This window comes from Marinomonas sp. MED121, assembly GCF_000153025.1.
Taxonomy (GTDB): Bacteria; Pseudomonadota; Gammaproteobacteria; order Pseudomonadales; family Marinomonadaceae; genus Marinomonas.
Genome location: NZ_CH672432.1, coordinates 291,127 through 521,812, shown reverse-complemented (window position 1 = coordinate 521,812; position 230,686 = coordinate 291,127). Strand labels below are relative to the sequence as shown.

Genomic DNA, 230,686 nt, shown 5'->3' with positions numbered 1-230,686 from the left:
TCGGCCAAAGTACGCATTAATCAACATGGTATTTTAGATGCTGATAAACGTGTCCTAAAGCAATTTTTAACTTTCTCCCCAGGAGACGTTCCACCTGATGTTTATCTCACCAAGATAATACCCATAGAGTTTGAAGGTAAGCTCATCGCTTGGTTTGTACCGAAAGATGGCAAAGGTATTAGTCTTAAATCAGAGAAAAAAATCTTTTTTGAACATACCAATCAAGTCCTTCTCATCGCCGTGGCCACGGCGTTATTTGTGGCGGCGATCTTAGGGGGAATATTAGCAAAATACTTGCTAAGGCCAATCGAGGCGTTAACTAAAGCAAGTCAGGCCATGGCAAAAGGGGATTTGCAACAATCAGTTGTGAAAACGTCCCATGATGAACTCGGTGAATTAGCAGATAGTTTTAATAAAATGAGTGCTGAATTAACCCTAGCAGATACAAAAAGGCGTCAAATGACCGCTGATATTGCTCATGATTTGGGTACACCCTTGCAGGTGATTTCTGGTTATATTGAAATGGCTCAGGATTTAAATAGCCCTTTAGATCCGTCCAAATTGGCGATTATATCAACTGAAATAGGGCACATTAAACGGTTATTAAGTGATTTAACCATCCTGTCTGATGCTGATAAACAAACCTTAAGTGTTATTTGTGTGGATATAAGCCTAACTGGCTTATTTACTCGTATTGAGAGGGCTTATCAGGCGCAATGTGAAAAGGCGGATGTGACACTTTCAACTTGCGTCGAACTTGAAAAAGACACTGCTTTGTTGGACGAAGAGCGCATGATTCAAGTGCTCAGCAACCTTGTCAGCAATGCTTTAAGGTACAGCAAAGATGGTGGTGAGATTTTACTAAAAGTATCGCAAGAAAGTGCATATTTAGTCTTAGAAGTAAGGGATCAGGGGGCAGGTATCCAAGCAGAGCACCTGCCTTTTATATTCGATCGATTTTATCGTATCAGCGATAGTCGAAGTAATGAAAGTGGCCATATGGGGCTTGGCTTATCCATTACTAAAGCCTTGGTTGAACTACAAGGCGGTGTCATCAGTGTTGAGTCAGGTGGCAAAGGTCAAGGTTGCAATTTTCAGATGCGTTTTAAGATGTTTAATATGGATAAATAAGCAATAACATTCAAGAAACTCGCTAATTTATGCCGTATTTTAGCATTTAAAAACTGAATAGCTAATGAGGAGTAATGAGCTTGGAATTAACACAAATATTGGCATACATGACGGCACTAGCAATCGCAGCGGTTATTCCCGGGCCAGGTATGACAGCACTTGTAGCAAGGAGTGTGAATACCGGAACGGGTGCAGGCTTTGTGATGTTATTGGGTTTAATCTTGGGGGATTTAACCTATTTATCCTTTGCTGTCTTTGGATTGGCAATACTGGCTGCTAGTTTTAGTTTGTTGTTTGTTTTGGTGAAATGGGGCGCGCTTTGTTATTTGTGTTATTTAGCCTATTGCTTTTGGACAGCAGAGCATCAAAACCTAGATAGTCAAATACAGCCTAAGAGAAAAGATTACATTAGTGCCGCTATTTCTGGCTATACCATCACCTTAGGTAACCCTAAAACGATTGCATTTTATATGGCGCTTCTTCCGGTCGTAATTGATTTAGAATTGGTAAATATGAAGACTTGGGCATTGGTATTAGTACCCAGTACCATGCTTGTGTTAGGTGTAATTGGCGCTGTTTTTATTTTGGCAGCTATGGCGGTCAGACAAGCGTTGTCGAGTAAAAAAGCACAAACCTTATTACATCGAGGTGCTGCAACGACTATGTTAGGCGCGGCGGGCAGCATGCTGCTAAGAGAAACCTAATGACCCTTTTAATTGATTCAAGGTTAATCCGTATTTTTTTATAAATAGATAATTAAGTCCGGCAATGGATTGAAAGCCCAAAGTATAGGCAATTTCTTTTGTATTAAACTCAGCTTTAATTAAGTTAATTGCCTCATCACAAATAACTTGATCTAAACATATTTGAAAACTTGTGTTATGTGATTTTAATAATCTTGATAGGGTTTTACTGGTTGTTCCTAGTTGAGCGGAAACCTCATTTAAGCTTGGTTTGTGCCCCTTTCTTAGATTATATCGAATGAGTTTGTTAACACTGAGAACGCAGCCCAATATTCTTTTGTGGTGTTTTGATTTTTTTAATATCTTATATTTGTTGTTCTTGAAAAATGTTGGGTGGCTCATGATTGAAGGTTTTGATAATAATACTCTGTCAATGTGTATTCTTCGATTATTACAATCTGCTTGATAATCTTTTATGTAGGTTTTATTGAAGTCTTTCTCATTTTCATTTGTAAAGAAACATCGGATATATTTTTTTAACATCAAAATGCTTAAATCTAAAATATCTTCATTAAACTCTTTAAAGCTCCCAAGGTTTTCAACACTAAATTGAATGAATTGGTTGTCAACATCCGTGCATTTAAATTCAAAATTAGGCTCCATAACAGCAAAGCCTCGAATTAATAAATCTAAACCATCAGCTAAACTCGGTGCAGCCAGTAACGCGAAACCAAAGCTGCCAAAGTCAGAGAAACTGAGATGCTTTTCTAGCTCATGTGCCAAGCTTAGGTCCTCTGGCATATGATTTTTAATGAGTTGAATGGATTTTAAGAAGGTTTCTACTGTTATTTGATTATGTTCATCTTGCAAGTCCTGATAAGAGATATTACAAGTATGATATAGCTCTTTAAGGTTCAAATCATATTTAAGATAAAACTTATAAGCGATATGAAGTGAATATATTGACATTAAGTTGAAGGATAAATGTTTCAAATCTTATCTCATCGAAAAAGTTTTTTTAAAATTTTTGTCTCTTTATTATTTATATCGGTTTTATTTTCGTAAGTAAACCGAAAGGATTTATATTAACAATATCTAATCTAATGAAAACTCTTTCGTAATTAAAATATGATACTAAATTGTTCAAAAAGTGAACCTGTTTTATTTTGTCCATATTTTTTAGTTGGTTGTCTTTATTTTTTATTGTCTGAATCGGTGTCGTGAATAGATACTCATTTTGCAAATTGAGGTTGATATTTTGTTAAGTTGTTTTTAAGAGAGTGTGGGTGAAAAATAATTTTATGAACCGAAATACTTCCTACTTTTGCAAATTCAATATTCATATACGGATGATAATAATGAAAAAAATAACTGTGATAGCATCGATTTTAGCAAGCTCACAAGTGGTGGTTGCGGATAACTTGTTAGATGAGTACTTTAATACACCAGAAAATGGCGGGACCATTACTTACTTCGAAAGCGTGAGCTTTGGTAAATCAAGTAAAGGTAGCGACTTTGATATGTGTGATAGCTACATGAATACACGGATGCCTGGAGATAAAATCACCGCGATTACTGCATATAGCGGTGATGAGCGTATTAAAGGGTTGAAGATTGAATACTTATACGCTGATGATGAATTAGTAGGCAAAACCACAGGCAGCGGGACTCAAAAGCTTTTAGGCGGCACTGAGTATATTCAAGGCTGGCGTATGTATAAGAAAAATGCGGATAATATTTCGCGTATTAGATTATATGTTGAAGATATGCATGACGGTTCCACACGTGAATTATATTTTGGTTCGAATAATGGCTGGGATAAATGGCAATCTTATGACCTCGCCGTTTCGACGCGCTCTGTGGTGGGGTTCGCGGGGACAGCCAGTGATAGTAAGATCTGGAGTATTTATCCATGTATTGGTGATAGGCTTGAGTTAGAAGAAATTGGTGTTGATATTCATTGGGATCAAATTAGTGAACATTCAGGCACCCAAACTTATTTTGGTGAACGCTTATTACAAAACTCCTCGAGTCTTCAGCAAGGGGATAGTGCAGAAGTTTGGTATATAGACGGCAAAAGTGAAACGGACACTTGGACTGAAACCTTAGGCGTTTCTGCTACTGCTGGCGTGAGTTTAACAGAAAGTTATAAAGTGGGCGTACCTGCCACCGTGGAACAAAGTGGTTCTATTACTTTTAGTTTTTCAGAGACCTTTAGTGCTTCTACAACCGTAGGTGAAAATGTGACAAATAGTACACAAACCACGATTAAAGAAGCGATGCCAGCTAACGTGCCTGCTTATGGATTGATGTTGGCTCGCATGCAAGTTGAAAATAGTGAAGTTGAAGTGCCTTATACTACAACAGTCAGAAATCCTCATAATAATGAAGAATTCGAATTTAAAGGTGTCATTTCAGGGTCTGATTACTCAAATGGCATTAAGCGTTGGGATGAGATTGGTAAAACCTACCCAGATAGATATGAAATATATAAAAGCTATGAGTGGGTGCTAGATCAATATGTGCTAGAAAATGTCACAATTATTGATGATCCTGTTGTTGAATAAAGCTTCATGATTAAATGAAACTTTATAGTTATAAGCGCCATTATGTATTTAATGGCGCTTTTTTTATGTCCTTTTATTACCCATAGGTGTCACTTTATGACTTTCGTTTAGCCATAGCTTAGTTAGAATAAAACCTTGTCTATCACCCTTAAAAGAGGTTAAACATGCCGCAAGTTAGCAAAATACTGAATCAATACTGTCCACGTTCTGGTAAAGCGGTCTCGATGGACTCATTAACCTTATATCTTGGTCATACTGTGGGTTTTTGTAACCCAAGGTGCCGCGATGATTTTAGGGATAATCAAGATAAATGTGATAAAGACAAAATGTATTTTGAGGTATTGATAAAAGAAACATTAGTTAAGATGACTTACTGAGTAAAATGCCTCTAAATTGCATTGTTTAGTGTCTATAGGGAAGCCCCATGGCTTGATCAAAAAAGATGATAAAGCCACTCTTTATAGCCTAAAAACCTCTCTTTAAATTGAGGATCTGATTAATAGAATCACGATTAAGTTGCGCCCATCGCCATAAATCAAAGTGATTTTATGCAGACGCTGAGGCGGGAGGGTTTATTCGTCGGTTTCCTAAGACTTATGCATAATGAATGATAATATTTTTATGGGTACTTGATGTAATACCTCAGGGCCATGAGGGATGTCAGCGTCAAATGAAATGGAATCGCCAGGTTCCATTTTATAGAGATGGTTACCGTGACGATATTCTAATTTCCCTTCAAGTAAATAGACAAACTCTTGTCCTGGATGTGAAAAGGTAGGGAAGACTTCGCTAGCATCATCCATGGTAATCAAAAAAGGTTCATAGGTCTGTTCTTGCCCACGATTGTAACTGAGCAACTGGTAAGTATGGCCTTTGTCTGTGCCTCTTCGTACCACTTCCATTCCTTTTCCAGCTTTAGTGAGCTGAGCGCCTCCTTCAGGTCTGTCATAGTCAGCAAACAGTTGTGAGATAGAAAGCCCGATTGAATCACATAATTTACCTAGGGTATCTAAGCTGGTTGATACTTGTGCATTCTCAATCTTACTTATCATGCCTTGGCTTATTTTGGAAATACGAGCGACTTCAGAAATTTTCAAATTTTGTGAAACCCGTTTATTTCTGATTTGCATCGCGATGTAATCTTCTAATCTAAGTTTGGTAGATGTGCCGTGCCTGTGGCTGATTTCGCCACTATTAAGTGCTTTCGCGTGACGTGATGATGCATCGTTATCCATTAAATTAATCCTACCTATTAAAAATAATGATATTTAAATCATAAAAAGCGAAAAGCCTTTATTTATACAGTGCTAAGAGGCTTCTGAATACCGTTAATTTATTTTTATTAAAGGCATTATCTCTAAGGAAACTAGGAATAAGTTCCTACCTTAACGTGGATCAAAGTCCCTAGGTATATACACCCAAGCTTGCTGCTATTTGTCTGCAAGATGAGTAAAAACTTTTTCTAAGAAGCCACTAAATGGGTTGTATTTATAAATATCATATTCTATCCTCTCAGGAAATAAAAATTCCTGACAGGAAATTTATTTAAGTTTTTGGTGTACGTTTTAGCTCTGTTTTATTGGTGGTTTGTTCGAAAAGTGAAGTGCTTCTAGTTGGTTTGTTATGCATTAGCAAGGCCGATGGAAGCAGTAAGCTAGACAAGGTTTATTCATAAAAAGTAGGAGATAGGCAATGCAGAAACATGTTGTGGAAGACTTCCTTGAAAAAAATAAAATCAAATATGTGCTAGCACAATTTGTCGATATTCATGGTGTCGCGAAAACCAAATCGGTACCTGCTAAGAATATATTTGATGTGGTCGAAAAAGGAGCTGGGTTCGCAGGGTTTGCAGTGAGTGGTTTAGCGATGGAGCCCCATGGACCAGATTTTTTAGCCAGAGGGGATCTTTCAACACTCAGTATCGTCCCTTGGCAGCCGGGATATGCTCGTATGGCATGTGATGGCTATGTTAATGATGAGCTGCATCCTTATTGCTCCCGTGCAGTATTAAAAAAACAGCTTAGCAAGCTAGAGGAGAAAGGATGGACCTTAAATACAGGGCTAGAACCTGAGTTTTATTTATTCAATAAGGGGGAAAAGGGGGAACTAATACCGGTCGATAAATCCGACACTCTAGATAAGCCTTGTTATGACTATAAAGGCCTGTCTCGTTCTCGTGAATTTTTGGAGCGATTGGTTGAATCACTTCAAGCTGTAGATTTTGATGTATATCAAATTGACCATGAAGATGCGAATGGTCAATTTGAAATAAATTATACCTATGGAGATGCACTTGAATCAGCGGATCGATTTACCTTCGTTCGAATGGCGGCTGGTGAAATTGCCAATGACATGGACATTATTTGTTCCTTTATGCCTAAACCTGCTCAAGATAAAACAGGTAATGGTATGCACTTTCATTTATCCATTACGGATGAGTCAGGTAAGAATCTGTTTAATGACGATTCTGACAAGCACAATATGGGCCTTTCAAAAATGGCTTACCATTTCACCGCGGGTATTTTAGCCCATGCAAAAGCCATTTGTGCCTTTGCTGCACCGACGGTGAATTCTTATAAACGTTTAGTTGTAGGAGGAAGTGATTCCGGTGCGACTTGGGCGCCCGCCTATGAATGTTATGGTGATAATAATCGCTCTGCATTGGTTCGAATTCCATATGGTCGTTTAGAATTTCGTTTACCTGACTCTGGTTGTAATCCTTACCTTGTTCATGCTGCACTCATCGCAGCAGGCCTTGATGGTATTGATCGAAAACTTGATCCGGGCGAGCCAACCAACATCAATTTATATGACCTTTCCCTTGCTGAAATTGCTGAGCGAAATATTTCAATCCTGCCTCAAACTTTAAATGATGCCCTTGATGAACTTGAAAAAAATACGCACTTCATTGATTTGATGGGTCAGGAAATTGTGAGTGAGTTTTTAAAAATCAAACGGGCTGAATGGCTTGAGTATTCAAGACATGTCTCAACCTGGGAAGTGGCTAAATACGCAGAGTTTTTCTAAGGCGATAGGGTAATAAGATTTATATCAAATAGGAGTATCTATTGTGTGCGGAATTGTTGGCTTGTATTTAAAAAACGATCGATTTGAAAATGACTTAGGTGCTTTGTTTGAGCCTATGTTAATCACAATGACAGATCGTGGCCCTGATAGTGCAGGGTTTGCTATTTATGGTGATGATGTTCCAGATAATTGGGTTAAGTTGACGTTGAAAGATGCAGATAATACCCATACATGGGCTGAGTTAGAGCAGCAAATTTCAAGTGAATTAGGATGTGACGTACAGTGTACAGTGAACGTGAATGTGGCCGTGTTAAAGGCGCAATCACAGGAAGACACAGTACGTACTTGGCTGTCACAACATTACCCTAGCATTCAGGTGTTGAGCGCGGGTAAATCAATTGAAATCTTAAAAGAGGTGGGGTTACCTGAAGTCATTGCTTCTAAGTTTAACCTAAGTGCAATGAAGGGAAGCCACATTATAGGTCATACTCGCATGGCGACCGAATCAGCGGTCACCATGGAAGGCAGCCACCCTTTTTCTACAGGTTCAGATCTGTGCCTTGTCCATAATGGCTCACTTTCAAACCACAATCGCTTACGCGATAAGTTAAAACGTGACGGTATTAGCTTTGAGACTGAGAATGACTCAGAAGTGGCGGCTGGATACCTCACTTGGCGTTTAAAACAAGGCGACTCTTTAAAAGAAGCTCTTGAAAATGCGCTAAATGACCTTGATGGTTTTTTTACTTTCACGATAGGGACAAAAGACGGTTTTGCTGTAATGCGTGACCCAATAGCCTGCAAACCAGCGGTACTGGCTGAAACTGAAGATTATGTGGCCATGGCATCAGAATATCAGGCTCTCGCCAGCTTACCAGGTATAGAACAAGCCAAAGTGTGGGAACCTGAACCAGCCACTTTCTACATTTGGGAACGTAAATAGGTATAGGAGAGCATGAATGATTACTGTTGATTTAGCCCAAAAAACGGTACGTGAATTGAATCAGTCACTACATACAGAAAATAATATTGAAACCCATAGAGAATGGCGTGTTGAAAATACTAAAGGTGGACATAATATCGCCGTCGGTCTTGATGCGGATATCAAGGTTGATATCCACGGGCATGCTGGCTATTTCTGTGCAGGTATGAATAAAACCGCCAAGATTACGGTCCATGGTAATGCTGGCCAAGGGGTGGCAGAAAACATGATGTCTGGTGTGGTCCGAGTTAAGGGCGATGCTTCTCAAGCTGCTGGCGCAACGGCCCATGGTGGTTTGCTTGTAATAGAAGGCAATGCGGGCGCTCGTTGTGGCATCTCAATGAAAGGGGTTGATATTGTCGTGAAAGGTGATGTGGGCCATATGAGTTGTTTTATGGGGCAGTCTGGATCGCTTGTTGTATGTGGTGATGCTGGTGAGGCATTGGGTGATTCCTTGTATGAAGTTCACATTTACGTCAAAGGTAAGGTGAAATCATTAGGCGCGGATTGCATTAAAAAAGACATGCGAGATGAGCATGTAAAAGAGCTTCAAGCCTTGCTGGATAGCGCAGGTATTGAAGAAGATGTAACCGCGTTTACACGTTATGGTTCCGCACGCGAGCTTTATACATTCAAAGTTGATAATGCATCAGCCTATTAAATTCTTGAGGAGGACTGCCTAATGAGTCAGGAAAATAATGAGAACCTAAGAGAGTCAGCTACCTTTGACCGTACCACTATGGCTGAAATTCGTCGTGCGGCTGATACTGGCATTTATGATATTCGAGGATTTGGGGCTAAGCGTAAACTTCCTCACTTTGATGATTTATTGTTTTTAGGGGCAAGTGTCTCTCGTTACCCACTAGAGGGCTATCGTGAAACTTGTAATACCCGTGTGACCTTAGGTTCACGTTTTGCTAAAAAACCGATCATAATTGATACCCCAGTGACGATTGCAGGTATGAGCTTTGGTGCGCTTTCTGCAAATGCAAAAGAAGCCTTAGGTCGAGGCGCGACAATTGCGGGTACTTCGACAACCACTGGGGATGGTGGTATGACGCCAGAAGAAAGAGGCCAATCCAGTAAGTTAGTGTATCAATATTTACCCTCTCGCTATGGTATGAACCCGGATGACTTACGTAAAGCTGATGCCATTGAAATTGTACTTGGACAGGGGGCGAAACCGGGTGGGGGCGGTATGTTATTGGGTCAAAAAATAACAGATCGTGTCGCTCAAATGCGTAATTTGCCAAAAGGTATTGATCAGCGTTCAGCATGTCGTCACCCTGATTGGACAGGACCTGATGATTTAGCAATTAAGATTCAAGAGATAAGGGAAATTACTGACTGGCAAGTGCCTATTTATATCAAAGTTGGGGCAACCCGTACTTATTATGATGTGAAATTAGCGGTAAAAGCAGGGGCGGATGTCATCGTGGTTGACGGTATGCAAGGGGGAACTGCCGCGACACAAGAGGTCTTTATTGAACATGTTGGCATTCCGACTTTGGCCGCAATTCCACAGGCAGTGCAAGCGCTACAGGAAATGGGGATGCATCGTAAAGTGCAGCTTATCGTATCAGGTGGCATACGTAATGGTGCTGATGTGGCCAAATGTATGGCGCTGGGTGCAGATGCTGTTGCCATAGGGACAGCTGCGCTTGTTGCATTGGGCTGTAATGACCCTAAATGGGACGACGATTTCAAAAAGATTGGCTCAGCAGCAGGTTTTTATGATGATTACCAAGAAGGTAAGGACCCAGCTGGTATTTCGACTCAAGACCCAGACTTAATGAAACGACTTGATCCTGTTGCAGCAGGTAATCGACTGGCTAATTATCTAAGGGTACTAACGCTTGAAGCGCAAACCTTGGCTCGTGCTTGTGGTAAAAATGATTTGCGTAATTTAGAACCTGAAGACCTTGTTGCTTTGACTGTCGAGTCCGCGGCAATGGCACGTGTGCCTTTAGCGGGAACGAATTGGGTGCCAGGCCAAGGCTTTTAACTTTTAATACTTACTACTCCTCAAAGCGTTTTTGCCACGTCTAATGACGTGGCTTTTTTTATGCTTGTCGAGTCACTTCTCATGAATAGAGTCACTGTTCATCTAGGAAACCGACTCAATTCTTTCTTGGCTCTCTTTTTTATCTTTTGAATTCACTGTATTTTGATTAAGTTTCAATAGCTTATCCCTTGGTTTTTAACTTGCTAAAATGATCTCTATCAAATTAAACTCAAGTTCACTATGTCAAGATAAGCGCAATTTTGTATAAGTGATATTTATTGAAAAAGAGTTTATTGCCCCCACTCTAATGAGGGCAGCATCGTATAACGTATTAATCTGGGTATAGACTGATATAAACCTTTATATCCTTGTTTACATGAAATCAACCATGTTTTTAATGGAGCTTGGGTGAGGTTATCAGCTCGCTTCTCTCCATTAAGCGTTACAGAATAAATAGAGAGTATCTAATGGCACTTAATAGTATTGAAGAGATCATTGCAGATATCAAAGCCGGTAAAATGGTGATTTTGATGGATGATGAAGACAGGGAAAATGAAGGTGATATCATTGTTGCCGCTGAGAAAGTCACGCCTGAAATCATTAACTTTATGGCCAGTAAAGCCAGAGGGCTGATTTGCCTCACATTAACACCAGAGCGCTGTGATTACCTAGGGTTACCATCTATGGTGGCAGGCAATGGCTCTAAATTTAGTACGCCTTTTACCGTATCGATTGAGGCGGCAGAAGGCGTTACGACAGGTATTAGTGCCGCCGATAGAGCGAAAACAGTATTAGCTGCCGTTAACCCTATGGGCAAGCCAGATGATATTGTCCAGCCCGGTCATATTTTTCCTTTAAGAGCACAAGCGGCGGGTGTGTTATTACGTGCTGGCCATACTGAAGCGGGTTGTGACTTAGCGGCTCTTGCCGGTCTTCAGCCGTCTAGTTGTATTGTCGAAATCATGAACGAAGATGGCACCATGGCAAGACGTCCAGAGCTTGAAGTCTTTGCCAAAGAACATGATTTAAAAGTTGGAACCATTGCCGACTTAATTAAATATCGCATGGCCAATGAACATACTATTGAAAAACTGAGCCAAGATAAGCTCACTACTGGCTTTGGTGAATTTGACCTGCACCTCTATAAAGATACCATTAATAATGAAACCCATATGGCATTAACTCATGGTGATATTAAGGCTGCCAAAACACCTTTAGTACGCGTTCAATCTGAGGAAACTCTTAGGGATATGTTGGGCGTTAGTAGTCCAGATTCAAACAGCTGGCCTATGGCTGAGGCTCTTAAGGTTATTGCAGAATCCGATGCTGGGGTATTGGTCTTATTAAATGTGGGTGAGAGAGAAGATTTAGTGAGTTCGGTGGAAACTTTTTTTGGCCGTCAAAAGCCCCAACCGAATGGCAATATCGACAGTTCAGGTTCTTATGTCACTATAGGGACTGGCTCTCAAATTTTAAGGGATCTTGGGGTGAGTAAAATGAAACTGCTAAGTAGTCCAATGAAATTTACCGGTATCTCTGGCTTTGAATTAGAAGTGGTGGACTATCTCGAATACCAAAACTAGCCAGTTTAATTGCAGAATTAAGCTTTAAAGCATTAACTAACAATATTAGTGATACAGATAAGTAAGGGAAAAAAATGAAAAAGATTGAAGGTAACTTTACGCCGCTAGATGCTAAATTTGTCATTGTGAATACCACTTGGAATGAATTTGTCGTGGATAAATTGGTCGAGGGTGCTGTGCGTGGTTTAACACGACACGGTATCAGTGAAGATGATATTACTTTGGTGAGCTGTCCTGGTGCATTTGAAGTGCCCCTTGTGGTTAAAAAATTAGCAGAAAGCGGTAAGTATGATGCTGTTATTGCGTTAGGTGCGGTTATTCGTGGTTCTACGCCGCATTTTGATTATGTTGCAGGCGAAGCAGTAAGTGGCCTGGGTAAAATCTCTTTAGACACTAATGTGCCGATTTCTTTCGGCATTCTAACGGTCGATACCATAGAACAAGCCATTGAGCGTGCTGGTACAAAAGCCGGTAACAAGGGTGAAGAGTCCGCGTTATGTGCTTATGAAATGGTGAGCCTGCTTAAACAAATCTAACATTGCGTCGGTTGCAGTTCTTTTTAGCGCTAAGATTTGATCGTTAAGTTTTTAGTGCTATTGCTGTGAAAGAAAAAGCCTTGATTGGAGTGAATCTAATCAAGGCTTTTCTATATGCAATATCTAAGAGTTGAAATTAATACTTGCTCGCTCGCCTAACAAATCCAGGTGTTTCAGCAAAAAAGGCTTTAAATGCCTTACTAAAAGCCGCTTCGGAAGAGTAGCCCGCATCTTCGGCAATTTGATACATGGAATCATCTGTACTTTCTAATCGTGTTTTAGCTTTTTGCATACGCCAGTTAAGAAGGTAAGTTTTTGGCGCTTGTCCAACAAGCTTAGAAAACTTATCGGTAAAGGCACTGCGAGACATAGCCACTTCTTCCCCTAGCTTCTCGATCGTCCAATGGGCTGATTCTTCGGCGTGTATTAGATTGAGTGTGGTGCCAATTTGCTGGTCATTTAAGGCAGCGAGGTAATTATGTTTATTTGGCTGGGATGCTAAAAAGTAGCGAATGATCTGGATAAATAAGACTTCCGTTAATCTATCTAGCATCAGGCTAGACCCTGGCGAAGGCGTTCTTGACTCCCTTGAAAGCGTCGCAACGAGCTCACTCATCCATCTTTGTTCGTTATTTTGTTCTGACTTTATGTGTATGAAGCAAGGCAGGTCTCGAATAAAAGGGTGTTTCATCTTGGTGTCATAACTGAATGAGCCGCACATAAGGGTGTTTTTAATTTCTTTATTTAAGTGCTTGGCTCTTTCTTTAAAGGGGCTTTCGCCTGAGCGTATTTTATCAACAACAAAGTGACTTGGCATTTTAGGGCTGTCTTGGTGATCGCTAATCCAATGGGCGCCACCGCTTGGAAAGGCAACGATATCACCTTGATTCAAAGCGATGATAGTTTGACTTTGCTCAATGTTTAAAAAGCAGCTTCCTTCAATTACCACATGGAACATACCTTCACTGGCTTCATCCATCACAATTCCCCATGGCGCGTGAAAATCACTGCAAAAATAAGTTTGAGTGTTTAAGCGTAGGGTTTTTAGTACATCAGTTAATGCATCCAAAATAGAGATCCAAAGTGAGTTAGGGTCGTGATTGTCATTTATCCAAGCATTTTGGACAAAATGACAATTTATATGGCTATTTCCTCATATTTTGACGCCATTATATAAGGATAATGGCATGTATTGAAAACATGAAGATTTTGGAGATACCCTATGAGTCAATCAATCACAGCCCCAAAGCTCGCTTTATATCATTATCATGCTTGTCCATTTTGTGCTTATACACGCCAAGCACTTGATAAATTGAAGTTGAATGTCGAGCGCAGGGATATTCAAAAAAGTGCCCAACACAGAAGGGATTTAATTGCGGGTGGTGGTAGCAAACAAGTGCCTTGTTTAAGGATTGAGCGTGAAGATGGCCAAGTGAAGTGGCTTTATGAATCACAAGATATCGTGAGCTTTCTTGTTCACTATTCACAGCAAACTGATTTAATTGCGTAGGGGTAGCAAAAATGAATGTTAAAGACGTTGATGTTGCCATTATTGGAACTGGCACCGCCGGCATGGCGGCTTATCGCGCAGCGAAAGCGTTTACTAATAAGATCGCTTTGATCGAAGCGGGTGAATATGGCACTACCTGTGCGCGTGTTGGTTGCATGCCAAGTAAACTACTTATCGCCGCTGCAGAAGCTACACACCATGCCCGTCAGGCGAATACCTTTGGTATTGATGTCTCTGGTATTAAGGTAGATGGGGCAAAAGTGCTAGAAAGAGTCAGAAGTGAGCGAGACCGATTTGTTGGTTTTGTCATTGAAGCGGTTGAGGGCTTTGATGCCGATCATAAGGTGAAAGGCTATGCCAGATTTGTTGATGACAACACGCTTTTAATTGATGATCACACTCAAATAAAAGCGAAGCGAATTGTCATAGCGACAGGCTCAAGGCCGCATTTTGCAGATCTTTTTTATAACGCTGGTGAAAGGCTGCTGATCAATGATGATGTGTTTGAACTAGACGCCTTGCCAAAATCCCTTGCGGTATTCGGCCCAGGTGTGATTGGACTTGAGCTGGGTCAGGCATTGAGCCGATTAGGTGTTGAAGTAAAGGTATTTGGTCGCAGTGGATCGTTAGCAGGATTCCAAGATCCAGAGATTAAAAACTATGCGAAAGCGACCTTTAACAAAGAGTTTTTATTGGATTTGGACACAGAGCTTAAACGTATTAGCAAGCTTGATGATGGTGTTGAAGTTGAATATATCAATGAGCAGGGTTTGAGTGTGACTGAAAGCTTTGAATACATCTTGGCCGCAACGGGTCGCAAAGCCAACCTTGATAATTTGAACTTATCACTCACAAGTTTAGTGTTAGATGATAGTGGTACGCCGATTTTTGATGAGAAAACTTTGCAGACTAGCTGTGACCATATCTTTATCGCGGGAGATGCAAATGCATTTATACCGCTTTTGCATGAAGCCGCTGATGAGGGCAAAACGGCAGGTGCTAATGCTGGGCGATACCCTGATGTGCAAGCAGGCTTAAGACGAGCTGGGATTGCGGTTGCTTTTACTGATCCTCAAATTGCCAGCATGGGTTTAACGCTTGCGCAAATTGAACTCGCTTATGGCGATAATTTTGCAGTGGGTGAGGTGAGCTTTGAAGGGCAAGGTCGAAGCCGAGTCATGGCTAAAAACCAAGGCATGCTTAAAGTCTATGGCGATAAGCATTCTGGTGAGTTTTTAGGGGCGGAGATGTTTGGCCCAGCCGCTGAGCATGTGGCGCATTTATTATCTTGGGCGATACAGCAAAAGCTGACAGTGGCTGACATTCTAGAGATGCCTTTTTACCATCCTGTTATCGAAGAAGGGGTGAGAACGGCATTCAGAGATTTGGCCTCGAACCTTAATGTGTCACTTGTACCGCACCATTAAATTTTGCCCTTAGGATAAAAAAATGACAAAGAAGTTAACAAAAAATCTTGTGTTTAAAGCCATGAAAGTGGCAAGTGTGGTGGGAACTGTCTTGTTGGTTATCAACCAATACGATGCCTTATTTGGTGATGCTCAGCTTAGGTTCGCTTCGGCGCTACTGACGTATTGTGTGCCTTTTGTCGTCTTTCTTTCGGGCAAGCTCTCCAAAGACTAAGGATTAAAGACTAAAGACAAGCGATTTAGTTTTCTATCATTGCTTGCTAACAATTGGCGAGCAATGATGGTGTCTTTAAATTGCTAACTTTCTTTCCCAAAAAATGCCTTAATTTGGTTAATCCTTTGCAGTTGCTTGCTTAATTAAATACTCACTTCGATTTGTTTGTTTTAATTGTGTAATTAACTTGCTCATGTCCTGACTTTTATCCTTGTTCATCACAAGTACAGCATCGGCAGTTTCAATAATGACTAAATTTTCAATGCCTAGGGTCGCGACTAGCCTTGATTCAGATTTCACTAAGCAACTTTTCGTGTCATGACTAATGATATCGCCAATTAAGCAGTTTGCTTTTTTGTCTTTCGCTGTTTGATCGTATACGGCTGACCAATTTCCTAAATCTTGCCAGTCACAATAAAAGGGCACGACTTTAGCCACTTTTGTTTGTTCCATCAGTGCATAGTCAATTGAATTTGAAGGGCACGACTTAAATGCTTGGCTACCTATGCGGATAAAATCATCATCCTGTTTTCGTTCATTAAAAGCAGATGCACAGGCTTGATAAATACGCTTTTCATATGTTTTTAGCTCATTAAGGAAGGTGTTTGCTTTGAATGCAAACATGCCAGAATTCCAAAGGTAGTCATCTTTTTGTATGTATTCATTGGCTTTTGCTAGAGAAGGTTTCTCAATAAAGGCGAGCACATTATTGTCTAATCCTGCTTTTATGTAACCATACCCTGTTTCAGCTTGGGTTGGTTTGATTCCAAAAGTGACTAACTTGTTTTGTTGCGCTAATTGGTGGGCTTTAACAATGCTTTGATCGTAGCTCTCATCCCATAGGATACTATGATCAGCAGGCAAAACTAACAAAGTCTCTTCAGGCGTTTCTTGTAATGACTCTAAGGCGGCAAGCGTAATTGCTGGGGCTGTATTTCGCGCTTCTGGTTCTAATAATATGCGGGTATTGGTTAGATAAGCATGGGTGCTTTTTAGAGACTCTAATTGTTGTGCAATGACAAACCTGTGTATTTGGTTGCAGACTATAATAGGGGCATTTAAGTTAAGGTGCGCGATTCTTACTAACGTTTGTTGTAATAGGCTTAAGTCATTTTCTGTCAATGTAAGACAGGGTTTAGGGTAAGTTAAGCGCGAAGAGGGCCAAAGGCGACTGCCAAACCCACCGCATAAGATAACGGGTGTAATATTCATGTATTCTGACTCAAGTTGCTCGTTAGAAACGGATTAAGTTGGCTTAATCCGTATGCCGCGCATACTAACCGAGTTTTAGACATGAGGCTACTTTGCTTTTTAGTGGCGACTCTTTTTGCCTATACAGCATGTCTTTGTGAATTAAAGCCCTCTAAGACATTAACGGTATTTATGCCAATTTCTTCAACGGCATAACCACCTTCCATCACAAATAAAGTGGGTAGGCCAAGGCTTGCTATGCGTTTTCCATAATCATAAAAATCATCGGATTTGAGCTTAAAAGCACTGATAGGATCATTTTCAAAAGTATCGACACCTAATGATACGACAAGGACTTCAGCATTAAATTGTTTGATTTGCTCAAAGCTTTTCTCAAGAGCATTTCCCCATGTTGTGTAATCGCTGCCAGCAGCAAGTGGGTAGTTAAAGCAACATCCTTCACCTTCGTTTTCACCGGTTTCATTGGCATAGCCTAAAAAGTAAGGGAAAGCGAAATCAGGATCCCCATGAATGGACAGTGTTTGTACGTCATTTCGCTGATAGAAAATTTGTTGCGTACCATTACCGTGGTGATAATCCACATCTAAAATGCTGACTTTGGCATATCCATTATCACGAAGGTATTGGGCTGCAATCGCGGCATTATTTAAGAAACAATATCCGCCAAATTGATCATGGGCGGCATGATGACCAGGTGGTCGGCATAAGGCAAAGGCACTCTTTTCTCCTTGAATAATATGCTCGGCGGCTGTTAGAGCGACATCTTTGGCTGCATTCACTGCTTGCCATGTACCAGCTGAGATAGCGGTTTCTGCCGCTAATGCATAATGGCCTAATTGTGCTTCAATATTACTCGGAATGACTTTAGATGGCATGGAGCGTGAAGGCCAAATGTTCGGGATCGCATCGCAGGTATGTCCGGCTGCTTGCCACTTTTGCCAAACGCTTTGTAAAAAGCTGACGTAATCTTTGCTGTGTACCTTATGAACGGTATCAAGGTTAAAAGCTTGCTCGGAAATGGGCTTATCAAACCCTCTTTTATCTAACTCACTCAATATATAGTCAATGCGTTCTTTACACTCAAATGGCGGGACTAATTCCCCATTATGAATTTCGGCTTTAACTTGTCTTAATGTATGTTTATCAGAATAAATGGTTTTCATAGATAGCCTTGAGTTTCTTGTTTTTAGTTATTTCTGAATTGAGATAATAAGTTTAAAGCTAAAAAGTGTTAGATATTAGATGTATAATTTAACAAATCTTATAGTCGATTTAGCATATAGATTAATGAAGGCGTGCATTTTGCTAAGTAATGGGGTTATTTAAGGATTAAAGAGTGGATGAATTAAACCGTAAGATGTTGGCCTTGTTGCAGTTGGATGGACGTATGTCGATTGCAGATCTTGCTAATGCCTTAAAGGTGTCTAGGGCAACTGTAAAAACAAGGTTGGACCGTCTAGTCGCAGAAGGGGAGATTACAGGTTTTAGTGTGCAACTAAAATCGGCATTAAGTCCTCATGCGGTTCGGGCTGTGATGATGCTTGAAATTGAGGGTAAACCTTCAAATAGCTTGATTGTTAGGTTAAGAGCGATGCCTGAAGTGCTAGCCGTACATTCAACTAACGGACGTTGGGACTTTATTGTCGAAATAGGGACTGAGAGTCTTGAAAGTTTTGATCATACAATTAAAGCCATTAGGCTGTTGGATAGTGTGTCTTTAAGTGAAACCAGCATTAAGTTAACAACCCATAAGTCACATGCTTAAATAACATGTTATAAAAAGCTTTGCTCGAACGATCGCTAACCCTAACTTTTAGTTGCTAAGTGTGACCTAATCTAAGTGTTCGGTATTGGCTTGGGGAAATACCCATTACCTTGTTAAATACCCGTGAAAAGTAATAGGCATCTTCATAGCCAAGTTCCCAGCCTACCTCTGCAATGCCCTTGTCACTGATATCTAATAAGTGACAGGCTCTTTCAATCTTCATCTGGATAAAGTCATTAATAGGTGTACGGCCTGTGAGTGTTTTATAGCGCTTGATAAAGTGAAACTTTGATAAGTTGGCTTCATTAGCAAGTGTCCCTACATCAAGTTGCTGGTGGATGTGCGTCAGCATCAAGCTTCTTATCAACTCTAAATCTAAGCTTTTATCAAATTGAGATTGCACCTGTTTATTGAGGAGGGCGATATGGGTGATTATTTGGCTTAATAAGCTGCAACTATGCAGAAAACTTTCAAACAGTGAGCTGTTAAGTCTTGTGTCTAAAAGTGCTTCGAAATCGGTAATTAGTCGTGAATGTAGACCTATGGATAATATATTGCTTTGGGATTGAGTGATAATTTCGTCAAGGTATTCCCTAGCGAGTGTGCCATCACAGTGAACCCAGTAAATGCTCCAAGGCGATTTTTTCTTGGCGCTATACTCATGTGAAAGTGTTTTGGGCAGTATTAAGAAGTCCCCCGCCTTGATGCTAATGCTTTTCTTATTAAGTTTTAATAAACCTTCGCCCGCAACGCAATATATTAATAAATAATCATCATGATCTAGCCTAGACATGGTATGACCCTGTGCTTTTTTGTAAAACCCCATTGCAACTGGGTGTAAGGTTTTTCCAATAGGGTTTTCTTTAAGGCTATTAATTACGGGCCTTGGTAATAGGAAACGAACACTGTCATTAGGGATTGGCCAGTTTGAAGTGCGACTCATCTAAGGATTCTCGAACAATAATTTATAAAGTTAACCTTAAGGTAAAGCAATATTAAGGGCAGCAATATAGTCCATTAATAAAGCAACTTTATCAATCCTGAAATAGATGTTTACGTGGTAAAACATATTTCTGTTGAAAAATAATAAATATGAGATTAACGTTAACGTAAAGGTAATGATTTGCTTACAAGGCAAATTGTCTCATTAACGTAATCTCTAAACCCAAGGAGAAATGGTTATGACACATAAAGTTCCTATGCTAATTAATGGTGAAATGGTGCAAAGCGCCTCTCAAAACTGGATTGATGTAACGGATCCCGCGACTCAAAATGTCATTGCCAGTGTTCCTTGCGCCACCGAGCAGGAAGTCGAGCAGGCCGTTGCGAGTGCGCAATTAGCATTTGAAACATGGAAAGAGGTGCCGGTATCAGATAGGGCACGTCTTATGTTGCGTTACCAGGCTTTGTTAAAAGATCATCACGATGAACTTGCCACTATTTTAAGTAAAGAAACCGGTAAAACCTTTGAAGATGCAAAAGGTGATGTTTGGCGTGGTATTGAAGTGGTTGAGCAAGCATGCAATATTGCCGCACTAAGTATGGGTGAAACGGTTGAAAATGTTGCCCGTAAAATTGATTGTTACAGTTACACCCAGCCTCTTGGTGTCTGTTTAGGTATTACCCCGTTTAACTTCCCTGCCATGATTCCGCTTTGGATGTTCCCTATGGCCATTGCCTGCGGTAACGCCTTTGTTTTAAAACCTTCCGAGCAAGATCCATTAACGCCAATGCGTTTAGCAGAACTCTTTATCGAAGCGGGTGCGCCTGAAGGTCTATTACAAATCGTACACGGTACTAAAGAGGTGGTGAATCAGTTATTAGTTCACCCTGAGGTACATGCTATTTCGTTTGTAGGCTCCGTGCCTGTTGCTGAGCATATCTACAAAACGGGCACCGATCATATGAAGCGTGTGCAAGCCTTTGCCGGAGCTAAAAATCATATGGTGATCATGCCAGATGCACAAAAGCAGCAGGTTATTAATAACTTATTAGGTGCTTCAGTGGGTGCTGGTGGTCAACGTTGCATGGCCATTTCTGTTGCTGTCTTTGTTGGTGAGTCTCGCCAGTGGGTACCTGAGTTGAGAGATGCGCTATCTCAAGTAAGACCCGGAGCTTGGGATGATGAAGGTGCAGGATATGGCCCTTTAATTAATCCCGCAGCCAAAGAGCGTGTGTGTCGCCTGATCAGTGAAGGAATAGAAGCGGGTGCTGAGTGTCTATTGGATGGCCGCGATTATAAAGTAGAAGGTTTTCCACATGGTAACTGGGTAGGGCCGACACTCTTTACTAATGTCAGCCGTGACATGTCTATTTATCAGGAAGAAATTTTTGGACCTGTATTGTTAGTGATTGAGGCAGACACTTTAGAAGAAGCCATTCAAATTATTAACGAAAACCCCTATGGCAATGGTACCTCTATCTTTACCGCCTCAGGCGCGGCTGCGCGTAAATTCCAGCATGAAATCAAAGTCGGTCAAGTGGGTGTTAATGTGCCTGTGCCTGTGCCACTGCCTTTCTTCTCATTCACTGGCTGGCGTAAGTCGTTTTACGGCGATCAACATGCTTATGGTAAACAGGCGGTACGTTTTTATACGGAAACTAAAACCATCACGGCGCGTTGGTTTGAAGATGATATTGCACATGGCCCTAACATGACAATTCAACTTAAATAATGAAAAGTTTGGGGTGGCTTTCTAGATAGGGACTAGCTCACCTCAATAACAACCTAATAGATGTAAGGGCTTAGCATGATGAAAGTGCTGAGCTTATTTTGGAGGCTTTAATGGATTTTGAATTAAACGAAGATCAGGTAGCGTTCTCGGATATGGCAACTGCATTTGCTCGCAGTGAACTTGAGCCTAATGCCGCAAAATGGGATGAGGAATCATTCTTCCCAGTGGACGTCATTCGCAAAGCAGGTGAAATGGGTTTTGCCTCTCTCTATTCACCTGAGTCTGTTGGTGGTCTGGGTTTAAGTCGCCTCGATTCAAGTATTATCTTTGAGCGTCTTTCTATGGGTTGTACGTCTACAACAGCTTATTTAACCATTCACAATATGGTGACTTGGATGGTCACCAGCTTTGCTAAACCCAGTGTGCTTGAAAAATATGCGGAATCTTTGATTAGTGCGCAAGCACTGGGCTCTTATTGTTTGACTGAACCAAATGCAGGGTCAGATGCGGCTTCTTTAAAAACAACGGCTAAAAAAGAGGGTGATCATTACATCTTAAACGGCAGTAAGGTGTTTATTTCTGGTGCCGGTAGTACGGATGTCTTGGTGGTGATGGCAAGAACAGGTGGCCCTGGTGCGCGCGGTGTCTCTGCGATTGTGGTAGATGCTCACAGTGACGGCATTAGCTATGGCCGAAAAGAAGACAAGATGGGTTGGAATAGTCAGCCAACTCGTATGATCAGCTTTGATAATGTCAAAGTGCCCGTTGAAAACTTATTAAGCGAAGAGGGTGAGGGGTTTGTACTGGCGATGAAAGGACTGGATGGCGGCCGTATTAATATTGCTTCTTGTTCTTTAGGCACGGCGCAACAAGCGTTAAATCAAGCGCGTGATTATATGCAAGAAAGAAAGCAGTTTGGTAAACAAATTGGTGACTTTCAAGGGCTGCAGTTTCGTTTGGCAGATATGGCGACTGAGCTTTTAGCTGCTAGGCAGCTAGTGCGTTTGGCCGCGAGTAAACTAGATCTTGGCCATAAAGATGCCACGACTTATTGTGCTATGGCAAAACGCTTTGCGACCGATGTGGGTTTTAAAGTCTGTGACGAAGCGCTTCAAATCTTTGGTGGATATGGCTATATCAAGGAATATCCTATGGAGCGTTATGTGAGAGATACAAGAGTGCACAGAATACTTGAGGGCACAAACGAGATTATGCGTGTCATTATTGGTCGTCGTTTATTGGCAGATACGGATTCTGAATTTTAACCTCAACATAAATTAAACATTCTTGGGCTCTGTCGTTAGATCATGATAGATGAAATGCTTATGAGAGACAGAGTTTCAAGACGAAGGAGTAAAGAATGACACAGGTAAATACAGATTTGGTCTTGGTTGAGAAAAAAGGCCATGTGGCCATCCTCACCATGAATAACCTGCCTGCAAATACTTGGACTGCTGACAGTCTAAAAGCACTTAAGTTAATTGTTGAAGAGCTGAATCAAGATAAATCAATTTGGAGCTTGGTTTTAACGGGGGCTGGCGATAAGTTTTTTTCAGCTGGCGCGGACTTGAAGCTCTTTGCTGATGGAAATAAAGAAACTGCTCGTGAGATGGCGCGCTTATTTGGTTTGGCTTTTGAAACTTTAAGCCACTTTAGAGGCGTCTCTATCGCTGCCATTAATGGCTATAGCATGGGGGGCGGGCTGGAAGTTGCTTTAGCTTGTGACTTGCGTATTGCTGAAGAGCAAGCGGTATTAGCGTTACCAGAAGCAAAAGTGGGTTTGCTGCCTTGTGCTGGTGGGACACAAAACCTGACTTGGTTAGTGGGTGAAGGTTGGGCTAAACGTATGATCTTATGCGGTGAGCAAGTTAAAGCGGATAAAGCGCTCGAAATAGGCTTGGTCGAAGAGGTTGTTGAAAGAGGCGATGCTTTAGAAAAAGCCATTGCGCTTGCTGAGCAAGTGGGTCAGCAGAGTCCTTCATCTGTTGCTGCATGTAAATCTCTTATTCAAAATGCGCGAACAGCGCCATTGCAGCAAGGCTTGATCCTAGAGCGAGAGCTATTTGTTGATTTATTTGATACAGAAGATCAAGCGGAAGGGGTCAACGCCTTTTTAGAGAAGAGAGCGCCTAATTGGCAAAACAAATAACAAGCTAAGGATGTATTTATGGCAAGCGTAATCTTTCATGAACATATTACTGCTTCGGGTGAAATTGTTGGCGAAATTAGGTTGAACGCAGAAAAAAAACTGAATGCATTAACCTTAAAGATGATTGATCTCATTTCTGCCAAATTAGACGCATGGCAGTCTAAGAAAAACCTAGTTGCTATTTTATTAGACAGTGAGGGTGAGAAGGCTTTTTGTGCGGGCGGCGATATTATCAAGCTACATGAAGCCATGATGCGAGATGAAATTAGCCCCTTTCCAACCGACTTTTTTACCCGCGAGTATCAGTTAGATTACCAAATTCATACTTACCCTAAGCCGATTATTTGTTGGGGAAGTGGTTTTGTGATGGGCGGCGGTATGGGGCTGTTTGCCGGTGCCAGCCATAGGGTTGTCACACAAACAAGTTATCTTGCTATGCCCGAAGTGAGTATTGGCCTTTATCCAGATGTTGGGGCGAGTTATTTCCTTAATAAGCTGCCCGGCAATATCGGTTTGTTTTTGGGGTTGACGGCAGCAGGCATTAATGCAAAAGATGCGATGGCGTTGGGTATGGCGGATTATGCCTTGGATTCAAACCAAAGAGCTGAACTTTTAGAGAGGCTCCTTCTGGCTGATTGGCAAGCTAATCACCATGAGGCAGTTAATAAAACGCTATCGAGTTTGAGTGTTGAATCACACGCTGTATTTGATGTTTTGCCTAGCCCAATTATGTCTCATCAAGGGTTAATTGAAGACTTAATGTCTAACGATTCTTTAAGCGACATGCTCACAGACCTTGCAAACATTGAGACTGAAGAAAAGTGGTTGATGAAAGCTCAAAATACCGTTGCAAATGGTAGCCCAGTATCCTTGGTTTTGATTAAAACTCAGTTAGAGCGCAGTGTTGACCTGACGCTAAAAGAGGTGTTTCAGCAAGAGCTTGAGGTCTCAGTGCAATGTACAAGACATGAAGAGCTCGCAGAAGGTGTGCGTGCCTTATTAATTGATAAGGATAAAGCGCCAAAGTGGCGTTATGACTCTGTGGCTGCGGTAGAAGATACTTATATCGAAGACTTATTAAGCTCTCCCTGGGATAAAGCAGATCACCCACTTAGGTACCTCTAGGGTGGTGAGGCTTATTGAGCAAGTTGGCTGACTGGTTAGGTTGAGCATTAACCAGCAGAAAGTGGCAGATCAAATTACTAAAACAAGAATAATGATTTAAAGGATAAACGTCATGGCAAATATCGGATTTATAGGGCTTGGCAACATGGGTGGGCCAATGGCTGCCAATTTAGCCAAAGCTGGGCATAAAGTAAAAGCATTCGACTTATCAACAGAAGCGTTGGATAAAGCTGTGCAAGCTGGTTGTATGAAAGTGAATAGTGCACTGGAGGCAATTCAAGGGGCTGAATTTATTATTAGCATGCTACCTGCGGGTAAGCATGTGCATGGTTTGTATGTCTCCTCAGAGGCTCCTTTATTTGATCATATCTCTTCAGGTACTTTGGTGATTGATAGCTCTACCATAGAGGCGGATGTCGCTCGATCAGTTGCACACATAGCGAAAGAGAAAGGGATTGAGTTTATAGATGCACCTGTTTCTGGTGGTGTAGGTGGTGCGCAAGCCGGTACCTTGGCCTTTATGGTGGGTGCTGAGAAATCACAGTTTGATAAAGCGTTACCTATTTTGGAGTGTATGGGTAAAAACATCTTCCATGCGGGAGATCATGGGGCAGGCCAAATTGCAAAAGCGTGTAATAACATGATGTTAGCAATTTTAATGGCGGGGACTTGTGAAACATTAAATATGGGGATGAAAAATGGTTTAGACCCCAAGGTGCTCTCTGACATTATGCAGCAGAGCTCAGGTAATAACTGGGCATTACAAGTCTATAACCCTGTTCCTGGTGTGATGGAGAATGTGCCTTCTTCAAATCAGTATCAAGGGGGCTTTATGGTGGACCTGATGTTTAAGGATCTTGGTCTTGCCATGAATCTGAGCCAGCTTAGTTCGTCTCCAACCCCGATGGGGAGTGCTGCTAGAGGGTTGTTTAACCTTCATAAAGAACAAGGTAACGGCAGCTTAGACTTTTCAAGCCTGATTAAGCTTTATCAGGAAAAGTAAATCTCACTATTTAAAGATAATCATGATTTAAGCTTGAACCTGTGTATAACTTAATTTTTGTAAGTTATTTCAGTCTTAAGCTTTATATAAAGGAAGATGTATGAAACTTGATCAAAAGGTATTTGCAATTACTGGCGGTGCAAGAGGTTTGGGTGCTGGTATGGCGTCTCATTTAGTTGAGCTAGGTGCACATCTTGCCATTATTGACCTTGATAAGGCTGCAGTAGAGGTGATGGCGAAGACTTTATTGGAGCAAGCACATCAAGCGGATAAGAACCTAACAATTAAAGGTTATGCTTGTGATATCGCTGATGAGTTACAGGTCGAAAATACCTTTTCGCAAATAAGGCAAGACTTTGGCCAGTTAAATGGCTTGATCAATAATGCGGGTCTAATGCGTGATGGTATGCTGATTAAAGTGAAAGATGGCAAGCTAACTGACAAAATGTCGCTCAAACAATGGCAGTCAGTGGTTGATGTGAATCTAACGGGTTCGTTTTTATGCGGTAGGGAGGCGGCTGGTATTATGGCTGAGCAAGCAGATGCTGGCGTGATTATTAATATCTCCTCTGTTTCACGCGCGGGTAATGCGGGTCAAACCAATTACAGTGCGACTAAATCTGGTGTTGCTACCATGGTGGTAAGCTGGGCAAAAGAGTTGGCTAGACACAATATTCGAGTGGCAGGTATTGCGCCTGGCATGATAGCAACAGATATGACGGCGCAAATGAAACCCGAAGCGATTGAGCGAATGCTTAAAGCTGTTCCCCTTAGGCGTATGGGGGAAGTGGATGAAATTGCCCATACAATGCAATACATATTGGAAAATGATTATTTTACGGGTCGTGTCATTGAAATGGATGGCGGACTTCGCGTATAACTGATTGTGTTATCCTGATTAATTAATAAAAACAAATAGTTATGAGGAATCAATACCTCTAAAGCTATACTTTTAGTCAGGGTCATAAGCCTTGGCTGATTATAAAAGGCCAAAAGCCATAAAATTAGACAGAGATGGGAATTTGCCAATGAAAATTTTGGTAGCGGTAAAGCGCGTTATTGATTACAACGTGAAAGTGAGAGTAAAGGCGGATCAATCAAATGTTGACCTTAATAATGTCAAAATGGCATTAAACCCTTTTTGTGAAATTGCGGTTGAAGAAGCGGTTCGATTAAAAGAGCAGGGTGTCGCAACGGAAGTAGTTGTGGTGTCAATTGGCTCTAAATCATGCCAAGAGCAGCTTAGAAATGCATTGGCATTAGGGTGTGATAGGGCAATTCAAGTTGAAGCTGAAGACGGTCCAGATTCATTATCAGTTGCGCGCATTCTTGCCAAGGTCGCAGAAGCAGAAACGCCAGGCTTGATACTGCTAGGTAAGCAGGCGATCGATTCGGATAATAACCAAACGGGTCAAATGCTGGCGGCTTTGTTAGATAGACCGCAAGCGACTTTTGCCTCTGAAATTAAAATAGAAGAGGGTAAAGCTTCTGTTACTCGTGAAATTGATGGTGGTTTACAGACGCTTAAGCTGACTTTGCCGGCTGTTGTGACGACAGATCTTAGGTTGAATGAGCCAAGGTTTGCTTCCCTTCCTAATATTATGAAAGCTAAACGTAAACCGCTTGAGGTTAAGTCTGCTGATGAACTTGGTGTTAGTGTGTCATCAAATATAAAGCTTATCAGTGTTGAAGAGCCTGCTCAAAGGCAAGCTGGCATTAAAGTCTCTTCAGTGGATGAACTGGTTGAAAAGTTACGCAATGAAGCAAAGGTGATCGCATGAGTACATTAGTCTTAATTGAGCATGATAATAAAACGCTTTCACCGGTTAGCTTGAATGTTTTAAATGCGGCTAAGCAAATTGGCAAACCTATTACTGCTCTTGTAGTTGGTTCTGACTGTGCGAATGTGGCAGATCAAGTCGCCAAGATTGCAGGCGTTGATTTGGTTTTGTTAGCTGATAATGCGGCATATGAGCATCAGCTTGCTGAAAATGTTAGTAAACTTCTCTTAGAGCAAATTGATCCTGATAATAAAGGGGCTGACGCTGCACGATTTAGTTATGTGCTGGCGGCATCTACAACAACAGGTAAAAATATTTTGCCAAGAGTTGCAGCATTATTGGGTGTTAATCAATTGTCTGATGTGATGGCGATTGAATCTGAAAGCCGTTTTAAGCGTGCTATATATGCAGGTAATGCTATCGCGACAGTAGAATCAAGTGATGCTGTAAAGGTGATGACAATTCGTGGCACTGCCTTTGATGCGATTAACGCTGAAGGTGGCGCTGCGCTAATTGAGTCGTTATCCAATGTACATTTATCCGCTGACATTGAGTTTGTTGAAGAGTCATTGGCTGTATCAGAAAGGCCTGAATTAACGGCAGCGACAACTGTAATCTCTGGCGGGCGTGGCCTTGGCAATGGTGAAAACTTTAATATGCTCTATAGCTTAGCGGATAAGCTGGGCGCTGCTGTGGGGGCATCTCGTGCGGCTGTTGATGCGGGCTTTGTGCCAAATGATATGCAGGTTGGGCAAACAGGCAAGATGGTGGCACCAGAGCTATATATTGCGGTTGGTATCTCAGGTGCGATTCAGCATTTAGCAGGCATGAAAGACTCTAAAGTGATTGTGGCTATAAACAAAGATGAAGAAGCGCCAATCTTTCAAGTGGCTGACTATGGTCTAGTTGGTGATTTGTTTGATTTAGTGCCTGAGTTAGAGGGTAAAATAATCTAATCCTCCATTTAAGGCGCTTAAACTAAACCCTCATTTTGCTCGCAATTTGAGGGTTTATTTTTTGATAATAGTGACTAATGACACTTGTTCTTTGTAGTGCTTGATAAGGCTTTTATATTTTAGTTCATTTTGTTGTAAATCTTTGATTTTTTAAAGGTTTTGTTCTTTTTTTTTACTCTTTTTTCTGTAATTATAGGCGCGATTATTTATATCGTTCATGGAAGATTAGAGTTTAATAATATCAATATGAAACTAAGTTTTAAAAAAATTACAGTGTTAGCCTTTTCTCTTGTTTTATTTGGTTGCGCTGCTCCAGGTTCTTATCTAACAATTAATCAAGATGATGAACCTCAAAATGAAGAAACAAGTTCCTCTTCCATTCTAGATAAAGTTAATATTTATCAACTGACGGCAAATCAAGTGGGTCAGTTTAATCCTCCAATCATTACTGCGCAAAAAAATGCTTTGTTAGATAAAGAGTTATCTAGCTATGAATATTTAGTGGGTAGTGGTGATATTTTAAATATTACCGTATGGGATCACCCTGAGTTAACCATACCTGCTGGTTCATATCGAAGTGCTACAGAATCCGGAAATTGGGTTCATGCTAATGGCCATATTTTTTACCCTTACATCGGCTTTGTTGAAGTTGCGGGTAAAAGTACCTCTCAAATAAGAGAGCTTATGTCAGTAAAGTTATCAAAGTTTATTGAGAGTCCTCAAGTTGATGTCAGTGTGGCGAAATTTCAGTCCAAAAAAGTTTATGTGACAGGGGCAATAAATATGCCTGGTCAGCAGTTTATTTCCAATGTGCCTTTAACCTTACTTGATGCGATTAATTCAGCGGGTGGCTTAAGTGAAGATGCGGATTGGCGCAATGTAAGTGTAACAAGGCTTGGGTCAGAAGAGATTTTGTCATTATATGCCCTGATTCAAAAAGGAGATTTAACTCACAACCGTCTTCTTAAAGATGGTGATATTGTGCATGTTCCTCGTAACGATAATCAAAAAGTGTTTGTGATGGGGGAAGTCAATAATCCTCAGTTATTAAAAATTGATCGCGCTGGTATGAGCTTAACTGAAGCATTAAGCAGTGTTGGTGGCATTAACCAGTTATCAGCAGATGCCACTGGCGTTTTTGTTATTCGATCAAATAAAGAAAGGCATGAGGGAAGTTCAAAACTAGCCAATGTTTTTCAATTAGATATTTCAAATTCAATTGCCCTAGTAATTGGTACAGAGTTTGAGTTGATGCCAAAAGATATTGTCTATGTCACTGCCGCCCCTGTGGTTCAGTGGAATAGAGTGATTAGTCAAATTATACCGACTTCAGCTGGTTTTAATAATATAACTGACGGCATAAATGATGTGAGAGGCTGGTAATGTTTAATAAAATCTTGGTTGTTTGTGTTGGGAATATTTGTAGGTCACCCACTGCTGAATATCTATTAAAGTCTTTGTTGTCTGATAAAGAAATTGCATCAGCTGGTGTTGGTGCCTTGGTTGGCAAGCCTGCTGATAAAATGGCATTTTCGGTGGCAATTGAGCATGGTGTTGATATGACTGAGCACACAGCTCAGCAGTTAACGTCAGAGTTATGTCGAGAGTTTGATTTAATCTTGGTGATGGAGCAGGGACACATCAATGCTGTGACTAATATTGCACCTGAAGCTCGCGGGAAAACCATGTTATTAAGCCAATGGTTAGATAAACAAGATATCCCAGACCCATATAGGCAAAGTAAAGAAGCGTTTGATTATGCTTATGACTTAATTGAGCGCTCGGTAAAAGCTTGGTCGAAAAAGTTATAGGTTAGTGAAAGTCAAAAGATATGCTGGCAAAAAAATAACAACTGGAATCTAAATTTATCTATGAGTAGTCGTTCCCTCAATCAAACAGGCAGGCAGAAATTGTCAGTTGAAAATAGCGCTGATGAAATTGATCTAGCAAAGTTATTTGGTATTTTATTAGATTCAAAGTGGTTAATTATTCTAATTACAACTTTATTTTCTGTTTTAGGAATATTATATGCATTATTAGCAACGCCTATTTATAAAGCTGATGCACTAATTCAAGTCGAACAAAAATCAAGTGGCATGTCTGCACTAGTTGGAGATATGGGGGATATATTCTCAAGTGAATCATCTGCCACGACGGAAATTGAAATACTGACATCACGGATGATATTAGGGCAAACAGTAGATAAATTAAATTTAACGACATTGGCTTCGCCAAGTTATATACCAGTAATAGGGAAGGGTTTAGCGCGTATTCAAGATGATAATAAGAAAATTGTTATTAGTCGTTTTGACGTTCCTAGAAATACATCTTTTAACTATAAGTTAATTATTAATGATTCTGAAAAAGGCTTGTATTCACTTTATGATGACATGGGTAATAAAGTTTTAAGTGGAACAGTTAATCTATTGGTAAGTGATAATAACTATAATATCTTTATCCAAAAGTTAATCGGTAAAGAGGGTGATGAATTTCAAATCCTTAAACGTTCTAAGCTAGACGCCATTCAATGGCTAAATAAAGGCTTATCAGTTAATGAGCGTGGAAAGCAAACGGGGATTCTACAAATATCGTTTGAAGGTGAAAATAAAAATCTTATTGAAGATATATTGAATGATATTAGTCAAAATTACTTTTTGCAAAATGTTGATAGAAATTCTGCAGAAGCGGAAAAAAGCTTAAATTTTTTAGAAGGGCACTTACCTAATATTAAAACTGAATTAACAGCGGCTGAAGATGTATTAAATCGTTTTCGCCAAAAAAGTGAGTCGATTGATTTAGGATTAGAGGCTCAATCAACGCTAAAAGTAATGGTTGAATTAGAAGCGCAGCTTAACGAACTTACTTTTAAAGAAAGTGAAATTAGTAAACGTTTTACAAAAGATCACCCTGCCTATAAATCTTTATTGGATAAGCGTAAGGTCTTATTAGGAGAAAGAGATAGGTTAAATAAACAGGTACAGAAGCTGCCAAAAACTCAGCGTGAAGTGTTGCGTATGACACGCGATGTTGAAGTGAATCAGCAAATATATATTCAATTACTTAATAAAACTCAAGAGTTAAATATATTAAAAGCAGGCACAGTCGGGAATGTTCGTATTATTGATAGTGCACAGTCTTATACTAGAGCAGTTAAACCCAAAAAACCTTTAATAGTGGTTTTAGCAACGTTATTAGGTGGTATGTTGGCTGTGGTTTTTGTGTTGTTAAGGGCAGCGTTACATAAAGGTGTTGAAAATCCTGATGATGTTGAGGCTTTAGGGCTTCCTGTATATGCAAATATCCCAATGTCAGAACATCAAATAAAAATGGATGTAAAACTTAAACAAAAATCAAAGAATAGAAAACCAACAAAAAAACTAAAACTTTATGAAACTTTATTAGCGGAAGCAAACCCAGCAGATTTAACAATAGAAGCTTTTCGTAGCCTAAGAACAAGTATGCATTTTGCTATGATGGAAGCAAAAAATAATCTAGTTATGATTTCTGGCCCAGCGCCTGGTGTTGGTAAATCTTTTGTATCAGCTAATTTTGCGTCTGTTATTGCTAAAGCGGGTCAAAAAGTATTACTTATAGATGGTGATATGAGAAAAGGTTATTTGCAAAAGCATTTTAATCTTGATTGGCATAATGGTTTATCTGAATTGCTATCAGGAAAATTAAGTGTGGGGAAGGTTATTAAACCTTCAGGGGTAATAAATTTAGATGTTATTACTCGAGGTCAAATACCACCTAATCCATCAGAGTTGTTAATGAATAATAGGTTTTCAGAATTTATTGAATGGGCATCAAGTGAATATGACATAGTGTTAATTGATACTCCACCAATTTTGGCTGTGACAGATCCTAGTATAGTTGGAGCGTTTGCTGGTACTACATTAATGGTAGGGCGCTTTGGAAAAAATACAGTTAAAGAAATTGATGTAGCAAGGCAGAGATTTGATATGGCTGGTATAGATGTGAAAGGGTTTATATTAAATGCTGTTGAGAAGAAGCCAAGTGCTTCTTATGGATATGGTTATTATAATTATAGTTATGAGAGTGATAAAATTTAGTATTTATTGAGACCTAATAATATACGCTATATTTAGATAGTTCGTAACATAAATAGAATGAAGTGTTTTTATATGTTCTGAGTATTCTTGATATTTTAGATTTAAATCATCTAATCTATAACCTGATTTTTAGCTTTAATGAAAATATTTATAATAGATATTTGTGATATTTTCTTTAATTCATAAAAATAGGATTAAAAAATGATTTCAAGTGTTAAAAAAGCTATTTTTATAAATTAAAATCAATAAAGTTATTATCTAACTTTAATAGTGATATCGCCTGGAGTGCATGAGAGTTAGATGAACCCTCAAAATAAAAACATAAAAAAATATTTAATTCCTATATATATATTAACTGTCTTTGTTCTTTTTTTTCCGCAGTTTCAATCTTTTATTGGGCTTATATTAGAGCAACTATTAGCAGTTATAGTTATAGTTACGTCTATAGTTTTTTTTATTACACTTTATCCATTGAGAATAAGGTTGATACATGTATTAATTTTTTTTTCTTTTTTAGTATTGATTACTATTTCACTAATTAGAGGCCTTGATGAAAACTTTCAAATGAATGATATTTTTGAATTGTCAAAACCTTTTTATCTTGGTCTCACATTTGCTCTATCATACTCAATAAATTGGGATATAAATAAAATAAAAAAATATTTTTCATTTATTATAATTTGTTTCTTTATTTTAGGTTTCTTTGGCATATTTGAAAGTGTAAGCAATATTGGTAATACTATTGGTCATACTATATATAAAGATATGAGAGGTGGTGTGCAATTTAAAGCTGTTGCGAGTTTTATTAGTCCATATGTGTTTGCTTCAATTTTAATGATCCCGTTTTTTTATTTTTTCTGTATGACTTTTGCTACTAACTTTAAGTTGTTTAGTTTTTTAGGAATGCTTTTTTTTCTACTTTTAATTTTATTAACCCAAAGTAGAACCGTATTAATTTCTCTAGTAATAACATTGTTTATTATACCTTTTGTTACTAATTTCTCTAAAGCATATGTAGGTAATAAAAGAGTATCGCTGTTTATAGTATTTATTGTTTTTTTGTCGTTTATTTTCTTGCCTATAATTGTTAGTGTAATAGAAACAAATTTTAAATATATATTTCAAGGCTTAAACTTATTATATTTGAATGTTATTGATTTTAATTTTGAAAGATTTATTTATTCGACACCATCAATTAGTAACCGGTATGAACAAATTGTATTTGTCATAGATAATATAGATATTATACCTTTAGTTGGTGTTAATATTGGAAAGTCACAACTTAATCCAGAATCTCTATATGCAATGTACTTATATCGTGTCGGTTTTATAGGGATTTTTATTCACTTTTCAATAATATGCATTTGTTTTATTAAGTGTTTGTTAGTAGCAAAAACATATAAAAATGATACTGTTTTTAATAGTATTTTTATGTCTATAGCATTTTATATGATTAGCTTACCATTTTCTTATGCATCATCAGCTCTTAATGATCAGGTTCGTTCAGGTTTTATTTTTTATATGATAGTTGGAATGGTATTTAGTTTTTATAATAAAAGAGGACAGTAATGAATATTTCTATCGGGATATTAACGTATGGACGCGATGAATATTTTTTCGATACAATAAATTGTTTGCTAAAAATAAAGCATAAAATTGAAATTATAGTTTTAAATAATAATGAAAATGAAAATGGAATTAAAAACAAAATAGAAAATTCTCTCCCTGCTAATATAAGGTTAAAGTATATTTGGCATGGAAAAAATTATGGGGTTTCAACAGGTAGAAAAATGCTTGTTGATAATACTAGCGCAGAAGTCATGATTCTATTAGATGACGATATTTATGTAGAAAACCCTAATGAAATGATTTGTTTTGTAAATACAGAATTTGAGCAAGATTTACTTTTAGGTGGTATTGCTTTTAATATTGTGGAGTATGGGAAAAATAGAAGAAATCGTTATGAAATTCCTCATAAGAATAAACTCTTTGATCAAAACAAAAAACAGCCTACTTATCTAATGATAGGCGCTGGTCATGCAATTGACATAGAAAAATCAAAGTCAGTGTTTAGCTATCCAACAGATTTTGATTTATATGGTTTTGAAGAGGTTTATCTTTCTTTTAAGCTATTAAACAATGGATATAATATAATTTATTTGCCCGGCTGTAAAATTGAACATAGAAAATCTCCTGACGGAAGGTTTGAAAACAAAAAAGTAAATTTTCTGGCTTACAGAAATAGAATGAAAATTGCAGCTAAACATCTCAAATTAAGATATCTAGTATCATGCTTTTTAGTTAGAACTATTTATTTTTTATTAAAAAATAAAAGTATAAGTGATGTAATCAAAGTCGCTAAAGAGTCATATAATGATTTTATTTATCATAGAAAGCCATTTACATCAACCTTCTATAAAAAAATAAAAAGACTTAACGGATTTTTATGGTATTAAAATATGATTTATGTGTATATTGATCACTTTGAAAGACTTTATTTTTTTTCGCGCTTCACTAACATATCTGATTTTAAATTTTTTACTTCAAGGTATTCGATATACCTTCAAGGTATTAAAGAAGGAATAAATATAAACATATTATCTTATGTAGGCGTGGAAAATGAAATTACCGTTGACCTTAAAGATGATATATTATATTGCAGAGATGTGTTAGCTGCTCATTTGAATATCAAAGATGCGATAGTATTCAGTGAGAAATTATATCTCTTTATATCTAAAGAATTTGAAAAAGATAATAATGTAGAATATTTCTTTTTGTGGAATGGTTCAGATACAGCTGAAACTACTATCGCAAAATTTTGTGATTGTATGAATATAAAAAAAGTTTTTTTTGAGATCTCTAATCTTCCTAATAGATTATTTATTGATCACTTAGGTGTTAATGCAGCCTCATCATTAATGAAACTTACTGATATAAATAAGATAAGTTGTTTATCAAATAATACTACTGAAGATTTTATTGCATATAAAAAAGAATATATAAAATTTAAATCATCTTCATTTACTCCACCACAAGCCAAGATAGCATCACGCATTAACTATTCATTTGTTATAGACTATATTTTTGCATTTAAAAACTCGTTTAAAATTCAAAGTAAATCAATACTTATAAAAACTTTAGATTTAATTAAAAGATATTTAGCAAATAAAAAGCTTTTAGGAAAATACCTAGATCTTAACGAAAAATATGTTTTTTTACCGTTGCAAGTATCGAATGATAGTCAAATCTTAATTAACAGTAAAGTTAATAATTTTGATGCAATAAGAATTGTTCAAGAATATGCAGGAAATAATAACCTGAAACTATATGTTAAAATACATCCAGCAGAAAAGAGTATTGATTCAATTAATGAAGTTTTAAAATTAAAAAATAAACTTGGATTTTATTTGGCTATAAATAATACTACAGAATTGATTTCAAATTCAGTTGAGGTTTTTACAATTAACTCAACTGTTGGTTTGGAAGCTCTTTTGTTTGATAAGAATGTTACTTTCCTAGGCGAATCATTTTATGAGAAGTTCAATAAAAATAATATTGATACTTATATAAATAGTTTCTTATTTAAAGTTGAATACTTTTCAGATATACCTATAGATACTGGTCTTGTTATTAAACACTATGAAAATATTAGAAAGTTAACGTTTCATGATTAAATATATTTCACCAAAAAAACTTTTAGATATAAAACGTTTAGATATTGCATTGAAAATTCTTTATATTGATGAATATCTTAATGAAACTGGCAGTGAGTATTTAAATCTTTATAAAAAGCATATTGAGCTTAGAACTTCAAATCTTGAAGATGATAAGGAATGTGCTAATGATTTTATAGATTCATTTAATTTACTTATTCAATCAATAAATGAAAATGGCTTTGATGATGAATTTCCTATCCATATATCATCTGTTAATCATATTAATTTATCAGGTGCGCATAGACTAGCATGCGCTCTGTATTTTAATTTGAAAGTAATACCAGTAATTTATGATTCTAAACCTGGATTAACTTGGTGCTCAAATTGGTTTTCTTCAAATAATTTTAGTGATGCTTTAATTAAAGAGCTTGAATTAAAAACACTTAAATCAATGGGTACATCATCATTTATAATTTGGAATTCTCTTTTTAAATACGGAAGTGAAATTGAAAAAAATATTAGTTTGGAATGTGAGGTTATAAAATCATTTGACATTAAAATATCTTCGAAAGAAAAATTGATGGAATGTGTGTCTGGCATATATTCTTATGAATTAGGCCCTAAAGTAAGTGAAATTATTATTTCAAAAGCATTTCAACTATCTAAATATAAAGAAACTACTTTTAAATTAATAGTTACTCGAAATTATGAAAAATCACATATCATAAAAGTTAAAGAAAAAGTAAGGAAATTATATTCACCTGTTGTAAATGATAATTTATTTTTGTCTGTTCACAGCTCTGATGATGTAGAGCATAGCAATTACTTATTAGATTATTTGCTAAATTTCAATAGATATAAGATGCCACTTAAAAACACTACTTATCCTTCAATAGAACTAATTGAGTGGCTGTCAGAGTTATATAAATATTGTGAAAATAAAAAAATTAATAGAAATGATATTTGTATTGTTGGTAGCTCATCGATGGATATTTTAGGTATAAGAAAATCAACTGATATAGATTTTATTTTGTTAAGCACTATAAGAGAAAAAATGTTTGATAATAAAGTTAATGTTCTGTCTGACAATATTGATTTGGCTAGTAAAGGCTACTTAAGATTGGCTAATACTAATATAACAGATGACTTAATAATTAAAAAATCAAAGTATCATTATTTTTTTCGAGGGTTCAAATTTATAGATATTGATTATGTTTTGCAACGAAAAAAGAATCAATGTAGAGATAAAGATATTCAAGATGTAAGACTTATTGATAGATGGAAAGAAAATAACAAAACATTAAAAAGTAATTATATTTATTTTTTGTATGAGATGAAATTTAAAATTTGGTATTACTTTGTAGCAAAGCCTAGGATTTATAAAGGAAGAATAAAGTTTTTATTACGAAAGATTCTACCTGAAAACGTAATTCAAATTTTAAAACGTATATATACATGATTGTTTTAAAAAATATAATTAATTATTTGTTTGGGAATGTGTTAACTAAAGCTATAGGCTTTTTATCCATTCCAATATACCTAAGCTTTCTTTCTGTTGAAGAGTTTGGAGAGTTATCTTACTTCAACTCTTTAATTTCAATTTCAACAATAGTTGTTTCTGGTTTTATTTACTCATCTATTTCTCGTTACTATTACGAGTCGGAGAGAGAACAAGAATTTAATGATTTTTTTGTGTCAAATGTATGTTTTCAACTGCTTTTCACTTTGTTGATTTGTGTTTTTTTATACGTGGTTAATATTTATTATTCTTTTGAGAATGGTTTTTATATTTTTCTTGTTTTATTTCTATCATTTATGAAAGTAGTCAATACTACTTACTTTCATATCTATCAACCTAGGGGAGAAAGTCGGAAAATACTTGTTAGACAACTTTTTGAATCTTTAATGATATTCACTACATCATACCTTTTTCTTTATGGCGATTTTTTTAGTGGTGAAATGAATATTATTTATTCTCAGGTATTTGTTTTCTCAGCTTTGGCTCTTTTTATTTTTTTTGATGTAAGTCGATATCTAGAGATTATAACCTTTAAGTTGAGCTGGAATAACCTTAAACGTTGTTTTTTTTATTTTAAAGAATATTCATTGTTTCTTTGGTTATCTACAATGCTATCTACTGTTATTTATCAGGTCGATAAGATATATGTTAAAAGTTTCTTGTCAGATATAGATATGGGCTTGTATGGAATAGCTTTTAGTATTGCTTTTTTTATTAAAGTTTTTTCTGTTTCTTTATTTTCTGCTTTTACTCCAGTTTTGATGCAGTTATATAAAGTTGATATCAAAGCTGCTTTAAATAACCTTTTTTTAATTAGGTTGATGGTTTTTATTCCTGTCGCTTTAATAAGTTTATTTTCGTTTGAAATAATTTATTTTTTGCCAAATGGAGAGAGTTATAGTGGGGCTAAAACTATTCTACCTATATTAGCATTTTCTTTTTGGATTGATACTTTATCTAGTTCTATTATTAACTTCTTGAGTTTTAGAAAAAAAACTAATAAATTAGTATTGCCTCTGATTTTTTCTTGTGTTTTTTACCTGTTTTTGTTTTATATCATTAAACCTAACATTAATGATACGTCATTAATGTTTCTTCTTTGCTGTAATGTTAGCTTCTTTGGTCTATGGTTATCATCAAAGATGCGTTTCTTTTTAAAAAAAGATATTGTTTTTATTATATTTGTTTTTATTATTCTATTGTTTGATGATGAGGTTTTTTTTGTTAAAGCTCTTGTCTCTTTGTTTTTGTTTCTTATGTTTTTTTGTTTTTATAAGTATAGCTCTAGTTGTACATGATTAGAGAGTTCTATTTTAATAGCGTATCTTTTGTTTTAAATATCAAGTGATTCACTCGAATCTATACATTAGTTATTAAGCACAAGGATATATGTTGAATTTTTACGATTTATTTTTAAAATAAAAAATATTAGAATTTACTATTGCATTGATGGTTTGATATTTTATATATGAGTAACTATGTTTGAAGTAAGTATAATTATGCCAGCATTTAATGCTGAGAAAACTATATCTGAGTCTATTGATTCTGTACTAGCTCAAACTTTTACTAATTTTGAGCTAGTAATCTGTGATGACTCTTCTACAGATAAAACTCGGCAGCTTATAAATGAATATCTTGCAAAAGATAAAAGAGTAAGATTAGTTAGTAATTTATATGCTAATGGAGCTGCTGGAGCTAGGAATAGCTGTATATTTGAATCATCTGGTAGATATATTGCCTTTTTAGATTCAGATGATATATGGCTACCAGATAAGCTTAAAGTTCAACATGAGTTTATGAAATCTAATGGTTATGCACTTACTCATGGCTCATATGAAATGTTCGATGAAAGTGGGTTCACAAAAATAATTTCCGCACCTCATAAAATTTCTTTCAAAGATCTACTTCGTAAATGCGATATTGGTTGCTTGTCTGTGATGTTTGATAAAACAAAATTCGACGATATATTTTTCCCTTATTGTCCCAAAGAGGATTATGCTTTTTGGTTAAAATTGACGAAAAATAGTGATGTGTCATCTTTTAGTTATATAGGAGTTTTAGCTCGCTATAGAAAGCAATCAACTTCATTATCTTCTTCAAAAATTAAAGAAATTCCTAAACAATGGTATGTGTTAAGGTTTATTGCAGGTATTAATCGTACTTTCTCCATGTTTTATTTGTTTACTTACTGTTTTAATGGAATATTTAAACACAAAAAATAAGGTTTATTTATTTTTCTAATTGCCGGACCGTGTGTAATTGAATCAGAGGGTTTAGTTCTAGATACTTTTGCATATTTGCAAGAAATTACAAATAAACTTGGTATTGAATATATTGCTAAGTCTTCTTTTACTAAGGCGAATCGTTCATCAGCATCCGCATTTACTGGACCAGGTATTGATGAGGGATTACGTATTTTACAAAAAGCTAAAAACCAGTTAGGTGTAAAAATTATTACTGATGTTCATGATGATACTCCATTAGAAGAAGTCGCATCAGTTGTTGATGTTTTACAAACTCCAGCTTTTCTTGTTCGTCAAACTGGTTTTATTCAGAGGGTAGCTTCAATGGGCAAACCGGTAAATATTAAAAAAGGTCAATGGATGCACCCATCAGAGATGGCTCCAGTAGTCGAAAAGTGCCGTGCAGTGGGTAATGATGACATATGGCTTTGTGATCGTGGTACTAGCTTTGGATTTGGTCAACTCGTTAACTATATGCCGGGTTTAACTATCATGAAAGAAACAGGGTGCAAAGTTGTAATGGATGCAACGCACAGTGTTCAAATGCCTGGTACTTTGAATGGTTCTACTGGCGGTAATTGTTACTATGTCCCTTCTATTGCAAGAGCTGCAGTTGCTGTCGGTATTGATGGCTTGTTTATGGAAACTCATCCTGACCCAGACAAAGCATTATGTGATGGGCCAAATATGTTGCCTCTAAAACATATGGAAGAGTTATTAGAAACGCTACTGGAGATCGATGAAGTCGTTCATCGACGTACTTTTATTGAATCTAAATTTGTCTAATTTTGTTAGGTATAAAGGTTTGTAATAATATCAAGATTTTTTGCTCTTTAGTTCTAAGGGGATATGGAATCAAATCCTGTGTTATTAGGGTAAAGAGAGCTCTGTTTTAGTAACTCTATACTAACAACTGGTTTTGATGAAATCATTACAGGTTTAAATAACCACTCCGCTTTAATTGAAATTTGGTCTAAATATATAATATTAGCAGACAAATAGTATTTTTGAGTGATGATGTTCTAGATGTCCCTATCTTAGAAAAATCAGAATTATATGTTGCGACAGTCAATGCTCAAAGTTTAGCTCTTGATTGCGCTGATTGGGTTTCAAGCTGGATGCGCGGAGAAGAATTGTAAGAGAATTTGTGGATATGCTATTTAAAACTCAAATTAAAAGAACGTCATCACAGGTTTATCAACCTTTACTTAATAAAATTCGCTTAGATGATATAGTAAAATTGGAGCTATAAAACATGAGTGTAAAAGTCGTCATTCCTGCACGTTATGGCTCAACGAGATTGCCTGGAAAACCTTTATTAACTTTACTTGATAAACCTGTTATTTGGCATGTGATTGAGCGTTGCAAAGAGGCGGGGATCGAGCAAACTGATATTTTTGTCGCGACTGACGATAAGCGCATAATTGATGCGTTAAAAGGCGAAGATGTTCAAGTTGTTTTGACCTCATCAGAGCATCAATCTGGTACTGATCGCATTAATGAGGTATCTCTAATTAAATGTTGGAGAGAGGATACTATTATAGTGAATGTTCAAGGTGATGAACCTATGATTCCACCGAAACTAATCCAACAAATTGTATCTTTTGCCCAATTAAATTCCTCATACGATATAACAACAGTTGTTGTTTCTATAGATACCCTCGATGATTTTGTTAATCCTAATGTTGTTAAAGCTATTGTTGGCCAAAATGGTAGAGCGCTTTATTTCACTCGCTCAGCATCACCAATGAACCGTGATAGCTCCGATGACTTGTCTTTGGCTAGAAGGCATATTGGTATTTATGCTTATCGAGCTTCAGGGTTACAACAATTTTGTTCATATTCGGGAGATATGCTTGAAAGTTATGAAAAGCTTGAGCAGTTGCGAGCCCTCAGTCATGGTATGAGTATAGGTGCTATAACATTTGACGGTGTTGTCCCTCATGGTATTGATACTAATGACGATTACGAAGCTATTAAAAAAACAATGGAAAGGAAGAATCTTTAAATGGCTAGTTCAATTGATATTGCAAGAGAGGTAATTCAAACCGAAATAGACGGGTTGGATTACATGGCAAAAAGGCTAGGATCTGAATTTGAAATGGCTATTAATGCCATTATTAACACAAAGGGTCGAACAATCATTTGTGGGATGGGGAAATCTGGGATTATTGGAAAAAAAATAGCAGCATCTTTTGCGAGTACCGGTACACCAAGTTTTTTTATGCATCCCGGAGAGGCTTTTCATGGTGACCTTGGAATGGTGAAACCTGAAGATATATTTATTGCCATATCGAATTCAGGGGAAACAGATGAAGTGCTAAAGCTGTTACCTTTCTTGCGTGATAATGATAATTTCGTTATTGCAATCACTGGTAAAGAAAATTCTACACTTGCTTCAAATTCGCACTGTCATTTAGATATTGCTGTTCCTAAAGAAGCGTGTCCTTTACAGTTAGCTCCAACATCTTCAACTACTGCAACGCTTGTTATGGGTGATGCTTTAGCAGTCGCGCTAATGGATGTACGTGGTTTTAAACCAGAAAACTTTGCTCGTTTTCATCCTGGGGGAAATTTAGGTCGTCGATTATTGTCAAAAGTTCGAGATGAGATGTTTTCTGATAACCTTCCCAGCGTTTCTTCGGATGCTGACTTTACTTCTATTATTCATAAAATATCGTCAAGTCATTTAGGATTAACATTAGTCAACTTTAATGATGACTCTTTAGCTATTATAACTGATGGCGATTTGCGAAGAGCTATGGAAGCTAAAGGCCGAAACGCTTTTGATTTGGTTGCAAAAGATATAGCATCAATTCACCCTGCCTCAATATTTCCTGAAGTTAGTATAGAGGAGGCTTATGAAGTAATGGAGAGTAAGTGTATAACCTCATTGATCGTTCAAGAAAATAACTCTGTTATTGGCATCTTGAAGAAATAATTTTTGAGTAAGAGTGAAAATTGTCATTATCAAATTTGCTATGTAATTTTTTATCGATTAATTAGATTAGATTACATTACGATAATTTTACTCTAATCCTCAACACTGAAATTTTGAGCTTGAGACAATTAAAATATTAAATTTCACAACTGTTTTCGATAAAGACTTAGCTTATTCGAGCAAGGGAAATAGCATAACCTAATTATTGTAAGATCGTGAAGAAAATGCTAATTACTTCAATACTATATCTGTTTAAGCGCTTTTTAGCTCTTGATTCAAATGAGTTAATACTATTATTTTAGTGGATATTATTAAAAACTATAAAAATAGTTTTTATAGTTTTTATAGTGGTGTGTTTGTGGATGAAGGAGAGTAAATGACTATTTTAGTGACGGGTGGTGCTGGATATATTGGCAGTCATACAGTATTAGAGCTGTTGTCAGCTAATCAAGAGGTTGTTGTTATTGATAACCTTAGCAATTCAAATGAAGAGTCTTTAAAGCGAGTAAGTTCCATAACGGGTAAAAAAATTCATTTTTACCGTGGAGACCTTCTTGATAAGGGCTTAGTTGATAATATTTTTGTTAAACATGATATTGACTCTGTTATTCACTTTGCAGGTTTAAAGGCGGTAGGTGAGTCGAATGAGATTCCCTTAACTTATTATCGTAATAATATTGCAGCTACTATTAGTGTTTTAGAAATCATGGCTACTCACAATGTAAAGAGTTTTGTATTTAGCTCTTCTGCGACTGTTTATGGTGACCCAGCTTCCGTTCCCATTAATGAAAGCTTTCCTACTTCGGCTACTAACCCTTATGGCCGATCAAAGTTAATGATTGAGGAAGTTCTCGCTGATCTTTACGAATCTGACAATAGCTGGAATATAGCGTGCTTGAGGTATTTTAATCCTGTTGGTGCGCATAAAAGCGGTTTGATTGGAGAGGACCCTAACGGTATACCAAATAACTTGATGCCTTTTATTTCACAAGTAGCAGTCGGTAAGCGTGAATTACTGAGTGTTTATGGTAACGATTATAATACACATGATGGCACTGGTGTTCGCGATTATATTCATGTGGTTGATTTAGCGTTAGGGCATTTGAAGGCGTTAGATAAACTGAAATCAAATCCAGGTAGGGTTACGTATAACTTAGGAACTGGGTGCGGTTATAGTGTTCTAGAAATGATTAAAGCTTTTGAAAAGGCTGCTAATAAAACGATTCCTTATCGAATTGTTGAGCGTCGTATGGGTGATATTGCTGAATGTTATGCCGCTACAGATCTAGCAGAAGAAGAGTTAGGTTGGAAGGCAAATTTAAGTATTAGTGATATGACTAATGACACTTGGCGTTGGCAAACAATGAACCCAAATGGCTATGAATAAAATCAAGCATAATTAATTGTTATATAAGGTTAAAATAAGAATTTTTATTTGATATAATCGCCCTCTTAACAAGGATGTAATGAGTTGTAATGGGGTAAAATGGATTTTTATGATTAACGAATTGGTTTTTTTATTTATAATCGCTTTTACGGTTCTATTTCTGTTACGAAAGATAGCTAAAAAATTTGGTTTGGTTGACGCTCCAAATGTTAGAAAAGTGCACAGTGGCTCTATTCCCTTAGTTGGCGGAATAGCGATCTTCTTAACGTTTTCGTCGTTCCTTTTTCTAAATCCCTTCTATCTCGCAGAGTCAAAAGCTTATCTGCTTTCTATGTTTATCTTGGTGTTTGTCGGTGTGTTGGACGATAAATTTGATGTCGCCTATGAACTAAGATTTGCTGTTCAAACCATGTTGTCATTTGTCATGATGATAATTGCAGATATTCAGTTACATACCATAGGTGATATTTTTGGTTTTGGTGAGATTAATCTGGGTATATTAGGTTATCTAGTTACTGTTATTGCCGTAATCGCAGCAATTAATACCTTTAATATGATTGATGGTATTGATGGCTTACTAGGAGGTGTTTCCATTGTAACTTTTGCTGCATTAGGTCTGATTCTCAGTTTGGATGGACAGAATAATATAGCGTATTTGTGCCTTGTTTTAATTGTCATTTTACTGCCTTACGTCTTGATGAATCTAGGATTTTTGGGGCGAAAGCGTAAAGTTTTTATGGGGGATGCAGGGAGCATGTTTATTGGCTTTACGGTCATTTGGTTCTTACTTTTATCTTCACAAAATGGACATGATGCACCTTTAAGGCCTGTAACAGCACTCTGGTTAATCGCATTGCCGCTTATGGATATGGCAACGATTATGATTCGTCGTATTAAAAGTGGAAATTCACCATTCAAACCTGATAGAGAGCATTTGCATCATATCATTCAAAGGCTAGGGTTTAAGCCTAGTCATACTTTGATGATTATATGTGGCATCTCAATCTTATTTGCTGGGATAGGTATAATAGGTGAAATTTATATCATTGAAGAAAGTTATATGTTTTATGCCTTCATTACTTGCTTTATTGCGTATTATTCATTGGTAAATAAAGCATCAATTGTTACCGTAAATAACTCTATGGTTTCGGGATCTGTTGAAGCTAATTGAGCTTGATTTGGCTTTGTTAGGTGCCTTGTTTATTTAGCTACTTTATCTAGAAACTTTTAATTCGCTAAAGATAGTTATAGTCTTTAATGGCATAACTATCTTACTCTATCTGTAAAGTGTTTTTATCTCCTCCTGTAATTCTTCGTAGTAGTATCTCATCCCTAAATCTTATAAAGTTATCCCTTAGATAGAAATTTAATTTTCATTTGTTTCCAATAAGAGACAAATGTACTTTATTCGAATGTAAGGAGTGTTTTGTGCCTGGTTTGTTACCTGATGTAGACCCTGATGGTTTATTAGAGTATTCCGTTGTTTTTACCGATAGATCCTTGAATCATATGTCAAAGTCGTTTCAAGGCGTGATGAATAATATTTCAGACACCCTTAAAGAGGTTTATCAGTCTGATGCTGTTGTCGTTGTGCCAGGTGGCGGTACCTATGGTATGGAAGCGGTAGCAAGGCAGTTTGCTCAGAACCAAAAATGCTTGGTGATTCGTAATGGTTTTTTTAGCTACCGTTGGAGTCAGATTTTTGAAACGGGCAATATCCCATCATCGTCCATTGTCATGATGGCGCGAAGGCTTAATGCCGGTATACAGGCACCATTTGAGCCTGCCCCTATTGATGAGGTAGTGGCGACTATCAAGTCGGAAAAACCTGAGTTAGTGTTTGCTCCACATGTTGAAACTGCCTCAGGTATGATTCTGCCTGATGATTATTTAAAAACTGTTGCTGATGCTGTGCATTCAGTGGGTGGTTTATTTGTTTTAGATTCCATTGCCTCAGGTGCCGTTTGGGTTGATATGAAAGCCGTTGGCATTGATGTATTAATCAGTGCGCCTCAAAAGGGTTGGAGTGCCTCTCCTTGTGCTGCATTAGTCATGTTAAATAATGATGCTCTTGAGCGCCTTGATCAAACCACGAGTAATAGTTTTTCTTGTGATCTTAAAAAGTGGCATCAGATTATGCAGGCCTATGTGAATGGAGGCCATGCTTATCACGCCACTATGCCAACAGACGCTTTAACAAAATTCTGCAATGCCATGCTAGAAAGCAAAGAATATGGCTTTGATAAATTAAAGTCTGAGCAAATTGCGCTGGGCTCTAAAGTGCGTCAACTTCTCGAATCAAAAGGGATCGCTTCCGTGGCAGCTGAAGGTTATCAGGCACCAGGTGTCGTGGTAAGTTATACGCAAGATTCGGCGGTGCAAAATACATCTAAATTTGCGGAACATGGTATGCAAGCAGCTGCAGGTGTTCCTTTAATGTGTGATGAGGGCAGTGACTTTAAAACGTTCAGGCTTGGGTTGTTTGGCTTGGATAAATTAAAAGATGTTGATGCAAGTGTGGCGAAATTAGAAAAAGTACTGAATAGTATTTTCTAAAATTGTTTTCTTCGCTTTATCGAAAAATGATAGAGCGACACTTGTTGGCCAATCTTGTTATTTAAGGCGCTAATCATTAAGCGCCTTAAATAATAATCAAGCTTTAAAGGTTATATTTTGCTTTAAATGCTTCAATAAGTTCGACAGGTTTTACTTTTTTGTTCTGGCTATTTAGTGCGTAAACAACCGTTTCGCCATTTGGACCACTACCAATTTCAGTAAATCGTAATGGCACTTCACCAACGACGCGAGCGGTATTCATTTCTTCTAAAGAAGAGAAAACATAGATTCTACCTTCTTCGGTGCGCGTCTCACCATAAAAGTCACTCGCACCATCAAGCTTACCGTCATACATATCAATAGAAGCAATGCCTTGAGTCTTTTTCTTGTCTTCGTTTGTTAAACCAAAAACAATCGTTTCACCCCTTGGGCCTTCACCTATGCGTACTTTTCTATAAGAGGTTTCACCCACTTGTAGGTAAGATTGATAAGTTGCAAAATCATCGAAGAAATAAATTCTACCTTCGTGATCTACCTGATACAGGTCATTATTGTTTTCTACTGCTTCTGTTTGAGTGTGTGCTGCAACTGTTTGATCAACAGAGTTTGTTCCACAAGCAGTTAACAATAAGCTAGTGCCAAGTACACAAGAAAGGGTAATAAGAGCTCGTTTCATTTTTGTCTTCCTATTTAAATAATGCCTAAAAGATACAAACTTATTGTGACGGTTTTGTGTCAGCTAGATTACGATTTTAAGTCGGCTTCACTTTTTACTTGGTTTGAGCTTTTGGTTTTATTGAGCCTAAAGGTAGAGTATTTGAGCCTTTCAAAATGATCTGGTGTTTTACACGGGGTGAATAGAAAAGTGCTTCAAAAGTATATTAAGGTTTGCTTGTTTTCTGTAAATAAAATAATCAAAAGGAAGATTGTGATGCTTAAAATACAAAATGGATTATGTTTTGCAGCGTGTGTAGCAACCAGTGTGACACTGGCAGAAACCTGCCCTGATTATGAGGTGCTGGAGCAGCTACCCGCATTTACTACGCCTGCTCAAGTCGATTTTGAACATAGCTCGAATGCTTGGTTTTCTGGCTTATATACACCGTATCATCTGGTTCATGACCAAATAGCCTTAGCTAATGAAACTGTAACTTTAGAGGCTAAGTTTGATTACAGCCGATGGTTTCATAAAGATCTCGAAGATGAAAAGGTACATGCATTCATCTTTGGAACAGGTATGAGTCAATGGCAATACCTTGGTCGCTACACAACGGACTCAGATGGTAAGATTTTTGTGCCAGTATCAAAAGGTGAGGGTGAATACCAGATACGTATGGTGGTTGAGGGTGATTTATCCCATGCTGATGGCTATTTGTCAGTGGTAAGCGAACAAAGAAAAGCAATTTTATTTGATATTGATGGCACCCTTACCTTGAATGATTTTGAGTCAGTTGGGGACTACTTAGGCGTTGATAAGGCTGATGCGCATTATTATGCCAAAGAAACTGTGTTGGAATATAAGAATAAAGGCTATCAGATCATTTATTTAACGGGTCGACCTTATTGGGTGGCTAAAGATAGTCGTGAATGGTTTGATTATATGGCGATGCCCCAAGGTCAGCTTCACACCAATCCTTATGGTGAGGGCCCTATCCCTGAGGATACTCAAGCCTATAAAACTGAGTATTTAAATCGAATCATACAAGATAAATCCATCAATATTGTCAGAGCCTATGGTAATGCAAGTACGGATATTGCCGCCTATGCCGATGCTGGTCTCCCTAAGGAACAAACCTATATTATTGGTAAGAATGCAGGTGATAACGGCACTCAAGCAATCGCTGATGATTACTCATATCATTATGCAACTCAGGTCATAAATTTTGAGTCTTTAGACTGCAATTAAGCCAATTAAAAACCTCTTTAAACACTAAAGCCCTTTATGGTATGACATCATAAAGGGCTCATGCTACTTGATTAGGCGACGTTTTGGCTGGTTTCCTTAAGAACAAGGTTTAACCTTGTGTCGATTTGATCTAGTGCCTGTTTAAGGTCTTTGATTAAGTCATCTATATGCTCAAGGCCAACTGAAATTCGAATTAAACCATCGCTGATACCAGCATCTAAACGTTCTTCTTGAGTGTAAGGTGAGTGAGTCATGGAGGCTGGATGTTGGATAAGAGATTCTGCATCACCTAAACTGACCGCTATGGAAAAAAGCTTCATGCTGTCAATAAAGGCGGCCCCACCTTGCAAATCTGTATCAAGTTCAAATGCAATCACACCGCCTGCGGCTTTCATTTGATTGCCAATAAAGCCATAACCAGAATGACTTTTAAGGCCGGGGTAGTGAACTTTGCTTACGTGCTTATTGTTTTCTAAAAATTCAGCCACTTGCTGTGCATTTTGACAGTGTCTTTCCATTCGTATTGGCAGGGTTTTGATGCCTCGAAGGATTAGCCAAGCATCATGAGGGCTGATTGTCGCGCCAATGTCTTTTAGAACGGTCATTTTAATTTCATTTATCATCTCCGTGCTGCCGCAAATAACGCCTGCAACCACATCGCCATGTCCATTTAGATATTTAGTGGCACTGTGCACGACAAGGTCGATACCAAATTGTCCTGGTTGTTGTAAAACAGGCGTCAAAAAAGTGTTATCGACAATGGAAATGAGCTGATGCTGTTTGGCAATGTTAGCGATCGCCCTAAGGTCTAGTACAACCATGTTAGGGTTGATCGGTGTTTCAAGAAACACTAGCTTTGTATTGTGCTTGATGGCACTTTTAAACTCAGTCATGTCTGTCATATCAACAAAACTTACTTCAATGCCAAAGCGCGTTAACATATGGCTTATCAAGGCATAAGAGCATCCGTAGATTGCTTTGGATGCAATCATATGATCACCGGCTTTAAGGTTTGTCAGTAGCGCACCGGATACAGCACCCATGCCTGTGGCAGTTGCGGCTGCATCTTCCATGTGTTCCATTGCTGCAACACGCATTTCGAGCTGGCGTGTTGTCGGATTCCCCAAACGGCTGTAAATAAACCCTTCTTCTTCACCTGCAAAACGGTCTGCGCCTTGTTGAGCATTATCAAATATAAAGGTTGAGGTTTGATAAAGAGGGGTCGCAAGGGAGCCAAATTGTTCGTCATTAATGCGTCCAGCATGGATTGCTTGGGTTTCGATTTTGTTATTATTAGCCATGATTCATATCCTTAAACTGCAGGTAAAACTGCTGTCATGATTTATTAAGCATTTTTATTTTTTCTGTATTCGGTTTTACTATCAAAGCAAGTCCCTTGCCATGTTGTAAAAAACCTTATAAATCAATGCTTTAAGTGTTTTTTACTATCTGATAGTGCAATTTTTGTCATAATTATGTGACATAGGCTTTGAAGTTATCAAAAATTGGCTAAGCATTGATAAAAGATATTTTTAAAAAAATAGTTTTTTTAAGAAAATAGAAGCGTTTAACTGATTTTTAGTTTAAAAAATTAACAATATTAAGATTGTAATTTTTTTATTACATGTCACATTTTATGTACACTTAAAGTTAGCTATAGATTCATTTAGGTATTCGTTATGCGTTTAGAAATTCGTTCCAATGATCGTATTGGTATTAGCCAAGAAATACTGCATATTTTTTCTAAATCGGCTTGTGATATTCGAGCGATGGAAGTTGTCACTGGGGTTACCTATGTGCATGTCAATGAAAGCTATCAAGATTCAGCCAAGATTATTGAACAGCTTTATTTAGTTCAGGGTGTGCTTAGCTGTCAGGAGGTGGCGCTAATGCCAGCCGAAAGGCGTGAGAATCACCTTACTGCATTATTAAATCGTATTCCTGACCCCATCATAGACCTTGATGAAAATGCTTGTATCCTTGCCCTTAATCATGCCGCGATTGCATTGCTTGATAGACCTGATGAAACATTAGAGGGCCTGTCTATTAATACCTTTACTGATCAGAATTTGTTACAAGGGTTAGGTGCTAACTTGTCTAGTCAAAGTATTTTATTTAAGCAAAAGGCCTATATGGCTGAAATTAGCCCAGTGCTAATGGAGGGCAAGGTGAGAGGCGCGCTGTTAATGTTACGCAATATGAACAGTCTTGGACGACAAATGTCACTCATGCAATCACAAAAAGAGCAGGGATTGGAGCAAATTATTGGTGAGTCAGAAACTGTTCAGTTATTAAAACAGCAAACCCGTCGATTCGCTCAATTACAGCTACCCGTGCTAATACAAGGTGAAACAGGTACGGGCAAAGAGCTGATTGCAAGGGGCCTACACCAAGAAAGTGAGCAAAGAGAGTCGGCTTTTCTTGCATTAAATTGTGCGTCTCTCCCAGAACATCTCCTAGAAAGTGAGTTGTTTGGTTATGCCTCTGGCGCTTTTACTGGTGCAAAAAAAGGGGGGAAGCCAGGTTTACTGGAACTTGCTGATGGCGGTACTTTATTTTTAGATGAAGTGGCTGAAATGTCTATCTATCTACAGGCCAAATTGCTTAGGTTTTTACAAGATTTTCGCTTTAGACGAGTAGGGGGGAGCCATGAAATCAGCGTCAACGTTCGAATCATTAGTGCCACTCATCAAGACTTGCAACAATTGATCGAAACGGGACGTTTTCGTGCGGATCTCTATTATCGTATCAATGTTTTAAACCTTGTTTTACCGCCTTTAAGGCAGAGAGGGGATGACATCTTATTATTGGTAAAACATTTTATTCATAGTGCTGCTAGACAAGTTGATATGCCAACACCCAAAATCAGTGAATCAGCGCTTGCTCGTCTTAAAGCCTATTCTTGGCCTGGTAATATCCGTCAGTTGCAAAACCTTTTATTTAGAATTGTTGCTTTAAATCGTGGTGAGTGGCTCAGTGATAAGGAAATTAATGAGAGTCTTAACCTGACATTTGCCAGTGCTTCAAAACAAGATCATCAACCTGATGCGAATTTGTCTGTAACGCCAGAAGTGCCTTTAGATAAAGTGTTTGATGATGTCATAGAGAATGAAAACTTGGTTAGCTGGGCTGGTGCTCAGGCTAATTTTGAGGCTAGTTTACTGAATCACCTTTACCCCTTATACCCAAGCACCCGTAAATTAGCGAAGCGTTTGGGGGTTTCTCACAATAAGGTGGCCCTTAAGCTAAAGCAGCATAATATTAAATAGTTTTTTCATATTATGTCTGAATTGGCTTACCATTTTGCATAATGATCTTCTATTAATCCCCAGGTTTGATTTAGCCTAATTGTTTCGTTTTTAACTTGTAAGGTGCCATCAAAGTAACCAAAAAACTGTCTGAAATTTGAGGCAATAAAATAGAGATTGAGTTTTTTGTCACGTTTACCTTTTGGATGAAAACTCAGTGATATTCGTTTATCGCTTGACTGTATAAGCCAGCTTTCCTCTTGACGATAACGATCAAACTTGAAATGAATTAGATCGACCTTAATGAGCTCACCTTCAAGCCAGATCGCGTTTTCACTCACGCCAGTTTCGTTTATTCCTGACGCGAAGTTAAAACCTAGCTTACGCCCATCCGCTAATTGGGTCGATAAATTGGCCCAATTCCAGCTGGTTTCTCTGCGCATAAAGCCAGCGCTCCAATCGACACTGGCTAGAGCATTAAGCTTAGCTAGGTTAAAGACTTTACCTTGCCAGTTAATTTCACCTTCAATCTTAAGTGTTGTATTTTTCTGGGTGTAAACCCAGTCGTTATAACCTGCCCGGGAGCAAACACAAAGCGGGTTTTGCTCTTTAGGCTCGCTAATATAAGCTTTGATCCTATTACCATTACCGAGTTTAAGAGTGATAAATCTTTGATTGTTTTTGGCTAAGATTTCAACAAGCGTATTGCCTTTTTTAAAGCGTGAAAGTCCCGAGTTTGGCTGACTGCTCATACGGGTATTTAAGGATAAGGCTTGGGTGAACTCAAACTCATCGTAGCTTTTTTCTTGGATGTTATAGAGGTAGACAAAACAGTTGCTGGCATATTTTAAATCGACAATTGCTAACCCTAATATGAAGGTGTCACAACTTATGCTGATAAATTGAAATTGGTTGAACTTAAATTTTTTACGCCATTTTGGAAGAGGCTTATCCATGCTATTTCTGAGGTCGAAATCTAAATAATTGACAGTGTCAATTTTTGCATAACCAAACTCAATGTCACCTGATTCATTAACCAGTTTACGCATAGCATCTTTATCCTTAAAAATAGACGTTTGAGCATAGTGGCTTGTTTAACTGCTTAAATCAATTGCATTAGCAAGTGCTCTTGTCACCAGAAAGTGAGTGATGAAACTGATGAGGATATTCGCAATATGCCATTTGATTGATCAAACAGGGTTAAGGACATAGCGATCAGTCGTCTTTTCGATGAAATGCTCTAGAGGTTATTTTCAAAGGCCGCAGGGCCTAGTCTAAAATGCCTATCTTTACATTGCAGGCTTTATCAATAAGATGATGATTCAAAGACACCCTCTGTCGAAGTAATGGTCGAGTTGAAGGACGAGGTAATCATTCAGTCATTATTTTCTGATGCCAAAACGCCTTTAATGGACTTAGAGGCATTGGCAAAAACAAAGCAGTGTCTTTGTCTCACTTGTTTAAAGAAATTAATTGTCTTGCTTGAGTCCCTTGAGGTTAACTAATGACCCTCCCTAGCTGTTTGTCATTTAGCAGTATGACCTTTTCTAAGGGGACGGGTTTATGAAAATAGAAGCCTTGTACCAGCTCTACTTTCAGGTCGGTGAGGTAGTTAAGCTGTTCTTCATGCTCAACACCTTCAGCAACAATCAATAGACCAAGCTTTTGTGCCAATAAAATAATGTGCTCAACCACATGGCCAGAGCGTATATCATGGGGAATTTTTTTGACGAAAGAATAATCTAGTTTAATCACGTTGACAGGGAGGTTTTGTAAATAGGCTAAAGAAGAATAACCTGTACCAAAGTCATCAAGCGCTACGTGAAACCCTGCCGCTTGTAATTGATTGCTGATTAGAATCGCGCAGTCTAAATCTTCTAACATGCTACTTTCGGTTAATTCAAACTCAATATATTTGGTATCAACCTGATAATGGTTACAAATATCCAAGAGTTCTCTCACTAAAAAATCGCGGTTAAATTGAATGGAAGAAAGGTTGATAGAGACTCTAAAGCCTGGCGTTGAGTAAAAACGATTAATAAGCTGAGGCACTTCGCTGATCACCTTATTGAAAATATGCTTTTCCAATTTAAGCATCAAGTTTTTTGATGTCTCTACAATAGGTAAAAAATCGCCGGGCCTTAATATTCCTCTTTGTGGGTGTTGCCACCTTATTAAGGCCTCAAGGCCTTTTATTTTGCCAGTTTGAGTACAAATTTTAGGTTGATAATAAGGAATAAATTCATCATTTTGGATGCCCATATAAACTAGGCTGAGTAAACTTTCCCTTGCTTCGATTGCTTCAACAATTGTGTTAGAAAAGAACACCAGTGTATTGCTCTTTAAGCCCTTGGCATGTTGTAACGACTGCTCGAAACGTGTTGCTAGGGCTGAATTGTCTAACGAAAAATCTAGTTTTATGCCACCTAAATGTAAGCTTACATTATCGTTATCAAGTTGGATTTTACTAATTAAGCCCTCAATGTTGTGTTTGAAGCTTTCCTGATCACTCGCCCGAGTGATAAAGGCAAATTTGCCTGCATAAAGGCTATAGCAAGGGCTTTCTTTATCAGCATGCTGATAAATGATCTGGGATACCTGTCGAATGAGGTTATCAGCCACTTGAAAACCTTGGCTTTTATTGAGTTTTTGTAATCTTGCAATATCGATAATGGCTAAGTAGTAATGATTATCTTGTTTGGCGCGGCACTCTTCAAAAAAAAGCATCATGGCAGCACGGTTTTTCATGCCAGTTAATGTGTCCTCAAAGGCTTCTTTTTCAAGTTTTTGCATGGCCGCGTCGAGCTTGCTTTTTAAGGTGCGATTCCAAACATACATCATGGTCATAAGGATAATGGCTAAGCAGGCTCCAAATGCTGTGCGTTTAATCCAAGTGTTATCTTGATAAAACTCGTCATAAATCATTTTTTTAGAAAACAGTACCCTAGAGTGACTTGTTTCATTAAAGGTGTCGAACATACTTGCCCATCTGTCTGGACTGGTATAGCCAATAGGGATGCTCTGTGGGGCAATAAGTTCGATGGTTTTTTTGGCTTCATAAACCTGATGGTCATAGCTGTAGCGCGCCGCTAGGTGTGAACAATAAAGCCTAAAGATTTGCGCATTATTATATATGCTCAAATTTGTAGGCTTTAGTCATTAAAGATAGGGAAAACTGATTTTACCTCTATTAATTTCCTGAGTACTCAGCAGGCGCTATTCCCCAATCTATGCTTTGAGGAAAACCCTTTTGAGATGGGATATCTCTTAAAAATTGACGGTATGTCCTCCAATTTTCTGTTTCTTTTTTATTATCTGTTAATCTTTCTATTTCAATACTTACTTTATTAATTAGAGTATTACGTGAAGCACGAGCCGAACTTTCTAACTCTTCATTCGATGGAGTAATAATTGGCCGTTCAAATAAAGCATCTGTTGGGGGAACTTCTCCAAGCCTATTTATTTTTGTTTGGTTACCGTTGCTATCAAAATATTCGGTGCCGATATTGTCTTCAATATAGTGCCAATCACCTTCTTTAAAATAACGCTGAAAGCCTTCTTTTTGTTCAATCAGCTCAATGTTAGTAGCAAACGCTGGAATCATATATTTACCAGAAACAAGATCTATTTTTGCTTCTATTTCTCGTGTAAACGTTTGGTATTCAGCGCCCAGCTTAAATGCAAATAATTTCATAACCAGCTCCTTTTAAAGTCTTGTTTTGCCGTAGTACGCAATGCTACGTGACCGTGTTTCATTTGCCATCCTCGGCACACCATTTTGGCCGTCTGTCACCGCGTCCCGAGCATTATTGTCCATCGACGAATAACTAGGGCTATTTGCAAGGTAACCATTTCCGGCAAGCGTATCTCCACCTTCCGCAGTAGCATGCCAGTGACCCTGGAAAGCATCTTCTTGAAATGAACCGAATACACGGCCATCATCAACACCACGCCCATCATCAAACATGCGAATAAACTCACCACCGACAATCGGCAAAGTAAAGGTACTAGAACCATCACCGTCACCATAAAAGCCCCCGTATGCAATCGGGTCAGCATCTTTAGTTGCTTGGTCTATGTAGTTGCTTGATGCGCTAGCGATTGCAAAAGCAATTGGGTGAGCCGCACGGCTCAAAGCTGCTCCATCCAGCGAGTATTCGCCTGGTCTCACAATATCTACGGTGTCTGTATAAAGCTTTGCGATATCTAAAACAGAGTTCCCCGTTTTTGGGTTAATCTGATCTATTAAATAAAACGCGTCACCCCTATACATCACTGTTGCTAAAGCAGTTTCAAATAGCTGGTTAGCCGCAGAGATATTTGAAATGGGAATTACATTAAGCTCATCTATTTTCAGTGTCACTGTAGAAGTGTTGGTTGCTGATACGATGAACTGAAATTCGTCATAATCTAATAGTGTTTTAACAGCTGGTTTATTCGTTTTTGATGAAAGCACTATTGCATCAGCAGTGCCTGATACATCAAGTAGATTTCTTGAACGAATTTGGTTTGAAACAGATTGAGACATTTGTGTTAAATCTTCAGAGTCAGGCGTTAAATCGCCTGCACTAATAAACGCTAAATATTCATCAATCTGATCATTAAAAAAATCTTGCCCTGGATAGCTTGGTGAGCCTGCATCATTGCTCTCTGAGAAGTAACCTGCTGTACCTGCTGTCTCTTTCCTTGCAGGTCTTTCAGCGACCTGTGAGCCATTTTTAAGTTTATGCATTTATTGCGTCCTCATAAATGTATTCATAATATTTTCCAGCCATCTTAAATTTCTCTAATACACACGTTAAAGCGAGTGCAGAATTGGAAGTAAGCGGCGTTAAACAGTCGTCAAGGCACACTGCATACGCATTAGGAATGCCTTTTACAATAACGCGCATTACATGACGATATTTTTCTTCATTAAGTGGGTATGTGCAGCCACGTAAACAGTGGTGAGGAAAGATCTCTTGCACCTCAATACTAAAGCCAAGTAATGCTGCAAGTGCTTCTAAAGACCAAGCCTGCAAGCCTCCTTTACGGTAATATTTTTCAATGACTGCATTACGACGTTGCTCTACTGTTTGATCTGTAAGGTTACATTCAGGAAGCCCCAAATAGGCTTCCCATTCCACTAAAAGCTGTTGCGTGCTTTTTGGACGCATTTCAGATAAGAGCTGATCTGCACTATCTTCTGCTTGCTGTAAACGAGGGGCGTAACCTGCAACATAAGCATGTAAAGCCCCCGTCTTATCTCTTGACCAAATATCCCCTTGGGGCATTTGCATCATAATGGCATTTGTCCATTGTTCTTTACTGTGAGCCATTAAGCCGCCCCCCAGGAAATTACACCAAGACTGTGTAGTTCATTAGTGCTTGCTGCGACATTTTGAGTAAGAGACAGTGTGTAATCAGTGAGGCCATTTACTGCACCAATCGCTGTTCTTAAATTACTTAGTAAAAGAGTTTCACTAGGGCCAAGCGTTGTCAGGTAATTGGTCATAGCAAGGGTTATAGCATCACGTAATTCAGTTGTGTCAGGTGTAATATTTAAAGAGGTATCGAGCGCTTTTAGAGCCAAGTTGATATAGATGGGCTCGATACCAGCAGGACGACCAACAAAAGTACCTGTCGCAGGGTCAGCGTGACGAAAGATATAAGCAGACATATCTGATACATCTGTTGAAGTTGGAATGATATTTTCTCTAGCATCAAACACAAAAGCATAGCCCACTGTCGAGCCACCTTGATAAGCGTCGTAAGCCCAAGCACGGCTAACACCAGAAACTTCACGACACCAAGCAACATAATCAGCCACCGCACCACCCATTGGGGGATTACGCTTTCTAAATAACAATCTCTCCAGTACTTCACTAATACTCTCAATATTTGCACCGCCTGAAATATCAGATGTCACACTCCCTTGAGGAGATACACCTGAAACAGTATTAACGAGTGTTAACGTATCACCAAGAGCAACATTTTCTGTTGCACCAGTCTCTTCAGACTGAACATTTGCAATGATACTTGAGCCAGATAAAGAGGATGTCGTTACCAGATAAACACGACCATCAGCGTGAGTCATTTTTGCATCTGTTGGAATAGTTGATGAACCAGAAAAGGTCACGACGCCTTCTGCGTGACTTGCTAACTTTCTAACTATCCCTTCACTTTGTGCAGTATCGATAATTGTCTGATCATCGGATTCAGAGGTTGGGATAATTTGTCGAACTATCCATGTCTGATAATCATATAAATCGCGAATAGAGCCACTAACAGCGGTATTTAATGCTTGCTCAACACCAAACTTAGCAAGCACCGTATCTAACGAGCTTTGAACATCAATTAAACCCTGTTCAATGAGGCTTTTAAGCGTTGGCACACTATACGGCATAATGAGCTTCCCAACGCTGAGACACAGATAGGCTCATACTTAAACCGTTAGGCTTAGTAATCACAACAGTAAGTGCTAGTGTATTAATGCGAGGGATGGAAGATGTCACTGTAATTGACTTCGCTATAGGGCCATTACCATCATCTTCAAGCATCCAAGCTAATGCGTTTTCAGCATAAGATACTGCCTTATTACGCACTTCAGTCGTTAGCTTTTCACGCTTAAGCAACCAAAGCTTACCACCCCATGTTAAGTCAGAATAAGTATCACCTGGCCAACCACGCAAATCACTAGAACCATCAGGCAATTCATCAAAATCAGATGCACGAGCATCAGTAAACAAAGAAATAAGCACTAACTCAGCCACACTATTATCAAAGATATCTCCATCAATAATGATGTTTAATTGTTTACTTAGCTGGTCAAAAAGAATACTCATGCAACTGGGCCTAATGTTATTTTATCTGTGTCATAGTGGTGTTTGTGTCCTAAATAGCTAATACCACCTGCCATCAAATTAGAACCTGAAACAACGCCTAATGATGTGATAGCAGCATTGGCGTTAATGGTGCCTGTTGTGGCAAGGTTGGCATCGGTTTTAATGTCTTTGGTTACATGTAACTCACCCTGAATAAATGTTTTTGGAGAAATAATATTTGTTTCAGGAGATACAATATTAAATGACTCGGATGCAGTGAGATTAACCTTGTTTGCTGTGATATTAATTTCACCATTTGCCGTGAGTTGCACTCTATGCCCCTCTAGGTGATACAAGAAAACATCCCCCATTTCACCCTGTGGTCGATAACGCTTATCTTCCACCGCAACAGCAACTAATTGACCTAAGCTACCGCCCAATGCAGCAAGAATCGCCTCTGATCCTAGCGGGGGGTGACTGCTGCAACCGTAGTTTTGAAAACGTTCAATGTCGTCAGCGCTATCGGCTGAACTCATTTTTACCTGAAGAGTTTGTCGCTGAAGATCTTCAACAACACCTGTTACCAGTGAGCGAGTTAACATCTGTCTAATCTTGCGATTAACTGGCGCTAACGCTTTTTCAATAGCTCTTTCAACAAGGCTCATTCTTTCCATCCTGTATGTAATGATGTTGAAATATTCGCTTGTGTTGGAATAGTTAAAGCATCAGGATGGACAACTGAGATAACCGCAATACGACCTGATTCATCATCTTCTGAAAACATCAAACCGCTAATCAGCATATCGCCATCTATCTTCATAATGGCGTCAGTCACAGGTACAATTTTATTCATACTTAAGAGATTGTTGGTATTCGGGTTGCGCCAACCTGTTAGAGTGTATTCCGCGCTATTACTTCGACTAATTGCACGCTGTCTTTCCCATTTACCGCGAAGGCTTGCCCCTTCAGCCGTTTCTATTTCATCATTCACAAAAATCATTGGGCGATAGCGCTTTATGTCATCATCATTTACTGTGGCACTAATGCCACCCACGCCTTCAATAGGCTGCTCTGACGTATTTTTCCAACTAATACCATTGGCTTTAACGATATACTCACTGAACCTTTGTTTACGGCTAAAGCGACCACGAGCCGCTTTAACATTAACACCTAACTTGAGCGCCACTTCCCCGCGCTCTGAACTAGCGCGTGTGATGACAAGCGCACCATAACCATTAGTCGTTAAAAGCACGCCTCGTGGCTTAGCTAAGCGTGATAGAAACTCATAAGCGGTTTCACCTTGCTCTACTTGTACACGCTCAAATACAGCACCAATACCCGTATCAATCTCAACACTAATCCCAAAAGGTGCACAGACTGTTTTAGCAATTTGCCCTAATGTCTGGCTTTTAAACTGACCACTTTGTTGAACCACACAGCAATCAATCAAATCAGATATTTTATCTCGACCAGTGACGTTGATTGTGATCGTTGAGTCATCATAGCTAGGAATGAGATCATCTAGATAGCCTGTAATTAAGCGCTCACCACCAATTTCAATCAGGCATTCTTCATCATTCAAGAGACCTTCAATAAAAGCATCATATGCTCCTGTGCTACCTTGATGCTGCCAAGTTAACTCAAGTTCAAAAGTGCCTGACATTGCGGTTAATGAGCGGCTAATTCTGACTTTCTGCCAGCCTTCGTATACGTTCCCACCTGTTCGTAATGTGACCTTATCCATTGATCACCTCAATACTCTCGTTGACGGCAATAAATGAAGGATTTGCTACCCCATTTCGACGCACTATACTGGCTCTATTATCTGCATTGCCTGTTTGTTGCCAGGCTAAAAGGGCAACAGGCATGGTGACACTTGGTCGAGCGGTTACTAAAGAAGGGAACTGCTGAGCACGAATACGAGTATCTTCCAAAACGGCTAACCGCAATGCCCTAAAAGTACGCCACACATCACTGTCTCCGCGCTCAACAGCATCTTCTGCTGCCATCGCCAAATTACTTGCAATAGCGTTTCCAATAGCCGTCAATTGACTACTCGTAATAACAGCATCTCGACCAACACCTGTTAAACTATCAATCGTATTTTGCTCTGATTCAGTGTTTAAGTTTGAGTTAGCCATGGCATCAGCTTTTTCAACCAATGCACTATCCTGTAACAGGGTATTGAAAGCATTAATATTATTATCTTGAGCGTTTAGCGTCTCAGTATCAGACGCTCTTTGAACACTGCTGGCTGTGCTATCATCAGAGATATTAATTGAACGCCCAAGACCACCACGAACGGTTAATTCTGCACGTAAACCATCCCAGCGATTACGCACATTGTCATATACAGATAATGCTTGAATAGGATCTGTCACAACACTTTTAACATCTTCGATTAACCCCATAGCATCACGCGCTAATTCACCTGGTACGGCTAGTAAGTTTCCTATCGATGACTTGGCTCGTTCCAAACGATTTGTCCAGTCTTTAAGCGAACTAGGTAAGCTAGGAATAGATCGAGTAAATTCATCTAGGTCATCAAACGCCTGATCAAATAAATCACCTAATCCTGCCTCTTCAGTAAGGGCTTTTTCATAACTAAGGATAGAGCGAACATAAGCCGCTTGTGCTGCACTGCGTGCTTCAGCAGCCGCTCGTTTGACTGATTCTGAGGTATCGATGGATGCATTAGGAAACAGGCTTTCACCCGCATTAAAAACATCGAAGCTAAAGGTCGCTAAACCGTCTTCCGCTAATATCAATTTATGATTAACGTTGCCCACTTGCACCTGCATCACACCAAACCAAGGATGAACTAATTCTCCTGGGCCAGATTGATTCAAGGCATTTAATAAGGTTTGCAAACGAGAGACGTAATCACTCCCAACAAAGCGGCCTTCAATTTTTTCTTGTTTAAAAACAGCACCATTATCTTCTGAATAACCTGAATCCCTTTTAGGGTATGAATGAGAAATGGCACGACGGCCACTCGTACCACTGGCAGTATCAAGCGGGAACTCAACCCCTCGAAACTTTGCCATTAAACGATCTTCAAACGGCATATAAAGCTCCTTTAATTTGGGCCAGCATCAGGATCAGAATTAATGGTAAGAAAGGGGGACTTACTTCTTACTTTGCTTTCAATACGATGATCATAAACATTAAGGTCTAAGCCGATATTTCCTTCAAAGGCAGACGGTGCTTGGCTAAGGGGTTTATTAATATTTTGGAAAATTTGAGCAGCATAATCTTGTGAAATAATCGGTTCGATTAATTCAGAAATAGACTTTTGATATTGCTTAGCATCTTTTAAAGACTCACTAGACTGCACGAAGGGCTGTGGGTAACCTGACTCTCTCCATTTAGCGACTTCTTCATCTTCACCTTCATTTAGAGAAGACGAATAAACAGTGGATGAAAAGATGGTTGCACTACGGCCAAGCGCGCCAGTTATTCCTTTTCCTTTTGATGATCTAGAACCACCATTTGTTTTATCTGGCAGATCTGCGCCACCCATACCACCTTGGCCCATGTTAACGACATAAACAGGGGTTGCACCAAGGCTATTTAAACCGCCTTTACCCTTATTTCCCAACACACCGCCAGCACCAAATGTCTTCTTGGCCCACATGCCAGCATCGAGTGCTTTTTTAGCTGCAACCACAGTGCCTATAGCATAAACAGAGGCTTCTCCCCATTTAAGCCAGTTTTGAATAGTTTCCTGGTCTACGCCGTTAATGGCATCGGCAATGTCTTGAAGTGGGCCAGCAAGTTCATCATTAGCAAATCGACTAACGCCATTACTAATAGATTGTAACGACGCATCAAAATCACTTGCAGCTACACTTGCATCTTTCATTGTTTGTGAACCGTCTCCAGTGATTTTTAAAAACTTATCAAAACCTTGAACATCTCCTGTGTTTTTTAATTCGGTAATTAAAGTGTTTAAAGATTTTTTACCTTCATCAGATAAGTTCAACATTGCTAGATTTTCAGATAGACCAGATGACTTAACAATTATTTCTTCCATTATCTGAGGAAGGGAGCGCATCACTTCTTTACCTTCTTTAAGGTATTTAGGATCAAAAACATCAATCCCTACACCTTTCAGAGTTTTGGTAGTTTGCGGACGAGTAATGTCACGCAATAAAGCTGTATAAGACGTGACGGCTTCTGAATCCGTACCAACACCTTCACGTATAACCTGAAGTGCAGCTCCTATTTCACGCACAGCATCAACGCCTTGACGCCCTGTAGCTGCATAGGCTGCAAATATTTCAGGCCCAAACTGAGCCATCCCTGCCAAAGGAAAAGCCCCTGATTTACCTTGAACATTAATAGTATCAATAGCGGCCATTGCCTTTTCTTGAGTATCAATATTTAGTTTTTTAAATTCAGTAAAAATCCCTCCAACAGCATCACCAGTCGCTCCTGTTGCCTGAATTACAAGAGGAATATTTCGTTTGTTTTTCATCGCATAATCAAGATCACCAATTTTAGTCATGATCTCTTGTATGGCCGTTAATGATTGGCGTGGGTCAACCTTAAATTCTGAAGAGCTTTCTTGTATTTCTTCCCATAGCTGCAAAGATTTTTCACGAGTAATATCAGCTGAAATAGCAAGCCTAGAAAGCTCTCTGTCAAGATTGCGGTATTTGTTTAAGGCAAAACCACTAGTCGTTGCAGCAGCTAAACCCACATAGCGATTACCTAAACTATCAATACCACGACCAGCAGCATTGGCAGATGAGCGAATCATATTCATTGCGCGTTTATTATTACGCGCAAACTCGCTCATAGAACCACCATAGCTTTTCGCTTTTGCGGCTAGGTTACCTGCCAAGTTAATGACAATATCTGTTTCGAGTTTTTGCCCCATGAGACGCTCGCTTATTGTTGAGAAGGTTTAAAAAAGTCCACCGCTTTGATTAGGCGGTCAAAGGTCATTTTACGAGTGGCACTGATCGGAATACGGGCGCAAAGCGCCCATGTTATTTCTTCGCTAACTTCCGCCAGTACCTTTAGCTCGCCCCCGCTCGGCTAATGCCTCTGCAAGCTGATTGTCTAAAACGGCTGTTTGGCTCTGAATAAGCTGAAAATCTTCATCCTCTAGCTTACGTAGCTGCCTGACGGTAAATGGCCCTTTAATATCACCAATGTACTCAACCTGACGTGCGAGCATTTCAAGGCCCATCAAAATATCTGAGGTATAACTAAGCGCTTTACCGTCTTGTACAATGACCTTTTCTGCTGCCAGTTGCGCATCAATATAATCACCTGTTTCTAGCTTACGAAGGCCCACTTCTTTGTGAGTGGTTTTGTCGCTTTTAAGGCCGTGTGTTAAGTCAAATGTTATAAGTGCCATTACACTTTCTCCGCTTTAATACCGTGGAAGGTGCCGCTGATCTCACCCGATTCTTCATTCAAGGCAAAAGGCTCCATGGGTTCGCAACCTGTCACCATATAATCAACACCGTTGTCACCTTCCCAAGACAAAGTGACATTCGTCATTTCGTTAATTTCAATCACATCAACGTCTTCATCCGCTACGATAGTGACTTGCACCGTTGGCTTCTGGTAGGTTTTAGAGAATCCCCAAATACGCCCTGGTCCAGGATGTTCTTTTGAGGTATGGCCACCAGGATTAAAAACGGCACCAGGCTTGGTTTTTAATTGTTTACTGTTTGCACGAATGACAGCAGATCCTAAAATTGGCATGTTTTATTCCTTATAATTTGAATTGAGTCAGTGCTGCGAATACACGTAATTGATTGACAATATCAGGCTTCCAAACACAATTTAGACGGTTCTGATTTGACGTATCACGATACACACTGAGGGTGCTTTTAAAGCCTTCGATATCTTCCATTAAGCCCTTAGGCACCCAATCAATACGGGCCAGTTCAATCATGGCTTTACGCATAATCTTAGGGGTGACAATAGGTTGTCCTGGTGCAATAAAATCCAGCACGTCATCGCCTGCCAGCTTATGGCGAGGAAAGCGATTTGTGACCATGGTCTTTAGTGAATAACGTAGATAACCCAATGTGGCAGGCGTTGTGATATCTAAGTAGCTAGGATCTGGATCACCATAACTATTCACTTTATAAGTAGAAACTTCACGCTCGATGGCAACTTCATCGCCTGCTGTGACCATATAACTTGCCACGCCACTTTGGAGTAACAAATTACGCTCTGTCCAATCCCAGCGATCAGTTTTAGAAGGTGGGAGAATACCTGTTAGCACTAGGGTCTGAAGCGGTCTTGCAGGGTCAATCGCTAATGAATAACTTGCACGTGCACCATAAGCGGCTGCAAATGCCCAAGGCGAGCTTGGCGTTTTGTTTGTCCCCATACAGGTAATGAGATAATCATTACGCGCATCACCCCATGTTGAGGTTTCAGAGAAGGTGCCACGCATAGCAGTGTAAGCAATACCTTCCATCATTTTTAGTGGCCCATATCGATCTACTAACTCATCACGTAAGCCATTCAAAGACTGCGTATCGCTGTAAGGCATAACAATGTGGTTGTACCACTCATCAGGAATAGCGGCGACAATTGTGCTGATATCGGGTGTACCAGCACCACCTGCCATAGATGTAACAGTTAGCGATACACCTGTTGGCAATACTTCACCATCGTAGTAGTTATAACGAATATCAATATCGTTACCTGTCGTGCCTTTCCAGTTACAAGTCACTGTCACCACATCGCTATTTACACTTGCCGTTACAGGAAGGTCTTTGGCATTAATCGCTGTCATCATAGCGGCTGCGATTGTTGACACGGTATCGTTATCATTTACCGCAACTTGCACACTGACACCATCAATCAATAAAGCAATCACACCAGCATTCGCAGTCGTAACAGCAGCCGTAAGAGTTGCGCTCGCGACTGATCCTGTGAGATCTGCCACCCCAAGTGCATAAAGATCTGTGGATGCGTTATTCTCACGAAAACTCTTTAGCATTTGAGTTAGCATTGAACCCTTACCATATGCCGCATCCATATCTCCTTCACTGGAGCCAATGCGCCTTGCACTTAAAGGTGTCGCAGTGCCACTTGCTAGCTGCTGTCCAATTACCAACACTTTATTCACGAGTGTCGGTGTGCCTGTGATCGCGCCACTATTATCAATATCGATATAGACAAGCGGCACATAAATATCGTTTGGAATATTGCCAAGAGACATTGTTATTCTCCTTCCGTTTTCGTTGTATCTGCAACGGCTTTAGAAGAGGCTTTTGCTTTTAGTAAAACCACATCACCGTCATTTAATCGACGCACCCAAAACGCTGAACGTTTTACTATTTCACCCTCTGCTTTAAGGCGAGTACCATCAGGTTTAGGCACGCTAACACCGACCTTTGCGGGTTTTATTTCAATTACTTCAGTTGCACTCATTGTGTTAATCCTGTTCGGTTGGCTGTTCTAATTCGAAGGTACTGCTCATGATCGGCGCACCATCCTTGATATCTGCTTCATGGTGAAATGAAACAAAGTTATCTAAATCTGCTGAATCAATCGGAATATCCAGCACCCAGTTTTGCACCCATGTGACTGACCAAATTGCCAGCCCTAGCTCATCAACTTGGCCACTGTATAGATTGTCCATGTTCAGATTGGTGGCTTTTTTATTAGCAGTAGGTACGCCTTTATTCGCAAGCAACGCTTTAGCAAGTCTTCCAGCAATGACTTCTGCACGTTGATCACGTGTGTAACCGAATTGCTCTGTACAAAAAACATAAGCGACAAACTCAACATCACCTGTTAGTTGTCCACCGAGCTGAACCAGGTTACGAACACGCATTGCAGAGATACGAATGCCACCTGTTTTTTGCGTTAACCAGCGCTTGATTTCAGAGGGCTTATCAAAGCGGCCAACATGACGAATCACTTCTGCGACCTTATCGATGGCTTGTGTATCACCCGTTAAAAGTGGTGTTAAGAATTTCGCTGTTTCATTGACTGCGTAAACCGTTGAACCATTAATTAAAAAACTAGGCCGCATGACTTAATACCTCATTCCAAAAATCACCAATTACTTCAAGCAGCTCAATTTTGTTATCACCGCTTAAGCCTAAAAACTGACGTTGCGGAATATCCATTGCACGGGTAAAAGCACTCACATTTTGATACACAGGAAAGGACAACACTTTGCCAAAAGCCTGTGTGATACGTCTCGTGTGTGCAGGGATATTGACCGTGCCAGTAAAGCCATCTTGATGCGCAGGTGCATAAATAAGGGAAGAACCCACATGCACTTTACTGCCGCTAACATAAAACTGAATGGAATCCAGCAAGTCACCATCACCTTGCAATAGAGATTGATTACTGTGGCGCGTTTTTTCATAACCTGCTGACCAGTCTTGCCAAGGTGTGCCATCAGGTGCTGTTTTCTCATCACTGATACGTCTGCGTGTTTGGCTCTCCGCTATGCTGCCAATACTCTCTAAGAGTTCACGTTTATGATTAGGGTTACCTAATGATTCGATGAGGCTCTCATATCGCTTTAACTCTTCGAGGTGTCGTACTTGAACAGAGATACCCATTACAAAACCCCTCCCAATCCTTTGCGAGTGAATAAGCGCTCGTTGTCTTGAACTAACTCAACTTTACCCACGGCTCCTTCTGTTGGTGCAGATAAGGTAGGTAAGCCAAGTTCACGACTGCCTTTGGCAATTTCTTTTAACGATGCCAGGGCTTTTTCATAACGCTCCATCATGAGATTAGTTGCTTGTTGATCACGATCTGCTAGCCAGTAAAACGCAATTGTCACGGCTTGCTTACGCAACAGACTAGGTACTTCAGGTAATGGCAAAACATATCGACGTGCTAGATAAGAATTGATTTCATCATCGGCTTGGCTTAATGCCTCATCAATTGCGGTGTCACTTAATACTTCCGTACTTCTATCTATCGCAAGATTCCAAACCATAGACTCGCCACGATCTAGTAAGTCTTGCTTTGTTGCGTAAGTTGCCATGAGATGTCCTTACTCGCTTTCTTTCACGATGAGATTGTCAAGATCCACAGGGGTAACGCTTAAATGGATCTCATTGAAAATCTTTTGAGCCGCCTTGGGTGACACGTAAACAATGCGATCTGGTTCGTAACCCATGAACGCCAAAGTACTAGACGTCTCTTGGTCTGCTTCCACAGCCAGCACCAAGGTTTTTTCCAAGCGCTCAAACTTAACGCCACAGCGCCAGAACCCCACGTCCGAATTGGCCACCACTTCCAATGCGCCCTTAATGTGCGACGTATCCATTTCTGTTTTTCTTCTGGGATCTCGATCACTAACAGTGCCCATATCAGCCACATCATCAGTTGAACCTGTGGTAATGGGACTTCCAGTAACGCTAGCCCCATCACTAACGGCATCATTATTAGCAGTACCACTTGCTTGATCGGGTGTTGCATCGTCTTCATTTCCTTCTGTGACCTGATCGGTTGTGTTTTCTGGCGATTGCTTTACAGCTTTGTCCTGTTTGGTTTTCGACGTTTCGAGTGCGGAATTTTCAACCACTGAGTCAGCAGTACTACCTGAGCTTTTATCAGTGGATTTTGAGTCTGCTTTTTTAGAATTTTCACTCACGGACATTTCCTTATTTTTCGGGTTTAATTAAGCGATATACGAACTAACAACAACGTCTACATCTTTGTAGTAAATGTTGGATTCACCACCATCAATGAGCATGCTTTCAATCAAGCTTTTAGCTGCTGCTCGATTGTCTGGGCCAACGGCAAGCGTGGTTGCTTTAGTTCCAATTGGTGAGCCATCGGCTTTTTTCATTTTGCTGAGTAACTTAACCGCTGCTTCATAGTTGGCTTTGGTCAAAGGTGCTTTAGAACCAACAGCCAATTGAGGAAAGGAGAATCCCACGCTACAACGACCATCAACGCCTGCTGCCATTTTGTTATTGAACCAAGTGAACTCTTCACTCGGATTCATATTCTTAAACACAAAAGCGCGGCGGTTTTGATAAACAATAGGCTTGAGCACCTTGCTGTCATCGAACAAGAACCAAGGTTCACCCGTATCAGTAGAAGGATCTCCCACCACATTGCTGTAAACGCTATTACCTTCATCACCTAATGGGTGATCCGTGTCGAAATAGTTTTGACCATCGAAACACAAGGTATTAAAGCCAGCAGACAAAAGAGGGTAAGAAAGCGTGTCAGGAAATAAGGCAACTTGCTCACCGTAGTTTTTAGCAACTACCGAATACACGCCCATCTGATCATCGTCGACGCTTTCACGGCTAATTGAAATAGAGCTTTCATAGGTTTTGTTTTCAATTGAATAACCATGCTTACCAATGTCAGCAAGTTGGCGTTCACCCACCCATTCAGCAATACCAGGTAAATCTTTTAACCAGCCGTAATAGTTGGCAGCACCTGTTGAGGGAACCTCAGTTGCAATTTTTGCCATTGAGGTTTTGCTGCACCATGGCCTTGTGTGTAGGCCGCTGACATAGAAACAAATAGTGCGGTTAAAATTTGGGCTTCAGTCGCTGACATTTTTATGCTCCTTTATTTAAAGCAGTTTTACTTTTCAGAAAGTCTTCTTCTGAAATATGTAATTTTCGGCACATGGCAATTTCATGTTCTTCAAGTTGCTGGCCTTGTTGAGATAGGGGTGTTTTCGTGGGTGTTGTGCTCACAATTTTCGGGGCACTTTCCACAAACTGTGTAAACTGTTCACGGCCACTTTCTGCACGACACATGGCAACAAACATGTCTTTATTTGCTGGTGCAACTTTTCCATCCGCAATTGCGGCATCCACAATACCTTCGACTTCTTTGTCTTGAATAACCTTCAAAGCAGCTTCAGCAGTGGTGGCACGATTGAGTGCAACATTGTGGGTGGCAATGGGAATAAATTGAGTTAAATCAGGTTGCTTAGCACGGTTCAAAGCCGTTTGTTCAGATGACTTTAATGTCTGAACCGCGGCAACGGCATCGTCTTCTGAGGCTGACTCATCGAGTGAAAGTGCAGCCGCCAAAATTTTAGGGATTGGCATTTTGTTATCCTCTTTTCTATTTAATGATGGAAGGTCAAGGTTTGGTTCATTAGTCAGTCCTGCACTGCGCATGGCGAGCACATGACCATGTTGGTCAAACGAAAAGGCAGGTGAATAAAAGGCATATTCTTTACCTTGTATGAGCGCCTTACCTTTGTCGTTGAATTCGACACGACCTAAGATTTGGCCGTTGTCATTTTTAAGCGCAACAATCCAACCAGATGCAGGCGCGGGGTTACCCGCTGGACCGTGTATGTGAGTGGCGTGCTCAATGTCGAATGGGATTTTTTGAGTCAATGCAGCAACAACGACATCGGGTTTATTGTTTACCCAAGTGCGGCCATCTTTACCTGTAAACGTCCCTGCTGGAATCATAGGTAACCAAAGCTCATCAGCCACTTGCGAATCGTCAGACGATGCAAGCGCAGGCATTTGGAAACATAAGGCGGTAAAGACGGTTTGTGGCATTGTGCTAACTCCATGTATGTATTTGATGGAGTCAGTTTATGGCAGGTAGGCGGGTGAACTAGATTAACGTGATTTGCTGTATTTTTATGAGGATTAAATCTTGAATGATAACGATGAGAGAGATAACAAGATCAAACCACATTTAAACACCGTTTAAATTTGCTCAGAAACGTTTAAACATTTTTTTGTAAGCCGTTACAGCTTATGAGGGTTTAAACGCCTTAGAGCGTTTCTAAGGCGTTAGAGGTTATGCTTTAAAGAGAGCCTTTTCTTTTGCTGCACGCTGGTCTTTAAGGAACTGATCTCGTTTTATGCCAGGGTTATAATTCCAACCAGGATCAATGCCTTTAGGAATTGTTTCAACTTCTCCCGTACGTTTGTTAACCCATTCTTTTGTACCATCATCTGGAGCAGTGGTATTTACTTTGCCACTCTCAACCAGAGATTGATATTCACGCTCTGAAATTTGACGAACGCGACAAGCACAGCCCCAACCATTGGGCGTCATGTGTGTTTGCCACCATGGATGATCAACTGGTAAGCATGTGCCTGCCCACACCTCATGCTCGTGTCTATGTTCTTTAGATGGGCCTAGCTCATAGATAAGATAAGGTAAGGCTCGTTTGGTACGTTGCGCTCTGTCCCATTGGCCTGCGGCACGAGCAGTTCGCATATTGGTTCGATAGATTGTTTTAATGCGTTTTGTGCTTCCCAGTTGAACAGGGGCTGACTCTTTGGTGAGAGGATCAACCATGGTTTGTACGCCCCACCATCCTTCTTTTACAAGCAGGGGTTTTAACGCATCGCGAAACTGCTTAAATGTTTGACCCTCTTCAATGGCTGCATGCACCATAGCTTGTACATCCATCAACAAGTCTGCATTTAACATTTTAGCCACAGTAAATGCATTCGCATGTTCCGCTTTCCAAACATCGCGATAATCAAAGCCTGGTTTAAGTTTTTTAGCATCAAACCAAGCCAGTATTTCATGGGGGATAGTGTCATTAGGCATCGTATGCATCCCCTAAGCTACGAGCTGCAAAGGTTAATTTGGCAAGCTGTTCCACAAAAACATCAGAGCCAAGGTGGGCTTGCAATGCGGGTAGCTGTTTCTGAAAGTCTTCAAAGCTATTTACGGATTGAGCCAAGCTAAGAATAGGCTCCATAAAGTCGTGACCACCAACTTCTTCCCATTCATTCAATGTGTCATCTAGCATCACATCAATATCAGCATCAAGCTGTGGCTGTGTTCTATTCATAGCTAACCGATTCATCGCTACACTTGTATCTGAGTTTGGATAAACAGGCGTTAAACTGCCTTCAGGTGACAATAATTCGTCATCTTCATCGGGCGCTTTTAATCCAAATTTCTCAAGCATTTGTTGTGCTGAGACTTTCATACCTCGATCAATTAAAGGTGTGATGGATTCAACCAGCATTTTTAAATCTTCGGGCTCATCAATCTTAATACGCACACGCGGGTAACTTGCTTGCTCGCCCCAATTCAGAATGATGTAAGGCTTGATAAGTTGATCATTGATTGTGGCTTCAAGTTGCCTTGCATCCCATTTTGCAATGTCTGTTCTGACACCATCATGCACTTCAGCTTGAGAGCGAGAACTACCATTGTCACTTGTCATTGTCTGGCCAAGTACGGCTTTACTGATTTGTTCATCACACCAACGGGCCATATTTTCAAAAAGCGTATCACCGCCTTTTGATGCACCTGACTCAATGAGTTCTAGTTTCATTGAGTCAGGTATTGCAGCACCTGCATCACTGGCGATTTTACCGATGGCATTAACCAAGGTCGCGATATCATCTTTGGTAGCATTAGGGCCATATTTACCAACACGAATCGGAATACCAAACACTTCAGCAAATGACCACCAATCTCTTAAGGTATAAGATTTAAGCATGTACATCACCGCCACAAGGCGTGCTAACCCATTGCGCCACACACTGCCGCTTTTAGAGCGAGGGGTATGCACAATAAACTTATAAGGCTCCAGAGGCTTACCCATTGGTGCATCATCACTGATCAGTAAGATTCGTTGCAAAGTTTCTTGATCAGGGCGTAAGTAACGAGGATCTACCCATTTATACGCCTGTGGTGTCCATGGTGTTTGATGTGTGTTCCATAATATTTCAGTCACACTAATACCTTTACCTAGGCCATCGAGTAAATCAAAAAACAATTCGGGCATTGCATCCTGATGCAGAATCTCACGAACTCGATCTGCCATCAGAGTATCTGTTTCTTCTTCACTGGCTGCTTCAACGGTTGGCTGTATCGCTGCCACAACCAGCTTACGTGTTCGTAATTGAGCCGCATAATGTAAGTCACGCTCTTCCATTTCTTCTGCAAGGGTCATGTACTGTTCAGGATCGTTGCCATCGATAACAGACCGCAATAGTCCTGCAAGCCGTGATGGGGTCAGTGTTGATGCAACACTGGCAGGTCGAGGATTACGAACACCCGTTGTATAAGCTTGGCTGACATGTTCACTTAATACGTTTTTTTCAACTATTAAGGGTTGGCCGTTTTGATCTAGTATTTTACTCATAGTCTGATTCCTTTGCGGCCTAATTGCTGGCCGTGCATATCTTCAAAGCGTGCGTTGTCTTCTGCACTGCCATGAAACGAACGTGTTTTTTCATCACTATGCGGTGTGATGGTGTGGAGTTCGTAGCGGGTTAAGTCTGCCTTTGAAGCAAGGCAACCTAAGAAGATCGCAATCGCACTGTCTCCATGTCGTTTAACACCATTACTGCCTTTTGTTCGACTGTCATCGATACCAGGTGCACCTCGAATGATTTGGATCTGGCCTAAGTCGGTTATCACATCTTCATGCTTAGGTAATAGGATCTCATCATCTTCAAACATGGCTTTAAAAATCGGCATATTTTCACGATAGAAGCCCACTGAAAGCATGACCTGAACCACTTCATCACCATATTTATACTGGGCTTGTTCGGCGAGATACTGACCATTACCACGGGCATCTAAAAAGATGCCATCTCGATTGGGGAGTTGGTCACAAATATAATAAAGCGCTTGTTCCTGCTGCTTAAAAGGCACATTGCCTAACTCAACTAAAAAAGGCACGCTGCGTTTCGTATTGGTTTCGACACTAATAGGTGCAAAGACGGTTAAATCACCATTACGTGCAAAGTCTTCACCTAATGAATGACGTAGGTTTTTAGGCAGTTTCTTCAGTTCTGGTAAGACGCGCTTATCTAACCACTCTTTCATTTCTCCAAAACGTGAATGCTCACTGGCGGCATTAAAATCAGCTGATCCCGTGAAGCGTAAAACAGGTGCATCTAATCGTGCGGCACGATCACGTAAACCACGAGAAATGTAAGCACCACCGCCATTTTTGGGAACACAGTAATATTCTTCTAAAGCGTCTTCTTCAGTCGCCGTGTCTTTGATTAAGTTGGCTTTCCAGTCGTCTTCTGCATCTTGAGACCAGATTTGTTTTTTTACCTGACAAATGCGCTTATATAAACCATCATTGCAGGCATCGTCTAATGTGATGGTATGAATGGAATAACGTTTTTTTCCTGCCCTGCTGTCATTGATTAACGTATTAAATAAATTCTCAATGCCGTTATGGGTTGAGATTAAACAAACGCGAGATCCCCACATGGTTAAAGCTAGGGCGGCTTTCAACACTTCAGCCAAGCGTTCATGGAAGGATGCTTCATCTATGATGACTTTACCTTGCATACCTCGCATGTTTTTAGGGTTTGAAGATAAGGCTTTAACTTTAAGCCCAGATGAGAAATACACTACGTAGGTGAGAATATCTTTGTCTTCATCTTCAAACACTTCTTCTGCGATATCATCACAAGCGCAATGGTAAGCCTTAGCCCACATAGCCACCGCGTCGATAAATTCGCGTGCCATATCTTTATTTGAACCAATATAAAAGACATCTTCACCACCTGCATCTATGGCACTGGCAGCGGTTAAAGCACTGTCTGCGGCTTCTGCCCAAGTCAAACCAGTACGGCGGGATTTTTCAGCAATCTTTAATTGGCTTGTGTCTGCAATCCAGCGTTTTTGATAGCCTAATAAAACCTCATCAGGATCAAAAACACCGCCTAAGATAGCGGCGGTGGATTGGTGGGTGAATTGCTTTTGTTCGATGGCAAGCATTTAACTTAGTCCTAAAATATGGCGACGAATATCAGACGCGGTTTCAGCAGAGATGCCTGCCTTTTTAACCATTTGCTCTGTTTTACTCGCCACTTCTTCAGCGAACGCTTTTCGAATTTCTTTTTCTACTTTTGTACTTAGCATTGACGCTTGTTCGATACGTTGCACAACAAGGGCAAGTTGACCAAGGGCTTTTGGCGTTATTGGATCGGCACCTTCTTCGCCTGCTTGATCCATCATGTGCATAGAGGTTTCAAACGCCATGGTACGAACAAACTCCTGAAGCAGTTTGCCAACTTCAGACACAGGCGCATCACCAAGCTTAGTTGTCCAAACCTCTGCCACTTCGCGTGCTTCACGCATACGTGCGCCTCTATTTTCCATTCGCTGGGCATAGCGATTAAAGCCCGTGCGACTGATCTTGGCATCTTCACCCAGCCCAGCTTCATCAATCATTTCATTGACGGCAGCAAGAATGTCTTTTTGCATCATGTCACCCGAACGGATCAGCATGCCTAACTGAGCACGAATCTCTTCAGGTAATAGGTCAATCTTTGACTTACGGTTCTTTGCTCGTGGCAACATATACAATCCCTTAAGCCCGTGGGCGCTTTACACCTGGTACACTTGCTTTGCTTGTTGCAACATCTTGACCACGACCTGTTAAGCGTGCAATTTGGCAATCTGCCATGGTTCTAAGGGTGATCAAGTCTTGCTCTTCTAACCAGGCTAAATGAGTACGTACTTCATCACGGCTAATATGGTGAGAGTAGCTTTCTAGACACGCATCCAATATGGATTCATTAGCTTCATAGCCATCCATTTCATCTAGCACACGTAAAATAACGAGGCGTTGATCTTCCTTTAAAAGCGTTTTAAACGACATGTAAACTCCTGCTTGTCATTTTGTTATTTATCATCTTTAAGACGTTGTTCGAGTAAGAGGCGAGATAAGTGCTGAATGGGCTGAATTTGAGCTCTTAGCTCTTTCATTTCTCCACGAGCACTTTCTAGCTCTATTAATAAATCCGTTACTTGGCCTTGAGTCGGCATGACTTCTATTTTGGCTTCGAGTTGATTCACCTTTTCTGAAATGCCTTGTACATCTTCTTTCTTGGCATACGTCTTAGTGAGTAGTACCTGTCCGATCTGTACTGCACTTAGTAATGCCGCCCAAAATATAGGCCACCAAGTTTTCATCCAAATTGAAAACTCATCCATAAGAACGTTCCTTTTTATCCTGGCATGACACACAGCGCACAACATGTGGTAAGGCTTTGATGCGTTTTAAAGGGATATCTTGGCCACAATCAAGGCAGTAGCGATATCCGTCTTCATCTTCATAAGGGGTCTCACTTGGTTGCTTAAGCTGGTGTGCAATAGCCTTATCTCTAAAGGCTTGCTCTTGTTGTTGGGCGTGATCAAATTCATCCATATTAATGACGACCTTTTACAAGACTGCCCAACGTTGCAGTGGTATCACCCACCATAGACCCCGTACCTTTTGTTGCGCCTTTTTTATCCAATGCACGCCAACCAAGGTATGTCATAAAGGGTGCAATCATCATTGAGGCTAACTCCCAATTGGCACCTGTGCCTTTATCTATTGCGGCTAAACCCTCAAATAAGAAGATGTAACCCAGTGCAAAATAGAGACTAATCCGACAACCTAATGGACGGGTTCTTCGCACATATTCATCATGTGCGATATCACCTGCACGAATGGTGGTTTGTGTTTCATGATGTTCGGCTTGTTGATCTTGTAAATAAAGCTCTTCGCGTTTGGTTTTTTCTTTTTCAAGTTCAACCTTTAATTGCTCTAACTCCACTAAAGATTCTGGCGGTAAATTTCTTAGTTCACGGGCAACAACAGTTTCTTGTTGTCCTAAACTCATCCCTAAAACCGCATCTGTTTTTTCGACTGCACTGGCGACTTTTTCGGCGGTATCACTACCGCCAAATAAATGCGCCACGCCACGAATAGCTGCGGGGCCAAGTTCGACAGCAAGAGAGGCAAGTCCTGTTAATACTGGCAACATAATTTATTCCTTAATTTCCCATACGACATTGAGTAGATCGGCTAGGCGGTTATGCCAGCCTTCGATGAAACGTACTTGTGAGGTGTTCTTTTTAATGATGCGAGCGTAAAAACGCGCTCGACGAAGAAAGAATTTAGAAAGAAGATATTCTTGATCAATAGAGGTTACTGCCAAGCGAGTCTTAGGCCCGACTTTACCATCTGCTTTACAGCCACTTACTTCTTGTAAAAGCTTGATTGCCGTGATTGAACCGTGCTGTATTGCAGCATCAAAAAGACATAACGCCACAGCAGGCGGCCAACTGGCACAATGTGCTGTACGCCAATAACGGGCATGATAAAAACGAACAATTTGATCTAGGCTAAGAGAGGCAATATCAAGATGAGGAAAGGCACGTTGACTAATGCCACCCTTTGTTTGACCGCCTGTATCTGTTGGATCATCAACAAAGCCTAAATCTGGCTTTGGTGTACCATCAGAATTTAAAGCACCTTCTTTTTTCAGCTCGAAAGTCACGGCATGACAAAACTGAGGCGAGTAAGCGGTGGTTGAAAATGGAAATGTTGTTAACATAAAAAAAGCACACCCGAATAATAGAATTTATTCGATTATGCTTTTTAGGGAGAGTGAGAGCAGATTAACCTTGTTTGTTGTTTCTAATTTGTCGCTTAATAGCATTCACTAAAAAGACAAGGAAGGTGACAGGTAGAATTATACCAAGAAACAAAAACTCCATTGTTATTTCTCTAAATAATGACAGTATGAAAAGCAAAAAAACAAACAGAATGATAGTTGGTAGTAGGTCAAGATGTTCTTTGATGTATTTCAAAATGAATATACACATACCGAAGATTTGACTCATAACGAGATAAAAAGAGTTACACAGTTTTTCAATTTTTTCGAACATCATAAATCCCTTTTTATTTACTTTGCCTAGTTAATTTGAAGTGGTACATAATAATGATCAACCATTTTTGCTTGTATCTCACAGAAGTCTAAACTTTCTTGCTTGCCAAGCACAACTAAAGCATTCACCTTGTTATCTACGCCACCAAGGTACAGATAATGAGTATGACCTGATTGGTTTTCTTTTACTTTGAACTGTACGTCGTATGTCCAATTATATTTCTCTGATCTATAACCGAGCTGACCATTAACTTGATAAGGTTTGGTTAAGTCATCTTCTTGCTCACCCCATGCTGCATTCGGGTCTTTTAACTCATAGCGAGTTATCGTGTCTGGTTCATATGCTGCATTAACACTTTCTACGTGGTTTTCCATCACGGCTGGGCAGACATCCGCTAGGATAGACGCTGCATCTTTAATGGTTTCCATATGCTTTGCGTCGTTTGGATGGATCGTGAAATTCAACGTTTTTGCTTGGCTTAGTGATGTAAATGATAGTGCTGCTATAAAAACTAGGGCTAGGCGTTTCATATTTTATTCCTTTAAAAAAGTTGGGCTTGTCGTTTGTTCGTGTCATGTTTACGCATTACCGCAATGATACGATAAATTTGTTGCATGCTTAATTTATATTTTTGAGACAGCTCTTGTACATTGTTACCATTGAACTCTTGCCACACTTTTAAATGCTTCAGCTCTTTTTCTAGTCTGTGTCCACGAGGCAAATAAAACTGCATCCCTCCAAAGGCATCACATATAGCACTTAGCTGGCGTAGGGCTACAGCGCTGTCTTGGCCAACATTATCTAACTCATGTTTAAGGATGTCATATATTTGGCGCATGGCTTCTGGCCAGCGATGGGCTTCATCGTCTAATTTCTCGATATTCTCAATGGAAACGTTATCGAATCCAAAGCAGTCTATGGTGCTTTCGTCTCTTGCTGTATGTGTTTTCATGGCTCTCTCCCTGGATAAAAAAATTCCCCGCATTGCGAGGAATCTGTAGTGTAAAGCCAAGGGGTAGCTGTGGTGAGTCATTTACTCTTAGAGCTAGCCATTATAGAGCTCTAGAAGTGAGGAAATTGATCCAGATAATTGAGGTACTCCAATAGCAGTAGTCATGCTATCAGCAACAAATGACATAACAGTAATAATTTTACTTCCAATTTCTGACTCTGATAAAACCTTTCTATAATTTTCATCAACAAATGCATGTCCATAAACACTTTCTACAGTATCTAAAATGGGAGAAGCACCTGAGATTCGATATTCATCAATCGTTAAAATGAGTTTATTTAAACATCTGATCATATATATTTTAAATTCAGGGTCAATCTCAGTATCAATAAGTTCTTCTAGAATTTCAGATACCTTTTTCTTAAGCTCAATAATTTTAGAACTATCTATCTTTTTTGTTGGTGATTTCGTTTGAAGTAAGTCTGCATTCAAACGTAAATAAGCAATTGTATGGTCATCAATATACTTATAAAATCCTTTCCAGTTTTGATTTATATCTTGATTTAAAAAAGCACTAAGCACTCTTTCTTCCCAATGTTGGGTACTCGAGGTTTGGTTAGGAAAGTCTTGCAATAAAATTGATTTAATTTGTTCGGGAAGCTGCATAATTTTCCCCAATCTCGATAACAAAATAGTATCAGATTCATCCTTTAAATTTAGAATTTTTCTCCATACAGTTTTACTCTCTATATGATCTGAAAAATCTTTTCCTTCTTCTAAAATTTCTAATAATCTTGCTGCTGGGTTATCTCCAAACAATTACTTTCTCCTTACTTAAGTAGTTTTCATGCATTGAAAGATATAAGAATTGACCTCTTTCTATTACAACTGAATATGCATGTTATAGCCTTATGGTTCAAGCATAAACCAATCACTTTTGAGGTTTAAGAGAAACTATCTACCTGAAACTATTTAACAGCCTCTTTTTTATATTTTTCCGAGAGGCGTTCATAGCTTAAGTTTAAATCTGTACAATTGCCATGCTTCTCAAGAAACTCTTTTTGTACCCTATAATGCCAACGCTTGATAGACTCTAAAATTTGACTTGCCTGTTTGTTATCTACCCAGTTGATAGATGCCACTCCTTCAATATTGCTTGTTTTGGTCATGCGACGAGCATATGCATCAAGAGCGTCATCACTACCATTTTCTATAAAGTCTTGCTTATACATGGTAATCCAAATAGCACGGATCTTATTCACTGCTAGAGCGCGTGGTCGAGCTTTAGTCTTTTGTGTTTTTGCTTGAGGTTTAAAGCCTAATGTCTTTTTCATGTGATCCAATACTTGGCTGAGTTGGCTATCATTCAGCGTTTTAAGACTGTTTTTCCCTGTGACATTGGTAAGCATTTGACGATACACATCGTCATCCATACCAAGGGCTTTCTTACCAATATTAATAGCGGCTATTTGTTTATTTCTCACTGCTCTGTTTTCCATATTACCCATACTCCAAATAAGTTTTGCCCTGCACTGGTTTCTTCTATGACGCTCTCTTGTAAATAGTCAGGTAAAGCCGCGTTAATCTGAACTTGAGCACCACTCGCATTTGCTCTAACTGCGATCACTTCTAGTTCAAAAAACTCAATGAGCTTTATTACACCAGCGACTTGAGTCATAAGTTCATGCATGCTTAAACCGCTTCAACATGAAAGTCATCTGTATCCGACATAAACGCTTCAATGCTTGTAATTTCTATCCCCCATGAGCCATCCATTTGTGGCCAACCTTCTTCACCTACGCCAAAATCATGTAAAACACTTTCTAAGCTTTTTCCTTGAATACCCATAGAGAAAACAGAACAAGATAAGGTCTGTAATAATTTATATAAGTTATCTTTATCGTCTTCTTCAGAGACTCCCCAAAAGCTAAACAACTCAGGTAATATTTCATTCAGTTTTTGCTCATCAATTTTGACAATCATCTTAAAAGCATTGTCCATATACTTATGAGTCGTTTGATACTTCTTGATTGACATAATCATCTCCTACGCGGCTTGGCGTTTGTTACGTTTATGTTCTAACTGGCAAGCTTTGCACCAACATTGAAGGCCATCTTGTTTGTGGCTGGATACTGACCAAAAAAGAGTGTCTTGTGGCCAGTATTCTTCACAGTGAGAACACCACTTTTGTAAACCTAATTCGCTATCTAAATAGGCTTTACCATTTGCGAGTCGGCGTTCCATTAGCCCTGGCTTCATCAATGGTGTGTATTCTCCAAACATAAAGCCTCCCTTGATCTCCTAGTGTTTTGCTCTAAGGTCTTTCATTAATTGAAAGGTAATCGGCGCACTAGAACGTTTGTCAAAATTAACCCCCGTCTCGTTAATTAACAGTTTTTCTAGGCGATCCCAGTTCTCTATAAACGCTCGCCACTCAGGTGACATCTGCGCTATTTTTGAAAAGTGTTCACGCACTTCAGGCACTTTTCGAACAAGCATTAAACAGCGTATAAAGTCACTTGGATCTCTTGGGGTTGCTTTACGTGATGGCTCTACATCAATGCAACAAAAGGCCATTGCTGTAGAGCTTATTCCTGTGTTTTCGCTTGCCATCCATTCAAGTATTTTTCTTTCTAACATGTCATTCTCCTTAGCTGCTCATCAGTACCTAACCACTACGCTAGGTAGACGCGACTCATGCCGCGTTTCGCATTTTTATTGATGGCTCACATCACCGTGTCTATAAACTCCAAACCTTCAATTTTTTTGTACTTACGTTGCATAGATGCAAAGGTTTTAAAAAAGGGTTCATACCAGTCGATTTTTTTGTCCAAGTCTTTGATCTCTTTTTTCACACGTCGCTTTCCATATAGCTTTGTTAAGCGCTCCTTTGACTTGGTTGAATAAACAGAACGAGATCGCTTATTCCAAATCGGCTCAATAGTCGGGTCATAATCTTCACCTGGCCAACCCATTGACTGCTTCATTTCGCCATCAATAAAGACGCAAATGATAAGTACATTTTCTTTTATGAATCGCTTTTCAAGGACAATCTCTTGCTCATTAAGCTTGAACTTAACTCGACCAAATGGGCCTCTTAATAAACGTTCAATTTCTTCCCATTGCTCCTTTGTTATCATTGTTTAATTCCTTGTATTGCTGATTGATTTAGCTTGTTATTAACCATGGCGAAACCAATGCCATTTAAATAAGCTGTGGCATAGTCTGTTGATCTCAGTTCACCTAATCGGTGGCTAGCTTGTGAAATAAGTCGCATTAAGTACTCTTCGTATTGGCCAACTTGAATAGGCTGATCCATTACGTTTTTTACTGCGCTTTCTAACATGGCATCTTCGTGAAAGTGGGCCATTATTTCCTCCTTATAGGGCTGCAATATCGAGAGAGATTGGACGGTATTGATCCGTATTTTCAATACGTTCGTAGACTCGCAGATATACGGCTGTGCCATTTGATTTCAGCGCATCTTTCAGTGCTTCCATGGCGAGATTCCATTCTTCGTCCTGAATGTCCATTCGCATAAGTTCCAGCACCTTACCGATACTAATTTCTCCATTTCGATTCTTGCGAAAGGCTTGAGAAACGACGGCTTGAATATTGTCATTTGCGCCTTCACTCCAACGGGTAAGGCAAGAGTCTATGAGTGTTTTAGCGGCCTCTATCTCTTCGGTAAACGCAACCACTTCACGGTATGCACGCTGTAGTTTGTAGCGACCATCAAAGCTCACAATGCTGATATTGCCTTTCTTGCCACCTAGCTTTGCACTGTATCGCTCTGCTGCAATTTCAATGAGATCTGAAATGTCGCCCAAGGCTTTTGCCTTAAACTCTGTTAGCTCTTTACTAAGGCGAAGTGCATTAGGTACTAATGCCATAACAACCTGATCGCGAAGTAGATCTTGCTCACGGATGCTAGCTTCTGGGACAAAATATCCATCGGCATTAACACGCATGCCGTCTGGCACAGGAATGATATTTGTATTAGTAGACATAGTTGCTCTCCCATTCGATGGTGCAATTGTTGAGTTGAGCGGTATACACACTAGAGCGTTGACCGCTTTTGTTGCGGGTTTTAATGACCGCACCTTTTAGTTTTTTAGTTTCGTTGGTTGCAAGTACTTGGATAGTGGGTTGCCTTGTCCCTGTCTCCGTACCTGTGACGGTAATCCCCATCTTGATAAGTTGGTGCATTGTCTTACTCAGATCGATAAGACTTTTCATCATGTGGCTATTCTGTTGATTAGGCTTTATATGCCAGCCCTGATAACGATTGGTTTTCATAAATCACCTCAGTCGTTGTTTTCTAATTCATTAAAAGCAGCACGCAATGCCTTCTCATGGATGAGCTCTCCTTTACAGAACATGGCGGCTAATTTCAGGGTTTTAGTCAGTAAACGAAGACCACCTGGGCGTTCGCTAATTTGTTGCATTAAGGCGCGTTCCTTATCACCAATAACTCGCCATGCATCTGCAATAGCGCGAACATCTGCAACCTTGGTTTTATGGATGCCACGCTTTTTAGCTATACGTGAAAATAGGCGCGCAAAGTCTTCATTTCTGCGGCCCCCTGTAAGTTGGGTATAAACACGATTGTTGCCAACAAGCACCATGCCGACACCTGTTTCTTCTTGTAGGATGCGAAGCTCTTCTAGGGTTGGGTAATCAAGGTGATCCGCTTCATCAATTACGATTAAGCCTTCCGTGCCTGTAATACGTTTTCGAATGACACGTGATAATGGCCCTTTACGGCGAGGGGCTTGTTCCATATCAAGCTCCATTGCCAACTCATATAAGCACTCTGTTAAGCTGCTTCGACTAGGGCTTGCGGTAACATGCCAAACATTATTGTTTTGACGCTTGTATTCACGTAGGGCTTCTGACTTACCCACACCTGACGCACCGAAGATGACAACGATTGATTCACTAATTTGGGCATAGGTCATGTCTTCCATGACTTGCTTTGCTGTAGTGGTCATTACAAAGCCTGGATTAATCACAGGGTTTGCTTTTTTCTGCTCTAATCGATCCAGCCATTTAACAAGCTTGCTGATTATTTGAGACGGATCAGCTTGATACTTTCCATTTAGGATCTGACTCACTGTCGCTGCTGAAGCGCTGATCTCACGGGCAAGCTGAGCACTGGTGACTTCCTTTGCTTCTAGCTTGGCTTTGACCTGCATAAGAACACTGGTTTGATCGATGGCGTTAGCATTAACAAATGGCGATACGTTGGACATAATGAGACTTCCTTTTTACAGTGTGTTTTTCTTTTGTTGTTCGCGGTATTCAGCAATCGAAGCCGCAAAGTTACGTTCGTATTCTGTTTCTTCTTCATATTCGGGTTGCTGTGCGACGGCGGCATTTCCATACGTCATTGCAGGTCTAAACGGCATAACCACTTTTGCATCAGGAATAATGTCTTCTTCAAGGGGAGCCATTTGAGCCGCCACTTCGAGTGCGTCCATTGTCTTTTGTGCTTGCGCTGCGACTTTGGTTGCCTTAGCGAACTGGGTGCGATGACGGCCCGTTTCTCGTGCGGATTGAGTGTCACCAAAACCACTTTTTTGAAGGCATTCCGCTTGGCAGATATGCACACCATCTAAGGTGTAAACTTCAATCGCATCGTGAAGGCGTAAAGGATCGAATCGGGCTACGAGTTTTTTACCTACCATGTCCATCATGGCTTGATGGTAATAACGGTTCTTTTGACCTTTGATGCTGCCGCCAGCTTCAAGTGTGATTGTGCCGTGCCTGCCAACTTTGATGGCTTCGGCTTGTAGCATCATCATTTGTAGTTGTGAGCTGGTCGCTTTACGAATAGGTGCACTTTGATAGCTTTGATTAAAGACATCGTTAAAACTCATAAAGCCTTGGGCCATTTCTGTATTCCGGCCTTGTTTGGCATTAAACATTTCAACACCTTTAGCGATTGCGGCTAGAAAGACTTCTGCTTCAATTGCTTTTGATCCGTAGTTATCTGGTTTGGCCATTGGATTAGGGCCTGTATAAGCCCCTGCTAGGCTTGGGTGTTTATCGATATATTCTTCTAAACCACCAACACCAAATGCCCGTTCAATGGGTTTTGCTTGACCGTGACCTTTGCCCAGAATCACACTAGACCAATGCAGTTTGATACCGAGCATAGGGATGATGCCCAGTGGATCGTCGTCTTTAACTTTGAAGCGATAACGATTAGGCACACCGCCTGTCATCCACTTGTTAGCTGCTGCGCGTGTGTTATCTATGGTCACTTCTTTTGGTATGCCGTATTGCTCGCATACATCCATCATGCTCAAGCGAATAGAATCTGTGTTCTCGCTAACATCACAGCGCCAGCCAATAATTTTGCGGCTGTAGATGTCTTGCCAAAACCATGTTTTAGGACGAAGGGTTTCACCGTTAAACCACTTAACAAAAACGTTATGCTGATAACCATCGCCGTTGATCCATTCAAGTGCGTGCAGATCTTCGACGGTTCGCTCTTGTGGTGGATACATCATCATTAAAGCGTGCTCACCTTTACGAAGCAGCGTGCGTTGCTCCTGTGGCACTTCAAATTGCATACGACGTTCTAAGCTTTTCTTACTTGGAACTTTCCAGTCATTTAATTTGGCGGTGTCTTTTAAGCGTTCATAGCATACTGAGAAGGTAGGCTCTTCTTGACGAAGATAGTCGGACTTAATGAAGTCCCACGCTTCAGGTGTGATATACGCGAAACGTGATTTACGGATCGTGGCAGCAGATTCTTTGTGCTTTGGTAGTAATATTGGTAACCAGTCTTGTTCGTCGAAACGAGCAACCTTTGTCCAGTCGCGACGAACGTTTGCAAAAGAAACACCGTACTCATCACAGATAGCTTGATAAGCTGCCATCTTTCCAATGCCGCTATTAATCAAGCCATTAAGAGCTGTGATATAAGTGAGTTTCTCTTTTGCTTTTTCTTGAGCGCTATTTCCTGCGTTATTCCAACGAGCCCATAATGCTTCTCGGCAATATCGTTCTGCCTTTGGTGAAGGAATATTGAAAACCTTTTCACCCACTTTGACTTGGCCTGCACGTTTATAAATTGCGGCTTGAGTAGCAGCAGGTAAAATACTGATATGGTATTCAAAGGCTTTAGTGCCCTCGCGTTTGCGAGCAAGTTCTGGAATTGGAGTCGCAAGCTGTTTTAAATTTTCACGTATATTTCGTTCAGTAGTTGGCATTCCTGCTGAACCAACAATTTCACTAGCCGTTAACCACATAACGATTCTCCTTAGCCTACTGCTTGTAATTCTGAGTAACGGCTAGGCCAAATTTCTTGTGGCGTAGTATCAATTGCATCGGCTATGATTTTTTCACCTTTCGGCCAAGGAGAGCGTAATGCATTAGCTAGTGTGTTTTCTTTTAGACCCGACCTGCGTGATAGCTCTCTTACAGACAATTTACGTTTCTTTAAGGCCGCGATGATATCTGCGCGATGCCAATCACTTCCGTTTACATCCGTTTTCTGACAAACTTCGCTCTTACTCATCTTAGTAACTCCTTTATGTCGCTTTACTTAGTAAGACAATAATGGACTAAAGGGATGTCTTTATCAGCACAAACGGACGAAATAATTTCCGAATCATCCTTTTGTTAAATCAGATCAGGATAGGTGAAACTTAAAAATGCCCAACAAAAACAAAGAAATAGATATGAAAAAGAATTCAAATGAAGATACGGATGAATCATCCCTTTCTAGCAAAGGGAAACGGATGGAGTGGGTCGTTGCGTCCGAAGTGTCTGGAAGAGATGGATTTCCAACGTCAGATAGGTGGACAAGAAACCATTTAAAAGAGCTGGCATCGAACAAACCTCATTTAGTTAGAAAGAGGAGAGGAACTAAAGCGTTTGAATATCATGTGAGCCTGTTACCTAAAGAGACACAAGAAAGCTTATTAGATGGCGAGACAATCCCAGAGCCTCAGAAGAAGCATTCAAATAATTCTATCAATGCAGAGCTGTTATCTGAATTTGCATTCATTCCAGGTTACTCCATCCAAGTGTCAGCAGGTAATGGTACTTTAAACATGGATCAACTGGAGCCCTCACGATATCTAGCCTTTAGGAAAAAATGGCTGAACTACCGTGGCTTTAACGAAAAGGATTTAGTTATTGTGTGGGCCAAAGGAGATAGTATGGAGCCGACGATAAATAATAATGACACACTGGTTGTTCATGTTGGTCGTAAGCGTCCAAAAGATGGACACATTTATATATTTAGATGTGAGGATGAATTGTTTGTAAAGCGTTATCAAAGTGTCGTAGGTACATGGCGCTTGATTAGTGACAATCATATGTATACACCCTTAGATATCAAGAAAGAAGAACAGCATCAGTTTGAAGTGATAGGACAGGTAGTTCATATTGCCAAAGACATCGGTGACTAATTTAAATGTTTAAACGGTCTTTAAACAAGTTTTATACATCTAGCTATACTGATCAATTAACAAGACTTAAAATGCTAATTTTAAACTCACTGCTCAAACTAGTTAAACTCTACTAAGTTGCTTAAATGAAAACGGGGCCAGCGTCCAAACAGACCCAAGCCCCGCTAACTTAGTAGCTTTCATCGATTTCAATCCCGTTTATTCCTTAACATATCCGGTTAATCCCTAATGATCATTTAAGTAGTCCCTATACAATAGCCATAAGGAGACGGATTGAGTGTTTTATAAGCAAGTATGGATTGAATCATTTCATCAGGATGCTTGATCGCATAATTCCAACCTCGAATAACTGCTCGCCTTATTGAGGCGACGCGTTGAGGGTGTTTGCTCAGTTCTGATTGGGTGGTGACTAAACTATCGCCATAAAAATCTATGCCGTAATCTAAAGGTGAAAATACGGTAAAGGCTTGTTTCAGTTGCATTAGTTGATAAGGCTCATTACTGATGTAAGCATTCATTGCGAATACTTTTTTACTAATGAGCTTGTTTATATCCCCATCATAGGGGTGCTTGATATAGGACGATGTATCAACACCTGCTTTAAATAACATCGCATTAATCTGGCCAGAGATAGACTCATTAGAAAGCATCAATTGCTTGCCATTTAATTCAGCTAAATTTTGTACATTGTCTTCTGCTCGGGTGATTAATACTTCAGGAGCGTGTTGGAAAATTGAGGTGACAATAATGAGGGGGGAACCAAGGGAAAGCGAATGAATAACCTCGCTGCCGAGTACCGCATAGTGTGATTGCTTATTTAAAAGTTGGTGAATTTGATTATTGTTAGGATCACCCTCAATTAAGTTAACGTCTAACCCTTCTTCGGCAAAGTAGCCTTGTTCAAGGGCTGCGTAATAGCCTGCAAACTGAAATTTATGAAACCATTTTAGATGAATATTAATTGGGTCAGCCCATAAGAGGCTCGGTATGAAGAGAAGGCAGGTTAGTGTCAGTTTAAATATCAGGCCCATTAGTAAGAATTACCACTGATAGTGTGACATGGAATATATATTATTTTTGTTGTTATAGGGTGCATACCGTCAGTCCAATCCTGATTAAGAGTGATGATTGTCGAGCAGTATAACGAAGTTTGGTTATATAAAATTTACAATACTCTCGGCTAAGTGTTTATTTTTGTTAGTTATTTCATCTAAATGTCAGAATTTCGAAAATAGAATGTCAGCTATTTTGTGAGATATTCTTTTTAGTTATATTGATATATTGATGCGATATCGCAGGGAAAACGGCTAATTCATGAGATGCTAATGTAAAAAGCTTCATCCTGTGTTGTCCCTTCTCGAAGGAAAGGTGTCTACATTGGCTTTGTGTTAAGGAAGCGTAAAGTGACGACTTGTTTGAAAGAAAGTTATTTATTTCCCTGTAAGCTATGAAATATTTGCCATACTTACCTGTCTTTTAAGGAGTGCAGGAAAAAGCATGGAAGAGTGTAACGATACGACTTGGCAAGAATACTTAGCAAAAATTAAAGACATTCGACATCAAGATATTGTTGCAAGAGCAGTGAGCTTGCTACCTGGTTCAAATGCGCCATTATCAGTCATTGATACTGGGTGTGGGGATGGTCGAAATAGTCAGTATCTTGTCGACAAAGGGTTAGATGTACATGCCTTCGATCAAGATGTGAATATGGTTAACCTTAGCCGAATGCGATTTCAACAGCATGCCAACTTTGCAATCTGTTTAAGTGATATTGATCACTATATCTTTCCTCCAAATGAGCTTGTTTTAGCCTTTTCAAGTTTGTTTTATTCATCACCTCATAGGTTTGAACTTAACTGGCATAACCTTATTGTGTCTATTCGTGCAGAAGGTCTTTTTTGTGGCCGATTTTTAGGGCGAAATGATACGTATGCGAACCTTCATTCAGACCAAGCTTTACTCTTAGGTGAACAGGAAATTCAGCGTTTGTTTTCATTTTTTGACATTCTAGAGTGGCACGAAGAGGTTAATTTAATAAAGGATGTAAAGGATGTAAAGGATGGAGTCACACACCATCACACTCACACCTTATTAGCGCGCAAGTGCTATTAAGTGAATTCCCTTCATTTTTAATTAGTAGAGCTAATGGTTAAAATTAATTTTACTAACAGATTCTCAAAAGATCTCATGGGTTTACTTACTTGACGAATGCTTTTTATTAAAGTCGTCTAAATAGGAGGTAAAACTGAGTAGATTGCCTTAACTCATTGTTACGAAAGTAGTAAGATTGTCACAAAAATAAAGGAATTTCGAATTTACGTAATTTAGTGTAATGGATTATTTAATCTGAATTACGGCAAGTTTTATTTCTTATCAAGATTAATCTTCCTAATTTGGTGATTTTAATATGTTTGTAAATCTTAGTTTTAAAGCGAAGCTTAGCCTTCTGCTTATTTCTGCAATAAGTGGTTTTATCATAGTTACTATGGTTGCGTTGAATGGATTGAACACACAAGAAGCCTCATCACAGCGTTTACAAACTTTATCCGGCATTGAAAGTAATCTTGATGCGTTAGAAATTGCCATGATGAAAGAATATGAGGCCATGTTTGATGTCAATGATGACAACTTTCAAGCGTATGTGGATCAGATCAATATGGATAAAATTGATCTGCTATTAGGTTTGGAAGAAGATATTCTTATTATTGATTCATTAGAAGGTCAGGCCCATTTAGAAGAAACCATGGGTAGCCTGACGAATTTTTCTGATGCTTTGGGCTATGTGGTATTAAAAAGGCAGCGTTTAGGTTTCAGTGGTAATTCAGGTCTTAAAGGTGAGATAGCGTCATTAGGGGATGCGGTACTGTCAGATATTGGTTCTTTAAGTCTAGTAAAGCGTTCTTTTTTACCCGTACGTGAAGCTGAGAAGAATTATGTGTTTGAAACCAATCAAGCTAACCTTGATGCCTTTATGCAAACCTTTAATGAATTTCATAAGCGAGTAGAAAATTTTGGTTTATTAGATAGATTTGGTGACTCTATCAATGCTTACCTTAAAGCCGTTGAAAGCTTGACTAAGGAAACAGAAAAAGCCATTGGCGCAGAGCTGGATTTTAAAGCACAAAGAGCTGATTTTGATATTAAAAGGGGCAATGCTTCTGAGTATTTAGCGAGCATGACACAAGAAGCGACTGCTTTTGCTCATAAGAGTTCTAGACAAGCGAGTATTACGCTTATTTCTGTCAGTGTTTTAGTGACAGTGTTTGCGGGTATTTTAATGGCATTTATTGGTAAAAATGTAAATTACTCCTTAAATCAAATCATCAAGGACCTGACCAAAGTTCAGGAGGGGGATCTAAGTGCGAGATTAGCGATAAATGCTAAACGCAATGATGAGTTTGATGCTTTATGTGGTTCGGTTAATGCCATGACAAATGGATTAGGCTCTGTCATAGGGGATGTTGTTCAAACGACTGATGAAGTCAATGGCATGGTTGGTCAGTTAAATCTCGCAGTCACTGATATTGCTGATAGTAACCAATCTGTTAATAGCCAAACAAACTCCTTAGCGGCTGCCACAGAAGAAATTTCAGCGACTATTTCCAATATTGCCGATACGACGAATACCTTAAGCTCTCAATCAAAAGAGACCTTTGAATCGGCTAAAAATGGTTCAGAAACAATCCGCGATGCGCTGGATAATTTATCTAAAACTGTTGGCTTTGTGAATAAAACCAGTGATCAACTAAATGAACTCGGTAAGCTTTCATCAAACATAGATGGGGTTATTTCTATGATTAATGATTTAGCCAACCAAACTAACTTATTGGCGTTAAATGCAGCGATAGAAGCCGCTAGAGCGGGGGAGGCTGGTCGTGGATTCTCTGTTGTCGCGGATGAAGTGCGTTCCTTGGCTGAAAAAACAGTACAAGCAACCTCTAGCATCACTGAAATAGTTGGGGTGATTCAAGTGTCTACGAATACTGCTATTAGCACTATGAATGATGGTCAAGCGAACCTTAAAGCGATCGAAACATCGGGTGAAAAAGCGGCGCAAGCCATGCGAGAAATTGAGTTGAATGCACAAACGGGTGCGGATTCAGCCCATCATATGGCGCTTTCTATTCAAGAGGTGTCTAAAACATCTTTGCATATGAGTGAAGAAATGGATGCTATTGCTCAGCAGTTGCAAAAGGATACTGATTCAATAACAACCATTGCGGATAATACCAACCAAATTCACTCTTTGGTGGATCACCTGGATAGTAAAACGCGGGTATTCACGACAGTCTAAAGGCTGTTTAGATAAGCTCAGCAAGAATGCGTTTTAATAAGAAGGTCTCTCTTTCAATTGAGAGGCCTTTTTTTGGACTCGAAGCCATGGTTTCTTCGTTATGAGCAATGGCTTGTTGAATATTCATCCAAACCGGATACATGCCATTTTGAATTTCATGATGCTCTAGGGCAGGAGTATCGAGTTCTTGATCAATCTCGCAGACATAACAGAAGGATTGCATCTGCATGATGTCGATATCTTCTTTGTACCAAGGTCTAAACTCTTCATAGCAACCAAACGCTTGAATATTACGAACATTTTTTGCCCCTGTTTCTTCTCTTAGTTCACGTATCAGTCCCTGAATATTATCTTCTCCTTCATCGATGCCACCGCCGGGTAAACTATAGTCGTGATAGCGTTTTGTATAGAGCAGGAGTATTTCTTCATTACGTATAATGATGCCTCTTGTTGCTCGGCGTAAGATACGCTTAATAGAGGTATCTTTAATATTGCTTGTAGGAATGTCAGGATGGATTGTTGAGGCTAATAAACGCATTCAATACTCTTAATCTTAAGCAAAAGGGGTCATGGGTCTGGATTATAAGTGTCTGTTTCCCTGATGTGAAAGCGTTTATTTAAGGGGTCGTTCAAGTCATCTTTGTTTATATCTCTGCATATACTGTCTCAGCTTTTTAATGAAGCGGAGCTAAGTTCAATATAGTTTGAAGAAATTATCACTATTTCGTTGATGCTAAAGGCTTTGATTGATTTTTTAACCAGTGCAATGAAAAATAACGTCATCACACAAGGCGTCACTTTGCGTTTATTAATAGAAAGTCATTGTAGGTACCTTTCGAGAAGGGACAACACAGGATGACACTTTTTTCTGAAATGCCGTTTAGGTATTCTTCAAAGACCCGAAGGGCGTGTCCTTAAAGCCTTATCTATAAGTTGAGAGTCTGATCAATAGAGTCACTATTAAGTTGCGACTCTCGCCTTAAATCTCAGGCGTTTGATCAACACGCTGAGGCGGGATGACTGATTCGCAGCTTCCCTAGATTTAACTTGTTCGCTGAATTAAAAGGGAGTTTTCATGTTTACCGCAAAAGTAAAAGCCTTATTGGGTACTGAGCTACCCATCATTCAAGCACCTATGGCGGGTGTGCAAGATGCTAACCTGGCGATAGCCGTTAGCAAGGCTGGTGGGTTAGGCTCGATTCCATGTGGCATGTTAGGTATTGAGGCAATTGTCTCTGACATTATAAAGGTAAAAGCGGCTACGACAGAGCCTTATAATTTAAACTTTTTTTGTCATCAGATGCCTGACTATAACCAGGCGCAGCATGATGTCTGGCAAAACACTTTAGCTAAGTATTTTATTGAGCTAGGTATTTCCTGTGAAAATGGACCTAATAGTGCTAATCGAATGCCTTTCAATCATGATATCGCAGATGCGATTGAAGCTTTTAAACCAGAATTTATCAGTTTTCATTTTGGCTTACCTGAGCAGAAGTTATTCGATCGAATAAAAAGCTGGGGAACAAAAGTCGTATCTAGTGCGACCACGTTAGAAGAGGCACTTTGGTTAGAGGCAAAGGGGGTCGATGCTATTATTGCCCAAGGTATTGAAGCGGGTGGCCATAGGGGCATGTTTTTAACTGATGATATTACAACCCAAGTTGGTTCAATGGCACTGATTTCTCAAATCGTAAAAAAGGTTGATATCCCTATCATAGCCGCGGGTGGTATCGCCGATGCTCAAGGTGTGAAAGCCTCTCTTTTGATGGGAGCAGGTGCGGTGCAAATTGGTACTGCATATTTATTGTGTGATGAAGCCAATACTTCTGCGCTGCATAGGTTGGCATTAAAGAGCGAGAAAGCCTCTCATACGGCTTTAACCAATCTGTTTTCTGGCAAACCTGCCAGAGGCATAGTAAACCGTATTATGAATGAGCTTGGCTGTATGAGTGCTTTGGCGCCGAGTTTTCCCCATGCCGCGATTGAAATAACCCAATTACGACAGTATGCAGAAAAGCAAGGACTAGATGGTTTTTCCCCTTTATGGAGTGGACAAAATACCTCGGGGTGTTTAGATATTTCAGCCAAAGAAATGACTAAGCTTTTGGTGAGCCAACTTGAGTGATGAATAAGCGAGCCTTAAAGCGGCTGAGTTTCAAGATCTTGTTTAAAGGGTAAGTTTTACTCTTAGTTTGATAGGGACTAGTCATTTTAAACTGTGCAGTATTAGTCAAAGGGTAACACTTCATTTCACCCTTTATCTCACCACTTTTCTTATTGAAAGTATTTGTTTATTGATTATAAATAACAGGCATTTTCCCTTTCCAATGTTCAAATAATAAGGCCTCTCGGGTCAGCCTCGCCATAAAATGAGCGAGGTTTATACGGCTTGTTTCCCCCGCATCAAATAGGGCGCTTCGCGTTGGAGATTCATGCAATGTGTAAGCGGTTACCTGTTTGAAATCAATCAGCGTGTCTGGCCTTACGACTATCCATTGAATTTGTTTGTTTTGCTTACATTCAAGGCGTAAATAGTTTGCTGCATTTTCATTATCAAGGTGTGGCGGTATCAAAAATCGAATCAAGGAGAGCACTAGGTGCTGTGCAAAGGATATTCTTTCATTAAGGTCTAGGTTTCTATTCCCTGTTGTATTTAGCAGTATGATTTTTAGGATGTTTGGGGTTGCGGTGTCTTTGTTTATTAAATGGTTTAATTGACATATGTGCTTCAAGCTATCTCTTACTAGCATTCTAGGGGCGCCATAAATACCTTGAAATGTCAGTTTATGGCCGAGACAAGAGATAACAAAATCCGCTTCTCTAATTAGATGTATCAATGAGCTTTCGTCAAGGGTCAATGCTGTCCCTTTAATTTGTTGCAATAAGGGGTGCGTCTTTAAAGTTGTTTTCCTAACTAGCGCAATGATCTTTTGGCCATTGTCTAAGAGGTTGTTTATCACTAATTGCCCTGTTTTACCCGTCGCCCCAAGCACTAATACTGTCACCCTATATTCCTATCTATCATGTGTTTAGGTGATTATAAATGCTTAGATAAAGTTAAAAAATAGGTGAAAAGGCATTGAAACTATGCATATATGTATGGATTGATAAGTGTCCTATTTCCATTTGGCCGTAGATTTAAAATAAATTTTTGCCATTAGGCCAATAGAAAAAAAGCCAACCAATGTAGCTTTTTATCACAGAATTCTGTTTATGTGGCAGTGGAACTAGCGAGTGATTTGGCTCTTGCTTTTTCTTTTTTACTGGCAAGTCTATTGAGGTGAAGTCCTGATAAGGTAAGTGCAATGCCTGTGATTGAGCCTATTAAGGCTAAAGACCCAAACCAGATTAAACCAACTAGCGTCAGGGTGTCGTTATTAATCTCTTTATAATGGGTGGCATTATCCACATAGGAAGCCATACGATAAATTTGATTTGAAAGTGCTAACGTATTGGTTTCACTTTCAATCACTCGAATATCAAAGCGAAACTGATTGTTCTCTTTTTTTAGTTGAGTGATATAGCGTTTTTGTTCTGCAAAATCTTGGTTAATCTTTTTTAGTTGTTGATTAAGGTAATTAAGGGCACTGTTTTTTTCTTTCTCTAGTCGAGCCTTATGTGCTGAAAGGCTAGTATCACTGACAGACTGGGCTTTTGTATACCTGTCATTAATATAATCAATGTTATCTTGTTTCTGGGTGATTAAATCTTCTTTAAGGTTGAGTAAGTCAGCATAATAGTTATCTAAAAACTCGACTGATTTAACGTCTAACGTTTTTTCTTCGCCGGTAATGGTTTTATCATTTATGTTGGCAAGCTGTTCTTCGGCGAAACGAATTTTTTCATCATAGTCACGTTTTACCTGGTTTGAAGTAAAGAAATTACTTTGCTCTACCGCGGCCTCTTTTTCTACTTTGAGGGACTCTATCTTGTCTATGAGTCTGTTTCTCTCTTGCTGGGCTAGATTCACCGAATCTTGTGACCGTGATAGAACCGTCTGATATCGCTCTTCTTTTTTCTCAGAAAGTTCTTTGAGTAGGTCGGATTTCTCTACTTTTAATTGAATCAATTCACCCCTGGCGATATCTAATCTGGCTCTAAGTTCAGTGGCATCTTTAGACAGCCTTTCATTAGTTTGAATCGCTGTGGCAAATTTTTCGTCAAAGGATCTCACAATCACGTCTTTGTTTAAGTTAATGCTTTTCGTTTTTGCTTGATAATCTTCCAAGGCCAGTAAGATGTTTTCATCGTTTGCTTGAATTTTATTTTCTATTTCACTAATCGAAATTTCATTCAAATTAATTTGATTGTTAATGGATGAAAAGGCACGTTCGAAACCATTTAATAGTGTTTCAAAGGTGATGATACAAAGGAAGCTAATGATGAGTAGATACATCAAAAAGGACTTTTTGGCATTCCAGAGACCAATGACAAAGGGGATTTTTGTCAGTTCAACAAGTGAAATCATGACAAAAGGTGCTGATAGGGTGAGTTTACTGACCCAGTTGTCACCACCAATCACCAGTGATACTGAAATGCAAAGGCCAATAAAAACAACAATTAGTTCGACAACCCAAGCAATTTTGCGTAGAAAACGACTGTGTTTATAGAGGTTTTTAATATCGTTATCTAGGGATGCGTTAAGATTACTCATGCAATTAATGACTACCTTGTTAATAATAGCGGTTGATAAAGGGGGCTAGGGAGCTCTTTTATATGCCAATAAGATGGCTGAGCGCTCTTAAGAACAAATTAATCAATAAAAATAACAAGGGTTAGGTTATTCAGTTAACTAATTGTTTTGGCTTTAAAACGCAAACTATTATGTGAGTGATTTTGTTAAGGGTCAAGTTCTGAACCTGTGATTATTTTTAAGAATTATTATCAAATGTAAGTCGATTGTTATGCGTGTTATTTGCATTAAAAAGGGACAACTAATGAGTGATTATCAACCCCAATTTGACTGGAATCATGCAAGGGTATTTATGCTGGTTGCCGATGAGGGGTCTTTGTCGGGGGCAGGGCGTTTAATGGGAATGAGCCAACCGACCTTAGGGAGACAAATTAGTCGTTTCGAATCTGAGCTCAACCTCACTCTTTTTGAGCGAGTTGGTAAAAGGTTAGTGTTAACGCAAAGTGGGGCGAAGTTGTATGAGCATGTTAAACAAATGTCGGATGCAGCGAATCAATTTGCTTTAGTTGCAAAGGGGCAAAGTAGTGATATTGAAGGGGATGTGGGTTTATCTTTAAGTCAGTTAGATGCTTTTTTTATCTTTCCAGATTTATTGCCTAAATTACACGAAATTGCGCCGAAAATACGTCTTGAGCTTGATGTTTCCAACCATATCAGTGATTTGAAACGACGCCAGTCTGATTTGGCTATTCGTTATAAACGACCTGAAGAGGCTGATTTAATTATTAAAAAACTGGGTGTAGAGAAGGTTTATCTCTATGGTCATAAAGAATATGTAGCAAGTTTGAATGAAACGATACCTGAATTTGATTCAACCCTAAGAATTATAGGCTTTGAACAGACAGATCAGTTACAAAAGTTACTTGAGAGTTTAGGGTTAAAGGTTTCATCAGATCAAATTAGCTTTCTTTGTGATAATCAATTGGTTCAATGGCAATTGATTAGACAAGGTTATGCTTTGGGGTTGTTACCTGATCATATCGCTGCTAAAGACCCGAATTTAGTACCTGCTTTTGTCTCCAGTTTGGTGCCACTTGAGTTGGATGTTTGGTTAGTCTGTCATGGAGAGTTACATACTAACCCCAGAGTTAGACTTGTTTTTGATTTTTTATCTGAGCATTTTATGACATCAGCTAAGGCGGGTTAATATGGCAGAATTGATCAGATTAATTGAGGATATCAAGGCGTGCAAGCTGTGTGAGGCTCATTTAGAGCATGGAGTAAGGCCTGTTGTTCAACTTAATAAAACAGCCAAAATACTGATAGCCGGCCAAGCTCCAGGACGTAAAGTACACACTTCAGGTATTCCTTTCGATGACGCCAGTGGTGATAGATTGCGTGCTTGGATGGGGATAGATAAAGACACATTTTACGATGACTCTAAGATTGCTATATTACCTATGGGGTTTTGCTATCCCGGTTCCTATAAAGGCAAAGGTAAATCGGGTGATTTACCACCTCGCCCAGAATGCGCCAATACTTGGCATCAAAATGTTCTTGCATTACTGACTCAAGTCGAACTCGTTCTGGTGATCGGACAGTATGCTCAGGACTATTATTTAGACAATAACGTAACGGTCACTGCGTGTGTGGCCGAATGGGAAAAGCATTGGCCCCATTACTTGCCTTTACCGCACCCAAGTCCAAGAAATAATATCTGGCTTGCAAAAAACACTTGGTTCGAAGCGGATATTTTACCCGTTTTACAATCCCGTGTAGCCACCTTGTTAACTTCCTAAATCATTTTAATAGCAGCGGCTTGTTTTTCTGCCTTTCTATCTTTCTCGAGTATCTGAATCGTCTTTTAATTCTGTGGCTTTACTCTTCTTAAACTTAACAAACCTAAATGCTATTAGAGCGTTTTGTCGATGAATTTTATGGGCATTTAATTCTGCTTTAATTTGCATGTTAGCTAATAATGATTGTCAGGTTAATGACTTATTTGTCAGTTTTTGGTTGTAAATTAATCGAATTATTGATTAAGCTTGCACACTTGATGGATGATTTTTAATCAAAAATATGTGATTAGCATGTGTAAAGGTTTGTTTAACTGGCGACTCCACACTAGGTTTAACTAAGTAAATATCTTGATTTAGAAAAATAATAACGGGATAGGATGATGCAAAAGCAATATCAAATTACTTTTTTAGTGCTGCTTTCATTAGGGCTTACTGGCTGTGCGACCCTGATGGGGTTTATTTTTGAAGATAAAAAAGTGGAGATGTTTGCAGCAGAAACCGATCCAATAAAAATTCAGGACTATTTAGAGTGGAGTGTAAATCGCCTGAATGAAGACGATGAGGATAGCCCAGATTTATTGGCTAGGCTCATGCCAGTAGCCGTGAAACAGGCCAATGTGATTGATTTATTAGAGGTTAATCCAAGCTTATACAGCGCTTTGACGGACAGCCTAGTCAATATCGCAAAAGAGGGGGTTTATACCTCTGATGAAGAAGAATGGATTGAAGATGGCTTTCCTATTGCCGTAACTAAAGATTATCTTCGGGCTGCTGCTGCCTATAATCTGGGTCGACTTGATGGCGATACAATTTCGTCTCAATTACTGGTGATTTTAAGGAAGGTTGATTCGCCTGGGGTGCAAACGGTCGTGATCAAATCTATGTTGGACCGACTTGAAAGCTACAAACTCAACCTCGAAATTCAAGCACAGGCTGTGACGGCGTTATCAAGCGTACATGTGAATAATTTAGTTGAAGATACGCCACTGAGTTTATTGGTTTATCAAATTGAAAATCAGCTGGTTAATCTTGAAGTGATTAATCGTGTGCTGGCTAAAAAAGAGGTGTATCAACTCTCTTCCCGTAATTTAAATTACATTTTAGATGTGAATGAAGGGTTATTTATTCATCATTTAGCAAACCCTGGCAGCATACAGAAAACGGAATTAATCAAAAATTCGCGTTTACTCAGTGCTTTAGTATTACCCAAGCAAGCCCAGTTAGATGGCGTACTTCCTAACTTTTCTAGTACTCAACAAAGGGCCCAGCGACTATTGCTTCAATATGTACCGGGACTTTATTACTACAGCATGTATGAAAATGCGCCATTAAGTGACTTTAGTTTGGGTCAATTAATGGCCAGTCTAGAATACCTAAATCGTTATGATAATTATGCGAGTCAGGCAAAGGGCCGTTTAGTTGCCCTAGGAGATGATCGCCAAGCTTTTTTTAATCATCATCAGGTAATGAACCCCGGTGTGTTTGCTGCAACCAAGTTAAAAGCTAAAGAACGGGTGTTTGAAAGTTTAAAGGATAGGGTTGAAATGCGCCCTTATACTTACATCGATTTTATCTATTCGTTTTTATACCTTAACTACCCCAATGACTTTGCCTCTTATTTGATTAGTGCTGCCGATGTGGCTTATCGAAAAGCGTCGTTGGATCAATTGCAGGATTACTATGGATTACGCCTAACCACAGATAAAGAAGTGACTGACAAAAATAAAAAGGCACTGTTAACTAAAATTAGTCGTAAACAACTGACCCGTACCTTGGCTTACTCAGCAGGTGATTTTAAAGCTTACACAGATAAGGTTATGCCTGTGTTTGTTGAATTACAGGCAAAACCATTACTTGTCTCATTAAATCAAAGTCATAAAAATATTATTAAACAAGCGGGTATTTCTCATCTTGTCAATTACTATATTGCGGCCCTTGAAAAGCAAGACGTCTCAGCTAGACAGGCCTATCTAACACCTGCTGGCCAAATAATTGCTTTAAGAAAGCGTGCTGACTCTAAAAAATTGTTCGGCAGTTTAATGGCTTTACCCTTATCAGAAACCAGCAATATGTTTGAGCAATACGCCTTTAAGAAGAGTGTGACAAGCATTCCAAGTGACTACCTGTATTTGGGGAATTATTTAGGCAAATATAAAGACACATTAACGCCAAACTATTCGGCTCGATACGCCAGTATTTTCAGTCAAGGTGTGAGCCAAGCTAAAAATGAAGATGCCTCTTTATATGCTGGACAGCAAGGGATGGCATCTTTAACACAAGAGACAGATTTGCAAGCAATAAAATCTGCCATTAAACGTCGTTTTAATCAGATTGAGTTTTAATTAGGGGTTAAATATGAAAGTTAACTATTTTTTAGCGCTTGCTTGCCTTTGTTTAAATAGTGCATTTGTTTATGCTAATGAGGCGCTCAATAGCAGTGTAAACTTCGCTTATAAATCAGATTTTACAGTGCAACAGTACGCTACAGATTTACCTTTGCTACCACAATTTGATGTTTCAACTAATAGCCAAGAGGTGATGTTTGATCGACGTGAGAGTTTTGCGGCTAATGTCAGTGTTAATCAAGCCATTGAATCAAATAAACAAACCTCTATTGCTTTCACTCCCAGTAAATCTATGGCTTGGAAAAGCCAATACCTAAAACAGCCTAATCTTAGCAAAATCAATTCGCTCTATGCATTTCCGGTGAAAAATGAGCGTGTCCCTGTCTATTATGAAGGACAAAAACGCGTATTAAATAGGGTGGTATTACAGGATAAGTCTGACCAAGTATATTTTACCGCTCAATATGGGGATAAATCGGATACAAATATCCATTTTAATCGTTCAAAGTTGCAATATAAATTGAAAAGTCTTGCCGGCACAATGCAGGCAGATGGCAGTTTAAATTATCGTAAAAGTGACCCTTTTAGTGCAGCAGAAAAAGGCTACATCATTTCAATCTCGTTAAATAATAAAGTCTCTGATAGCTTTGTGGTCGCACCTTCCTTTCGTTTAAATGGTACTCATACGGTTACCTTATCTACATCAAATGCAAAGAATGGTAGTCACGGTAGCAATGGTCGAGGCGGCTCTAGTTACAGTAGCAGTGTTTTATCCAGTGTTGCTGGCGCATTTGCTGGTGGTAGTGGCCGTGATGGCAATAATGGTGGTGATGGCCGCCGTGGTGGCGATGGGGGAGATGGAAGAAATGCGAAAGACGTCGGGACCATTAAGGTTACGCTCCTACCTTTGAGCTCACCTTTCTATAAAGAGCCACTTAAAAGCTATCGATACCAATCCAATCAGGGTTCTGGCCGCTATTTATTCGAACAGGATCAAAAACTCTATATTACGGCTATTGGCGGTCGAGGCGGTAGTGGTGGTAATGGCGGTAATGGCGGTAATGGCGGTAATGGCGAAGCGGGATCTGCAGGTCGAAAAGGATCGAATGCCAGTGCTTACAGTAGTGCCGGGAGCGGTGGTTCTGGCGGTAATGGCGGTGACGGCGGTGATGGTGCTCGTGGAGGTAATGGTGGTGATGGTGGTCAAGGTGGACGAGGCGGATTTGTACAGGTAAGCCTGTCTGGTCCAACAAGTTTTAGGGCTATTGCCCGTAATAGTTTTAGTGCCAAAGTGAGTGGCGGTTCAGGTGGTAATGCTGGGCAAGCAGGATCAGGCGGTTCAGCTGGTAGTCGTGGTGCCGCAGGGCCCGGTGGACCGGGTGGAAACCCTTATTATGATAGCAATTGCACCATAGATTATAGTACCGGCTATTCCAGTTGTAACCCGATTAGTAAACCAGGAGGGTATCAGGGGAGTGCTGGCTCATACGGACGCTCGGGTTCATCAGGACGCTCTGGCTCGAATGGTTCGTCTGGTTCATATGGTTCAAGTGGCAGTGTGAGTTTTGTTAACTCAGGTGGATAGCAAATGAATGCAAACCATAATGAGAGCGTTATCAAGGTAATAGGACTAACCAAGAAATACAAAGGTACTGCTAATCCAATTATTTATCAGGACGTGAATTTTGACGCTAAAGCTGGGGAGGTTACCCTCATAATGGGGGCCTCTGGAAGCGGTAAAACGTCATTTTTAAGGCAAATAGCCTTGCTAGATCAATCTGATAAAGGGCGTATTGAATATTATGGTCAGTCAGTTGAGTCGCTTGGGCAGAGAGCCAAAGCAAAACTAAGAGCACGCTCTCTAGGGTTTATTTTTCAGTCTTTTGCGTTAATCGAAGAGTTTAATGTGCTTGAAAATTGTACTTTGCCACTGCTAATGAAGGGAGATACTAAGAGGTCTGCTCAAAATAAAGCTTTGGCATTAATTCATACTTACATGCCTGATATTAGACCTGAAAAATACCCTCATGAACTCTCAGGTGGCGAGCAGCAAAGAGTCGCGATTATCCGAGCCCTGATTCATGAACCAGACATTGTTATAGCAGATGAACCGACAGGTAACTTAGACGATTCAAATACAGATTTTATTAAAAGTGAGTTATTACGCATTGCTAAAGAAATAGGCAGTGCCGTGATTATCGTCAGTCATAATACTGATTTTATTGAGTTTGCAGATGCTTATTATCAGTTAGCAGTCGCCTCTCAGGATGATGTGAAGTCATCATTGATTCGGTGTAAATGAGTGAAGGTCAAGGAGCAACTGGGCTTAGCCCTGCGATTTTTTTTAAGCTCTTTAGTGAGCTATTTTGTGCTATTTACCTTTGTATCAGGTTGTATTTTCAGCTTGTTGTTATTAATTGATAGTTACGAACAGCAAATAGCAAAACGTTTTGCTAGCAAACAAGCCCACTTTACCTTGCTGTTAGATGAAAGTTTGAAGGCACAGGAAAGATTTGCATTAAGCCAGTTAAAACAGGCTTTGCTAGATGAAACGAGTGTGCTGTCGGTTAGTGAATTTGTTAAGTCAACAAAATGGTTAAGGCTGACAGCTGCAACGAGTCAACTCAGTGGCATTGAAGCACCTAATAGTTTTGATAAGTTTAGCAACGGACAGGTCACTTTAATCGGTTTACAACGGGTGTTGCCCGCAGTGATTCCGTTAGATCAATTACATTATTATGATGCTGGTAGCTATAAATTTAAAATCACAAACTTGGAGTATGCTGCCCAGTGGTTATTAAACCCTAATCTCATTTTACCTAATGCTGTTTTAGATGAGAGCTTTTATGCGCCTATTAGCCAACAGGTGAGTGTGAAACAAGATGGTTTTGACTATCAAGGGCAAATAAAGGCCTATGTGAATGATTATGCCGATGAATCCATTCTTTATATGGGAATAGATGAAATTCATCATTGGTTGAATGATCAGGATATTCAAGAAAAGGGCCTGTATATACGACTCAAAAATACCCATGAATTTGAAACGAGTAAGGAAAGCATTCAAAAAATCATTAATGAAAGTGGTCAAGTTGGGCTGCTAAGTAGCTGGTTAGATCAAAAAAGTAAGCAAAGAAGTATTTTACTGACACTTAAATTGATGGGATATGGGTTAATTATTTTATTAACCTTAATGTTATGTATGGTGCTGACGTTGAATCAAACCAATGTGTTTATAAAGCGACTCCCATCATTAAACATCCTTTATATGACGGGGTATTTACTGACTATACCTCTGGTGGTTTTGAGCGTGTTTGCCAGTTCGATGGGCGTTTTGACGGCATACCTTGGTGTTTCTATTTGGATAACGCCATTAGCAAAACACTTTTTTGCTAATGATTTTATATGGCAGCAAAGCGTATCTTGGGTAATTTGTTTGTTTGTATTAATACTTGTAAATGTTATTAACTTCATGGGAATACAAGGTAGGCTGGGGTTTAAATGAGCAGATTCAATTTTAAAACACTTACCATGATATTGAGTGCCTTGGCTCTGATGGCGTGTAATGCCACACAAGAAAAGCCCAGTAAAACGGTAAACGTTTTTGATGAGCTGGAACAAAAAGTCATTATTGCGCAAGGAGCAAAAGAAACCAGTACAAATTGGGCTAATGCCAAAGGTGCCTCGCTTTCTTTAGTTGGGCCTATCTATCAAACTGGATTAGAGAAAAGGTCTGCTGCCAATAAGGCCTTAACTAAGGTTATAAGTTATATCCAAGATAATCCCAAAAAGCTGGATTTATTAGCGAAACGTTCTATTAGTGGACAGTTTTCGACAATAACAGCAAAAGAGTTTGTGCTGGGTAATGATGAATTTAGTTATGTGCCAGCCATTTTTAATGTGGGGTATGGTGATGAAACGGCTTTAAATTCGGTATTTGATCTTGTTCAAGGAAGAGGAAACGATGCTGAAATAGGGTTTTATATTGACGCGCAAGCTTGGCAACAAGGACGCATACATTTACAAGGTTATAAAACCATAAAACGTAAAGGCAAGGATAGAAACTCTACTTGGTTTACTTATCGACTAGAGCTTAAAGATCAAGATAACAAAGCAAAAATTGATGCCTTATTAAGAATGAGTTTATACGCACTGGGCTCAGATATTAGGGAATTTGCCAGTATAAATCGTGATGCTGTCATGCAATTTAATGATAAAGATTATGTGGTTGAAAGAGGAAATGGTGATACCCATGCATTTGTTTATCAAGATAGGGTCAAACTGATAGATAATGAGATTGAAGCAAAAATTAATGCGTTAGATAAAGAACGGATACTTAATAAAACCGCCTATGCTAGGAGTATTCATTTAGATCAAAGTCAGTCGTATCTGATGGTTAATACCTTGCAAGACTATGAAAGTAAGGTATCCCTATTATCTTTAAAAAACACCAATCAAAATACCCTAATGTGGGAAAGTAAGCAGTGGGATGAATTTGCCAAGCAGGCTTTTTACTTACCCAATATTAATAGCCAATTAATATTAACTGACAAACGTTTAATGTTAAAAAAGCAGGGTAAGGTTTTGCTAGAACGCCAAGCTGATGCGATTCATTCTGTACAATTAGTGGAATCTAAAAATCAAGCCTACTTTATCGATGGAACAATCGCGTATGCGCTAGATTTGAATAGCGCAAAGCTGAAACCATTAACGGCTTTTGGGCAAATAGACAAACTTAGCTTAAACCCAAAAAGTGCGAATATGTATGTCATCTCAACAAGTGGGATGCTGTCCTTCTTTGATATAAAAAATCAACGTCTAAGCCCTATCAAGTCAGGGATGTCAGTGTCTGGCATGCAAGCTTGCGGTGATAGCGATAACCTCTTGTACTGGCAAGGCAGTCAGGCATATGTTTTTGACAAAAATGCACAGCAAAGTCTAGCAGTTAAAGCCAGCTCTCCTTTTTCTGGCGATATTGTTACAGGGACTTGCGCATTAAATGAAAATAAATTCATGCTGATGACAAAAACGGGTGAAATTAGGCAGTTTGATGGTACTGACTTTACAGAAATTACGCTTATGCCAGGCACCTATGATGCTTATGATACGTTAAATTCAGGTTTTATTATTCAGTACTTAAGCAATAATGAATTTATCTATGGTGGCAAAGAGAATCTTAAAATCAGGCCCAGTACAACAGAGTCAGAAATTCGATTAGATTATCAAAAACGTTTAGGCAAGATTAATAGTGCAAGGTCTTGGTTAGATAAATCTTCTATCCATCAAGCGGTATTTGCCGAACCTATTCCTAAATCAGATATGAATCTATATCAGGCACTTTTTTCAAATAAATTAGAGACCAGTGTACAAACCCAAGCGTATCTAACCTTTCTAAATGAAGAGCAAGCAGACCCTTTACTTGTGGCTAATAAGCCTAGTTTATTTAATGCCTTAAGTGGCGGCGTTTCTGTTTTTGAAGATGGTAATATTATGTTAGTCAAGCAAGGTAGTTTGGAGCCGGATAACCTCTATACAACGTCTATTCCTAACTGGGAGCATTTAGGCTTTAAGGTCGATTCTTTATATTTAGGCAGCCAAGGGTTTGAGCCTAAGGTCTACAAAGAGCTGGATAATGCTCAATTAACGTCTGATATTGTTAGTATGACAATTGCGTCAAATGGTGAGTATTTAGTAACCAGTTTGACCAATGGTGAGATTATTTTCGAATCTCTCAGTGACACAGGTCGGTTTAAAGAAACGTTTTCTGTTCATGATACTCAAGTGACCACAACCGCCTTATCATCAAACAACCAATTATTAGCCACAGCGGGTAAAGATGGCCTAATTAAAATATGGCGTTTAAACCTTAATCCCATGAATGAGGATTCTTGGATACGTTTAGAAACAGAGCTTAAAGGTTATGCCGGAAATGTGTTGGATTTGGCCTTTATGAGTGATGATCTATTAATCTCAACGGGTACTGATCAGACTGTAAAGTTGTGGGACATTAAAAATAGTAATCGTGTGCAAGCAGAAATGCTTGGACATACGGATAGTATTCAATTTGCTCGATATGATGACTCTTTGAATATCATTATTTCTTCAAGTGACGATGCCAGCATACGAATATGGAACCCTGATACTGCAGAGCAGATAAAGTCTTTTAAAACGAGTAGCCACTCAGTTTCTGATTATGATGTGGCTGCGAACTTACTTGCCTATACCCAAAACCAACTCATTTGGGTTAAAAACTTAGCAAGTGGTAATACCTTAGGGAAAGTAGCGTTATCAGATGAGCCATTAGCCGTTGAATTAGGGGTAAATGGCCAAGTGGTCTACGCCATTTATCCAGATCGAATATCTGTTTTTCATGTGTCTTCTAATGAGCATATTAATGATATTAATCTCACCAACCAAAATCAGATAAAGCAGGTTTTTAGCAGCTTTGATGCACATGATTTATATCTTATGACTAATCAAGAGGCGTCAGTCATCAACATGGGCAAATATGCATTATTTGGATTAGACAATGTTTATTAAGACAAAGCCGATTTTCAAGCGAGTGATAAACGCGATATGCCTATCGAGTATGATCGCCCTAGGATCAGGTTATGGGGTTAGCAATGAATTGAATGGACAAAAACCAGATTGGGCAAAAAATAATTATCATGCAGATTCTGGTTTAGATTTTATTGGGCTTTCTCAGCTTTGGGTCGCAGGTGTTGTGCAAGCGGAATCAAAATCGATAGCCGAAGCTTGTACCAACGGTTTAGGTAAGGTATCTGAATTTTTTAGTGTTGAAATTGCGTCAAAGAGTACCTCCTCTCAAGTAGTTGTTGACGATGAATTTCAAGGTCAGTTTCAGGTGAATACCGATAAGATAAGCCGAATACAGCTACAAGGTGTTGGGGTTAGCGATTCCTACTCAGAGTTAGTGCAAGGAGGTGAATATATTCAATCCTATTGCCTCTATCGTTTAACCCCAAATCAAGTTGCTAACATTAGACAAAATATTGAAACAGAAAAAAAAGAAATTCGAACACTCGTTGCAAAAATAGCAAGTCAGTTACAGCAGCAAGAACTTTCTCAGGCTAGGATTAGTTTGGCGCTACTAAAAGCTAAAAAGAATGTATCCGTTGAGCTTGTGCATGAATTAGAGCAAGTATTAGATAATGCATCTAAGGGCATCATTAATGTCAATCTCGCATTTGAGCAGTCGACTTATCATGTTAATGATATTTTAGGGATGCAATTACAGGCCAATCAGAACCTTTTTCTTTATCTTTTTGTTGATGATGGTCGTCTTATCAATATGCTTTTACCGTCACCCGCTTATGCCTTCAATTTAATAAAAAAAGATGACATTTTAATGCTACCCAGTCATCAGCAAAGGCAAAAAAACAACCTCTATAAAATGCCTGTTTTGGATGATGGTGCGGTACCAAAACTTTACGTCATCGCCTCAAAAAAACGCATGCTAACAGGGTTCGCCAAATCCGCATTTAATCGTTATTTAGTGAATGATAAAGGGGCATATAATGCGTTTATAGCCTCGTGCAAGCTGAACCAAGACTGCCAAGTGTCTGAGTATGAGTTACCCATTAGTCAATCAAGTCCACGCTTTTTAATAAACACGTATGATTTGAAGATAAATCAAAAACAGATAGCAAATTATAATGCTTCCCTTCGCTCAAAGTTAACAGTGCAGGGTTTTGAGTTTTTGAATCATGGCGCGGACATTCAAATGCTCATTAACCATAAAAAAGCCTATTCAAAAAAGTTTGATGCTGAAATGTTTGTAGCAGAACTTAATGCAATGAGTTTGGTAAAAGGTAAACGTCAATTTTTATTCAAGATCAGGTTTAGCAATCTTTATGACGAAGCACGTACTGATTTTTATCTTGACTCTTTGCTTGAGTCAGCGGTTAAAAAATTAAAAACAAAGGCTAAAAATGGGGATTTATCTTATTAGTTTAAAGAAATCTCAAAGCATGGGATCTATTTAAGTTGAGGGATTGATAAGGTGATAATGCTGCTAATAAAAAACAGTGCGTTAGCCATGTTTTCGCTATGGGCTATGGCGCTTTATGCCAGTGATAGTCTTGATAAAGAGTTAGAGGAAGCAGATGTAGTGGAAACTGATTTAAGGCAAATTCAGGCGCCCACTTGGGTCGATATCATCTCAGCGAAAGAGCAGTGGCCACAGCTGGATATGCCGCTCTTAAGCTTAGGCGATAGGTTTATATTTGACCCTTTTAAGGCTGTGATTCCTCATCCCTTTACTATGATGAAATATGAGGTCAGCTGTTATCAAATGCTTCATTCGGGTGTGCTATCAAGTTTAAGAAAACAAACCCTGAATGCGTTATGTGAATTTGATATGAATGAGGCGGTCACAGGCGTGAGTTTTAATGAAGCTAAGCAATATTGCCAATCATTTAAAGCAAGGCTTCCCACAGAAGCACAATGGGTATGGGCTGCAAGCCATGCCTCTAAAGGTTGGCTGCAAGATCATGGTATTTTGAAAGGAGCTAATAAGGCGGTAAAGGATAACTTCGCGGCTTATAAAGTCCCTGTAAATGAGGCCATATCAGGACCTTTTGGCGTGCAAGGACTGTATGGCAATGTATGGGAAATGACGGCAGATAAGTGGGGCTCTAATAATATGCAGCAAATAGTAAAGGGGGGCGCTTTTGACTTAGCTGAATCAGCTTGGTTGATGCATCCTTATTATCGCGCGGCATTTAATCAAGAAGATATACATAATCAGAATGTTGGGTTTCGCTGTATTAAATAGTGTACGTGATGATTTCTACTGATTTTAAGGAGAGCAAGATGATAGGTTTATCGAGTCGATTAAAGGTCGGCTTCTTTAGCATTATTCTTATAAGCATTGCGTTTAGTTCAGTATTGAAGGCGAATGAAGAGAACTTATTAGCGCAGGGTTTAAGTCAAAATGTCTCAAACTACTCGAGCATAAATTATTTAAAGACCGGCAAGAGCAAACGTAAGTTAACTTATAGTCTACTGCCTTCAAAAGAACCTGCTTTGGTCCTTGTTGAACAGGAAAACCAACTCGTTTTTCAGGCGGGATTGAAAGCTTTACTTCCTCTATTTGACGTCAAGTTAAAGGCGTTAAATTATAACGCCCTTAAAGCTTCATTTGTCGATGAAAAGGATGCTGAAGATGAGCTAGATTTCCGTCAAGAATTATCTTCTTTGAATGATAAGCTCATTTTATTAGAGGCTAAGGGAAAGGCCTCGCAAGACCCTCAAAAGTTAAAGGCAATACATTCTGATCTGGCTGACCTTAGGCAGGAAAAAAATAAAATTGAAAATGCAATTAGCGCCATTGAACGTCGCCAGCAGCGATTATCATCTCTTGCAGTCCTTAATTTTGCAGAGGTCATCAATAAACGACCTAAAAATCCTTTCTTTTTAATGGATAATAATTATCTTTATTTTGTTGACCCTCAGCAGTCACGGGTCAGTTACCAAGATGCAATAAGTGGTCAAAATATCAGTGCCATTGCCACTAATTATTATTTAGAAACCGGAATTAATGTGTCATCCCCTGAACGCTTAGAAGCGTTTGATACTTCCATTCTAACCTTGGTGTCTTATCAAGATACCCTATTAAAAATTGAGTATGAGGATAACCTTGTTAGCCTAACTCGTTTAGAGGACTCACACCTCACTCGTTTTGAAAAAATGCTTTCTGCAACGGTTTTGCAGCCTAAAAAATTGGAATTTAAAGGAGAGTCTTTAATCACTCAATATTTATGGGCTAATCAAAATGAACGTAAAACCTTAGAGTTTGCTTATAAGGAAACAGGAAAACGTAAAAATCTGATACAAGTAAAAGCAAGTGCCCAATCCAGTGTGTTTGACCCAAAGCAAAGCTCAAGTGCACTTGAGAAGCATATTGGTGTGCTTGCTGTAGCCAAGGGAAAAAGGTTAGTTGAATTGAAAAAGGTTCAAACCATTAATGGCAAAAAAGACATAGGTTGGGATCAGGATATTCGTAATGGCATTATCAAATTAGGTGATGAAACTATTTTTGTATCAAAAGAAGATTATTACGGGTATGAAGGCCTTTGGTATTTGGCAAGCTGGATGAGTCTTAATGGAATCAACCAAAAAAAGGTGTTTTTAATTAATGGTACAGAACCCATTTCATTAACGGCCACTTTAACCACAGCTGGTGAGGTTGTTATTTCTAAAGCAGGAAATACGCTGTATCAATTTAAACTTGATGAGGGTGGTTTTGTTACCCAGTTGTATTTTGCCCCTTCTAAACAAACACTCATTCTAATTAACAAAGATACAGAAACGACAAAGTCAAACAAGGCAAAAGTTAAGAATCACATGCGGACAAATAAGATAGTTTTATTATGAAAAAAATAATTTACCCAGGTGTTATGTCCTTTATGCTTATCGCTTGTGCGAGTCAGGAGCTAGAACAAGAAGAGAGTGCAGCTTTAGAGCAGAGCTTTGAACAAGACCTTTATCTAGATTTATTTGACGATGATGAAGAGGAGGTCGATTACGAAGCTTATTTTTATGACTCAAAAGGGCAGCGCTTTTTAGAGCAAAATAGCTCGTTTAGTCAATTAGATACCTTATTAGGTAACCTAATCGAGCAAACCTTTAATCAAGCTGCATCGCGCATGAATAATCTATATGGCGAACTTGAAGTGGTTTTAGAAGTCAGTGGCGGTGGCAGTTATCGTAATGACCTTATTACCTCAGCTGAACAATATATAGTCTCTAATCCCTTATTAAACCTTAGGGCGCAAGAAGCTGAAGTAGATCAGGTATTAGGCAAAATTCTAAAGCAGGAATTGGATCCATTTTTTGCTGCCTCTGATACTGGATTTGATGAGTCGGCAGTTGCTTCTGATTTGGTCTTATACATTCTTGCTGAAGAGAAAAGTGATGTATTAGAGATTAAAATCAGCGCCTTGAGCAAAGCGGGAAGAGTGTTAGGTGTGTCTAAATCCGACCTGTTAATAGCTGGCCATGGCAATCAATTGAATCGTTTTTCTTTTGTTAAAGTGCCCTTCAGTGAAAGTTCAGGCAGTCGAGAATTTCAACTTATGCGTTATCCAGTGAGTAATAATGAAATGTTTGGTTCTGGCTCAACAAGCATTGCTGTCACGGATGTGAGCTTAGAGCAGGCGAGTAATTATTGTTATGAAAATGATATGAGGTTGTCCTCTCCTTATGTTTTTGAATTTGCTCGAAGGGATCAAAAAGTTAATCGACCGGCTGGTAATGCGTATGAAGAAATTATTGCTGCGCTAGACTATGAAGATATTGATGAGCCCTTTTACCGGGAAGAAGATCGGCTTGAATTAGAAGATGATGATATGGCGAATACGTTTCTTGCTTTTAATTGGAATACTGAGCGATACACCATAGTGTCTAATAGTTATAGTTCTCGAAATATGACTTTTCGCTGTTTTAAACAATAAAGCTTGTTAGAAGAAAATGGCTGCAAGCAGAAGTGATATCGCTATAAAGGAGCTGAAGATATGCGTCATTATTTAATCAGTTTGAGTACCTGCGCATTAATATTTTTGTCGCAAAGTGCTCAAGCCGCCAACAATGTTGCTATTGCTGAATTTGTGAATAATATTCGGGGCTCTTTTAATATGCTGGTGGCAAAGGAGTTTGTACCCGGTTCAAAACGCCTTAAAAAAACACGTAAAATGATTAAAAAAGGCTATAACAACGAAATTCGTAATATGAATATTCTACTATCAGGGCTGGATCTGGTCGCTAATATTCGTGCAGCGAACCCTAAACAGCTCCCACAATTTGCATTTCAAGAGCAAGAAGTGGGTAAAACACTGGATACAGTGGTCGTCTCCTTAACCAGTATTATTAAAACACGTATTGATGCGAGTAATCAGCTTGTCTCGAATCAAGAGGCGCCTCAACTAAGTGAAAGCTTACCGATTGAAGACGCATTTGATGAGGACGATATTGGTTCAGATATCGATCTGGATGATAATTTAATTGAAATTTCAGACGAATCGATTGAGATAGATAATCAAAGGCTAAATTTAGATGATGTGGCTAAACAAGCCTATATAGATATTGCATTACAATATGTACCTCAGTTCGCTGGCAAAGAAGTTACCTGGTATGCCGGAGATAAAACAGAGAAAATTCAACTGGGGAAGGGGATGTCTCTTAAGCATGTGTTTGTGCCTTATCAAAGACAAGGTTTGATAAAACCTTATCCATTACACTCAATTTTTGCCACTTCCTTTATGCCTGATCGTAAAGGTGTTTTACATGTTATGAGAATGTACATCATTTTAATGGTAAACGAAGCTGAACATGGCACAGTGCGCGTCGCAACCCGTGAAATTCCTACCTTTAGATGGGATAGAAACCCTTATTTTATTGCCGCAGCAACAGGCACGGTTTTAAAGAAAATATTTACAAGTACCTTAGGACAAAAAGTAGATAGCTTTTAATTAGATTAAGGTATCAAGACTTTGTTAGGAAATACTCAGCTTCTTTTTAAACTCTTAATGCGTGGCCAATCAAGGCTGATTAAGATGGCATTGTTAGTTTTGCCACTGATTTTAGTGTTTGTTTTTTTTGGCTTTTTTACGTCTCATAATGTGATGAAGCACTTTGAAAAATATATGCAGCAAAGCTATTTTGGTGTGTTTGGTAATTTACAGCTGGCTTCTAACCCTGAATTTTTAGCAGCTTTACACCAGGCACCTGAACTTAGTCATTTGAATTTCTCTTTTCGTATTGCCAACAAAATGGTTCTTTTATTTGAGGGTGACACTCGACAAGTGCTTAAAGGGGTCGATGTCATCGCCTATGAAGCCAATTATTTAGCATCAAAGTTACAGGTAATTGATGCGAGTGCATCCTTTGTCACTGGGCAGGTTTTAACAGAACATAGATTAATTTTAAGTTCTGTGGCTTATCACCAGTTAGGTTCAAGTGATAATAAGGTTATGCGAATATTTAATCCTAACACCAAGCAAACCTTGAATATTGATGAGAGTCTAGTGTTGGATTTTGGTTTTTTGGGTAGTAAGCCAATTGTGATGATGACAACAAAAATGTTGCAATTCCTAACGAAAAAACCGCTTGCCTATAATCAAATCGAATTTAACGGTATTGATAATCTTTATATTAGTCTCATTGAGTCGGTTGCAGATAGGCTCTTGAGGCAAGGGGTTGCTAGCGATTATCAGTTGATCAACCCTAAAAAGCTCTCCCAAGAAGCCAGTCTGGTGTTTGATAAAGTGACCTTGTTTAAATACGGTTTCTTTTTCATTCTTAGTTTGATTAGTGCTGCTATCTACCTATTAGCGATTAACCTGATACTTAATGCTAAGCATAAGTCATTGGGGATTTTAGAGTGCTTAGGGGTAAGCCGTTTTGAAATCTGGATGAGTTTAGTCCTTTTTGCCTTGTTTGCCTTCAGTTTATGTCTATTTATCTCATGGCTTTTATCCCGGTTATTTGGCCCACAAATATTAGTCTTTTTAGGATTGTGACAGCTTATTAATCCTATTTGAAAATCGGCTTTAAATAGTGTCCGCAATGTGTTGATCATTACACTGATCAAATGAGTATTGGTTAGCGGTTTTTGAAGTCTGATGGATTGCTGAATAAGGGGGTTAGGAGGGTAAATACTGCTTTGGGTTTTTGGGGTAAAACTTTTCTTCAGCGCACTCATTTAAGCTAAATTCACGTGTGTTCTTGTAAGGCATCTTCATAAAACCGGATACACCAAGACCACTGATTTCTGGAATAGCTTTAACAATTCTATCTAAGGCATTCGCAAAAGCGGCTTCTTGCTCGGGTTCCAATAGCACATAGTAACTGTGCACTTTTAAGTGTGTGGGTAAGGCTTCAAAAATAATCAGACCTGTATGTCTTATGGTATTTAAGAAGGCAATTTCACGCATGATAGACTCTGGTAGATTAAGTAATTCATCTGGGTCTTGTCCATCTTCAAAGTAAGAGTGGTTACGGCTTTGATCTTCCTTAAGAGGGGTGTGTGTCACATCAAAGGGTATCTTCATCTGTTTGTCAGGGCGAAAAGGCTGCGCTTCGCTGTCACGATTAATATGTTGTGTGTTCTTTGCATTAAACATACAGCATTTAAAAACACCATCTCTGTGTATGGTTTGAGCCAGTGCCACAATGTTATTGACGGCGGTAATAAATGGCTGACGTAATGACTCATCTTTAAGGTGTAAACTTGAATCGATATAAAGGTGCTTTTCATCCCAGCGAATGGCTAAGCCGCCAACAACAGGGTATTTGCCTAAACGACTGATTGCCCCAAGAAAAGCGCGTTCCGTGTGACCCATACCATGCATAAAGTTCTTGTAATACTTTTCAAGTTCAACGTCATCGACTTCTGCCAAGAGATAATGATCTAGGTTACCTTCTTTTAAAAAGCTTTTGCGCGAGCTATATACCACGGTCTCCATATCGGTAGCTTCATTAAAACTCCAAATAGGGATCAAAGGTTTTTCTTCTTCACAAGGTAACTCGGGCATGACTAGGCGCTTCATGTTATCTATTTGCTTAAATAAATAATCACCTGCGGTTTGTCTTTGTTTAAGGTCGCCTGATAAAAGCGTCTGTAAGCAAATGGCGAACTCTTTAGGCAAGCCTAACGAAGTCACTGGAATGGCATCATAGCCATAACGACAACTTTGACCGGAGGCGAGGGCGTATAAGGTACCAGCCGCCCCTTGTTCGTCAAATCTAGGAGAGCTTAAACCGCCGTTTAATTGCTCTTCACCTATAAAATAGACATCTCCGAGTTTGGCATTAGTTTGCTGTAAGTCCTCACTTAAAAAGCTGAATTGTTGATGTCCAACTGCTTGACCATCAACGTCTAATTGGGCAAATACACTGGAGCCCCAATCAATTAATTTAATCTCTTCGTTTTCATCATCAAACACTATATTAGAAGGCTTGATATCCCCATGGACAATGGGCGCTTCTAGATCTTCTTGTTTGGCTGATCGTAGGGATTTTAAAATATCAATTAACTGAGCCGCGATTTTAATAATGAGTCTAGGGGAAAGACGACCGTATTTTACCGAGTAGGCTTCAAGATCCATGCCTGTGGCTCTTTCCATCATGAGCACCGATTGGCGTGAAATTTTTGTGTATTCGCTGACTGCAGGAATCAAGGGGTGAATGACTTGGGATTGCATCCAAGCTTCATCCTCTAATCTATCTTGGACATGCTGGGGGAGGTTAATGCGTGAAAACTTAAATACGTAATCTGTTTTGTCATCAGCTTGTGCGCCAAAGACAAAGCCATACGCCCCTTTACCTATAAATTCGATACCAGAGAAGCCCAACAAGGTGAGCTGATCAATACATAATTGAACCCAATCTTTTATTTTCTGAGCGTCTTCATGGCTCATTAAATAAATAGATTGTTCTTCGTTAATATAAAATTGCTGTAATAAAGGGCGCGTCATGGCGTCGCTTTTGTATCCTATCGTGTGCTATCTCAGGTGAGAAAGCATGGTTACAGGGTTTTCTAAATAGGCCTTCCAGTGATTGCAGAAGCGCGCCATGGTTGCTCCATCAATCACCCTATGGTCTCCTGACCAACTAATTTGCATCACCTTACGCGCTTCAACATTTCCTTTATCATCAAACCTAGGTAGGGTTTGTACTCTTCCTAGCGCCACGATAGCGACTTCAGGTTTGCTAATAATGGGTGTAGCAACCGTGCCGCCAATGACGCCAATATTAGAAATAGTGATCGTCCCTTCTTTCATTTCATGGTTTTTAAGCTTACCCTGGCGTGCCATATCAGCTAAACGGTTCACTTCTTGGCAAACTTCAAATAGTGAGAGAGATTGTACATTTTTAACATTAGGGACAAGCAAACCTAATGGCGTATCTGCTGCCATACCAATGTTAATGTCACTTAAATAAGTGATTTCAGTACAATCATGATTCACCCGACTATTAAGCTCAGGGAAATGAGGAATGGTTAAAGCCAAAGCTTTCATTAAAAATGGCATCATACTGAGTTTTGCTCCTTGGTCTGCAAAACTCGTTTTTAGTTCTTGGCGAAGGGCGTCAAGCTTGGTGACATCAATTTCTTCTGCATAAGTAAAATGTGGAATGCTTGAGACCGATTCCATCATTTGTTTTGCCATTACTGCACGAACCCCTTTTATAGCTTCTACTTTATCAGTACGTTTATCAGGGACAATAGAAAGCGTTTGTTGATGGTTCTCGGATGCGATATTTTGAGCAAAGTTATCAAGGTCTTGTTTCATTACGCGACCATTCTTACCAGAGCCTTTTACTTGGCTTAGCTCGACATTATTCTCTCTTGCAAGACGCCTTACCGCTGGGCTAGCGATGGCTTTACCTGGTGCTAAAGCACTGATGCTAGGGGCTTCAGTAGTTAAGTTTTCAGGTGTAATGCTCATATCAGAGTTTGCTACAAGCTTATTCTCTTCCTGGTTTTGGGTGACGTCCTGTATCGCTTGGTTTTCATCTGCAACTTCAATTTCAAAAAGGGGATGATGCACTTTAGCAATCTCACCCTTTTTATAATAAAGTTTACTAATCGTGCCGGTATGCATTGAGGTAATTTCAACAAGGGCTTTATCCGTCATCACATCTGCAACAGATTGGTCTTCAGTTACCGCCATACCCTCACTGACGTGCCAATCAACAAGCTCACACTCAACAATGCCTTCACCGATATCCGGTAGAATAAAATCAATTTTCATAAGGTTCTCCTGATAATAGTGTTAGAAGTTAACGCTGCTTTTGATCGCTTCGTAGGTTTTAAGGTGATCTGGCATGTATTCTTTTTCTAGCGCCAGTGGGAAGGGGGTATCTAGCCCTGTCACTCTTACAATGGGGCTTTCTAGATAAAGGAAACATTCCTCTTGTATTGCAGCGGCAATTTCAGCACCAAAACCACTTGTTTTAGGGGCCTCATGGTTGATAATAAGCCTGCCTGTTTTAGTCACAGATTGAGCAACTAACTCTCTGTCCCAAGGGAGCAAACTTCTCAGATCAATTATTTCGCAAGAAATGCCTTCTTTCTCTGCCATTTCGGCGGCTTTTTCTATTGTTTCCACTTGTGCTCCCCAAGCAAGCAAGGTGACATCGCTTCCTTGTTTAACAATCTCTCCTTTGCCTAATGGAATTTCATAGTCATGATCTGGCACTTCACCCGTTGAAGCGCGATAAAGCTTTTTAGGCTCAAAGAAAATAACCGGATTTTTATCTCTTATTGACGCAAGTAATAAGCCTTTCGCTTGTTCTGGGTTTCGAGGTACCACGACTTTTAGGCCCGGTGTGTGGGTGAAGTAAGCCTCTGGAGATTGTGAGTGATAGAGGCCGCCATGAATGCCACCGCCATAAGGTGTTCTTATGGTAAGACTGCCAACATTAAACTCATTACCTGAGCGGTATCTAAATTTTGCGGCTTCATTCACGATCTGGTCAAAGGCAGGGAAGATATAGTCTGCAAATTGAATTTCAGCGATTGCTGTCATGCCTTGAGACGCAACGCCATTGGCAAAGCCTATGATGCCTTGCTCTGTGAGAGGGGTGTTGAAGCAGCGAGATTTCCCGTGTTTTTCTTGCAATTGGCTGGTGGCTCGAAAAACACCACCAAAGTGGCCAACGTCTTCGCCAAAACATAGGGCTTTGTCGTCCGCTGTCATGGCGGTATCAAGTGCATTATTAATGGCTTGTAACAGGTTCATATTACTCATCGTTAAATCTCCAAGATGTGGTTTTATACGCATCCGGATATTTACGGATATGTTGCTCAAGTTCCTTATGCTGTTCTTCTAAATGCCAAGGAAGCGTGTCGTATACATCATTGAATAATTCGTCGAGAGCCGGTGCTGGGACCTTTTCGCCTTTTTTCATCGCCTTAACCACACTCGTACGATGGACCTCTTGACGAGCCGCTTCTTGCTCTTCATCCCACCATGCTTGTTTGATTAGCCATTGTTTGAAACGCAGAACTGGGCATTTAGCACGCCAAGTATCTTCTTCTGACTTATTGCGGTAACCACTTGGATCATCGGAACTAGAATGTGCACCCAAACGATAGGTCATGGCTTCAATCAGTACTGGCTGGTTTTGCTCAACGGCAAGCTTACGCGCTTCTTGGGTCGCTTTTAAAACCGCAAGAACATCATTACCATCTACTCGAATTGTTTTAAGGCCTAAGGCTACACCACGAGGTGCAATACCATCCCCTGCAAATTGCTCGTGGGCAGGTGTCGAAATAGCATAGCCGTTATTTCGGCAAAAGAAGATAGATGGGGTTTTAAGTACGCCAGCCATATTTAACGCGGCGTGAAAATCACCCTCGGAGGCGGCACCATCACCAAAATAACAAATGACACAATTGGCTTTGTTCTGTGCTTTTAGAGCATAAGCATAGCCTGTCGCTTGTGGCAGTTGCGTCGCTAAAGGTGATGACACTGTCATATAGTGTAACTTGTTAGAGCCATAATGAATGGGCATTTGGCGTCCTTTGCCATAGTCCTTTTCATTGGAGAAAATTTGGTTCATGAATTCATCTGGCTCAAAGCCACGAAAGGCGAGAGCGCCTTGTTCGCGATATTGGGCCATGATCATGTCTTCATCATGTAAGGCGGCAGCGCTGCCAATATCAGCCGCTTCTTCACCTGTTTCAGTCATGTAAAAGCTGATGCGACCTTGGCGTTGAGAAGCCAACATGCGTTCGTCTAGAGCACGAACAAATAGAAAGGTATCGTAGATTTTTAGCGCTAATGTCTGATCAATTTCGGGCATTTGTGCATCTGGGTAGAGGGTACCATCATCTTGAAGTATACGTAGGGTTGGTATATTCAAAGATGAGTTATCAGAAAATTCAGGGCAATGCACGATCTGCGCATCCGTTTTGCGATTATCACTCATAGTTGACCTTCTTGTTTTTATTGTATGACTAACGATTGTGTCGGTAGCATGGGTAGAGTGTTGGGATCGCCAAATTCTCTACCCCGTGACTTTAATACCGAAACACTAGTCGTGTAAAGATCTGAACCAAGAAGAATGTGTAAAAGAGTGTTGCAGTATTACTAGGTTTAAATATAGACCCTAATAGGCGCAACTGATTAAGCTTTATAAAGTTTTTTTACAGGGATAGGGTGTTTATTAGAAGAAATAGGGCGCTTTTAGTATTTTTATAAAAAATTAATCCTAGGTTATTACTAAAAAACGACTGATGAAATGAGTGCTTGTTTGTCTCATAAAGTAAAAAATAAACCTGATTCAGTCGCACTTTAAATGAAAATTAGCTTTCAAACGCATGGTCTAAACCATTGTAGATAATAGGCTTGCCAGTCTCACTGATAGAGGCGCCTACTATTTTCGCTTTCAGCATCAGGCTATCATCATCGGCGCGAAACACTTCTTGGAAAAAATCAAATTTAAAGCGAGATTGTCTAGAGATGCGTGTGGTGACATAAAACCTATCACCACTTTTAAGAGAGCGTTTAAAATCAAGCTCAGCACGAATAACAACTAAATGAATACCTTCTTTGGTTAGTTTGGCAAAATCAACATTGTTAGCCAGTAAAAACTGATGGCGAGCGTGCTCAATATAATTTTGATAAACCGCGTTGTTGACTATGCCTTGTAAATCGCACTCATAATCTCTAACGTCAAATTGAGTGATATGAGATTCTCTCATATAAAAATCCTTCTGATCCTGATCCGAATTGGGCGTAAGTTAATGTGAGACCGTGCTGTTACGGCCCATTTTCTTGGCTTCTTTAAGGTGTTTTTTGGCTCTTGCAAGAAGACTGTCCGCACTTTCATCCCCAAGACTCGTCGCCACACCAATTGAAACTGTAAAGCGACAAAGGACTTTCTTCGTTTCCTTATGCCTTAAGGTTTGTCCTTCGATGTGTGATCTCAGTTTTTCTGCAAATTGACTGCTAAAGCCAAGCGTTGCCTCGTTCATTAAAATAGCAAAGGTGCCACCATTGACTCTGGCAATGAGGGTGTTCTCAAATTTTTTGCCTTTTAAAAAATTGGCAAGAAAGCGTATGAGTTGATTACCCACTTGTTTGCCGTGATCCTTGTTGATTTTATCTAGGTGGTCTATATCAAGTAGAAAAAGTGAGAGATCATCTTCAGCACCTGGTAGCCATGAAAAGATATGACGTTCTAACCCCTTTTGATTATGCAGTTTTGTCACTGGGTCGAGTTCAACATCACTTTTAGCATCTTCTAAGGCTTTCTTTAACTCGGCCATTTCAGCTTGAGCCTCGTTAAGTTTAGCTAAAAACTTTTCAGATTCTTGGCTCGCTTTTTCTGTGCCTTTTTCAAGATATGACACCACTTTTTCAAGTTGTTTATCGCCTTTACTGGATTTAAGAACTTTTTGACTGTTTTTTAAAACATGATTAAGGTCTTTGATGCTTTTTTCCATTTCTTGCGAGCTTGTGCCAACGGTAGAAATGATTTTTTCAATTTGAGTTTTTTTATCGTCATCAAATTTCTTGTCATCATCTGCAACAAATTCATGGAAAAATTCTTTTGCTAAAAAATGTGGTATGCCACCCAGTTTTCGAATTGTTTGGTCAACAAGGGTGTTTAATTGAGTATCGCGGTTGGAAACATAATGGTACCAAACACCATAGTTGTATGGCGTTGGAGGAATATTCAGTTTAACCATCAAGGGTACAGCTTTCCGCAGCAAACGTGACGCTTGTATTGGATTGTCTTGATGCATTTAAGCGTTTCCTCTTGGGTATACGTGTATCGACTTTCCATCCTGATGAAATCGAATATAAAAATGAATTATGTTCATAAGCGGTTGGTTTTTACAAAGAACAATATAACTGATTGATTGAAGATAACTTGTTCTTATTGATTACACGGCTAGTGTATCGACTTTAGGCGTAAAAACTTTAGTAATTTATAGTAACTTTATCCTTTGGTTTAGTAACACTTAACCGCCAGACTTTTTAGCTTGAATCCCTTTTTTGGCTAGGGCTTGAATCAATTTATCTCTATGATCACCTTGAATTTCTATACAAGCGTTTTTGACTGCGCCACCCGTACCACATAAGGCTTTTAGCTCTTTTGCCATGGCTTTAAGTTCTTTCTCGGTGACCGCTAAACCAGTAATGACGGAGACGCCTTTACCCTTTCTGCCTTTTGTATCTAACATGACTCTAACTTTACCGTCGCCTACAATAGCATTCATATCTTTACAAATACAGTTATCTTCATGCTGTTCACATTTTTCGCACATTTGTGCTTTATCTGTTGAGTAAACGAGATTACGTTTTTTCATAACTTCCTTTGCTGGTCCTGATTTTCGGGAGTATTGTAACATTGTCTTTATGGACTTTAGTTAATTGCATCGAAATTTTTAGGTTTAATTCGATAAGTATTTACAAAGTGCCTAAACTTAGTGACAACAAGTTTACAATTGAATTAAAAAAGGCAAGGAGGCCTTCGTAAAATCTGTTTATAAAACCAGATGATCACAATCGGTCCATATTATGAAGTCTCTTTTTTATACGCGCGTGGCAATACCCAGTGATGTTGAAAATATCTTAACCTTTGAGCAAGAGAATAAAGAGTGGTTTCTGAATTATTTGCCACAAAGCTACTTAGACAAAATGAGCTTAGAATTTATTCGAAATCAGATAAGTCATCAAAAGCAAAAAAAGCATTATTTAATTTACACGCATTCTGGTTTGTTGATAGGCCGCTTTAATCTGTATTTTTTAGATGATGAGCGTAAGCATGTTGAGGTTATGTATCGTATTGATCGTAAATGGGTTGGGAAGGGGATTGCGAGTTATATATTAAAGCGACTTGTTGCTTATTGGGCATCCTCAGGTGTTGAGCAGGTTTTTGCAACAACCCTAAAATCTAACCTGGCCAGTAATAGATTGCTTATCAGCGCCGGATTTCATTTAAGCAAAGAAATTAGTCAGCCCATTTTAATTCGCGGAGTAAGTAAGGAAGCGATTGAATATGTTTGGTCTATTGATAGCTAAATTTTTCGTTAGTTGAATCAATAAATGAGGGGAGAAAGACCTCTAGAATGAGGTCTATGAAACCTTAACTTAAGCACATTGAAATATGAGGGCTTATTGCTGTTCTCCTTAGGGTCTAGTGTGACTTTTAAGGTAGTCTAGCGTCTGCTTAAAGCCATCAGGTAAACTTGCTTTACAATCTAGTTGATGCCCTGTCACCGGATGCTTAAAGGCCAGCGTTTTAGCGTGCAGCATTAGCCTTTGTTCTAATCCCAAACGTCTAAATAGCTTATTATGATGGCGACAACCATAGCGGGTGTCGCCAATTAAAGGAAACCTTATGTGTTTGAAGTGTCTTCGGATTTGATGTTTTCGACCTTGTTCTGTTTTGACCTCAACTAAACAACAGCGGGTTGTATCATATTTACTTACTGCTTGATTAAGAACAAAGCCCTCGATTTTTTTATAATGTGTCACCGCCTCTTTCTCTGTTCCTTCAATTTTAAAGCGAGACTTACCTTTGTTCTCATTGAGCTTAGCTAAAGGGTAATCTATCGTACCCCTTGACTCAGTATGACCTCTCACTAAACAAAGATAATACTTTTCTACCTGAGATTGACTGAATTGCTCGGCTAAAAGCTTCGCTGTATTGGCATCAAAGGCTAAAACTAACGCGCCTGAAGTGCCTCTATCGAGTCTATGTACAGGATATACCCATTTATTTAATTGCGCATTTAGCCTTTGTACAACCGCATCCGTTTCTTGGCTAGCAAGTTGTGTCCTGTGAACCAGTAAGCCTGAAGGCTTATTGATTACGACAAGGTAATCATCTTGATAAAGAATTTCTAATAAAGAGTCGCTCATAAATGGGTAGGGTTATTTAACCTTATTCACAAAGTCATTAAGTTGTTGGATGCAGGTATTAGCGAGGGTTTGCATTGAATTGTGGCTCGCCCAAGCAATATGCGGGGTTAAAATAAAGTTAGGCTCTTGGCTAAGTGATTGTAAAAGGTGGTTGTTAGGCATGGGTTCTATGCTAGCAACATCAAAGCCTGCGCCTGCTATTTGCTTGGTTCGAATTGCGTTTGCCAGAGCATTTTCTTCTACTAAACCGCCACGTCCTGTATTAATTAAGACGCAATTCGGTTTCATTTTAGTAAACGCTGCGGCATCAATCATGTGCTGGTTTTCAGGGGTTAAAGGGCAGTGGAAACTGATGACATCAGCAAGCTTTAGGGCTTTATCAAAGGCAATATATCCCTCTCTTATCTGGCTCGCGCCTTTTCGTTCACTAAAATAACATTGCATACCAAATGCGGTTGCAATTTTTGCGACTTGTTTACCCAAGGCTCCTTTGCCAAAAATAACCAAATTTGACCCAGCAAGGTCAGTAATGGGGTAATCATGAAAGCAAAAATGCGCTGATTGTCCCCAATCTCCTTTTTGAACCGCTTGCTGATAAGAAATAAGGTTTCGCTTTAGCGCTAGTAAAAGGCTAAAAGTATGCTCTGGCACGCTATTTATAGAGTAACCAGATACATTTTTAACGGTAATATTATGTGCTTTACAGTAATCTAAATCGACATTGTTGGTGCCTGTGGCAGTGACCAATATCAAACTTAATGTGTGACATTTTGATAGGCTCGTTTGAGTTAACTGCACTTTATTCACTAAAATTACATCAGCATTTTGTATTCTATCTTCGACTTGCTCCGCTAAAGTATTGTCATATTCGGTGACAGTAATATCACTTGGATAATTAAAACTAATGCTATCTGGGAAGCTAGCTCGGTCCAAAAATACAGCTTTCATACTATTTCCTTAATTTAGTTAAGAAGTGACAAGACTTTAGGCATAATGTTTTTTAATACTTGGGTTTGGCCTTGGGCATTTGGATGTAAACCGTCATTGAGCATAAGGTCTTGATTAAGCGCAACATTATCAAGCATAAAAGGAACAAGTGGAATCTCTTCTTGCTCTGCAATATCTTGAAACAGTGTGAAAAAAGCATTGGCATATCGACGGCCATAATTAGGTGGAATCTGATTGCCAATCAGCAAGACTTTGGCACCAGCTTGTTTGCTGTCAGTGATCATTTTAATTAGGTTGTTTTTAGTGGTCTTTAGCGGGTAGCCACGAAGGGCATCATTTGCACCTAATTCTAAAATGACAATGTTTGGGGCTTCTTTTAGTAAAGGGGCTAATCGAGAGACGCCACCTTGGGTCGTTTCGCCACTAATGCTGGCATTTATGATATTAATATTAGTATCTTGTTGTTTTATATGTGACTCGAGCAAGTGTACCCAGCCTTTCTCGATGGGAAGTTGATAAGCAGCGCTTAAGCTATCACCCATGACTAAAATGGTGGTGGCTTGGCTGTTTGATAGAAAAAAAGAACAGAAAAGTGTAAGGCACAATCGTATTAAGCTAGACATTATTTTCGCCAATTTTTAAGAGTAAAGTTGATTTATGAGTGATTCAAAGGCAATTGCAATTCGAACAGAAAATTTGGTTCACACCGTCAACACAAGTGCGGGTGATCTTTCTATATTGAAAGGAATTGATATGGAAATCAAGGAGGGTGAGTCAGTTGCAATTGTCGGTGCATCCGGTTCTGGTAAATCGACGTTGCTTGGCTTGATTGCTGGTTTGGATGTGTGTTCTCAAGGTGAAGCTTATATTTATGATGCCGCTTTATCTCGCTTAGATGAAGAGCAAAGAGCCAAGTTAAGGGGGCAATATGTAGGGTTTGTATTTCAATCTTTTCATTTGCTGCCAAGTTTAAGTGCGCTAGAGAATGTCATGTTGCCGGCAGAGTTAAGTGGTGATCTAAAAGCCAGAGAAAAAGCAGAAGGTTTTTTAAAACAAGTCGGTTTGTCCCATAGGGTGGGACATTACCCGAGGCAACTTTCAGGGGGCGAACAGCAAAGGGTCGCCATTGCAAGAGCCTTTGCATCCGCGCCTAAGATCTTATTCGCTGATGAGCCAACGGGGAACTTAGACGCAGAGACGGGTAACGTAATCAGTGATTTAATTTTTGATCTGAACCGTTCTTTAGGTACAACCTTGGTGATGGTGACTCACGATGCAACCTTAGCAAAACGATGCGAACGTCAACTCATTATGAGCGCAGGTCGCTTAAGTGAGGCAGAATGAAACTTGCTCTAAAACTCTTATTCAGAGAGTTACGCAATGGCGATGTCATGACTCTGGCTTTGGCCATGGTGTTATCTGTTGCCACTGTGACCGGTATTAGCCTGTTTATTGATCGACTGCAAGCGTCTTTTGAATTGCAATCGGCTACCTTATTAGCGGCTGATGGGGTAGTGCGTAGCTCAAAAAAATTGCCAAATGAGTGGCAACTGAAGGCGGATGAAAGTGGTTTAAACACGGCTAACAGAGCTTGGTTTTCTACCATGGTTTTTACCGAGGCAGGTTTACAATTATCGCAAGTCAGCGCGGTCACCAAAGCCTATCCATTGCGTGGCGAATACCTTATCGATACGCAGCTATTTGGAACAGGCTTTGTTTCTGATAGAGGGCCGGCAGCAGGAGAGGTTTGGGTTTCGTCTCGATTGGCAAGTTTGCTTGAGGTTGAGATTGGCGATGATATTCAAATAGGTGAGGCTGATTTTCGTGTTACTTCTTATCTAGTTCGAGACCCAGGTTCAAGTGCAAGTGCGTTTGCGATTGCACCAAGGGCGGTAATTAATTGGCAAGACCTTGATAAAACACAGGTCATTCAGCCTGGTAGTCGGGTCAGGTATGCCTTGTTGATGGCAGGTGATGCGGATCTATTGCAGGAGATGCAAGAATGGGTCACGCCAAAATTAAATGAAAATCAACAGTGGCGTAGTCCAAGAGCGGGTGGAAGAGGCATTGGCGCAACGATCAACAGAGCAGAATCTTTCTTATTGTTAGCCGGCACCTTAGCCGTTGTAATGGCTGGCGTGGCTATGGCCCTAGCGTCAAATCGATATGTTAAAAGGCATCTTGCCCAAGTGGCTGTGATGAAAACCTTAGGGGCAACACCTAAAAAAATCGCGTCAATTTTAACTTGGCAATTAGTGTCGATTTTTATTTTTGGTTCTTTAGTCGGCCTGTTATTGGGTTGGAGTGTGCAAGCATTTATTGCTTACTCACTAGAGGCGTTATTATCTACCGCATTACCAGAGCCTGGATTAGGCAAAATTTGGCTGGGTGTGCTAACAGGGTTTACATCTTTAGTGGCGTTTTGTTTACCGCTGATGACGAGGCTTCTGACGGTTTCTCCTTTAAGCGTATTGCAACCTATGGGTCGTCTTGAAGGAAAAACCTTATTACTTTATGTCTTTGGCTTTATTGGCATGTTTGCCTTGATGGTGATTTATACAAAAGGATTTTTGTTGCCGATATTGATGGTGCTGAGTATCTTAATTGTCTCCGTCTTAGTGGCGGGCATTGGCTTTGTTTTATTTAAGTTAGGCCGACAGTTTACTTCAGGGGCGACAAGTGGCTGGCAAATTGGCTTGGCAGCCCTGCATCGTCGTTTGCAATCTAATTTATTCCAGCTTTTGGTGTTTACCCTCATCATTATGTTGGTGCTGATTCTAACTGGTGTACGAAGTAATTTGATTTCAGATTGGCAGTCTCAGTTGCCTGAAGGGGCTGCTAATCATTATTTATTCAATATTCAACAAGAGGATGTTGCTCGGCTACAAGGCATGATGTCTACACTTGAAATAGAAGAGTCTGACTGGTATCCCATGGTGCTTGGTCGAGTCACTCAAATAAATCAAAAAGGAGCCGATGAGCTTTTTGGTAAGGGGAAAGAAAAACCAGAAATGATGTCGAGGGAGTTGAATTTAACTTGGACTGACACATTAGGGGTTGATAATGAAATCCTTGAAGGGGTGTTTAACCCCTTAGAAAATGGCTTTTCGATTGAATCAAAGGCGGCAGAAGAAGCGAATGTTGAGTTGGGTGATGAGATCACCCTGCTTATTGGTGGCCGTGAATATACTCAAAAAGTGACGTCAATTAGGCGGGTGGATTGGAGTTCGATGAGGCCAAATTTCTACCTCATTTTACCTAAAACTATCTTGTCAGATTTTCCAACAAATTATATTACCAGCGTGCATGTTGCTAATGAGCATAAACAGGCTTTTTATCAGGGGATGTCTGACTATCCGACCGTGTCTTTATTAAATGTTGGAGATTTAATTGGGCAGATACAATTGATCATTGCTCAAGTGTCTCAGGCAATTCAACTCTTGCTTGGTTTTATTGTCGCTTCGGGTGCTTTGGTATTAGTGGCAAGCATTAGGGCTAGCTTAGATGAAAGACTTGAAGAAGGTGCGCTATTAAGAACACTGGGTGCCAGTAAAAGTTTAATACAGCAGGCTATGCTGGTTGAATTTGGCTTTTTAGGTGTTTTTGCAGGCTTTATTGCCGCGCTTGCTGCTGAGGCGTGTTTATTTGGCTTGCAGGTTTACTTATTCGAACTAAGTGCAAGCTTCCATCCTATGTTATGGTTATTAGGCCCTGTTTTAGGCTTTGTTATTGTTACTAGCATTGGTTTATTTGCTGGACGTTCAGTGCTAAAAGTCGCCCCTATGAGGATGTTGCAAGCTTTATAAAGTATGCCTGATCTAATTGAGTTAGATGGCTATATTCTTACCCGACAGAGTAAGGATATAGCCTATAAAATTGAAACCGCTTATTGGGTCAAAACCAATACGACTTGTTTAAAAGTGGTTCCTGCAAAGCAGCAATGTATCTTTTTTGTTGACCACACAGCTATGTCGCTTTTACAAGATCTTCCTTGTATCCAAGTGATTCAACACCAGTATCATTCATTTTACGATGAGTCCTTAGTACTGCTTAGTTGTGATAGTCTTCAGGTTCAATCTCAAGTGACACGTTTGTTAGAGCGTCATGGTTTTGTTTATTACGAGCATGATGTTAGACCCGAAGACAGGTACATCATGGAACGAGGGATACGTGGCGCAGTAAAAGTACAAGGTCAATTGTCTGAAGATAAAAAAACATTAGAACAAGCTCGTATGATGCCAACGGACTTCTCACCAAGTTGGCATGTTTGGTCTCTTGATATTGAAACCTCAGTGTCTAGAAACACTATTTTATCTATTGCCGTGGTTAGCGAAGCGCTTGAAATGTGTTTTATGGTGTCTAAAAAGCCACTTAATGATGTAAGAGTGACGTGTTTTGATGATGAAAAAAGCCTCTTACTTGCGTTTATGAAATTCACTAAACAAGCCTCACCTGACATCATTATTGGTTGGAATGTGATTGGGTTTGATTTAAATTTTATTGATCAAAGGTGTCAAGCATTTGGTTTAAAGCCAGCCTTTGGTATCAATGGGGCAAGCTGGAATGTACGAGGGAGGGATGGTTCTGCTAAGCGCTTTATCAGTATCCCAGGTAGGGCGGTGCTAGATGGAATTGATCTCCTTAAAGTAGCTGGCTATCATTTTGAATCTTATAGTCTTGAAAATGTGAGTCGTGAAATACTGGCAGATGGAAAATTACTGCATGGCAGTCAGCGTTGGCAAGAAATAGAAAGGTTATATGAACAAGAGCCGTTAGCCTTTGTTGAATATAATTTGCAAGATTGTTGGCTGGTATGGCGTATTTTTAAAAAGCTCAAACTGATTGAACTACAGCAAACAAGGGTCGATTTAACGGGTATACCTTTGTCCCAGACGGGGGGCTCAGTACAAGCGTTTGAAAATCAATACTTACCTTTATTGCATAAACTAAATATCGCAGCCCCCAATTATTCTAAAGATGATTTTATAGCAAGCCCTGGCGGCTTTGTAATGTCCTCAAAACCAGGACTTTATAAAAATGTCTTGGTGTTTGATTTTAAAAGTCTGTATCCCAGTATTATTCGTACATTTTTAATTGATCCATTCGCTAGGGTTAAGCCGTCTGATCGGCGAGTCGAGGGCTTTTTAGGCGCGAGTTATGATAAAGATTCAGGGATCTTGCCCGATTTAATCAGTGAATTAGCCCAGGCAAGGGAGCAGGCTAAGCAAGAAGATAATCAGATATTAAGTTACGCCATTAAAATTATCATGAACTCATTTTATGGTGTTTTAGGCTCAAACCTATGCCGCTTTTATCATCCTGAACTGGCTAGTTCCATTACAATGCGCGGTCATCAAATTCTAAATTTGACGAAAGCCTGGTTTGAAGAGGCGCAAGCAGAGGTCATCTATGGTGATACGGATTCTCTGTTTGTTGTGTTTGAAGACCCAGGACTAAGTGACGCTAAAATAAGAGATAAAGGCAAGCAGCTATGCTCTGAAATTAACCAAAAGTGGAAAACTTGGTGTTTGCAAACCTATCAAGTTGATTGTTATTTAGAGTTGGAATTTGAGCGTATGTACAATCGCTTTTTTATGCCAACTATTAGAGGGCAGGCAGAAGGAAGCAAAAAACGTTATGCGGGTTTAGCAGAAGGAGAGCTGATCTTTAAGGGTTTGGAGGCGGTGAGAAGTGATTGGACCCCTTTTGCAAGACATTTTCAAAAAGCCTTATTTGAAAAGCTATTCAATGATGAATCACCTGAGGCTTTTATCAAAGAAATAGTAGAAGCCTTATATCAAGGTAAGTTTAACGAGCAGCTGGTTTATCAAAAGCGACTTTCTCGACCGCTAAGTGAATACACTAAAGTCACTCCCCCCCATGTAAGAGCGGCACGCATCGCCGATCAAAGGCGAATGGCGTTGGGTGTTAAGCCTGAATTTGATCAGGGCAGGCAAAGTGTTCAATATTTCTACTCAACTCAAGGGGTTGAGCCCTACACGGATAGTAAAGATTTAAATAACCTTGATTACGATCATTATTTAGAAAAGCAAATAGAACCCATTGCTGACAGTGTGCTTAATCTATTTGGTACTAACTTAACTCAGATTACGTCAAAGCAGTTAGGCTTGTTATAAGTGCTTAGAAAACAAACAAAGAAACGTGTTGATGCAAGATGTGAGAGGGGTTTTACGTCAAAATCAGATAAAAAGATTGATTAAGCCTTTAAATTTAAGATAGATTGCATTGCAGGTAATTGCTTGGTGACAATGGAATGACATTTGCTAACGTAAGGGTTGCGATTTTAGCTGGTATCTTATTTGCTGTACTTTTTTTTGTATGGTCTCTAAATGAGCATAGAATTAATAAATCTAATATTGACTATGCCATTGATTATCAAGTGTATATTTCAGATGATGATTTAAGTCTTAATGATATCATTGCTCTTCCTGTCAATGATTGGCATTCTCCCACACAAAGCTCAGACGCCCTTTCTTTTGGCTATTCACGATCCAGTTACTGGATTAAATTACCTTTATTCGGACGTATAAAGCCTGGCCAATTTCTTGTTATCAATTACCCGCTGTTAGATGAAATAGATTTTTATCAAGTTGCCGCTAATCAGGTTGTTCGCCATGAGAAAACAGGCGATGCACGGCCATTTGATAATCGGCGGGTAAAGGTTTCCAACTTTGCATTTGCATTAGCTGATGATGTAGATGAGTCAAATATTTATTTAAGAATTAAAAGTAGCGGCACCCTTAAAGTACCGCTGTATTTTGAACAATATGAAGACTTGATTGAAGACGAGGCCGCTGAAACCTTATATACGGGCGCTTTTTCAGGTTATATGGGGCTTATGATCCTGATGAGCCTGATTATTGTTGCGATTAATTCTGATAAGAACTATCTGCTTTATGGCATCTATATCCTCGCCAATTTAGGGCTAACGTTAAATCTGCATGGTTTGTTATTTCGCTGGATTTGGCCCTCAGCCCCAGAGTGGAATCAAGTCTCTACCAATTTGTTTTCCTATACCTTGATTTACTTTCAGCTCGTGTTTGTGTGTAGCTATATCAAGCTTGAAAATGGTTATGTGAAAATTGCCTCTGATGTTCTAAAAATGGCGGCCATGGTAGGTTTGATGATTTCACTTATCCCACAGTGGTATATGCCATTAAGCAAGATTAGTGGCGTTTTTATTCTTTTTGCCAACTTCTTTTGTTTTTATCTCGCCGTGGGTTATTGGTTTAATAACAAAAGCCAGCTAAAAGGAGAAATGTATTTTGCATTAGCTTGGCTGGTAATGGCTTTAGGTGTCAGTGTGGTTGTGCTTGGTGTCTATGGTGTGCTTCCTTCTACGCCCTTAGTAAATAATGCCAATATGATTGCTTCTGTGTTGGAGATATTCTTTTTATCGACGGCAATGATTTGTCGTTTTGAAAGTGAGCGTCAAGCGCGAATTTTGGCGACATTAAAAAGTCATAAGGAGGCTGAGCAAAGAGTGCACGTTGAAAAGCATATGCTGTTTCAAGCGACTCATGATCCTGTCTCTCACTTACCGAAAAAGGATGTTCTACTAACGAATTGGCCAAAATTAAGTGCAGACATTCCTGCTGATTATTGTACAAGTGCTGTTTTAATTCATTTTGAGGGCTATTACGCTCAAGTGCTTTCATTTGGACAGCAAGTTGCTGAATCCATGGTGCATGAACTGCATGACAGAATAAGGCGCTTGTTAGGGAATAAGTCTCAGTATCTTAAGTTGGATTATCAATGGAGTCAGGACAGGGCGGTTGTATTAGATTCATTGGACTTATGTCTTATTCTCATTACACCAAATGATTACGATATTAGTGATGAGCTAAATTGGCTGCATACGAGCCTGAGTGGGCCGTTTAAATATGAGAGCTTATTCTTAGATATAGACTTAACAATTGGGGTAAGTAAACTGCACGACCTCGAAAAAGTTGACCGTGTAATAAGGCGTGCGCAAGTTGCTTCCAAAGAAGCATCACAAAGACGTCTTAAAGTGTTACATTACCATAATAAATTAGGCCAAGATCCTGAATTAACAGGCATTATTATGTCCAAGTTAAAGATGGCGTTAGATGATGACAGTTTAGAGCTTGCCTTTCAGCCACAAATCAATACCCACACAGGGGAGTTGTTTGGGGTGGAGGCACTTGTTAGGTGGCATGATGAGGAGTTAGGCTGGATACCGCCAGATTTGTTTGTCCCTATTGCTGAACAGTGTCGTTTGATAACCGCATTAACCGCATTTGTGGTACGTGAGTCTTGTGCTTTTTATCAGAGGAATTACAAAAATACAGGGCAGGAGTTACCGATATCGATAAATTTATCTGCAAGAAATCTGTCAGATGAATTTTTGATACAAGAAGTCTCTCGTATTATTGAAGAATATCAAGTTCCACCAAGGTTAGTAACGTTCGAAGTTACTGAAACTGCTATAATTGGTGATATAGAAAAAAGCCGTAATGCTCTTGAAGACTTGTTGGATTTGGGAGTTAAAATGGCGCTGGATGACTTTGGAACGGGTTATTCATCTTTAGTGTATCTTAAAGAATTGCCTTTTACTGAATTGAAGATCGATAAAGGATTTTTAGTTAAGGATGACAAGGCTCAACACAATGCAAGTCTAGTTGAGGCGGCGGTATTGCTGGGTAAGACTTTGAATATGGAAGTCATTGCTGAAGGGGTTGAAAGCTTGGAAATGGCGAAACAACTTGCAGGTTATGGTTGCCAATTATGTCAGGGGTTTTATTTCGCAAAACCAATGTCAGAGACAGACTTTAGATTGTGGTACAAAGGATATGACAATAAACGGAATATTATTGGAACAAAACATGAAATCACCTATGAAACGTGAATTAACCCTAGATAGATTACGTATGTCTGCGCAAACTATGATCTTGCAATCTAACTGGAGCGAGGTTGGTGTACAGGACATAGCAAAATTAGCAAACGTCAGTATAGGTACTTTTTACAACTATTTTGATAGTAAAGATGCTGCGTTAGACGATCTTAAAAAGGTGTTGAGTGACGTACTTTACCATGATTTAGAAGCGCTCTTAAAAGTTGAGATGGATCCGGTTTCTCAACTAACGCTGCTGATTAAGTATTTCTTTGAGTTGGCGAACTCAAAGGCGGTTTGGGCTCAATATATTTTAGGCGGAACTGAGTTTTCTGATCGTCTTGAACCTGGGGTTGACCAGTTATTATCCCCCATAATGCAAGCAGGCAAAGCAAAAGGCCTGTTTTCTATTGATGTTGACGAGGTAGTCGTTAACTTTGTTGAAAAAGGTATGTTTGGCTTGTTAAGGCAGGCATTAGAAAATCAAGAGCAAGGTCAAGAGATTGCTGTAAGCTGTTCTGAACTTGTATTAAGATTGGTGGGTGTACCACCAACGATAGCAAAAGAAGCGGCCCAAAGAGTATGTCCTTGTACACCACTTTATACTTTGCCAGTCTCTGTGCTATCGCTCAATCAAACTAAAAACGATTATGCATGAAGACAAACCTGACGTTTTTTTATATGGCACTTTAGGGTGCCATTTATGTGATGAAGCCATGATATTGGGAAAGTCGTCTCTTCCTAGTGGTGTGATTATTAATAAAGTTGATATTGTTGAAGATGAAACACTTCTTAGCAGTATGGCAACTAGAATACCTGTGATGAAAATGGGCGATGTTGAGCTTAATTGGCCATTTGAAAGGCAAGATATTCAGCGAGTTTGGCGACAGAAAGCATCAAAACGACGCTATTTACGCTAAAGTGATTTGCCTTCTTTATGGTTTAATGAGTGCCAATGCCTTTTATTGCAAAAAGGCGTTGTGTGTTCTCAATGCTTAATTGAATTAGCTCGCTTTCTTCTATCTCTGCAAAAAAAGCCGCTTGTTTTATGATATGAGGTAAAAACTTAGGGTGATTTTTTTTTGGTCTAGGTCGGATATCTCTTGGTAAAAGATAAGGGGCATCTGTTTCCATTAAAATGCGATCTTTTGGAATGTATTTGATCGCTTCTTGAAGCTCTTGCCCCCTTCTTTCGTCACATATCCAACCAGTGATGCCAATATAAAGACCAATGTCTAAGTAGCGTTTAAGCGTTTCCTTACTGGCTGTGAAGCAGTGTAGAACACCAGGTACGTTTTTATCAAAGTGCTCGTTTAATATGCCTAATAGTGAATCTTCTGCGTCTCTTTCATGTAAATACAGGGGCGAGGAAAGCGTTTTTGATAGCGCAATTTGATCATGAAAAGCCTTTATTTGATTGACTTGCGTGGAGTAGTTGCGATTGAAGTCGAGCCCTGTCTCACCAATCGCTACCACTTTATTGGATTGTTGGAATAGGGTCTTTATCTTAGTGGCAGAGTCTGCTTGCCAAGAATCTGCATGATGAGGGTGGCAACCTAGCGTGTGATAAATGCCTTTATATTGGTTTGAAAGCTGAGTGATTTGAATGCTCTCTTCAAGGTCAGAAGCGATGGCAATTATGTTTTCTACACCATTCTCTTGCCACTGAAATTGGTTTGACTCTAGTTCTTTTAAAAGTGACGGATGAGTTAAATTTACGCCAATATCAATCATATATACTGCAACTCTTTAGCTTGTTTTATGCTCTCTATGTACATGTCCCGCATGCGGGCTTTATCTAAATTCACTTTTGAAAGTGCTTGAAGAGGCAGGTCATCCCATTGACCTCTCTCGTACTGCTGTACGACTTTTAATGTATTCCCTAGAGGGCCTTTAAATTTGCTTAAGGCTTGTACTAAATTGTCGTTAAGTGGGATGTCGTTTAATAGCTTCTCAATAGGTTCTCCAAAGAAGGAAGGCAAATATGAGAACAAACCAACAATAAAGGCATGGGGCTCGTTTGGGTAGAGTGTCTTTGCTAGCTGTTGACAAAAGATCGCCCGGGTTAATGCCATTTGACATAGGCAGTCGGGTTTTCCATCGATGGAATTGAAAATCGCCATGCTGAACCACTTCATCACGTCCCTAAGGCCAATTACCTCAAGGGCCCTCTGAACACTTGAAACCTGAAAGTTTTGGTAGCTAGGAGCTCTTTTGGTTAGTTTGATGACTTTATAAGCAAGCGTAGCGTCTTTTTCAATGATGCTTGCCAGCTCAAAAATGTTGCTGTTGCTTTCATTTATTTTGGCAAGAAACTCAATGACGAGTGCTTTATATAGGTGTGCTTTTTTACCATGCACATCTTCTTTTGCCGTATGAAAATTGCCTGAGAAAAGTGAAATTTTAGGGATTTGCTGGGCAGCATCATTGTGTTGGCTCAGGTTTATTTGGCTCGCCAACAAGCAGGCATCTTTATAAAATGGATCTTCAAGTAATTTAATCGTGTTACGTATGCCCATTTCTTTAAGATTAAATTTTATGTAGCTAATAAAGGGCATTATTTCTAAGGGGACTGAGTCTGGTTTTGCATTAATTAGGCCTAATTTATAACCGTCTTCGTGCATAAGAGAGATATGTTCGATTAAACTGTCAGGAAAAGGTGACGGGGCCTTAAAAAATAGCACATAATTGTCCAGCGAAAATGCGGGTGGTTTTAGTAAAACGTCAATGCTAATGTCAATGAATGCTTTGGTATTATTCGTTACAATGTCAAGATCAAGATCCGTGATTAAGGAGTGTAATAAGCTGTTGCTGCTTTCTATGTCAGAATGCTTATTGTCAGGATACAGTATCGAATAGGCCTCAATATGCCCTTGTCTATTTAAAATTGCTTGTCGTGCAAGTAGCACGGTTGATTCTGGCATGAAAAAATCTCAAAAAAAGTGGTCATTAACTAAATTAATACTGTAACAGCTTACGCAATTCAATATCATGTTTATAATAAACACAATGCTAGATTTAATAACTTTGGAGTAACGCATGGCGGGAATGTTAGAAGCCGTAGATCAGAGGACGCAACTGGTAGGGGAAAATAGACTCGAGTTATTGATGTTTCGCCTCAACGGAATGCAACTTTTTGCAATCAACGTGTTTAAAGTGCAAGAAGTTGTTCAATTACCAAAATTAAACCTCATGCCACAACGTCATCCATCTGTGGGTGGGGTGACCCATTTTCGTGGTAAAACCATTCCGGTTATTGATTTATCCCAAGCAATTGGCTTGCGCCCGCTTTCAGGCGAACAAACCTGTAACTTAATCGTGTCTGAATACAACAACTCTATTCAAGGGTTTATGGTGGGGGAAGTAGACCGCATTATTAATATGAACTGGAATGAAATTTTGCCTCCACCTGATGGAGTGGGCCGTCAAAACTACTTAACAGCGATCACTAAGGTAAATGAGCGGATTGTTGAAATTATTGATGTTGAAAAAGTTCTGGCTGAAATTTCTCCCTATAACAGCCGTATTAGTGATGAAGTTATTGATCAGGACTTATTGTCTTTGGCTAAAGGTTTGGAAGTCTTGGTTGTTGATGACTCTTCGGTCGGCCTGCACCAGTGTCAAACGACCTTAGACTCACTTGGTATTAAGGTGCACACAGCAACAGATGGTAAAAAAGGCCTTGAAATGCTCAAAAAGTGGGCTGCTAATAATGAAGATGTCCCTAACAAATTGTTAATGATGATTACAGATGCTGAAATGCCTGAAATGGATGGCTATCGACTTACAAAAGAAGTGCGGGATGATCCTAGGCTCAAAGACCTTTATATTGTTCTACACACATCTTTAAGTGGTAGTTTTAATAAAGCAATGGTTCAAAAAGTGGGCTGTGATGATTACTTGTCAAAATTCCAGCCTGATAAGCTGGCTACCATAGTGCAAGACCGTATTCGTGATGTAGTGAGTCGAGATTAAATCTTTATATAAAATTGTTTGAAAATAAGGCAGCTTTCGCTGCCTTATTTTTTGACGGGAGAAAATTGTTGGACAGTATTTTTATTCTGGCTTCTATTGGGGCATTAGCTTTTGTCTCTGGTGTTTTTTCGAGATTGCAATCTATCAGTATCTCGATCGTTATTATTCCTGGGGTGTTAGGGTTTCATTCTTATTTAGCGTATGACTTATCTCAAATTATTTTGATTTTAATTGCCTCAAGTATAGTTTCTGTTTTGCCATTTAGTCTTATTGGTTTTGTTACTCAGGCGAGATTATCTGACTCTGAGGACATGACTCGACTGACTAAATGTGCTACTTGGTATGCAATTAGTGCCTTATTGATTGCACAAGTGCTCACTATTATTCCGTCAACTTTTATTTTGCCGCTTTACTATTCGATTTTGGCTGCTTTTATTCTGGTCTCTTTATATCAAATGGTTCGACCCCATAAGGTGTTTAATCATCAAGCGCAAGGAGAAAGGGTTTTGGGGTCGTTTAAGTCATACCCTTATGGATTGAATGTGTTGTCTGTTATTTTTGGTGGAGATGGGAGAGAGTGGATAGAAGTTAAATCCAGTGCTTTAACAAGGGCGAATGGTGCAACAGGCGTTGCTTTTTTAAGTTTGTTTATAGCTTTACCTGCAAGCTTTGGGTTTATGTTTCCAGGGATTCCTCTTTCTATTTTAGAGTTGGCGCCAGACTTATCTGTATGGATGCTGGGTTATATTTGCTGGCCCCTATCTTTATTTCTCTTTGTTTTTGCTTTTATGGGGCATCTCTTTGTAAGGCGTCATGGGAGTGAAGGCGATCATGTTTGGCTTAAATACATCCTTGTCTTATATCTGTTAGCTTGTATTTTAAGATACCTGTTCTCCTAGACAGTCTACGAATGAAGTCTCTGTGCTCAGTATTTGTATAAAAGACCTAAAATTTAAGGGGATAGGGGCAACATAATCCTTGATCAAGCTTTCAACTTGGAGATAAGGCTTTTAGGTCACGCCTTATGTTTAATTTAGAAAAGTGTCATTTAGAAAAGAATCATTTAGAAAAGAATCATTTAGAAAGCGTCATCTAGAAAAGTGTCACCCTGCGGTGTGATTTTTTGAAAGGGACCTAGATTAGCTAAGGAATCTGCGAATAAGTCCACCCGTCTCAGCGTGTGGATAAAAGTCTCTAGATTTATGGCGAGGGGCGAAACTTAATAGTTATTCTATTGATAAGGCCCTCAACTTAAAGATAGGTCTTTTAGACCACGCCCTTCGGGTCTTTCAGAAAAAGCGTCATTCTGTGTTGCCCCTTCTCGAAAGGTGCCTACATTACATCAAAGTGACGCCTTGCTTGACGCTTTTTCTGAAAAGACTGAGAAGAGGTTACTTAATCGCAGGTTCCCTAAGATACGCCTTGCTTGACACTTTTTCCGATAAGACTGAGAAGAGGTGATTTAATCACAGCTTCCCTAGACGTTTTCATTTAGTTGCTTGGCTTGTTTCTGCTCGTTGGCGCATGATAATATTTAACTGTGTTTATATACATATTTTTAGAGTGGTTTTTAGGTTTTACCTCGCTCATCATAATGTTTAAAAGTGGATAATAAATGAACGAAACTTCATCAGATTACGGTGTTTTACTAGTTAATTTAGGGACACCTGATGCGCCAGAAAAAAAGGCTGTTAGAAGGTATTTGAGAGAGTTTCTTTCTGATACACGTGTTGTCGATTTGAATCCCTTGATATGGCAGCCCATATTAAACCTTGTGATCTTAAATATTCGCCCTAGCAAGGTTGCTGAACTTTATAAAAAAGTATGGATGGAAGAAGGCTCCCCTTTATTTGTTTTAGGTAATCGACTGAAAAATAAGCTAGCAACCCGTTTTACCGAAAAGGGTAAAAACATCGATCTGGTTAAGGCGATGACCTACGGCAGTCCTAGTATTCAAAATGGATTAGCTGAATTAAAAAATAGAGGGGTAAAAAAAGTGCTGATTATCCCTATGTACCCTCAATTTTCTGGTACTACCTCTGCTGCAGTTTATGATGCCGTCTTTAAATCCTTATCAAAATCATCTGATTGGCCAGCAATGCATTTTATTCGTGATTATGCTGACCACCCTCTTTATATCAAGGCACTTGCCAACAGTGTACGGGCTCAGTGGGATAAACAAGGTGAAAAACGACATTTGCTCTTCTCATATCATGGAATACCAAAGCGCTATGTTGATAATGGCGACCCTTATGCGAGTCGTTGTCATAAAACAAGCGAACTTGTTGCACAAGAGCTTGGATTAAAAGAAGGGGAGTGGACACATTCTTATCAATCTCGATTTGGCAGAGAAGAATGGCTAAAACCCTATGCGGATGAAACGCTAGCCTTGTTAGCAAAAAAGGGAATAAAAGACCTTAATGTGATTAGCCCCGCTTTTGCCGTGGACTGTTTGGAAACCCTCGAAGAGATTTGCTTTGAGCTAAAAGAGGTTTTTGAAGAGGCAGGCGGCAAAGCTTATGATTACATCCCCGCCTTAAACGATAGTGACGATCAAGTGGCTTTGTATGAATCACTAATTAATGAAAATTCTAAACAATGGAGTTTAGCTGAGTGACAAGAATGGAAGGTAAGCGTCCAATTTCTACCATCGCTTTTGATGCAGATGATACCTTGTGGCAAAACGAAGAAATTTTTATGAAGGCTCAAGAAACCTTTATAAACATGCTGACTCAATATCATGATAAAGAGTATATCTCATCTCACTTGGCCGAGATTCAGGTGAGAAATTTGGCTGTTTTTGGATACGGTATTAAAGGTTTTACCTTATCTATGATTGAAACGGCGATTGAGTTAACCGAAGGGCGAATTCAGGGTCATGAAATACATGACATTATTACTTTGGCAAAGGATATGGTTGCCGCGCCGATACACTTATTGCCAAATGTTGTAGAAACGATTAAAAAATTGAAAGGTCATTACCAACTTATGGTAATTACCAAAGGGGATTTGCTGGATCAAGAAGGTAAATTGGCTCGTTCGGGTATTGCAGATCTTTTTGATTACATAGAAATTGTGTCAGAAAAAAAACCGGCAGTGTATCAGGCTATTTTAGATCAATATCAAATTCCTAAAGAAACCTTTCTGATGCTGGGTAACTCAATGCGCTCAGATGTGTTGCCTTTATTAGATATTGGTGTAAAAGCGATTCATGTTCCCTACCATAGTACCTGGGCACATGAAGAGGTATCAGAGGTTGAATTATTGCCTTATGGAGAAATCGAAACATTTGATACTATTGCACAATTACTGCCCTGGCTAACTCAAAATACAGTGACGCCAATCTGAATAAAACCAAGGCGATATCATATGATTAAATTGCTAAATTATGGACTCTTAATTGGCTGCCTTTTTTCTCCGATAACGCAGGCTAATGATACGGATGTTGATAAAGCGCTTGATAAAACCAAAGAAGGTGCGTTAGAGCTATTTGAAATAGCGAAAGAAAAGAGTAGTGAAATTGGCCAGAACTTATTGGAAAAAGGTTCTGAGTTAGGTGATCAAGCCAATGAAAAAGCACAAGCGTCCGGCGAAATCTTTTGGGATAAAATGAAGGAGATTGGCTCTGCATCCAAACAGCTGGCAGAAGAGGGCTCTGAAAAGCTTAAAGACTTTGCTTGTGATCTTTCTGACTCAAGTTGCACAAAAGAAAACGCAAATACTCAAGATGAAAATATAAATGACTCCATTTAAAGAGTATGAGGGATAAATGGCGAATAAAGATTCAGACCCTTGGGTCAAGGAATTTGTCGCGCAAGAAGATACCTATGTTGAGAAATCTAACGTCAGGTATCGTTGTCCCAAATGCCAGTCTTTTTTACAACAGCGTCAAGGGAAAAATGGGGCGTTTTGGGGGTGTAGTCAATTTCCTAAATGTGACTATAGTGCCAATGATAAAGACGGGAAGCCTGTTCGAGCCAAGCGTTATTTGTGCCCAGAATGCCAATCTCCCTTAAAAAAACATGTGCATAAGGAAAATACTTTCTGGGGCTGTACGAACTACCCAGATTGCAAAGTCACTGTAGAAGATGATTCAGGGGTACCAATACCTCAAAAAAAATTCCCTTGTCGAAAATGTGGCCACTATTTAGTGAGAAAAAAAGGCCCGAAGGGGCATTTTTGGGGGTGCGTTAAATTTCCAGATTGTCGCCATACTTTAAACGATCATGAGGGTAAGCCTGTTTTGAGGAAGTGAAGTCTTTAAAACTGTTGATTTAATGCGCAACTTTGCAAGTGATCACCTCATATCTAAAGCTTTTTTTATTTCAATCTTCTTTTTCTAATTAATGATGGCTAGAATGTCACCTTGATTTAATAGGTAGTTCGATGAATTTAACGAAATTTGACCATGTGATTTTGCTTGCCCACGGTAGTCCAGATAAAGTATGGAAGCAGCCATTTGAAGCTTTGCAGGCAAGTGTTGAAGAAAAGTGTGGCAAAGGTAAAACCAGTTTGGCTTTTATGGAGCTGACTCAACCGACTTTAGAAGAAGTGGTTCTAAGCTTACCGCAAGTTGGCCGTATTGCTGTCTTACCTATTTTTTTAGCGGTAGGGCGACATTTAAGGGTGGATGTTCCAAAGCAGATCAAGGCATTAGCAACAGACTCTCTTAGCATAGAATTACTTAAGCCTGTTGGAGATAGCCCCATATTACAAAATGCAATGCTGGAAATAATTGCCAATCAGTTGGATGAGACCTAGATGCCAGCCATTTATCTTAATGACATCCACGTTTTAAAGCAGGTATCTTAATATATGCTATTCAAGCATCTACCCGATGAGATTTTTCAAGCCCTTAGTGGCTCAAATAAGCAGCTAGTTGAGGCGGTGCTGTTTGACCTTTCTGATGTGTTTTATGATTATGCTGAAGACCCTATCAAAGACAAATCGACCATTATAGAAGCGATTGAAGATAGTCTTCATAAAGTGGATATCTTGTCTTGGCAAGAGGATCAAAAAGAATCATTTGAATCGCCGAAAACTATCCATGATTATGCTCTTCGTATTTACCATAGACTGGTGAATACAGGCTGGCTTGTGGAAGAACAAGAGTTATATAGAGTGAGTGTTTTGATGACACCGCAAATTTCCATGTTGTTAAAGTCGTTAGTGGAAATTAGTCGTCATGGTAAGCGTAACTATGGTGCCACAGTACTCAGTATATTAAGTAATTTGGAATCAGTTGCGCTGGCACCACTAGAGCGTGGCGTGACTTTGAACCAAGCCGCGGCAGCAGCACGAGACTTTTCTGCTCATTTGAATCAGATTTTGCTAGGTATTCGATCTCTTCAAAGGGACTTGTTTGCCAGCCGAGATCCAAAAGCAATTGTTTCTGGCTTTTTTGAGCTCTTTGTAGAAGGGATTTTAATTGCGGATTATAAAACCCTTAAAACCAGCAACAATCCCTTTCGTTTTAGACGACAGATTTTAGAACTGGTCCAAAACTTTCTCGCGAATGATGATGCTTTATACGCTATTTCACAATGTTATAGTGAGCAACAACTGATCCCAATTGAAAAAGCGCAAGCCTTGGTAGAACAAGACTGTCGAGCCATACTGCAAACCTTTAACAATATTGAACAAAGGCTAGAGCGTATTGACGAATACCGTTACCGTCTGGAGAAGCGTGCTGCCGACACAGCGCGTTATATGGATAGCTCTAGGCCTGGTATGGCAAGCAAAATTGCGAATGTTATTACCAATGTTGCACGTTTTGACAATTTACCAGTGCTTAAACAAGTTGTCGGGGTCAAAGTCTTAGGGATGGAATCAGCTGCGACGCCGAGTCGACGTCGTGAGCCGCCTGCCCCTAGAGTGGTAACGCCGGCCAGCGTTTCCGAGCAAGCGATTCAAATTCGAGATGCACAAAGACGTTTTCATGAGGCAAGGCAGGTAACTGTGGCGAAATTGCAAAGCTACTTACAGCGGCAAATGAACAATGAGTCTGAGAAGCATATTAAAAGTTTTAGTATTGATTCGGTAGAAGATTTTGTGTGTTTTGACCATTTGCGTTATGTCGGCTCTTTAGGTGTGAATGCGAAGATCATAGAAAAAGACTTTGAAGTGAAATTTAGTGACCGCTATCTCGATGTTCATCAGTTTGTAGAATGTCGTGAATTTGTTGTGGTTCGCAGGAGATAGAGATGTTAAAAGAATTAAAAAGAGTTGTTGAAGAATCTGGGAAGGATGTACAGGAGTTTCAGCAAGCTGCGAACTATTTATTGTCACATCAATTTGTCAGTGCGTATAAGCATGGACAGCGTAAGTACTTTCTTCTGATAGAAACCTATCAGCATTATTTTTCTGTTGTGTTTGATGCCTTAGGCATGAAGCTTTATGTGAATGAGAACGAGAGATTACTTGGACTTTTGCCTGTCGAAAGAGAGGCGTTTGTGAGGCTAAAAACAGATGAAACCTTATTTCTGTTAGTGTTAAGGCAGATATACGAAGAGAAAATTGAAAACTTTGAAGTGGATAATGGTTTTGTTGCTTCTAATACTCATGCTGTTTTAGAGCGCTTTGTCCAGTTAGTGAAGCGTGAAATTCCGACTGAAACACGTTTTAAAGACATATTAACCCTTTTAAGTCGTCATGGTGTGCTGATCAAAGGAAAGGCATACGATGAGGACAGCAAGAATCTTGCTATCCATATTACGCCAGTTGTGCGTCTTGTTGTGACAGAAGCCTATTTAAGGCAACTAGAATCATTTAATGGTTCTGATGCTGAACAAGATGAAGATCAAGACGACGCGATTCAACTAGATACTGCCAGCGAAGAGTAGGACCAAAAATGAAAAAACTTAGCAGAATTGTATTGGTTAATTGGTATCTACTTGGTGCAGAAGAGATAGAAATTCGTGGAAATACCGCGATTATTGGGCCAACAGGCTCAGGTAAATCCTCCTTACTTGATGCAATACAAACCGTCTTAACAGGGGCAAGTAAACGCCACTTAAACTACAACGCCAGTGCCAATGATGGGAAGGCGAGTGGCCGTAGTATTCGTTCTTACATTTTGGGTATGATTGATTCGGGCCAGCAGAATGCAAAAGTCTTTGGGACAGGGCCTAGGCAAGATGCCGTCAGTTACTTAGGGCTGGTATTTACTGATACAAATACGGGTAAAGAATCTACCATAGGTTTGAGTCTTTCTGCGTCTTTAGCCTCACCTGAAGAAGATGTATTGGGTCGTTTTGTGCTATCCAATTATGGGGTGGTAAAAGGTGACTTTATTGAGGAGTTAGAAGGACGAAGCTTTAAAGCGAAACCTTGGCTTGATGTGCGTGAAGCCATGAAGAAGGTGTGTTTAGATCCTTTTATCAAATCTGGTAGTGCATCAGCAACACAATATATTAATCGTTATTTGGAAGAGTTAAGCCCAAGTGCTGATCAACTGATTACGCTGGATGGCTTTCTTAAAAACTTTAAAAATGCGTTAAAGTTTGTCCCCATCGCTTCACCAACACGATTTGTTCAAGATTTTGTATTAGCTGAGCAACCGTTACAGGTCAGTGCTTATCAAAAATCTTTAAATGAATATCGACAGCTTGAGAACAAAACCCAAGAAGTTGCTAAGCGCATTGATGACCTTAATTTAATTGCACTCGATTGTGATAAGAAACGCCAACAAGAAAAAGCGAACATCAATTATCAGTGGGTAGCCACTGAAGCACGTTTTGATGAACTTGGTAGTAAGCAAGATGAGATCCAAGATAAATATGAAACTCATCAAGAGCGTGATGATGAGATTAACTTAGAGCTGGATACTCATAATGAATTAGCCAAGCAGTTACAGGGTCAGCTAGTTAGGCTTGAGCAACAATATGAGCATTCTGATGTGGGTTTAAAACTCCAGCAATTAGAGCAAAGCCGCAAACTGTTAGATCTACAAGGACAACAAGATAAAAAAAGCTTACTTCAGTGTAAACAGATGCTGATTATTCTAGCGTCTCTTTATGACTACGAGGATCTTTTGTCTAATGAGTTACTGGCCTTGTCAGCAAGAGCGGGTGACTTGCATAAAAAAATCAGTGAAGAAGGGCAGTTAGACACAGAATCTCATCATTTTGATAAAGTACTTGCTGATTTGTCTAATTTACTGGATAGAGAGAAAACAGAACTATTCAGGCAACGTTCTGAGCTTAATCGTACGATTTTGAATCTCAAGGACGATTGCAAGCAACTCGAATCCGATGTTTCTTCGTTAAAGGGCGGAACCAGTCCTTTATCAGGTAATACCAAAAAGCTTATTTCTTTGTTGAAGCAAACAGGTATTGAGGCAACGCCGTTAAGTCATTTAGCTGAAGTTACTGATCACAAATGGCAAGATGCGATTGAAGGGTATTTGGGGCAACAAAGAGAAGCTTTGATTGTTAATCCAGAAGATGCGGAAGAGGCGATTCGAGTCTTTCGAGCTCACCGTAAGCAGTTAATGGGTTGTCGTGTTATTGATACAACACAAACTCGCCTTTGGTTGAATAGAGGCGACAGAAGTTCATTGTTGCAATATATTCGTTGTAATAATGATCATGCTCAAGCTTATCTAAATCGTCGTCTTGGCGGGATAAAGCCAGTCGATACCGAGCGTCAATTGCTGCGCGAAGACAGTGCAATGACTTATGATGGTATGTTGAAACTGTCAGGTACCATCTCTACGATTCGTTTTACACCTCACATGATGGTGGGTATTAATACCGATGGAATGCGCCAATCACGAGAAACTCAACTGCAAACATTAAGCGCTGAATTGATGGACCTGTTACAAACAGACCAGCGACTTGAGAAAGCAGACACCCTATTAAGTCGTGTCGCTGCTAATCATCAAATTGATGTGGATAAACTAACAGCCCATAGTAATGCGCTAAATAAACAATCCCATGATATTGCCGAAATTGATGCTGAAATCCATTTGTTACAACAAAAAGATGATACTGAGCTACAAGATAAAATTGAAAGCTTGAAGGCGCGAATTGCTCAGGTAGAACTTGAGCAGAAGAAGCTTGATCGTGAAAGGCAGCAAATTGCAGAACAGTACGGTAGTTTGAATACTCAAAAGGCGCAATTGAGTGCTGCTTTATCTAATCTAGATGAAGATAGAACACGTCTAAAAAATCATGCGTTCTATCAGGCTGAATTTGCCAGTGAGCGCTACGAATTACTTGAATCCAGTATGGTTAATGGTGCGGCCATTTATAAAGAGGCCATGAGCCGAGCTGAGAAAGCGCAAGAAAAAGCGCGAAACTTTGATCAAAAAGTTCGTAAAGAAGTCGCCGATCATTATGCTAAATACCATAATGCTGATATCGATTCTGATATTCAACTTGATTACCTTGAGTCTCGCTTTGAAGAGTTTGAAAACTATATCCACCATCAAGTAAAAGTGCTTTCTGAAACCGAATTAGCGCGTTATGCAAAACGTGCAGAATTGGCCCGTAAAGAAGCGGAAGAAACCTTTAGAAGTGATTATGTCTCCAAACTTAAGGATTCATTGGATCAGGTTGCGCATATCATTCGTGAACTTAACCATAGTTTGAAGCGACGTCCATTCAATGCTGAAGTCTATCAGTTCCGTTACTACGCAAATGGTGACATGAAGGATATTCTTGATTTGGTTGAGCGTTTTAGTAGCCAAGATCAGGCAAATGTGGGTGGTTTATTTGATCCTGCCAGTGCAGAGAATTCTGAGCACGCAAAAGCCATTGAATCCATTCATGATCTAATCAGTAATGAGGATAAGCAACAGGACTTGGCTGATTATCGTAAGTTCTATAACTTTGAAGTTGATATATTAGATCAAGAAGGTAATAAGAAAACAACCTTAAGCCAGCGAATCCAAACCGGGTCAGGTGGTGAGCACCAAATACCTTTCTACTTAGCCATTGCTGCAGCGCTGTCTACAACATACCGTTTACATGAAACCACTGAAGGTGAAATCGTAGGTGGTTTTTCCTTAGCCATGTTTGATGAAGCCTTTAACAAAATTGATATGGCAAAAACATCAACCTGTATGGGCTTTATGAAAGATATCGGTTTACAGGTTATTGCCGCAGCGCCAGATGATAAACGCGCTGTGATGGCGGCAAACATGGATACCATTATCAGTGTGTGGCGAGAGGGCGGCGCTGTTTCTTTAGATGTTTCGTACCCAAAGTCTAAGGGGCGCCAATTATTGACAGGACAAACAGAAAACTTAGCCTTAAGTTAATAAATGTTACGATATTTTGAGTATTTTCATGATTATTGAGCAACAAATCTTACAAAGTGTTACAGAAGAGTTTAATATAGATTTTCTTAATGTTAAGAATGAAAGTTATATGCATAATGTGCCTGAAGGCAGTGAGTCGCATTTTAAGCTTACGCTTGTGAGTGATGATTTTGCTGGTAAAAGGTTAGTGCAAAGGCACCAGATGATTTATAAGCTGTTGGCTAAGCAAATGGATTTAATCCATGCGCTTGCTTTACATCTTTATACCGTAGAAGAGTGGCAGTCTCGCCAGAGCAGTGCGCCACTATCACCTAAATGCCATGGAGGCGAATAGACAATTAGTCGTTTGTTAAAGATATGAGCATAACTGTAACAGTTGAACAAAACTCACACAGAGTGGGTATCAGAGTGGTTGGGAGTTTTGATTTTTCGTTGTTTAACGATTTTCGAGCCGCTTACTCAGATTACCTAACAGGATATCAAGAGTTAATAGTTGATATGCAGGCTGTTGAATACTTAGATAGTGCTGCTTTAGGGATGCTGTTAAGTATGCGTAATTCTGTGTCGAGTGAAACAGACATAGTCATAGCAAACTCCAATGCCTTTATTCGCAATATTTTAATGATTTCCCGTTTTGATAAAAGGTTCATAATAACCTAATGGATTCAAATAGCATGAAGCTACTGGTTGTTGATAATGAAGAGATATATAGAGATATCATTTCAACTTGTGCGTCCGCACGAGGTCTTCAGACTAGAACGGCAGCCTCAATGGATGAGGCCTTCAATATTTTTAATGAATGGCAGCCTGACCTAGTTTCACTCGAGGTATTATCATCCAATGGCGATGGTATTAAATTGATTAGACAACTCAAAGAGGCAGCCAATGATAGGATTATTCCTATTATGGTTATTACTTTTAAGTCAGATGATGCAACCATGAATGCGTGTATTCAAGCGGGTGCAGATGACTTTTTAGCCAAGCCTTTTAATGATATTTTGTTTAATACTCGATTAAGTACCCATTTAAGAAATGTCTTATTCAGTAAGGAAACCTTCCAAAAAAATCGCGATCTCATTTACTTTCAAAGCATGATAGAGCGTGAACATAGAATGGCACATCAGGTGTTGGCTCATGCTATGGATAGAAGTGAAGATGAAGATGAAAAGGTTGCTGTTACACGTTTAGCAGCAACAAGTTTTAATGGCGATATTGCTCTGATTAAGCGCCGAGCTGATAATGGACTGCTCTTGTTTATCGGCGACTTTACAGGACATGGATTACCCGCTTCTATCGGTGCGTTACCTCTCACTCAGGCCTTTTTTAAAGCGGCTAGCGAAAATTCAAGTGTTGCCGAAATAGCCCATCACTTTAATAGTATATTAATTGATATTTTACCTGATTATATGTTTTGTGCTGCCTATATTATTCTGTTGAATACAGACGGTATGTTGGAATATTGGGGTGGTGGCATGCCTCACGCCTTTATTGTTCGTGAAGGTGAAATTGACATGCAGAGTATTCGTTCAAAGCATATGCCCCTTGGTATTCTTGACCGAGAGGAGTTTGAGGACACAGTCACTCAGGTGAAATTAAAAGCGGGTGCAAAAGTCGTTGTGGCTTCTGATGGTGTATTAGAAATGAATAATGATGATGGTAATATGTTGGGTGATGAGAAATTTATCAATATGTTGTCTCAGCAAAGTGATCATGCAGAAATTGGTGTGTTTCAAGCAAATATTGTCGATCAACTTGTTACTTTTCAGGGTGATGCAGAGCAATTAGATGATATTACTCTCTTGTCTGTAAAAGCTTAGTTAGGTGGCTAATGGTTAGTTAGCCACCCAGTATTATTTCTTTTTAGCTTTGCTGTTTGTAGATTTCTTCTTGTTTTTATTGCCTTTGTGTTTGCTTGCTGGCTTATGCTGCTTTTTCTCAGGTTCTGTTCGCAAGGTTAAATATAGATCGGTCACTACTTCAGGTATTTGCTCTATGCATGACTGAGTAAGTTTTTGATTGCTTTTAATTTGGCTAACTTCCTCATCTTCAAATAGGTCTGAAGCTACCATAAATGGCAGTAATAACTCTGCAATCACATCTTCTTTATCTGTTTCAAACCAGTATCTTTCTGTTAGAAACACTCCTTCCATGAAGCCAGAAGCCCATTCTTGTAACTCACTTAATTCGTCTTGACTTTCTGCAAGTACTAATTCGCAAGGAACGAGAAATTCATCTTCAGATTCAAGTTCTTTTTGAATATCTAACAGTAAACGGTCAAGTAGACCTGTGATCTTAGTCGCTTGTTTCTTATCTTGAAAATTAGGTTCTTGTTCAAAAATAATGTCTTTCCAATTGGCGGGTAAGTTGTCAGCTGGGCAAATGCTTAGCGCTGTCAAAAAGCCATGGGCCATTATAAAATTTTGGCATTCTTCATGAACTTGTTCTGACTCAAGAAAGTCTTCTAATGTTTCAAGTTCAAAATCATCAAGAGGTTGATGTGACATGTTTAATTCCTAAAAAAATCTTGTGCAACATTTTATAGAAAAGAAGTTTGAAAATCGATGCGTAATGGGTGACTTTGTTAGATAATCCTTTGTCTATGGAACGCATTAAAGAATTACTGTCTCAATTTGGTCATCAAGACTTTCTTCCGCTTCAACAGGAGGCAATAGAAACCCTAGTTAATGGGCAAGATCTACTTTTAATCTCACCAACTGGAGGGGGGAAGTCACTCGTCTATCAGTTATCTGCATTAAGGTTAGAGGGGGTGGCTGTGATTGTTTGTCCATTGTTAGCCTTGATGTCACAGCAAGTAGAGAAGCTCAAAAGTATGGGGGTAAGAGCTGAGTTTTTGAACTCTACCTTAAATCCTGGTGAGCAGGATGATTTGGCAATGGGGCTGAGGCGAAAATCCATCGATTTATTGTTTTTGTCGCCTGAGAAGTTATTGCAACCTTCGGTAATGGGGATATTACAGCATTCTGCAGTGGCTTTTGTTGCGATAGATGAAGCCCATTGTATTGCCCAATGGGGGGAAGGCTTTAGACCAGAATACGGTAGTTTGGGAAAGATAAGAGAAGAGTTTGGTGCGGTGCCAATTGTTGCTATGAGTGGCAGTGCTGATGCAAAAACACAAAAACAAATAATTAATTCGCTCTCTTTGCATGAACCTAAAGTACTGCAGCACAGTTTTAATCGTGAAAATATAGAAATTAATATTTCTCAAAAAAAATTAGCCAAGAAGCAACTGCTAAATTTCATTTTATCCCAGTGTTATGGTGAGTCCGGCATTGTTTATTGTCGCTCTAGAAAAAAAGTAGAAACCTTAAGTGCTTGGTTAAATAGCCAAGGTATTAAAAGCCTTTTCTTTCATGCCAATATTTCAGAGCAAGATAAAGCTGCAAATATGAAGGTGTTTACTGAGCAAAGTGGTGTCGTTATGGTGGCCACGTCTGCGTTTGGCATGGGGCTTGATTTTAATGCAGTACGTTATGTCGTGCATATGGATTTACCTAATAGTCTTGAGAGTTATTATCAAGAAATAGGTCGAGCGGGCCGTGATGGCTTAAAAGCGAAAGCGCTGCTCCTGTACGGTTTGCAAGATGTATTGACCTTGTTGCAGTTTGAAATGGAAGTGAATCTTGCTTCTGTAGATGATCAGGCAAGAACATATGATTTCATTCGTATCCTTGAAGGAAGAGGGTGTAGAAGACGTCTTATGCTCAATTACTTCGGCGAAAAAATAGAAGATTGTGGTAATTGCGATCGCTGCTTAGCTAAGAAAAAAGAGCATAACTTAACAATTGCCGCGCAAAAGTTTTTATCGCTGTTGCATAAGACAAAAGGCACTTTAACAATAAGTGTCATGATTCAAATTCTGCTTGGTAAAACGACTAAGGCCGTGAAAGAGGTGAGAGGGCAGGAAATGAAGCTTTTTGCAAAAGGCCAAGAGATAAATGAAGTAATGTGGAAAAGTTTGGTTAGGTATCTGATTTCCCATCAGTATATTGCGATTTATCAATTTATGCCTTTTCAGTTGTTGATGTTAGAAAAAGCGAAAGCGTTATTGACCTCTAAAACCCAGGTGATTTTGCAAGAAGATACCTATGTTCCCAACCATGATGTTGCCCCGTTTGAAGACTATAAAAAGCAGCTTTTTTCCTGGCACCTTGAATGTGAAGGCATCAGTTTCTCATCTAAGCAACTCGATCTGATTGTTAGACATCAGCCTAAGTCCTTTGCCGCTATGAGTAGGTTAACCGGTATCGCCATTCACCTGATCAAAAAGTTTGAGCCGCCTGTTTATGTTGCATCCCTAGATTAGTTGGTTTGGTTAAGTTAATAGGTTTAAAGAATGGAAGATTTTGCTAGTGCTATTAAAGAAAAGGTGAATGCTTGTACTTTAATGGCAAACCGTTACTTTAAATCTAGTATTAAACCGCCAAAAATTGCTTTAAATCAGAGAGGAAGTGCAGCGGGGACTGCTTATTTACAGCGTCATGAGGTCAGGTTTAATCAGGCTATGTATGAGCAAGATCCCCAAGGTTTTATTCGAACTGTTGTTCCCCATGAAGTTGCCCATATTTTTGTTTACCAACATTATGGTAAAGGGGTAAAACCACATGGTAAGGAGTGGAAGTTTGTCATGGAATATGTGTTTGGCGTGAAAGCAGAGCGCACACATAATTTTGATGTGGTCAGGAGTGGGAAAGAATTCTTATATCTGTGTGACTGCTCTGAACATAGCTTAACCATACGTCGACACAATAAAGTATTAAAGGGAATGAAATATCAATGCCGAAACTGTCTTAGCGTCTTAAAACAAAAATAACTCAATCAAAATTCCAAGATAATAATTTGATATGAATCAATATTAAGGTATCATCTTTGAAAATTTTATCGCTATGTTGGATTGGAGATGATATGAACAACACACTTAAGCTTTTTGCAGGTTTTGCTATGGGTTTAGCAACTGCAGTTATGGCACATATAGCGCCTATGATAGTCCCTGCTATGCTGGCTGTTATTGCTGCTGCCGTCATCATTGATTCTTTAGGGATTAATAAGCAAGCCTAGTATTAAAAGGGGGTAATATTCATTGCCCTCTCATCACTTCCTCGTCTTTTAAATTCATAACGCTACTATTTATAAACCCTCAGAAAAACGATTCAAATGCAATATTTAGATGCGACGCATTGAGTACTGTTGTAGAATGCAGCTATTTAAAATTATGTGAAAATGGCAATGGATTTATCAACGCGACCCAAAGACAAAACAGAATTAAATAAACTGCAAAAAAGACTACGTAGACTGACAGGACAAGCAATTGCTGACTTCAATATGATTGAAGAGGGCGATAAAGTTATGGTTTGTTTATCGGGTGGTAAAGACTCCTATACCATGCTTGAAATTCTGAGGAATTTGCAAGCCAGTGCACCTATCGATTTTAGTATTGTTGCCGTTAATTTAGATCAGAAGCAGCCTGGATTTCCTGAGCATATATTGCCTGAGTATCTCTCTTCAATTGGTGTGGATTATCATATTCTAGAGCGTGATACTTATAGTATTGTTAAGGAGCTTGTTCCTGAAGGTAAGACAACATGTGGTCTTTGTTCTCGTTTAAGACGAGGCTCTTTATATGGTTTTGCTGATGAAATTGGTGCGACAAAAATTGCTTTAGGGCACCATAGGGATGACATATTGGAAACCTTGTTTTTAAATATGTTTTTTGGCGGAAAAATTAAGTCAATGCCACCTAAGTTATTGAGTGATGATGGCCGCCATATGGTGATTAGGCCTCTGGCTTATTGTAAAGAAAAGGACATTGAAGCCTTTTCTGTCATGAAAGAGTACCCCATCATTCCGTGTAATTTGTGTGGCTCTCAAGAGAATTTGCAGCGACAGGTCGTAAAAGGTATGTTGCAACAATGGGATAAAGAATACCCTGGTCGAACTGATACCCTCTTTACTAGTATGCAGAATGTTGTACCATCACACATGGCTGATACAAATTTATTTGATTTTAAAGATTTATCTATAAGCCCTGATGCATTAGATAAATTAAATATAATTTCACTATAGGATATATTGATGAGCTTTAATAAGTATGCAATTGGTTTAACGCTTGGTTTATTAAGCCTAGGTGCAAATGCATCTAGTGTGTCTGGTACCATGTCTGATACGACGGCTAAGTTTAATGCATCTTTAAGTATTGAGCCTTTTGAAATTGAGGCTGGTGCCTTATATCTTTCAGATGGTGGTAAATCTGGTTATGTTGGTGCAATGATAGTCGATAAAGCGGACCCAATTGAAGTAGGTGTTGGTATTCGTGCAAGAGCGGTAGAAGGCGACCTTGGTGCTGGTGATTCAGGCTATGCATTAGGTTTTGGTGGCTACTATCGTTATATTCTGCCTCAAGCAAATCGTGTGAGCTTATATGGTTCTGGTTATTACTACCCAAGCTTGTTTTCATATGGCGATATAAAGAGACAGCATGAAGCAGATTTCAGGGCAGAGTATTCAGCGACGCGCAATGCAAGAGTTTATGTGAGCTATAGCATTGTGAAAACTGAATTTGCAGATTACAGAGATAAATATACTCTTGATGAAGGTATCAATTTTGGGGTGTCTGCTTACTTCTAGGGGCAAAAATAGTGGCAGAAGTTGAATTGCTTTAACGGCAATGTATTGGCTTGATTGCTCTAGATAAAAAAAACCGCGATTTTATCGCGGTTTTTTTTATGCTCAAGTCAACGCTTGAATCTTCGTTATTCGCCTTCGAAGGCACATAGACTATATACAGGGATTTGCAGGTCGCTAATGATCTGACTGCCCTTTAGATCCGGTAGATCAATAATGGCAGAAACTTCCATAATGCTCGCGCCCTGTGATTGTAATAAGCTTATTGCTGCGCATAATGTACCGCCGGTCGCAATAAGATCATCAAATAACAATACTTGATCACCTTCCTTGACGGCACCTTCTTGAATCTCAAGTTCAGCTTCCCCATATTCAAGGGCATACTTTTGAGAAATCGTTGCGCCTGGCAATTTACCCTTTTTACGAACCAAAATTAGCGGTTTTTGTAGCTCATAAGCCAGTACTGAGGCAATTAAAAAGCCACGAGCATCTATGCAGGCAATATGGCTGATTTCTTTGTCAATGTATCTGTGAATATAGGCATCTACTACCATTCTCAAACCCTTTGGGTCTGAGAAGATAGGGGTAATATCCCTAAAGCTGATGCCTTTTTTAGGCCAGTCTTCAACGGTTTGGATTAAAGATTTTATGTAAAAATCGTCGTAAAGCATTGTATCGCCTTGTGTTATTTGTCAAATGCTTTCGATTTTATCACAATCTTCAGACATGCCGATTAATTTTTGCATCTGATCTAGGTCTATGATGCTGATTTCTTTTCCGTCTACTTGGATCATGCCATTCTTCTGGAAACGAGTAATAACACGGCTAACTGTTTCTACTGCTAGTCCTAGATAATTGCCAATTTCACCACGAGACATGGCCAGTCTAAATGAGGTGGCTGAATAGCCTCGCTTTTTAAATCTTGCGCTCAAATTCAGTAGAAGTGAAGCTACTTTCTCGTCAGCATTTTTCTTACCCAGAAGAACCATCATTTGTTGGTCGTCACAAATTTTGCGGCTCATCACTTTGAATAATTGATGTTTTAATGTTGGGATTTGCTCAGAAAGCTGTTCTAAGTTAGAGAATGGTATTTCGCATACTGTCGTTGTTTCTAAGGCTTTTGCAGAAACTGGGTAAACATTTTTATCAATACCGCTAAGGCCTAATAGTTCACTTGGGCAGTAAAAACCTGTAATTTGTTCTTCACCTGAATTGGTAATGTTAAAGGTTTTAAGGGTGCCTGTTCGAACGGCGTAAACCGATTCAAATTCGTCCCCTTGGCGGAATAAAATGTCGCCTTTTTTTAGGGGTTTTTTGCGTTCAATGATCTGATCTAAGCGGTTCACATCATCATCCGCGAGTGAAATTGGTAAGCATAAAGCGCTTAAACTGCAATTTTGGCATTGTGATGTGAGCTTACTGTTGAAGCGAGCGTTATTAAGAGCTAAAGACATATTGATCTCCCTGAACTTGATCTATGTTTCTAAATTACTTTAGAGTATGAAATGACGTTGTTTAAATATCTATCAAAAGTCATGCAAATGCATCGAATTAAAAGTTTGCCGGGATCTGTTACCTTGATCATAAGTCTAGACTCACCATCAAGGGTTAGGATGCCGTCTTTTTCGAGTTTTTGAAGCGCAATGAGCTCATTTTTAAAGTATGTTTTAAATACGATACCAAACTCACTCTCTATTTCGCTTGTGTCTAATTCGAAGTTGCAAATTAAAGACATAATAACTCTATGTCTTATTTGGTCATCACGATTACTTACGTATCCCTTCATAATCGCTAATTGACCATTTTCTATGCTTTTGCGGTAATCTTTCGTAGCTGTATGGTTTTGTACATATGTGTGACCAATTTGGCTAATTGCTGATGTGCCAAAAGCAATGAGGTCACAATTTGAATGCGTGGTGTATCCTTGAAAGTTTCGTTTAAGTTCTCCTTGATTTTGAGCTTTGGCTAATGAGTCATTTGGTTTTGCAAAATGATCCATGCCAATATACTGATAACCTGCATTGGTCAGCATTTCAATGCATAACTTCAAAATGCCAAGTTTCGTGTGGCTATCCGGTAATTGTGCCTCTGGAATGAGTCTTTGAGAGGCGAAACGCTTTGGTAAATGAGCATAGTTGAAGACAGATATACGATCTGGACTAAGCTCAATAACCTGATTAAGTGTCTTTGTGAAGCCCTCTTGGGTTTGGTAAGGCAAGCCATAGATAAGGTCAAAATTAATAGATTGATAGCGCAGCTCACGACTTTTTATCATTAGGCTTTTGATAAGCTCATAGCTTTGTACGCGATTAATCGTGGTTTGAACGCGCTTATTGAAGTCTTGGATGCCAAAGCTTAGACGGTTGAATCCTAATTCTCTTAAACCTTCAAGTTTATCTTGGTCAATTTCTCTTGGGTCTACTTCAATAGAGTATTCGCCTTCATCATTATCAAGCATGTTAAAGTTTTGCTTTAAATAATTCATCAGTTTGCTAAAGGCGCTAAGAGATAAAAATGTTGGAGTGCCTCCACCAAAGTGAAGTTGGCGAACTTCCCTGTCTTCACTGATCATGAGTGACTTCAAGCGTATTTCTTCAATTAAGAGCTCTAGGTATTCATCCCCTTTTTTATAGTTAGACGAAATGACTTTGTTACATGCGCAGTAGTAACAAAGCTTGGCGCAATAGGGGATGTGAAAATAAAGACTCAGGGGTTTATTTGACGGCATTAGCATTTTTTCAATGAGTGAAAGTTTGCTGATATTTGCATCAAATTGTGGGGCTGTAGGGTATGAGGTGTATCTAGGACCAGAAATATTATATTTTTGGATTAGTTGTGTATTCCAGAGCATTTAAGTGTCCTATTAAAAATTCTTATAGTATTTTAACTGCTTGGGAATAATGAAAATTGATATATGTCAGGCTTTTTGTTGTGACAGGTCTAATAAATGCTTAAAAAAGTGTGAGGCTGAGCTGTATCAAGTTTTGAGTATAAGGCAGGGTCCATAAAGCATAAATAAGCATAAAACTGCCACTGATTTTGTCGAGATGCAGTTTCTTCCAATTTTCTTTTAGACCGTTGCTAAATATGCCTGTCGCTAGCATAGCGGGTAATGTGCCTAGCCCAAACCCAATCATCAAAACAGTGGCTTCAATAGGTGTGGCCCTTGCTGAAATCCAAATAAGGCTTGAGTACACTAGGCCGCAAGGTAGCCAGCCCCAAATAAAACCCGCTAAGAAAGCATGTTTTGTACTCTTTATTGGTAGTAGGCTTTTGGCAATAGGTGACAATAAGCGCCATATTAGCGTGCCAACTTTTTCAATCTTAATGATTAACTGAGATTTTTTTAAGAGGTATAGACCCATTAAGAATAAAATGATGGCAGCCAGTGTTCTTAGATAATAGCCAGCATCTTCATAGTAATTGCTAAAGGTTTGAAAAAAGAAACTAAAAAACAAGGTGAGGAAGGTGTAGCTTGTTATGCGGCCAGCGTTATAGGTTAGTTGAATTTTTAAGTGTTGTGACTTTTCTGTATTAAATGAAAGTGCACTAATAATGCCGCCACACATACCAAAGCAATGTCCAGCGCCAGCAAGTCCAATCAAAAATGCGGTAATGAAATCAAAAGCGTCAATCATTTTTTATCGTTGTCGTCTTCTTCGAATAGAATGCGTTGGCCTTCTCGGTCTAAATCATCAAATTGATCTTTTTTAACTGCCCAGGTAAAAATACCGACTGCAATAAATACGAATAAGGCAGCAATGGGGATGAGTAAATATAAGCTTTCCATGATTGGCTCCGATCGTTATTTTGAGAGACGGCTGGCGTTTAACGCAACAAGTAGTGAGCTTAATGCCATACCAATTGCGGCTGCCCAAGCCGGTACATAACCCATTATGGCTGCTGGAAGCATGATGGTGTTATAACTTGCGGCCCAAAATAGATTTTGTTTGATAATGCGCTGGCATTTTTTTGCCAATCTTATAGCGCGATTTATGGTGTTAATCTGGCTGTTGATGAGAATGGCGTCGGCATGTATTTTGGCAAGGTCTGAGCTTGAGGCCATAGCAATTGAAGTGTTTGCACCGGCTAGTGATGGTACATCATTAAGCCCATCACCTACCATTAGTATATTGGATTTATTGCTTTGTGAGTTTAGCCAATGCCATTTATCTTCAGGTGACATTTGGTATTTGAAATGATCAAACTCTTTTTCATCCAGTACCGCATTTGCTGAGTCTTGTGTGTCGCCCGTTAATAGGCTGACGGTGATGCTGTCTTGCCTTAAGTCACGAATGGATGTTTGGCAATTAGGCCTAAGTCTATCTTGTAATAGTATGGTGGCAATAATCCCTTCGTCTTGTTTTGCAAGATAGATAGTAAGACCTGCAAAATGACTTTCATCTACTTGGTAGCCCCAGTCAGACATGAAGTTTGCATTCCCAAGTCGATATCTCGCCTTGTCTATCATGCCTTCAACACCTAAGCCTGTCACATTTCGAATGTCTTTGGCTTTATGTTTAGTGTGTTTGTTAAAGGCTTTTGCAATGGGGTGAATAGAGCCAAGCTCAAGGGCGCTGGCAATGGCAAGGCTTTCATCTTTATCAGTTGAAACTACTTGGTGTATTTCAAATTGGCCATGTGTCAGTGTGCCGGTTTTGTCAAAAACAATGTGTTTGCAACGGGCAAGAGATTCAATCACATGCCCTCGGGTCACTAATAAACCAATATCTTTTAATTTGTTAGTGGCAGAGGTTAGCGCAACGGGAGTGGCTAATGAAAGGGCGCAAGGGCAGGTAACAACAAGAACGCTAATCATGATCCAATAAGCTTCATCTGAACCTGCGAGTGTCCAACCGATAAAGGTTGCACTGGCGCACAAAAGCACCAAAATTACAAAGTAATGGGCGACATTATCTGCAATCTTGGCTATTTTAGGCTTTTCGCCTAATGCTCTATCTGTCAGGCGCTCAATTGCTGCAGCCCTTGTTTGCTTGCCAATGGCTGTTACTCTAATTTCTATGTTTTGTTCGACATTAATAGTTTGCGCGACAACGCTTTGTCCTAAGGTTTTATTGGTTGGAAGGTATTCACCTGTAAGGCTAGACTCGTCAACGCTTGTGTTACCTTTGGTAATAACGCCATCAACTGGAATATTCTCTCCAGATTTGATCGCGATAATATCATTAATTGAAATTTTGCTTAATGGTACTTCGGTTGCTTGCCCATCTTGAATAAGCCATGCGCTGGAGAGTTCTTGTTGATTGCGATTATTGGAGTGAGATTTATGTCTGGCGGCTTCTTCTAAAAAACGCCCAAGTAAAAGGAAAAAGGTGAACATGGTGACAGAATCAAAATAAACATGGCCTGTCCCTGTGATCATCGAATAAACGCTTGAAATGTAGGCAAGGCCAATACCGAGAGAAACGGGCAGATCCATAGTGAAATGGCGCGTTTTCAAGTCTCTTAGTGCGGCTTTAAAAAAAGGGAAAGCCGAGTAGAGTACGACCGGTGTGGCAAAAATAAAACTAGCCCATCCCAATAATTGTTTGAAGTTATCATGCATGCCTTGCATGTCGCCCGCATAGATGGCAATGGCGCTCATCATGACTTGCATCATACCCACGCCGGCAATACCTAAGCGTATGATGGATGTTTTTTTTGATTGTTTTATATCTAAATCAGATTGATCAGCTCGATAGGGGGTTGCTTGATAACCCAGTTTTTGTACTTCTTGTGTGATTTCAATGATATCAAGAGTGTCAGGTTGCCATTCGAGTGTTGCAAGTGACGTGCTGAGATTAATGTGAATGCTTGAAACGCCCTCAAGTTGTTTGAGTCGGGTCTCAATAAGCCAGGCGCAGGCAGCACAGGTCATGCCTTTTAAACTCATCTGAATATGATGAGTATCATTGTCTATATAAACATAAAGGGGGTAGAGATCGGGGTCTTTGATAAGCGAGAACTTGTTATCAAGTTTATCATGCTCTAATGCGCTCTCAGCTTTTTCTGTTCTGTGCTGGTAATAGCTGCTCAGGTCAGCGCCTTTAATGAATTCGGCGATAGCTTGGCAGCCATAGCAGCAAAAATCGACAGTGTTATTGTCGATTTCGCTTTGTATATTTAAATCTTGGGGAACATCTTCACCACAATGATAGCAAGGCTTTAGGATCATGGTGTGAATTGAGTGGTATCAGACTTGGATAGATTAAGTCTAGCGCCAACTTGCCAGCCGGCTTCTGATTCTAAATACAGATTCCAAATACCGGAAATAGATTTCGTTAAGTTGCCTCTATAACGGTTTTCGGCAATACGAATTAACTCAATGGTAAAATCTTTATCTGAAATGGCTGAGTTATAAAAATTAAGGGAAAGTGTTTCGGCCTGTGCGTTCTCGCTGGATAAGATGACTTCGCCTGTCGTGTTATCAATAACAATAGAGCCGCTTATGTTTAGCTCTCCCGCAAGTGTTCGCTTATCAAGCACGGTATTGATACCAAGGCCTTCTTTATAATAATTGTCCACTACCATGTCGTTAGGGGAGTTTAAGGCATAAGAGACTTGTACTACAGCAACCAGCATTGAGCTTACCGGAATAGCGATAACGAACCAGGGCCAGAATTGTTTGTACCAAGGAGTGGGAGTCACGTAAAATATACCTCTTATTAAAGGCACCCAATGAATGAGTGCCTTGTGTTTATATCGTTAATTTACTGGCCCAAGAAAACGGCTTTCTGTGGTTTTACTCACATCGAACCCTTCATCTATTGAGCTGATTGTGAAGCTGATCTTGTTCTTTTGTACTTTCAATACATGTGGTGGCACCTGGATTGAAAGAGGAATTGAACGAACTTCGCCTGATGTTACATAAATCTTTTTGCGACCAATCACTTTAAGACCATCTAATCCTTCAACCTTTAATCTAAAGGTGTGATCTGATTGATCCATGTTCATGACTTTAATGGTATAAATATTTTCAATCATGCCGCTTGGAGTCGTATTATATAGACGATTTCTATCCTTTAAAACATCTAATCCAAGTGCTTCTCTATCTGTTGCAATATATCCGAAGCTAGCAACCATAATAAAGAGTGCGATTGCATAACCAATTGATTTTGGTCGCCAAACTTTTGTTTTCTTGCCTTCTAAGCTGTTTTCTGTGGTATAGCTGATTAACCCTTTAGGGTAATCCATTTTTTCCATAACAGAATCGCAAGCATCAATGCATAAAGCGCAGCCAATACATTGTATTTGCAAGCCATCTCGAATATCAATTCCAGCAGGGCAGACATGAACACATTGATTGCAATCGATGCAATCGCCTAGGTTGAGTGCTTCTAAATCGGCTCGACGTTTACGCTTGCCACGATTTTCGCCACGTACTTCGTCGTATGAAATAACTAAAGTATTAGTGTCAAACATGACAGATTGAAAGCGTGCGTAAGGGCACATGAATGAGCATACTTGTTCTCTCATCCAGCCTGCAAATAGGTAAGTGGCGCCAGTAAAGAAAGCAATCCAAAAGTAAGCCCAAGGGTGAGCTTCTAAGGTGAACATTTCAATGCTGAGTTCTCTAACCGGGGTGAAATAACCCACAAAGCTAAAGCCTGTTAGGGCGGCAAAAAGAACCCAGAGACCGTGCTTATTAAGCTTCTTGATGAATTTAGAGCGCGACATAGGTTGCTTATCAAGCGCTATGCGTTGATTGCGGTTACCTTCCGTTTTCTCTTCAATCCACATAAAGACTAAGGTCCAAACCGTTTGTGGGCAGGTATAGCCACACCAAACTCGGCCGAAGAGTGTTGTCATAAGAAAGAGGGCGAAGGCCGCTATGATCAAGAGCCAAGCCAGTAAAACAAAATCTTGTGGCCAATAAGTAACATTAAAGATGTGAAATTGACGGCTTGGTAGGTCAAAAAAGACGGCTTGTCTATCGCCGAGGTTTATCCAAGGTGTCAAAAAATAACCAGCCATCAAAACCCAAAGAATCTTAGTCCTTATAGATTGAAAGAAGCCTTGAATGCGGCGGGTATAGATTTTTGTGCGTTTTTGATAGAGGTCATATTCAACCACATCATCATCGAGGTTTTTTAATGGGATCTGCTGACTCATAGCCATTCATCCTGTTAACAGATTAATAGAATAGTGCGATAGAGGGGATAATACAGAAAAGGAGAGAAAAGCGAGTGTGACATGGTGTCACACTCGCTTAGATATTACTCTTGGTGAGAAAGGCTATAAACGTAAGCAGAGACAATGTGTGCTTTGTCTTCGCCTAGAATATCTTTCCATGCTGGCATTTTACCTGCGCGACCATTACGTAATGTTTGCATGACTTGCTGTTCAGAACCGCCATATAACCAAATATCATCGGTTAGATTTGGTGCGCCAAATAGCTTATTACCTGCCCCATCTTGACCGTGACAAGCGACACAGTTAGTGGCAAAGATTTCCTTACCTTTAGCTGCTGCTTCAGGGTTGGTTTCTTTTCCAGAAAGGCTAAGAACATACTGAGCGGTTTCATTAATGCCTTGTTCGCCTAGGGTTGCGCCCCAAGCTGGCATCGCTGCGATACGGCCATTCATAACAGAGTGCTTGATGTCAGCAGTAGCGCCGCCATATAGCCAGTCATTGTCTGTTAGGTTAGGGAAACCATAACTACCTGTTGCTGCTGAGCCGTGACAAATTGCACAGTTATTTGAGAAAAGGCGTTGACCTAGGCGCATTGCCTTATCGTCTTGGCTTAGTTCTTCTAAATCTGTGCTTTGGTATTTAGCAAACATAGGGCCAAATTCTTGCTCAGCTTTAGCGACTTCGCGCTCATATTGGTTGATCTGAGTCCAACCAAGTAGGCCTTTAAAGTTACCAAGGCCTGGATAGAGTGCTAGGTATACCAAAGCAAACACAACAGTGATTACAAATTTCCAGTACCACCAACGTGGTAGTGGATTGTCAAGCTCTTCGATGCCATCGTAAACGTGGCCAGTGGTTGGCACTTCACCGTTTGCATGTTTCTTGTTGCTTCGAACACTTGCTAACAACCAGTAGCAGCCAAAGATAGAGCCAAGCGTAATGGCAATGATCCAGCCGCTCCAAAAGGGCGTTAATTCATTCATTTTTGTTTATTCTCCACGGATTGCTTATTTGGCATATCTTCATCCTCATCAAAAGGAAGGTTAGCGGCTTCGTTGAAGTCACCTGTTTTTCTTTTGCTGAAAGCCCATAACGTAACAGCGATAAAAGCGATAAAGGCTAATACTGTTGCGATACTTCTAAGCGTATTAATGTCCATAATTGAGTCCTAGCGTTTGATTACTGTGCCAAGTTGTTGCAAGTAAGCAACGAGCGCATCAATCTCACGTTTGCCACGAACGTCTTCTTTCGCTGTAGTAATTTGTTCGTCAGTAAAAGGTACGCCAACAGAACGTAAAGCTAGCATTTTGTCAGCCGTAGTATTGCCGTCAAGGGTGCTGTTAAACAACCAAGGGAAGGCGGGCATATTTGACTCAGGTACCACATCACGAGGATTGTACAAATGAGCACGATGCCATTCGTCACTGTAACGTTGACCCACTCGAGCTAAATCTGGACCAGTTCGTTTTGAGCCCCATAAATGTGGGTGATCATAAACAGACTCACCAGCAACACTATAAGGGCCGTAGCGTTCAGTTTCAGCTCTAAATGGACGAATCATTTGAGTGTGACAACCAACACAGCCTTCACGAATGTAAATGTCACGACCTTCAAGCTCTAATGCTGTTAACGGCTTTAGATTCTCAACAGGTTGTGTTGTCTTTTGCATAAAGAATAAAGGAACGATTTCAACCATAGCACCGAAGCTGATCGCAACGATGATTAGGGCAATCATAAGGCCTATGTTCTTTTCGATTATTTCATGACGCATTTAAAAGCCCCTTATGCTGCTTGTGTATTTGTTGAATGAGCAAGTTCTTGTTCTTGCTTGCAAGCACGTACAGTAAGGTAGGTGTTAACTGCCATTAATAGCATACCTGTTAGGAACAGGACGCCACCAATAACACGTACTGTCCAACCTGGCTTACTTGCATCAACGGCTTCAACAAAGCTGTATACAAGTGATCCGTCTTGGTTGAATGCACGCCACATTAGACCTTGCATAATGCCGTTTACCCACATAGATGCGATGTAAAGTACAGTACCAATTGTTGCTAACCAGAAGTGAACGTTAATCAGTGTGATTGAGTGCATTTCGCCCGCTTTACGGCCGAATACTACTGGCATCATGTGATAAACCGCACCAATACTTACCATAGCAACCCAGCCTAATGCACCCGCATGTACGTGACCGATAGTCCAGTCAGTATAATGAGATAATGCGTTAACCGTTTTGATTGCCATCATCGGGCCTTCGAAGGTAGACATGCCATAGAAAGACAATGAAACAACGAGGAAACGTAGGATAGGGTCAGTACGAAGTTTGTGCCAAGCGCCAGATAGTGTCATTACACCATTGATCATACCACCCCAAGAAGGTGCAAGTAGGATCAAAGACATAACCATGCCAACACTTTGTGTCCACTCAGGCAGTGCTGTGTAGTGTAAGTGGTGAGGTCCAGCCCAAATGTAAAGCGAAATCAAAGCCCAGAAGTGAACAATTGATAAGCGGTAGGAGAATACAGGGCGACCCGTTTGCTTAGGTACGAAGTAGTACATAATGCCTAGGAAGCCAGCGGTTAAGAAGAAACCTACAGCATTGTGACCATACCACCATTGAACCATGGCATCGATTGCGCCAGAGTAAATAGAGTAAGATTTAAATAAGCCTGCTGTAACAGATAAGCTATTAAAAATATGAAGTACTGCTACAGTGACAATGAAGGCACCAAAGAACCAGTTAGCAACATAAATGTGCTTCATCTTACGCTTCATGATAGTGCCAAAGAAAACAATGGCATAAACGACCCAAACAAGCGTGATAAGAATATCAATTGGCCATTCTAGCTCTGCGTATTCTTTAACTTGAGTAAAGCCTAGAGGAAGAGTAATTGCAGCAGCAACGATCACAGTTTGCCAGCCCCAGAATGTGAAGCTTGCTAATGTATCAGACCAAATACGTGCTTGAGTTGTTCTTTGCACGACGAAATAAGATGTCGCGAAAAGTGCGCAACCGCCGAATCCGAAGATTACTGCGTTAGTGTGTAACGGTCGTAAACGACCAAAGTGAAGGTATTCGATACCTGCGAAAATGTCTGGCCATACGAGTTGCGACGCAATTAAAACGCCTAACCCCATGCCAACGACACCCCAAACGACTGTCATGATGGTGAATGCACGCACCACACTATAGTTGTAGGTTGGATGATCAAAAGCTGTGCTCATAGTTTCTTCCACAATCCACGAAGAGTGATTGACCTTGTAATTAAATGAAATGCCCGTATTAAGTTACATCTCACGGCAAACTTTTAAAGCATCACTAAAAAAGTTGTTAATGATTTGTAAGTCATACTGAAGCGGTGAGTAAACTAGCCGCGCTATTATAAGCGTTTTTGATCATTTTTCTATTGAAGTAAGTTGTTTTTAATGGCTTTTCTTTGTCATATGGCAATATTTTTATGAGTTATTTTTCTTTTTATATGGCCCATGGTGCAGGCCTTGGCCATGGTGGTGGATTTTTGAACAGATTTGCTGTGACATTTTGTCGCACTCATAAAATCAACTACATCCCACTTACTTTTGACTACATGAAACAAATAGAGGCAACAGATAAGCGTAGACCACCGCCAAAATTTGCGCAATTAGTCGAAGAGTTTGCGTCATTTCTGAATCCAGATGCAAAAGACGGATCAATAATAGTGGCGGGTAAATCCATGGGGGGAAGGGTGGCGACTCAGCTGTCATCCGATCCAAGGGTTGCTGCGATTGTGTGTTTGGGCTTTCCTTTTCATCAGCAAGGTAAGCCGGACAAGCATAGGTTAAGTTTTTTGGAACATATGCAAAAACCTTGTCTTATTATTCAAGGTACACGTGATGCGTTTGGAAAACCTGCTTGGGTAGAGCAACATACATTGCATAAGAATATTAAGGTGCATTGGTTTGATGGGGCGGATCATGATTTCTCTGTGTTAAAATCCACAGGCAAAGATCAAGATCAAATAATGAGTGACATTAATCTCATTATTTCTAAATGGCTTGCTGCACAATTATCCGTTTAATTTATAGTGCAGTACCAAGGTTTTAATTGTAAAGGAGTTTTGATGGATACTATTGAGCATCATAGTTTTTTAGATGCAGTTGGACTTTATTGTCCAGAGCCTGTGATGTTGTTGCATGTTGAAATGCGAAAAATTAAAGCAGATCAGATACTTAAAGTAGAGGCGACTGACCCTTCTACTACCCGTGATATTGTCAAATTCTGCCAATTTTTAGGGCATGAGTTGATTCAGCAGAAAGAAGAAGATGAACATTATTTTTACTGGATTAAAAAGAAAAAAAGTGAATTGAGATATAACTAAATATCAAATTTCACATAGTGGAGAAATAACAAAAAATCATATCTGTAATTGTTTGTTTTGTGCACGAATCTTTCATATTCTCGATTTTCCATAAAAATAAAAAGCGGCATTACGCAGCCATAAGATAGTTTCTTTAATAAACTGTCATTATGGCGCGAGCCTCGAAAAGGAAAACAATATGTTAAAGAAATCAATAGCAGTGGCTTGTCTTGTGTCATCATCTCTTTGGTCTGTCAGCTCTCAAGCTGGGTGGTTTTCATCTTCAAATGATGATTATACCCAAACCAAATATCCCATTCTTTTAACTCACGGCATTTTAGGTTTTGATGAAATGCTTGGGGTCGATTACTGGTATAAAATCCCACAAACCTTATCCTCTGAAGGCGCTGAAGTGTATACCACTCAAGTGGCTAACAGTCAGTCTGTCGAAGTACGCGGTGAGCAGCTTTTAGCGGAAGTGGAAGATATTATTGCCGCCACTGGCGCAGATAAAGTGAATTTAATTGGCCATAGTCATGGTGGGCCAACCGTGAGATATGTTGCTTCTGTCAGACCCGATTTGATTGCTTCAGTCACCTCAGTTGGTGGCGTAAATAAAGGCTCAGATGTGGCCGACTTTGTCCGCAATGCGGTTCCTGAGGATTCTGCTGCTGAGGCGGTTTTAGCTGGTTTAACAACGGCATTAGCGACTGTGATTGATTACCTTTCAGCAGGTGGTTATGAGCAGGATGTTTTATCCATGCTTACCTCGCTCACAACAGAAGGGTCATTGGCCTTTAATGAAGATCACCCTCAAGGTGTGCCTACCACAGCCTGTGGGGAAGGCGACTACAGTGTTAACGGGGTGAATTATTACTCTTGGAGTGGTGCCAGTGCGTTTACCAATGCACTGGATCCAAGTGATTACCTACTGGGTTTAACGTCTGTGTTAATTGACGATAGTAAGAATGATGGTTTGATCGAAAGCTGTGATAGTAATTTGGGCATGGTTGTTCGAAATGATTACAGCATGAACCACCTAGATGAAGTGAACCAATTTTTTGGTATCCATCATTTATTTGCGACAGATCCACTGACTGTCTATCGCACACATGCAAATCGTTTGAAAAACGCTGGCCTTTAAAGAGGGGGCAGTGAGTTTATGAAGCATTCCCTTATTAAGAAGCTAGGTCTCATTGCATTTGCGGGTGCGGCCTTTCTTGGTTTGGCGAATTGGGTCGGTGTCGCGTATATCGCGGCACCTGTTCAAATGACGTCTAATCAAGATAAATTAAAGGTTGAGAAAAATAGCGATAGTGCTCATCTGATAGATCCAAAAACACATGTTTTAAAAGAAACTGTCGTCGCTAATATAGAGAAAGAACTTAACCTAAAAGATAACCCTGCTTTTAGTGACTACCAGAATAAAGTGAGATGGTTGGCGGAATCTTCCTCCCTGCGTGGTACGCAAGTGGGCGGAGCTTACCCAGTAGATGCAGAAGGGCGCTTGGTTGCACATATTAGTATCAAGCAGCGATTTGATTACTTTATGACATTATTAGGTGAGCTTTCCTATGGGCAACTGATTGACTTAATCAAAGAAGATATTCGCCAATCTCTAGTTGATCCAGCACAAAGTGAAGCCTTAGCTTTACTTGAGCAATATCAAGCCTATAAATACGCCCTTAAAACATTAGATGATGAGTTCTCACAAGTTCATGTGGCCCTGACAGATAGAATGGCCATTGTAGAAAGGCAAATTTCCCTTTATCAAGCCATAGATCTATTGAGGTATGAATATTTTGAACAAGACTATAGGCAGGCATTTTTTGCGGATGAGATCGCGAGTGAACAAGCATTAATTGCAAGTTTACAAGGTTCAAACACGCAAACCGATTCAAATGATGGCGATAAGTTAACCCAAGTTATCTCACGATTGGAGTTGCAAAGCGAAGAGAATGGTGAAGATTTATTTGTCCTTCAATCCCAAGCATTTGGGATCGAAGCTGCGCAAAGGCTTGCTAATGTTAGAGGCTCTAGGCAGGTATTAAAAACCAAGGTGTTAGCTTTTATGGATCAAAAAAAGGCAATTCAAAGCTCAAGTCTTTCTCTTGACCTTCAACAACAAGAGATTGAAAACTTAATCGCATTAAACTTTTCCGATAGTGAAAAGAAGCGATTGGCCACTCTTGAGAAAATCTATCAGTGAAGCTTGTTCATTTAAATGCTACAAGTGAATTTATTTTATCTTGTTGAATTACATAAGAAAAATAGAGTAAATTGATATGAGAAACTTGGCTGTAATAAGTTAAAGCAGTTTATTAAGCGGTTGACATGGATAGATTCACGAGGCACTATCCACGCAAAATTTGCTTAACAGCAATACAGATTTAGTTAGTCGGGGTGCTCTTTTGAGCTGAGACTGAGGCTTGCCTCTAGACCCGTTGAACCTGACCCAGTTAATACTGGCGTAGGGAACTGGCAAGCCTCATTTCTATATAGACAATCTCAATCAGTCTGTCTTATTTAGGCTCCAGTTTTATTAGGAGCCATATATGTACACACATAATCAACCTCACATCTCTTTAACCATTGCAGGCTCAGATAGCGGTGGTGGCGCTGGTATTCAGGCAGATATTAAAGCCATGTCGGCTACCGGCTCATATGCATGCTCTGTGATAACTGCGCTTACGGCGCAAAATACACAAGGTGTGACTGACATTCATCCGGTCCCGCAAGCGTTTGTTAAAGCCCAATTAGAAAGCATTTTCTGTGATATGAAAGTTGATGCGGTTAAAATTGGCATGCTTTCAGACGCGGATACCATTTATATGATTGCTCAGATGCTTAAAAAGCATCAACCTAAGGTTATTATTCTAGATCCAGTTATGGTCGCAACAAGCGGCGATGTTTTATTAGAGTCTAAAGCAATTTCCAGTCTCGTGAATCACTTAATCCCCTTAGCGGATTTAATTACGCCAAATCTATATGAAGCTCAAGTCTTATTAGGACGTGACCTTAATGCTTTTCCAAAATCAAACGCAGAATTAAAAAACACCGCACAAGGGCTTTTAGCGCTGGGTTCTCAAGGTGTTTTATTAAAAGGTGGACATATGGACGCCCAAGACAGCACAGATATTTGGGTGACTGAAAACCAAGTTGACTACTTCTCTAAAAAAAGGGTGTCGACAAACAATACACATGGCACAGGGTGTACCTTGTCATCAGCAATAACGAGTTATCTCGCTCAAGGTTTTTCTATGTCTGAATCAATTAGGAAAGCTAAGGAATATATTTCTCAAGCCTTGGTTGCCGCTAAAGACTACCAGTTAGGTCAGGGAAGTGGGCCGGTCGATCATTTCTTTATGCTTAATCAGGCCTGATAAATGATTCAGTCTAATCAGTTAGCTTCTTATTCAGATACACAAGATGAGTATCTGATAACGGCAAGCCTTAAATATGAGCAGCACCTTGATTACGTCTATCAAGATGTCGAGCTGCGCCTGCCTTTTAATCAAGTAACATGTTTATTAGGGCAAAGTGGTTGTGGTAAGTCTAGTTTGCTAAAACATTTGGTTGGGCTTCATAAAAGTGTCTTCTTGAATGAGCTGGCCATACAAAAAAGTGATCAAGCAAACTTGGAAATAAAAAGCTTTCAAGAGTCGCTAGCTTATATGGCGCAACAGGATCTATTGCTGCCCTGGTTATCTGTTATTGATAATGTGCTGCTTGCTTATGATCTAAAGCGGCCAATGTTTACCAAGAAAAATCAATTCGACCCGACGTTAAAAAATCGAGCCTTATCCATTTTAGAGCAAGTGGGTTTAGCTGATAAAGCCGATAATCAGGTCTCCACTTTATCTGGTGGGATGAGGCAAAGGGTCGCTTTAGCCAGAACCTTAATTCAAGATAAATCCATTATTTTGATGGACGAGCCGTTTTCATCTGTTGATGCCATTACCCGTGATAAATTGCAGCAGCTAAGTTGTCATTTATTTAAAGATAAGACTGTGCTTCTCGTGACCCATGATCCACTGGAAGCATTAATTATGGGGCACCAGGTTTTACATTTTTCAAGACATACAAAAAACGAAACGCTTTTTAATAGATTGGCGCCTATGCCGCTGCCGAGTAGCGTGCCGCCTAGAAATATTGGGTATGAAGTTTCTGGCTATCACAGTCAGTTGATGCAGATCATGCAGGCCAGACAATGAAATTAGGCATGAATGAGAGCCTTTTTCGGGTTTTAATTGTCAGCTTTGCCATCATCCTTCTATGGTGGGCACTGGTTGCAATCACTCAGGTGCCAAGCTTTATCTTGCCATCACCAGAGAAGGTGTTCAGTAGGCTTTGGCAGTTAACGGATGTCTTGTATCCACATTTTTTAGTGACTTTGATTGAGATCATATTTGGTGTTGTACTTGGTGTAAGTGCAGGTTTAATTTTTGCCATTCTAATGGTTTATTTTAAGCCTGTTCGTCTCTGGTTATTACCTGTATTGCTTTTCAGTCAAGCCATTCCTGTCTTTGCGATAGCGCCAATTCTTGTCTTGTGGTTTGGTTATGGAATCGCCTCTAAAGTCATTATGGCGGCTGTCATTATCTTCTTTCCCATTCTAATGACCTCTTTTGATGGGCTCAGACAATCATCAAAAGATTACCTTGAGCTTGCTCAGTCAATGCGGGCTAACCGCTTAAGTATCCTCTTTAGAATTCAGTTGCCAGCAGCACTGCCTGTTATGGCATCAGGGTTTCGTATGGCAATGGTGGTTGCTCCTATTGGTGCCATCATAGGTGAATGGGTTGGGTCTTCCCAAGGCCTTGGTTACTTCATGCTTTATGCCAATGCACGTATGCAAGTGGCAGACATGTTTGCTGCGCTATTTCTTCTCTGCCTGCTTTCGATCTCACTCTATTATCTTGCCGATCAATGTCTCAAGAAACTGATCTTTTGGCAGCAAGATAATAGTTAATAGTTAATAGTTATCACCCTTAAATAAGAGAAAAATAATGTCCATGTTGAAAAAGTTAAATGCATTAATAGCGGGCTCATTACTAAGTTTGAGTATTCAAGCGCAAGAGAGCATTGATGTGATGCTAGATTGGTTTGTTAACCCAGACCATGCTGCCTTGATTATCGCAGAGCAAAAAGGTCTGTTTAAAGAGCAAGGGTTAAGTGTCAACTTGCAAGAGCCAGCAGACCCTAGCATGCCGCCTAAATTGGTTGCTGCGGGCAAGGTTGATTTCGCAGTGACTTACCAACCAGAGCTGATTCAAAATGTCGCACATGGATTGCCTCTTACACGTATTTCAACTTTGATAGCAACACCCCTTAATACGCTAATGGTATTGAAAAATGGTGATATTAACTCTTTGGCTGACCTTAAAGGTAAGTCAATCGGCACAGCAATTTCTGGCGGCGTGAGCGAAGCAACAATCGGTGTGATGCTTGAAAACTCAGGTCTAAGTTTAAAGGATGTGTCAGTCATCAATGTTGGTTGGGCTTTATCAAGCTCATTAGCTTCTAAGAAAGTCGATGCTATCTATGGTGGTTATCGTAACTTTGAAATGCATCAGCTGGCGATGGAAGGTTATGAAGGTAAGGCCTTTTTCGTAGAAGAAGAAGGGGTTCCTCCTTATGATGAGTTAGTTGTTGTGGCTAATTCTACGTCAGTGAATAAAGCGCAAGTGGCTAAGTTTAATCGCGCATTAGAGCTGGCAACCCAATATATCGTTAATCACCCAAATGATGCGTGGGAATTATTTAAATCCTACAAGAAAGACCTTGATACCAAACTTAATCAACTGGCTTGGAAAGATACCCTGACGCGATTAGCGCTTCGCCCAGCCGCTTATGATGCAAACCGTTATCAGTCATATGCTGAGTTCTTACAATCAGCTGGCATCATTTCAAAACTGCCAAATACTAACGACTACCTTTTTTAATGGGTATTTAACCTATTTTAAGTTCCGGGTTTTAGTGCTGATTTTAGCTTTTATTTGAGTGTTAAAGCCCTTTGGAGTGATTTTTATGTCAGATGAAAACATGATGAGCGAAAACTTGATGTCCCTTAAAGGGTTTAATCGTCTCAATGAAATGCTAGTTAAGCCAAATGAAGCAGATTGGTTGGCGTATACGCAGCATGATTTTGTCAATCAGCTAGCAGCAGGGTGTTTGTCAAAACCTGCTTTTCAGCATTATTTACAGCAAGATTATTTATTCCTTAAACAGTACGCCAGAGCCTATGCATTGGCTATTTATAAAAGCGATTCGATAGAAGACATGCTTCCTAACCTCGCATGTTTAACTGGCTTGATAGAAAATGAAATTCAGCTGCATATTGGTTGCTGCAAAGAATGGGGTCTTGAAGAGCAAGCGATCGACGAATTAGACGAAGGTGTCGCGACTGTCGCTTATACGCGTTTTGTCTTAGATGCAGGGCAAGCGGGTGATCTAACTGACTTGCTCGTTGCACTGGCACCTTGTGCACTAGGTTATGCGCAAATTGGTTTTAGTCTAGATCAAGATATTAAAACCTTAAAACAAGGTAATCCTTATTTAGAATGGATTGAGACCTACGCATCAAGTGAGTTTATTGAATCAGCCTTGGCGCAAATGACACATTTGGAAAGCTTATTACAAAGTATTTCAGCAGATTCATCGCGCTGGGCTAAGTTAAGTCGTATTTTTGCCACAGCCACCAGGATGGAAGCTGCATTTTGGCAGCAAGGTTTAGATGTCAATGAAGGTTAATATTGTCGGTGCGGGTGTTGCTGGTTTGTCCCTTGCTTGGCAGCTAGCGCAACAAGGTATTGAGGTAGAGATGTTCGAGCGAGGATCAAAGGTGGGTGAAAAAGCCTGCTCTTGGTTTGCTGGTGGTATGTTGGCGCCTTGGTGTGAGGCCGAAAATGCCGAACCTGTTGTGCTCGAATATGGTAAAGCGTCATTAGTTTGGTGGCAAAATGCCTTAGGAGAAGATTTTGTTGATGCGAAAGGCACTTTGGTCTTTGCACAGCAAAGAGATAAAAAAGAACTTAAGCGTTTTGCAAGACGCACACACGGCTATGAAGTGGTGGGTCACGATGTTATTGCCTCACTTGAGCCTGACCTAGCGTCTCAATATCAAGAAGCACTTTTTTTTAAAAATGAAGCGCATTTAGACCCTAGAAAAGCCTTAATTAGATTATCAGAGGTTGTTCAGAAGTTAGGGGTTAAGATTCACTTTGAGCAAGAGATTGAACCAGAAGACCTCTTGCCAGAAAAGGTGGTGGATTGTCGAGGTTTTAATGGGGCTAAGGCTTTAGAAGGCCTAAGGCCAGTGAAAGGTGAGATGTTATTAGTAAAGACGAATGAAATATCGCTTTCTCGCCCTGTTAGACTGCTTCATCCAAGAATTCCTCTGTATGTTGTCCCCCGTGATAATCAAAATTTCATGATAGGTGCCACCATGATTGAAAATGGTCATGGTAATCAATTCAGTGTGCGCTCAATGTTAGAACTACTTGGCTCTGCTTATGCCTTGCACCCAAGTTTCGCTGAAGCTGAAATAATTGAAATGGGCGTTGATCTAAGACCTGCATTCATCGACAACTTACCAAGAGTAGAAAGAAAGAACCAAATTTGGCGTATTAACGGCCTGTATCGCCACGGTTATCTGTTAGCACCTTACATGGCGAAACTCGCAGCTGATTCCATTATTAATGATAAAGATGAAATTGAAAAACTCGCCGATTTCAAATTGAAGGAAGATAGGGCATGAAGATATTTTTAAATGGGATGCAAACCCAAGTTGATCATACTGAGCTTGAGGCTGTTCTGGTTCAATTAGGTTATCAAGATGTAACGATAGCAACCGCAATTAATGGTGATTTCGTTCCCTTATCACAGCGCAAACATACACAGATTAATGAAGGCGATAAACTTGAAGTATTAGCGCCGATGCAAGGTGGATAGCATGTTAGACGTTTACGGTGAAAAATTTAGCAATCGATTACTTTTAGGCAGTGCTCAATACCCATCACCAGCCATTCTTTCTGAGTCAATCAAACAGAGTCAGAGTCAAATTGTCACTGTCTCACTAAGGCGTGAAAGTGGTGGTGACCTTGCTGGGCAAGCCTTTTGGCAAATTATCCAAGACTTAAAGCTTAAGGTCTTACCCAATACGGCCGGATGTTACACAGTAAAAGAAGCCGTCACCACGGCGCACATGGCCCGAGAAGTTTTTAATACGGATTGGGTGAAGTTAGAGGTCATTGGTGAAGAAGATACCTTACAGCCAAATGTGTTTGAGTTGGTCGAAGCGGCCAGAATCTTGGTGGAGGATGGCTTTAAAGTCTTTCCTTATACCACTGATGATTTGATTGTCGCTGAGAAGTTATTGCAAGCAGGTTGTGAAGTCTTAATGCCTTGGGGGGCGCCAATTGGCTCTGGTCGAGGGTTAAATAACCCCTATGCGTTAAAGACAATGCGTTCGCATTTTCCTGATACGCCTTTAATTGTTGATGCTGGTATTGGCGTTCCTTCCCACGCGTCTCAAGCTATGGAGATGGGGTTTGATGCTGTTCTTCTTAATACAGCGGTGGCAGGGGCGGGAGATCCAGTTGCTATGGCTAAGGCTTTTAATTTGGCGATAGAAGCTGGTTTGCTCGCATTTGAGGCTGATCCAATTGATGCTAGAGACATGGCAGAGCCTTCAACGCCTATGATGGGGAAGGCTTTTTTAAGCTAATTCGCTTAGTTTATAAATTAATTAGGGGGTTATTAGACTGGTCTCTTGATTGCACAAATAAGATGAAAAATAGAATGAGTAGCGCAATGACACAGTTAGACAGATTTTATCCCATCTTTGATTCTTATGATTGGCTCGAAAGGCTAGTGCCACTGGGAATTAAACTAGTACAGCTTAGAATTAAAGATGAAAGCCAAGAGCGTATTAAGGCACAAATAGTGGAAGCGAAAGCATTATGCTATCAATATGACTGCCAGCTGGTTATCAATGACTACTGGCAACTGGCGATAGAATTAGGTTGCGACTATGTGCATTTGGGACAAGAAGATCTTGATGTGGCTGATATTGAGGCGATTAAATCTGCGGGCATTAAACTCGGCATAAGCACCCATTGTGAAGAGGAGCTGGAGCGTGCTTTAGCGTTAAACCCTGATTACATTGCGTTAGGGCCAGTGTATCCAACCATATTAAAGAAAATGAAATGGCACCAACAAGGGGTTGAGAAGTTAACGCTTTGGAAAGCGCAAATCGGACAAATTCCCCTTATCGCTATTGGTGGCATGACGATTGAAAGATCTAAGGGGGCATTTGAAGCCAAAGCAGACAGTGTTGCGGCAGTGACTGACATTACTTTGAACCAAAATCCTGAGCGGCAAGTTCAAGCCTGGTTAGCAGCAACGCGCTAAAAATTGCCAAATCTCTTCTTTGAACTAACTGTGTAAAAAATACCCAGTTAGTTCCCTTTCTTTGAAATTTGGGTATTTTCGGCTGAATCATACTCAGTTTGTTCTTTGGATTACTCGTTCGTTGGTTTTTCAATAAATCCTGTTTATATTGCTTCAATTCTGACCAAAAGGTCATATAGTGAACTTTTGGTTCTACAATCTGAACCTCTATTAAAAATATATGCCTTGTCATAATGCTTTGGCACAAGCCTTGTAGGTTAATTATTCACCAATTGTGATGCTAACTAATTAACTTATAAGGAAAGATGTATGAAAGCACCTATGACAAGTCTGTTACTTTTTGGTAGTAGTTTTGGTTTTGCTGAGTTACAAATATCTGAAGTTCTTTACGATACTCCTGGCACTGATTCATCAGAAGAGTGGGTTGAAATATTTAATCCAGGTTGTGATGTGGTAGACCTTTCTAGCTATCAATTAAAAGATAATGGCTCTACTTATAGTTTGTCAGGAACATTAGCGGCAAATACCTATTTAACCCTTGCAAGAAGCTCATCTGGTTTTGAAGCCTTGTATGGCTTTGCTCCAGATGCATCTGACTTAACTCTCTCTCTTGGTAATTCTGGTGATTATCTTGAGCTATATAATGCCAACACCCTGGTCGACTTAGTTGCTTGGGAAGGAAAGGTCTCAGGCTGGGATTTATCAGCAAAATATGTCTCTTTATATCGTACTAATATTTCCTCTAGTACGAGTGAGTCCGATTGGGCAACAAGTTCAATAGATACTCCATCTACTGGTAATTTGAGTCAAGATTGTAGTGGTAATAATGGTTCTGGTGAAGGTGTTTCTTATAGTGGTGATTATTATGATTCAGTTACTAACCTTTCTGGTGCAAGCCTAAAGGCCGCCTTACAAGATTTGCTGGAGGTCAATCATACTAAACTTAGCTATAGCGAAGTATGGGATGCCTTGCAATATACAGATGAAGATCCAGATAACACCAGTAATGTGATTTTACTTTATACAAGAAGAAGCCATGATAAGAGTGATAGGGATGGTCAAACTGGATTTGATAATCAAAGCTGGAATAGAGAGCATGTGTGGCCAAAATCTCTTGGTTTTGCGTCTACTTCACAATATGGCTATACGGATATTCACCATATAAGACCGGCGGATAAAACCGTCAATAGCTCGCGTTCGAACAAAGACTATGATGAGGGCGGAAGTGCACAAGGAGAGGCTGCTGATACTTATGCTACCAGTGAAAGTTTTGAACCTATGGATGATATCAAAGGAGATGTTGCCCGTATGATCTTTTATATGGATGTGAGATACGATGGGTCTGACGGTAACATGAGTGATTTATACCTTGTGAATAACACCAGTTCAGAAACAGGTGATTCTTTCTTTGGTGTGATCTGTACCTTATATACCTGGCACCAAGAAGATGCTGTTGATGCAAATGAAATGAGGCGTAATGATCGTATTCAAGAGTGGCAAGGCAATCGAAACCCTTTGATTGATCATCCTGAATGGGTGGCTGAGTTTTACTCAGGTCAGTGTGGCTAAATAATTCTCGTTTTAAATTAAGGCTAATAAGGATGTTGGCCCTAATTTTAATGGAATTCATTAGATTAATAAAAATGTAACTTATTGTTTTTATGAAGGTATATGTAAATCAATGTCTATCTGTCAATATATCTTTTGTGCTACTCATCTGATATCTTACTTAGTTAACAATTAAAAACATCTTATTTATAACGAGTTAGCATTTTTAAATTTAGAAAAATGTGACAATTTATATTAAATGATGAAGTAGTGATGTCATTATCCTACTTTTGAATGAGGTGTTATCTGTGTTAACTATTCATATAAGGGCATTATGATGAGTAAGGATGTAGCATTAAATGAGCATCTCTATTATACAGAAGAGAATCTAGACAATATCCTTGAAAACCTCGACATTGTTCGTCGACAAATATTCCCTAATCTAGACCCTGAAAGCGAAATAAACGACCAAAATTTTCCCTCTGTTTGTTTGATCGGATTGGGGCGTTGTGGCTCAAATATCGCACTGGATGTGGCGACGCTTGTTTATAATGCTCGTAGTAACTACATGGCTGATTTGGAGTTGCAAGACAAGGCAAGCTCCGAAGGTGAGTTCAGGCCTATGCGCTGGATCCAAAAACATCTGCCGATTGAGATCAAGGGCGAGCCTAGGCCGGTTTTCCTCATTGAACCTGTGGTGATGCTAGGTGACCTTGATAAAGACATCGAAGGGCGTATTCGTTTTTCTTCGCAAAATGGTCGTAGTAATTTCCTAGATGAATACAAAAAACTGCAAATCATGGACTTATCTGAAGTGCATGCAGGGGGTGCGGGTAATGCCCCCATCCTAGGTCAATATCTGGCTAAAATTATTCTTAATAAAGACACCAACAGTTTTAATAATTCGGCTTGGCGTCATATGCACTCTTATTTGGTTGATTCGTGTGGTATTAAAGCCAATCAATCACGCTTGTACTTTTATATTTTCAGTGCTGGTGGGGGGACAGGGTCTGGTATGGCTTCCGAGTTTGGATTGGCCCAGCAGTACTCTTATATGAGTAAAACCTTCGACTATCACTCAGCGCAAAGTAAGGTTTTAGATAAACGTCATAGCTTTGTGTTTGAGCCTATTTTTACCTCTGGTATTTGTATCTTGCCAAATATTTCAGGTGACAAGATCGAAGTCTCCGAAGCACTCCATATCAATGCGGGTCGTTTGCTTTGTAAATACTTATCGGAAGAGTGGGATTTCTCATATAACGTAGAAAGGGAAGATCATGATCACCCTAGCAATGTGATGCAGCGTATACGTCCTTGGAACTCCATGATGTTAATTTCTAATGACATTATGCGATATGCAGAAGAGAACGATGGGGCTGAATCAGACATTGATGTAAATACCATGGAGAAATATGCGAACCAGTATATCTCTCAGCAAATCTTTAATATCTTGACCGCTCAAGCTGTCACCACAGATTATGATGAAGATTACTTCCGTCGTGCGGGTGTGGATATTGCTGAAACCATACGCCTTGATGCCAATGATTTGTTTATGAGTTTGGCGGGCCCCGTTGCAATTGCTTACGCTGAAAGTGTGGTCACAAGTAGTACTAAAGAAAATATCGACATCGATGATTTATTCTGTCGATCGATTGATTTACCCCACTTTAATCAAGATACATCTGCGATCGAAGGGATCAGTATTTTACCGATTGAGTCATCTAGCTATAGTGAAGCGCTGAAAAATTATCGTGAATCTGGCTATGATACTAACAGTTTAAATCACTTACATTTCTTCAAAAACTGTTCTTCAGTTGTTTCGATTATTTCTTTGCCAAAGGATTATAAACTGTCTTTTACTGCATTGAATCGTTTGAAATTACATCTTAATAGTTTATTCCCGAATACAACATTGAAGCGTTATGCGCTAGTGATTGGTGCATCTGCCAACTTATCATTAACAACTCTGGTTGCTAAGAGTCCTTGCTTGAGTGATGACTTTTTAACCTTGATGGTTGCCTATGTTAAACGATGCTTTGCCCGTGACGAGTATCGCTTTAGTGATGAAGTGGATAAAGCGATTTTAAACTTTATTACGACTGAAGAGTTTAATGAAGAAGAAGTGGATCGTTACTTTAATACCCATGAGAATCCTGCGAAAATTTTGGATACGAATTGGTACGCGATTAAGCCTATGTACGAGAAAAAATATCGTGAATTAATCGACGATCAAGAGAAGTTTGTCTCTATCAATGATATTCGTCTCGATGTTGAAAACGTGAAAAAATCGATTAAATATTTACGTGAAATATATCGTCATAGGGTGAGTAAAACCAACGTACTGTCTCTTAATTTTTAATGGTTTAAAGAGGCTAGTGCACAAAAAAGGACGCCATCGCGTCCTTTTTTGTGCACGGGTTTTAACTTTATAAGGCTTAATCAAATAATGGTCTGCTGGATAAGCCGTTTTGGTCAATGCTGCCAATATGATTTGGACAGACATGTTGCCAGCCTTTCGTGCTGTGCTCAGAAGGTTCGGAGGCAAGCACTAGATGGCCATCAAACAGCTTATAATATAGGCTTGCAGGTTGGTCATCATTTGAATAGCGGATGGCTGTCAGTTCTTCACCGTCAGAGATAACCGCAGTTAAACGAAAGGCTTCTGTGATGCCTTTGTCTCGCATAATGGCTTCAATTTGTTTAATGGTGGTTTTAACTGATTTCTCTAAATCGTGTTCCAATCCGTTGGCAATCAATAATAAGAAGATCAATTCAGAATCAGTGGCGCCTTTGCGATGGCTGTATAGGTGCTCTGGTATCAAACGGTCTAAATGCCAGCGTATAGCTTCATAATCCCCAATTTGACCATTATGCATAAAAAGCCAGTTCTTATAGGCAAAAGGGTGGCAGTTGGAGCGGTTTGTGGCGGTTCCTGTGGACGCTCTTACATGGGCAAAAAAGAGTTTGCTCTTTATGTGAGCGCTCAAGCTTTTAAGGTTGCAGTCACTCCAAGCTGGCATGATCTCGTGATATAGGCCGGGTTCGCTGCGCTCATCATACCAACCAAGACCAAAGCCATCTGCATTCACGGTGACTTGAGATTTACGAGCACTTAAGCTTTGATCTATGAGGGAGTGTTCAGAGTCAAATAGCAAGGATTCTAGATATATTTCCTGCCCTTTATAGGCAACCCATCGGCACATTAAGATATCTCCGTTCTATGAGGTGTGAGAGGAAATGGCTCTTTGGGCAAGAGCCATATTGGATTTAGCTGGAGCAGATATTAAATCTTGAAGTATTCGATCTTATCACATAGTTGCTTAGCAAGTTTTGCCACTTTAGCCGCATCATCATTAATAGTGTGAATTGACTCAGTTGATTTCAACGCAATGTCAGCAATATTACTCACGTTTTGATTGACTTCAGAGGTTACGTTTGCCTGTTCTTCAGCGGTCGCTGAAATTCGATCATTCATATCACGAATTTTAGACACTGAGCCGTTGATACTCTGCAATGATGCTTCTTCTTCTTTTACTATTTCAACCACATCGGTCGAAATAGAGTGGCTAGACTTCATCGCTTGTACCGCCAAATTGGTACCGGATTGTAGCTTGCTAATCATCTGCTCAATTTGCTGTGTTGCATCTTGCGTATTTTGCGCCAAGGTTCTCACTTCGTCAGCAACAACCGCAAAACCTCGTCCTTGTTCACCGGCTCTCGCTGCTTCAATTGCAGCATTAAGGGCGAGTAGGTTGGTTTGTTCTGCTATGCCTAAAATGACATTCAAAATTTGAGTGATATTATTTGTGTCTTCTTCTAACTTATTAATCGTTTGCGCAGCGCCATTAATTTCAGTCGCTAAGTTTTCAATTGAGTTAATGGTGCCCAATACGATTTTATGGCCTTCATCCGCTGCCACTGCAGCGTCCTGAGCTGCTGCACTGGCATCCGATGTGGATTCCGACACATGCATAGCGGTTGATTGAATCTCATTGATTGCTTGAGAGATAAGGCCTGTTTCAGATTGTTGCTCTTCAACCATTTTTGACGAGTTACGTGTTTCTTCGTTTAGGTTGTCAGCGGCTTCTGTTAGCAAATGGCTTGAAACAGATACATCATTTAATATACTGCTTAGTTGCGTTACTAGGGTGTCCATGGCAACTTCAAGTTGACCAATTTCATCACGTTTGGCTTCTGAACGTTTGCTTGAACTGGCTTGTGTTAAATTGCCGGCTGCAATTTCTTTAGCACGATTTACTGCCCCTTGAAGGGCGTTTGAAATATTGCCTACCATTAATAGACTAATGATGATGCCAATACTAATAGCAACAAGTGCCACGATAGAGGATGTGATTACGTTCTGTTCAAGGTTTTGATTTTGACTTGTATTTACCTTGGCCACATAGGCATCTATCTTAGCAATGATTTCTTCCATATCAGCATTAATGTCATCAAGGCTGACTTTTGCGGCTTTACGTGCCTTATTGGCTTGCATGGTTTTAAGTTTTGTCCACCAGCCATAGGTCGTACTACTGGCGTCTAAAAAGGCTACTTGATCTTCCTTTAATGATTCAATAAGGATAAAAAGTTCATCGAGCTCTACATTCTTGGGCATTACATTTAATGTGTCTGTCACATCTACCAAGCTTTGTTCAAGTTCACTGGTAAAGCCTTTAAATGCCTCTTCAGACTCAGTGATTTGTTCAACCCCATAACCACTTAAAGATTTTGCGATAGAGACCTGAAAGTAACCGCGCTCAAATTCAACTGATTGCTTTAGTAATAATTGTCGGCTCTTTTCGAGATTTTTTATAAGCGCAAGGCTATGGGTGGATAGGGTGTTGAGTTCTTGTGCGACTTTTTTGCTTGAGTAGGCTGAATTGATGCTTAGGGCAATAATAAGCACTGAGAAGAGTGCGACGAGAGACAAGGTTTTCGTTTTTACTGATAAATCGAGCATAGTAGTGAGTACCCAAACATTTAATTATTCATCCATGCTTTTTAGTGGAATTCTAGCCCAGAGCATCCTGCTGTACGGTACTATAATTACAATCAATTACACTGGTTAATTTGAAGTTTACAGTTAATTAGCAAAAAGAAAAGGCAATTTATGGTTAAAAGTGCATAAATATTTCACTTAATGATAATTAATTCTTATTCATTAATTTAAGTTTAGTTCAGATTCAAAGTGAGTCTAACCTCAGTAAATACCTGACCTAAAAGTCAGTTTAGTATCTCGCTTTATGAATTAACATCAATAAACACTAGCAAGATACTTGCCGCACTTGGTAATGATAAGGTGGTGATTGCTAGTAGGGGAAAAAGCTAGGTGGAAAATAGGGAGGTAAATGAAGTGTTAAAACTGAATAATGTAAACAGCTTTAACACTTAATAACGAAGTGAGAAGTCTTTAGCTAGATGAAAGCCTCTAGCTCATGGGTTTAGAATTGATGATGACCTTGTCTTGATTCACTTCGAAGAAAAAGCAATTGCGTCGATTGGTATGACAAGCAGGCCCTTTTTGATCGACCTTTAATAGTATGCAGTCGCCATCACAATCAAAAGACATAGAAACAAGTGATTGCCTATGACCTGAGCTTTCTCCCTTGCGCCAATAAGTTTGGCGTGAACGAGACCAATAACAAACTTGACCCGTTTCTAAGGTTTCCAGGATAGATTTCTCATTCATATAAGCCAGCATGAGTACTTCGCCAGTATCATGTTGTTGTGCAATGGCAGCTATTAAGCCGGCATCATCTTTTTTCAAATGACTTAATATTTCTTTTAGCCCTAACTCAGTACCTTGAGGAAGGGTTTCAAACGTCTTCAAACTCATAAACTTACAACCTTATTTGAAATGGCGCCTTTACCTATGCCTTCATAGGCATGGACTTCAATATTACGACCTGGATTCTCGTTGGCTAATGTATCTGTGATATGGCTCGACAAGGATTCAACCGTTGTATCCGTATGTATCATGTAGGTTTGTTTGCTGCTAATAATTAACTCAAAATGGCCCTGTTGGCTTTCATAAGCAAAGTGATGAAAGTGATGTCCTTTTTCACTAATAATGCCGATCAAGTCTTCTTCAGTGCCAATATAAATATCATGCCAGCGTTTGGCCCAATCTTGCTCAAGCTCAAGGGATTTTACCCCGTCTTTAAAGATATCTATGGTTGATCTATGTCCATGAGCAATGCGCTGGCAGTTACCATCATGTTTTTTAAGGCCATGACTGTACTGATATTGTGCACCTTGTATAGCTTCAGGTGTAAAAGTGATGCTTACTTGGGCAAGGTCAGCAGGCAAGATGGCCATGATTTGATCTTCGCACCAAGAGGCAACCGCTTCTGGTGTGACTTCTTCAAGGGGCAGAATACAAAAAGCTTGCTTTGGCGCAGCGCAATAAAAATGATTTTCACCCCCTTTATCAAACTCAAACACGTGCTTAGCATCGTCCTTAGTATCCATACTTACTGATGCATTTTGGTGAGGAATGGCCAAGCAATGGTCTATATTCTCGTCTAGCCATTTTTTAATCAGCTTTTTAACAATGCTAAAATCACACACCATACTCTCGTCATTGAGATTACCTTCAAGCACCACATCCGTATGCCAGCTTTCACCTAATAGGCCACGGCCAGTATCAAATAGAGAAAAGTCTACGTGGGTTAGGTTTTTAACGAAAAGCTTCAAAGGTAACTCCTAATAGGAAGTTGGCTAGGCCGAACATATAAATGAGATGAATTTAAAGGCGCTATTTTACGCAATATAAGCCGCTATATCTAATACTTACTGTAGGTACGGTTAGAAAATATCCGTATATTTTTATATCCAATCTAATGTGTGTCTATAAAGCGCTTAAAATCCTGTCAGCTGCTCATGCTAGATAGGGTTTGGTTATCGTCATTGCTAATAGTCTGCTGAACAAAAAGGGCAACTTATTGTTTTAAAAGGAAAGTGATTAAAATATAAACAAGCTTTAAGTATTTGAAAAATAGTATAAAAGACAGTTGCCAAATTGAATTAGCTAGGTATAATTCGCTCCAAGGTTTAGCAGAGACCTCCTCAATGGTACTTCTGCTGGTCCTCTCGCAACATGAAGTCGTTAATCTGGTCAGGTCCGGAAGGAAGCAGCCACAGCGATGGAGTTGTGTGCCGAGATGCGGCTGGTGGAAGTGCCTCCAATATCTATACGTCATGCCTTTCTTGTTATTACCAACTATTTAAACTCATATATGCTATAAAACAGTATGTTTATGTACTGCTAACATCTAATTGTTAGTTTATGGCGTGCAAAATAGCCGTTGACCTAGTTGATTCCATTATCAAAATGATAGTCCTTATATTCTCTGGGGAGATCTGACGCATTTTATTGTTAAATTGTCTGAGTTCGGCCTATTCAATTCTTATAACAATGTCTTGGTTTATAACAAATTACAGCCCTTATTTTTCTAGGATCCTTATGAAAAAAACCTTTGTACTATCTCACACCAAAATTGCTTATCCACGTTTGATCGAAGCCGCCAAAGGGGATGTTAAAAAATACTTAAAACGCGAGCGTAATAAAACATTGCCTGATTGGGCTGATTATTGGGGTTTTGATTGCCGATTTGGTCAAACTGAAGAAACTGCTGAAGTCATACGTACTGCTAAAATTAATGAAAGTATTAGTTATGCAGAAAGCCAAGCTTGGACTTCTTTTTATTTAGAAATTTTAGCCGTACCTGCCGAGTGAGTGGTGCATACTCAAGAAGACGGTGAGCTGGATGATAGTGAATCATTTGCTGAAGAAGAGTAAATATAGTCACTAAGTTGCGATTTCTTTTTAAAGGCCTTGTTGTTAAAACGACAAGGCTTTTTTTATGGAAGTCATGCCAAATTGTATAGAGAGCTAATAACTATTTTTTCATGAGTAAAAAGCATAAAGGTATTAGGTGCATGAGGTTTAAGGCCCTGAGGTTTCAATAGGCCTAAATTCGGGGGTAATAAACTTGTTTTTTTGTAAGGCTAGCCTGTGCTATTGCTTAGGTCAGTTACACTAACTGTCATCTATGTTACTTACGAAACATTTACTATTAATATGCATTGCCTATACTGAATTAAGTTCATTTTAGCGTCTTTTTATCTATCTATGACTTATTCATTAAGAGAATGAATTATTGATGAGACTACTTATAAATCAAATCTCACATGCTATACAACTTTGTGCAATTTGCGTTAAAAACCTTGTGTTGGTTACTTTTATTTCTTTATTTTCTTTAGGGGCCTCTTCTTCTGAGTCAGAAACCATTGTCTTTGGTTCAAATGAAAAGCTGGTGGAACAATATGTTGCTCAATATGTTATTGAAAATATATATGATTCCATCGGTCTTAAGTTGCAAGTTGTGCCGCTTCCTCCTTCTAGGGCTAAGAAGGCAAACTTGAAAAGAAGGATTGATGGAGAAATAGCTAGAATCACACCTTACGGAAATGATAAGCCGAGTCTTATTAGAATTGAGCCTAGCTATTACTATCTAGAAACCGCTGCGTATTGTTTGAAAGACTCAACGTTTGAGATAACAAAGGCTGAAGACCTCAAAGGTTTGAGTGTGGCCAGCATTCGTGGTGTTGCTCACTCAGATGCTGCTACAGCAAACTTAAAAAAGGTGTATAAGTTAGATTCGGCCATGCAGTTATTTCAATTTTTAAAATTTAAACGGGCTGATGTGGTAATTGATACTGAAATCAACGGCAGAAGACTTTTACAAAAAGATCAATATCGTTCATTTATAAAAAGATGTGGTGTGTTTAAACGGTTTGAACTCTTTAATTATATCAATGAAAATAGAGCGGAAATACGCCACAAAGTATCAAATGAAATTAGAGCGCTTCAAGCCTCAGGTAAATTAAACGAGCTGATTAAAGAGGCTGAAAAGAAGGCTTTGTTACTTGGACCAGAACATTTTTAAGTTAATCATTTTAGTACTATTCAGCTATTTTTTTATTTCAAGGCCCCGCTATTATGCGGGGCTTTTTCTTTCTTGGGCTTTCTAGTTTCATGAATGTTGAACCGGATGGAATATTTCAATTTATTTCATAAAACGTTATAAATGTAATCAATTCTTTAACTTATATTAATAATTGGCACTCAAAATGAACAATGAACACCTTAAGCTCTTTATCCGTGTCGCTGCGACAAACAATATCAGTTTGGCGGGTAGCGAGCTTGGTTTATCGCCGCCTGTCGCAAGTATGCATATTAATAAGCTAGAAGAGTCTTTGGGGGTCAAGTTAATTCACCGTACGACACGCAAGGTGTCATTGACGGAGGAGGGGCGTGAGTTTTTACCCCATGCAGAAGATGTAATTAATGCGGTAAATAGCGCCAAAGCCTCTGTTGGTGCAGGTAGTTTTACGCCACAGGGCACTATTCGAGTCACAGTTGCTTCGTCATTTGGTCGGATGCATGTGGTGCCTGCTTTAAAAGCCTTTTTAGCGTTAAATCCACAACTTAAGGTTGACCTTAGGCAAAGCGATAGCATAGTGGACATGGTTGAAGGGGGCTTCGATGTCGCTATCAGAAACGCATCCTTAAATGATTCGAGTCTTGTTGCTAGAAAGCTGGCAGCCGATCGACGCATTATATGTGCATCACCTGAATATATTCATGAATATGGCGAGCCTAAAACGCCAGAAGCATTGCTAGCGCATAATTGCATTAATTTAATTGGGATTGATTATTGGGACTTTAAAACACCACAAGGCAATGTGAGGATCAAACCAAAAGGTTCAATGAGAAGTGATAATGGGGAATCCACAAGAGACACCTGTATCGATGGAATGGGAATCACAATCTCATCTGTATGGTGTGCTTATCAAGCACTAGAGGAAGGTAAGCTAGTGCAAGTGTTAAAGGATTATCCACTGGCGTCGGATACCGCAATCTGGGCCGTCTATCCAAGCTCTAGGCTATTGGCTCCTAAAGTAAGGGCCTTTATTGATTTTTTTGTCGATTATTATGGTGATCTTCCTTATTGGGAAAGGTAAGCCTTGATGTGTTCAGTTGTTAATCTTTCGGTTGATAATATAAATCAGGTTTTATTATCAATATAAAGTGAATACTGTCTCGTCATTTGTGTTATTTATCAACAATACTCAATGTAATGAATTTATCTCCTATAAGAGCTAGCTAAGTTAGCTCACTTTGTATTTGGAGAGAATGAGATGAGTAAAACCGCTACTTTTAACTTAAATGAGACATCTAGCCGGCTAGTGGAAGCACGAGAATTAGCTAGGCCATCACGCCAAGAAATGCTCAGTCGATCACCCTTGGTTGAACGTTTTTGGAATCAAAATCGAAACCTGCTCAGTGAAGCATGGAAAGAGTGGGAGCGATTAAATAAAGATAAACTGCCCGTGCTTGATGATTCAGTCATTGATGAAAAATTACGTAATGCGGTTAACCAAGCTTGGGCAGACCCGACGACTGAATCAAATGTCAGCGACTTATGGGAAGAAGTGGCACCAGGAGTTTATCTGGCTCAGTTTTTTGATAAGAAAAATGTTGCTATCTTAAGAGGGTTTTTAGAAGAGATTGCAAATGCAGATATCCCATTAAGGCCACCCTATGGCATCTCGCTTAACCGCTATGGCGCTATGCTTGACCCACGTTCAGATGGCTATTTAGCGGCACCAGAATTTCAAGCCTTTTATGATCAGTTACTTGATAAATACATGAGACCTGTCGCACGTTTATTGTTTCCAGAAGTGATGGGGTATGACAGTCAAACTTTTGGTTTTTCAATAAAGTGGCAAGCAGGTATGGACACATCGCTTCGGTTACACACTGATGCGTCAGCTGTGACGATGAATATTAATATGAACTTAGAAGGTGAAGCCTTTACAGGTTCTGAGGTGGATTTTCATGACCCAAGTACAGGTAAATTGAATCGTCTATCGTTTGAGCCAGGAACCGCCATGATCCACCGTGGCAATGTGGCACATGCCGCATTACCTATTACAAGCGGTGAGCGTTCTAATATGGTGCTTTGGTTGTATGGAAATGGCATGCAGCTCCCACACTTCACTGCAAAGACCCATGTCGTTGACGCTGCTAAACGTTGGACAACACCCACTGAGAAAAAAGATAGCTATGCTCCGTTCTAGTTAGCTCAGTTCAAAGTGTTAATTTAAAAAGCAGCTTTATAACCATAAAGCTGCTTTTTTGTTTTTAAAAATGCTTTCTTTAAAGCAATGAGATCAAAACGCACACTCATTTATCCGTACAATATTGTGTTAACTCGATGTAGAAGGCTAGATTTAAGCTTATTAAAAACTTAAATAGGGTATGGGTTAGAAACTAGTTTCCCCAGATGTTAGATAGATCTTAAAGAGGGTTAGATTCTGAAGAGTCGTTTGACGTTTCATTCGGGGAAATAGTTGATAATGATGTGATTATGTTTAGATAATCACATCACTGAATCGCTATTAATTTAACTAGATTAAAGCTCTGGATTTTTAGCTGTCCATGCTTTATCAAGCGCCGCTAGGTTTTCATTGTTATCCAGTTTCATCACTTCTTCTAACTGAGCGTGGTGCTTTTTATAAAGCGAAATATAGCTATCTTCTTCGCAGCGCTTTTTATAGAGTTCAGGGAGCATCTCAATATCTTTTTTACGAAAGATGTTTTTCAATCTATGTACTTCATAGGGATCAATGCCCAACTGATTCATGGCAGCTTCTCCCATGTTGAGAGCAGTGCCAAAGGTTTCTGAATAAATTTCAGTTACCCCTAAATCCATGAGCTCAAAGGTGGACTCTCTATCTTTAGTATTAAGTATGATTTTAAGGTGAGGGTAGTGTTTCTTTGTTAATTCAACGAGATGTTTAACTAGCATAATATCGTTAAAACTAATGATTAAAACTTCTGCATTTGCTGCACCTGCCGATTCTAATAAATCTAATCTTGTGGCATCACCGTAATAGACTTCAAAACCTAACTTTCTTAGGACTTCAACATTGCTGGCGTTATAATCCAGAATGGTGGGCTTGATACCGGCAGATAAAAGAAAGCGACCAACATCTGTACCTAATTGTCCAAATCCAGCAAGAATTACTTTCTGATCGCTTTTATCGATGACATCTTCTTCAATATCATTTTGTGTATCTAAATCGTCTTTGTTCATTTTGTCGTGTAAAACAAACAAAATTGGCGCTAAGAACATAGAAATAGCAACAGCAGATATAAGGGGTTCAATAATATCTATTGGAAGTACACCGCTGTTTTTGGTGAGTTGAAAGAGAACAAAGGCAAATTCACCACCTTGAGCCAATGCGATTGAAAACAGTAGTCTTTCTTTTGACTAATGTGCCGCGCCGCAATATTTCTCTTAAAAATCCGCAATATTTATTGTTTTAGAAAATTCAGTATGTAGGTTAGTTTGCCCACATACTGGAACCTCTCTTCAAGATTAAGTAAATGCATTCTGAATAGATTTTAATTTGGACCTGCGTCAGGGTCTGAATTAATAGTAAGAAAGGGTGACTTGCTTCTGACCTTACTTTCAATGCGGTGATCATAAACATTAAGATCTAAACCGATATTCCCCTCAAATGAAGATGGGACTTGGCTTAGAGGTTTATTAATATTCTGAAACACTTGGGCAGCGAGCTCTTCTGATAGGATAGGTTTAACAAGTTCAGAAATAGACTTTCGATATTGCTTGGCATCTTTTAAAGATTCTTGAGATTGTACGAAGGGCTGCGGGTAACCCGATTCTCTCCATTTAGCAACTTCTTCATCTTCGCCTTCATTAAGGGAAGATGAATAAACAGTGGATGAAAAAATAGTTGCACCACGACCAAGAACGGCTGTTAATCCTTTTGATGATTTAGAACCACCGTTTTTATTATCAACCAAATCTGTGCCAGCACCCATACCTCTTGGCCCCAGGTTAACGACATAAACAGGGGTTGCACCAAGGCTATTTAAACCACCTTTACCCTTATCACCCAAAATACCGCCAGCACCAAATGTCTTCTTAGCCCACATACCTGCATCCAATGCTTTCTTAGCAGCAATCACTGTACCAATGGCATAAACAGATGCTTCCCCCCATTTTAGCCAACTTTGAATAGATTCTTGATCTACGCCATTAATAGCGTCAGCGATATCTTTTATTGGTTCTGCAAGTTCTTGATATGCAAATTCAGAAAACGAATTATTAAGCGAGGTCATAGCGCTATTGAACGTAGCTGCATTTTTTGCTGCTGCTTCTTGAGTAGCACCTAACTCAGCGCTTCCGTCGATCATCTTTTTAATAAGCTGTTTATTGTCCTCGCTATATAGAGATGCTAGTCCTTGTATCCCTGTCCCATCAAAAACATCACCTAATTTTAAAGGGTCATTTTTGGCCCTATCCAAAACTTCCAGTAACAACTCCACTGGTTGGCGTAGTTCGGTTGTACCTTTTTTAAAAACATCAATCCCTTGTCGATCTAAAAACTCTACTTTCTTCTTATCTGAAAATGTTTGTAGAACTGCTTGAATTGACGTTAACGCCTCATTAGCGTTGCCTTTAGATTTAGCAAATAATTGAGCAAGCGCACCCATTTGTAGAATCGCATCAGCACCTTTTCCTTGATATACGGAAAACAATTGAGAACTAATTTCTGCCAAATTTTTTACGCTCACGCTACCAATAGCAAACTGACCATAAAGCTGGTCCATGACATTCATTACACTCTTTGCATCAGTCACTTCTTTTTCGCGAAATTGAGCAAAAATAGTGCCTGTAGTTTCTGCATCAACACCAAAGGCCTGCATGAACAACCCCATGTTTTGAAGGTTTTCTGTGAGATATTCCATATCACCAGTTCTTCCTAAAAATTCATTTACACCATTTGCAAGTTCAGTTGTATCTATTCTTATATCCTTTTGGTTAGATATTTCTTGAACCGATTGAGTAAGGGCTTTTACTTGATCATCTGATAGTTGGGCATTAGTACCGATACGTGTCATTTGCTCTTCAAAGTTGCCAACACCGCGAACAGTTGCCCCTGTAACAACGGTTGATGCAAGGCCAACATAGCGATTACCTAGCCTATCAATACCTCGACTAGCAGCCTTGGCTGAAGTATTAATCATACTCATTGCTCGTTTATTTTTACGTGCAAACTCGCTCATAGAGCCGCCATAACTTCTAGCTTTTGCTGCGAGGTTACCTGCTAAATTAATAACTATGTCGGTTTCAAGTTTTTGAGCCATGATGTGCTTACCTCTACATATTAAATGGAAAATAAGAATTTAGTTATCTAGCTTTTAAGTAAGGCTCTTCTTATTTCGCCATACTTACAGCTATGCTTGTTCGTTTTTATTGAGTAATAAATGGTGCAATTACAATTTCAACATCTTTGTAGTAAATATTTGAATCGCCGCCAGCAACTAATACTTTTTCAAATAACCCTTTGGTAACTGCACGATTATCGTAGCCAACCATAATAGTTTACAGCCCTTATTGATGGGGTTTGCGTTGCCACTTTTACCAATTTCGGGGTAGAAAAATTTAGTCCTTGGGTATAAGTATCAGACATCAAAACAAATAAAGTTTTCTATAATCTGTGACTCGATTAGCATTTCTGACTCCTCAATAATTTTACTTTTAAGTCATTGGTGTTAGATATTTAGTCATCATTTTTTCTTGATGCTCTTTAAAGCTAGCGCCTGCCAGAGAACCATATAAATCATCAAAAACTAAACCTAAATATCGAGACCTACGAGTTCCAGGAGGAAATGAGCCTGAAATCATTTCAGAAATAACGACATAGTCTCTCATCAACATTTCTTGTTCTGCTGCAAGGGTAGATAGTTGAGATTTAATTCCCTTGTGTACAAATTTCAATAAATCTTGCTCTGCTCTTTTCACCACTTCACTTGCAGCTACTTTGTCATTATTAGCTTTGTTTTTAAGATAATTTTCAATATTAGATATAAGCGTTTCACAGGCTTGATATTGCTCTTTTAAGGCATTACATTCTGCAGTTAACGTTTCAGCGGCAGGTTGAGTTAAAGCCCCTTTCAGCTCTTTTTCTTTATAAGTTACTTGAGTACCTAGTTTTTTTAAGCGAATTGATTGAGTTATCTTTTCATCTTGATAACTTTGGATTTCTTTCTCTTTTTCTTGATATGCAATCTGCGCATTTTGAATAGCGGTTTGTAGTGCACTTAATGACATGATTTACTCCCTTTAGATTTATTTTGATCAATAATTCTGTATACGCTCTGATTACTGATTTTGTAATTTTTAGCTAAGTCAGCCACGCCCACACCTTGTTTAAAGTGCATGATGATTTCTTTATGTAGCAGAAAAGAACGAACACTTCTTTCTTGTGGTACATAAACTTGAGCTCCACCAAACTCGCGAGTAATACCGAGTAAAATATCTACTGCACTAATTGCCTGCTGATTTCGTGACTTTTCATCTAAGACTTCTGTGATAATTTTAAGAAATACCTGCCCTTTAGCGGATAATGATGCAACTAGCTGCTCATCAGGTTTCTTGCTGGATATAATTAGAGTTCGGTTAGCATCGGTCATGAATTATTGCCCTTACTGATTGTTCTGAAATTTTATATTTTCTTGATATTTCAAAGTAATTCCGGCCATTAAACTCTTTTTTCATGAGCTGACGAGCAATTCGTTCACAGACCTTATCCCCTTGGGGGAGATACACGTACATTCCTCCAATATATGAAGTTAACTCTAGTGTTAAGCGAGAAGATAAGGCACTGCTATCAACAACAGACTCTTTTTCAAGTATTGTAGAAATTAAAGTCTGAATCTCCCTGAGCAATTTTGGCCAGCTGTCTCTTACGTCATTGAAATTCAATAACTCAGGGTTTTCTTTTAGCGCTTGAACTGCTATCTGTATTTTATCGTCTCTTTTCATGATCAAAACCTCGCTATCTGCCTCATATATAAAGCGTTGCCCCATACGACACCTCCGCCATGCCAACAGAGAAAGGTGCCGCATGAGCAAACTAGCATTTGAGAGGAAGACAAATGCTACTGTATGAACGGTTACCGTTACCCAACCTTTCCGTTCATGCTTTATAGGTTAACGGGTGTGAATTATTTAAATAATTAACGTCTGTTTATCTATCGCTAAGATATGTTTTTATAAAGGAAAGAATTAGTAAGGTATGAATTATGAAAAGAATTGTGTTTAAAGCAGCTTAAAGTTGTTTTAAGGTGTTTTGCCGTTAAGTGTAAAGATAAGAGGTTAAAGCGGCTTAGAATGGCTCTGGATGGGACTAATCAAAAAATAAAGGCCGCATCTGCGACCTTAGATTTCATTTCTTTTTAACTCCGATTTGTATCAGCTCCTCAGCAAGCCGGATGGCCGCACTTAAATCTTCCGTGTTAATGCTGTCATTCGCAGAAAGATCACCCAGTAAGTCACTGATCATCCGCAATAGAATCAGGCCATTTGAAAGCACTTCTTCTTGGTTGATGAATATGGATGTATCCGACAACGACACCACACCTGAATTCATATTGATAAAATTGCCAGGTACTAACATGATGACGCATCCTCTTTGTTGTTCATTTCAACACCCATACGGATCAAACCTTCTGAAATTCGTAGTGCATTTAAAAACTGATCGTTAACACCCTGAAGCCCTATCAATATCGCTCCGTTCTTATCTCGGCCTTGACCAAGTTCTTGCAATAGCTCAAGTAAGCTCAGCCCATCTGATAGTATTTGTTCTGGCGATTCCAGTAATAACATGGAAGAGTAATCATGCAATTGTAGCCAGGTTAAATCGTTATTTGTTTGCATCTTAAAGCTCCCTAATAATATCAACACTAACCACGTCTTCGCCCAATGAAGCGGCTAGATTCATTGCACGGGTAGTTAGGTTATTAATGACCTGAGGATAAACCATACTGCCAGAGACGGAACGGCGCGTTCTTAAACGCTGGTTCATTTCAAGGATGGCTTCAGGAGTCATAATCTTCGTTATATCAGCACCGTTATGCTCAAATTTGTGAGTCAAATACTTATCCAAATCATGATCCATTGGGGACATGACGACCACCATACAACGACGAATAAACTCACGAAGTTCGTAATGGCGGCGCTCATCTAAGCGATCAGATAACTCAGTTTGACCAATCAATAAAATACCAAGCAGCTTTGAAAAGCCGTCTTCAAGTTCCCAAAAGCGTTTAAGGTATTTCATGACAGGAACGGTTAAATCATGGGCTTCTTCAATGATCAAAACGTGACGCTGTCCGCCTTTAAAAGCCCCCATCAATAAGCGTTCCACTTGGCGAGCTTTTGCTTCCATGCTGCGCTTAGGCGTCTCACTGCTAATATCATCAATAATGGCATCACAAATCCCCGCTGCTGTGGCGCGTGATTTATCAATAATCTTAGGTTGAATGATCGTCACATCACCATCCTTGTGTAAATCATCAAGGAGCATACGACGAAGTACGCTCTTGCCTGCACCAGAGTCTCCAACTACAGCGAGGATCCCTTGATTACGGGCAACGTCTTTCATGGCCGCGAGAACGTAGCGAGCATCTTCATTCAAGTACACATCACGACTGTCGCGGATATCATTGATGAATGGGTTACGGAACAATTTAAAGTGCTTCATTGCTTCTTGTGTTAACATTTGATTCTCCAGTGCCATGTCTTCTGGCTGTTGATTTAGCTGCGGTGCTGGGGCTTGGTCAGCGGGTGCGACCGTTGACCAAGCCATCTCTTCTTCGATACCTATTGTTTTTAAATACCCTTGAACGCTCTCAATAAAACGCCTTGCGGTACGCTTTGGCGGAATATTTGTACTCACGGCCTTATGCACCGTTGGGTAAGATAATCCGATTGCTGTCGCAAGCGTGGTAATGGATACGTTTCTATCGCTTAACATTTGCTTGAGCGTAACCGCCATGGTCGTCCCCCCATTGTCCAATAAAAACATTCATTTCAGATTCAGTGGCCCCATCAGGAAAGCGAAGTTTCAAGACGTTACGCATCACTTCAAACTCACTTTTACTTGGGTTTAAATGCGCTTTAACACGGGTTAAAAGTTTAATAAGCGACATAGGTTTTTCCGTGATCATAGGCCCCTTAATGCTCATTTCTGTGCCTTTACGTTTCATGAACAGTGGCGCGGTTTGTTGGTTAATATCTGCCAATGGATCCACGTTATGATCATAAGCAACAGCTTTACCTTTGCTGCGAGCCTTTTTGATTTCTCTACCGCTATCCGTTCCCCATGCCGCCGCATCAAGCGCCTTACGATTGCGATCACTATGGGTCTCACGCATGGCCGAAAACTGTTCACCAATAACTGGCGAACTAAGAGGAAAACCAACCAAATCTTTTTCTATCGCCTTGGCCTCATGAGTATGCTCAAGACCGTCAATATCAACGCTTAATACTCGAATATCTGGAGCCGAATACGGATTTACATATACTTTGACTTCTTCGCCAGCCACAATGTGCGGGATGTGCTCAAGGCTGTATTCCTGCGCACCGTAGCCTTTAGGAGCAAAGCTAATGCTCAAGTTGTTCGCTTTAACAATGCGGGTTTCAGGCTTCGTCTGTTGGATTAAGCTTTTCACCAATGCCACATCAGGAATGAGCCTTAACTGCTCCTGTCTGATGGTTTGCCAAAGTCCAAAACGCGTACTTTTATGGCGGCTGTGCTTGATCCTAGATTGAAAGCCGATAGACCACTTAATCACCGCGGCATTCAACTCTTCAACACTGTTCACAGTCATAAATGACAAACGGCTCTCAAACTGTCTTTCCACTAAGTTATGAGTGGTCTCCACTTGTCCCTTAGCCCATGGCTTACCGGGTGTATGGGCAATATGCTTTACTTGAAGCGTGTCCAGTAAGTGCCTTGTTTGGTGTGCGATGTTGGCCGAGCCTGCGTCCCAAATCATAATCTTGGGCACACCGAATAACAGCTCACCTGTATCGCGCTCGCAAAAGGCTTCAAACAAAAATTGTGTAATCGTTTCCGTGTTTTCACCTGGAGCCATGTAGTAGCGAACAAAAAACGCCCCCGTGTAGTGATCGGTAATCAAATACCTTAAAACACGATTATTCTTAATTTTCTCTAGGTTATCGGGCTTGTTCTTGTAGAACTCGCTCTCAGGCATAGCCCGTAAACCTTTGTCATTTTTGAGGTAATACAATACACAAATAGACACATCAAACTGGTGCACATGGTTAGGATGCAATGAGCGCATCGTTCGCGTTGTTTCTGCACTGTTCATGTGATCTGGGTGTAATTTGTAACGTTCAAATGCACGTAACACGGTACTTGGAGACACATAGCTATTCAGCAAACCGTTTGCCTGAGCTAAATCTATAGCCGTTTTAATCGTCATCAACCGCTTACCGTTATCGCGTTCACTTGAACGAATAAGCCCAGCGATAGCCTCCGCTTCTTCACGTGTAATTAGGCTTTCACCCTTATCAGTACGTGCCTTACGGTTACTATCGCGTCCTAGCGCCTTCATACGGCGATATAGTTTGTCTTTAGACCAACAAAGATGGTCACAGGCTCTTTGTAAAACAGCACTACGATCACCACGTCCAGCGGCATCTAGCTCATTGATAATGCTCTTTATGTATTGAGCTTGCTCTAGTTCCAATGGATTCATAAAGCCTCACGCCAAGTTCATTAATTCGGCATTGTCTTTAAAAGACTCAAGCTGTCTTAGTGCAGGCTCTGCCATGCCAAGGTCTAGCGCCATATCAAGAAGGCGGCTCAAAGCATGGTAAACGGCATCACCACAAGCTTCATTTAAATCGGTTGGGCAACTAGACGTTTCTTGAGTGGTTTGAATAGCATCACCTAGCCGCGCAATTCCTTTATCTATATCAATTTCAGAAACAGACAGCTCTGAACGTAAACGAGCATGAAGTTCTTCTTCTTTTTTACGACGTTCCACAGGAGTAAGCTTTGCTTCTAGTTGCTTGGTTAGCGAGTTAATTTTCTTATCTTTATCAGAAAGAAGACGCTCGCTTGATTGGCAATCTTGCTCAAGTTTGGCAATATTTTGTTGCATGTCTGCTTTTTCGATTCGATGCTTGTGAGCCATTTCCTCAATGAGGTCTAACGCTTCTTCTCGGTCTGATACCTTGATTTCACCCTCATCGACGATTACTTTAAGCTCTTCTTCTGGTAATTTACGAAGTTTTTTTAGATCTCGTGTCGTCATACCAAGTGATTGCATTGAGGCAAGCGCGCTTTCGCCAAACATTTCAAGGTTTCTTAAACGGTCATCAACAGATGATTTGGAGGTATGACATAAATTGCAAAACTCATCCCAAGTTCCCAGTAATGTAATTTGCTTTTCGCCAGCGCTGTCTGTAACTGTGATTACTTTCCCCTTCAAAGCACGGTAACTCTTGCCTTCTTTTACCTGCTTCAAAACTGATAAAGAGACAGCGTCGGCGAATTTTGCCATTGTCTGTGACATTTGAAGGCGACCTAAGATAAGCCCCACGTCTATATTGGCGTTGTCTCCTTGACTACTTGCATCATTCAAGGCTTCAACAGCATTCATCTCTTCAGCCTGTTCTAGAGCATTCTCTGCTTTCGCTAACTCATGAGTGATATTTGTCATCTTATAGCTCCTTACCCGTTATGCTTTGATACGCCGTCTTGGTGGCCTCTATGTGCTCAAGAACAGCTGTGCGATAGTCATGTGCTGACTTTAGAAATTTGGCGGCAACTTTCCATTTTTGAGCTTTCGTGCCCTTGATCTTGTAGGATTCAACCCAGCCAGCCGCTTCTAATGTGTACAACGCACGGTTCACACCTGTTTTTGAGCCAGATGTGCGAGGAATCAGCTCTATAAGGCTATAGCCCTCAAGCGGTTCTTCTAATAAAACGTCAAAAGTTTTGAGAATACTGAGTGTTGAAGTGTTAATTGAGTCAGTCATTAGCTAAGTCCTCCATCGTCAAGCCAGCAGAATCGAGTATTCTCTGCTTAAGCTCAGAGGATTTGGGGCCAGCCCAAATGCCTTTTAACGCCTGAGCTGCATTTTGCCGTGCAACATCATTATCCAAACACCAGCGAGCTAAAGAGCTTCCTTGTAATATAAAACCAGCTTTTACTTTGTTATAAAGCTCATTTTTTGGAGGAATGTTTTTGACCGATTGACTTTCCACATCATCATGAAACGATTGGTTTCGTTGTTGAATAAGCCAAGACCACGAACGATTAAAACTAGTTTTTGAGGGGGCTCGCTCCTTGCCAAACTTATTAATAGAAATTTCCAGCACTTCACGCTGAGTCATTGTCTCAAGTGGTAAAGTAATAATATAAGCCAACATCTCAGGGTCATGTTTCAACTTAGATAAACGGCGTTTAGTAGAGCCATTTGGACTGAAGCCTTCAATCAGATCATTACCAACCTTATCAAAGATGATTTTTTGATCAGGTTTACTGTAAGCCGCTAAAATAGCCTCAATAAGGCTAACCGCCAGTCCATCTTCCAAATAAAGCTTCGCCATTTTATTCTCCTATCTCAGGTGTAGTAGCAGTTAAATTTTCCTGATTTATGTCGTTTGCAGGGCCTTTAAGTGCCTTTAATTCCTCTAGTGTCATGCCGGAAGCTGAAATGATTCTTAACCTTAAATCTAAGGCTTTTGGGCCATTCCAAGATCCGAGCAGGGCAGATCTTACATTCTGAGTTGACACAGAGTTCTTCTTGCACCATTCAGTTAATGTTGTTCCTTGGGCAACGAATTCCCCCTTGATCCGGTTGAACTGTTGAATTGATACAATTGCTGTATTTATATCCACTATCTTTACCTCTATTATTGGATTAGGCTATTGAGATGATTTATTTATTAATAATAGGCGGATAACCTACAATGTCAACAAAAAAAGCGGCGTTTAAGTCTAGTTTTGGCGTAAAGTTAAAAGAGATAAGAAAACTAGGAGGCTGGAATCAAGAAGTTTTAGCAGCTCAACTGGGGATATCTCGAGATACTTTGAGTCGCTATGAAAGAGGAGAATTATCTCCCTCTTTAGAAGTTTTTGGGAAAATGATGTCTATCTTCTCAGCGCTAGAGATCACAGCAGAAGATATGCTTGCAGGTGAGGAAGCTTATAATTCACTTCCCACTCTAAGCCTTAAATCAGTAGGCTGGGCAAAAGGTTTTTCATTTTCTAAAGGTGGTGCTTTCATTGTAGGAGCGGGTCAAGGAGACCTGTTAAGAATAATTGAAGAATTCACATCAATACTTCCAGAAGGGCATATTTTTTCTGAATCTTTAGAGCAGTTAATTCAATATTTAGATGAACTGGAAACTCCAATTATCGAAGAAATGGAGTTAGTGGTTCCTATAGCCCAACATTCTGCAAAACTAACGCCGTTATTGCCCGAGGCAAAGACTGCTGAGCAAGCGATGTTTGATAAATATCTAGCTGAAAAAGAAAAATCTGAAAGCCTTCAGAAGCAGTTGGACAAGCTATCAACTGGAAAAAAGAAAATCACACAAACAATAGCTGGTACAAACCATACAATAGCCGGAAACGACATAAAAATTGAAAGGTGAGCTCTGATATATGGAAGAAAAAGATGTGAATCAGTCTGTGAGTGGTGAGAGACATCAAATAGCTGGGCGCGATATTAACAATCATGCTTCTCCAGAGCCTGAGTTTGATGAAGGTAACCCCCACAAGGTTTCATGCCCCCAATGCGGTAGGATAACAGGCCGATTTTCTGCCTTTTGCCGTAACTGTGATTTTGAAGTTAAAAACTATTTTGATACCTTGCATATAGAAGAGAGAAAAGCCGCTATAAACAAAGAAAGGCTTTTTATGAGGAAGGCAGGCGGGACTTTCATTGGGGTAGGCGTATTAACAATCTTCGTTTGCAATTACTTTGGGGTTCAGAGCTTCGACCCTTATCTCTATGCTTTCGGAGGGATTGGAATCGGATTATTCATACTGAACTTTATAAGGCCAATTTAGATGTACTGACTCATATTAGATTTAGCCATTAATCTGAAAGCGTGGCTAAAAATTAGGCCAATTTCAAGTTTCAATTTTGTATCAATGGATAGGTTACCATGAAATTAGAATCCTCAGATAACGAGCTGTATGAGCAACTTGTCGAGCTTCGAACCAAAAAGGAAGAGCTTCAAAGTCTCTTAGATCAAGGGAGGCATGAGTGTTGTGATCATTTAGTTCTTCGTACAAGGGAATTTGGCGGTGGTAAACACTTTGTTAACCAATGCCAGCAATGTGGTGAACAGAGGGGTACTTCTTTAAGCCGTAAAGAAGCGCTTAAACTTAATGCCGGTGTTGAGCCTCCATTATATGACGACTCAATTACTATTGAGCGTGAAGAACATCGAAGTTATTTATCAAAGAGCTGGAACAATGCACATGCAGAAGAAAGGCGAATTACAGCTCTCATCCATGGCTGGTCTTTTGAAAATGTTCAGTATAGTTTTACACAAGAACAGAAACAATTAAAAGAAGCTAACGATCGTCTTAGTGAGTTACTGACAGAGTTTGAAAAGGAGTTTGGTGAGGGAAAAGTGATTGACTGCCTTATTAAGCAAACAGTAAGCCGCAAAAAACGCAAATATATTGAACGTCAAAATACAACAAAACGTTTCAGTGATGAAAAAGAATTGAAGTCTTGGTTCATTGGCAAATTTAATCGTGACTTCTATATATATGAAGAAGTTTCGGGTATACATTTAGCAGAAGGGGTCAATGTACGAATTGATTTTGTTTTATACCCAAGGCCACACCTTATTGAAGAAGGCTTTATTGACGAACCTTTCGGCATAGAGGTCAAATATTTTAAGCAAGAGTCTGGATTTACTCACAAAACTAGTCGCGGTATCTGGCAAGCAATAAGCTACAACGATTGCCTGTTCAATCTTAATGGTCATGAGTTCAAAATAAAGTTCTGTCTTTTGTTTTCAAATTTGTCTTTTTCGGCTGAAACAGCGCTGATTAAAAACCTCGGTTATGAGGGAGAGAACGATCAAATGGAATGGAGTGGGATGCTTCATGTCGCAAACCACGCAAGAGTTGGTGTCTTGTCTGTTTCCGGAGACAAAGAGTTAATGAAAGGCTGGGTAATGCGGTTCGCTGGCGGGACTTATTTTTCTTCCTCTTCATATAACAATGAGGTTTCATATCGTCGCTCCAACTCCAATACCATAAATAAAATACGAATTGGAAACTTTTAACTCTGATCAGGTTAGGCTTCGTGCTAGCTAATAAGACATTCACATAGCTCATAGTAAGTAGGCATTTGTCATCAAATGTCTACTTGATAAATAATCGGAACACTCGTTCCTAAACTATGTCCGCCTATGCCCTCATATGCACTGATAATCCCTAATCAAATGCCCTTTATCTTGATTCCTTCCTAGTTATATTGTGGTTCTGAATAGACTAATGCGAAAGACTCTGCCGATTAGCACTAATACAAGCCATTTAATGGCGATTAAACCGACTGTCATACCCAGAATTAAGACAATATTGTTGCTGATTAGTGTGAAGTTTAGACTGGCTCCAATTGATATGAAAAATATGCCTAAGAGCAAGCCTTTAAAAGGTTCAATATCACTTTCTAATTCATGACGGAATTCACTGTCGGCAAGTACAACGCCTGCTAAAAAAGCCCCTAAAGCCGGTGAAAGGCCAACCGCCATCATTAATAAAGACGTACCTATGACAAGCGATAAGGCCGCTGCCACAAAGATTTCTCTCACCCCAGTTTTCGCGATGACGCGAAACATAGGATGACTCGCATATTTACCTAAGGCGAGTACCAACAAAATCGCTGCAAATGTAATAATGACTTGTAAATAATTAGGTAGAATACTGATATCGATTAGTACGGATGCGTGATGATCACTGCCTAAAACAGGCAGTGTGGCTAGTAAAGGGATAATGGCTAGCATGGGAATGACAGCTAAGTCTTGAAAGAGTAAAACAGCAAAGACAGACTGACCTGCCTCTGTTTTCATCTTGCCCTTTTCTTGCAAGGTTTGTAAAACAATGGCAGTTGAAGACAGCGCTAAGATAAGGCCAATAGCCACAGCTTGTTGCCAAGGTAAGAAAATCGCCCCAATGGCGGTGATAATGGCACTTGTTATGAGTACTTGGGAGCCACCAAAGCCTAAAATGGGTGTTTTTAATTGCCATAATAATGAGGGTTTTAACTCTAAACCCACAAGAAATAGCATCATGACAACACCAAACTCGGTAAAGTGCATGATCTCTTCGATGTCATGAATTAAAGATGCACCAAATGGGCCTATGATAATACCGGCTATCAAATAGCCTAATACCGAGCCAAGCCCCAGTTTTTTAGCGATAGGTACTGAGATGGCGGCAGCGGTTAAAAAGATGAAAAATTGCAGGAGAAAGGCTTCCATCTTAATGCTCCTTAATTAGCTGGTTGAGGTGTGTATTTAGCTGCTCTAATTGTTTGGCTTCTTCTATATCGATTAGTGAGTCTCTAAGTGCCGTTATTATGCGTTTATAATCTTGTGCGAACTCGAGTGTTTTCTCTGTACTAAGTCCTCTATGAACACCCGTTACAGCAAAGGGTGGCAACCAGATAAGTCCGCATAATTTAGCTGTTGCTTGTAATGGTGCACTCAATTCTTTCAGGGTAAATTGGTTGTATCCATCTGTTTGGTATGATGACGCATCACCACCTGTTGAGAGTGCTTGAAAAATGATTTTACCGCTTAAGGCCTTACCATTAGAGCCATAAGCCCAGCCGTGCTCTAGTACTAAATCCATCCACTCTTTCACGATAGCTGGGGAGGAGTACCAGTAAAACGGATGTTGGAAAATAATAATATCGTGTGCTTCACATAGTTGTTTTTCATGCTCTATATCAATCATAAAGTCTGGGTAGTTGGCATATAAATCATTTACCGTAACGCCCTCAAGCCCTGTAACCGCTTTACGTAGCGCTTTATTTACTTTTGAGCGAGACTTTGCTGGATGAGAAAAATTTATCAGTACCTTTTTCATCAAATTGTTCGCCTAATTCAGTTACACAACAAGGTCAGTTTCTGTCCATTAAACTGAGTCTGTACTATTAAGGGCTTTAAATTTTCTTCCTAGCGCACTTTTTAGAATAGAAAAAAGAGACATAGAAAAACTGCTCTCTATGCCTCATAGAAACTTAAGAATTTAATGCATAAAGATTGAGCTTCTTACATTTGTTCACTGGATTAAAATCTATATGAAAGCTCAATCTAGAGCGTTAACTAGTTAATTTCTTGAACCTTCATGACAAGCTCATTCCAGTTACGTTGGTTTTCAATATCGTGTTCTAGACCTTGCTCGTCTGCAATGGTGAAGCGCTTAATCGCGGCTGTTTTACTTGTTGCTTGATACAGCCAATAAGCTTCGGCTTTAAGTGCTTCATCAATCGGCTTATCAATGGATTCATAAACCGCTTGTTTACAGGCATTGATTGATTCTGCTGGAAATTGTGAGATACGCTTGGCGAGGCTATCTACGTATGGACCGATTTCATCTGCGTCAAAGGCTTTGTTGATTGTGCCGTAAGCTTCCGCTTCGTTCGCATCAAAGTCACGAGCGCTTAGGATAATTTCAAGGGCTCTGCCTAAACCCGCTTGCCTTGCCATACGAGATGTGCCGCCACCACAAGGTAGAATCCCCATACCGACTTCCATCTGCATAAGTTTATATTTACCGCGGGCAGCAAATCTCATGTCTAGCGCTAAGGCAAGCTCATGACCACCACCACGAGCAAAACCTTCCAGTTTAGCTATGGTTGCTTGTGGCACCTTACTGATTCGTTCACAAATTGCTTGTAGATCTAATAGTTGTGCCTCGTCTCGAGACACGGCTTCTTCAGACATGTCCTTAAGTAGCTCTGTGTCGTAATGACAAACCCAAATCTCTGGGTTAGCCGACTGAAACACGACAACTTTCGTGTTGCGATCTCGCTCTAATCGCATGGCAAGGCTATTAAGATCAGCAAGCATTTCTTGACCTTGTACATTCACTGAACCGAAGTTAAATGTGACTGTCAAAATGCCTTCATTCTGCTCAGTTGTGAAAGTTTGAAAACCTTCATATTTCATAATCAATTCTCCAGATAATCGTATTTGGGCTAATCACACTTATTGATAAAAGGCTTATCAGGTGTGTATTGAAATACTAAATTATTCATATAATTTTTATTATTCTTGATAATGGTTAAACACTTTTAACAAAATATTAATAATTAAGCGTTAACTTGAAGAAAAGTGAAGATATGTTCGTTTTAAGCTAAGGATGATGCCGATACTTGTTCAATCCGCTAAACTAAAATAAAAAGCAATCTAATCGAATAGGGTGTCTCTGCCTTACTCAACTTTATATATGTGTTGAATTACTCTGAGCGGATTGCAATAAACTGAATTAAACGCGTAATACAATGGAAAGATAAATGGCAACTCGCTACCTTCAAAAACTCTGTCTGATTTTAATGATTTGCTTAGCTCAAACGGGGTTTGCTAAGGAGACAGCAGAAGAGCTTTTAATCGTTAGGCCTGATGGCTCTTGGCCTCCCCATGAAATGTTTGTAGAGGGTGAGCTGACAGGTTTTCATATCGAGCTAATACAAAAAGTAGCCGACGCCATCCCCCTTAAAGTGACCTTTGAAAGCCTTCCTTGGAATCGAGCCATTGAAATGATTAAAAAAGGTGACGCCGATGCTATTACCTATATGGGGAAGACGAGTGAGCGTGAAGCATTTGGCTATTTTTATGAAGGAAACGTTCTTTCAAAAGCCACAGTTGGATTTATTATAGAGAAAAAGTATATCGATGATATTCATTTTTCGGGTGAGCTCAGTTCATTAATGCCTTATTCGATTGGCACTGTGCTGGGATTCTCTTATCAAGAAAGGTTTGATGAAATGACATCACTTAATAAAGTGAGTATTGCCGAAAATGAAGAAAATCTTTTAAAGATGCTGTTAGCAGGGCGCATGGATATGGCAATCGGCCATGTTGGTGATATTGGCTATCATGCGAAACGTATTGGTGTTGAAGATGAAGTGGTGTTTTTAAAACCCTATCTTACCGAGGGGCGAGAGCACTATCTTGTATTTGGTAAGGCTAAAAGTCATGGCGCCTTGGCTAAAACTTTTTCGGATGCCATGAAAGCCTTTAAATCAACATCTGAATACTTAGGGTTACAGCAAAAATACGGGCTTGATGATTAATTCATATTTGATGTCTTTTCTGGCTTAAAGCGCATTTAAAAACTTTCTAAGCTAAGTTTTCTCAGTTTTCTCATTTATTTATATCATAACGTTCAATGATGTGTTCCATCCTCCCAGTCTAAGGTTAAAGATACTTTTCAAGGATTGAATTAAGCTGAACTGCCCTGATTATCTGTATTTGAAATTCAATTAAAAAGTCATTTAAAAGGACCTAATATGTTAGTTGTGCACCATTTAAACCAGTCTCGCTCTAAGCGTGTTCTTTGGCTACTTGAAGAGCTAGGTATGCCATATGAACGCATTGATCATGAACGAGATCCTGTCACGCGTTTGGCGCCAGCTAGCTTAAAAGCCATTCACCCTTTGGCAAAAGCACCTATCGTTCAGGATGGTGAAATTACCTTATGTGAATCGAGCACTGTATTTGAATACATTCTTGATCAAGATAGTGAAGGGCGATTAAGGCCTAACAAAGACACTAAGGCATATTATCAGTATTTAGAGTGGTCTCATTTTGCTGAAGGCTCATTAGCCTTACCTGTTATGTGCAAGTTATTTATGGGGCTAGAGGAAAGAGCAGGTAATCAAGCTATGGATGGTTATATTGCCAAAGAGATTGCGTTAGATTTTGGTTATATTGAGTCAGTATTGGCTGAACGAGATTATTTCGCGGGCCATGAATTCACCGGCGCAGATATCATGATGACGATTATGTTAGAAATTTCAGCGAGCTTAGGTTTGCTTGATGGTTTTACTCATACAAAATCTTACCTTGATAAGGTTCAAACACGTCCGGCTTATATAAAAGCGGCGGCCCTTGGCTAGCTCTGAACGAGTAAAGAGTGTATCTAGTGCTTTGAAAAAAGCCCCATCAAGTTAGCTTTGATGGGGCTTTTTTATTTGAGGCGCTATTTTGAGGCACTATTTTGTTGAGGCGCTAAGTCTATGAAGACTCAGCACTCATCTTATTTTTTCTTTAATTCGTGAAGTTCTTCACTAAACCAAATTTTGCGTTTAAAGCGAGGGTTCTTAGAAGACATATCAATCTTGTAAGGGTTTTGCTCGTGGCTTTGTGGTAAATCAAGAATGTTACATAGTTCTTGCGCTAACCATTTTTCTACTTTAAGTACGACCATCTTCTTACGTAGACGTCCTTGAACATCACGGTTAAGAATAGTAGGTAATGTATTAAGGGTTAGGATTTCACCGAGTGCAGGGTGAGCCATTTTTTGACGACCTTCGTCACTTGCATAGAAGTGAGAAACCGCAAATACCATACGTTCTGGATTGATTTTTTGTAAGAACTGGCAAGATTTAACAACGGTAGAACCTGTACGTACCATGTCATCAAACAAGATAATGCTAGCGCCATCTAAGCCATCAAATGTGTGTTCACTTTCTTTATGAAGCGTGATTTCAACTTTACGCTCAGCAGTACGCTCTTTATCAAGCATAATAAACTTCGCTTTGCTAAGGCCTAATGTGTTGAACATTTTTTGTACGAAGCTGCGAGCGCCTTTATCTGGAGCACAAAGTACGAGTCCTTCACCATCTTCCCCATAATCCAAAATGTTGGAATTAAGTAGGTAGTGAGAATAAATTTCGTAAGGAATTAAGTTGTGAAAATCACCATCAAAGACTTCAGTGAAGATCTTCTGAACTGAGTCTGAGTGGTTATGGATCGTCATCACGGTATCCACACCAGAAAGTTTTAGCATTTGAGCATATAGTTTGGCAGTGAAAGGCTGACCATCAAACTTTTTAACATCGTTAATATCACGATCGAAGCTTGTTTCCCCTAAGTCTTTCGATGCACCACGATCCTGTGCGCTATAAAATAAATCTGGCTCAACCAAAATAACGCGCTCAGCGCCATTTTCTTTTGCCGCTCTTGCAATGATTAAGTTGGTCATTGCTAATTCTTGACGGCTTTTAACAAGGCTACCTGTACTGACAATAACAACCGCTTTGCCTTTTAACTTACGACCTATATTTTCAAAATCTGATTCATCCGAAATGAAGCGTGGGCAAAACTCTGAGTTCATGAATTGTTTCATGCTGATGATATCAGCGATGTCATCATGTTGGCCCATAGCGTAGGCGACATCAATAGCAAAAGGGTTATCAGAAGAGTTACTTACTACTACGACATTAGATGACTGGTTTGTCGACAAAGTCATGAGAGATCCTTTGTTAGGGATAGGGGATTTGCGCAGATTCTAATACTTGTTAGCCTCATGCGATAGAGTCATTTTGAAGAAAATTTAAAATTTTATTTAACTTATTTATAGAATTAATGAGTTAGCTTATAAGTTTACGAAAGTCTTGATATTACTGACCTTTAGGTCAGATTTTTCATTGGTGTTTTAGTAGACAATCTTTCAGGTTTAAGCGGTGTTTTAAACTGGTTCAAACAAAAATGAGAGTCGTATAGAAGGCGTACAATATTTATATATAAAATGAATCTTTGTATCTAAATATTCGTTGCCGTTTTAATTTTTCACATCATTAGGTTTTACTTGCCTGTTTAACTCACGCATTTGAGCCCATGGCCCTTTAGTAAGGGGTTGATAACCAACTTATAAATGAAGAAGTGAGAAAACGAATTTACTTTCTAGAGATACTTATGACGCTATAAAACTTTCTTATTTGATAAGACTGCAAGCTTTCCTATTAAATCGATTGATTAAACTCGCTAATTTTTTGCTTAGCAAAGACTTTTTAGAACACTATTTAAAATCGAGGCACAGATGGCTGAAGAAAAAATAATTATACCGCTAGACGAAATTGAGCAGAAAACAGCGCAAGCTTTAATCGCCCATGGTGCAGCAAACTGGGTTGCCGTTGAAGTGGCTAAAGCAGTAAGACAAGCAGAGTCTGTGGGTAACATGATTTGCGGTCTTTTCTATTTAGAGAGTTATTGCACTCAACTTAAAACAGGTAGAGTGAAAGGGGATGTAGACCCGATTGTCAGTCAACCAAAATCTTCTGCGATTGAAGTAGATGCACAACTTGGCTTTGCGCAAGCGGCATTCGCAAAAGGTTTTGAAAAAGCTATTTCAGTGGCGAAAGAAAATGGCATCGCTTCATTAGCCATCAGACATTCACACACATGCACATCAATGGGTTATTTTACTGAGCAAATTGCTAATGCGGGTTTAATCGCGGTTGGTATGACGAATGCGCCAGCATGTGTGTCGCCACCAGGCGGTTCAAAAGCAGTATTAGGCACTAACCCTATCTCAATGGCCGTTCCAGCAAAAGATGGCGGTATATCCTTTAAATTTGATCAATCGACCAGTGCGATAGCGATTGGTAAAATACGTATCGCTGCAGCTGCTGGTGAGAAAATACCTTTTGGTTGGGCTGTCGATAAAAATGGCGAGCCAACGGATGATCCGGTAGCAGGCCTTGAAGGTTCGCTTGTTTCAGCGGGTGGCTACAAAGGATATGGCTTTGGTTTGATGGCAGAGATTTTTGCCGCGGCTGTAACTGGATCAAACAATAGTGTGAATACGCCGCCGCTTAAAGCTGCTGAGGGTGGTCCACATGATCTTGGCCAATTTTACTTTTTATTAGACCCTACTGTTTATTCAGGTGATGCGTTCTGGGATAGACTAGAAACACTAGAAGAAGCGGTAAGTAGCCAGCCAAATGCCAGATTGCCAGGCTCTAACAAAGAGGTCGTTTCTGAAGTCGCTATTAGCAAAGTGCTTTGGGATACCGTACTTGATTTAGCATCTAAATAGCGCTTTCAAACGACTTAACATCTCTTTTTAAGTAATCTAATATCGCTTTTACGTGATTTATTAATCCCAGTGTTATGCACTGGGATTTTTTGTTTTAAGAATGCATGGAAAATGGCTGATAAGGAAAGCGCTAAGACGCTAACCTTGAAATGGCGCTAGCTGTTGCGAGTAATTGTTCTTTGGCATTTTCAAATTGTTCTTGGTTGTTCATGATTTGATCAGCACCTGAGATGTTAATTGCCGCTATTGTTTGACCGAGGTAATTGGTAATAGGTGCTGCAATGGCTGTGGCATTATCAGAGCGGTTGCTTGAGAAGCCTCGCCCCCATTCTTCTTTTAAAAGCTTTTTAAGCTCTGGTAGGGATTGTGGATGCGGCCCTGGGTAAATATCAAGCTGAAGTGTTTGATACATAGCATTTAGTTCAATATCACTAAGCTGTTGCAATAAAACACGTCCCATTGCATTGGTATGACAAGGTAATCTTGAGCCAAGAGGAATATTAACCGATAAGCGCTGGGACGCCTGAGCACGATAAATATATATAGTTTCTAAACCATCACGAATACCTAGGTGGCAAGAAATGGAGGCATTGTCTCTCAGTTCGTTGATATAAGGTGATGCGATATCAACTAAGTCTCTACCTGCTAAAAACGCAAAGCCACGGGAGACAACTTGTGGTCCTAGTTCATAGGCATTTCTTGTTACTTTCTTTAAATAGCCCATATCTAACAGTGTTTGCACTATACGATAGGTTGAGGAAGCACTAACACCAAGGTGCTCAGCAAAATCTTGTGTATTTAATACTCTTTTCTCTCTATTAAACATCTCAATGATCTGTAGTCCTCGAGATAATGCTGGTACGTGATATTCAGGGCTATTACTCATAGTTAATTCCATATTTGATCAAAGTTTTCATATATAAATTACTTTGTGCATTTTATGCCATTTTTAATGTTTTTACTTTCAAAAATGATTTATTTAAATATATTTGAATTCAATAGCGTTGAAAAGCATGATTTATGTGTTTTTAAATTCATATTTGAATAAATGATTTATATGTGGGGATATTGTTGTGGCTAAAGAGTTCGTATTAAAAGCATCTTGTGATGCCGCTAGCGGGATTGTCGCTGCGGTTTCAACTTACTTAGCAGATCAAGGTTGTTACATTGCTGAAATGCATCAGTTTGACGATGAAGATAGTCAGCATTTTTATATGCGCGCTGTTTGTCGAATTGAAGGTGAGGACAACACGATTGCATCAATCCGAGATGGTTTTAATGAGCGGGTTTCTCGATTCAATATGGATTGGGAGATTGTCGGTAATGATGAGCCAGTAAAAGTACTGATCATGGTGAGTAAATTTGACCACTGCTTGGACGATCTTTTATATCGCCACCGTAAAGGCGAGCTGCCAATGGAAATTACGGCGATAGTATCAAACCATAAAGACTTGAGACCTATGGCTGAGCGTGAGGGTATTCGATTTGTTCATTTACCTGTTAATAAAGAGAATAAGGCGAAGCAAGAAGCGGCTTTATTAGACATTATTTCTGAAACAGAGACTGACCTAGTTGTGCTCGCTCGATACATGCAGATTTTGTCAGATTCTCTTTGTAAAGAACTTAATGGTAAAGCGATCAATATCCACCATTCTTTCTTACCTGGCTTTAAAGGTGCTAAACCTTATCACCAAGCACATGAGCGTGGCGTTAAGCTTATTGGTGCGACGGCACACTATGTCACATCAGATCTAGATGAAGGCCCAATCATCGAACAGTCTGTCCAGCCAGTTGATCATACTTATTCACCAGAGCGTCTTGTGGCTGTGGGTCGTGATACAGAAACGGTTGCACTAGCTAATGCGGTAAGAATGCATCTTGAGCATCGTGTTTTCATGTATGGCAATAAATCTATTGTTTTCAAATAGGCGTGTGGAGTAGGTGTTATGACTGTTCGAATTGATGGTAAAGCCCTGGCCGATGACATTGTTGAAAAAGTAGCCCTCGATGTTGCTGCTTTTAAACGAGACCAGAAGGTCACGCCAGGATTGGCTGTTGTGCTGGTGGGTGAAGATCCTGCAAGCGCTGTGTATGTAAGAAATAAAGTAAAGAGAGCCAATCAGGCTGGCTTGAATTCAACAGAACATTATTTGGCAAAGGATACCAGTCAAGAAGAACTGGATAAGCTAATTAGCCAGCTTAATCAGGATGACAGTGTGCATGGCATTTTAGTGCAGCTGCCTTTACCAAAGCATCTAGATGAAAGCCATGTCATTGAAGCAATTTCACCAGCTAAAGATGTAGACGGCTTCCATCCGCAAAATGTTGGTAACCTAGTGACAGGTCAAAAGTCGCTTATTCCCTGTACACCTTTGGGTTGCATGATCATGCTAAACCGCGAGATAGATGATTTATCAGGTAAAAATGCGGTGGTAATTGGTCGTTCAAACATTGTCGGTAAGCCTATGGCAAGTTTGCTTTTACAAGCTAATTGTACCGTGACGACAGTCCACTCTAAAACTCAAGGTATTGAATCAATTTGTCGAAATGCTGACATTCTAGTTGCCGCAGTGGGCCAAGCGCTTCTTGTTAAAAAAGAATGGGTTAAGCCTGGCGCTGTGATAATTGATGTAGGGATAAACTCCGTTGAGGTAGAGGGTAAGAGGCGTTTGTTAGGGGATGTTGATTACGATCAAGTCTCAAGCATAGCGGGAGCGATTACACCAGTGCCCGGTGGTGTCGGACCAATGACGATTGCCTGTCTGATGCAAAATACGTTAACCGCAGCTCAGCACCAATTAGGTGTTTAAAAAGACTGATGTTAATTCGATTTTTTCTTTAATGAGGATTTTTTCATGCCTTTTTCCTTGCTGAAATATGGTTTAAAAAACGATTATCCATTTGAAAATGATGTGGATTTACCTACACCAACAGATCTAAAAAAGCACTATGACGTTGTCATTATTGGTGGTGGTGGTCATGGTGTTGCAACCGCTTATTATCTTGCTAAGTACCACGGTATTACTAATATCGCGATTCTAGAAAAAGGATATTTAGGAGGCGGTAATACAGCGCGAAACACGGCGGTTATTCGATCTAATTACCTAACCTCTGAAGGGGTTAAGTTTTATACCGAGTCAGTTGATCTATTTAAGCAGCTATCGAATGAGTTTGATTTTAACATCATGTACTCATCTCGTGGCCAGCTAACACTTGCTCATACCGATGCTGCAGTAAGATCTTTTAGGCAGCGTACTGAAGTGAATACACATTTCGGTGGTAAAACTGAACTGATTGATCCGCAGCAAATCAAAGAACTTGTACCTACTCTGAATATGAATCCAGCAGATATGCCCGTCTTAGCAGGCTTGTGGCATATCGATGGAGCCACGGCTCGCCATGATGCTGTTGCTTGGGGTTACGCAAAAGGTGCCACACAAAGAGGCGTGGAATTACACCAACTCACTGAAGTCGTTGATGTTATTACTGAGAATAACAAGGTTACTGGCGTTAAAACTAATCGCGGTACAGTGAAATGTGGTTGCGTTGTACAGGCCGTAGCAGGGCATAGCTCAATTGTTGCTGCAATGGCGGGCATTAAAATGCCAATTACCACTTACCCATTGCAAGCTATGGTCACTCAACCTGTTAAACCATTTCTTGATCCTCTCGTTAGTTCTTCTGCATTGCATTGCTATGTTCAGCAAACGGGTCGAGGTGAAATTGTTTTTGGGGGAGGTTCTGACCCTTATCCACTTTATAACACTCGCTCTACCTTAGATTTGAAAGAAAGCTTGCTGGCTAGTGCTATTGAAATGTTTCCCTTCATGGCAAATCTGAAACTTATGCGCCAATGGGCAGGTATCACAGATATGACATCAGACTACAGCCCTATTATGGGGTTAAGTCCCGTTGATAATTACTATCTAGATGCGGGTTGGGGGACTTGGGGCTTCAAGTCGACACCTATTTGCGGCAAGACAATGGCAGAACTAGTCGCTAGCGGCGGCAAAGTGCCTGATTTGATTGCGCCGTTTTCTATGGATAGGTTTGATGTGTTCCGTCAAGTAAATGAAATGGGTGCAACGGCTGCTAGCCATTAAGGGGTTATTATGAAAATTATGAATTGCCCACTAAACGGACCACGAAACATTAGTGAGTTTGTTTATGGTGGAGAGGTTAAACCCATGCCTGACATGGTGAACTGTTCAGATAAAGAGTGGGCCGAGTACGTTTTTTATTACGACAATACAATACGCATCGTACAAGAGTGGTGGTTTCATTCACCCTCTGGGTATTGGTTTATTGCGGAAAGGCACACTGCAAGTGATGAGATATTAAAAACTTATGATCCTTCTGAAATCTTTAAAGAGAGAATTGATTTCGAGGTAAAGGCTAAGCCAGCTCAGGAGGTTGTATCATGAGAGGTTATAATAGATTACCAAATTCAGCGGGCCTATTTATTAACCCTGCTAAGCCTGTCAACTTCACCTTTGAAGGTAAAAATTATCAAGGCGTAGAAGGTGACACAATAGCCAGCGCTTTGATCGCTAATGACCAATGGCTCATGTCTCGTTCATTTAAATATCATCGACCTCGTGGGCCATTAACCATGGCGGGCCAAGATGCCAATACACTCGTTCAGTTGGAAAATGAGCCAAATGTACTAGCTGATAGATCGAGTATTGTTGATGATATGAATGTTATGGGGCAGAACTATAATGGCTCCCTAGAGCATGATAAGGATGACAAATTAGGATACGCAGGGCGCTTTATGCCTGTGGGTTTCTATTACCGTGCTTTTTATAAGCCAAAAGGTGTTTGGGATAAATGGGAACCCTTTATCCGTAAAAAAGCGGGTTTAGGCTATGCTGATTTAAGTTTTACGCCTACTTATCATGATAAAGCGTATCTGTTTTGTGATCTTGCAGTTATTGGCGCTGGCCCTGCTGGATTAGCTGCGGCATTAAAAGCGGCTGATGCTGGTGCAAATGTATTACTTATTGATGAGAACCCTATTATTGGTGGTGCGCTGACTTATCACAGATTTGATATAGCGGGTAAAAAAGCGCAAAGCCTAAGAGAAGAGCTAACAGAAAAAGTGCTTAACCATATCAATATTCAAACGCTAACGAGTGCAACGTGTAATGCTTGGTTTGCTGACAATTACTTGCCCGTTATTCAAGGCAATCGCATGTATAAAGTGCGAGCTAAGCAATGTGTGATTGCTTCTGGCGCATTTGAACAGCATGTCGTATTCAGAAATAATGATGTACCTGGTGTTGTGATGTCTAGCGCAGCAATGAGATTGATGTCTCAATATGCTGTTAAACCTGGTAATAAAGCCGTTGTGTTAACAGGTAATGATGATGGCTACTATTGTGCTCTAGAGCTTGCTAAGAATGGTGTAGAGGTCGCGCTCATTCTTGATATGCGAAAAGAAGGTGCTTCACCAGAATTAAAAAGTGCTGTTGCAAGTATTGGTCTACAAGTACGTCTAAATTCGACTGTTTATGAAGCACTTCCTAGCTCAGATAAAAAGCATTTATCTGGTGTGATGGTTCATGACATTAATGGTAAAGGTAGCGTATCCAAAAAAGGCGTAAAAGTAGACTGTGACTTATTGTGTATGTCGTCTGGCTATATGCCTGTTTACCAACTTTTATGCCAAGCTGGTGCCAAGCTAAGCTATAACGATGATTCAGCGTTATTCTCGTTAACAAACTTACCAGATAACTGCCAAATTGCTGGATCTGTAAATGGTGTACATGATCTTGATGCGGTAGTTAGGGATGGTGAGCTTGCAGCTCATTATAGTTTGTTGTCGTTAGGTTTAGAAACAATAGAGCCACAACCGATTTGCTGCAAGGTTAAAACAAATTTCGAATGGCCAATTTTCAAACACCCAAAGGGTAAAGACTTTGTTGATTTTGACGAAGACCTTCAGGCCAAGGATATTGTCAACGCGACACGATTAGGCTACAGAGATATTCAGTTAGTTAAGCGTTTTTCAACCGTTGGTATGGGGCCATCTCAAGGTAGACACTCAGCACTACCAACAGCACGTTTGGTTGCTGATGCAACGAATAGAACCGTTACCGAAACAGGTGTTACAACTGCAAGGCCGCCATTTGTGCCTGAAAAGTTGGCGAATATTGCTGGTCGAATTTTCAACCCACATAAATATACGCCTATGCATAAGCGCCACCTAGAGCTTGGTGCTCATATGATACCTGCTGGTGTGTGGCGCAGACCTGCTTACTATGGGTCTCCTGCTGAACGTGATGATGTAATTCAGCGCGAATCAGTGATGGTGCGTAATGCTGTTGGCATGATAGATGTGAGTACCTTAGGGGGCTTAGAGGTTAGGGGTCCTGATGCGGCTGAGTTTGTAAACAGAATCTATACTTTTGCCTTCTTGAAACAGCCTGTAGGTAAGACACGTTATGCTGTCTTAACTAATGAGCAAGGTGTTGTGATTGATGATGGTGTTGCCTGTCGTATAGAAGATGATCATTATTATATTACTGCGACAACGAGTGGCGTTGATGCCGTTTATCGCGAAATGACAAAATGGAATGCTCAATGGCGCCTAGATGTTGATATCGCAAATGTGACTTCTGCATTCTCTGCTGTGAACGTGGCCGGTCCATTGTCTAGGAAAGTACTTGAAAAAGTCTGTTCAGATGTTGATCTTTCAAACGAAGCATTCCCTTATCTTGGTTATCGTGAAGGTACGATTCAGGGTGTGCCAGTTAGACTATTAAGAGTTGGTTTTGTGGGTGAGCTTGGCTATGAGATTCATATGCCTAGTTTATTTGGTGAAACACTTTGGGATCTCCTAATGGAAGCAGGTAAAGAGTTTGATATGAAGCCTTTTGGGGTTGAGACTCAGCGCCTTTTGAGGTTGGAAAAAGGTCATATTATCGTTAGCCAAGATACAGATGGTATGTCTCATCCAGGCGAGTTATCACTTGATTGGGCGATTAGTCGTAAAAAACCATTCTTTATAGGTAACCGTTCTGTCGATATCGTTATGGCACGAGAGCAAACTCGTAAATTGGTTGGCTTTAAATTAGATGCTAAATCAAGTCGCCCGAAAGAAGGCCACATTGTTTTGGCATCAAATTCACAACTTGATTGCGCAATTACAGGCAATGTCACTTCATCAGAATTTTCAACGACTATAAATGCGAATATCGGCATGGCATTTGTTGGCATTAATCAGCAAGAGGTTGGTTCTAAGTTTCCGATACGTGTTGATAATGGCGAGCTTGTTATGGCTGAGGTTGTGCCTTTACCTTTTTATGATGTTGATAATGCCCGTCAGGAGGTGCTGTAATGAATTTCTATAACCTAAGTTCGGCTGTAGAGCTTCGTCGTAGTCAATTGGTCGTTGGCTCACCTGAATTAATAAACTCAAACATCAGTATGCATGATCATACCTTATTCTCGAGAGTGGGATTTAGAGGGAGGGGCGTAGAGTCCTTTCTAAGAGAGCAAGGTCTCAATGTACCTGCTGTTCCTAATCAATCAGTTGTAACTGCGGCTGGCGTGCTTGTATTGCGCCTCAGCCACACAGAGTTTTGGGTTATTGATACTGATAAGTCGCAACATGAGTTTATTGAAGCGTTAGAACTTGCGTCAAAGGGTGTTGCTAATGTTTATCGTTTATATTGTCAGCATAGTCACGGATGTTTTCTAGTGAGAGGTGAAAATACATCGAATATGTTTGCCAAAGTGTGTGGCGTTGATTTGAGTGAAAAGGCATTTGAGTGTGCAAGTATCGCTCAAACCTCTGTCGCCAGAGTGAATGCTATTATCGCTAAGCAAGTTATTTCTGGTGAAGAAGGCTATTTAGTTCTATCTGATATAGCAGGCACTCAACACTTATGGGATGCGATTGCGGATGCAAGTGCAGAGTTTAATTAGCGCTAAAGAAACTAAGCTAATCGCTGTTTAAATTCAGAAAGTAGCTTAAACCCGTTTATCGCTTTTACAAAAGCCTGATTAAGTATTATTGATCAGGCTTTTTGATTGTATATAAATTAGCCTTAACTAGACTTGCTCATTTCAAATAAACTGAAAACCTCACTTGTTTGTGTGTTCTCTTATATCGGTAAAATCAAGTTTATGAGACTTCATCAAAGCCACTATTTCCTTGGCTTTATCTCTTTTAGAATTTATTAAGTGGACGGATTCAAGAAAGATTGACTTAAGTTTATCAATCGCAGCTTGAGTGTAATGTTCGGCGATGAATGTGATGAGTTTGTTTTGATCTTCTCTTGATAACTTGCTCACATCAAAAAGTACAGTTTGAGCAATCAGTCTTAAAGGTTGTGTTTTTAAGTGGGGATCAGAATAAGAGTTCGCAACTTTAGATTTTCTTCCCGCTTTATCAAGTAGCTTTATGAAAAGTGTGTAATTAGCATAATTATCAATGGATTTTGATAAATGTGTGACAGTAGACTCATAGGAATGAATGCGTAATACGCTTTCAAAAAGATGAATGATATTTAAATTATTCAAAGACCTTTACCTTTATTATGATATCTAAAACGCTGGGTACGAAAATATTATTTGGCACCTACTAGCAGCAAGTGGATGAAAATATAATTGATTAAGTATTGATCAAAAGTAAGAAAAATCTAGCTTCTCTTATGATTACTCTAAGTAATGCAATTCGTTTTAATTATAAAGCTTGATTATTGCATTTAAAGAATGTAGATTTTTGTAAAGTGTCACTTTTTGATTCTGAAAGGTTCAAAAAGGATGTGTGTGACATGACTTTAATCAAAGTTAATTATTCTAAGGTTTGATTCTTGCAAGGTCAATAAAAGAAATAAATCAATTAGTTAGTAAGTAGCTGTACGAGTATTTTAGGTGAAGGCATTTTTGTTGTTTTCTAATTGATATCAATAGAGGCAGTTATATTTGAGATTGGCTTAATGGAATGAGCTAAAGGGAGTGTTTGGAGCATTAATTATGGATATTAAATTACTACTGGTAGATGATCAAAACCTAATCAGAATGGGCATTGCTAGCCTTTTAGGGCTGACTGGAAAAGTTGAGGTTGTGGCGCAACTCGACAATGGTTTAAATGTTATTGAGTCAATTAAAAGGTTTAAACCTGATGTCATGCTGTTAGATATTAAAATGCCAAAAATGAGCGGTATTGAAGTATTGGCATTAATGAATGAAAAGAATATATCCCTGCCGACTATTATGCTGACCGCGTTTGAAGAGCATCACCTTGTATTGGAGTCTATTAGGTTAGGTGCAAAAGGTTATATTAGAAAAGATGTCAGTTTAGAGCTTTTACTGACTGCTGTTGAAAAAGTCTATGCTGGAGAAGTGTTTGTTCAGCCCGTTGTTACAAGTCAAATATCGGAAGAAAAAACGGCTCAAAATGAAAATAAGCAAGATGGATTATCGTCTAATGAAATTCAGGTCCTAAGACTTATTGCTGCAGGTTATTCAAATAATGAAATCTCGGAGATTATGTTCAAATCCGCAGGAACGATTCGAAATAAAGTTTCTTTTATATTAGCCAAGCTGCAAGTAAGGGACAGAACACGCGCCGTGATAAAAGCCATCGAACTTGGTGTTATTTAATTTATTAATTCGTGACATTTGACAGCATCACCTTAAATCATACTCAAATAAAATACGCCCTCTAAAATTAAAGATACTTAAAGTGGGATGATTGGATGGGTTTAGCTATTCAAGAGCAGATGGAGCTTGAGGTGGCTGATGAATTGATCTCAGTTACCGACCTTGATGGTGTAATTACATATGCAAACGATGCATTGTTAAATCTTACTGGCTATCAAATGGATGAGTTAGTTGGAGAGCTTGTATCAGTACTTGAGCATGAAGATATGCCTAAAGTAGCAAGGGTGAATCTTTCAAAAAAACTAAAGCAAAAAAGAACTTGGCGTGGTGCTGCTAAAAAAGTGTGTCGGGATGGCGGTTTTTTCTGGGTCGAGGAAAATGTGACACCAATCTATGAGAATTCACGTGTTGTGTCTTTTCAATATGTTGCTAAGCCCCTTAAAAAAGGTTACAAGGATGCGGCGATAAAGCTATATGCTCAATTAAAAGAAAAGAAATCAGCTTTTTATATCGTTGAGAATTATTATTTTCGATTAGCTTTGTACGCACTCTTAACGTTAATCATTTATATGTTTTCACTTGTATCTAAGTCTTTAGCTTATTTTTATACTTTGATGCCAATAGTGATTTACCTGATGGAAACTAAGAAAGCGTTGACTTTTTTTGAATCTTTTTCAGGCAATTTTGATGATGTAACACGCTATATATTTAGCGAAAGCCCAGATCACGACAGTCTTTTATAGGTTTTAGCTTAAAAAGTTCGTGATAGTTTTAAAAACCATCTCTCTATATTAGAAAGGTGGTTTTTTTGGCTCAATGGCATAGGGCTAATCTGACGAGGTGAAGCAAAAGCTAATCTGTTTTCACAACTCTCTGAGCTATGTAATGGTTTCAAAAAAGCAGTTGAACTTGAACGCTAATTCAAAATTTTGACTTAAGCTCATCGTAACAATTTTTTTAACTTATCATTATCCTTACATTATCCTTGCATTATCGCTTCATTGTGATGAATGTTTTTGGGCTTGGCTTCTCCTTGTTTTTGCTTTGCTTCTCTCTACTTCTCTTGGCTTTTGTCGTTATCTCACATCTAATCGTTTTTATTTTATATGTCTTATGTCTTATTTATGTACTTTGGTTCATTTGAAACGGCGATTTTTGCTGTAAAGTTTTTAATCTAATGATTCGAATGGCGTTTTTGTGCAAAAAAATGCAAATAGGTTGACTTTTCTTGCACATTTCGAGTTTCATAGGGGGTAAATAAATTGTATTAAAGTAAATGCACAAAAGTTTGTTTGGAGCTAATCCTATGCAAATCGATTGTGCGAGATTAAGGAAGATCAAGTGACATTAGATTTGTCTATCAAAAATCGTTTTCACTCTGATAACTACCAGCTAATTGAGATGATTGGTCAAGGTGGTTTTGGCGTAGTGTATAAAGCGAAACAGATAAGCACTGATCAAGTGGTTGCGATCAAATTCCTTTCAATATCCTCTGAATTTGATGAGAAAAAGCGAGAGCGTTATTTAGAGCGATTTCAGAGAGAGACTTCCTTAAGTAGTCGTCTACAACATCCAAACATTGTACGTTTATTAGATAAGGGCGTTTGTGATGATGATCTTGTTTATGCTGTTTTTGAATATGTAAGCGGCAAGTCATTAAAGCAACATTTATCTGAAAAAGGCGCGCTGCTGCCAGCTGAAACAGCAAACCTAATGGGACAAGTGTTAGATGCTCTAGCTCATGCCCATGATCAAGGTGTCATACACCGTGATTTAAAACCCGCCAACATCATGCTTAGTAAGCTGGGTACTAAAGAACACATCAAAATCCTAGACTTTGGTATAGGCACCCTAAGTAATGAAGTAAGACAGCATGATTATAAATCGATTACTTTAACGCATGAAACTTTGGGGACGCCTTCTTATAGTGCCCCAGAGCAGCTAAGGGGAGAGTCTCCCTCAATAAAAAGTGATATTTATGTTTGGGGGTTAGTATTTATTGAGTGCTTAACGGGTGAACCTGCAATCACAGGTAATAGCCTAGCTTCAATATTTCATAAACAATTAAGCTTATCTAATGTGCCTATTCCAACGGCTGTTGCCGGTCACCCTGTTGCCAACTTATTAAGACGAGTGTTGAACAAAAAGGTGAATGAAAGAGCAGGGGATGCTGCCCTTATTTATCATGACCTAAAACAAATAAATATTAACTCATTGGTTGGAGATCTTAGTTTAAGACAACCAAAAGGTTCCAAGATTAATGTCGGTGATAACAATAGCCAAGAATCACTACTTGTATCTAATTCAGAGAGTTTAATAACAACTGAACGTGAGATATCGGGTGATACAAAACTTGATGAGGTATCCGCAGGGCTACTAGAAACCCAGATAAATACGGGTTTGATTTCAAATGCAGGCATGATTGAAAGGAAGCAAATATCAATATTATGTGTGACACTTTCTTTAAAATCTTTAACGAGTTCAAATGAAGTAGAGCTTGATCTTGAGTATCTTGATGTCCTTCATAGAGATGCTAAATCTCAGTGTATAGATATCGCGATCAGGTACGGTGCTTTCCACGCAGGCACCCTTGGCGACACCATACTGTTTTATTTTGGTTATCCATCAGTAAGTGATAACGATAGTCGACTTTGTGCACGAACAGCATTAGATATTACAAGTAATATTAATCAGACTAATGCTTTACTAAGATCTCAAGGCCAGCTTAAAGTTGAAGCTAGAATGGGAATGCATACTGGCATGGTAAGTCATTATGCGGATGCCATGCCAGAAGGTGTCGCAATAAATGTTGCCATGGAATTAGCGCGACTTTCTAGACCTAAGCAAGTGCTGTGCTCACAATCAAGTAAGAGCTTATTGGAAGGGTATATTGAATTTAAAGGCTGTTTTAACAGCTTTCTTGGGGCTAAAAGTGTTGATGAAATTATTTATCAAATTGTTGGAGAGAGATTGAATGAGGCTTTTGGTTTCTTAAGAGGAACTAGAGTCTCACGATCGTTCATAGGCCGTGAAAAAGAGCTACAGCTATTAGAGGATGCTTTTCAAAATATAAATCAAAATGACATATCTTTTATACATATTAAAGGCGAGGCTGGAATTGGAAAATCTCGTTTGATATATGAGGTTAGAAGTTTAGCACGTGGTTTTCAACACTATATGTGTCAGTTTTTACCAGAGCATCGTCATAGTGGACTTCACCCAATTTTTAATATCATAAAGAATAAATATAATTTTCATGATGAAGGGAATGATGAGTTAGCTGAAGAGTTTAAGCTAAATATTCGATCAACCTTAGAAAAATCTCCTAACGTCGATATCAATGTTTCATTTCCACTTGTTTTAACTTGGTTGAATTTAGCTATACCTGAAGAGTTCACTCATAATGTTTTAGAGCCAGATGTTCAAAAAAACATACTTTTCGAATCTGTGGCAATTCTTCTTTTGTCAGATAGAAGTGGTAATGTTGAAATACAGAAATTGTTTGTTTTTGAAGATGCTCATTGGTCAGATCCTACATCCATTGATTTTTTATTGTTTCTATTCGAAAGTGAGTTATATAAGGTATCAAAATCAATTGTTATATTAACCTCAAGAGTTGATATTCCAAATAAAATTGAAGCAAAAAACAACCTTTATTTAGAGTTGTTGGGGTTTAGTAAAAATAATAGTTCATTATTTATTAAAAGCCTTTTTGGAAAAGAAAATATTAGTGACAAAGTAGTTAATGAAATATTGCTTAAAACTGACGGTATACCTCTTTTTATTGAAGAGCTTGTAAGTATGGCTGTTAGTAAAGGCATTGTTCAGCATTTAAATGGAATAATAGACTTTGTTAGCGAAGAGGCGGTTAAAGAAATCCCAGAAACTTTAATGGAGTTTTTACAGTATAAAATTGATGGGCTGAAATCTTCAAAAGAAACTGTTCAAATTGCTTCTGCAATAGGTCGAGAGTTTGATTTGAATATTCTAATCTCCTCATCTACAAAGGGGGTTCAAGATGTTCATTCTGACTTGTTTGAGCTAGTTCAAAAAGAGTTGATTTATAAGCAAAGAAGAATTGATGGTGATGTATATATCTTTAAGCATGCCTTAGTAAGGGATGCTATATATGAAAATTTAGAGAAGAATTTAAGGGTCAAAATAAGTGATAAAATTTCAGATGTTTTAATCAGTCGATGTGATAAAAACTCGTATATAGATCTCAAAGATATTTCATCGCATTTAGTTATCGCCAAGAGATATTCAGAAGGGATAAGTTATGCAACTGCGTCTATATATAAAATGGAAAAGTTGGCTTTAAGTAGTGAGCTCTTAAGTTTTGGAACTAAAGTCTTAGATTGGTTTAAGATTTTTAATGATCAAGAAAGTGAGTTGCAATTATATAAAATATTACTGTCCTCAGAGTTAATGATGAATAGCTACTCTTCAAAAAAAGCTTCGTTGTGGTCTGTTAGGATAAGAGAAATATTAAATAATACTGAAGAACTTGATTTACAGTTATCATCAGAGATGTCTGATAATATTAAAGTACTTGAGTTCCTCAACTTATATTATTCTTCAAAGTTTGATGAGGCAAAGGAGCTTGGTCTTAGATTAATAGAAGAGTACGGAGAGAATGGAGATGATAATAAAAACCTACTAGTTAATTGTTTTTTATCTCAAATATATCAATTAGAAGGTGAGTTTGATAAAGCAATAAAATCATTTGATATGCTATTAGATAATTATGACCCTAAAATTCATCGAAATATATTTATAGAATCTGATTCTGATTTCTTACCGTATTGTAAAGCAATGATGTCACTTTCTTATATACATAATGATACTATTGAGAAAGCAATAAAATTAGCAGATGAATCAGTTTTACTATCTAAAAAAGGGCAGTATCATATTTCATGTGTAGTTTCTCATATTTTTAGTGCGCTATCCTATTTTTTTAATGGTGATGAAGAAAGGGTTATATCTATTTGTGAAAGTTATTATGAAAATTTTTATTGCCCTGATAATCGTGTATATCATATCGTTTTTTTAGAAATACTATATTTTATAGCAAAGGGTGATCTTTCTGAGGCGCGTAAGATTATTTTAGATCTTTATAATTCAAGTAACTACTTTTCAATTGGATGGTATACTCACTTTTTAGCTAAAAAAATGATTGAAGAAAAGAAATTTGATGAAGCTGTAGAGATCATGGAGCTATCGCTTGCAAAATCAGAAAATACATCTGAAGTGGCTACTCTTCCAATTATCTTGAATACCCTTGCTTATTCTTTATATAAAAAGAAAGGTGTTAAAACTAATCATATTGATAATCTTTTGTTTTTGTCGGCTAAGATTTCTAAAAAGCAGGGCGCTGTTTTTTTTGAAAAAGAATCTCGTCAAATATTAAACGAGATGAAATAATGGAATATAAATAGAGGTATATAATGAATAGTTTAATTAACTTTAGATCTACATTTGTAGCAGCGATCGCTGACTCATGGAATAATGAAAACTTTAGAAAAGAATTTGTTGAAAGTGGTAAAGATTTATTGGGTTTTCTTCAATATAAAACAATTGAAAACGAAGAGAAAGAGCATTCAGTTGTTGATAATTGCGTTTTTATCAACCCTTGGAAAAGTGTTGAAATAGTTTTTGCATATCCAGATTTAGTGTGGAAGCCTGTTGAGGAAAATGGCTGGACAGGTGATAATAGTGGTGTGTTAATTACTATTCCAAAAATACCAGAAGGGGATTCTGAGCTCTCTAATGCTGAATTGTTAGCAAAGTACTTTAATATTTTTCCGACATTTTATGGTGGCCTTAAAACTGAAAAAGAAATACTAGCAGAACTTAAAGTCGATTTTCCTCATAGGTTTGAAAACATTGTTACAACTTCATTTGATATGCTATCAACTTACATTACTGGTCATTCTGCCGCACAGGTAAGCGATCATTTAGAAGATTTTACTGCTGTTATACTGCAAGTCATAGCTAAGTATTGGAACAATGAAAGTTTTAGAGATGAAATTACACCTAAAAATGAATCTTTTAATATCTTAGATAAAACTGTGCCACGGGATAAGTCACCAATATTATCTAAGCATTTTGAATATAAAAACCCTTGGAATATGAATATAGTTTTTCAGTATGATGAAGGTTTTGATCTGTCTGATGGGAAGCAGGCTGCTGAAACATATCCTAAAAATAAAATTTTGCTTTCATACCCACAAGTCCCTGATGTGATAACTAAAAGTTCTAGTCACAAGGAAATTGAACCTATTGCATTAGCTGATTATAACAAAGAAGGTGCTGCTCTGCCTTTCTCTTGTTGTTAATAGATGTCATTATGGAAGAATTAAAAAACAGTTATGAAAAAGATGGTTTTTTGGTTATTCCTGAAGTTGGATTGAATAAGGATGTGCTAATTAATATTAGTGCATCTTTACCAAGTATTCTTGAAAAATCTAAAGCCGGTTTCCCATACCTTTGTTTTTCAAATTATGGTGATAATACAAAGCTGCAAAGGGTAACTCAATTACATACTATTAGTCAGATTTTAAATCTTATTATAAATTCTGATATTGGGCGTATAGCTGCTGAAATTACGTCATCTAAAAAAATAAAAGTTTGGGGAAGTCAATTATATATAAAGCCAAGCGGCTGCTTTAAAAATGCAAATGTTGGTATTCATTCTGAATATAGTGAAATGCCCTTCTTTAGAGAAGGAGTATTAACAGCTTGGTTACCACTGACTGATATGAACTCGATTAATGGCACGCTAAGGTATCTTAGGTCTTCCCATCTAAATGAGAATTATAATTGTAAGGCTAGTGATACCAATTTAACCAGCCAAAAAAAGCATTTGGAAAACTACCTTTTATATAATGAATATGATGATATCCCTGTTAATTTGAAATTAGGTGGCGTCAGTTTTCACCATAATAAATTATTACATTATAGTGATATTAATGCTTCTTGCTCATCCAGATTTGCTTTAGCGATAGGTTTAATGACTGATAATTTAAGTATAAATAGTGACTTTAGTGATTATGGATATCTCAAGATATTAGATAATTTAAAATATTGTCCAATTATTTATCAAGATGATGGGTGTTATGCATAAAATTATAGACTCAGATAGACATGTGATGGAGCCGGTATCATTATGGAAAGATTATTTAGAACCTGCCATATACCAGAACTTCAAAGTAGAAACTAAAGTAGAAAACTTCAGTGATTTTGAGGGGGCGCTAAAAAATAGGCCCTCTTTATATAAATTGCCGCAAATATATTTTGTTGGTAACTCTCCCATATTGAATAATTGGGGGCCTAAAATACAAATTGCTACAGCCTTGAGAAGTGAGAGTACAAAAGCTGAAAGAATTGCTGCAATGGCTCCTGATACTCAGCTTGAATCTATGGATTCTAGTTATATCAAACAAGCAGCTATATTCTCTACCTTTGCTGGATTTATTGTTAATCATTCTGAACTACCAGCAGATGCTTCTCTTGCTTATGCAGATGCCTACAATCGCTGGCTTAAGGATTATTGTGACTATGATGCTGATCGCCTTAAAGGTGTGGGTGTCATAAGTCGTCATGATCCTAAGAATATGGTTGAGCAGCTTGAGAAGGTTGTTGAGTATGGCTGGACTTCAATTACTTTAAGACCTGAAGTAATTGCTGCTCGAGTGTTGGGGCACGAAGATTACAACGACTTTTGGGCTGCGTGTGAAAAGCACAATATCGCAATCGCTTTCCATGGTGGCACTAATCTTCATGCTCCCACAGCGGGAACGGATAGGTTTACTTCTCGGTTTGCTATGCATGCCTGCTCGCATCCAATGGAAGCTCAAATGGCCTTTGTCTCTTTATTAGAGGCGGGGGTCTTAGAGCGACATCCAAGGTTGAAGTTTGCCTTTTTGGAGGCGGGCGCATCTTGGGTGCCTCATTGGTTGTGGCGTTTGGATAATATTTGTTATCCAGAGTTTCCAATGTTGGTTGAAGAAAATATTAAGATGTTGCCATCTGAATACTTTAAGCGCCAATGTTGGGTTGGAATTGAATTGGGTGAACCCTGCTTAAGAGAAGTGATTGATGTTATTGGTCACGATAAACTTTTGTATGGAAGTGATTTCCCTCACCCAGATCATTTGCACTTTACAACGGACGATATTGCTCAGCAATTAAGTGAACTTAATGAAACTGAGCTTCGTGCAGTATTAGAGCAAAATGCAATAGACTTCTATGGTTTCGAGCCTTCTGATAATAAAAGTAATTTAGATAAAAAATCACTTTTAGAGGAGGTTGAGTAAATACATGGAAGTTATGTCTCGCGTTTATCATTGGCATGGTCAGTTTAATGTCTATGTATTGAAAAACAAAGATGTCTTGCTGCTGTCCCCCGGACAGCAGCTTTTATTGCCTCAGGCCCAATTTCCTTTTGTGGATGAAATTAATGGAGCGCTAGCAGTAGAAGATATTTTGGCCAAAAAGGGTCAACTTGATGAAAAATCATCTTTATTTTTATATCAATTAAATAAGCTGCAAGAGTTGGCACTTATTAGTCATAGTGATGATGAGTGTGACTATCATCAACCAAGTTTAATAAATACGCCAAAGCAATACTTATTAAAGCCTTCAACTTTATCTCGTCCCATACTCATAAAGGTATACAGTGAGTGCTCAGAAGGTTTGATAAAAAGCTTTACTACTTGGCTAGAAGTAAATGCTGATGTTCATGCTTTATTGCAAAATAATTTGCCGATTACTTTTGCTTTAGTTGACGATTTTACTGATGCGAGTGTGCTTGAAGAAAGTGAGGTAAATATCATTCTGGTAAAGCTGACGGGTGATGCTATTAGTATTAGCTCGGTTTTTAGGTCTTCAGAATTCAAATTACTAACTTGTTTGCAGTCTCAACTTTTGGAAAATCAGCCGGTACGTAAAATGCTCCAACGCGCTTTTCCAGATGCTAATCATGCTTATCCATTTAAGCTAGCCCAAGTGCTTACTCATGAAGAGTTGTCTGCCATTTATCGCATGTTAACAGCGCAATTATCTTCTGATTTAACGGATAAAAAGCTCTCTATTTACCGTAAATCAAATGCCAGTTTTGAGACTCATAGTATTAATTTAGCGTTAGATAATGATCTTGTTTTCTCGGACCAGATTAATTCCCCGATAAGGCTAAATGCTTGTATCAGTCAATTTAACATTGACGGTGGATCCAGAAGCATTTCAGCGAGTGAAACCGTTAAGAAACTCATGCCGTTAGTTAGTCCGATTACTGGTGTGATCAATCATTTAGAAGTGATTGGTGAGACACCTGAGTCGCCGATCAAAATTTACCGTACAGGCTTTTTTAAGACGAATAATAAGTCAACTGAATTTGAGTTTGATAGAAATAGTTTTGTTCAAATCTGCCTAGGTAAAGGGGTAAGTCATGCTCAATCAAAAGCGAGTGCCTTATCCGAAAGTATTGAGCGTTACGCTGCCTTGTATCAATTTGATGTCAGCTTATTGCAAAGTTCAAAATCAAATATGTTAGCGTCTGGCAAACAGCTTTATGATTTTCAAAGTTTAGTGCCATACAGTGCGAACCAATACCATAAATTTAATACCAGCAATCATCCTGACGCTGCGTTAAAGCAGGCTGCCAAACCCTATAAAGATGAGACTATTCATTGGTTACCGACTTGGTCATTGACCCAAGAGGAGCAGGTGTATGTACCACTTTCTCAATGCTTTAGTAATATTCCTTTTTCAGATGATGAGTTTGGTCGTTGGCACTCAAATGGTTGTGCGGCTGGGAACACGCTGGAAGAGGCGATCTTACAAGCCCTTTTTGAGTTGATAGAAAGGGATGCAACGGCTATCTGGTGGTACAACAAACTAGTTTGTCCCAAGTTTGATTTGACTGGTTTAAATCCTGAAAACCTTTCAAAACTAGATCAGAGTTTAAGTCCATCGCCAGATTTAGGGCATGAGTATTGGGTGTTAGATTTAACGTCTGATCTGGGGGTGCCTGTTATGGGGGCGATTGGGAAAGATAAGAAATCAGGAGGCTTGGTAATGGGTTTTGGTTGCCATCTTATTCCTGAAATGGCTGCGCAAAGGGCATTAACTGAGCTTTGTCAGCTAATCCCTATACGAGATCAAAATGCTGCCCCGTTTGATTTTGATGAAATTGAAGAGGGTGAATACCTTTTTGGTAGTCTGCTTGGCGAAAGTAATACCTATGCTATTAAGCCAAGTCAGGATATTAAAGAAGATATTTTGTCCATCGTGGCACAATTAAAAACCAAAAATATGGAAGTGTTGGCGCTAAACTATAGTCGCGCTCATATTCCCTTATTTACAGCAAAGATTTTTGTTCCAGGTTTGTGTCACATTTGGCCTCAATTAGCGAATGAGCGACTTTATCAGGCTCCTTATGCTATGGGCTATAGTGGGATTGCTAATACGGAGCAATCTATTAATCAGCAGCCACTATATATATAAAATATATTAATAGGGCTTACATAAAACTGTAATTATCTGTAATTGTGTCGATACTTGGGCATTGTTACAGTGCAAAATCTTAAGGATGAGGGGAAAGGTATGGCAATTCTAATTAACGGCAGTACTGGTGAAAAAGTAATCATACAGCCGCAACATATTTTTGGTCGTCACCCAACGACTGAAACAGAATTGGATCACCCAGAGGCGTCTCGTACTCATGCCGTTGCAATTTGGGATGGTGAGGGTTGGATGTTACAAGATATCAGTACTAACGGTACTTTTATTAATGGAACTAAGTTAGTGCGAGGTGAAAAGACTCGTATTAACCTTAAGGATGAGATTCAATTTGGTGGTTTAGAAGTCACATCATGGTATGTGAATGACTTAACGCCGCCAGCAAGTATGCTTTTGCCTGTGACTAAAGGGCTGCCTATTATTTATCTTAATGGTATTACAGTGTTGCCATCAGAAGATAATCCAGAGGTTGCAATTTATCAAAATGCCAGAGGGCTTTGGATGTGTGAAAATGACACAGGTCCCTATGAGCTGAAAATGGGTGACAAGGTGGGTAGCTACGATAAACAGTGGAAGTTTGTCGACGGTGAAACCAGTATTGAAACCAGCTTTATGGCCGATAATATTGCACTAGCACCTAAGAAGGTTGCCTTTAATTTTGATGTTAGTCAAAACGAAGAGCATGTATCTATTAAGCTAATGCTTGATGATAGGGAAGTTGATCTTGGGCTGAGAAATCATCATTACCTGGTTCTTATGTTGGCTAGAAAGTTTCAAGAAGATCAGGCTTACGGTATGAGCCTTTCTGAGTGTGGCTGGTTGGATAAAGATCTTTTATGCAAAATGCTTGGTCAAAATGAAAATCATATTAATATTCAGATTTATCGTTTTAGAAAGCAATTTTTAGAAGCCTATCCATTGCCAGAACAAATGCCTCAAGTGATAGAAAGACGCACGGGTGAAATACGCTTTTATTCAACAGATATTCAGATCATTGGCGGCATGAAATTACGTGAAAAGGACGAATACAAAAACAAAAATGTATTCTTAAACTAAGCTAAATTTTCCGCTTTAGAAATGGCTTTAAGTGAATGCTTAAAGCCATTTTTTTGTGTCTTAAAAACGTCAATTCTTCCTAAAATAAATTTAATAGATATTTGTTTGTCTTGATGGTTTTGTATAAATGTGAGCTGTGGCTAACTTAATTTACTTTTCTACTAAAGAAAGCAAGAAGCAAGAAAGATAGGGTATTAGAGGTAAGAGGATATGAATTTAAATCAAAAGGATAAATTTAATAAATAATTTATCTTAATATTGGTTTTTTAAAAAACGCCCACCTAATCAGTGGGCGGAGATTGCTACAAAATTCGACGCAAAGTAGCCAAGGGAAATAAAACTGAATAAACAGTTTTAGGTGAGGCTAGGCAGAAATTTATGCCCAATGGAGCTCACCGAATGATTTATAACGCGTTATAAATCAATAAAGTTAGCTTTACCTTGTGCTTCTGCTAACTCTGCAGCAGCCGAGGCAACAGCTAAATCTTGAAGGCCAACACCTGTGCCATCAAATAGAGTGATTTCATCTTCAGAAGTACGGCCTAGGTGAGTGCCATTAATGACTTCACCAATAGGGGTAATCTCTTCTACTTTAATTAAGCCTGATGCAACTGCATGTTGTGCTTCGCCCAATGAAATTGATTGAGCAACTTCATCAGTAAAGACTGTGGCAGACGCTAATAAGTCAGCATCAACTTCCTGCTTACCTTTAGTATCGG

The 230,686-nt window shown here is 39.5% G+C and carries 227 protein-coding genes, 2 other RNA genes, 1 pseudogene and 1 riboswitch (1 of these 231 cut by a window edge); of the genes and pseudogenes, 121 read left to right on the top strand and 109 right to left on the bottom strand.

Annotated features, from left to right (window positions below; all coding sequences use genetic code 11):
- Together MED121_RS23845 and MED121_RS17695 are read left to right on the top strand one after the other, a co-directional pair.
- Positions 1–1,131, top strand: the 3' portion of a protein-coding gene (locus tag MED121_RS23845) for a HAMP domain-containing sensor histidine kinase (RefSeq protein ID WP_009835122.1). It extends 279 nt beyond the left edge of the window; 1,131 of the gene's 1,410 nt are visible here — the last part of the coding sequence; its start codon lies off the left edge, out of view; its stop codon occupies positions 1,129–1,131.
- An 80-nt stretch (positions 1,132–1,211) separates the two neighbouring features.
- Positions 1,212–1,835, top strand: coding sequence for a LysE family translocator (locus MED121_RS17695; RefSeq protein ID WP_242603223.1), 624 nt, complete (start codon positions 1,212–1,214; stop codon positions 1,833–1,835).
- Here MED121_RS17695 and MED121_RS17690 read toward each other — a convergent pair.
- On the bottom strand, positions 1,821–2,807 hold the full coding sequence (locus MED121_RS17690) for an AraC family transcriptional regulator (RefSeq protein WP_131471003.1): 987 nt from the start codon (positions 2,805–2,807) through the stop codon (positions 1,821–1,823). The two genes, MED121_RS17695 and MED121_RS17690, sit on opposite strands and share 15 nt — an antisense overlap.
- Positions 2,808–3,172: 365 nt before the next feature.
- On the opposite strand from MED121_RS17690, the gene MED121_RS17685 reads away from it, so the two are divergent.
- The gene (locus MED121_RS17685; RefSeq protein WP_009835119.1) at positions 3,173–4,381 is read left to right on the top strand and encodes an ETX/MTX2 family pore-forming toxin; all 1,209 of its coding nucleotides are present in this window, start codon (positions 3,173–3,175) and stop codon (positions 4,379–4,381) included.
- 164 nt (positions 4,382–4,545) lie between these two features.
- On the top strand, positions 4,546–4,758 hold the full coding sequence (locus MED121_RS17680; RefSeq protein WP_036181008.1) for a hypothetical protein: 213 nt from the start codon (positions 4,546–4,548) through the stop codon (positions 4,756–4,758).
- Between the two features lie 210 nt (positions 4,759–4,968).
- On the opposite strand, the gene MED121_RS17675 is transcribed toward MED121_RS17680, so the two are convergent.
- The gene (locus MED121_RS17675; protein ID WP_009835118.1) at positions 4,969–5,616 is read right to left on the bottom strand and encodes an XRE family transcriptional regulator; all 648 of its coding nucleotides are present in this window, start codon (positions 5,614–5,616) and stop codon (positions 4,969–4,971) included.
- A 457-nt stretch (positions 5,617–6,073) separates the two neighbouring features.
- Between MED121_RS17675 and glnT the strand changes: the two genes are divergently transcribed.
- The 6 genes from glnT to ribE all read left to right on the top strand — a co-directional run bounded on the left by glnT (position 6,074) and on the right by ribE (position 12,514).
- The gene (gene glnT, locus MED121_RS17670) at positions 6,074–7,408 is read left to right on the top strand and encodes a type III glutamate--ammonia ligase (RefSeq protein ID WP_009835117.1); all 1,335 of its coding nucleotides are present in this window, start codon (positions 6,074–6,076) and stop codon (positions 7,406–7,408) included.
- Positions 7,409–7,451: 43 nt separating this feature from the next.
- Complete coding sequence (locus MED121_RS17665; protein ID WP_036181007.1) at positions 7,452–8,351, top strand: glutamine amidotransferase family protein; 900 nt, start codon at positions 7,452–7,454, stop codon at positions 8,349–8,351.
- Positions 8,352–8,367: 16 nt separating this feature from the next.
- Complete coding sequence (locus MED121_RS17660) at positions 8,368–9,051, top strand: protein glxC (RefSeq protein ID WP_009835115.1); 684 nt, start codon at positions 8,368–8,370, stop codon at positions 9,049–9,051.
- Positions 9,052–9,072: 21 nt separating this feature from the next.
- On the top strand, positions 9,073–10,395 hold the full coding sequence (locus MED121_RS17655; RefSeq protein WP_009835114.1) for an FMN-binding glutamate synthase family protein: 1,323 nt from the start codon (positions 9,073–9,075) through the stop codon (positions 10,393–10,395).
- A gap of 467 nt (positions 10,396–10,862) precedes the next feature.
- Positions 10,863–11,978 carry a bifunctional 3,4-dihydroxy-2-butanone-4-phosphate synthase/GTP cyclohydrolase II gene (gene ribBA / locus MED121_RS17650; protein WP_009835113.1) on the top strand — a complete coding sequence of 372 codons (1,116 nt, stop codon included), beginning with the start codon at positions 10,863–10,865 and terminating at the stop codon, positions 11,976–11,978.
- Positions 11,979–12,052: 74 nt separating this feature from the next.
- Positions 12,053–12,514, top strand: coding sequence for a 6,7-dimethyl-8-ribityllumazine synthase (gene ribE, locus MED121_RS17645; RefSeq protein WP_009835112.1), 462 nt, complete (start codon positions 12,053–12,055; stop codon positions 12,512–12,514).
- Between the two features lie 136 nt (positions 12,515–12,650).
- Here the strand turns inward: ribE and MED121_RS17640 are convergent, their stop codons facing one another.
- Positions 12,651–13,583, bottom strand: coding sequence for an AraC family transcriptional regulator (locus MED121_RS17640; protein ID WP_009835111.1), 933 nt, complete (start codon positions 13,581–13,583; stop codon positions 12,651–12,653).
- 153 nt (positions 13,584–13,736) lie between these two features.
- Between MED121_RS17640 and MED121_RS17635 the strand changes: the two genes are divergently transcribed.
- The 3 genes from MED121_RS17635 to nrtS are packed head-to-tail and all read left to right on the top strand — an operon-like array spanning position 13,737 to position 15,665.
- Positions 13,737–14,024, top strand: a complete 288-nt coding sequence (locus MED121_RS17635; protein WP_009835110.1) for a glutaredoxin domain-containing protein — start codon at positions 13,737–13,739, stop codon at positions 14,022–14,024.
- Between the two features lie 11 nt (positions 14,025–14,035).
- Complete coding sequence (locus MED121_RS17630) at positions 14,036–15,451, top strand: dihydrolipoyl dehydrogenase (RefSeq protein WP_009835109.1); 1,416 nt, start codon at positions 14,036–14,038, stop codon at positions 15,449–15,451.
- Between the two features lie 22 nt (positions 15,452–15,473).
- On the top strand, positions 15,474–15,665 hold the full coding sequence (nrtS, locus tag MED121_RS17625) for a nitrate/nitrite transporter NrtS (protein WP_009835108.1): 192 nt from the start codon (positions 15,474–15,476) through the stop codon (positions 15,663–15,665).
- Positions 15,666–15,782: 117 nt separating this feature from the next.
- Here the strand turns inward: nrtS and MED121_RS17620 are convergent, their stop codons facing one another.
- Together MED121_RS17620 and MED121_RS17615 are read right to left on the bottom strand one after the other, a co-directional pair.
- Entirely contained in the window at positions 15,783–16,877 is a 1,095-nt protein-coding gene (locus tag MED121_RS17620; protein ID WP_009835107.1) for a mannose-1-phosphate guanylyltransferase/mannose-6-phosphate isomerase, read from the bottom strand.
- A 119-nt stretch (positions 16,878–16,996) separates the two neighbouring features.
- The gene (locus MED121_RS17615) at positions 16,997–18,040 is read right to left on the bottom strand and encodes a histone deacetylase family protein (protein ID WP_009835106.1); all 1,044 of its coding nucleotides are present in this window, start codon (positions 18,038–18,040) and stop codon (positions 16,997–16,999) included.
- A gap of 173 nt (positions 18,041–18,213) precedes the next feature.
- Between MED121_RS17615 and MED121_RS17610 the strand changes: the two genes are divergently transcribed.
- A complete protein-coding gene (locus MED121_RS17610) occupies positions 18,214–18,642 on the top strand; it encodes an Lrp/AsnC family transcriptional regulator (RefSeq protein WP_009835105.1) in 429 nt (142 codons plus the stop codon).
- Positions 18,643–18,697: 55 nt separating this feature from the next.
- On the opposite strand, the gene MED121_RS17605 is transcribed toward MED121_RS17610, so the two are convergent.
- Positions 18,698–19,585, bottom strand: a complete 888-nt coding sequence (locus tag MED121_RS17605; protein WP_009835104.1) for an AraC family transcriptional regulator — start codon at positions 19,583–19,585, stop codon at positions 18,698–18,700.
- A 238-nt stretch (positions 19,586–19,823) separates the two neighbouring features.
- Here MED121_RS17605 and MED121_RS17600 point away from each other — a divergent pair, with 238 nt between their 5' ends.
- From MED121_RS17600 to MED121_RS17485, 23 genes are all read left to right on the top strand, one after another.
- A complete protein-coding gene (locus MED121_RS17600) occupies positions 19,824–21,317 on the top strand; it encodes a CoA-acylating methylmalonate-semialdehyde dehydrogenase (RefSeq protein ID WP_009835103.1) in 1,494 nt (497 codons plus the stop codon).
- Positions 21,318–21,427: 110 nt separating this feature from the next.
- Positions 21,428–22,582 carry an acyl-CoA dehydrogenase family protein gene (locus MED121_RS17595; protein WP_009835102.1) on the top strand — a complete coding sequence of 385 codons (1,155 nt, stop codon included), beginning with the start codon at positions 21,428–21,430 and terminating at the stop codon, positions 22,580–22,582.
- 95 nt (positions 22,583–22,677) lie between these two features.
- On the top strand, positions 22,678–23,466 hold the full coding sequence (locus MED121_RS17590; protein ID WP_009835101.1) for an enoyl-CoA hydratase: 789 nt from the start codon (positions 22,678–22,680) through the stop codon (positions 23,464–23,466).
- Between the two features lie 18 nt (positions 23,467–23,484).
- Complete coding sequence (locus tag MED121_RS17585) at positions 23,485–24,591, top strand: enoyl-CoA hydratase/isomerase family protein (RefSeq protein ID WP_009835100.1); 1,107 nt, start codon at positions 23,485–23,487, stop codon at positions 24,589–24,591.
- A gap of 112 nt (positions 24,592–24,703) precedes the next feature.
- A complete protein-coding gene (mmsB, locus tag MED121_RS17580; RefSeq protein WP_009835099.1) occupies positions 24,704–25,594 on the top strand; it encodes a 3-hydroxyisobutyrate dehydrogenase in 891 nt (296 codons plus the stop codon).
- Positions 25,595–25,694: 100 nt separating this feature from the next.
- Positions 25,695–26,474: an SDR family oxidoreductase gene (locus MED121_RS17575; RefSeq protein WP_009835098.1), complete on the top strand. Its 780-nt coding sequence runs from the start codon at positions 25,695–25,697 to the stop codon at positions 26,472–26,474.
- Positions 26,475–26,622: 148 nt separating this feature from the next.
- Positions 26,623–27,375 carry an electron transfer flavoprotein subunit beta/FixA family protein gene (locus MED121_RS17570; protein ID WP_009835097.1) on the top strand — a complete coding sequence of 251 codons (753 nt, stop codon included), beginning with the start codon at positions 26,623–26,625 and terminating at the stop codon, positions 27,373–27,375.
- Positions 27,372–28,331 (top strand): FAD-binding protein, encoded by a 960-nt coding sequence (locus tag MED121_RS17565; RefSeq protein ID WP_009835096.1) that lies wholly within the window; start codon positions 27,372–27,374, stop codon positions 28,329–28,331. The genes MED121_RS17570 and MED121_RS17565 overlap by 4 nt, the downstream gene beginning before the upstream one ends.
- 246 nt (positions 28,332–28,577) lie before the next feature.
- On the top strand, positions 28,578–29,714 hold the full coding sequence (locus tag MED121_RS17560) for a polysaccharide export protein (RefSeq protein WP_009835095.1): 1,137 nt from the start codon (positions 28,578–28,580) through the stop codon (positions 29,712–29,714).
- A complete protein-coding gene (locus tag MED121_RS17555; RefSeq protein ID WP_009835094.1) occupies positions 29,714–30,142 on the top strand; it encodes a low molecular weight protein-tyrosine-phosphatase in 429 nt (142 codons plus the stop codon). Before MED121_RS17560 ends, MED121_RS17555 begins: the two co-directional genes overlap by 1 nt.
- Before the next feature lie 60 nt (positions 30,143–30,202).
- Entirely contained in the window at positions 30,203–32,404 is a 2,202-nt protein-coding gene (locus MED121_RS17550) for a polysaccharide biosynthesis tyrosine autokinase (RefSeq protein WP_009835093.1), read from the top strand.
- Between the two features lie 300 nt (positions 32,405–32,704).
- Positions 32,705–33,973, top strand: coding sequence for a hypothetical protein (locus MED121_RS17545; protein ID WP_009835092.1), 1,269 nt, complete (start codon positions 32,705–32,707; stop codon positions 33,971–33,973).
- Entirely contained in the window at positions 33,973–34,860 is an 888-nt protein-coding gene (locus MED121_RS17540; protein WP_009835091.1) for a glycosyltransferase, read from the top strand. The genes MED121_RS17545 and MED121_RS17540 overlap by 1 nt, the downstream gene beginning before the upstream one ends.
- Before the next feature lie 3 nt (positions 34,861–34,863).
- A complete protein-coding gene (locus MED121_RS17535; protein ID WP_009835090.1) occupies positions 34,864–36,078 on the top strand; it encodes a capsule polysaccharide biosynthesis protein in 1,215 nt (404 codons plus the stop codon).
- Entirely contained in the window at positions 36,071–37,519 is a 1,449-nt protein-coding gene (locus MED121_RS17530) for a hypothetical protein (RefSeq protein WP_009835089.1), read from the top strand. The genes MED121_RS17535 and MED121_RS17530 overlap by 8 nt, the downstream gene beginning before the upstream one ends.
- Positions 37,516–38,877: an LPS O-side chain biosynthesis protein gene (locus MED121_RS17525; protein ID WP_009835088.1), complete on the top strand. Its 1,362-nt coding sequence runs from the start codon at positions 37,516–37,518 to the stop codon at positions 38,875–38,877. The genes MED121_RS17530 and MED121_RS17525 overlap by 4 nt, the downstream gene beginning before the upstream one ends.
- 180 nt (positions 38,878–39,057) lie before the next feature.
- A complete protein-coding gene (locus MED121_RS17520; RefSeq protein WP_009835087.1) occupies positions 39,058–39,801 on the top strand; it encodes a glycosyltransferase family A protein in 744 nt (247 codons plus the stop codon).
- A 9-nt stretch (positions 39,802–39,810) separates the two neighbouring features.
- The gene (gene kdsA, locus MED121_RS17515) at positions 39,811–40,608 is read left to right on the top strand and encodes a 3-deoxy-8-phosphooctulonate synthase (RefSeq protein WP_036181004.1); all 798 of its coding nucleotides are present in this window, start codon (positions 39,811–39,813) and stop codon (positions 40,606–40,608) included.
- 469 nt (positions 40,609–41,077) lie between these two features.
- Entirely contained in the window at positions 41,078–41,830 is a 753-nt protein-coding gene (gene kdsB, locus MED121_RS17505; protein ID WP_009835084.1) for a 3-deoxy-manno-octulosonate cytidylyltransferase, read from the top strand.
- Positions 41,831–42,763 (top strand): KpsF/GutQ family sugar-phosphate isomerase, encoded by a 933-nt coding sequence (locus MED121_RS17500; protein WP_009835083.1) that lies wholly within the window; start codon positions 41,831–41,833, stop codon positions 42,761–42,763. It abuts the gene before it with no gap.
- A 376-nt stretch (positions 42,764–43,139) separates the two neighbouring features.
- Positions 43,140–44,150, top strand: a complete 1,011-nt coding sequence (galE, locus tag MED121_RS17495; protein WP_009835082.1) for a UDP-glucose 4-epimerase GalE — start codon at positions 43,140–43,142, stop codon at positions 44,148–44,150.
- 109 nt (positions 44,151–44,259) lie between these two features.
- Entirely contained in the window at positions 44,260–45,321 is a 1,062-nt protein-coding gene (gene wecA / locus MED121_RS17490; protein WP_036181141.1) for a UDP-N-acetylglucosamine--undecaprenyl-phosphate N-acetylglucosaminephosphotransferase, read from the top strand.
- Positions 45,322–45,578: 257 nt separating this feature from the next.
- Complete coding sequence (locus tag MED121_RS17485) at positions 45,579–46,706, top strand: aminotransferase class V-fold PLP-dependent enzyme (protein WP_009835080.1); 1,128 nt, start codon at positions 45,579–45,581, stop codon at positions 46,704–46,706.
- A gap of 103 nt (positions 46,707–46,809) precedes the next feature.
- Here the strand turns inward: MED121_RS17485 and MED121_RS17480 are convergent, their stop codons facing one another.
- Positions 46,810–47,382 carry a hypothetical protein gene (locus MED121_RS17480; RefSeq protein ID WP_009835079.1) on the bottom strand — a complete coding sequence of 191 codons (573 nt, stop codon included), beginning with the start codon at positions 47,380–47,382 and terminating at the stop codon, positions 46,810–46,812.
- A 255-nt stretch (positions 47,383–47,637) separates the two neighbouring features.
- Here MED121_RS17480 and MED121_RS17475 point away from each other — a divergent pair, with 255 nt between their 5' ends.
- Entirely contained in the window at positions 47,638–48,612 is a 975-nt protein-coding gene (locus tag MED121_RS17475) for a haloacid dehalogenase (protein WP_009835078.1), read from the top strand.
- A 71-nt stretch (positions 48,613–48,683) separates the two neighbouring features.
- On the opposite strand, the gene megL is transcribed toward MED121_RS17475, so the two are convergent.
- On the bottom strand, positions 48,684–49,913 hold the full coding sequence (gene megL / locus MED121_RS17470; protein ID WP_009835077.1) for a methionine gamma-lyase: 1,230 nt from the start codon (positions 49,911–49,913) through the stop codon (positions 48,684–48,686).
- Positions 49,914–50,291: 378 nt separating this feature from the next.
- Here megL and MED121_RS17465 point away from each other — a divergent pair, with 378 nt between their 5' ends.
- Positions 50,292–51,881, top strand: coding sequence for a sigma 54-interacting transcriptional regulator (locus tag MED121_RS17465; protein WP_009835076.1), 1,590 nt, complete (start codon positions 50,292–50,294; stop codon positions 51,879–51,881).
- Between the two features lie 26 nt (positions 51,882–51,907).
- Here the strand turns inward: MED121_RS17465 and MED121_RS17460 are convergent, their stop codons facing one another.
- From MED121_RS17460 to MED121_RS17235, 47 genes are all read right to left on the bottom strand, one after another.
- Positions 51,908–52,909, bottom strand: a complete 1,002-nt coding sequence (locus MED121_RS17460) for a DUF2804 domain-containing protein (protein WP_009835075.1) — start codon at positions 52,907–52,909, stop codon at positions 51,908–51,910.
- Between the two features lie 448 nt (positions 52,910–53,357).
- On the bottom strand, positions 53,358–55,001 hold the full coding sequence (locus MED121_RS17455) for a bifunctional diguanylate cyclase/phosphodiesterase (protein WP_009835073.1): 1,644 nt from the start codon (positions 54,999–55,001) through the stop codon (positions 53,358–53,360).
- Positions 55,002–55,050: 49 nt separating this feature from the next.
- Positions 55,051–55,554, bottom strand: a complete 504-nt coding sequence (locus tag MED121_RS17450; RefSeq protein ID WP_009835072.1) for a phage tail assembly chaperone — start codon at positions 55,552–55,554, stop codon at positions 55,051–55,053.
- 12 nt (positions 55,555–55,566) lie between these two features.
- Positions 55,567–56,592, bottom strand: coding sequence for a hypothetical protein (locus MED121_RS23840; RefSeq protein ID WP_009835071.1), 1,026 nt, complete (start codon positions 56,590–56,592; stop codon positions 55,567–55,569).
- A complete protein-coding gene (locus MED121_RS17440) occupies positions 56,585–57,178 on the bottom strand; it encodes a putative phage tail protein (RefSeq protein WP_009835070.1) in 594 nt (197 codons plus the stop codon). Before MED121_RS17440 ends, MED121_RS23840 begins: the two co-directional genes overlap by 8 nt.
- Positions 57,178–58,245 (bottom strand): baseplate J/gp47 family protein, encoded by a 1,068-nt coding sequence (locus MED121_RS17435; RefSeq protein WP_009835069.1) that lies wholly within the window; start codon positions 58,243–58,245, stop codon positions 57,178–57,180. The genes MED121_RS17440 and MED121_RS17435 overlap by 1 nt, the downstream gene beginning before the upstream one ends.
- Complete coding sequence (locus MED121_RS17430; protein ID WP_009835068.1) at positions 58,235–58,684, bottom strand: phage GP46 family protein; 450 nt, start codon at positions 58,682–58,684, stop codon at positions 58,235–58,237. The genes MED121_RS17435 and MED121_RS17430 overlap by 11 nt, the downstream gene beginning before the upstream one ends.
- Positions 58,681–59,328 (bottom strand): phage baseplate assembly protein V, encoded by a 648-nt coding sequence (locus MED121_RS17425; RefSeq protein ID WP_116371657.1) that lies wholly within the window; start codon positions 59,326–59,328, stop codon positions 58,681–58,683. The genes MED121_RS17430 and MED121_RS17425 overlap by 4 nt, the downstream gene beginning before the upstream one ends.
- Positions 59,325–60,407: a phage baseplate assembly protein gene (locus MED121_RS17420; RefSeq protein ID WP_009835066.1), complete on the bottom strand. Its 1,083-nt coding sequence runs from the start codon at positions 60,405–60,407 to the stop codon at positions 59,325–59,327. The genes MED121_RS17425 and MED121_RS17420 overlap by 4 nt, the downstream gene beginning before the upstream one ends.
- The gene (locus MED121_RS17415) at positions 60,400–61,731 is read right to left on the bottom strand and encodes a DNA circularization N-terminal domain-containing protein (RefSeq protein WP_009835065.1); all 1,332 of its coding nucleotides are present in this window, start codon (positions 61,729–61,731) and stop codon (positions 60,400–60,402) included. Before MED121_RS17415 ends, MED121_RS17420 begins: the two co-directional genes overlap by 8 nt.
- A gap of 11 nt (positions 61,732–61,742) precedes the next feature.
- Positions 61,743–63,548 carry a phage tail tape measure protein gene (locus tag MED121_RS17410; RefSeq protein ID WP_009835064.1) on the bottom strand — a complete coding sequence of 602 codons (1,806 nt, stop codon included), beginning with the start codon at positions 63,546–63,548 and terminating at the stop codon, positions 61,743–61,745.
- A 123-nt stretch (positions 63,549–63,671) separates the two neighbouring features.
- The gene (locus MED121_RS17405) at positions 63,672–64,034 is read right to left on the bottom strand and encodes a phage tail assembly protein (protein ID WP_009835063.1); all 363 of its coding nucleotides are present in this window, start codon (positions 64,032–64,034) and stop codon (positions 63,672–63,674) included.
- Positions 64,034–64,387 (bottom strand): phage tail tube protein, encoded by a 354-nt coding sequence (locus MED121_RS17400; RefSeq protein ID WP_009835062.1) that lies wholly within the window; start codon positions 64,385–64,387, stop codon positions 64,034–64,036. Before MED121_RS17400 ends, MED121_RS17405 begins: the two co-directional genes overlap by 1 nt.
- 10 nt (positions 64,388–64,397) lie before the next feature.
- Positions 64,398–65,864, bottom strand: coding sequence for a phage tail sheath subtilisin-like domain-containing protein (locus MED121_RS17395; protein WP_009835061.1), 1,467 nt, complete (start codon positions 65,862–65,864; stop codon positions 64,398–64,400).
- 2 nt (positions 65,865–65,866) lie between these two features.
- Complete coding sequence (locus tag MED121_RS17390; RefSeq protein WP_009835060.1) at positions 65,867–66,076, bottom strand: DUF2635 domain-containing protein; 210 nt, start codon at positions 66,074–66,076, stop codon at positions 65,867–65,869.
- 4 nt (positions 66,077–66,080) lie between these two features.
- Complete coding sequence (locus MED121_RS17385) at positions 66,081–66,683, bottom strand: hypothetical protein (protein ID WP_009835059.1); 603 nt, start codon at positions 66,681–66,683, stop codon at positions 66,081–66,083.
- Positions 66,673–67,224: a phage virion morphogenesis protein gene (locus tag MED121_RS17380; RefSeq protein WP_009835058.1), complete on the bottom strand. Its 552-nt coding sequence runs from the start codon at positions 67,222–67,224 to the stop codon at positions 66,673–66,675. The genes MED121_RS17385 and MED121_RS17380 overlap by 11 nt, the downstream gene beginning before the upstream one ends.
- The gene (locus tag MED121_RS17375; protein WP_009835057.1) at positions 67,224–67,658 is read right to left on the bottom strand and encodes a DUF1320 domain-containing protein; all 435 of its coding nucleotides are present in this window, start codon (positions 67,656–67,658) and stop codon (positions 67,224–67,226) included. Before MED121_RS17375 ends, MED121_RS17380 begins: the two co-directional genes overlap by 1 nt.
- A gap of 9 nt (positions 67,659–67,667) precedes the next feature.
- Positions 67,668–68,270, bottom strand: a complete 603-nt coding sequence (locus tag MED121_RS17370; protein ID WP_036181000.1) for a hypothetical protein — start codon at positions 68,268–68,270, stop codon at positions 67,668–67,670.
- 27 nt (positions 68,271–68,297) lie between these two features.
- A complete protein-coding gene (locus tag MED121_RS17365; RefSeq protein WP_009835055.1) occupies positions 68,298–69,107 on the bottom strand; it encodes a Mu-like prophage major head subunit gpT family protein in 810 nt (269 codons plus the stop codon).
- On the bottom strand, positions 69,047–69,196 hold the full coding sequence (locus MED121_RS24545; protein WP_207382835.1) for a hypothetical protein: 150 nt from the start codon (positions 69,194–69,196) through the stop codon (positions 69,047–69,049). The genes MED121_RS17365 and MED121_RS24545 overlap by 61 nt, the downstream gene beginning before the upstream one ends.
- Before the next feature lie 2 nt (positions 69,197–69,198).
- Positions 69,199–70,167, bottom strand: coding sequence for a phage protease (locus tag MED121_RS17360; RefSeq protein WP_009835053.1), 969 nt, complete (start codon positions 70,165–70,167; stop codon positions 69,199–69,201).
- 247 nt (positions 70,168–70,414) lie between these two features.
- Positions 70,415–71,179, bottom strand: a complete 765-nt coding sequence (locus MED121_RS17355; RefSeq protein ID WP_009835052.1) for a phage minor head protein — start codon at positions 71,177–71,179, stop codon at positions 70,415–70,417.
- Positions 71,172–72,734, bottom strand: a complete 1,563-nt coding sequence (locus MED121_RS17350; protein WP_009835051.1) for a DUF935 domain-containing protein — start codon at positions 72,732–72,734, stop codon at positions 71,172–71,174. The genes MED121_RS17355 and MED121_RS17350 overlap by 8 nt, the downstream gene beginning before the upstream one ends.
- On the bottom strand, positions 72,731–74,335 hold the full coding sequence (locus tag MED121_RS17345; RefSeq protein WP_009835050.1) for a terminase family protein: 1,605 nt from the start codon (positions 74,333–74,335) through the stop codon (positions 72,731–72,733). The genes MED121_RS17350 and MED121_RS17345 overlap by 4 nt, the downstream gene beginning before the upstream one ends.
- Positions 74,336–74,920 (bottom strand): DUF3486 family protein, encoded by a 585-nt coding sequence (locus MED121_RS17340; protein WP_009835049.1) that lies wholly within the window; start codon positions 74,918–74,920, stop codon positions 74,336–74,338.
- A gap of 10 nt (positions 74,921–74,930) precedes the next feature.
- Positions 74,931–75,221 (bottom strand): hypothetical protein, encoded by a 291-nt coding sequence (locus MED121_RS17335; RefSeq protein WP_009835048.1) that lies wholly within the window; start codon positions 75,219–75,221, stop codon positions 74,931–74,933.
- Positions 75,222–75,244: 23 nt separating this feature from the next.
- Entirely contained in the window at positions 75,245–75,556 is a 312-nt protein-coding gene (locus tag MED121_RS17330; protein ID WP_009835047.1) for a DUF2730 family protein, read from the bottom strand.
- Positions 75,549–75,770 carry a TraR/DksA family transcriptional regulator gene (locus MED121_RS17325; protein ID WP_009835046.1) on the bottom strand — a complete coding sequence of 74 codons (222 nt, stop codon included), beginning with the start codon at positions 75,768–75,770 and terminating at the stop codon, positions 75,549–75,551. The genes MED121_RS17330 and MED121_RS17325 overlap by 8 nt, the downstream gene beginning before the upstream one ends.
- A 1-nt stretch (position 75,771) precedes the next feature.
- Positions 75,772–76,374, bottom strand: coding sequence for a hypothetical protein (locus MED121_RS17320; RefSeq protein WP_009835045.1), 603 nt, complete (start codon positions 76,372–76,374; stop codon positions 75,772–75,774).
- Between the two features lie 3 nt (positions 76,375–76,377).
- Complete coding sequence (locus MED121_RS17315; protein ID WP_009835044.1) at positions 76,378–76,947, bottom strand: N-acetylmuramidase; 570 nt, start codon at positions 76,945–76,947, stop codon at positions 76,378–76,380.
- Positions 76,948–77,307: 360 nt separating this feature from the next.
- On the bottom strand, positions 77,308–77,811 hold the full coding sequence (locus MED121_RS17305; protein ID WP_036180995.1) for a hypothetical protein: 504 nt from the start codon (positions 77,809–77,811) through the stop codon (positions 77,308–77,310).
- Between the two features lie 11 nt (positions 77,812–77,822).
- Positions 77,823–78,233, bottom strand: a complete 411-nt coding sequence (locus tag MED121_RS17300) for a Mor transcription activator family protein (RefSeq protein ID WP_009835041.1) — start codon at positions 78,231–78,233, stop codon at positions 77,823–77,825.
- 93 nt (positions 78,234–78,326) lie between these two features.
- Entirely contained in the window at positions 78,327–79,052 is a 726-nt protein-coding gene (locus tag MED121_RS17295) for a hypothetical protein (RefSeq protein WP_009835040.1), read from the bottom strand.
- Between the two features lie 149 nt (positions 79,053–79,201).
- Positions 79,202–79,732 carry a regulatory protein GemA gene (locus MED121_RS17290; RefSeq protein ID WP_009835039.1) on the bottom strand — a complete coding sequence of 177 codons (531 nt, stop codon included), beginning with the start codon at positions 79,730–79,732 and terminating at the stop codon, positions 79,202–79,204.
- Positions 79,714–79,923 carry a hypothetical protein gene (locus MED121_RS17285; RefSeq protein ID WP_009835038.1) on the bottom strand — a complete coding sequence of 70 codons (210 nt, stop codon included), beginning with the start codon at positions 79,921–79,923 and terminating at the stop codon, positions 79,714–79,716. The genes MED121_RS17290 and MED121_RS17285 overlap by 19 nt, the downstream gene beginning before the upstream one ends.
- Positions 79,924–79,925: 2 nt before the next feature.
- A complete protein-coding gene (locus MED121_RS17280; RefSeq protein ID WP_036180992.1) occupies positions 79,926–80,270 on the bottom strand; it encodes a DUF2528 family protein in 345 nt (114 codons plus the stop codon).
- A gap of 9 nt (positions 80,271–80,279) precedes the next feature.
- Positions 80,280–80,516 carry a hypothetical protein gene (locus MED121_RS17275; RefSeq protein WP_036180990.1) on the bottom strand — a complete coding sequence of 79 codons (237 nt, stop codon included), beginning with the start codon at positions 80,514–80,516 and terminating at the stop codon, positions 80,280–80,282.
- Positions 80,517–80,534: 18 nt separating this feature from the next.
- Positions 80,535–80,873, bottom strand: a complete 339-nt coding sequence (locus MED121_RS17270) for a hypothetical protein (RefSeq protein WP_009835035.1) — start codon at positions 80,871–80,873, stop codon at positions 80,535–80,537.
- 8 nt (positions 80,874–80,881) lie between these two features.
- Positions 80,882–80,946: hammerhead ribozyme type II (locus MED121_RS24115), an RNA gene on the bottom strand.
- 13 nt (positions 80,947–80,959) lie between these two features.
- Entirely contained in the window at positions 80,960–81,373 is a 414-nt protein-coding gene (locus MED121_RS17265) for a hypothetical protein (protein WP_009835034.1), read from the bottom strand.
- On the bottom strand, positions 81,370–81,603 hold the full coding sequence (locus tag MED121_RS17260; RefSeq protein ID WP_009835033.1) for a hypothetical protein: 234 nt from the start codon (positions 81,601–81,603) through the stop codon (positions 81,370–81,372). Before MED121_RS17260 ends, MED121_RS17265 begins: the two co-directional genes overlap by 4 nt.
- Before the next feature lie 10 nt (positions 81,604–81,613).
- Positions 81,614–82,243 carry a DUF3164 family protein gene (locus MED121_RS17255; RefSeq protein WP_009835032.1) on the bottom strand — a complete coding sequence of 210 codons (630 nt, stop codon included), beginning with the start codon at positions 82,241–82,243 and terminating at the stop codon, positions 81,614–81,616.
- Positions 82,233–82,532: a hypothetical protein gene (locus tag MED121_RS17250; protein WP_009835031.1), complete on the bottom strand. Its 300-nt coding sequence runs from the start codon at positions 82,530–82,532 to the stop codon at positions 82,233–82,235. Before MED121_RS17250 ends, MED121_RS17255 begins: the two co-directional genes overlap by 11 nt.
- A gap of 8 nt (positions 82,533–82,540) precedes the next feature.
- Positions 82,541–83,488 (bottom strand): AAA family ATPase, encoded by a 948-nt coding sequence (locus MED121_RS17245; RefSeq protein WP_009835030.1) that lies wholly within the window; start codon positions 83,486–83,488, stop codon positions 82,541–82,543.
- Positions 83,489–83,503: 15 nt separating this feature from the next.
- Positions 83,504–85,495 carry a transposase domain-containing protein gene (locus tag MED121_RS17240; protein ID WP_009835029.1) on the bottom strand — a complete coding sequence of 664 codons (1,992 nt, stop codon included), beginning with the start codon at positions 85,493–85,495 and terminating at the stop codon, positions 83,504–83,506.
- Positions 85,496–85,506: 11 nt separating this feature from the next.
- Positions 85,507–85,764: a helix-turn-helix domain-containing protein gene (locus MED121_RS17235; protein ID WP_009835028.1), complete on the bottom strand. Its 258-nt coding sequence runs from the start codon at positions 85,762–85,764 to the stop codon at positions 85,507–85,509.
- Between the two features lie 136 nt (positions 85,765–85,900).
- Between MED121_RS17235 and MED121_RS23835 the strand changes: the two genes are divergently transcribed.
- Entirely contained in the window at positions 85,901–86,662 is a 762-nt protein-coding gene (locus tag MED121_RS23835) for a S24 family peptidase (RefSeq protein WP_009835027.1), read from the top strand.
- Between the two features lie 236 nt (positions 86,663–86,898).
- Here the strand turns inward: MED121_RS23835 and MED121_RS17225 are convergent, their stop codons facing one another.
- Positions 86,899–87,693 (bottom strand): ABC transporter substrate-binding protein, encoded by a 795-nt coding sequence (locus MED121_RS17225; RefSeq protein ID WP_009835026.1) that lies wholly within the window; start codon positions 87,691–87,693, stop codon positions 86,899–86,901.
- A gap of 466 nt (positions 87,694–88,159) precedes the next feature.
- On the opposite strand from MED121_RS17225, the gene MED121_RS17220 reads away from it, so the two are divergent.
- On the top strand, positions 88,160–88,774 hold the full coding sequence (locus tag MED121_RS17220) for a class I SAM-dependent methyltransferase (protein ID WP_009835025.1): 615 nt from the start codon (positions 88,160–88,162) through the stop codon (positions 88,772–88,774).
- Between the two features lie 295 nt (positions 88,775–89,069).
- Positions 89,070–90,956: a methyl-accepting chemotaxis protein gene (locus MED121_RS17215; protein ID WP_009835024.1), complete on the top strand. Its 1,887-nt coding sequence runs from the start codon at positions 89,070–89,072 to the stop codon at positions 90,954–90,956.
- Between the two features lie 7 nt (positions 90,957–90,963).
- Here the strand turns inward: MED121_RS17215 and MED121_RS17210 are convergent, their stop codons facing one another.
- Complete coding sequence (locus tag MED121_RS17210) at positions 90,964–91,494, bottom strand: NUDIX hydrolase (protein WP_009835023.1); 531 nt, start codon at positions 91,492–91,494, stop codon at positions 90,964–90,966.
- Positions 91,495–92,031: 537 nt separating this feature from the next.
- Between MED121_RS17210 and MED121_RS17205 the strand changes: the two genes are divergently transcribed.
- A complete protein-coding gene (locus MED121_RS17205; RefSeq protein ID WP_009835022.1) occupies positions 92,032–93,081 on the top strand; it encodes a nitronate monooxygenase in 1,050 nt (349 codons plus the stop codon).
- A 166-nt stretch (positions 93,082–93,247) separates the two neighbouring features.
- Here the strand turns inward: MED121_RS17205 and MED121_RS17200 are convergent, their stop codons facing one another.
- Positions 93,248–93,961 carry an NAD(P)H-binding protein gene (locus MED121_RS17200; RefSeq protein ID WP_009835021.1) on the bottom strand — a complete coding sequence of 238 codons (714 nt, stop codon included), beginning with the start codon at positions 93,959–93,961 and terminating at the stop codon, positions 93,248–93,250.
- A gap of 206 nt (positions 93,962–94,167) precedes the next feature.
- Entirely contained in the window at positions 94,168–95,610 is a 1,443-nt protein-coding gene (locus MED121_RS17195) for a hypothetical protein (RefSeq protein WP_009835020.1), read from the bottom strand.
- 283 nt (positions 95,611–95,893) lie between these two features.
- Between MED121_RS17195 and MED121_RS17190 the strand changes: the two genes are divergently transcribed.
- From MED121_RS17190 to MED121_RS17130, 13 genes are all read left to right on the top strand, one after another.
- A complete protein-coding gene (locus MED121_RS17190; protein WP_036180987.1) occupies positions 95,894–96,796 on the top strand; it encodes a LysR family transcriptional regulator in 903 nt (300 codons plus the stop codon).
- 1 nt (position 96,797) lies between these two features.
- Positions 96,798–97,388 (top strand): uracil-DNA glycosylase family protein, encoded by a 591-nt coding sequence (locus MED121_RS17185; RefSeq protein WP_009835018.1) that lies wholly within the window; start codon positions 96,798–96,800, stop codon positions 97,386–97,388.
- A gap of 380 nt (positions 97,389–97,768) precedes the next feature.
- On the top strand, positions 97,769–99,730 hold the full coding sequence (locus MED121_RS17180; protein ID WP_036180985.1) for a hypothetical protein: 1,962 nt from the start codon (positions 97,769–97,771) through the stop codon (positions 99,728–99,730).
- 13 nt (positions 99,731–99,743) lie between these two features.
- A complete protein-coding gene (locus tag MED121_RS24460) occupies positions 99,744–101,318 on the top strand; it encodes a hypothetical protein (protein WP_009835015.1) in 1,575 nt (524 codons plus the stop codon).
- Between the two features lie 3 nt (positions 101,319–101,321).
- A complete protein-coding gene (locus MED121_RS17170) occupies positions 101,322–102,035 on the top strand; it encodes an ABC transporter ATP-binding protein (RefSeq protein WP_009835014.1) in 714 nt (237 codons plus the stop codon).
- A gap of 54 nt (positions 102,036–102,089) precedes the next feature.
- Positions 102,090–103,235, top strand: coding sequence for a hypothetical protein (locus MED121_RS17165; RefSeq protein ID WP_131471002.1), 1,146 nt, complete (start codon positions 102,090–102,092; stop codon positions 103,233–103,235).
- On the top strand, positions 103,232–106,270 hold the full coding sequence (locus MED121_RS17160; RefSeq protein WP_009835013.1) for a WD-40 repeat protein: 3,039 nt from the start codon (positions 103,232–103,234) through the stop codon (positions 106,268–106,270). Before MED121_RS17165 ends, MED121_RS17160 begins: the two co-directional genes overlap by 4 nt.
- Positions 106,260–107,702, top strand: coding sequence for a hypothetical protein (locus tag MED121_RS17155; RefSeq protein WP_036180980.1), 1,443 nt, complete (start codon positions 106,260–106,262; stop codon positions 107,700–107,702). The genes MED121_RS17160 and MED121_RS17155 overlap by 11 nt, the downstream gene beginning before the upstream one ends.
- 57 nt (positions 107,703–107,759) lie before the next feature.
- Complete coding sequence (locus tag MED121_RS17150; RefSeq protein ID WP_009835011.1) at positions 107,760–108,527, top strand: SUMF1/EgtB/PvdO family nonheme iron enzyme; 768 nt, start codon at positions 107,760–107,762, stop codon at positions 108,525–108,527.
- Positions 108,528–108,565: 38 nt separating this feature from the next.
- Positions 108,566–110,128: a hypothetical protein gene (locus MED121_RS17145; protein ID WP_036180978.1), complete on the top strand. Its 1,563-nt coding sequence runs from the start codon at positions 108,566–108,568 to the stop codon at positions 110,126–110,128.
- A complete protein-coding gene (locus MED121_RS17140) occupies positions 110,125–111,207 on the top strand; it encodes a hypothetical protein (protein WP_009835009.1) in 1,083 nt (360 codons plus the stop codon). Before MED121_RS17145 ends, MED121_RS17140 begins: the two co-directional genes overlap by 4 nt.
- A gap of 60 nt (positions 111,208–111,267) precedes the next feature.
- Positions 111,268–112,221 carry a hypothetical protein gene (locus MED121_RS17135; RefSeq protein WP_009835008.1) on the top strand — a complete coding sequence of 318 codons (954 nt, stop codon included), beginning with the start codon at positions 111,268–111,270 and terminating at the stop codon, positions 112,219–112,221.
- An 84-nt stretch (positions 112,222–112,305) separates the two neighbouring features.
- Complete coding sequence (locus tag MED121_RS17130; protein WP_131471001.1) at positions 112,306–113,271, top strand: hypothetical protein; 966 nt, start codon at positions 112,306–112,308, stop codon at positions 113,269–113,271.
- 123 nt (positions 113,272–113,394) lie between these two features.
- Here the strand turns inward: MED121_RS17130 and MED121_RS17125 are convergent, their stop codons facing one another.
- The 7 genes from MED121_RS17125 to MED121_RS17095 form a co-directional block, all read right to left on the bottom strand.
- The gene (locus tag MED121_RS17125; protein WP_009835006.1) at positions 113,395–115,227 is read right to left on the bottom strand and encodes a phosphotransferase; all 1,833 of its coding nucleotides are present in this window, start codon (positions 115,225–115,227) and stop codon (positions 113,395–113,397) included.
- Between the two features lie 27 nt (positions 115,228–115,254).
- On the bottom strand, positions 115,255–116,505 hold the full coding sequence (locus MED121_RS17120) for a 2-oxo acid dehydrogenase subunit E2 (RefSeq protein WP_009835005.1): 1,251 nt from the start codon (positions 116,503–116,505) through the stop codon (positions 115,255–115,257).
- Between the two features lie 21 nt (positions 116,506–116,526).
- Complete coding sequence (locus MED121_RS17115) at positions 116,527–117,504, bottom strand: alpha-ketoacid dehydrogenase subunit beta (RefSeq protein ID WP_009835004.1); 978 nt, start codon at positions 117,502–117,504, stop codon at positions 116,527–116,529.
- The gene (locus tag MED121_RS17110) at positions 117,497–118,687 is read right to left on the bottom strand and encodes a thiamine pyrophosphate-dependent dehydrogenase E1 component subunit alpha (protein WP_009835003.1); all 1,191 of its coding nucleotides are present in this window, start codon (positions 118,685–118,687) and stop codon (positions 117,497–117,499) included. The genes MED121_RS17115 and MED121_RS17110 overlap by 8 nt, the downstream gene beginning before the upstream one ends.
- Positions 118,688–119,063: 376 nt before the next feature.
- Positions 119,064–119,462, bottom strand: a complete 399-nt coding sequence (locus MED121_RS17105; RefSeq protein WP_009835002.1) for an acyl-CoA thioesterase — start codon at positions 119,460–119,462, stop codon at positions 119,064–119,066.
- Between the two features lie 39 nt (positions 119,463–119,501).
- Positions 119,502–120,509 (bottom strand): GGDEF domain-containing protein, encoded by a 1,008-nt coding sequence (locus MED121_RS17100; protein WP_036180975.1) that lies wholly within the window; start codon positions 120,507–120,509, stop codon positions 119,502–119,504.
- Positions 120,510–120,728: 219 nt separating this feature from the next.
- Complete coding sequence (locus MED121_RS17095) at positions 120,729–121,076, bottom strand: hypothetical protein (protein WP_009835000.1); 348 nt, start codon at positions 121,074–121,076, stop codon at positions 120,729–120,731.
- Between the two features lie 211 nt (positions 121,077–121,287).
- Here MED121_RS17095 and MED121_RS17090 point away from each other — a divergent pair, with 211 nt between their 5' ends.
- Positions 121,288–121,791 carry a GNAT family N-acetyltransferase gene (locus MED121_RS17090; protein ID WP_009834999.1) on the top strand — a complete coding sequence of 168 codons (504 nt, stop codon included), beginning with the start codon at positions 121,288–121,290 and terminating at the stop codon, positions 121,789–121,791.
- 108 nt (positions 121,792–121,899) lie between these two features.
- Here the strand turns inward: MED121_RS17090 and MED121_RS17085 are convergent, their stop codons facing one another.
- From MED121_RS17085 to MED121_RS17075, 3 genes are read right to left on the bottom strand one after another with little or no spacing between them, the layout of a single operon-like run.
- Positions 121,900–122,634: a pseudouridine synthase gene (locus MED121_RS17085; protein WP_009834998.1), complete on the bottom strand. Its 735-nt coding sequence runs from the start codon at positions 122,632–122,634 to the stop codon at positions 121,900–121,902.
- Positions 122,635–122,646: 12 nt separating this feature from the next.
- Positions 122,647–123,582: a D-2-hydroxyacid dehydrogenase gene (locus MED121_RS17080; protein WP_009834997.1), complete on the bottom strand. Its 936-nt coding sequence runs from the start codon at positions 123,580–123,582 to the stop codon at positions 122,647–122,649.
- A 14-nt stretch (positions 123,583–123,596) separates the two neighbouring features.
- Positions 123,597–124,205: an arylesterase gene (locus MED121_RS17075; protein WP_050764609.1), complete on the bottom strand. Its 609-nt coding sequence runs from the start codon at positions 124,203–124,205 to the stop codon at positions 123,597–123,599.
- Between the two features lie 34 nt (positions 124,206–124,239).
- Between MED121_RS17075 and MED121_RS17070 the strand changes: the two genes are divergently transcribed.
- The 6 genes from MED121_RS17070 to MED121_RS17045 all read left to right on the top strand — a co-directional run bounded on the left by MED121_RS17070 (position 124,240) and on the right by MED121_RS17045 (position 133,377).
- Complete coding sequence (locus tag MED121_RS17070) at positions 124,240–124,926, top strand: ABC transporter ATP-binding protein (RefSeq protein WP_009834994.1); 687 nt, start codon at positions 124,240–124,242, stop codon at positions 124,924–124,926.
- Positions 124,923–127,388 carry an FtsX-like permease family protein gene (locus tag MED121_RS17065; RefSeq protein ID WP_009834993.1) on the top strand — a complete coding sequence of 822 codons (2,466 nt, stop codon included), beginning with the start codon at positions 124,923–124,925 and terminating at the stop codon, positions 127,386–127,388. The genes MED121_RS17070 and MED121_RS17065 overlap by 4 nt, the downstream gene beginning before the upstream one ends.
- A gap of 3 nt (positions 127,389–127,391) precedes the next feature.
- A complete protein-coding gene (locus tag MED121_RS17060) occupies positions 127,392–129,719 on the top strand; it encodes a DNA polymerase II (RefSeq protein WP_009834992.1) in 2,328 nt (775 codons plus the stop codon).
- Between the two features lie 137 nt (positions 129,720–129,856).
- Positions 129,857–132,472 carry an EAL domain-containing protein gene (locus MED121_RS17055; RefSeq protein ID WP_009834991.1) on the top strand — a complete coding sequence of 872 codons (2,616 nt, stop codon included), beginning with the start codon at positions 129,857–129,859 and terminating at the stop codon, positions 132,470–132,472.
- Complete coding sequence (locus MED121_RS17050) at positions 132,450–133,115, top strand: TetR/AcrR family transcriptional regulator (RefSeq protein WP_009834990.1); 666 nt, start codon at positions 132,450–132,452, stop codon at positions 133,113–133,115. Before MED121_RS17055 ends, MED121_RS17050 begins: the two co-directional genes overlap by 23 nt.
- The gene (locus tag MED121_RS17045) at positions 133,108–133,377 is read left to right on the top strand and encodes a glutaredoxin family protein (RefSeq protein WP_009834989.1); all 270 of its coding nucleotides are present in this window, start codon (positions 133,108–133,110) and stop codon (positions 133,375–133,377) included. The genes MED121_RS17050 and MED121_RS17045 overlap by 8 nt, the downstream gene beginning before the upstream one ends.
- A gap of 22 nt (positions 133,378–133,399) precedes the next feature.
- On the opposite strand, the gene MED121_RS17040 is transcribed toward MED121_RS17045, so the two are convergent.
- Both MED121_RS17040 and MED121_RS17035 read right to left on the bottom strand, forming a co-directional pair.
- Entirely contained in the window at positions 133,400–134,191 is a 792-nt protein-coding gene (locus tag MED121_RS17040) for a TatD family hydrolase (protein WP_009834988.1), read from the bottom strand.
- Positions 134,188–135,381 carry an HDOD domain-containing protein gene (locus MED121_RS17035; RefSeq protein WP_009834987.1) on the bottom strand — a complete coding sequence of 398 codons (1,194 nt, stop codon included), beginning with the start codon at positions 135,379–135,381 and terminating at the stop codon, positions 134,188–134,190. The genes MED121_RS17040 and MED121_RS17035 overlap by 4 nt, the downstream gene beginning before the upstream one ends.
- Before the next feature lie 115 nt (positions 135,382–135,496).
- On the opposite strand from MED121_RS17035, the gene MED121_RS17030 reads away from it, so the two are divergent.
- From MED121_RS17030 to MED121_RS16970, 13 genes are all read left to right on the top strand, one after another.
- Positions 135,497–136,432 (top strand): chemotaxis protein CheV, encoded by a 936-nt coding sequence (locus tag MED121_RS17030; RefSeq protein ID WP_009834986.1) that lies wholly within the window; start codon positions 135,497–135,499, stop codon positions 136,430–136,432.
- A 68-nt stretch (positions 136,433–136,500) separates the two neighbouring features.
- Entirely contained in the window at positions 136,501–137,331 is an 831-nt protein-coding gene (locus tag MED121_RS17025) for a hypothetical protein (protein ID WP_131470999.1), read from the top strand.
- A gap of 716 nt (positions 137,332–138,047) precedes the next feature.
- A complete protein-coding gene (hemH, locus tag MED121_RS17020) occupies positions 138,048–139,049 on the top strand; it encodes a ferrochelatase (RefSeq protein WP_009834984.1) in 1,002 nt (333 codons plus the stop codon).
- Positions 139,050–139,054: 5 nt separating this feature from the next.
- Positions 139,055–139,780: an HAD family hydrolase gene (locus MED121_RS17015; RefSeq protein WP_009834983.1), complete on the top strand. Its 726-nt coding sequence runs from the start codon at positions 139,055–139,057 to the stop codon at positions 139,778–139,780.
- 21 nt (positions 139,781–139,801) lie between these two features.
- Positions 139,802–140,185: a hypothetical protein gene (locus tag MED121_RS17010; RefSeq protein WP_009834982.1), complete on the top strand. Its 384-nt coding sequence runs from the start codon at positions 139,802–139,804 to the stop codon at positions 140,183–140,185.
- A 16-nt stretch (positions 140,186–140,201) separates the two neighbouring features.
- Positions 140,202–140,687 carry a topoisomerase DNA-binding C4 zinc finger domain-containing protein gene (locus MED121_RS17005; RefSeq protein ID WP_009834981.1) on the top strand — a complete coding sequence of 162 codons (486 nt, stop codon included), beginning with the start codon at positions 140,202–140,204 and terminating at the stop codon, positions 140,685–140,687.
- Positions 140,688–140,818: 131 nt separating this feature from the next.
- Entirely contained in the window at positions 140,819–141,193 is a 375-nt protein-coding gene (locus tag MED121_RS17000; protein ID WP_009834980.1) for a CbiX/SirB N-terminal domain-containing protein, read from the top strand.
- Between the two features lie 54 nt (positions 141,194–141,247).
- On the top strand, positions 141,248–142,633 hold the full coding sequence (locus tag MED121_RS16995; protein WP_009834979.1) for a Wadjet anti-phage system protein JetA family protein: 1,386 nt from the start codon (positions 141,248–141,250) through the stop codon (positions 142,631–142,633).
- A 2-nt stretch (positions 142,634–142,635) separates the two neighbouring features.
- Positions 142,636–143,274: a DUF4194 domain-containing protein gene (locus MED121_RS16990; protein ID WP_009834978.1), complete on the top strand. Its 639-nt coding sequence runs from the start codon at positions 142,636–142,638 to the stop codon at positions 143,272–143,274.
- Positions 143,275–143,282: 8 nt separating this feature from the next.
- Entirely contained in the window at positions 143,283–146,696 is a 3,414-nt protein-coding gene (locus tag MED121_RS16985) for an SbcC/MukB-like Walker B domain-containing protein (RefSeq protein ID WP_009834977.1), read from the top strand.
- Between the two features lie 28 nt (positions 146,697–146,724).
- Positions 146,725–147,030: a BolA/IbaG family iron-sulfur metabolism protein gene (locus MED121_RS16980; protein WP_009834976.1), complete on the top strand. Its 306-nt coding sequence runs from the start codon at positions 146,725–146,727 to the stop codon at positions 147,028–147,030.
- 23 nt (positions 147,031–147,053) lie between these two features.
- The gene (locus MED121_RS16975; RefSeq protein WP_009834975.1) at positions 147,054–147,356 is read left to right on the top strand and encodes an STAS domain-containing protein; all 303 of its coding nucleotides are present in this window, start codon (positions 147,054–147,056) and stop codon (positions 147,354–147,356) included.
- Between the two features lie 14 nt (positions 147,357–147,370).
- The gene (locus MED121_RS16970) at positions 147,371–148,513 is read left to right on the top strand and encodes a fused response regulator/phosphatase (RefSeq protein ID WP_165474628.1); all 1,143 of its coding nucleotides are present in this window, start codon (positions 147,371–147,373) and stop codon (positions 148,511–148,513) included.
- A 33-nt stretch (positions 148,514–148,546) separates the two neighbouring features.
- Here MED121_RS16970 and MED121_RS16965 read toward each other — a convergent pair whose 3' ends face one another.
- Positions 148,547–149,200 carry a YecA family protein gene (locus MED121_RS16965; RefSeq protein ID WP_009834973.1) on the bottom strand — a complete coding sequence of 218 codons (654 nt, stop codon included), beginning with the start codon at positions 149,198–149,200 and terminating at the stop codon, positions 148,547–148,549.
- A 74-nt stretch (positions 149,201–149,274) separates the two neighbouring features.
- Here MED121_RS16965 and MED121_RS16960 point away from each other — a divergent pair, with 74 nt between their 5' ends.
- The 5 genes from MED121_RS16960 (at position 149,275) to MED121_RS23825 (ending at position 153,338) form a co-directional block, all read left to right on the top strand.
- Positions 149,275–151,020, top strand: a complete 1,746-nt coding sequence (locus MED121_RS16960; protein ID WP_131470998.1) for a RecQ family ATP-dependent DNA helicase — start codon at positions 149,275–149,277, stop codon at positions 151,018–151,020.
- A gap of 30 nt (positions 151,021–151,050) precedes the next feature.
- Entirely contained in the window at positions 151,051–151,527 is a 477-nt protein-coding gene (locus MED121_RS16955) for a SprT family zinc-dependent metalloprotease (protein ID WP_009834971.1), read from the top strand.
- 92 nt (positions 151,528–151,619) lie between these two features.
- Positions 151,620–151,772 (top strand): hypothetical protein, encoded by a 153-nt coding sequence (locus MED121_RS24455; RefSeq protein ID WP_009834970.1) that lies wholly within the window; start codon positions 151,620–151,622, stop codon positions 151,770–151,772.
- A gap of 168 nt (positions 151,773–151,940) precedes the next feature.
- The gene (ttcA, locus tag MED121_RS16950; protein ID WP_036180970.1) at positions 151,941–152,777 is read left to right on the top strand and encodes a tRNA 2-thiocytidine(32) synthetase TtcA; all 837 of its coding nucleotides are present in this window, start codon (positions 151,941–151,943) and stop codon (positions 152,775–152,777) included.
- Between the two features lie 9 nt (positions 152,778–152,786).
- Entirely contained in the window at positions 152,787–153,338 is a 552-nt protein-coding gene (locus MED121_RS23825; RefSeq protein WP_009834968.1) for a YfaZ family outer membrane protein, read from the top strand.
- A 125-nt stretch (positions 153,339–153,463) separates the two neighbouring features.
- On the opposite strand, the gene MED121_RS16940 is transcribed toward MED121_RS23825, so the two are convergent.
- The 12 genes from MED121_RS16940 to ccoN form a co-directional block, all read right to left on the bottom strand.
- Positions 153,464–154,006, bottom strand: a complete 543-nt coding sequence (locus tag MED121_RS16940) for an adenine phosphoribosyltransferase (RefSeq protein WP_009834967.1) — start codon at positions 154,004–154,006, stop codon at positions 153,464–153,466.
- Between the two features lie 21 nt (positions 154,007–154,027).
- A complete protein-coding gene (gene fnr, locus MED121_RS16935; RefSeq protein ID WP_009834966.1) occupies positions 154,028–154,789 on the bottom strand; it encodes a fumarate/nitrate reduction transcriptional regulator Fnr in 762 nt (253 codons plus the stop codon).
- 29 nt (positions 154,790–154,818) lie between these two features.
- On the bottom strand, positions 154,819–156,186 hold the full coding sequence (hemN, locus tag MED121_RS16930) for an oxygen-independent coproporphyrinogen III oxidase (protein ID WP_009834965.1): 1,368 nt from the start codon (positions 156,184–156,186) through the stop codon (positions 154,819–154,821).
- 100 nt (positions 156,187–156,286) lie between these two features.
- Positions 156,287–156,973, bottom strand: coding sequence for a sulfite exporter TauE/SafE family protein (locus tag MED121_RS16925; RefSeq protein ID WP_009834964.1), 687 nt, complete (start codon positions 156,971–156,973; stop codon positions 156,287–156,289).
- Positions 156,970–157,125, bottom strand: coding sequence for a cbb3-type cytochrome oxidase assembly protein CcoS (gene ccoS, locus MED121_RS16920; protein ID WP_009834963.1), 156 nt, complete (start codon positions 157,123–157,125; stop codon positions 156,970–156,972). The genes MED121_RS16925 and ccoS overlap by 4 nt, the downstream gene beginning before the upstream one ends.
- Positions 157,126–157,140: 15 nt before the next feature.
- Entirely contained in the window at positions 157,141–159,510 is a 2,370-nt protein-coding gene (locus MED121_RS16915; protein WP_009834961.1) for a heavy metal translocating P-type ATPase, read from the bottom strand.
- Positions 159,507–159,983 carry a FixH family protein gene (locus MED121_RS16910; RefSeq protein WP_131470997.1) on the bottom strand — a complete coding sequence of 159 codons (477 nt, stop codon included), beginning with the start codon at positions 159,981–159,983 and terminating at the stop codon, positions 159,507–159,509. Before MED121_RS16910 ends, MED121_RS16915 begins: the two co-directional genes overlap by 4 nt.
- 57 nt (positions 159,984–160,040) lie before the next feature.
- Positions 160,041–161,447 (bottom strand): cytochrome c oxidase accessory protein CcoG, encoded by a 1,407-nt coding sequence (ccoG, locus tag MED121_RS16905; protein WP_036180967.1) that lies wholly within the window; start codon positions 161,445–161,447, stop codon positions 160,041–160,043.
- A 104-nt stretch (positions 161,448–161,551) separates the two neighbouring features.
- The gene (gene ccoP, locus MED121_RS16900) at positions 161,552–162,451 is read right to left on the bottom strand and encodes a cytochrome-c oxidase, cbb3-type subunit III (protein ID WP_009834958.1); all 900 of its coding nucleotides are present in this window, start codon (positions 162,449–162,451) and stop codon (positions 161,552–161,554) included.
- On the bottom strand, positions 162,448–162,627 hold the full coding sequence (locus tag MED121_RS16895; RefSeq protein ID WP_009834957.1) for a CcoQ/FixQ family Cbb3-type cytochrome c oxidase assembly chaperone: 180 nt from the start codon (positions 162,625–162,627) through the stop codon (positions 162,448–162,450). Before MED121_RS16895 ends, ccoP begins: the two co-directional genes overlap by 4 nt.
- A 9-nt stretch (positions 162,628–162,636) precedes the next feature.
- Positions 162,637–163,239 carry a cytochrome-c oxidase, cbb3-type subunit II gene (ccoO, locus tag MED121_RS16890; protein WP_009834956.1) on the bottom strand — a complete coding sequence of 201 codons (603 nt, stop codon included), beginning with the start codon at positions 163,237–163,239 and terminating at the stop codon, positions 162,637–162,639.
- 11 nt (positions 163,240–163,250) lie between these two features.
- Positions 163,251–164,693: a cytochrome-c oxidase, cbb3-type subunit I gene (gene ccoN / locus MED121_RS16885; protein WP_036180965.1), complete on the bottom strand. Its 1,443-nt coding sequence runs from the start codon at positions 164,691–164,693 to the stop codon at positions 163,251–163,253.
- Between the two features lie 233 nt (positions 164,694–164,926).
- Here ccoN and MED121_RS16880 point away from each other — a divergent pair, with 233 nt between their 5' ends.
- From MED121_RS16880 to MED121_RS16810, 15 genes are all read left to right on the top strand, one after another.
- Complete coding sequence (locus MED121_RS16880) at positions 164,927–165,526, top strand: alpha/beta family hydrolase (RefSeq protein ID WP_009834954.1); 600 nt, start codon at positions 164,927–164,929, stop codon at positions 165,524–165,526.
- A 42-nt stretch (positions 165,527–165,568) separates the two neighbouring features.
- Positions 165,569–165,826, top strand: coding sequence for a sulfurtransferase TusA (gene tusA / locus MED121_RS16875; protein WP_009834953.1), 258 nt, complete (start codon positions 165,569–165,571; stop codon positions 165,824–165,826).
- 178 nt (positions 165,827–166,004) lie between these two features.
- Positions 166,005–166,949 (top strand): triacylglycerol lipase, encoded by a 945-nt coding sequence (locus MED121_RS16870; protein WP_009834952.1) that lies wholly within the window; start codon positions 166,005–166,007, stop codon positions 166,947–166,949.
- Positions 166,950–166,967: 18 nt separating this feature from the next.
- The gene (locus MED121_RS16865) at positions 166,968–168,014 is read left to right on the top strand and encodes a lipase secretion chaperone (RefSeq protein WP_009834951.1); all 1,047 of its coding nucleotides are present in this window, start codon (positions 166,968–166,970) and stop codon (positions 168,012–168,014) included.
- A 180-nt stretch (positions 168,015–168,194) separates the two neighbouring features.
- A riboswitch (TPP riboswitch) is annotated at positions 168,195–168,299 on the top strand.
- Positions 168,300–168,360: 61 nt separating this feature from the next.
- Positions 168,361–169,188 carry a bifunctional hydroxymethylpyrimidine kinase/phosphomethylpyrimidine kinase gene (gene thiD / locus MED121_RS16860; RefSeq protein WP_009834950.1) on the top strand — a complete coding sequence of 276 codons (828 nt, stop codon included), beginning with the start codon at positions 168,361–168,363 and terminating at the stop codon, positions 169,186–169,188.
- A 3-nt stretch (positions 169,189–169,191) separates the two neighbouring features.
- On the top strand, positions 169,192–170,019 hold the full coding sequence (locus tag MED121_RS16855; RefSeq protein ID WP_009834949.1) for an ATP-binding cassette domain-containing protein: 828 nt from the start codon (positions 169,192–169,194) through the stop codon (positions 170,017–170,019).
- A complete protein-coding gene (locus tag MED121_RS16850) occupies positions 170,016–170,777 on the top strand; it encodes an ABC transporter permease (protein ID WP_009834948.1) in 762 nt (253 codons plus the stop codon). The genes MED121_RS16855 and MED121_RS16850 overlap by 4 nt, the downstream gene beginning before the upstream one ends.
- Positions 170,778–170,814: 37 nt before the next feature.
- Positions 170,815–171,750: an ABC transporter substrate-binding protein gene (locus tag MED121_RS16845; RefSeq protein ID WP_116371653.1), complete on the top strand. Its 936-nt coding sequence runs from the start codon at positions 170,815–170,817 to the stop codon at positions 171,748–171,750.
- An 85-nt stretch (positions 171,751–171,835) separates the two neighbouring features.
- Positions 171,836–172,558: a TenA family protein gene (locus tag MED121_RS16840; RefSeq protein ID WP_009834946.1), complete on the top strand. Its 723-nt coding sequence runs from the start codon at positions 171,836–171,838 to the stop codon at positions 172,556–172,558.
- Complete coding sequence (thiO, locus tag MED121_RS16835) at positions 172,548–173,564, top strand: glycine oxidase ThiO (RefSeq protein ID WP_009834945.1); 1,017 nt, start codon at positions 172,548–172,550, stop codon at positions 173,562–173,564. Before MED121_RS16840 ends, thiO begins: the two co-directional genes overlap by 11 nt.
- Positions 173,561–173,758 (top strand): sulfur carrier protein ThiS, encoded by a 198-nt coding sequence (gene thiS / locus MED121_RS16830; RefSeq protein ID WP_009834944.1) that lies wholly within the window; start codon positions 173,561–173,563, stop codon positions 173,756–173,758. The genes thiO and thiS overlap by 4 nt, the downstream gene beginning before the upstream one ends.
- 1 nt (position 173,759) lies before the next feature.
- Positions 173,760–174,533: a thiazole synthase gene (locus tag MED121_RS16825; protein ID WP_009834943.1), complete on the top strand. Its 774-nt coding sequence runs from the start codon at positions 173,760–173,762 to the stop codon at positions 174,531–174,533.
- A 74-nt stretch (positions 174,534–174,607) separates the two neighbouring features.
- Positions 174,608–175,219, top strand: a complete 612-nt coding sequence (locus MED121_RS16820) for a thiamine phosphate synthase (protein ID WP_009834942.1) — start codon at positions 174,608–174,610, stop codon at positions 175,217–175,219.
- A 309-nt stretch (positions 175,220–175,528) separates the two neighbouring features.
- Complete coding sequence (locus tag MED121_RS16815; RefSeq protein WP_009834941.1) at positions 175,529–176,788, top strand: endonuclease; 1,260 nt, start codon at positions 175,529–175,531, stop codon at positions 176,786–176,788.
- Between the two features lie 316 nt (positions 176,789–177,104).
- Positions 177,105–179,126 (top strand): hypothetical protein, encoded by a 2,022-nt coding sequence (locus MED121_RS16810; protein WP_036180960.1) that lies wholly within the window; start codon positions 177,105–177,107, stop codon positions 179,124–179,126.
- A gap of 76 nt (positions 179,127–179,202) precedes the next feature.
- Here the strand turns inward: MED121_RS16810 and MED121_RS16805 are convergent, their stop codons facing one another.
- From MED121_RS16805 to MED121_RS16790, 4 genes are all read right to left on the bottom strand, one after another.
- On the bottom strand, positions 179,203–179,970 hold the full coding sequence (locus MED121_RS16805; RefSeq protein ID WP_009834939.1) for a class II glutamine amidotransferase: 768 nt from the start codon (positions 179,968–179,970) through the stop codon (positions 179,203–179,205).
- Positions 179,971–180,050: 80 nt separating this feature from the next.
- Positions 180,051–181,727: a methyl-accepting chemotaxis protein gene (locus tag MED121_RS16800; RefSeq protein WP_009834938.1), complete on the bottom strand. Its 1,677-nt coding sequence runs from the start codon at positions 181,725–181,727 to the stop codon at positions 180,051–180,053.
- 468 nt (positions 181,728–182,195) lie between these two features.
- The gene (gene hisI / locus MED121_RS16795) at positions 182,196–182,603 is read right to left on the bottom strand and encodes a phosphoribosyl-AMP cyclohydrolase (protein ID WP_009834937.1); all 408 of its coding nucleotides are present in this window, start codon (positions 182,601–182,603) and stop codon (positions 182,196–182,198) included.
- Complete coding sequence (locus MED121_RS16790; RefSeq protein ID WP_009834936.1) at positions 182,600–183,463, bottom strand: 6-carboxytetrahydropterin synthase; 864 nt, start codon at positions 183,461–183,463, stop codon at positions 182,600–182,602. Before MED121_RS16790 ends, hisI begins: the two co-directional genes overlap by 4 nt.
- A gap of 385 nt (positions 183,464–183,848) precedes the next feature.
- Between MED121_RS16790 and ffs the strand changes: the two genes are divergently transcribed.
- The 5 genes from ffs to MED121_RS16770 all read left to right on the top strand — a co-directional run bounded on the left by ffs (position 183,849) and on the right by MED121_RS16770 (position 187,915).
- An RNA gene (gene ffs / locus MED121_RS24105) (signal recognition particle sRNA small type) lies at positions 183,849–183,945 on the top strand.
- A gap of 287 nt (positions 183,946–184,232) precedes the next feature.
- Positions 184,233–184,505: a DUF6172 family protein gene (locus MED121_RS16785; RefSeq protein WP_009834935.1), complete on the top strand. Its 273-nt coding sequence runs from the start codon at positions 184,233–184,235 to the stop codon at positions 184,503–184,505.
- Positions 184,506–184,932: 427 nt separating this feature from the next.
- Positions 184,933–185,718 (top strand): transporter substrate-binding domain-containing protein, encoded by a 786-nt coding sequence (locus MED121_RS16780; protein WP_009834933.1) that lies wholly within the window; start codon positions 184,933–184,935, stop codon positions 185,716–185,718.
- 184 nt (positions 185,719–185,902) lie between these two features.
- The gene (locus MED121_RS16775) at positions 185,903–186,796 is read left to right on the top strand and encodes a LysR family transcriptional regulator (protein ID WP_009834932.1); all 894 of its coding nucleotides are present in this window, start codon (positions 185,903–185,905) and stop codon (positions 186,794–186,796) included.
- Positions 186,797–186,973: 177 nt separating this feature from the next.
- Positions 186,974–187,915, top strand: coding sequence for a 2OG-Fe(II) oxygenase (locus tag MED121_RS16770; protein WP_009834931.1), 942 nt, complete (start codon positions 186,974–186,976; stop codon positions 187,913–187,915).
- Positions 187,916–188,250: 335 nt separating this feature from the next.
- Here MED121_RS16770 and MED121_RS16765 read toward each other — a convergent pair whose 3' ends face one another.
- From MED121_RS16765 to MED121_RS16705, 14 genes are all read right to left on the bottom strand, one after another.
- Positions 188,251–189,081, bottom strand: coding sequence for an NAD-binding protein (locus MED121_RS16765; RefSeq protein WP_009834929.1), 831 nt, complete (start codon positions 189,079–189,081; stop codon positions 188,251–188,253).
- 164 nt (positions 189,082–189,245) lie between these two features.
- Positions 189,246–191,015: a phage tail tape measure protein gene (locus MED121_RS16760; RefSeq protein WP_009834928.1), complete on the bottom strand. Its 1,770-nt coding sequence runs from the start codon at positions 191,013–191,015 to the stop codon at positions 189,246–189,248.
- Between the two features lie 106 nt (positions 191,016–191,121).
- Positions 191,122–191,247 carry a hypothetical protein gene (locus tag MED121_RS24645; RefSeq protein ID WP_009834927.1) on the bottom strand — a complete coding sequence of 42 codons (126 nt, stop codon included), beginning with the start codon at positions 191,245–191,247 and terminating at the stop codon, positions 191,122–191,124.
- A 162-nt stretch (positions 191,248–191,409) separates the two neighbouring features.
- Entirely contained in the window at positions 191,410–191,982 is a 573-nt protein-coding gene (locus tag MED121_RS16755) for a hypothetical protein (protein WP_009834926.1), read from the bottom strand.
- On the bottom strand, positions 191,973–192,344 hold the full coding sequence (locus MED121_RS16750; RefSeq protein ID WP_009834925.1) for a Mor transcription activator family protein: 372 nt from the start codon (positions 192,342–192,344) through the stop codon (positions 191,973–191,975). Before MED121_RS16750 ends, MED121_RS16755 begins: the two co-directional genes overlap by 10 nt.
- Entirely contained in the window at positions 192,331–192,741 is a 411-nt protein-coding gene (locus MED121_RS16745; RefSeq protein ID WP_009834924.1) for a Mor transcription activator family protein, read from the bottom strand. Before MED121_RS16745 ends, MED121_RS16750 begins: the two co-directional genes overlap by 14 nt.
- A 358-nt stretch (positions 192,742–193,099) precedes the next feature.
- On the bottom strand, positions 193,100–193,330 hold the full coding sequence (locus MED121_RS16740; protein ID WP_009834923.1) for a hypothetical protein: 231 nt from the start codon (positions 193,328–193,330) through the stop codon (positions 193,100–193,102).
- Positions 193,324–193,590: a hypothetical protein gene (locus tag MED121_RS16735; RefSeq protein ID WP_009834922.1), complete on the bottom strand. Its 267-nt coding sequence runs from the start codon at positions 193,588–193,590 to the stop codon at positions 193,324–193,326. Before MED121_RS16735 ends, MED121_RS16740 begins: the two co-directional genes overlap by 7 nt.
- A gap of 1 nt (position 193,591) precedes the next feature.
- Positions 193,592–194,710 carry an AAA family ATPase gene (locus tag MED121_RS16730; RefSeq protein ID WP_207382834.1) on the bottom strand — a complete coding sequence of 373 codons (1,119 nt, stop codon included), beginning with the start codon at positions 194,708–194,710 and terminating at the stop codon, positions 193,592–193,594.
- Positions 194,676–196,439, bottom strand: a complete 1,764-nt coding sequence (locus MED121_RS16725) for a DDE-type integrase/transposase/recombinase (RefSeq protein WP_009834920.1) — start codon at positions 196,437–196,439, stop codon at positions 194,676–194,678. The genes MED121_RS16730 and MED121_RS16725 overlap by 35 nt, the downstream gene beginning before the upstream one ends.
- A gap of 6 nt (positions 196,440–196,445) precedes the next feature.
- Positions 196,446–197,408 (bottom strand): hypothetical protein, encoded by a 963-nt coding sequence (locus MED121_RS16720; RefSeq protein ID WP_009834919.1) that lies wholly within the window; start codon positions 197,406–197,408, stop codon positions 196,446–196,448.
- Between the two features lies 1 nt (position 197,409).
- The gene (locus tag MED121_RS16715; RefSeq protein WP_009834918.1) at positions 197,410–197,727 is read right to left on the bottom strand and encodes a hypothetical protein; all 318 of its coding nucleotides are present in this window, start codon (positions 197,725–197,727) and stop codon (positions 197,410–197,412) included.
- Positions 197,720–198,301, bottom strand: a complete 582-nt coding sequence (locus MED121_RS23820) for a hypothetical protein (protein ID WP_009834917.1) — start codon at positions 198,299–198,301, stop codon at positions 197,720–197,722. The genes MED121_RS16715 and MED121_RS23820 overlap by 8 nt, the downstream gene beginning before the upstream one ends.
- Position 198,302: 1 nt before the next feature.
- Entirely contained in the window at positions 198,303–198,593 is a 291-nt protein-coding gene (locus tag MED121_RS16705; protein ID WP_009834916.1) for a hypothetical protein, read from the bottom strand.
- A gap of 71 nt (positions 198,594–198,664) precedes the next feature.
- On the opposite strand from MED121_RS16705, the gene MED121_RS16700 reads away from it, so the two are divergent.
- The 3 genes from MED121_RS16700 (at position 198,665) to MED121_RS16690 (ending at position 201,007) form a co-directional block, all read left to right on the top strand.
- Positions 198,665–199,351 carry a helix-turn-helix transcriptional regulator gene (locus MED121_RS16700; RefSeq protein ID WP_009834915.1) on the top strand — a complete coding sequence of 229 codons (687 nt, stop codon included), beginning with the start codon at positions 198,665–198,667 and terminating at the stop codon, positions 199,349–199,351.
- A gap of 10 nt (positions 199,352–199,361) precedes the next feature.
- Positions 199,362–199,769 carry a hypothetical protein gene (locus MED121_RS16695; RefSeq protein WP_009834914.1) on the top strand — a complete coding sequence of 136 codons (408 nt, stop codon included), beginning with the start codon at positions 199,362–199,364 and terminating at the stop codon, positions 199,767–199,769.
- Between the two features lie 98 nt (positions 199,770–199,867).
- Complete coding sequence (locus tag MED121_RS16690) at positions 199,868–201,007, top strand: hypothetical protein (RefSeq protein WP_009834913.1); 1,140 nt, start codon at positions 199,868–199,870, stop codon at positions 201,005–201,007.
- A 186-nt stretch (positions 201,008–201,193) separates the two neighbouring features.
- Here MED121_RS16690 and MED121_RS16685 read toward each other — a convergent pair whose 3' ends face one another.
- The 3 genes from MED121_RS16685 to MED121_RS16675 all read right to left on the bottom strand — a co-directional run bounded on the left by MED121_RS16685 (position 201,194) and on the right by MED121_RS16675 (position 203,899).
- A complete protein-coding gene (locus tag MED121_RS16685; protein WP_009834912.1) occupies positions 201,194–202,204 on the bottom strand; it encodes a monovalent cation:proton antiporter-2 (CPA2) family protein in 1,011 nt (336 codons plus the stop codon).
- 1 nt (position 202,205) lies between these two features.
- Positions 202,206–202,814, bottom strand: coding sequence for an NAD(P)H-dependent oxidoreductase (locus MED121_RS16680; RefSeq protein ID WP_009834911.1), 609 nt, complete (start codon positions 202,812–202,814; stop codon positions 202,206–202,208).
- A gap of 239 nt (positions 202,815–203,053) precedes the next feature.
- Entirely contained in the window at positions 203,054–203,899 is an 846-nt protein-coding gene (locus MED121_RS16675) for an enoyl-CoA hydratase/isomerase family protein (protein ID WP_009834910.1), read from the bottom strand.
- Between the two features lie 347 nt (positions 203,900–204,246).
- Here MED121_RS16675 and MED121_RS16670 point away from each other — a divergent pair, with 347 nt between their 5' ends.
- Both MED121_RS16670 and MED121_RS16665 read left to right on the top strand, forming a co-directional pair.
- The gene (locus MED121_RS16670; RefSeq protein ID WP_009834909.1) at positions 204,247–205,026 is read left to right on the top strand and encodes a transporter substrate-binding domain-containing protein; all 780 of its coding nucleotides are present in this window, start codon (positions 204,247–204,249) and stop codon (positions 205,024–205,026) included.
- Between the two features lie 216 nt (positions 205,027–205,242).
- The gene (locus MED121_RS16665) at positions 205,243–205,851 is read left to right on the top strand and encodes a glutathione S-transferase family protein (protein ID WP_009834908.1); all 609 of its coding nucleotides are present in this window, start codon (positions 205,243–205,245) and stop codon (positions 205,849–205,851) included.
- Between the two features lie 140 nt (positions 205,852–205,991).
- Here MED121_RS16665 and MED121_RS16660 read toward each other — a convergent pair whose 3' ends face one another.
- Positions 205,992–207,206 (bottom strand): phosphoribosyltransferase family protein, encoded by a 1,215-nt coding sequence (locus MED121_RS16660; protein WP_009834907.1) that lies wholly within the window; start codon positions 207,204–207,206, stop codon positions 205,992–205,994.
- Positions 207,207–207,776: 570 nt separating this feature from the next.
- On the opposite strand from MED121_RS16660, the gene MED121_RS16655 reads away from it, so the two are divergent.
- On the top strand, positions 207,777–208,775 hold the full coding sequence (locus MED121_RS16655; RefSeq protein WP_009834906.1) for an Ldh family oxidoreductase: 999 nt from the start codon (positions 207,777–207,779) through the stop codon (positions 208,773–208,775).
- A gap of 130 nt (positions 208,776–208,905) precedes the next feature.
- Here MED121_RS16655 and MED121_RS16650 read toward each other — a convergent pair whose 3' ends face one another.
- Positions 208,906–209,661, bottom strand: a complete 756-nt coding sequence (locus MED121_RS16650; RefSeq protein WP_085987762.1) for an IclR family transcriptional regulator — start codon at positions 209,659–209,661, stop codon at positions 208,906–208,908.
- Between the two features lie 187 nt (positions 209,662–209,848).
- Here MED121_RS16650 and purU point away from each other — a divergent pair, with 187 nt between their 5' ends.
- The 6 genes from purU to MED121_RS16620 are packed head-to-tail and all read left to right on the top strand — an operon-like array spanning position 209,849 to position 216,707.
- A complete protein-coding gene (gene purU / locus MED121_RS16645) occupies positions 209,849–210,703 on the top strand; it encodes a formyltetrahydrofolate deformylase (protein ID WP_009834904.1) in 855 nt (284 codons plus the stop codon).
- An 18-nt stretch (positions 210,704–210,721) separates the two neighbouring features.
- The gene (gene folD / locus MED121_RS16640; protein ID WP_009834903.1) at positions 210,722–211,585 is read left to right on the top strand and encodes a bifunctional methylenetetrahydrofolate dehydrogenase/methenyltetrahydrofolate cyclohydrolase FolD; all 864 of its coding nucleotides are present in this window, start codon (positions 210,722–210,724) and stop codon (positions 211,583–211,585) included.
- 45 nt (positions 211,586–211,630) lie between these two features.
- Positions 211,631–212,878, top strand: a complete 1,248-nt coding sequence (locus tag MED121_RS16635; RefSeq protein ID WP_009834902.1) for an FAD-dependent oxidoreductase — start codon at positions 211,631–211,633, stop codon at positions 212,876–212,878.
- Between the two features lie 9 nt (positions 212,879–212,887).
- Positions 212,888–213,199, top strand: a complete 312-nt coding sequence (locus MED121_RS16630; RefSeq protein WP_009834901.1) for a sarcosine oxidase subunit delta — start codon at positions 212,888–212,890, stop codon at positions 213,197–213,199.
- Positions 213,196–216,117: a 2Fe-2S iron-sulfur cluster-binding protein gene (locus MED121_RS16625; protein ID WP_009834900.1), complete on the top strand. Its 2,922-nt coding sequence runs from the start codon at positions 213,196–213,198 to the stop codon at positions 216,115–216,117. Before MED121_RS16630 ends, MED121_RS16625 begins: the two co-directional genes overlap by 4 nt.
- Entirely contained in the window at positions 216,117–216,707 is a 591-nt protein-coding gene (locus MED121_RS16620; protein ID WP_009834899.1) for a sarcosine oxidase subunit gamma, read from the top strand. Before MED121_RS16625 ends, MED121_RS16620 begins: the two co-directional genes overlap by 1 nt.
- A gap of 159 nt (positions 216,708–216,866) precedes the next feature.
- On the opposite strand, the gene MED121_RS16615 is transcribed toward MED121_RS16620, so the two are convergent.
- Positions 216,867–217,304 carry a hypothetical protein gene (locus MED121_RS16615; RefSeq protein ID WP_009834898.1) on the bottom strand — a complete coding sequence of 146 codons (438 nt, stop codon included), beginning with the start codon at positions 217,302–217,304 and terminating at the stop codon, positions 216,867–216,869.
- A 456-nt stretch (positions 217,305–217,760) separates the two neighbouring features.
- Here MED121_RS16615 and MED121_RS16610 point away from each other — a divergent pair, with 456 nt between their 5' ends.
- The 8 genes from MED121_RS16610 to MED121_RS16575 all read left to right on the top strand — a co-directional run bounded on the left by MED121_RS16610 (position 217,761) and on the right by MED121_RS16575 (position 229,967).
- Positions 217,761–218,390: a response regulator transcription factor gene (locus tag MED121_RS16610; protein ID WP_009834897.1), complete on the top strand. Its 630-nt coding sequence runs from the start codon at positions 217,761–217,763 to the stop codon at positions 218,388–218,390.
- Positions 218,391–218,485: 95 nt separating this feature from the next.
- Positions 218,486–219,133 carry a PAS domain S-box protein gene (locus tag MED121_RS16605; protein ID WP_009834896.1) on the top strand — a complete coding sequence of 216 codons (648 nt, stop codon included), beginning with the start codon at positions 218,486–218,488 and terminating at the stop codon, positions 219,131–219,133.
- A gap of 598 nt (positions 219,134–219,731) precedes the next feature.
- Positions 219,732–223,814, top strand: coding sequence for a protein kinase (locus MED121_RS16600; protein ID WP_050764608.1), 4,083 nt, complete (start codon positions 219,732–219,734; stop codon positions 223,812–223,814).
- Positions 223,815–223,837: 23 nt separating this feature from the next.
- Positions 223,838–224,728: a BMA_0021/BMA_0022 family TOMM bacteriocin gene (locus tag MED121_RS16595; protein ID WP_009834894.1), complete on the top strand. Its 891-nt coding sequence runs from the start codon at positions 223,838–223,840 to the stop codon at positions 224,726–224,728.
- An 11-nt stretch (positions 224,729–224,739) separates the two neighbouring features.
- Positions 224,740–225,516: a phytanoyl-CoA dioxygenase family protein gene (locus tag MED121_RS16590; protein ID WP_009834893.1), complete on the top strand. Its 777-nt coding sequence runs from the start codon at positions 224,740–224,742 to the stop codon at positions 225,514–225,516.
- A complete protein-coding gene (locus MED121_RS16585) occupies positions 225,509–226,708 on the top strand; it encodes an amidohydrolase family protein (RefSeq protein WP_207382833.1) in 1,200 nt (399 codons plus the stop codon). Before MED121_RS16590 ends, MED121_RS16585 begins: the two co-directional genes overlap by 8 nt.
- Before the next feature lie 13 nt (positions 226,709–226,721).
- Positions 226,722–228,896: a YcaO-like family protein gene (locus MED121_RS16580; protein WP_207382832.1), complete on the top strand. Its 2,175-nt coding sequence runs from the start codon at positions 226,722–226,724 to the stop codon at positions 228,894–228,896.
- Positions 228,897–228,995: 99 nt separating this feature from the next.
- Complete coding sequence (locus MED121_RS16575; protein ID WP_116371651.1) at positions 228,996–229,967, top strand: FHA domain-containing protein; 972 nt, start codon at positions 228,996–228,998, stop codon at positions 229,965–229,967.
- Positions 229,968–230,381: 414 nt separating this feature from the next.
- Here MED121_RS16575 and MED121_RS16570 read toward each other — a convergent pair.
- Positions 230,382–230,686 (bottom strand): annotated as a pseudogene (locus tag MED121_RS16570) (ornithine cyclodeaminase family protein); the annotation flags it as partial.

Excerpts from the sequence above, each read along its gene's own strand:
- MED121_RS17685 (WP_009835119.1), top strand. The coding sequence starts at position 3,173 with ATGAAAAAAATAACTGTGATAGCATCGATTTTAGCAAGCTCACAAGTG.
- MED121_RS17680 (WP_036181008.1), top strand. The coding sequence starts at position 4,546 with ATGCCGCAAGTTAGCAAAATACTGAATCAATACTGTCCACGTTCTGGT.
- MED121_RS17675 (WP_009835118.1), bottom strand. The coding sequence starts at position 5,616 with ATGGATAACGATGCATCATCACGTCACGCGAAAGCACTTAATAGTGGC.
- glnT (WP_009835117.1), top strand. The coding sequence starts at position 6,074 with ATGCAGAAACATGTTGTGGAAGACTTCCTTGAAAAAAATAAAATCAAA.
- MED121_RS17660 (WP_009835115.1), top strand. The coding sequence starts at position 8,368 with ATGATTACTGTTGATTTAGCCCAAAAAACGGTACGTGAATTGAATCAG.
- MED121_RS17655 (WP_009835114.1), top strand. The coding sequence starts at position 9,073 with ATGAGTCAGGAAAATAATGAGAACCTAAGAGAGTCAGCTACCTTTGAC.
- ribBA (WP_009835113.1), top strand. The coding sequence starts at position 10,863 with ATGGCACTTAATAGTATTGAAGAGATCATTGCAGATATCAAAGCCGGT.
- ribE (WP_009835112.1), top strand. The coding sequence starts at position 12,053 with ATGAAAAAGATTGAAGGTAACTTTACGCCGCTAGATGCTAAATTTGTC.
- MED121_RS17635 (WP_009835110.1), top strand. The coding sequence starts at position 13,737 with ATGAGTCAATCAATCACAGCCCCAAAGCTCGCTTTATATCATTATCAT.
- MED121_RS17630 (WP_009835109.1), top strand. The coding sequence starts at position 14,036 with ATGAATGTTAAAGACGTTGATGTTGCCATTATTGGAACTGGCACCGCC.
- nrtS (WP_009835108.1), top strand. The coding sequence starts at position 15,474 with ATGACAAAGAAGTTAACAAAAAATCTTGTGTTTAAAGCCATGAAAGTG.
- MED121_RS17620 (WP_009835107.1), bottom strand. The coding sequence starts at position 16,877 with ATGAATATTACACCCGTTATCTTATGCGGTGGGTTTGGCAGTCGCCTT.
- MED121_RS17615 (WP_009835106.1), bottom strand. The coding sequence starts at position 18,040 with ATGAAAACCATTTATTCTGATAAACATACATTAAGACAAGTTAAAGCC.
- MED121_RS17605 (WP_009835104.1), bottom strand. The coding sequence starts at position 19,585 with ATGAGTCGCACTTCAAACTGGCCAATCCCTAATGACAGTGTTCGTTTC.
- MED121_RS17600 (WP_009835103.1), top strand. The coding sequence starts at position 19,824 with ATGACACATAAAGTTCCTATGCTAATTAATGGTGAAATGGTGCAAAGC.
- MED121_RS17595 (WP_009835102.1), top strand. The coding sequence starts at position 21,428 with ATGGATTTTGAATTAAACGAAGATCAGGTAGCGTTCTCGGATATGGCA.
- MED121_RS17590 (WP_009835101.1), top strand. The coding sequence starts at position 22,678 with ATGACACAGGTAAATACAGATTTGGTCTTGGTTGAGAAAAAAGGCCAT.
- MED121_RS17585 (WP_009835100.1), top strand. The coding sequence starts at position 23,485 with ATGGCAAGCGTAATCTTTCATGAACATATTACTGCTTCGGGTGAAATT.
- mmsB (WP_009835099.1), top strand. The coding sequence starts at position 24,704 with ATGGCAAATATCGGATTTATAGGGCTTGGCAACATGGGTGGGCCAATG.
- MED121_RS17575 (WP_009835098.1), top strand. The coding sequence starts at position 25,695 with ATGAAACTTGATCAAAAGGTATTTGCAATTACTGGCGGTGCAAGAGGT.
- MED121_RS17570 (WP_009835097.1), top strand. The coding sequence starts at position 26,623 with ATGAAAATTTTGGTAGCGGTAAAGCGCGTTATTGATTACAACGTGAAA.
- MED121_RS17565 (WP_009835096.1), top strand. The coding sequence starts at position 27,372 with ATGAGTACATTAGTCTTAATTGAGCATGATAATAAAACGCTTTCACCG.
- MED121_RS17560 (WP_009835095.1), top strand. The coding sequence starts at position 28,578 with ATGAAACTAAGTTTTAAAAAAATTACAGTGTTAGCCTTTTCTCTTGTT.
- MED121_RS17555 (WP_009835094.1), top strand. The coding sequence starts at position 29,714 with ATGTTTAATAAAATCTTGGTTGTTTGTGTTGGGAATATTTGTAGGTCA.
- MED121_RS17550 (WP_009835093.1), top strand. The coding sequence starts at position 30,203 with ATGAGTAGTCGTTCCCTCAATCAAACAGGCAGGCAGAAATTGTCAGTT.
- MED121_RS17545 (WP_009835092.1), top strand. The coding sequence starts at position 32,705 with ATGAACCCTCAAAATAAAAACATAAAAAAATATTTAATTCCTATATAT.
- MED121_RS17540 (WP_009835091.1), top strand. The coding sequence starts at position 33,973 with ATGAATATTTCTATCGGGATATTAACGTATGGACGCGATGAATATTTT.
- MED121_RS17535 (WP_009835090.1), top strand. The coding sequence starts at position 34,864 with ATGATTTATGTGTATATTGATCACTTTGAAAGACTTTATTTTTTTTCG.
- MED121_RS17530 (WP_009835089.1), top strand. The coding sequence starts at position 36,071 with ATGATTAAATATATTTCACCAAAAAAACTTTTAGATATAAAACGTTTA.
- MED121_RS17525 (WP_009835088.1), top strand. The coding sequence starts at position 37,516 with ATGATTGTTTTAAAAAATATAATTAATTATTTGTTTGGGAATGTGTTA.
- MED121_RS17520 (WP_009835087.1), top strand. The coding sequence starts at position 39,058 with ATGTTTGAAGTAAGTATAATTATGCCAGCATTTAATGCTGAGAAAACT.
- kdsB (WP_009835084.1), top strand. The coding sequence starts at position 41,078 with ATGAGTGTAAAAGTCGTCATTCCTGCACGTTATGGCTCAACGAGATTG.
- MED121_RS17500 (WP_009835083.1), top strand. The coding sequence starts at position 41,831 with ATGGCTAGTTCAATTGATATTGCAAGAGAGGTAATTCAAACCGAAATA.
- galE (WP_009835082.1), top strand. The coding sequence starts at position 43,140 with ATGACTATTTTAGTGACGGGTGGTGCTGGATATATTGGCAGTCATACA.
- wecA (WP_036181141.1), top strand. The coding sequence starts at position 44,260 with ATGATTAACGAATTGGTTTTTTTATTTATAATCGCTTTTACGGTTCTA.
- MED121_RS17480 (WP_009835079.1), bottom strand. The coding sequence starts at position 47,382 with ATGAAACGAGCTCTTATTACCCTTTCTTGTGTACTTGGCACTAGCTTA.
- MED121_RS17475 (WP_009835078.1), top strand. The coding sequence starts at position 47,638 with ATGCTTAAAATACAAAATGGATTATGTTTTGCAGCGTGTGTAGCAACC.
- megL (WP_009835077.1), bottom strand. The coding sequence starts at position 49,913 with ATGGCTAATAATAACAAAATCGAAACCCAAGCAATCCATGCTGGACGC.
- MED121_RS17465 (WP_009835076.1), top strand. The coding sequence starts at position 50,292 with ATGCGTTTAGAAATTCGTTCCAATGATCGTATTGGTATTAGCCAAGAA.
- MED121_RS17460 (WP_009835075.1), bottom strand. The coding sequence starts at position 52,909 with ATGCGTAAACTGGTTAATGAATCAGGTGACATTGAGTTTGGTTATGCA.
- MED121_RS17450 (WP_009835072.1), bottom strand. The coding sequence starts at position 55,554 with ATGAAATTATTTGCATTTAAGCTGGGCGCTGAATACCAAACGTTTACA.
- MED121_RS23840 (WP_009835071.1), bottom strand. The coding sequence starts at position 56,592 with ATGCATAAACTTAAAAATGGCTCACAGGTCGCTGAAAGACCTGCAAGG.
- MED121_RS17440 (WP_009835070.1), bottom strand. The coding sequence starts at position 57,178 with ATGGCTCACAGTAAAGAACAATGGACAAATGCCATTATGATGCAAATG.
- MED121_RS17435 (WP_009835069.1), bottom strand. The coding sequence starts at position 58,245 with ATGCCGTATAGTGTGCCAACGCTTAAAAGCCTCATTGAACAGGGTTTA.
- MED121_RS17430 (WP_009835068.1), bottom strand. The coding sequence starts at position 58,684 with ATGAGTATTCTTTTTGACCAGCTAAGTAAACAATTAAACATCATTATT.
- MED121_RS17425 (WP_116371657.1), bottom strand. The coding sequence starts at position 59,328 with ATGAGCCTTGTTGAAAGAGCTATTGAAAAAGCGTTAGCGCCAGTTAAT.
- MED121_RS17420 (WP_009835066.1), bottom strand. The coding sequence starts at position 60,407 with ATGGATAAGGTCACATTACGAACAGGTGGGAACGTATACGAAGGCTGG.
- MED121_RS17415 (WP_009835065.1), bottom strand. The coding sequence starts at position 61,731 with ATGCCGTTTGAAGATCGTTTAATGGCAAAGTTTCGAGGGGTTGAGTTC.
- MED121_RS17410 (WP_009835064.1), bottom strand. The coding sequence starts at position 63,548 with ATGGGGCAAAAACTCGAAACAGATATTGTCATTAACTTGGCAGGTAAC.
- MED121_RS17405 (WP_009835063.1), bottom strand. The coding sequence starts at position 64,034 with ATGGCACTTATAACATTTGACTTAACACACGGCCTTAAAAGCGACAAA.
- MED121_RS17400 (WP_009835062.1), bottom strand. The coding sequence starts at position 64,387 with ATGCCAATTTTAGGATCTGCTGTCATTCGTGCAAACAGTAAACAATTA.
- MED121_RS17395 (WP_009835061.1), bottom strand. The coding sequence starts at position 65,864 with ATGTCTCTTGGCAATATTCCAAACGATATTTATGTGCCGCTTGTCTAT.
- MED121_RS17390 (WP_009835060.1), bottom strand. The coding sequence starts at position 66,076 with ATGAGTGCAACTGAAGTAATTGAAATAAAACCCGCAAAGGTCGGTGTT.
- MED121_RS17385 (WP_009835059.1), bottom strand. The coding sequence starts at position 66,683 with ATGCGGCCTAGTTTTTTAATTAATGGTTCAACGGTTTACGCAGTCAAT.
- MED121_RS17380 (WP_009835058.1), bottom strand. The coding sequence starts at position 67,224 with ATGGGTATCTCTGTTCAAGTACGACACCTCGAAGAGTTAAAGCGATAT.
- MED121_RS17375 (WP_009835057.1), bottom strand. The coding sequence starts at position 67,658 with ATGGCAACTTACGCAACAAAGCAAGACTTACTAGATCGTGGCGAGTCT.
- MED121_RS17365 (WP_009835055.1), bottom strand. The coding sequence starts at position 69,107 with ATGGCAAAAATTGCAACTGAGGTTCCCTCAACAGGTGCTGCCAACTAT.
- MED121_RS24545 (WP_207382835.1), bottom strand. The coding sequence starts at position 69,196 with ATGTCAGCGACTGAAGCCCAAATTTTAACCGCACTATTTGTTTCTATG.
- MED121_RS17360 (WP_009835053.1), bottom strand. The coding sequence starts at position 70,167 with ATGCCACAAACCGTCTTTACCGCCTTATGTTTCCAAATGCCTGCGCTT.
- MED121_RS17355 (WP_009835052.1), bottom strand. The coding sequence starts at position 71,179 with ATGCCTAATGACACTATCCCCCATGAAATACTGGCTTGGTTTGATGCT.
- MED121_RS17350 (WP_009835051.1), bottom strand. The coding sequence starts at position 72,734 with ATGAGTAAAATACTAGATCAAAACGGCCAACCCTTAATAGTTGAAAAA.
- MED121_RS17345 (WP_009835050.1), bottom strand. The coding sequence starts at position 74,335 with ATGCTTGCCATCGAACAAAAGCAATTCACCCACCAATCCACCGCCGCT.
- MED121_RS17340 (WP_009835049.1), bottom strand. The coding sequence starts at position 74,920 with ATGTTGCCACGAGCAAAGAACCGTAAGTCAAAGATTGACCTATTACCT.
- MED121_RS17335 (WP_009835048.1), bottom strand. The coding sequence starts at position 75,221 with ATGTCGTTTAAAACGCTTTTAAAGGAAGATCAACGCCTCGTTATTTTA.
- MED121_RS17330 (WP_009835047.1), bottom strand. The coding sequence starts at position 75,556 with ATGGATGAGTTTTCAATTTGGATGAAAACTTGGTGGCCTATATTTTGG.
- MED121_RS17325 (WP_009835046.1), bottom strand. The coding sequence starts at position 75,770 with ATGGATGAATTTGATCACGCCCAACAACAAGAGCAAGCCTTTAGAGAT.
- MED121_RS17320 (WP_009835045.1), bottom strand. The coding sequence starts at position 76,374 with ATGTTGCCAGTATTAACAGGACTTGCCTCTCTTGCTGTCGAACTTGGC.
- MED121_RS17315 (WP_009835044.1), bottom strand. The coding sequence starts at position 76,947 with ATGTTAACAACATTTCCATTTTCAACCACCGCTTACTCGCCTCAGTTT.
- MED121_RS17305 (WP_036180995.1), bottom strand. The coding sequence starts at position 77,811 with ATGAAACGCCTAGCCCTAGTTTTTATAGCAGCACTATCATTTACATCA.
- MED121_RS17300 (WP_009835041.1), bottom strand. The coding sequence starts at position 78,233 with ATGAAAACACATACAGCAAGAGACGAAAGCACCATAGACTGCTTTGGA.
- MED121_RS17290 (WP_009835039.1), bottom strand. The coding sequence starts at position 79,732 with ATGGAAAACAGAGCAGTGAGAAATAAACAAATAGCCGCTATTAATATT.
- MED121_RS17285 (WP_009835038.1), bottom strand. The coding sequence starts at position 79,923 with ATGCATGAACTTATGACTCAAGTCGCTGGTGTAATAAAGCTCATTGAG.
- MED121_RS17280 (WP_036180992.1), bottom strand. The coding sequence starts at position 80,270 with ATGTCAATCAAGAAGTATCAAACGACTCATAAGTATATGGACAATGCT.
- MED121_RS17275 (WP_036180990.1), bottom strand. The coding sequence starts at position 80,516 with ATGTTTGGAGAATACACACCATTGATGAAGCCAGGGCTAATGGAACGC.
- MED121_RS17270 (WP_009835035.1), bottom strand. The coding sequence starts at position 80,873 with ATGTTAGAAAGAAAAATACTTGAATGGATGGCAAGCGAAAACACAGGA.
- MED121_RS17265 (WP_009835034.1), bottom strand. The coding sequence starts at position 81,373 with ATGATAACAAAGGAGCAATGGGAAGAAATTGAACGTTTATTAAGAGGC.
- MED121_RS17260 (WP_009835033.1), bottom strand. The coding sequence starts at position 81,603 with ATGGCCCACTTTCACGAAGATGCCATGTTAGAAAGCGCAGTAAAAAAC.
- MED121_RS17255 (WP_009835032.1), bottom strand. The coding sequence starts at position 82,243 with ATGTCTACTAATACAAATATCATTCCTGTGCCAGACGGCATGCGTGTT.
- MED121_RS17250 (WP_009835031.1), bottom strand. The coding sequence starts at position 82,532 with ATGAAAACCAATCGTTATCAGGGCTGGCATATAAAGCCTAATCAACAG.
- MED121_RS17245 (WP_009835030.1), bottom strand. The coding sequence starts at position 83,488 with ATGTCCAACGTATCGCCATTTGTTAATGCTAACGCCATCGATCAAACC.
- MED121_RS17240 (WP_009835029.1), bottom strand. The coding sequence starts at position 85,495 with ATGTGGTTAACGGCTAGTGAAATTGTTGGTTCAGCAGGAATGCCAACT.
- MED121_RS17235 (WP_009835028.1), bottom strand. The coding sequence starts at position 85,764 with ATGAGTAAGAGCGAAGTTTGTCAGAAAACGGATGTAAACGGAAGTGAT.
- MED121_RS23835 (WP_009835027.1), top strand. The coding sequence starts at position 85,901 with ATGCCCAACAAAAACAAAGAAATAGATATGAAAAAGAATTCAAATGAA.
- MED121_RS17225 (WP_009835026.1), bottom strand. The coding sequence starts at position 87,693 with ATGGGCCTGATATTTAAACTGACACTAACCTGCCTTCTCTTCATACCG.
- MED121_RS17220 (WP_009835025.1), top strand. The coding sequence starts at position 88,160 with ATGGAAGAGTGTAACGATACGACTTGGCAAGAATACTTAGCAAAAATT.
- MED121_RS17215 (WP_009835024.1), top strand. The coding sequence starts at position 89,070 with ATGTTTGTAAATCTTAGTTTTAAAGCGAAGCTTAGCCTTCTGCTTATT.
- MED121_RS17210 (WP_009835023.1), bottom strand. The coding sequence starts at position 91,494 with ATGCGTTTATTAGCCTCAACAATCCATCCTGACATTCCTACAAGCAAT.
- MED121_RS17205 (WP_009835022.1), top strand. The coding sequence starts at position 92,032 with ATGTTTACCGCAAAAGTAAAAGCCTTATTGGGTACTGAGCTACCCATC.
- MED121_RS17195 (WP_009835020.1), bottom strand. The coding sequence starts at position 95,610 with ATGAGTAATCTTAACGCATCCCTAGATAACGATATTAAAAACCTCTAT.
- MED121_RS17190 (WP_036180987.1), top strand. The coding sequence starts at position 95,894 with ATGAGTGATTATCAACCCCAATTTGACTGGAATCATGCAAGGGTATTT.
- MED121_RS17185 (WP_009835018.1), top strand. The coding sequence starts at position 96,798 with ATGGCAGAATTGATCAGATTAATTGAGGATATCAAGGCGTGCAAGCTG.
- MED121_RS17180 (WP_036180985.1), top strand. The coding sequence starts at position 97,769 with ATGCAAAAGCAATATCAAATTACTTTTTTAGTGCTGCTTTCATTAGGG.
- MED121_RS24460 (WP_009835015.1), top strand. The coding sequence starts at position 99,744 with ATGAAAGTTAACTATTTTTTAGCGCTTGCTTGCCTTTGTTTAAATAGT.
- MED121_RS17170 (WP_009835014.1), top strand. The coding sequence starts at position 101,322 with ATGAATGCAAACCATAATGAGAGCGTTATCAAGGTAATAGGACTAACC.
- MED121_RS17160 (WP_009835013.1), top strand. The coding sequence starts at position 103,232 with ATGAGCAGATTCAATTTTAAAACACTTACCATGATATTGAGTGCCTTG.
- MED121_RS17155 (WP_036180980.1), top strand. The coding sequence starts at position 106,260 with ATGTTTATTAAGACAAAGCCGATTTTCAAGCGAGTGATAAACGCGATA.
- MED121_RS17150 (WP_009835011.1), top strand. The coding sequence starts at position 107,760 with ATGCTGCTAATAAAAAACAGTGCGTTAGCCATGTTTTCGCTATGGGCT.
- MED121_RS17145 (WP_036180978.1), top strand. The coding sequence starts at position 108,566 with ATGATAGGTTTATCGAGTCGATTAAAGGTCGGCTTCTTTAGCATTATT.
- MED121_RS17140 (WP_009835009.1), top strand. The coding sequence starts at position 110,125 with ATGAAAAAAATAATTTACCCAGGTGTTATGTCCTTTATGCTTATCGCT.
- MED121_RS17135 (WP_009835008.1), top strand. The coding sequence starts at position 111,268 with ATGCGTCATTATTTAATCAGTTTGAGTACCTGCGCATTAATATTTTTG.
- MED121_RS17130 (WP_131471001.1), top strand. The coding sequence starts at position 112,306 with ATGGCATTGTTAGTTTTGCCACTGATTTTAGTGTTTGTTTTTTTTGGC.
- MED121_RS17125 (WP_009835006.1), bottom strand. The coding sequence starts at position 115,227 with ATGACGCGCCCTTTATTACAGCAATTTTATATTAACGAAGAACAATCT.
- MED121_RS17120 (WP_009835005.1), bottom strand. The coding sequence starts at position 116,505 with ATGAAAATTGATTTTATTCTACCGGATATCGGTGAAGGCATTGTTGAG.
- MED121_RS17115 (WP_009835004.1), bottom strand. The coding sequence starts at position 117,504 with ATGAGTAATATGAACCTGTTACAAGCCATTAATAATGCACTTGATACC.
- MED121_RS17110 (WP_009835003.1), bottom strand. The coding sequence starts at position 118,687 with ATGAGTGATAATCGCAAAACGGATGCGCAGATCGTGCATTGCCCTGAA.
- MED121_RS17105 (WP_009835002.1), bottom strand. The coding sequence starts at position 119,462 with ATGAGAGAATCTCATATCACTCAATTTGACGTTAGAGATTATGAGTGC.
- MED121_RS17100 (WP_036180975.1), bottom strand. The coding sequence starts at position 120,509 with ATGCATCAAGACAATCCAATACAAGCGTCACGTTTGCTGCGGAAAGCT.
- MED121_RS17095 (WP_009835000.1), bottom strand. The coding sequence starts at position 121,076 with ATGAAAAAACGTAATCTCGTTTACTCAACAGATAAAGCACAAATGTGC.
- MED121_RS17090 (WP_009834999.1), top strand. The coding sequence starts at position 121,288 with ATGAAGTCTCTTTTTTATACGCGCGTGGCAATACCCAGTGATGTTGAA.
- MED121_RS17085 (WP_009834998.1), bottom strand. The coding sequence starts at position 122,634 with ATGAGCGACTCTTTATTAGAAATTCTTTATCAAGATGATTACCTTGTC.
- MED121_RS17080 (WP_009834997.1), bottom strand. The coding sequence starts at position 123,582 with ATGAAAGCTGTATTTTTGGACCGAGCTAGCTTCCCAGATAGCATTAGT.
- MED121_RS17075 (WP_050764609.1), bottom strand. The coding sequence starts at position 124,205 with ATGTCTAGCTTAATACGATTGTGCCTTACACTTTTCTGTTCTTTTTTT.
- MED121_RS17070 (WP_009834994.1), top strand. The coding sequence starts at position 124,240 with ATGAGTGATTCAAAGGCAATTGCAATTCGAACAGAAAATTTGGTTCAC.
- MED121_RS17065 (WP_009834993.1), top strand. The coding sequence starts at position 124,923 with ATGAAACTTGCTCTAAAACTCTTATTCAGAGAGTTACGCAATGGCGAT.
- MED121_RS17060 (WP_009834992.1), top strand. The coding sequence starts at position 127,392 with ATGCCTGATCTAATTGAGTTAGATGGCTATATTCTTACCCGACAGAGT.
- MED121_RS17055 (WP_009834991.1), top strand. The coding sequence starts at position 129,857 with ATGACATTTGCTAACGTAAGGGTTGCGATTTTAGCTGGTATCTTATTT.
- MED121_RS17050 (WP_009834990.1), top strand. The coding sequence starts at position 132,450 with ATGAAATCACCTATGAAACGTGAATTAACCCTAGATAGATTACGTATG.
- MED121_RS17045 (WP_009834989.1), top strand. The coding sequence starts at position 133,108 with ATGCATGAAGACAAACCTGACGTTTTTTTATATGGCACTTTAGGGTGC.
- MED121_RS17040 (WP_009834988.1), bottom strand. The coding sequence starts at position 134,191 with ATGATTGATATTGGCGTAAATTTAACTCATCCGTCACTTTTAAAAGAA.
- MED121_RS17035 (WP_009834987.1), bottom strand. The coding sequence starts at position 135,381 with ATGCCAGAATCAACCGTGCTACTTGCACGACAAGCAATTTTAAATAGA.
- MED121_RS17030 (WP_009834986.1), top strand. The coding sequence starts at position 135,497 with ATGGCGGGAATGTTAGAAGCCGTAGATCAGAGGACGCAACTGGTAGGG.
- hemH (WP_009834984.1), top strand. The coding sequence starts at position 138,048 with ATGAACGAAACTTCATCAGATTACGGTGTTTTACTAGTTAATTTAGGG.
- MED121_RS17015 (WP_009834983.1), top strand. The coding sequence starts at position 139,055 with ATGGAAGGTAAGCGTCCAATTTCTACCATCGCTTTTGATGCAGATGAT.
- MED121_RS17010 (WP_009834982.1), top strand. The coding sequence starts at position 139,802 with ATGATTAAATTGCTAAATTATGGACTCTTAATTGGCTGCCTTTTTTCT.
- MED121_RS17005 (WP_009834981.1), top strand. The coding sequence starts at position 140,202 with ATGGCGAATAAAGATTCAGACCCTTGGGTCAAGGAATTTGTCGCGCAA.
- MED121_RS17000 (WP_009834980.1), top strand. The coding sequence starts at position 140,819 with ATGAATTTAACGAAATTTGACCATGTGATTTTGCTTGCCCACGGTAGT.
- MED121_RS16995 (WP_009834979.1), top strand. The coding sequence starts at position 141,248 with ATGCTATTCAAGCATCTACCCGATGAGATTTTTCAAGCCCTTAGTGGC.
- MED121_RS16990 (WP_009834978.1), top strand. The coding sequence starts at position 142,636 with ATGTTAAAAGAATTAAAAAGAGTTGTTGAAGAATCTGGGAAGGATGTA.
- MED121_RS16985 (WP_009834977.1), top strand. The coding sequence starts at position 143,283 with ATGAAAAAACTTAGCAGAATTGTATTGGTTAATTGGTATCTACTTGGT.
- MED121_RS16980 (WP_009834976.1), top strand. The coding sequence starts at position 146,725 with ATGATTATTGAGCAACAAATCTTACAAAGTGTTACAGAAGAGTTTAAT.
- MED121_RS16975 (WP_009834975.1), top strand. The coding sequence starts at position 147,054 with ATGAGCATAACTGTAACAGTTGAACAAAACTCACACAGAGTGGGTATC.
- MED121_RS16970 (WP_165474628.1), top strand. The coding sequence starts at position 147,371 with ATGAAGCTACTGGTTGTTGATAATGAAGAGATATATAGAGATATCATT.
- MED121_RS16965 (WP_009834973.1), bottom strand. The coding sequence starts at position 149,200 with ATGTCACATCAACCTCTTGATGATTTTGAACTTGAAACATTAGAAGAC.
- MED121_RS16955 (WP_009834971.1), top strand. The coding sequence starts at position 151,051 with ATGGAAGATTTTGCTAGTGCTATTAAAGAAAAGGTGAATGCTTGTACT.
- MED121_RS24455 (WP_009834970.1), top strand. The coding sequence starts at position 151,620 with ATGAACAACACACTTAAGCTTTTTGCAGGTTTTGCTATGGGTTTAGCA.
- ttcA (WP_036180970.1), top strand. The coding sequence starts at position 151,941 with ATGGATTTATCAACGCGACCCAAAGACAAAACAGAATTAAATAAACTG.
- MED121_RS23825 (WP_009834968.1), top strand. The coding sequence starts at position 152,787 with ATGAGCTTTAATAAGTATGCAATTGGTTTAACGCTTGGTTTATTAAGC.
- MED121_RS16940 (WP_009834967.1), bottom strand. The coding sequence starts at position 154,006 with ATGCTTTACGACGATTTTTACATAAAATCTTTAATCCAAACCGTTGAA.
- fnr (WP_009834966.1), bottom strand. The coding sequence starts at position 154,789 with ATGTCTTTAGCTCTTAATAACGCTCGCTTCAACAGTAAGCTCACATCA.
- hemN (WP_009834965.1), bottom strand. The coding sequence starts at position 156,186 with ATGCTCTGGAATACACAACTAATCCAAAAATATAATATTTCTGGTCCT.
- MED121_RS16925 (WP_009834964.1), bottom strand. The coding sequence starts at position 156,973 with ATGATTGACGCTTTTGATTTCATTACCGCATTTTTGATTGGACTTGCT.
- ccoS (WP_009834963.1), bottom strand. The coding sequence starts at position 157,125 with ATGGAAAGCTTATATTTACTCATCCCCATTGCTGCCTTATTCGTATTT.
- MED121_RS16915 (WP_009834961.1), bottom strand. The coding sequence starts at position 159,510 with ATGATCCTAAAGCCTTGCTATCATTGTGGTGAAGATGTTCCCCAAGAT.
- ccoG (WP_036180967.1), bottom strand. The coding sequence starts at position 161,447 with ATGAGTCAGCAGATCCCATTAAAAAACCTCGATGATGATGTGGTTGAA.
- ccoP (WP_009834958.1), bottom strand. The coding sequence starts at position 162,451 with ATGAATGAATTAACGCCCTTTTGGAGCGGCTGGATCATTGCCATTACG.
- MED121_RS16895 (WP_009834957.1), bottom strand. The coding sequence starts at position 162,627 with ATGGACATTAATACGCTTAGAAGTATCGCAACAGTATTAGCCTTTATC.
- ccoO (WP_009834956.1), bottom strand. The coding sequence starts at position 163,239 with ATGCGTCATGAAATAATCGAAAAGAACATAGGCCTTATGATTGCCCTA.
- ccoN (WP_036180965.1), bottom strand. The coding sequence starts at position 164,693 with ATGAGCACAGCTTTTGATCATCCAACCTACAACTATAGTGTGGTGCGT.
- MED121_RS16880 (WP_009834954.1), top strand. The coding sequence starts at position 164,927 with ATGAGTTATTTTTCTTTTTATATGGCCCATGGTGCAGGCCTTGGCCAT.
- tusA (WP_009834953.1), top strand. The coding sequence starts at position 165,569 with ATGGATACTATTGAGCATCATAGTTTTTTAGATGCAGTTGGACTTTAT.
- MED121_RS16870 (WP_009834952.1), top strand. The coding sequence starts at position 166,005 with ATGTTAAAGAAATCAATAGCAGTGGCTTGTCTTGTGTCATCATCTCTT.
- MED121_RS16865 (WP_009834951.1), top strand. The coding sequence starts at position 166,968 with ATGAAGCATTCCCTTATTAAGAAGCTAGGTCTCATTGCATTTGCGGGT.
- thiD (WP_009834950.1), top strand. The coding sequence starts at position 168,361 with ATGTACACACATAATCAACCTCACATCTCTTTAACCATTGCAGGCTCA.
- MED121_RS16855 (WP_009834949.1), top strand. The coding sequence starts at position 169,192 with ATGATTCAGTCTAATCAGTTAGCTTCTTATTCAGATACACAAGATGAG.
- MED121_RS16850 (WP_009834948.1), top strand. The coding sequence starts at position 170,016 with ATGAAATTAGGCATGAATGAGAGCCTTTTTCGGGTTTTAATTGTCAGC.
- MED121_RS16845 (WP_116371653.1), top strand. The coding sequence starts at position 170,815 with ATGTCCATGTTGAAAAAGTTAAATGCATTAATAGCGGGCTCATTACTA.
- MED121_RS16840 (WP_009834946.1), top strand. The coding sequence starts at position 171,836 with ATGTCAGATGAAAACATGATGAGCGAAAACTTGATGTCCCTTAAAGGG.
- thiO (WP_009834945.1), top strand. The coding sequence starts at position 172,548 with ATGAAGGTTAATATTGTCGGTGCGGGTGTTGCTGGTTTGTCCCTTGCT.
- thiS (WP_009834944.1), top strand. The coding sequence starts at position 173,561 with ATGAAGATATTTTTAAATGGGATGCAAACCCAAGTTGATCATACTGAG.
- MED121_RS16825 (WP_009834943.1), top strand. The coding sequence starts at position 173,760 with ATGTTAGACGTTTACGGTGAAAAATTTAGCAATCGATTACTTTTAGGC.
- MED121_RS16820 (WP_009834942.1), top strand. The coding sequence starts at position 174,608 with ATGAGTAGCGCAATGACACAGTTAGACAGATTTTATCCCATCTTTGAT.
- MED121_RS16815 (WP_009834941.1), top strand. The coding sequence starts at position 175,529 with ATGAAAGCACCTATGACAAGTCTGTTACTTTTTGGTAGTAGTTTTGGT.
- MED121_RS16810 (WP_036180960.1), top strand. The coding sequence starts at position 177,105 with ATGAGTAAGGATGTAGCATTAAATGAGCATCTCTATTATACAGAAGAG.
- MED121_RS16805 (WP_009834939.1), bottom strand. The coding sequence starts at position 179,970 with ATGTGCCGATGGGTTGCCTATAAAGGGCAGGAAATATATCTAGAATCC.
- MED121_RS16800 (WP_009834938.1), bottom strand. The coding sequence starts at position 181,727 with ATGCTCGATTTATCAGTAAAAACGAAAACCTTGTCTCTCGTCGCACTC.
- hisI (WP_009834937.1), bottom strand. The coding sequence starts at position 182,603 with ATGAGTTTGAAGACGTTTGAAACCCTTCCTCAAGGTACTGAGTTAGGG.
- MED121_RS16785 (WP_009834935.1), top strand. The coding sequence starts at position 184,233 with ATGAAAAAAACCTTTGTACTATCTCACACCAAAATTGCTTATCCACGT.
- MED121_RS16780 (WP_009834933.1), top strand. The coding sequence starts at position 184,933 with ATGAGACTACTTATAAATCAAATCTCACATGCTATACAACTTTGTGCA.
- MED121_RS16775 (WP_009834932.1), top strand. The coding sequence starts at position 185,903 with ATGAACAATGAACACCTTAAGCTCTTTATCCGTGTCGCTGCGACAAAC.
- MED121_RS16770 (WP_009834931.1), top strand. The coding sequence starts at position 186,974 with ATGAGTAAAACCGCTACTTTTAACTTAAATGAGACATCTAGCCGGCTA.
- MED121_RS16760 (WP_009834928.1), bottom strand. The coding sequence starts at position 191,015 with ATGGCTCAAAAACTTGAAACCGACATAGTTATTAATTTAGCAGGTAAC.
- MED121_RS24645 (WP_009834927.1), bottom strand. The coding sequence starts at position 191,247 with ATGGTTGGCTACGATAATCGTGCAGTTACCAAAGGGTTATTTGAAAAA.
- MED121_RS16755 (WP_009834926.1), bottom strand. The coding sequence starts at position 191,982 with ATGTCATTAAGTGCACTACAAACCGCTATTCAAAATGCGCAGATTGCA.
- MED121_RS16750 (WP_009834925.1), bottom strand. The coding sequence starts at position 192,344 with ATGACCGATGCTAACCGAACTCTAATTATATCCAGCAAGAAACCTGAT.
- MED121_RS16745 (WP_009834924.1), bottom strand. The coding sequence starts at position 192,741 with ATGGGGCAACGCTTTATATATGAGGCAGATAGCGAGGTTTTGATCATG.
- MED121_RS16740 (WP_009834923.1), bottom strand. The coding sequence starts at position 193,330 with ATGTTAGTACCTGGCAATTTTATCAATATGAATTCAGGTGTGGTGTCG.
- MED121_RS16735 (WP_009834922.1), bottom strand. The coding sequence starts at position 193,590 with ATGCAAACAAATAACGATTTAACCTGGCTACAATTGCATGATTACTCT.
- MED121_RS16730 (WP_207382834.1), bottom strand. The coding sequence starts at position 194,710 with ATGGCGGTTACGCTCAAGCAAATGTTAAGCGATAGAAACGTATCCATT.
- MED121_RS16725 (WP_009834920.1), bottom strand. The coding sequence starts at position 196,439 with ATGAATCCATTGGAACTAGAGCAAGCTCAATACATAAAGAGCATTATC.
- MED121_RS16720 (WP_009834919.1), bottom strand. The coding sequence starts at position 197,408 with ATGACAAATATCACTCATGAGTTAGCGAAAGCAGAGAATGCTCTAGAA.
- MED121_RS16715 (WP_009834918.1), bottom strand. The coding sequence starts at position 197,727 with ATGACTGACTCAATTAACACTTCAACACTCAGTATTCTCAAAACTTTT.
- MED121_RS23820 (WP_009834917.1), bottom strand. The coding sequence starts at position 198,301 with ATGGCGAAGCTTTATTTGGAAGATGGACTGGCGGTTAGCCTTATTGAG.
- MED121_RS16700 (WP_009834915.1), top strand. The coding sequence starts at position 198,665 with ATGTCAACAAAAAAAGCGGCGTTTAAGTCTAGTTTTGGCGTAAAGTTA.
- MED121_RS16695 (WP_009834914.1), top strand. The coding sequence starts at position 199,362 with ATGGAAGAAAAAGATGTGAATCAGTCTGTGAGTGGTGAGAGACATCAA.
- MED121_RS16690 (WP_009834913.1), top strand. The coding sequence starts at position 199,868 with ATGAAATTAGAATCCTCAGATAACGAGCTGTATGAGCAACTTGTCGAG.
- MED121_RS16685 (WP_009834912.1), bottom strand. The coding sequence starts at position 202,204 with ATGGAAGCCTTTCTCCTGCAATTTTTCATCTTTTTAACCGCTGCCGCC.
- MED121_RS16680 (WP_009834911.1), bottom strand. The coding sequence starts at position 202,814 with ATGAAAAAGGTACTGATAAATTTTTCTCATCCAGCAAAGTCTCGCTCA.
- MED121_RS16675 (WP_009834910.1), bottom strand. The coding sequence starts at position 203,899 with ATGAAATATGAAGGTTTTCAAACTTTCACAACTGAGCAGAATGAAGGC.
- MED121_RS16670 (WP_009834909.1), top strand. The coding sequence starts at position 204,247 with ATGGCAACTCGCTACCTTCAAAAACTCTGTCTGATTTTAATGATTTGC.
- MED121_RS16665 (WP_009834908.1), top strand. The coding sequence starts at position 205,243 with ATGTTAGTTGTGCACCATTTAAACCAGTCTCGCTCTAAGCGTGTTCTT.
- MED121_RS16660 (WP_009834907.1), bottom strand. The coding sequence starts at position 207,206 with ATGACTTTGTCGACAAACCAGTCATCTAATGTCGTAGTAGTAAGTAAC.
- MED121_RS16655 (WP_009834906.1), top strand. The coding sequence starts at position 207,777 with ATGGCTGAAGAAAAAATAATTATACCGCTAGACGAAATTGAGCAGAAA.
- MED121_RS16650 (WP_085987762.1), bottom strand. The coding sequence starts at position 209,661 with ATGAGTAATAGCCCTGAATATCACGTACCAGCATTATCTCGAGGACTA.
- folD (WP_009834903.1), top strand. The coding sequence starts at position 210,722 with ATGACTGTTCGAATTGATGGTAAAGCCCTGGCCGATGACATTGTTGAA.
- MED121_RS16635 (WP_009834902.1), top strand. The coding sequence starts at position 211,631 with ATGCCTTTTTCCTTGCTGAAATATGGTTTAAAAAACGATTATCCATTT.
- MED121_RS16630 (WP_009834901.1), top strand. The coding sequence starts at position 212,888 with ATGAAAATTATGAATTGCCCACTAAACGGACCACGAAACATTAGTGAG.
- MED121_RS16625 (WP_009834900.1), top strand. The coding sequence starts at position 213,196 with ATGAGAGGTTATAATAGATTACCAAATTCAGCGGGCCTATTTATTAAC.
- MED121_RS16620 (WP_009834899.1), top strand. The coding sequence starts at position 216,117 with ATGAATTTCTATAACCTAAGTTCGGCTGTAGAGCTTCGTCGTAGTCAA.
- MED121_RS16610 (WP_009834897.1), top strand. The coding sequence starts at position 217,761 with ATGGATATTAAATTACTACTGGTAGATGATCAAAACCTAATCAGAATG.
- MED121_RS16605 (WP_009834896.1), top strand. The coding sequence starts at position 218,486 with ATGGGTTTAGCTATTCAAGAGCAGATGGAGCTTGAGGTGGCTGATGAA.
- MED121_RS16595 (WP_009834894.1), top strand. The coding sequence starts at position 223,838 with ATGAATAGTTTAATTAACTTTAGATCTACATTTGTAGCAGCGATCGCT.
- MED121_RS16590 (WP_009834893.1), top strand. The coding sequence starts at position 224,740 with ATGGAAGAATTAAAAAACAGTTATGAAAAAGATGGTTTTTTGGTTATT.
- MED121_RS16585 (WP_207382833.1), top strand. The coding sequence starts at position 225,509 with ATGCATAAAATTATAGACTCAGATAGACATGTGATGGAGCCGGTATCA.
- MED121_RS16580 (WP_207382832.1), top strand. The coding sequence starts at position 226,722 with ATGTCTCGCGTTTATCATTGGCATGGTCAGTTTAATGTCTATGTATTG.
- MED121_RS16575 (WP_116371651.1), top strand. The coding sequence starts at position 228,996 with ATGGCAATTCTAATTAACGGCAGTACTGGTGAAAAAGTAATCATACAG.